At 44.8% G+C, this 230,686-nt stretch carries 209 protein-coding genes, 3 tRNA genes, 1 pseudogene, 1 riboswitch and 1 other annotated feature (2 of these 215 only partly in view); of the genes and pseudogenes, 30 read left to right on the top strand and 183 right to left on the bottom strand.

The window, feature by feature from the left end:
• From G5A70_RS01645 to G5A70_RS01485, 33 genes are all read right to left on the bottom strand, one after another.
• On the bottom strand, positions 1 to 502 hold the 5' portion of the coding sequence (locus tag G5A70_RS01645) for a TlyA family RNA methyltransferase (RefSeq protein ID WP_173747381.1). It extends 305 nt beyond the left edge of the window; only the first 502 of its 807 coding nucleotides appear in the window; its start codon is at positions 500 to 502; the stop codon falls past the left edge of the window.
• Positions 503 to 2,359: a 1-deoxy-D-xylulose-5-phosphate synthase gene (dxs, locus tag G5A70_RS01640; RefSeq protein ID WP_173747380.1), complete on the bottom strand. Its 1,857-nt coding sequence runs from the start codon at positions 2,357 to 2,359 to the stop codon at positions 503 to 505.
• Between the two features lie 13 nt (positions 2,360 to 2,372).
• On the bottom strand, positions 2,373 to 3,263 hold the full coding sequence (locus tag G5A70_RS01635; protein WP_173747379.1) for a polyprenyl synthetase family protein: 891 nt from the start codon (positions 3,261 to 3,263) through the stop codon (positions 2,373 to 2,375).
• Positions 3,253 to 3,477 carry an exodeoxyribonuclease VII small subunit gene (gene xseB, locus G5A70_RS01630; RefSeq protein WP_173747378.1) on the bottom strand — a complete coding sequence of 75 codons (225 nt, stop codon included), beginning with the start codon at positions 3,475 to 3,477 and terminating at the stop codon, positions 3,253 to 3,255. The genes G5A70_RS01635 and xseB overlap by 11 nt, the downstream gene beginning before the upstream one ends.
• 1 nt (position 3,478) lies before the next feature.
• Positions 3,479 to 4,690, bottom strand: coding sequence for an exodeoxyribonuclease VII large subunit (gene xseA, locus G5A70_RS01625; RefSeq protein ID WP_173747377.1), 1,212 nt, complete (start codon positions 4,688 to 4,690; stop codon positions 3,479 to 3,481).
• Positions 4,687 to 5,094, bottom strand: coding sequence for a transcription antitermination factor NusB (gene nusB / locus G5A70_RS01620; RefSeq protein ID WP_173747376.1), 408 nt, complete (start codon positions 5,092 to 5,094; stop codon positions 4,687 to 4,689). The genes xseA and nusB overlap by 4 nt, the downstream gene beginning before the upstream one ends.
• A 100-nt stretch (positions 5,095 to 5,194) precedes the next feature.
• Positions 5,195 to 5,575, bottom strand: a complete 381-nt coding sequence (locus G5A70_RS01615) for an Asp23/Gls24 family envelope stress response protein (RefSeq protein WP_173747375.1) — start codon at positions 5,573 to 5,575, stop codon at positions 5,195 to 5,197.
• A gap of 113 nt (positions 5,576 to 5,688) precedes the next feature.
• Positions 5,689 to 7,281: a peptide chain release factor 3 gene (locus G5A70_RS01610; protein ID WP_173747374.1), complete on the bottom strand. Its 1,593-nt coding sequence runs from the start codon at positions 7,279 to 7,281 to the stop codon at positions 5,689 to 5,691.
• 82 nt (positions 7,282 to 7,363) lie between these two features.
• Positions 7,364 to 8,086 (bottom strand): SpoIIIAH-like family protein, encoded by a 723-nt coding sequence (locus G5A70_RS01605; protein ID WP_173747373.1) that lies wholly within the window; start codon positions 8,084 to 8,086, stop codon positions 7,364 to 7,366.
• A 12-nt stretch (positions 8,087 to 8,098) separates the two neighbouring features.
• Positions 8,099 to 8,572: a stage III sporulation protein AG gene (locus G5A70_RS01600; protein WP_173747372.1), complete on the bottom strand. Its 474-nt coding sequence runs from the start codon at positions 8,570 to 8,572 to the stop codon at positions 8,099 to 8,101.
• Entirely contained in the window at positions 8,569 to 8,868 is a 300-nt protein-coding gene (locus G5A70_RS01595) for a stage III sporulation protein AF (RefSeq protein ID WP_173747371.1), read from the bottom strand. Before G5A70_RS01595 ends, G5A70_RS01600 begins: the two co-directional genes overlap by 4 nt.
• A gap of 30 nt (positions 8,869 to 8,898) precedes the next feature.
• Positions 8,899 to 10,086 (bottom strand): stage III sporulation protein AE, encoded by a 1,188-nt coding sequence (locus G5A70_RS01590; protein ID WP_226853436.1) that lies wholly within the window; start codon positions 10,084 to 10,086, stop codon positions 8,899 to 8,901.
• Positions 10,087 to 10,130: 44 nt separating this feature from the next.
• Entirely contained in the window at positions 10,131 to 10,517 is a 387-nt protein-coding gene (locus G5A70_RS01585; RefSeq protein ID WP_173747369.1) for a SpoIIIAC/SpoIIIAD family protein, read from the bottom strand.
• A 12-nt stretch (positions 10,518 to 10,529) separates the two neighbouring features.
• On the bottom strand, positions 10,530 to 10,724 hold the full coding sequence (spoIIIAC, locus tag G5A70_RS01580) for a stage III sporulation protein AC (protein ID WP_173747368.1): 195 nt from the start codon (positions 10,722 to 10,724) through the stop codon (positions 10,530 to 10,532).
• Positions 10,725 to 10,748: 24 nt separating this feature from the next.
• The gene (locus G5A70_RS01575) at positions 10,749 to 11,267 is read right to left on the bottom strand and encodes a stage III sporulation protein AB (protein WP_173747367.1); all 519 of its coding nucleotides are present in this window, start codon (positions 11,265 to 11,267) and stop codon (positions 10,749 to 10,751) included.
• Positions 11,261 to 12,232: a stage III sporulation protein AA gene (gene spoIIIAA / locus G5A70_RS01570; protein WP_173747366.1), complete on the bottom strand. Its 972-nt coding sequence runs from the start codon at positions 12,230 to 12,232 to the stop codon at positions 11,261 to 11,263. The genes G5A70_RS01575 and spoIIIAA overlap by 7 nt, the downstream gene beginning before the upstream one ends.
• A gap of 63 nt (positions 12,233 to 12,295) precedes the next feature.
• Complete coding sequence (locus G5A70_RS01565) at positions 12,296 to 12,955, bottom strand: hypothetical protein (protein WP_173747365.1); 660 nt, start codon at positions 12,953 to 12,955, stop codon at positions 12,296 to 12,298.
• A gap of 71 nt (positions 12,956 to 13,026) precedes the next feature.
• Positions 13,027 to 13,671 (bottom strand): 4'-phosphopantetheinyl transferase family protein, encoded by a 645-nt coding sequence (locus G5A70_RS01560; RefSeq protein WP_173747364.1) that lies wholly within the window; start codon positions 13,669 to 13,671, stop codon positions 13,027 to 13,029.
• Positions 13,668 to 15,530, bottom strand: a complete 1,863-nt coding sequence (locus G5A70_RS01555; protein WP_173747363.1) for an ATP-dependent helicase — start codon at positions 15,528 to 15,530, stop codon at positions 13,668 to 13,670. The genes G5A70_RS01560 and G5A70_RS01555 overlap by 4 nt, the downstream gene beginning before the upstream one ends.
• A 1-nt stretch (position 15,531) precedes the next feature.
• On the bottom strand, positions 15,532 to 16,980 hold the full coding sequence (gltX, locus tag G5A70_RS01550; RefSeq protein ID WP_173747362.1) for a glutamate--tRNA ligase: 1,449 nt from the start codon (positions 16,978 to 16,980) through the stop codon (positions 15,532 to 15,534).
• Positions 16,981 to 17,123: 143 nt separating this feature from the next.
• Positions 17,124 to 17,480: a VOC family protein gene (locus G5A70_RS01545; RefSeq protein ID WP_226853434.1), complete on the bottom strand. Its 357-nt coding sequence runs from the start codon at positions 17,478 to 17,480 to the stop codon at positions 17,124 to 17,126.
• 74 nt (positions 17,481 to 17,554) lie between these two features.
• Positions 17,555 to 17,890 (bottom strand): helix-turn-helix domain-containing protein, encoded by a 336-nt coding sequence (locus G5A70_RS01540; RefSeq protein WP_173747360.1) that lies wholly within the window; start codon positions 17,888 to 17,890, stop codon positions 17,555 to 17,557.
• Between the two features lie 150 nt (positions 17,891 to 18,040).
• Positions 18,041 to 19,105, bottom strand: coding sequence for an NAD(P)H-dependent flavin oxidoreductase (locus tag G5A70_RS01535; RefSeq protein WP_173747359.1), 1,065 nt, complete (start codon positions 19,103 to 19,105; stop codon positions 18,041 to 18,043).
• Positions 19,106 to 19,115: 10 nt separating this feature from the next.
• Positions 19,116 to 20,855, bottom strand: a complete 1,740-nt coding sequence (locus tag G5A70_RS01530) for an acetyl-CoA carboxylase carboxyltransferase subunit alpha (protein ID WP_173747358.1) — start codon at positions 20,853 to 20,855, stop codon at positions 19,116 to 19,118.
• Positions 20,843 to 22,210, bottom strand: a complete 1,368-nt coding sequence (locus tag G5A70_RS01525; RefSeq protein WP_173747357.1) for an acetyl-CoA carboxylase biotin carboxylase subunit — start codon at positions 22,208 to 22,210, stop codon at positions 20,843 to 20,845. The genes G5A70_RS01530 and G5A70_RS01525 overlap by 13 nt, the downstream gene beginning before the upstream one ends.
• Positions 22,211 to 22,223: 13 nt before the next feature.
• Entirely contained in the window at positions 22,224 to 22,652 is a 429-nt protein-coding gene (gene fabZ, locus G5A70_RS01520; RefSeq protein ID WP_173747356.1) for a 3-hydroxyacyl-ACP dehydratase FabZ, read from the bottom strand.
• A 9-nt stretch (positions 22,653 to 22,661) separates the two neighbouring features.
• Positions 22,662 to 23,078 carry an acetyl-CoA carboxylase biotin carboxyl carrier protein gene (gene accB / locus G5A70_RS01515; RefSeq protein WP_173747355.1) on the bottom strand — a complete coding sequence of 139 codons (417 nt, stop codon included), beginning with the start codon at positions 23,076 to 23,078 and terminating at the stop codon, positions 22,662 to 22,664.
• Positions 23,079 to 23,082: 4 nt separating this feature from the next.
• Positions 23,083 to 24,321: a beta-ketoacyl-ACP synthase II gene (gene fabF, locus G5A70_RS01510; RefSeq protein ID WP_173747354.1), complete on the bottom strand. Its 1,239-nt coding sequence runs from the start codon at positions 24,319 to 24,321 to the stop codon at positions 23,083 to 23,085.
• 9 nt (positions 24,322 to 24,330) lie between these two features.
• A complete protein-coding gene (gene fabG / locus G5A70_RS01505; protein ID WP_173747353.1) occupies positions 24,331 to 25,071 on the bottom strand; it encodes a 3-oxoacyl-[acyl-carrier-protein] reductase in 741 nt (246 codons plus the stop codon).
• A gap of 12 nt (positions 25,072 to 25,083) precedes the next feature.
• On the bottom strand, positions 25,084 to 26,010 hold the full coding sequence (gene fabD, locus G5A70_RS01500) for an ACP S-malonyltransferase (protein ID WP_173747352.1): 927 nt from the start codon (positions 26,008 to 26,010) through the stop codon (positions 25,084 to 25,086).
• Between the two features lie 114 nt (positions 26,011 to 26,124).
• Positions 26,125 to 26,358, bottom strand: a complete 234-nt coding sequence (gene acpP / locus G5A70_RS01495; RefSeq protein WP_173747351.1) for an acyl carrier protein — start codon at positions 26,356 to 26,358, stop codon at positions 26,125 to 26,127.
• A gap of 110 nt (positions 26,359 to 26,468) precedes the next feature.
• Positions 26,469 to 27,650, bottom strand: a complete 1,182-nt coding sequence (locus G5A70_RS01490) for an FtsW/RodA/SpoVE family cell cycle protein (RefSeq protein WP_173747350.1) — start codon at positions 27,648 to 27,650, stop codon at positions 26,469 to 26,471.
• A gap of 13 nt (positions 27,651 to 27,663) precedes the next feature.
• A complete protein-coding gene (locus G5A70_RS01485; RefSeq protein ID WP_173747349.1) occupies positions 27,664 to 29,484 on the bottom strand; it encodes a glycerophosphodiester phosphodiesterase in 1,821 nt (606 codons plus the stop codon).
• 131 nt (positions 29,485 to 29,615) lie between these two features.
• Between G5A70_RS01485 and G5A70_RS01480 the strand changes: the two genes are divergently transcribed.
• Together G5A70_RS01480 and G5A70_RS01475 are read left to right on the top strand one after the other, a co-directional pair.
• Positions 29,616 to 29,978: an ArsR/SmtB family transcription factor gene (locus G5A70_RS01480; RefSeq protein WP_173747348.1), complete on the top strand. Its 363-nt coding sequence runs from the start codon at positions 29,616 to 29,618 to the stop codon at positions 29,976 to 29,978.
• 356 nt (positions 29,979 to 30,334) lie between these two features.
• Positions 30,335 to 30,898, top strand: a complete 564-nt coding sequence (locus tag G5A70_RS01475; protein WP_173747347.1) for a manganese efflux pump MntP family protein — start codon at positions 30,335 to 30,337, stop codon at positions 30,896 to 30,898.
• A gap of 89 nt (positions 30,899 to 30,987) precedes the next feature.
• Here G5A70_RS01475 and feoB read toward each other — a convergent pair whose 3' ends face one another.
• From feoB to G5A70_RS01460, 3 genes are all read right to left on the bottom strand, one after another.
• Positions 30,988 to 33,318 carry a ferrous iron transport protein B gene (feoB, locus tag G5A70_RS01470; RefSeq protein ID WP_173747346.1) on the bottom strand — a complete coding sequence of 777 codons (2,331 nt, stop codon included), beginning with the start codon at positions 33,316 to 33,318 and terminating at the stop codon, positions 30,988 to 30,990.
• Positions 33,319 to 33,338: 20 nt separating this feature from the next.
• Positions 33,339 to 35,225, bottom strand: coding sequence for a heavy metal translocating P-type ATPase (locus tag G5A70_RS01465; protein WP_173747345.1), 1,887 nt, complete (start codon positions 35,223 to 35,225; stop codon positions 33,339 to 33,341).
• A 123-nt stretch (positions 35,226 to 35,348) separates the two neighbouring features.
• Entirely contained in the window at positions 35,349 to 35,567 is a 219-nt protein-coding gene (locus G5A70_RS01460) for a cation transporter (protein ID WP_173747344.1), read from the bottom strand.
• A gap of 190 nt (positions 35,568 to 35,757) precedes the next feature.
• Between G5A70_RS01460 and G5A70_RS01455 the strand changes: the two genes are divergently transcribed.
• From G5A70_RS01455 to G5A70_RS01440, 4 genes are all read left to right on the top strand, one after another.
• Positions 35,758 to 36,039 carry a spore coat associated protein CotJA gene (locus G5A70_RS01455; RefSeq protein WP_226853432.1) on the top strand — a complete coding sequence of 94 codons (282 nt, stop codon included), beginning with the start codon at positions 35,758 to 35,760 and terminating at the stop codon, positions 36,037 to 36,039.
• Positions 36,036 to 36,308: a spore coat protein CotJB gene (locus G5A70_RS01450; protein ID WP_173747343.1), complete on the top strand. Its 273-nt coding sequence runs from the start codon at positions 36,036 to 36,038 to the stop codon at positions 36,306 to 36,308. The genes G5A70_RS01455 and G5A70_RS01450 overlap by 4 nt, the downstream gene beginning before the upstream one ends.
• A 3-nt stretch (positions 36,309 to 36,311) precedes the next feature.
• A complete protein-coding gene (locus G5A70_RS01445; protein ID WP_173747342.1) occupies positions 36,312 to 36,953 on the top strand; it encodes a manganese catalase family protein in 642 nt (213 codons plus the stop codon).
• Between the two features lie 157 nt (positions 36,954 to 37,110).
• Complete coding sequence (locus tag G5A70_RS01440; protein ID WP_173747341.1) at positions 37,111 to 38,241, top strand: aldo/keto reductase; 1,131 nt, start codon at positions 37,111 to 37,113, stop codon at positions 38,239 to 38,241.
• Positions 38,242 to 38,314: 73 nt separating this feature from the next.
• On the opposite strand, the gene uraA is transcribed toward G5A70_RS01440, so the two are convergent.
• The 6 genes from uraA to G5A70_RS01410 form a co-directional block, all read right to left on the bottom strand.
• Complete coding sequence (gene uraA, locus G5A70_RS01435; RefSeq protein WP_173747340.1) at positions 38,315 to 39,577, bottom strand: uracil permease; 1,263 nt, start codon at positions 39,575 to 39,577, stop codon at positions 38,315 to 38,317.
• Positions 39,578 to 39,707: 130 nt separating this feature from the next.
• Complete coding sequence (gene uxaC / locus G5A70_RS01430) at positions 39,708 to 41,123, bottom strand: glucuronate isomerase (protein ID WP_173747339.1); 1,416 nt, start codon at positions 41,121 to 41,123, stop codon at positions 39,708 to 39,710.
• 26 nt (positions 41,124 to 41,149) lie between these two features.
• Positions 41,150 to 42,457, bottom strand: coding sequence for a TRAP transporter large permease (locus tag G5A70_RS01425; RefSeq protein ID WP_173747338.1), 1,308 nt, complete (start codon positions 42,455 to 42,457; stop codon positions 41,150 to 41,152).
• Positions 42,458 to 42,473: 16 nt separating this feature from the next.
• The gene (locus tag G5A70_RS01420; protein WP_173747337.1) at positions 42,474 to 42,977 is read right to left on the bottom strand and encodes a TRAP transporter small permease; all 504 of its coding nucleotides are present in this window, start codon (positions 42,975 to 42,977) and stop codon (positions 42,474 to 42,476) included.
• Positions 42,977 to 44,005, bottom strand: a complete 1,029-nt coding sequence (locus G5A70_RS01415; protein ID WP_173747336.1) for a TRAP transporter substrate-binding protein — start codon at positions 44,003 to 44,005, stop codon at positions 42,977 to 42,979. Before G5A70_RS01415 ends, G5A70_RS01420 begins: the two co-directional genes overlap by 1 nt.
• Before the next feature lie 30 nt (positions 44,006 to 44,035).
• Positions 44,036 to 45,034, bottom strand: coding sequence for a LacI family DNA-binding transcriptional regulator (locus tag G5A70_RS01410; protein ID WP_173747335.1), 999 nt, complete (start codon positions 45,032 to 45,034; stop codon positions 44,036 to 44,038).
• A 261-nt stretch (positions 45,035 to 45,295) separates the two neighbouring features.
• Here G5A70_RS01410 and G5A70_RS01405 point away from each other — a divergent pair, with 261 nt between their 5' ends.
• Both G5A70_RS01405 and G5A70_RS01400 read left to right on the top strand, forming a co-directional pair.
• Positions 45,296 to 46,777, top strand: coding sequence for a UxaA family hydrolase (locus tag G5A70_RS01405; protein WP_173747334.1), 1,482 nt, complete (start codon positions 45,296 to 45,298; stop codon positions 46,775 to 46,777).
• 29 nt (positions 46,778 to 46,806) lie between these two features.
• Positions 46,807 to 48,309 (top strand): tagaturonate reductase, encoded by a 1,503-nt coding sequence (locus G5A70_RS01400; RefSeq protein WP_173747333.1) that lies wholly within the window; start codon positions 46,807 to 46,809, stop codon positions 48,307 to 48,309.
• A 68-nt stretch (positions 48,310 to 48,377) separates the two neighbouring features.
• Here G5A70_RS01400 and G5A70_RS01395 read toward each other — a convergent pair whose 3' ends face one another.
• From G5A70_RS01395 to G5A70_RS01375, 5 genes are all read right to left on the bottom strand, one after another.
• Positions 48,378 to 49,334 carry a beta-ketoacyl-ACP synthase III gene (locus G5A70_RS01395; protein WP_173747332.1) on the bottom strand — a complete coding sequence of 319 codons (957 nt, stop codon included), beginning with the start codon at positions 49,332 to 49,334 and terminating at the stop codon, positions 48,378 to 48,380.
• A 162-nt stretch (positions 49,335 to 49,496) separates the two neighbouring features.
• Positions 49,497 to 50,498, bottom strand: coding sequence for a hypothetical protein (locus G5A70_RS01390; RefSeq protein WP_173747331.1), 1,002 nt, complete (start codon positions 50,496 to 50,498; stop codon positions 49,497 to 49,499).
• A 6-nt stretch (positions 50,499 to 50,504) separates the two neighbouring features.
• Positions 50,505 to 51,041: a DUF5662 family protein gene (locus G5A70_RS01385; protein WP_173747330.1), complete on the bottom strand. Its 537-nt coding sequence runs from the start codon at positions 51,039 to 51,041 to the stop codon at positions 50,505 to 50,507.
• Positions 50,993 to 52,906, bottom strand: a complete 1,914-nt coding sequence (locus G5A70_RS01380) for a glycogen operon protein GlgX (RefSeq protein ID WP_180211070.1) — start codon at positions 52,904 to 52,906, stop codon at positions 50,993 to 50,995. Before G5A70_RS01380 ends, G5A70_RS01385 begins: the two co-directional genes overlap by 49 nt.
• Before the next feature lie 22 nt (positions 52,907 to 52,928).
• Positions 52,929 to 54,503, bottom strand: coding sequence for a ClC family H(+)/Cl(-) exchange transporter (locus G5A70_RS01375; RefSeq protein WP_173747329.1), 1,575 nt, complete (start codon positions 54,501 to 54,503; stop codon positions 52,929 to 52,931).
• Positions 54,504 to 54,642: 139 nt separating this feature from the next.
• Here G5A70_RS01375 and G5A70_RS01370 point away from each other — a divergent pair, with 139 nt between their 5' ends.
• The gene (locus G5A70_RS01370; protein WP_173747328.1) at positions 54,643 to 55,053 is read left to right on the top strand and encodes a DUF1292 domain-containing protein; all 411 of its coding nucleotides are present in this window, start codon (positions 54,643 to 54,645) and stop codon (positions 55,051 to 55,053) included.
• 60 nt (positions 55,054 to 55,113) lie between these two features.
• Here the strand turns inward: G5A70_RS01370 and fabV are convergent, their stop codons facing one another.
• The 21 genes from fabV to G5A70_RS01265 form a co-directional block, all read right to left on the bottom strand.
• Positions 55,114 to 56,313, bottom strand: a complete 1,200-nt coding sequence (gene fabV, locus G5A70_RS01365; protein ID WP_173747327.1) for an enoyl-ACP reductase FabV — start codon at positions 56,311 to 56,313, stop codon at positions 55,114 to 55,116.
• A 135-nt stretch (positions 56,314 to 56,448) separates the two neighbouring features.
• Complete coding sequence (locus G5A70_RS01360; protein WP_173747326.1) at positions 56,449 to 56,967, bottom strand: dUTP diphosphatase; 519 nt, start codon at positions 56,965 to 56,967, stop codon at positions 56,449 to 56,451.
• Between the two features lie 9 nt (positions 56,968 to 56,976).
• A complete protein-coding gene (nrdG, locus tag G5A70_RS01355; RefSeq protein ID WP_173747325.1) occupies positions 56,977 to 57,465 on the bottom strand; it encodes an anaerobic ribonucleoside-triphosphate reductase activating protein in 489 nt (162 codons plus the stop codon).
• Between the two features lie 6 nt (positions 57,466 to 57,471).
• Entirely contained in the window at positions 57,472 to 58,422 is a 951-nt protein-coding gene (locus tag G5A70_RS01350; RefSeq protein ID WP_173747324.1) for a YARHG domain-containing protein, read from the bottom strand.
• 27 nt (positions 58,423 to 58,449) lie between these two features.
• Positions 58,450 to 60,543 carry a polyribonucleotide nucleotidyltransferase gene (locus G5A70_RS01345; RefSeq protein WP_173747323.1) on the bottom strand — a complete coding sequence of 698 codons (2,094 nt, stop codon included), beginning with the start codon at positions 60,541 to 60,543 and terminating at the stop codon, positions 58,450 to 58,452.
• A gap of 179 nt (positions 60,544 to 60,722) precedes the next feature.
• The gene (rpsO, locus tag G5A70_RS01340) at positions 60,723 to 60,989 is read right to left on the bottom strand and encodes a 30S ribosomal protein S15 (RefSeq protein ID WP_111920841.1); all 267 of its coding nucleotides are present in this window, start codon (positions 60,987 to 60,989) and stop codon (positions 60,723 to 60,725) included.
• A 141-nt stretch (positions 60,990 to 61,130) separates the two neighbouring features.
• A complete protein-coding gene (locus G5A70_RS01335; protein WP_173747322.1) occupies positions 61,131 to 61,547 on the bottom strand; it encodes a hypothetical protein in 417 nt (138 codons plus the stop codon).
• A 201-nt stretch (positions 61,548 to 61,748) separates the two neighbouring features.
• Positions 61,749 to 62,588: a C40 family peptidase gene (locus G5A70_RS01330; protein ID WP_173747321.1), complete on the bottom strand. Its 840-nt coding sequence runs from the start codon at positions 62,586 to 62,588 to the stop codon at positions 61,749 to 61,751.
• 200 nt (positions 62,589 to 62,788) lie between these two features.
• On the bottom strand, positions 62,789 to 63,706 hold the full coding sequence (locus G5A70_RS01325; RefSeq protein ID WP_173747320.1) for a bifunctional riboflavin kinase/FAD synthetase: 918 nt from the start codon (positions 63,704 to 63,706) through the stop codon (positions 62,789 to 62,791).
• 10 nt (positions 63,707 to 63,716) lie between these two features.
• Positions 63,717 to 64,640: a tRNA pseudouridine(55) synthase TruB gene (truB, locus tag G5A70_RS01320; RefSeq protein WP_173747319.1), complete on the bottom strand. Its 924-nt coding sequence runs from the start codon at positions 64,638 to 64,640 to the stop codon at positions 63,717 to 63,719.
• Positions 64,637 to 65,605 carry a DHH family phosphoesterase gene (locus tag G5A70_RS01315; protein ID WP_173747318.1) on the bottom strand — a complete coding sequence of 323 codons (969 nt, stop codon included), beginning with the start codon at positions 65,603 to 65,605 and terminating at the stop codon, positions 64,637 to 64,639. The genes truB and G5A70_RS01315 overlap by 4 nt, the downstream gene beginning before the upstream one ends.
• Positions 65,586 to 65,981, bottom strand: a complete 396-nt coding sequence (rbfA, locus tag G5A70_RS01310; RefSeq protein ID WP_173747317.1) for a 30S ribosome-binding factor RbfA — start codon at positions 65,979 to 65,981, stop codon at positions 65,586 to 65,588. The genes G5A70_RS01315 and rbfA overlap by 20 nt, the downstream gene beginning before the upstream one ends.
• A gap of 51 nt (positions 65,982 to 66,032) precedes the next feature.
• Positions 66,033 to 68,831, bottom strand: a complete 2,799-nt coding sequence (gene infB / locus G5A70_RS01305) for a translation initiation factor IF-2 (protein WP_173747316.1) — start codon at positions 68,829 to 68,831, stop codon at positions 66,033 to 66,035.
• A 21-nt stretch (positions 68,832 to 68,852) separates the two neighbouring features.
• Positions 68,853 to 69,167, bottom strand: a complete 315-nt coding sequence (locus G5A70_RS01300; RefSeq protein WP_173747315.1) for a L7Ae/L30e/S12e/Gadd45 family ribosomal protein — start codon at positions 69,165 to 69,167, stop codon at positions 68,853 to 68,855.
• Complete coding sequence (gene rnpM, locus G5A70_RS01295) at positions 69,154 to 69,432, bottom strand: RNase P modulator RnpM (RefSeq protein WP_173747314.1); 279 nt, start codon at positions 69,430 to 69,432, stop codon at positions 69,154 to 69,156. The genes G5A70_RS01300 and rnpM overlap by 14 nt, the downstream gene beginning before the upstream one ends.
• 9 nt (positions 69,433 to 69,441) lie before the next feature.
• Positions 69,442 to 70,629, bottom strand: coding sequence for a transcription termination factor NusA (gene nusA, locus G5A70_RS01290; RefSeq protein WP_173747313.1), 1,188 nt, complete (start codon positions 70,627 to 70,629; stop codon positions 69,442 to 69,444).
• Positions 70,630 to 70,668: 39 nt separating this feature from the next.
• Positions 70,669 to 71,133, bottom strand: coding sequence for a ribosome maturation factor RimP (rimP, locus tag G5A70_RS01285; protein WP_173747312.1), 465 nt, complete (start codon positions 71,131 to 71,133; stop codon positions 70,669 to 70,671).
• A gap of 118 nt (positions 71,134 to 71,251) precedes the next feature.
• Complete coding sequence (locus G5A70_RS01280; RefSeq protein WP_226853430.1) at positions 71,252 to 72,493, bottom strand: transglutaminase domain-containing protein; 1,242 nt, start codon at positions 72,491 to 72,493, stop codon at positions 71,252 to 71,254.
• A gap of 30 nt (positions 72,494 to 72,523) precedes the next feature.
• Entirely contained in the window at positions 72,524 to 74,770 is a 2,247-nt protein-coding gene (locus G5A70_RS01275; protein WP_173747311.1) for a DNA gyrase/topoisomerase IV subunit A, read from the bottom strand.
• A 10-nt stretch (positions 74,771 to 74,780) separates the two neighbouring features.
• Complete coding sequence (locus G5A70_RS01270) at positions 74,781 to 76,703, bottom strand: DNA gyrase/topoisomerase IV subunit B (RefSeq protein ID WP_173747310.1); 1,923 nt, start codon at positions 76,701 to 76,703, stop codon at positions 74,781 to 74,783.
• Positions 76,704 to 76,708: 5 nt separating this feature from the next.
• Positions 76,709 to 77,227, bottom strand: coding sequence for a phosphatase PAP2 family protein (locus G5A70_RS01265; RefSeq protein WP_173747309.1), 519 nt, complete (start codon positions 77,225 to 77,227; stop codon positions 76,709 to 76,711).
• 245 nt (positions 77,228 to 77,472) lie between these two features.
• Here G5A70_RS01265 and G5A70_RS01260 point away from each other — a divergent pair.
• Both G5A70_RS01260 and G5A70_RS01255 read left to right on the top strand, forming a co-directional pair.
• Positions 77,473 to 77,544, top strand: a tRNA-Glu gene (locus G5A70_RS01260).
• A gap of 76 nt (positions 77,545 to 77,620) precedes the next feature.
• Complete coding sequence (locus G5A70_RS01255; protein WP_173747308.1) at positions 77,621 to 78,457, top strand: PHP domain-containing protein; 837 nt, start codon at positions 77,621 to 77,623, stop codon at positions 78,455 to 78,457.
• 84 nt (positions 78,458 to 78,541) lie between these two features.
• On the opposite strand, the gene G5A70_RS01250 is transcribed toward G5A70_RS01255, so the two are convergent.
• The 7 genes from G5A70_RS01250 to G5A70_RS01220 form a co-directional block, all read right to left on the bottom strand.
• The gene (locus G5A70_RS01250) at positions 78,542 to 80,680 is read right to left on the bottom strand and encodes an RNA degradosome polyphosphate kinase (RefSeq protein WP_173747307.1); all 2,139 of its coding nucleotides are present in this window, start codon (positions 80,678 to 80,680) and stop codon (positions 78,542 to 78,544) included.
• A gap of 14 nt (positions 80,681 to 80,694) precedes the next feature.
• Positions 80,695 to 82,239 carry an HD domain-containing protein gene (locus tag G5A70_RS01245; protein WP_173747306.1) on the bottom strand — a complete coding sequence of 515 codons (1,545 nt, stop codon included), beginning with the start codon at positions 82,237 to 82,239 and terminating at the stop codon, positions 80,695 to 80,697.
• 22 nt (positions 82,240 to 82,261) lie between these two features.
• Positions 82,262 to 83,119: a patatin-like phospholipase family protein gene (locus tag G5A70_RS01240; protein ID WP_173747305.1), complete on the bottom strand. Its 858-nt coding sequence runs from the start codon at positions 83,117 to 83,119 to the stop codon at positions 82,262 to 82,264.
• A 121-nt stretch (positions 83,120 to 83,240) separates the two neighbouring features.
• Complete coding sequence (locus tag G5A70_RS01235; RefSeq protein ID WP_173747304.1) at positions 83,241 to 85,328, bottom strand: heavy metal translocating P-type ATPase; 2,088 nt, start codon at positions 85,326 to 85,328, stop codon at positions 83,241 to 83,243.
• On the bottom strand, positions 85,319 to 85,642 hold the full coding sequence (locus G5A70_RS01230) for a DUF6110 family protein (RefSeq protein ID WP_173747303.1): 324 nt from the start codon (positions 85,640 to 85,642) through the stop codon (positions 85,319 to 85,321). The genes G5A70_RS01235 and G5A70_RS01230 overlap by 10 nt, the downstream gene beginning before the upstream one ends.
• Positions 85,643 to 85,945: 303 nt before the next feature.
• A tRNA-Leu gene (locus G5A70_RS01225) sits at positions 85,946 to 86,028 on the bottom strand.
• Between the two features lie 87 nt (positions 86,029 to 86,115).
• Positions 86,116 to 87,393 (bottom strand): diaminopimelate decarboxylase, encoded by a 1,278-nt coding sequence (locus G5A70_RS01220; protein ID WP_173747302.1) that lies wholly within the window; start codon positions 87,391 to 87,393, stop codon positions 86,116 to 86,118.
• 189 nt (positions 87,394 to 87,582) lie between these two features.
• A riboswitch (TPP riboswitch) is annotated at positions 87,583 to 87,687 on the top strand.
• Between the two features lie 110 nt (positions 87,688 to 87,797).
• Here G5A70_RS01220 and thiS point away from each other — a divergent pair.
• The 5 genes from thiS to G5A70_RS01195 are packed head-to-tail and all read left to right on the top strand — an operon-like array spanning position 87,798 to position 91,292.
• Positions 87,798 to 87,992 carry a sulfur carrier protein ThiS gene (thiS, locus tag G5A70_RS01215; RefSeq protein ID WP_173747301.1) on the top strand — a complete coding sequence of 65 codons (195 nt, stop codon included), beginning with the start codon at positions 87,798 to 87,800 and terminating at the stop codon, positions 87,990 to 87,992.
• Positions 87,992 to 88,627 carry a thiamine biosynthesis protein ThiF gene (gene thiF / locus G5A70_RS01210; protein WP_173747300.1) on the top strand — a complete coding sequence of 212 codons (636 nt, stop codon included), beginning with the start codon at positions 87,992 to 87,994 and terminating at the stop codon, positions 88,625 to 88,627. Before thiS ends, thiF begins: the two co-directional genes overlap by 1 nt.
• 36 nt (positions 88,628 to 88,663) lie before the next feature.
• Positions 88,664 to 89,434 (top strand): thiazole synthase, encoded by a 771-nt coding sequence (locus G5A70_RS01205; protein ID WP_173747299.1) that lies wholly within the window; start codon positions 88,664 to 88,666, stop codon positions 89,432 to 89,434.
• A 12-nt stretch (positions 89,435 to 89,446) separates the two neighbouring features.
• A complete protein-coding gene (gene thiH, locus G5A70_RS01200) occupies positions 89,447 to 90,700 on the top strand; it encodes a 2-iminoacetate synthase ThiH (RefSeq protein ID WP_173747298.1) in 1,254 nt (417 codons plus the stop codon).
• Complete coding sequence (locus G5A70_RS01195; RefSeq protein ID WP_173747297.1) at positions 90,693 to 91,292, top strand: thiamine phosphate synthase; 600 nt, start codon at positions 90,693 to 90,695, stop codon at positions 91,290 to 91,292. Before thiH ends, G5A70_RS01195 begins: the two co-directional genes overlap by 8 nt.
• Before the next feature lie 92 nt (positions 91,293 to 91,384).
• Here the strand turns inward: G5A70_RS01195 and pyk are convergent, their stop codons facing one another.
• The 4 genes from pyk to G5A70_RS01175 all read right to left on the bottom strand — a co-directional run bounded on the left by pyk (position 91,385) and on the right by G5A70_RS01175 (position 95,876).
• A complete protein-coding gene (pyk, locus tag G5A70_RS01190; RefSeq protein WP_173747296.1) occupies positions 91,385 to 92,821 on the bottom strand; it encodes a pyruvate kinase in 1,437 nt (478 codons plus the stop codon).
• Positions 92,822 to 92,840: 19 nt separating this feature from the next.
• Positions 92,841 to 93,692: a hypothetical protein gene (locus G5A70_RS01185; protein ID WP_173747295.1), complete on the bottom strand. Its 852-nt coding sequence runs from the start codon at positions 93,690 to 93,692 to the stop codon at positions 92,841 to 92,843.
• 25 nt (positions 93,693 to 93,717) lie between these two features.
• Entirely contained in the window at positions 93,718 to 94,659 is a 942-nt protein-coding gene (locus tag G5A70_RS01180) for a magnesium transporter CorA family protein (protein ID WP_173747294.1), read from the bottom strand.
• 161 nt (positions 94,660 to 94,820) lie between these two features.
• Positions 94,821 to 95,876, bottom strand: a complete 1,056-nt coding sequence (locus G5A70_RS01175) for a lactonase family protein (RefSeq protein ID WP_173747293.1) — start codon at positions 95,874 to 95,876, stop codon at positions 94,821 to 94,823.
• Positions 95,877 to 96,131: 255 nt separating this feature from the next.
• Between G5A70_RS01175 and G5A70_RS01170 the strand changes: the two genes are divergently transcribed.
• From G5A70_RS01170 to G5A70_RS01155, 4 genes are read left to right on the top strand one after another with little or no spacing between them, the layout of a single operon-like run.
• Complete coding sequence (locus tag G5A70_RS01170; RefSeq protein ID WP_173747292.1) at positions 96,132 to 97,205, top strand: ABC transporter ATP-binding protein; 1,074 nt, start codon at positions 96,132 to 96,134, stop codon at positions 97,203 to 97,205.
• A complete protein-coding gene (locus tag G5A70_RS01165) occupies positions 97,198 to 98,013 on the top strand; it encodes an ABC transporter permease (RefSeq protein ID WP_173747291.1) in 816 nt (271 codons plus the stop codon). Before G5A70_RS01170 ends, G5A70_RS01165 begins: the two co-directional genes overlap by 8 nt.
• Positions 98,013 to 99,881 carry an extracellular solute-binding protein gene (locus G5A70_RS01160; RefSeq protein ID WP_173747290.1) on the top strand — a complete coding sequence of 623 codons (1,869 nt, stop codon included), beginning with the start codon at positions 98,013 to 98,015 and terminating at the stop codon, positions 99,879 to 99,881. The genes G5A70_RS01165 and G5A70_RS01160 overlap by 1 nt, the downstream gene beginning before the upstream one ends.
• A 19-nt stretch (positions 99,882 to 99,900) precedes the next feature.
• Positions 99,901 to 100,788, top strand: a complete 888-nt coding sequence (locus G5A70_RS01155; protein ID WP_173747289.1) for an RluA family pseudouridine synthase — start codon at positions 99,901 to 99,903, stop codon at positions 100,786 to 100,788.
• 116 nt (positions 100,789 to 100,904) lie between these two features.
• Here the strand turns inward: G5A70_RS01155 and G5A70_RS01150 are convergent, their stop codons facing one another.
• The 7 genes from G5A70_RS01150 to G5A70_RS01120 all read right to left on the bottom strand — a co-directional run bounded on the left by G5A70_RS01150 (position 100,905) and on the right by G5A70_RS01120 (position 107,575).
• Entirely contained in the window at positions 100,905 to 102,140 is a 1,236-nt protein-coding gene (locus G5A70_RS01150; RefSeq protein WP_173747288.1) for an ABC transporter permease, read from the bottom strand.
• Positions 102,141 to 102,157: 17 nt separating this feature from the next.
• Complete coding sequence (locus G5A70_RS01145; RefSeq protein WP_173747287.1) at positions 102,158 to 103,789, bottom strand: efflux RND transporter periplasmic adaptor subunit; 1,632 nt, start codon at positions 103,787 to 103,789, stop codon at positions 102,158 to 102,160.
• Positions 103,764 to 104,498 (bottom strand): ABC transporter ATP-binding protein, encoded by a 735-nt coding sequence (locus G5A70_RS01140; protein ID WP_173747511.1) that lies wholly within the window; start codon positions 104,496 to 104,498, stop codon positions 103,764 to 103,766. The genes G5A70_RS01145 and G5A70_RS01140 overlap by 26 nt, the downstream gene beginning before the upstream one ends.
• Positions 104,499 to 104,627: 129 nt before the next feature.
• Positions 104,628 to 105,104, bottom strand: a complete 477-nt coding sequence (locus tag G5A70_RS01135) for a hypothetical protein (RefSeq protein WP_173747286.1) — start codon at positions 105,102 to 105,104, stop codon at positions 104,628 to 104,630.
• Positions 105,105 to 105,206: 102 nt separating this feature from the next.
• Positions 105,207 to 105,701, bottom strand: a complete 495-nt coding sequence (locus G5A70_RS01130; RefSeq protein WP_173747285.1) for a heme-degrading domain-containing protein — start codon at positions 105,699 to 105,701, stop codon at positions 105,207 to 105,209.
• A gap of 19 nt (positions 105,702 to 105,720) precedes the next feature.
• Complete coding sequence (trpS, locus tag G5A70_RS01125) at positions 105,721 to 106,725, bottom strand: tryptophan--tRNA ligase (RefSeq protein ID WP_173747284.1); 1,005 nt, start codon at positions 106,723 to 106,725, stop codon at positions 105,721 to 105,723.
• A 94-nt stretch (positions 106,726 to 106,819) separates the two neighbouring features.
• Positions 106,820 to 107,575, bottom strand: coding sequence for a class I SAM-dependent methyltransferase (locus G5A70_RS01120; protein ID WP_173747283.1), 756 nt, complete (start codon positions 107,573 to 107,575; stop codon positions 106,820 to 106,822).
• 154 nt (positions 107,576 to 107,729) lie between these two features.
• Between G5A70_RS01120 and G5A70_RS01115 the strand changes: the two genes are divergently transcribed.
• Positions 107,730 to 108,209 (top strand): S-ribosylhomocysteine lyase, encoded by a 480-nt coding sequence (locus G5A70_RS01115; RefSeq protein WP_173747282.1) that lies wholly within the window; start codon positions 107,730 to 107,732, stop codon positions 108,207 to 108,209.
• Positions 108,210 to 108,271: 62 nt separating this feature from the next.
• Here G5A70_RS01115 and yqeC read toward each other — a convergent pair whose 3' ends face one another.
• The 24 genes from yqeC to G5A70_RS00995 form a co-directional block, all read right to left on the bottom strand.
• On the bottom strand, positions 108,272 to 109,597 hold the full coding sequence (gene yqeC, locus G5A70_RS01110; RefSeq protein WP_173747281.1) for a selenium cofactor biosynthesis protein YqeC: 1,326 nt from the start codon (positions 109,595 to 109,597) through the stop codon (positions 108,272 to 108,274).
• Complete coding sequence (gene yqeB, locus G5A70_RS01105; RefSeq protein ID WP_173747280.1) at positions 109,584 to 110,420, bottom strand: selenium-dependent molybdenum cofactor biosynthesis protein YqeB; 837 nt, start codon at positions 110,418 to 110,420, stop codon at positions 109,584 to 109,586. The genes yqeC and yqeB overlap by 14 nt, the downstream gene beginning before the upstream one ends.
• Positions 110,421 to 110,433: 13 nt before the next feature.
• On the bottom strand, positions 110,434 to 111,054 hold the full coding sequence (gene yedF, locus G5A70_RS01100) for a sulfurtransferase-like selenium metabolism protein YedF (protein ID WP_173747279.1): 621 nt from the start codon (positions 111,052 to 111,054) through the stop codon (positions 110,434 to 110,436).
• A gap of 4 nt (positions 111,055 to 111,058) precedes the next feature.
• Complete coding sequence (locus G5A70_RS01095; protein WP_173747278.1) at positions 111,059 to 111,307, bottom strand: DUF3343 domain-containing protein; 249 nt, start codon at positions 111,305 to 111,307, stop codon at positions 111,059 to 111,061.
• Positions 111,308 to 111,374: 67 nt separating this feature from the next.
• A tRNA-Thr gene (locus G5A70_RS01090) sits at positions 111,375 to 111,447 on the bottom strand.
• Between the two features lie 80 nt (positions 111,448 to 111,527).
• Complete coding sequence (locus tag G5A70_RS01085; RefSeq protein ID WP_173747277.1) at positions 111,528 to 112,472, bottom strand: D-2-hydroxyacid dehydrogenase; 945 nt, start codon at positions 112,470 to 112,472, stop codon at positions 111,528 to 111,530.
• A gap of 4 nt (positions 112,473 to 112,476) precedes the next feature.
• Positions 112,477 to 113,070 carry a sigma-70 family RNA polymerase sigma factor gene (locus tag G5A70_RS01080; RefSeq protein ID WP_173747276.1) on the bottom strand — a complete coding sequence of 198 codons (594 nt, stop codon included), beginning with the start codon at positions 113,068 to 113,070 and terminating at the stop codon, positions 112,477 to 112,479.
• Between the two features lie 24 nt (positions 113,071 to 113,094).
• Positions 113,095 to 113,844, bottom strand: coding sequence for a 23S rRNA (guanosine(2251)-2'-O)-methyltransferase RlmB (gene rlmB, locus G5A70_RS01075; protein ID WP_173747275.1), 750 nt, complete (start codon positions 113,842 to 113,844; stop codon positions 113,095 to 113,097).
• A complete protein-coding gene (locus tag G5A70_RS01070) occupies positions 113,834 to 114,277 on the bottom strand; it encodes a Mini-ribonuclease 3 (protein ID WP_173747274.1) in 444 nt (147 codons plus the stop codon). The genes rlmB and G5A70_RS01070 overlap by 11 nt, the downstream gene beginning before the upstream one ends.
• Positions 114,262 to 115,668 (bottom strand): cysteine--tRNA ligase, encoded by a 1,407-nt coding sequence (gene cysS, locus G5A70_RS01065; protein WP_173747273.1) that lies wholly within the window; start codon positions 115,666 to 115,668, stop codon positions 114,262 to 114,264. Before cysS ends, G5A70_RS01070 begins: the two co-directional genes overlap by 16 nt.
• Before the next feature lie 8 nt (positions 115,669 to 115,676).
• A complete protein-coding gene (gene epsC, locus G5A70_RS01060; protein WP_173747272.1) occupies positions 115,677 to 116,396 on the bottom strand; it encodes a serine O-acetyltransferase EpsC in 720 nt (239 codons plus the stop codon).
• An 84-nt stretch (positions 116,397 to 116,480) separates the two neighbouring features.
• Positions 116,481 to 116,727, bottom strand: a binding site (T-box leader).
• A gap of 99 nt (positions 116,728 to 116,826) precedes the next feature.
• The gene (locus G5A70_RS01055) at positions 116,827 to 117,843 is read right to left on the bottom strand and encodes a S66 family peptidase (protein WP_173747271.1); all 1,017 of its coding nucleotides are present in this window, start codon (positions 117,841 to 117,843) and stop codon (positions 116,827 to 116,829) included.
• A 309-nt stretch (positions 117,844 to 118,152) separates the two neighbouring features.
• Positions 118,153 to 119,487 carry an NADP-specific glutamate dehydrogenase gene (gene gdhA / locus G5A70_RS01050; protein ID WP_173747270.1) on the bottom strand — a complete coding sequence of 445 codons (1,335 nt, stop codon included), beginning with the start codon at positions 119,485 to 119,487 and terminating at the stop codon, positions 118,153 to 118,155.
• Positions 119,488 to 119,657: 170 nt separating this feature from the next.
• On the bottom strand, positions 119,658 to 121,214 hold the full coding sequence (locus G5A70_RS01045) for an ABC-F family ATP-binding cassette domain-containing protein (protein ID WP_173747269.1): 1,557 nt from the start codon (positions 121,212 to 121,214) through the stop codon (positions 119,658 to 119,660).
• A gap of 6 nt (positions 121,215 to 121,220) precedes the next feature.
• Positions 121,221 to 121,754, bottom strand: coding sequence for a 2-C-methyl-D-erythritol 2,4-cyclodiphosphate synthase (gene ispF, locus G5A70_RS01040; RefSeq protein ID WP_294460065.1), 534 nt, complete (start codon positions 121,752 to 121,754; stop codon positions 121,221 to 121,223).
• 30 nt (positions 121,755 to 121,784) lie between these two features.
• Positions 121,785 to 124,328: a heavy metal translocating P-type ATPase gene (locus G5A70_RS01035; protein ID WP_173747267.1), complete on the bottom strand. Its 2,544-nt coding sequence runs from the start codon at positions 124,326 to 124,328 to the stop codon at positions 121,785 to 121,787.
• Between the two features lie 15 nt (positions 124,329 to 124,343).
• A complete protein-coding gene (locus tag G5A70_RS01030; RefSeq protein WP_173747266.1) occupies positions 124,344 to 124,604 on the bottom strand; it encodes a metal-sensing transcriptional repressor in 261 nt (86 codons plus the stop codon).
• Positions 124,605 to 124,716: 112 nt separating this feature from the next.
• Positions 124,717 to 125,496 carry a ZIP family metal transporter gene (locus G5A70_RS01025; protein WP_173747265.1) on the bottom strand — a complete coding sequence of 260 codons (780 nt, stop codon included), beginning with the start codon at positions 125,494 to 125,496 and terminating at the stop codon, positions 124,717 to 124,719.
• Between the two features lie 137 nt (positions 125,497 to 125,633).
• The gene (locus G5A70_RS01020; RefSeq protein WP_173747264.1) at positions 125,634 to 126,323 is read right to left on the bottom strand and encodes an L-ribulose-5-phosphate 4-epimerase; all 690 of its coding nucleotides are present in this window, start codon (positions 126,321 to 126,323) and stop codon (positions 125,634 to 125,636) included.
• Position 126,324: 1 nt separating this feature from the next.
• The gene (locus G5A70_RS01015; protein WP_173747263.1) at positions 126,325 to 127,434 is read right to left on the bottom strand and encodes a GntR family transcriptional regulator; all 1,110 of its coding nucleotides are present in this window, start codon (positions 127,432 to 127,434) and stop codon (positions 126,325 to 126,327) included.
• Between the two features lie 56 nt (positions 127,435 to 127,490).
• Positions 127,491 to 127,745 (bottom strand): YlmC/YmxH family sporulation protein, encoded by a 255-nt coding sequence (locus tag G5A70_RS01010; protein ID WP_173747262.1) that lies wholly within the window; start codon positions 127,743 to 127,745, stop codon positions 127,491 to 127,493.
• Positions 127,746 to 127,819: 74 nt separating this feature from the next.
• Positions 127,820 to 128,842: a sugar kinase gene (locus G5A70_RS01005; protein WP_173747261.1), complete on the bottom strand. Its 1,023-nt coding sequence runs from the start codon at positions 128,840 to 128,842 to the stop codon at positions 127,820 to 127,822.
• Between the two features lie 149 nt (positions 128,843 to 128,991).
• A complete protein-coding gene (locus tag G5A70_RS01000) occupies positions 128,992 to 130,017 on the bottom strand; it encodes a sugar kinase (protein ID WP_173747260.1) in 1,026 nt (341 codons plus the stop codon).
• Positions 130,018 to 130,052: 35 nt separating this feature from the next.
• The gene (locus tag G5A70_RS00995; protein WP_173747259.1) at positions 130,053 to 130,694 is read right to left on the bottom strand and encodes a bifunctional 4-hydroxy-2-oxoglutarate aldolase/2-dehydro-3-deoxy-phosphogluconate aldolase; all 642 of its coding nucleotides are present in this window, start codon (positions 130,692 to 130,694) and stop codon (positions 130,053 to 130,055) included.
• A 198-nt stretch (positions 130,695 to 130,892) separates the two neighbouring features.
• Here G5A70_RS00995 and G5A70_RS00990 point away from each other — a divergent pair, with 198 nt between their 5' ends.
• Positions 130,893 to 131,651 (top strand): IclR family transcriptional regulator, encoded by a 759-nt coding sequence (locus G5A70_RS00990; protein ID WP_173747258.1) that lies wholly within the window; start codon positions 130,893 to 130,895, stop codon positions 131,649 to 131,651.
• Positions 131,652 to 131,740: 89 nt separating this feature from the next.
• On the opposite strand, the gene G5A70_RS00985 is transcribed toward G5A70_RS00990, so the two are convergent.
• The 4 genes from G5A70_RS00985 to G5A70_RS00970 all read right to left on the bottom strand — a co-directional run bounded on the left by G5A70_RS00985 (position 131,741) and on the right by G5A70_RS00970 (position 134,679).
• Complete coding sequence (locus tag G5A70_RS00985) at positions 131,741 to 131,947, bottom strand: hypothetical protein (RefSeq protein ID WP_226853427.1); 207 nt, start codon at positions 131,945 to 131,947, stop codon at positions 131,741 to 131,743.
• A gap of 13 nt (positions 131,948 to 131,960) precedes the next feature.
• Complete coding sequence (locus G5A70_RS00980) at positions 131,961 to 132,929, bottom strand: SPFH domain-containing protein (protein WP_173747257.1); 969 nt, start codon at positions 132,927 to 132,929, stop codon at positions 131,961 to 131,963.
• 143 nt (positions 132,930 to 133,072) lie between these two features.
• Complete coding sequence (sigE, locus tag G5A70_RS00975; RefSeq protein ID WP_173747256.1) at positions 133,073 to 133,798, bottom strand: RNA polymerase sporulation sigma factor SigE; 726 nt, start codon at positions 133,796 to 133,798, stop codon at positions 133,073 to 133,075.
• A gap of 14 nt (positions 133,799 to 133,812) precedes the next feature.
• Positions 133,813 to 134,679: a sigma-E processing peptidase SpoIIGA gene (locus tag G5A70_RS00970; RefSeq protein WP_226853425.1), complete on the bottom strand. Its 867-nt coding sequence runs from the start codon at positions 134,677 to 134,679 to the stop codon at positions 133,813 to 133,815.
• 460 nt (positions 134,680 to 135,139) lie between these two features.
• Here G5A70_RS00970 and G5A70_RS00965 point away from each other — a divergent pair, with 460 nt between their 5' ends.
• Positions 135,140 to 136,012 (top strand): shikimate dehydrogenase, encoded by an 873-nt coding sequence (locus G5A70_RS00965; protein WP_173747255.1) that lies wholly within the window; start codon positions 135,140 to 135,142, stop codon positions 136,010 to 136,012.
• A 99-nt stretch (positions 136,013 to 136,111) separates the two neighbouring features.
• Here the strand turns inward: G5A70_RS00965 and ftsZ are convergent, their stop codons facing one another.
• From ftsZ to aroE (G5A70_RS00790), 35 genes are all read right to left on the bottom strand, one after another.
• On the bottom strand, positions 136,112 to 137,269 hold the full coding sequence (gene ftsZ, locus G5A70_RS00960; protein WP_173747505.1) for a cell division protein FtsZ: 1,158 nt from the start codon (positions 137,267 to 137,269) through the stop codon (positions 136,112 to 136,114).
• Between the two features lie 192 nt (positions 137,270 to 137,461).
• Complete coding sequence (locus G5A70_RS00955) at positions 137,462 to 138,433, bottom strand: cell division protein FtsQ/DivIB (RefSeq protein WP_173747254.1); 972 nt, start codon at positions 138,431 to 138,433, stop codon at positions 137,462 to 137,464.
• An 11-nt stretch (positions 138,434 to 138,444) separates the two neighbouring features.
• Positions 138,445 to 139,698: a UDP-N-acetylglucosamine 1-carboxyvinyltransferase gene (gene murA / locus G5A70_RS00950; RefSeq protein ID WP_308781703.1), complete on the bottom strand. Its 1,254-nt coding sequence runs from the start codon at positions 139,696 to 139,698 to the stop codon at positions 138,445 to 138,447.
• 70 nt (positions 139,699 to 139,768) lie between these two features.
• Positions 139,769 to 140,860 carry an FtsW/RodA/SpoVE family cell cycle protein gene (locus G5A70_RS00945; RefSeq protein WP_173747252.1) on the bottom strand — a complete coding sequence of 364 codons (1,092 nt, stop codon included), beginning with the start codon at positions 140,858 to 140,860 and terminating at the stop codon, positions 139,769 to 139,771.
• A 129-nt stretch (positions 140,861 to 140,989) separates the two neighbouring features.
• Complete coding sequence (gene murD / locus G5A70_RS00940) at positions 140,990 to 142,348, bottom strand: UDP-N-acetylmuramoyl-L-alanine--D-glutamate ligase (RefSeq protein WP_173747503.1); 1,359 nt, start codon at positions 142,346 to 142,348, stop codon at positions 140,990 to 140,992.
• A 25-nt stretch (positions 142,349 to 142,373) separates the two neighbouring features.
• Positions 142,374 to 143,333: a phospho-N-acetylmuramoyl-pentapeptide-transferase gene (gene mraY / locus G5A70_RS00935; protein WP_173747251.1), complete on the bottom strand. Its 960-nt coding sequence runs from the start codon at positions 143,331 to 143,333 to the stop codon at positions 142,374 to 142,376.
• Between the two features lie 60 nt (positions 143,334 to 143,393).
• Positions 143,394 to 145,118: a peptidoglycan D,D-transpeptidase FtsI family protein gene (locus G5A70_RS00930; RefSeq protein WP_173747250.1), complete on the bottom strand. Its 1,725-nt coding sequence runs from the start codon at positions 145,116 to 145,118 to the stop codon at positions 143,394 to 143,396.
• A gap of 107 nt (positions 145,119 to 145,225) precedes the next feature.
• Positions 145,226 to 147,382: a peptidoglycan D,D-transpeptidase FtsI family protein gene (locus G5A70_RS00925; RefSeq protein WP_226853423.1), complete on the bottom strand. Its 2,157-nt coding sequence runs from the start codon at positions 147,380 to 147,382 to the stop codon at positions 145,226 to 145,228.
• A gap of 12 nt (positions 147,383 to 147,394) precedes the next feature.
• On the bottom strand, positions 147,395 to 147,877 hold the full coding sequence (locus tag G5A70_RS00920; RefSeq protein ID WP_173747249.1) for a hypothetical protein: 483 nt from the start codon (positions 147,875 to 147,877) through the stop codon (positions 147,395 to 147,397).
• Positions 147,878 to 147,907: 30 nt separating this feature from the next.
• A complete protein-coding gene (gene rsmH / locus G5A70_RS00915; RefSeq protein ID WP_173747248.1) occupies positions 147,908 to 148,849 on the bottom strand; it encodes a 16S rRNA (cytosine(1402)-N(4))-methyltransferase RsmH in 942 nt (313 codons plus the stop codon).
• Between the two features lie 18 nt (positions 148,850 to 148,867).
• Positions 148,868 to 149,299, bottom strand: coding sequence for a division/cell wall cluster transcriptional repressor MraZ (mraZ, locus tag G5A70_RS00910; RefSeq protein ID WP_173747499.1), 432 nt, complete (start codon positions 149,297 to 149,299; stop codon positions 148,868 to 148,870).
• A 245-nt stretch (positions 149,300 to 149,544) separates the two neighbouring features.
• Complete coding sequence (locus G5A70_RS00905; protein ID WP_173747247.1) at positions 149,545 to 149,715, bottom strand: aspartyl-phosphate phosphatase Spo0E family protein; 171 nt, start codon at positions 149,713 to 149,715, stop codon at positions 149,545 to 149,547.
• Positions 149,716 to 149,726: 11 nt separating this feature from the next.
• Entirely contained in the window at positions 149,727 to 150,824 is a 1,098-nt protein-coding gene (gene ychF / locus G5A70_RS00900) for a redox-regulated ATPase YchF (protein ID WP_173747246.1), read from the bottom strand.
• Positions 150,825 to 150,857: 33 nt separating this feature from the next.
• Positions 150,858 to 151,511 (bottom strand): thiamine diphosphokinase, encoded by a 654-nt coding sequence (locus tag G5A70_RS00895; protein WP_173747245.1) that lies wholly within the window; start codon positions 151,509 to 151,511, stop codon positions 150,858 to 150,860.
• Positions 151,511 to 152,167, bottom strand: coding sequence for a ribulose-phosphate 3-epimerase (rpe, locus tag G5A70_RS00890; RefSeq protein WP_173747244.1), 657 nt, complete (start codon positions 152,165 to 152,167; stop codon positions 151,511 to 151,513). The genes G5A70_RS00895 and rpe overlap by 1 nt, the downstream gene beginning before the upstream one ends.
• Before the next feature lie 5 nt (positions 152,168 to 152,172).
• A complete protein-coding gene (gene rsgA / locus G5A70_RS00885) occupies positions 152,173 to 153,051 on the bottom strand; it encodes a ribosome small subunit-dependent GTPase A (RefSeq protein WP_173747243.1) in 879 nt (292 codons plus the stop codon).
• A 150-nt stretch (positions 153,052 to 153,201) separates the two neighbouring features.
• Positions 153,202 to 155,421 (bottom strand): Stk1 family PASTA domain-containing Ser/Thr kinase, encoded by a 2,220-nt coding sequence (gene pknB / locus G5A70_RS00880; RefSeq protein WP_173747242.1) that lies wholly within the window; start codon positions 155,419 to 155,421, stop codon positions 153,202 to 153,204.
• Positions 155,415 to 156,158 carry a Stp1/IreP family PP2C-type Ser/Thr phosphatase gene (locus tag G5A70_RS00875; protein WP_173747241.1) on the bottom strand — a complete coding sequence of 248 codons (744 nt, stop codon included), beginning with the start codon at positions 156,156 to 156,158 and terminating at the stop codon, positions 155,415 to 155,417. Before G5A70_RS00875 ends, pknB begins: the two co-directional genes overlap by 7 nt.
• 1 nt (position 156,159) lies before the next feature.
• Positions 156,160 to 157,206 (bottom strand): 23S rRNA (adenine(2503)-C(2))-methyltransferase RlmN, encoded by a 1,047-nt coding sequence (rlmN, locus tag G5A70_RS00870; RefSeq protein ID WP_173747240.1) that lies wholly within the window; start codon positions 157,204 to 157,206, stop codon positions 156,160 to 156,162.
• Complete coding sequence (rsmB, locus tag G5A70_RS00865) at positions 157,194 to 158,558, bottom strand: 16S rRNA (cytosine(967)-C(5))-methyltransferase RsmB (RefSeq protein WP_173747239.1); 1,365 nt, start codon at positions 158,556 to 158,558, stop codon at positions 157,194 to 157,196. The genes rlmN and rsmB overlap by 13 nt, the downstream gene beginning before the upstream one ends.
• Before the next feature lie 3 nt (positions 158,559 to 158,561).
• Positions 158,562 to 159,494: a methionyl-tRNA formyltransferase gene (gene fmt, locus G5A70_RS00860; RefSeq protein WP_173747238.1), complete on the bottom strand. Its 933-nt coding sequence runs from the start codon at positions 159,492 to 159,494 to the stop codon at positions 158,562 to 158,564.
• Positions 159,491 to 159,970, bottom strand: a complete 480-nt coding sequence (def, locus tag G5A70_RS00855) for a peptide deformylase (protein ID WP_173747237.1) — start codon at positions 159,968 to 159,970, stop codon at positions 159,491 to 159,493. The genes fmt and def overlap by 4 nt, the downstream gene beginning before the upstream one ends.
• Before the next feature lie 21 nt (positions 159,971 to 159,991).
• Positions 159,992 to 162,223: a replication restart helicase PriA gene (gene priA / locus G5A70_RS00850; protein ID WP_173747236.1), complete on the bottom strand. Its 2,232-nt coding sequence runs from the start codon at positions 162,221 to 162,223 to the stop codon at positions 159,992 to 159,994.
• Positions 162,220 to 163,692 (bottom strand): UDP-N-acetylmuramoyl-L-alanyl-D-glutamate--2,6-diaminopimelate ligase, encoded by a 1,473-nt coding sequence (locus G5A70_RS00845; protein ID WP_173747235.1) that lies wholly within the window; start codon positions 163,690 to 163,692, stop codon positions 162,220 to 162,222. Before G5A70_RS00845 ends, priA begins: the two co-directional genes overlap by 4 nt.
• Positions 163,693 to 163,799: 107 nt before the next feature.
• Positions 163,800 to 164,567, bottom strand: coding sequence for a sugar phosphate isomerase/epimerase family protein (locus G5A70_RS00840; protein ID WP_173747234.1), 768 nt, complete (start codon positions 164,565 to 164,567; stop codon positions 163,800 to 163,802).
• A gap of 37 nt (positions 164,568 to 164,604) precedes the next feature.
• On the bottom strand, positions 164,605 to 165,558 hold the full coding sequence (locus G5A70_RS00835; protein ID WP_173747233.1) for a tRNA dihydrouridine synthase: 954 nt from the start codon (positions 165,556 to 165,558) through the stop codon (positions 164,605 to 164,607).
• Positions 165,555 to 165,893 carry an LPS biosynthesis protein gene (locus G5A70_RS00830; RefSeq protein WP_173747232.1) on the bottom strand — a complete coding sequence of 113 codons (339 nt, stop codon included), beginning with the start codon at positions 165,891 to 165,893 and terminating at the stop codon, positions 165,555 to 165,557. Before G5A70_RS00830 ends, G5A70_RS00835 begins: the two co-directional genes overlap by 4 nt.
• Positions 165,894 to 165,976: 83 nt before the next feature.
• Positions 165,977 to 166,210, bottom strand: a complete 234-nt coding sequence (locus G5A70_RS00825; RefSeq protein ID WP_173747231.1) for a hypothetical protein — start codon at positions 166,208 to 166,210, stop codon at positions 165,977 to 165,979.
• A gap of 100 nt (positions 166,211 to 166,310) precedes the next feature.
• Positions 166,311 to 166,478: a hypothetical protein gene (locus G5A70_RS00820; RefSeq protein WP_173747230.1), complete on the bottom strand. Its 168-nt coding sequence runs from the start codon at positions 166,476 to 166,478 to the stop codon at positions 166,311 to 166,313.
• Positions 166,456 to 167,331, bottom strand: coding sequence for a shikimate dehydrogenase (gene aroE / locus G5A70_RS00815; protein ID WP_334297943.1), 876 nt, complete (start codon positions 167,329 to 167,331; stop codon positions 166,456 to 166,458). The genes G5A70_RS00820 and aroE (G5A70_RS00815) overlap by 23 nt, the downstream gene beginning before the upstream one ends.
• Positions 167,332 to 167,339: 8 nt before the next feature.
• On the bottom strand, positions 167,340 to 169,259 hold the full coding sequence (locus tag G5A70_RS00810) for an FAD-dependent oxidoreductase (protein ID WP_173747228.1): 1,920 nt from the start codon (positions 169,257 to 169,259) through the stop codon (positions 167,340 to 167,342).
• Positions 169,260 to 169,281: 22 nt separating this feature from the next.
• Entirely contained in the window at positions 169,282 to 170,127 is an 846-nt protein-coding gene (locus G5A70_RS00805; protein WP_173747227.1) for a sugar phosphate isomerase/epimerase family protein, read from the bottom strand.
• Position 170,128: 1 nt separating this feature from the next.
• Positions 170,129 to 170,932: a shikimate kinase gene (locus G5A70_RS00800; RefSeq protein WP_173747226.1), complete on the bottom strand. Its 804-nt coding sequence runs from the start codon at positions 170,930 to 170,932 to the stop codon at positions 170,129 to 170,131.
• A 13-nt stretch (positions 170,933 to 170,945) separates the two neighbouring features.
• Positions 170,946 to 172,139, bottom strand: coding sequence for an MFS transporter (locus tag G5A70_RS00795; protein ID WP_173747225.1), 1,194 nt, complete (start codon positions 172,137 to 172,139; stop codon positions 170,946 to 170,948).
• Between the two features lie 13 nt (positions 172,140 to 172,152).
• Entirely contained in the window at positions 172,153 to 173,022 is an 870-nt protein-coding gene (gene aroE / locus G5A70_RS00790; protein WP_173747224.1) for a shikimate dehydrogenase, read from the bottom strand.
• Between the two features lie 173 nt (positions 173,023 to 173,195).
• Between aroE (G5A70_RS00790) and G5A70_RS00785 the strand changes: the two genes are divergently transcribed.
• Complete coding sequence (locus tag G5A70_RS00785; RefSeq protein ID WP_173747223.1) at positions 173,196 to 174,098, top strand: LysR family transcriptional regulator; 903 nt, start codon at positions 173,196 to 173,198, stop codon at positions 174,096 to 174,098.
• A gap of 42 nt (positions 174,099 to 174,140) precedes the next feature.
• Here G5A70_RS00785 and G5A70_RS00780 read toward each other — a convergent pair whose 3' ends face one another.
• Together G5A70_RS00780 and G5A70_RS00775 are read right to left on the bottom strand one after the other, a co-directional pair.
• Entirely contained in the window at positions 174,141 to 176,741 is a 2,601-nt protein-coding gene (locus tag G5A70_RS00780) for a YfhO family protein (RefSeq protein ID WP_173747222.1), read from the bottom strand.
• A gap of 180 nt (positions 176,742 to 176,921) precedes the next feature.
• The gene (locus G5A70_RS00775; protein WP_173747221.1) at positions 176,922 to 178,280 is read right to left on the bottom strand and encodes an MATE family efflux transporter; all 1,359 of its coding nucleotides are present in this window, start codon (positions 178,278 to 178,280) and stop codon (positions 176,922 to 176,924) included.
• Positions 178,281 to 178,410: 130 nt separating this feature from the next.
• Here G5A70_RS00775 and G5A70_RS00770 point away from each other — a divergent pair, with 130 nt between their 5' ends.
• Positions 178,411 to 179,304: a LysR family transcriptional regulator gene (locus G5A70_RS00770; protein WP_173747220.1), complete on the top strand. Its 894-nt coding sequence runs from the start codon at positions 178,411 to 178,413 to the stop codon at positions 179,302 to 179,304.
• A gap of 49 nt (positions 179,305 to 179,353) precedes the next feature.
• Here G5A70_RS00770 and G5A70_RS00765 read toward each other — a convergent pair whose 3' ends face one another.
• A complete protein-coding gene (locus G5A70_RS00765) occupies positions 179,354 to 183,121 on the bottom strand; it encodes a phosphoribosylformylglycinamidine synthase (protein ID WP_173747219.1) in 3,768 nt (1,255 codons plus the stop codon).
• Positions 183,122 to 183,337: 216 nt separating this feature from the next.
• On the opposite strand from G5A70_RS00765, the gene G5A70_RS00760 reads away from it, so the two are divergent.
• Both G5A70_RS00760 and G5A70_RS00755 read left to right on the top strand, forming a co-directional pair.
• Positions 183,338 to 184,225: a LysR family transcriptional regulator gene (locus G5A70_RS00760; RefSeq protein ID WP_173747218.1), complete on the top strand. Its 888-nt coding sequence runs from the start codon at positions 183,338 to 183,340 to the stop codon at positions 184,223 to 184,225.
• 15 nt (positions 184,226 to 184,240) lie between these two features.
• Positions 184,241 to 185,413 (top strand): MFS transporter, encoded by a 1,173-nt coding sequence (locus tag G5A70_RS00755; RefSeq protein ID WP_173747217.1) that lies wholly within the window; start codon positions 184,241 to 184,243, stop codon positions 185,411 to 185,413.
• A gap of 98 nt (positions 185,414 to 185,511) precedes the next feature.
• Here the strand turns inward: G5A70_RS00755 and G5A70_RS00750 are convergent, their stop codons facing one another.
• On the bottom strand, positions 185,512 to 186,339 hold the full coding sequence (locus tag G5A70_RS00750) for a PLAT/LH2 domain-containing protein (RefSeq protein ID WP_173747216.1): 828 nt from the start codon (positions 186,337 to 186,339) through the stop codon (positions 185,512 to 185,514).
• Between the two features lie 42 nt (positions 186,340 to 186,381).
• Entirely contained in the window at positions 186,382 to 187,056 is a 675-nt protein-coding gene (locus G5A70_RS00745) for a hypothetical protein (protein WP_173747215.1), read from the bottom strand.
• A 785-nt stretch (positions 187,057 to 187,841) separates the two neighbouring features.
• On the opposite strand from G5A70_RS00745, the gene G5A70_RS00740 reads away from it, so the two are divergent.
• Complete coding sequence (locus G5A70_RS00740; RefSeq protein WP_173747214.1) at positions 187,842 to 188,999, top strand: hypothetical protein; 1,158 nt, start codon at positions 187,842 to 187,844, stop codon at positions 188,997 to 188,999.
• Between the two features lie 302 nt (positions 189,000 to 189,301).
• On the opposite strand, the gene G5A70_RS00735 is transcribed toward G5A70_RS00740, so the two are convergent.
• From G5A70_RS00735 to G5A70_RS00615, 25 genes and pseudogenes are all read right to left on the bottom strand, one after another.
• Positions 189,302 to 191,095, bottom strand: coding sequence for a DUF6020 family protein (locus tag G5A70_RS00735; protein ID WP_173747213.1), 1,794 nt, complete (start codon positions 191,093 to 191,095; stop codon positions 189,302 to 189,304).
• Positions 191,088 to 193,616, bottom strand: coding sequence for a YfhO family protein (locus G5A70_RS00730; protein WP_173747212.1), 2,529 nt, complete (start codon positions 193,614 to 193,616; stop codon positions 191,088 to 191,090). The genes G5A70_RS00735 and G5A70_RS00730 overlap by 8 nt, the downstream gene beginning before the upstream one ends.
• Positions 193,617 to 193,700: 84 nt before the next feature.
• Complete coding sequence (locus tag G5A70_RS00725; protein ID WP_173747211.1) at positions 193,701 to 194,654, bottom strand: glycosyltransferase family 2 protein; 954 nt, start codon at positions 194,652 to 194,654, stop codon at positions 193,701 to 193,703.
• Between the two features lie 33 nt (positions 194,655 to 194,687).
• Positions 194,688 to 195,119, bottom strand: a complete 432-nt coding sequence (locus G5A70_RS00720) for a GtrA family protein (protein ID WP_173747210.1) — start codon at positions 195,117 to 195,119, stop codon at positions 194,688 to 194,690.
• Positions 195,113 to 196,051 carry a glycosyltransferase family 2 protein gene (locus G5A70_RS00715; protein WP_173747209.1) on the bottom strand — a complete coding sequence of 313 codons (939 nt, stop codon included), beginning with the start codon at positions 196,049 to 196,051 and terminating at the stop codon, positions 195,113 to 195,115. Before G5A70_RS00715 ends, G5A70_RS00720 begins: the two co-directional genes overlap by 7 nt.
• A gap of 128 nt (positions 196,052 to 196,179) precedes the next feature.
• Positions 196,180 to 196,493, bottom strand: a pseudogene (locus tag G5A70_RS16190) (hypothetical protein); the annotation flags it as partial.
• An 83-nt stretch (positions 196,494 to 196,576) separates the two neighbouring features.
• Positions 196,577 to 197,992 carry a lipopolysaccharide biosynthesis protein gene (locus G5A70_RS00705; protein WP_173747208.1) on the bottom strand — a complete coding sequence of 472 codons (1,416 nt, stop codon included), beginning with the start codon at positions 197,990 to 197,992 and terminating at the stop codon, positions 196,577 to 196,579.
• Complete coding sequence (locus G5A70_RS00700; protein ID WP_173747207.1) at positions 197,979 to 199,730, bottom strand: hypothetical protein; 1,752 nt, start codon at positions 199,728 to 199,730, stop codon at positions 197,979 to 197,981. The genes G5A70_RS00705 and G5A70_RS00700 overlap by 14 nt, the downstream gene beginning before the upstream one ends.
• Positions 199,727 to 200,860, bottom strand: coding sequence for a glycoside hydrolase family 99-like domain-containing protein (locus G5A70_RS00695; RefSeq protein ID WP_173747206.1), 1,134 nt, complete (start codon positions 200,858 to 200,860; stop codon positions 199,727 to 199,729). The genes G5A70_RS00700 and G5A70_RS00695 overlap by 4 nt, the downstream gene beginning before the upstream one ends.
• A gap of 42 nt (positions 200,861 to 200,902) precedes the next feature.
• A complete protein-coding gene (locus G5A70_RS00690) occupies positions 200,903 to 201,901 on the bottom strand; it encodes a glycosyltransferase (protein WP_173747205.1) in 999 nt (332 codons plus the stop codon).
• Positions 201,902 to 201,922: 21 nt separating this feature from the next.
• The gene (locus G5A70_RS00685; protein WP_173747204.1) at positions 201,923 to 203,080 is read right to left on the bottom strand and encodes a glycosyltransferase family 4 protein; all 1,158 of its coding nucleotides are present in this window, start codon (positions 203,078 to 203,080) and stop codon (positions 201,923 to 201,925) included.
• Positions 203,077 to 204,057, bottom strand: a complete 981-nt coding sequence (locus G5A70_RS00680) for a glycosyltransferase family 2 protein (protein WP_173747203.1) — start codon at positions 204,055 to 204,057, stop codon at positions 203,077 to 203,079. The genes G5A70_RS00685 and G5A70_RS00680 overlap by 4 nt, the downstream gene beginning before the upstream one ends.
• A 27-nt stretch (positions 204,058 to 204,084) precedes the next feature.
• Complete coding sequence (locus G5A70_RS00675) at positions 204,085 to 205,404, bottom strand: UDP-glucose dehydrogenase family protein (RefSeq protein ID WP_173747202.1); 1,320 nt, start codon at positions 205,402 to 205,404, stop codon at positions 204,085 to 204,087.
• 97 nt (positions 205,405 to 205,501) lie between these two features.
• On the bottom strand, positions 205,502 to 208,366 hold the full coding sequence (locus G5A70_RS00670) for a hypothetical protein (RefSeq protein ID WP_173747201.1): 2,865 nt from the start codon (positions 208,364 to 208,366) through the stop codon (positions 205,502 to 205,504).
• A gap of 13 nt (positions 208,367 to 208,379) precedes the next feature.
• On the bottom strand, positions 208,380 to 209,849 hold the full coding sequence (locus G5A70_RS00665) for a flippase (protein ID WP_173747200.1): 1,470 nt from the start codon (positions 209,847 to 209,849) through the stop codon (positions 208,380 to 208,382).
• Positions 209,850 to 209,851: 2 nt separating this feature from the next.
• Positions 209,852 to 210,859 (bottom strand): glycosyltransferase family 2 protein, encoded by a 1,008-nt coding sequence (locus G5A70_RS00660; RefSeq protein ID WP_173747199.1) that lies wholly within the window; start codon positions 210,857 to 210,859, stop codon positions 209,852 to 209,854.
• A gap of 18 nt (positions 210,860 to 210,877) precedes the next feature.
• Complete coding sequence (locus G5A70_RS00655; RefSeq protein ID WP_173747198.1) at positions 210,878 to 211,879, bottom strand: glycosyltransferase family 2 protein; 1,002 nt, start codon at positions 211,877 to 211,879, stop codon at positions 210,878 to 210,880.
• An 11-nt stretch (positions 211,880 to 211,890) separates the two neighbouring features.
• Positions 211,891 to 212,997 carry a glycosyltransferase gene (locus G5A70_RS00650; protein WP_173747197.1) on the bottom strand — a complete coding sequence of 369 codons (1,107 nt, stop codon included), beginning with the start codon at positions 212,995 to 212,997 and terminating at the stop codon, positions 211,891 to 211,893.
• Between the two features lie 21 nt (positions 212,998 to 213,018).
• Entirely contained in the window at positions 213,019 to 214,437 is a 1,419-nt protein-coding gene (locus G5A70_RS00645; RefSeq protein WP_173747196.1) for an O-antigen ligase family protein, read from the bottom strand.
• A gap of 24 nt (positions 214,438 to 214,461) precedes the next feature.
• A complete protein-coding gene (gene glf, locus G5A70_RS00640) occupies positions 214,462 to 215,559 on the bottom strand; it encodes a UDP-galactopyranose mutase (RefSeq protein WP_173747195.1) in 1,098 nt (365 codons plus the stop codon).
• 49 nt (positions 215,560 to 215,608) lie between these two features.
• On the bottom strand, positions 215,609 to 216,679 hold the full coding sequence (locus tag G5A70_RS00635; RefSeq protein ID WP_173747194.1) for a glycosyltransferase family 2 protein: 1,071 nt from the start codon (positions 216,677 to 216,679) through the stop codon (positions 215,609 to 215,611).
• The gene (locus G5A70_RS00630; protein WP_173747193.1) at positions 216,672 to 217,895 is read right to left on the bottom strand and encodes a glycosyltransferase family 4 protein; all 1,224 of its coding nucleotides are present in this window, start codon (positions 217,893 to 217,895) and stop codon (positions 216,672 to 216,674) included. Before G5A70_RS00630 ends, G5A70_RS00635 begins: the two co-directional genes overlap by 8 nt.
• A gap of 13 nt (positions 217,896 to 217,908) precedes the next feature.
• Positions 217,909 to 218,607, bottom strand: coding sequence for a sugar transferase (locus G5A70_RS00625; protein ID WP_173747192.1), 699 nt, complete (start codon positions 218,605 to 218,607; stop codon positions 217,909 to 217,911).
• Between the two features lie 2 nt (positions 218,608 to 218,609).
• Positions 218,610 to 219,812 carry a DegT/DnrJ/EryC1/StrS family aminotransferase gene (locus G5A70_RS00620; RefSeq protein ID WP_173747191.1) on the bottom strand — a complete coding sequence of 401 codons (1,203 nt, stop codon included), beginning with the start codon at positions 219,810 to 219,812 and terminating at the stop codon, positions 218,610 to 218,612.
• 99 nt (positions 219,813 to 219,911) lie between these two features.
• The gene (locus G5A70_RS00615) at positions 219,912 to 221,795 is read right to left on the bottom strand and encodes a polysaccharide biosynthesis protein (protein ID WP_173747190.1); all 1,884 of its coding nucleotides are present in this window, start codon (positions 221,793 to 221,795) and stop codon (positions 219,912 to 219,914) included.
• A gap of 342 nt (positions 221,796 to 222,137) precedes the next feature.
• On the opposite strand from G5A70_RS00615, the gene G5A70_RS00610 reads away from it, so the two are divergent.
• The gene (locus G5A70_RS00610) at positions 222,138 to 223,991 is read left to right on the top strand and encodes a hypothetical protein (RefSeq protein WP_173747189.1); all 1,854 of its coding nucleotides are present in this window, start codon (positions 222,138 to 222,140) and stop codon (positions 223,989 to 223,991) included.
• A gap of 62 nt (positions 223,992 to 224,053) precedes the next feature.
• Here G5A70_RS00610 and G5A70_RS00605 read toward each other — a convergent pair whose 3' ends face one another.
• From G5A70_RS00605 to G5A70_RS00595, 3 genes are all read right to left on the bottom strand, one after another.
• Positions 224,054 to 225,172, bottom strand: coding sequence for a DUF362 domain-containing protein (locus tag G5A70_RS00605; protein ID WP_173747188.1), 1,119 nt, complete (start codon positions 225,170 to 225,172; stop codon positions 224,054 to 224,056).
• A gap of 18 nt (positions 225,173 to 225,190) precedes the next feature.
• Entirely contained in the window at positions 225,191 to 226,234 is a 1,044-nt protein-coding gene (locus tag G5A70_RS00600) for a ribonucleotide-diphosphate reductase subunit beta (protein WP_173747187.1), read from the bottom strand.
• Between the two features lie 74 nt (positions 226,235 to 226,308).
• A complete protein-coding gene (locus G5A70_RS00595) occupies positions 226,309 to 228,573 on the bottom strand; it encodes a ribonucleoside-diphosphate reductase subunit alpha (protein ID WP_173747186.1) in 2,265 nt (754 codons plus the stop codon).
• A 198-nt stretch (positions 228,574 to 228,771) separates the two neighbouring features.
• Here G5A70_RS00595 and G5A70_RS00590 point away from each other — a divergent pair, with 198 nt between their 5' ends.
• The gene (locus G5A70_RS00590) at positions 228,772 to 230,094 is read left to right on the top strand and encodes a uracil-xanthine permease family protein (RefSeq protein WP_173747185.1); all 1,323 of its coding nucleotides are present in this window, start codon (positions 228,772 to 228,774) and stop codon (positions 230,092 to 230,094) included.
• Positions 230,095 to 230,154: 60 nt separating this feature from the next.
• Here G5A70_RS00590 and G5A70_RS00585 read toward each other — a convergent pair whose 3' ends face one another.
• Positions 230,155 to 230,686, bottom strand: the final stretch of a protein-coding gene (locus tag G5A70_RS00585) for an N-acetylglucosaminidase (RefSeq protein WP_173747184.1). It continues 1,832 nt past the right edge of the window; the window shows 532 of its 2,364 coding nt (coding positions 1,833-2,364); its start codon lies off the right edge, out of view; its stop codon occupies positions 230,155 to 230,157.

The following is a 230,686-nucleotide window of genomic DNA, read 5'->3' as shown; positions in this document are numbered from 1 at the left end:
AAAGATGATATACAGGAAGCAGTACCTTGGTAAGAGAAATAAAAGACACATCAATGGAAGAAAAATCTGCTGGTTCCTGCAAATCCTCCGGTACCACATAACGGATGTTGGTTTTCTCCATGCAGACCACCCGCTCATCGTTTCGCAGTTTCCAGTCCAGCTGTCCATGTCCTACATCAATGGCATAGACTTTCACGGCTCCGTTCTGCAGCATGCAGTCTGTAAATCCTCCCGTGGAAGCACCCACATCCATGCACACCTTTTTATCCAGGCTCACACCGAAATGTGTCATGGCTTTTTCCAGTTTCAATCCGCCGCGGCTTACGTATTTTAAGGTATTTCCCCGGACTTCTATCTTTACAGTATCCGGAAACATGCTTCCGGCTTTATCTTCTTTCTGATTTTCCACATATACAATTCCTGCCATAATGACAGCTTTCGCTTTCTCACGGGAAACGGCCAGTCCCCGTTTCACCAGCAGGACATCCAGACGCTCTTTCATCTATCTGGCCTCCTTTATCCGATTATAAATGGAACCGGCATCGATTCCCGCTTTTTCCTTCAGTTTCTCCGGACTTCCATGCTCCATAAAAACATCCGGAAGTGCTGCAGACAGCACCTGTACTTCCGGGTACGCGGTGTGCAGATATTCCACAACTGCGCTTCCAAAGCCGCCGCTTTTTACATTTTCTTCCATAGTAACGATAACTTCATGGTCTTTTGCCAGGCTGTCCAGCATTTTTTTATCCAGCGGTTTTACAAATCTGGCGTTGACAAGGGTGGGATTATCTCCGTCCTCTAACAGCTTTTTCCTTACCGCCTCCGCTGTTTTTACCATACTGCCCACTGCCAGCAGGGCAATCCCTTTTCCCCGGTAAATCATTTCACTGCGCCCTCTTACAATGGGTTCCCGAAACTCCTCCAGCCCGTCATAGGCCTCTCCTCTGGGATAGCGCACAGCAATAGGGCCGTCATAGCTTACCGCAAATTTCATCATATCGGAAAGCTCCCATTTATTTTTCGGCGCCATAACTGTCATATTGGGAATCATGGACAGATAACTTAAATCAAAACAGCCCTGATGCGTCTCCCCGTCGCTGCCCACAAGTCCGGCCCGGTCCACTGCAAAAATCACATGGAGATTCTGCAGGCATACGTCCTCAATAATCTGGTCTACCGCCCTCTGCAAAAAGGAAGAATACACCGCCACCACAGGAATCATTCCCCCAAGAGCCAGGCCGGCAGCAAAGGTCACGGCGTGCTCCTCTGCAATTCCCACGTCAAAGAATCTATCCGGAAACATATTACGAAACCGTTTCAATCCTGTTCCGTCGGGCATGGCGGCCGTTACGGCTACCACCTTTTCTTCTCTGTCGCCGAATTTCCGCATAACCGTGGAAAAAATATCTGTATAATTGGCTTTCCCATTATTGTTTAAGGGAATTCCATGCTCCAGGTCAAAAGCCGCCGTGCCGTGGAATCTGGCAGGGTGGCGCATAGCAGGCTCATAGCCTCTTCCTTTTTCTGTTTTCACATGTACCAGCACCGGCCCGGAGACTCTTTTTGCCTCCTGGAACACCTGAATCATCCGGTTACAGTCATGACCATTGATGGGACCCAGATAGGTCAGCCCCATGTCTTCGAAAAACATACCCGGAATCATCAGTCTCTTAAGGCTGTCCTTCGTCTTATGAATCTGTTTAATAGCCGCAGGGCCAAGTCCCGGAATTTTATTCAGGCTGTTCTTTACGCCTGCTTTCAATTCAAAATATCCCTCTGTGGTTCTCATATTGCTCAAATAACTGGAAATGCCCCCTACATTTTCGGAAATAGACATTTCGTTGTCATTTAAAACAATAATGAAGTTCTTCTTCAGCGCAGAAGCATTATTGATTGCTTCATAGGCCATACCTCCCGTGAGCGCGCCGTCTCCGATGACGGAAATCACATGGTAGTCCTCTCCCTTTAAATCTCTGGCACAGACATATCCCACGCCTGCAGAAATGGACGTGGAACTATGCCCCGTGTCATAAGCATCACAGGGGCTTTCGCTGCGTTTTGGAAAGCCGCTCATACCGCCCAAAGTCCGAAGACTGTCAAACCCTTCCTGTCTGCCCGTAAGAATTTTATGGGTATAGGACTGGTGTCCCACATCCCATATAATCTTATCCGCCGGCAGACAAAACACATAATGCAGCGCCATGGTAAGCTCCACAGCCCCCAGATTGGAAGCTAAATGTCCCCCTGTACGGCTGACATGATCCAACAGAAAAGCCCGGATTTCCTCCGCTAACTGCGGAAATTTATCCGGCGGTATTTTCTTAATATCATTTGCCTTTTTTATGGTTTCTAATAACATGTATCGTGCACCTCTATTTTCTGCGGGTGCAAAGAGAAAGAAACAGCTCCTTCAAAAATTCCTTTTCTCCCGGAAGGTCATCGAGAAGCTCTATAGCCATTTCTGTCCGACGCTTTACTTCCTCTCCCGCTTTTTCAATTCCTTCTAAGGTCACATATGTGGTCTTGTTGTTTTTGGCGTCACTGCCCACTGGTTTTCCCAGTTCTTCCCGGCTGCTTGTCACATCCAGAATATCGTCCTGAATCTGAAAAGCCAGACCAATGCAGCTGCCGATTTTCTCTATTTTTACCATATCCTCTGTTCCGGCCAGCACCGCTCCAATCATAAGCGAAGCCTCAATCAGCGCAGAAGTCTTATTTTCATAAATAAAATCCAGCATATCCTTTGAGAGCGGCTTACCGTCATTTTCCACGTCTGCTCCCTGTCCTCCCAACATGCCCTTGATTCCCGTTTTTTCTCCCAGAATCTCCAAAGCCCTGGCTGTCCGGCGAAGTTCCTTCTCTCCTTTTGCCAGGTCAAAGGCGCGAAAAGCGGTCTCATAAGCATAGTTTAAAAGAGCGTCTCCTGCCAGAATAGCCGCCGACTCACCGAACACCACATGGGTGGTTTTCTTCCCTCTCCTGTATTCATCATTGTCAAGAGCCGGAAGGTCATCATGAATCAGAGAATGGGTGTGAATCATCTCCATAGCCGCCATAAAGGGACGGATAACTTCTCCCGTTCCCCCCAGAAGCTCATACATTTCTGCCATAAACACAGGCCGCAGCCGCTTTCCGCCTGCCCGCATGCTGTAGTTCATTGCTTCTGCCATATGCTTTGCAAAGCCCTCTTCTTTTGGCAGAAAAGAAGCAATCACCTGTTCTGCCCGGGCTGTTTTCTGTTTCAGTTCTTCTTTAAAATTCACTTAACTCACCATCTTCATTCAGTTTGAGCATTTTTTTCTCAACAGTGTCAATTTTGCTGCCGCACTGCCGCAGCAGTTCCATCCCTTTCTGATATAAAGCAAAGGAGTCCTCCAGGGAAATCTCTCTGCTCTCCAGACGTTCTACAATCCCGTCTAATTCCTTCAGAGCTTCTTCCATGGTCATTTCCTGGTTTCTGTTCTCTGTCTCTGCCATTTCAAACTCCTCTCTCCTCCTGTTTCGTACCAAGCACTTTGGCCTGAATTCTTCCGTCTGTCACCTGAATCTGCAGCACTTCGCCTCCTGTTACCTGTGAAACGTGGGTAACTGCATGACCTTTTCCATTTTCCACATAAGAAAATCCCTGCTTCAGTTTATCCAGGGGCGATAAGCCCTTCATGCGTTCAATATAAATTCCCAGATTCTGACGGGCGCGGAAAATCTGATTTTCCATAGCGCTGTACATCCGGTCTTCTGCCTGCAAAAGCCGGGTGCGTTTTTCCTGTATCTGTCTTGCCGGACTTAAATATTCCAGCTTTGTCCCGTACTTCTCCACTCTCTGGCGCATCCAAAACATCTGGTTGTCCATGGTCTGCATCAGTTTCTGTTTTGCACTTAAAAGCTGGTTGAAAAGCACGCGCACATCTGCCACAGCCAGCTCCGCCGCCGCGGAAGGCGTAGGAGCCCGCAAATCTGCTGCGAAGTCCGCAATGGTGGTATCCGTTTCATGTCCTACCGCAGAGATAATAGGGGTTCGGCAGTTGAAAATGGCCCTTGCCACTTCTTCCTCATTAAAAGCCCACAAATCTTCAATAGAACCGCCGCCTCTTCCCACAATAATCACGTCTACACCGTAATCATCCAGGACTTCGATACCTCTTACAATGCTTTCCTTTGCGCCCTCGCCCTGCACCAGAGCCGGGTAGAGAATCAGCTGCACATAGGGATTTCTCCTGCCTGCCACGGTGCGGATATCCTGCACTGCCGCCCCTGTGGTCGCAGTCACTATGCCTACTTTTTTTGCCCAGACAGGAATGGGCTGTTTGTATTCCGGCGCAAACATTCCCATTTCTTCCAGTTCCTTTTTCATTGCCAGAAACCGCTCGTACAAAAGTCCGGCACCCTCCAGGGTGATTTCTCTGGCATAGAGCTGGTACTTACCGTCTCTTTCGTAAACGCTGACGCTGCCGCCGGCCACCACCTTATCCCCGTTTTTCATGGCAAAGCCCAGACCTTTCCGCTGGCCCGCAAACATGACGCAGGAAATTGTGCCGCTTTCATCTTTCAGGGAAAAATAAATATGTCCGGAGGTATGGTACTTACAGTTGGAAACCTCGCCTTTGATGTAGATTTTATTCAGCATAAAATCCTGGTCAAACATGGTTCTGATATAATTATTTACCTGTCCTACGGAATAAATACTGTTCATAAACTTTCCCTTGCAATTTTTCCTAAAACTCCGTTTACAAAAGAAGCAGAATCCTCCCCGCCGAAGCTTTTGCTGATTTCTATTGCTTCATTAATCGCAACCTTTACAGGAACATCCTCGTCATATTTCATCTCATATACTGCCAGACGCAGAATATTCAAATCCACCTTGCTCATTCGTTTGGTCTTCCAGCCTGCACTCTTTTCATTGAGAATACTGTCCAGTTCTTCCAGGCGCTCTGTAATTTTGGCATACTTATTTTCCATATAAGCCTGCTCTACCGGATTTAAGTCCTCTAAGCCGTCAAAATACAGCTGTATCTGCTGCGGCATTTCCTCTGTTCCGTTAAATTCGTTTAAAAAAAGCAGCTTAAAAATATGCTCCCGCATTTCTCGTCTTCCCATATATTCCTCCGTATTGTCTTTTTCTGCTGTAGTTTAAAATAAGGTGCCTCTGAAAAAGACACCTTATCTCCCGCTTTTTGCTTTTTCACTTGTCAATGAACTATTTAGTCTTGTCAATTTCAACGCTTGCAATCCGCACGTTGACATCGGAAACAGTCAGTCCTGTCATGTTTTCAATGGCAGTTTTTACTCTCTCCTGTACCTTCTTGCTGGTCTCTAAAATATTGTATCCATACTCAATATTCAGGGCCAAATCCACACAGACTACATCTTCCAGAACATCTACCTTCACACCTCTGGAAAGGTTTTTCATACCCAGTTTTCCAACCAGTTCGTTTGTAATATTTCCAGCCATGGAACCGACACCTTCCACTTCTGTCGCTGCCAGTCCTGCAATAATCGCTACTACCTCATCTGCAATCTGTACTTCCCCAAGAGAACCATTGTCATGTATTTTATATCTGTTTCTGTCTTCCGCCATTTTTCAAACCTCCTATAGGAAATATCCTGCTTCTTATTATACCAAATCCCTGCAAAAATGAAAAGCGGTTTTTTACTTTTCCCGTAAAAAACCGCTTTTTCTCACTTCTTTTCTTAATTTCTGGAAAATTCCGCCAGCACAAGGCCTTCGTTTCTGTCCAGGGTCATGCCGATACTCCAGCTGTTGATAAACAGCAGAAGCGGATTTCCCTTCATATCCATCACCTTCTTCATGTCCGAAGTTCCGGTGAGGGCTTTTACGTCCACCTCTTCCTTGTTCTCAATCCAGCGGATATGCTCGTAAGGCAGGTTTTCCAGACGAATGTCTACATTGTACTCGTTTTCCAGACGGTATTTCAAAACGTCAAACTGCAGGACGCCTACTACGCCTACAATGATTTCTTCCATACCGCCCATGATTTCCTGGAAAATCTGAATGGCACCTTCCTGGGCAATCTGGTTGATTCCCTTTACAAACTGCTTTCTCTTCATGCTGTCCAGCAAACGGACTCTGGCAAAATGCTCAGGCGCAAAGGTAGGAATACCCTCGTACTGGAATTTTTTCCCCGGTGAGCATACCGTATCTCCAATAGAGAAAATACCAGGATCAAAGACACCGATAATATCTCCTGCATAAGCCTCTTCCACCACATGACGGTCCTGCGCCATCATCTGCTGCGGCTGGGAAAGGCGCATTTTCTTATTGCCCTGGACATGGAACACTTCTTTGGAAGCCTCAAACTTACCGGAGCAGATGCGCATAAACGCAATTCTGTCCCTGTGGTTTTTATTCATGTTGGCCTGAATTTTAAAGACAAACGCAGAAAAATCCTCCTTCATGGGGTCGATTTCTCCGATGTCTGCTTTTCTCGGCAGGGGACTGGAAGTCATTTTCAGGAAATGCTTCAAAAAGGTTTCCACACCAAAATTGGTAAGCGCAGAACCAAAGCATACCGGAGAAAGTTTTCCTTCATCCACCAGTTTCTGGTCAAACTCCGCACTGGCACCGTCTAAAAGTTCGATTTCCTCTAAAAGCTGCTCTTTCTGCTCCGGGTCTAAGACCTCGTCAAGGCGGGCCTCGTCAATGCCGATTTCCTCCTCAATTCCCTCTTTTGTTCCCTTCATGGTATCGGAAAAAGTAAGGACTTTCCCGGTCTCCCTGTCGTATACGCCGCGGAACTTCTTGCCGGAACCAATAGGCCAGTTCACCGGACAGGTAGGGATTCCAAGTTCCTTCTCAATGTCATCTAAAAGGTCAAAGGTGTCGTTTGCATCTCTGTCCAGTTTGTTGATAAACGTAAAAATAGGAATATGGCGCATTGCGCAGACTTTAAACAGCTTTCTGGTCTGGGCCTCCACACCTTTGGAAGCATCAATTACCATAACCGCTGAATCCGCCGCCATCAGAGTACGATAGGTATCCTCTGAGAAGTCCTGGTGTCCGGGAGTATCCAATATGTTGATGCAATAGCCATCATAATTAAACTGCAATACAGAAGAGGTTACGGAAATACCTCTTTCCTTTTCTATTTCCATCCAGTCAGAAACCGCATGGCGGGCCGTTGCCTTGCCCTTTACACTTCCCGCAAGATTAATAGCCCCTCCGTAAAGAAGAAACTTCTCGGTAAGGGTTGTTTTACCGGCATCCGGATGGGAAATAATTGCAAATGTACGTCTTTTTGTAATTTCTTTGGTATAGTCAGCCACGTTTGGCCCTCCTTCTCTCATATAGCACACTGACGCTATTTTAGTATACGTTGAAATGTGTGTCAAGGGGCTTTATGCACAACTATTCATTTTCCTGTGTTCCCCCATCCAATGGTGTGATAACAATATTTTCTGCCGCCACGCTGGTTTTGCGCTTCACAATATCCTCTATCTGGGCTCTTTTGGCATCCTCCATATATTCCTGAGGCACAATGACATCCGCACTGTCTCCCGTCAGATTTACCACCACATCTGCAAAGCCCTGGGCATCTAAAAGAAGTTCTGCTGCGGATTCCTGCTCTGCCAGATTGGTCATGTTCACCATAGAATTTACAGCCTCCTGCTTCTGTTCTTCTCCCAGGTTCTCATTATTAATGATTTCCAGAAGGGTTTCCTTATTGGCCGAGCGCACCTGCTCTCTGCTGACCTTGGCCTCTGCCACAAAGCCGGAAGCCCCTGTCAGCACAGCTTCTCCCGGAGTTTCTGTCTGCACGTCTGTCTCTCCTTCCGCACTGGCCGTTTCTTTTTCTTCCCCTTCCTTTGGCTGCACCTCTTCCCCTTCTGCTGCTTTGCTGTTTTCCTCTAAAAGGGCGCTCTCGTCTGTGATATCATAATCCAGACTTTCGATTTCCTCTACGATTCCGTCTGTATCCGCAGCGGAGGTCTCGGCAGTGTCTGCGTCACTCTTCTTCAGCGTCTTATCAATACCCAGATGATTATCTGAATAATTGATGTACCCTGCCGCAGCAATCATGATTGCCAGGGCTGTAATGATAACCTGATTTTTCCTGAAGATTTTTTTCATGCACATTCTCCTCTAATTCATTTTCATTACTTTAATTTTATGGGGTTCTACCTGAAATAATGCCTCGACTGCCGCCTGAATATTCCCCACAACCACAGGATTTCCCCCACCCTTTGCCACAATGAGGACACCGGTTACCCGGGGGTATTCCTCAGAAGCCACATAAGGCTGTTGCGTGCCCTTTGCATCCTTTTCATACACCGTTTCCGTTTCGTCCTTTTCTACGATTTTCCTGCTGCTGCTTTGGCAAGTGAGAAAGACCCTGGTTTCTCCCACACCTTCCACTTGTTCCAGTATCTCCTGCAGCTGTCTTTCCATTTCCTGCTGCCAGTTTTCTGCCGTACCTGTCTGTGCGATTTCCACCTCCTTTTTGGCATTTTGCCGGTCTGTCTTTTCCGTGGGAAGGGCCAGTACCAGCAAAAGCAGTCCCAGGATAAGAAGCACCACCAGATTTTCTTTCTTCATCATATCTTTCCATGCTTTCATGGCACTACCTCCTGCCCCTCGATAATCCCTGCCTCCTCCTGCCACTCCCTTTCCCAGGTTTCTGCTTTTTCTTCCCATTCCTGTGCTTCCTCCTGGAATTCTTTTGTATAAGCAGCTATCTGCCCTTCCATACCAGATAAATGCAAAAGGGGCGATAACACCACCAGAATGAGCAGCAGCCCCATGTAGTACTGAATGTATTTTCTATAGCTGTTGTCAGGCAGACAATTCATCACTGCAAAAAGCAGAATAAAATAACAAATCAGACTTTCCAGCCAGGCATACAGCGCTTCCATGTTTCACCCTCTCTCCGGGCTTTTGCCCTGCTAATGATTTGCAAAAGAAACCGTCAAAACAGCTATGGTAATCAACAGCATCAGTTCCGCTGTAAACAGCATCCGCAAAAGCAGTCTGCAGCCATCCCCCATAGCCTGCAGGCAGCCGGTCATCCTCTTATCGGACACCGGCTGCACCAAGGCTGCCAAAAGTTTATATAACAGGGTGGAAATGCCAAGTCTCACCAGAGGAACCAGCCCCAACAGCAGCAGCACGGCCATGCCCAGAACCCCCAGAGAATTTCGGATTAACACGGCTGTGCCAAGGGCCACCTCTGTCACACCATCTATGGCATTTCCCACACCGGGAATAGCTGCTGCCGCTTTCCCCAGCATATCCCTTTTCAGGGAATCCACTGCCGGGCTTATCATATTTTGTATCACCTGCATGCCGATAACAAAAGCCGTACAGCCATTCAGCCCCCATTCCAGCAAAGTTTTGAAGAGTTCTGCCATGCGGGAAAGCAGTTCCTCTTTGTGGATGAAATTAATCATGGATATGAGTACATAGGCATGGATTCCCGGAAGAATCAGCTTCAGCAGCACGGCCTGTACCAGATAAATGACCAGCAGCACGGTTTCGTAAAACACCATGGCGCTGGCAGAACCTGCAGCGGCAGTGACTGCCAGAAAATAGGATGGAATCAGTGCTTTCATAAAAAGGACAAACCCTTGCAGGCTTTTTGAAAGTTCCTCTCCCATACTGCCAAAGGTATGAATAAGAAGCACCAAAAGCAGCAGATACACCACATAAAAGCTGACTTCCCCGGTCTGCCCCTTCCCAAAGGCATTGGCAAAATTAGAAAACAGAGAGGCCGCAAGCACCAGAAGTAAAATCTGCACTACTGTCTGCTTCTGTACAGACAAATGACTTTTCAAAAAAGCTTTCCCGATTTCTTTCACTCCCTCTTTGCTAAACAGCCGCCCTTCTTTCAGAACGGAAGCCAGACTTTCCCTAATGTTGAAGGTTTCCTCTCCCAGAAGTTCATTGACCGCCTCCTGCATTTGTCCCAATTCCAGCCCTTCCAAAAGTTTTTCCTGGGCTTCCTGCTGTTTCTCAGAAAGTTCTTCTTCCCCTTTCTGCTCCTCCTGTTCCGCTGCTGCAAAAACTTCTTTTCCGGAAAGGTTCCAACCTACGCACAGGCAGATTCCCGCCAGAAGCAGTTTTTTTCTCCACACGGAGCATGTCCCTCTCTTTATCCTTGGTTTTTTCCCGGCCCGGTTCATGCCAGAAAGCTGTGAATGGTTTCCATCAGCGCCAGCAGCACCGGCATGGACAATACCATAATATACAGCCTTGCAAAAATATCTATCTGAGAGGCAATGGCTCCATACCCCGCATCTTTGCAGATTCCGGCTGCAAATTCACTGACATAGGTAATTCCTATCATTTTCAGCAGTGTTTCCAGATATTGTGCGTCCACCGGCAGATATTCCTGAATTTTCAGTACAGAAGAAAACAGATAGGACAGCTTCCCTGTCATATAAGAAAAAATGCAGATTCCCGCAGCCAGGCTTAAATACACGGAATACTCCGGTCTTGTGCCTTTTAAAAGAATTCCCAGAAGCATGCCTGTCATCCCCAGCATAACAACCTTCAAAACTTCCATGCATTTCCCTCCCTACAGCGCAAATAAGTCTTCTATGGTGCGAAAAAGGTCATAAATATAGGGCAGCACCCAGAACAACACCAGCAAAAGACCGGTCAGACTGGTGAGAAAGGCCAGCTCCTCCCTCTGGCTGTGCTTCAGTATCTGACACAGGACAGACACCAGAATGCCTACTGCACCGATTTTGAATAATAAACTCACTTCCATGGCATCTCTCCCCCTGCATAATTTTCAAAGCAGCATAATTGCCAGAAAAATTCCTCCCAATGTTCCCATGCTCCGGTACAGCTTCTGCTTTGCAGGCATTTCCCGCTGCAGGTTTTCCATCTCCCTTTTTAACTGTTCCAGGTACAAAGTAATGGTATTTTTCTGCATGGTAATATCCAGATATCCCAGATATGCTCCCAACTGCAAAAATTCTTCCAGGTCCTTTGGACACAGCGCTGTGCCGCTCAGATATGTTTTTGCCTTTTCTCTGAAAATTTCCTGAAAGCACGCCCCCTGATACTGCCCCGCAGCCTCAGACACCTCCTTTAAAAAGCCGGCCAAAGGCTCTGGCAGCCTGTAAGCCACCGTACCTAATGCCTCCGGTAGCGCTTCCCTTCTGTAAGTAATTTCTCCCAGAATCAGAAACACCATCTTTTCGATTTCTCTTAACTGCTGCAGCCTTCTCGTCATGTGGATACTTTTGCTGTACCCCAGAGCCGAACAGGAAAAAATTACCAGAACAGCCCCTGCGATTTTCAGCATAGAATACCCTGCCTTCTCTTGCAGTCGTACAGACTGGTTCCCCTTTCATCAAAAATAGCTTTCACTTCACCTGCCCGTTTCTCATAATGCAGAATAATATAGCGTTCAAAGATTTTCTCCTGCATCAGGCGCTGCAGCAATGGTTTTCTCTTAATGTCTTCAATAGAACTGCCGTGTACTGTGGCAAACAGTCTGCAGCCGCAGTGAATCACGGATTCAATGGCATGAATATCCTCGTAATCTCCCAGCTCGTCTACGGCCACCACCTCCGGCGACATGGAACGTATGAGCATCATCATGCCCTCTGCCTTGGGACAGCAGTCCAGAATATCGGTGCGGATTCCCAGGTCATTCTGTGGAATTCCCTGATAAGAGCCCCCGATTTCCGAGCGTTCGTCCACCACGCCCACACAGACGCCGTCCAGATAGCTGCTGCCATTGCTGACCTGACGGATCAAATCCCGCAAAAGAGTGGTTTTCCCACATCTGGGCGGTGAAATAATCAATGTGTGGCATATTCTTTTGTTTTTTATAACATAGGGAAGTATGGGCGCTGCACACCCCTTTATCTGATGTGATAATCGAAGATTGATATAAGATATGTATTTTACACTTTTGATTTTGTTCCCTTCCAGAATGGTTTTTCCTGCAATTCCCACCCGGTGTCCTCCCTGAATGGTCAGAAAGCCCTGGCGGATTTCTTCTTCAAAGGCATACATGGAATAATTGCTGATATATTCCATGGTCTCCTTTATATCTCCCGGACTGACCATACAAGCCTCTGCCTCCCTGTGGGAAAGCCTGCCGTCCTCTGTCAGAAAAAATTCCTTTCCCTGATAAATCAAAATCAGCGGCCCATGAACACGAAGACGGATTTCATAGACCTGGTGCATATCCGGGCAGGCCTTATGAAGCGCCTGCCGGATACGCAGGGGAAACAGCCGTGTAATCTCTGTCTGATTCATCTTTCCTCACCTCTTTAAGATAATATATGAGGACAATCTTTATTTATGACTGGTTTGAGCGGATTAGATTTTGTATTCCTGCTTTTTGACATTCCTTTCATAAAACTTTTCACAAGTACAGATGAGAAAAGTTTTCTTCCCGGTCTTATAATACCGCACAAAACACAAAGTCAGCAAAATCCCTGCTACCGCAGCGCAGAGCATATCATTCATACTGTCCCGCACTCCCTGGGTATAGTGATTAATACAGTCATTCTGAAAGAACACCAGCATGGCATATTCAAAAAATTCCCACAGTTCTGCTACTGCCATATTTCCCGTATTCAGAAAAATCAGAAAAATCAGGCAGTCTTTCTTATCCGCAAATTCATTGGTCTGCTTTATGGCAAAATAAAGCATAGCCACAGCAGCAGAAAGCAGCCAGCCGCTGGAAAAATGAAGCAGCTTGTCGTATCCCCAAAAGCGGTATGCGTCTAAAGAACCGCCCCAAATGCTGGCAAAGTAGGTAAATGCATTGGAAAGAATATAAATTTCGTACACTGGTTTCCAGCGAAACACCCGAAACACCGCCGGAACAATACAAGGCGTCAACACTGCCACAAAAGCCATGCCCACATGCTCCCAGTCCCCGGCCCGAATATTATGTACAAAACTATAGAATAAGGTAACTGCATACAGCAATATACTGGCATACCAGATATGCTTCCATGTTTTTTCTTTCATTTTTTCTCCTGTTCCTTTCGATATCTTTTTTCATACTTCAAAGAATAAAAGATTTTTCCTAAGAAACAGAATTAAAAAAACGAAATTTTTTCTAAATATTCTTCCACCGTCACTTCCCTGTACATACAGCCGCAAACTTTCTGTGCGCTGATACATCCCTCCACATTTTCATAAGGCGCAAACTGCTCATACCATGCAGGCACAGGAATATGTTTCAAATCCCTGGTAATCCCCTCCCCGCTCAGCTTCAAAAAGCTCTCTTTTTTGGCCCAAAGTCTGCAAAATTCACTATTGCGCTCTCCGGAAGCCTTAACGAGGGCATATTCTTCTTCTGAAAGTGTCCGCTGCAAAAGCCGTTCACTCTTTACTGCCCGAACCTCCTGGATATCCAGTCCGCAGGCCACCTTTGCCACCGCGCAGGCCGCATAAGCTCCGGTATGGCTGATATTAAAAAATACAGAAGGGAAAGCGGGAAAATATGGTTTTCCCTGCTCTCCTCTCTGCATAATACGTTCTAAATATTCAGAAACTTCCTCCCAAGGCGCTCTTTCCCGAAAAATTCCCCTACAGCCTGTATCCAGCAGACCATAGGCCAGAAGGCGCCTGCCGCAGATACTCTGCGCATGCTTCTTATCTGCACAGTCCCCGGTCAGTTTCCGAATATTCCCTATGTAAATGTTTATTCTTTCCCTGGGCGAAGATGTATGTCTGCTCATGCACTCTCCTCCTGCTCTGTAATCCCGCTTTCCGTCAGAAACCGGGAAGGTTCTGTTCTCTTTTCATGACGTTCCTTTGCATAGAGCATGCTCAGTTCTTTTCTGGCCCGTGTCATGCCCACATAAAACAGCCTCCGCTCTTCCTCAATATCATTTTCAGAAACTGCCTTGTGATAAGGTATGATTCCCTCATTCACATCCATGATAAACACACGGTCAAATTCCAGTCCCTTAATGCTGTGAAGCGTGGAAATCACCACACCGCTTTTGCCGGAAATCTGGGTTTTAGCCTGTTCTTTTAATTTTCTGGTGTATTCTGCCATATGCGCAAACCAGTCCTCGTAAGTTTTGTAGCCTCTGGCGCTTTCTGCCAGTTCATCCATCACTTCATACAGGTCTTCCATCTTCAGCTTCCGGTATGCGGCGTAGCCTTTTAAGTATTCCTCATACCCGACACCATGGCGGATATAATTGACAGCTCCGTAAGGGGTCATATTTTTCAGTTTCTTCAAGTCTTCCTCAAACTTGTCGATGCGGTCGCACATCCACTCCTTGTCCTCATAGAACCACCGGAGAGCTTCAAAGGACACCTGAGAATCTTCCAGTGCATTGCGGGAGATATAACGGTTGGGGCGGTTCATTACCTGGAGGAATTCCTGACGGCTCCGCTCTCCCATAGCCAGTCTCATATAAGAGATAAAATTCCCGGAAATCCAGTGTTCATACAGATTCGGCAGTGTATCTCTCATCTGAAAGGGAATCTGGTATTCCATCAGAAGTTCCACCAGGGAGCCGGCGCCGGAATTGGTGCGGTAAAGCACAGCTATCTCTTCCAGAGGGCAGCCCTCCTCTCTGGCTTTTAAAATGCAGTCCTTTACGTACAGCTCCTCTTCTCTTCCCGTGCCGAAGCCTTTGATAAGCGGTTTCCTGCCTTCCTCATTTTCCGTATGGATTTTCTTCTTAAACCGTCTTTTATTGTGTCCGATAACCTTTCCTGCGGCTTCCACAATCCGCTTTGTGGAACGGTAATTACAGGCCAGAAGTTCCGTCTGCACGGTGGGAAAATCCTTTGGAAAATGCATCATAATTTCCGGCTTTGCCCCGCGGAAAGCATAAATAGACTGGTCATCATCCCCTACAATAAACAGATTATTGTCCGGGGCAGCCAGCATTTTCACAATGTCATACTGCAGTTTATTGATATCCTGAAATTCATCCACCAGAATGTAACGAAATTTTTTCTGCCATCCTGCCAAAATGTCCGGTCTCTGGGTCAGCAAATCATAGCAGTACAAAAGCATATCGTCAAAATCCAGAAGTCTTGCCTTTCTGCAGCCGGATACATATTCTGTATAAATCCGGCGGAACACCTCGTCAGGACAGTTTTTAGAATAATAATGTTCCAAAGGAATCCGGCTGTTTTTCACCTCGCTGATTTCCCCTGCCAATCCCTCAAACAGTTCCTTCTCGTCCTCTGTCTCTATCCGCAGAGCATAGACAATCTCTTTGAGCATATCGTACCTGCGCTCTTCACTGATAATATTGTTTCTGGAAAGGCCGTAAGCATGTCTTAAAATCCCGTAGAAAATCCCGTGAAAGGTGCCGAAGGTAACCTGCCTGTAATTCTGCTGCTCTCCTTCTTTTTCACAGAGTTTTTCAAACCGCTCTTTCATTTCTCTGGCAGCCGCCTTGGTAAAGGTGACTACCAGAATGTTTGCAGGATTGATATGCTGTTCACTTAACAGGGCCCGGATTCTCCTTATCATCGTAGTCGTTTTACCGGAACCCGGCCCGGCCAGAAGCATCATAGGGCCGCTGCTGTGGTGAATGGCTTTTTCCTGTGCTGCGTTTCTCTCCATCTCAGCTTAATTTTTCAATGGCTGCCTGAATCCGTTTCAGACTTTCTTCTTTTCCGAGCACTTCCAGGATTTCCGTAGCGCCTGCCGGAGTCATCTGTTTGCCGGAAAGTGCCGTACGGATTGGCCAGAGAATCTGTCCGTTTTTGTATCCGTTTTCCTTTGCAAAACCGCAGAGCAGTTCGTAAAGAGCATCGTTGCTGTAGTCTTCCTGTGCTTCCAGAACCGGAAGAACCTTCGCGAGCACCTCCAGAGAAATTTCCGGATTGGTCTTCATCTTTTTATGGGTGTACATGGCATTATCATACTCCGGTACTGCCTCAAAGAAATCTACTAATTCCGGGATATCCGGGAAAACTTCGATTCTGGTCTTCACCATGGACGCTACCTTTTTCAAATCGATTTCTCTGGTAATGGCCTGTTTCAGATAAGGCAGAGCCATTTCATAGAATTTTTCATCATCCATGGCTTTCATGTACTCGCCGTTCATCCATTTCAGTTTCTGAATGTCAAAAACAGCTGGAGATTTGCTCATGTGATGATAGTCAAAGACTTTCACCAGTTCCTCTAAAGAGAAGATTTCCTGGTTATCTTCCGGACACCAACCCAGAAGCGCTACATAGTTCACAATCGCTTCTGTCAAAAATCCCTGTTCCAGCAAATCTTCGTAAGACGAATGACCGGAACGCTTGCTGAGTTTTTTGTGCTCTTCATTGGTAATCAGAGGGCAGTGCACATAAGTAGGGATTTCCCAGCCAAACGCCTCATAAATACGGTTGTATTTCGGGGAGGAGGACAGGTACTCATTTCCTCTTACCACATGGGTAATGCCCATTAAATGGTCGTCAATCACATTGGCAAAGTTGTAAGTCGGATAACCGTCTGATTTAATAAGAATCAAATCGTCCAGTTCATTATTCGGCACCGTAATATCTCCGTAAATGTCATCACTGAACGTAGTAGTTCCCTCTGTAGGCATGTTGAAGCGGATAACGTAAGGCTCCCCTGCCGCCAGCTTTGCCTCTACCTCCTCTTTGCTCAAATGCAGACAGTGCTTATCATACATGGCGATTTCCTTGTCACCCACCTGAGATTTCAGGGATTCCAGACGCTCCTTTGTACAGAAGCAGTAGTACGCATCTCCCTGCTCAATCAGCTGTTTTGCATATTTTAAATAAATGCCCTGGGCATTTCTCTCACTCTGCACATAAGGACCGTAACCGCCGTCCTTGTCCGGACCTTCGTCATGCACCAGTCCGGTTTTCGCCAGTGTGCGGTAAATAATATCCAGCGCACCCTCTACGAAACGCTCCTGGTCTGTATCCTCAATACGCAGCATAAAACTTCCGCCTTCGTGTTTTGCAATCAGGTAAGCGTAAAGAGCCGTTCTTAAATTTCCCACATGCATTCTTCCTGTAGGACTGGGAGCAAATCTTGTTCTTACTGTACTCATCTTCTATATCTCCTTTACTTTTTTACATGTTCTTTCTCTATAGCAAAAAGCAAGGGGTATGTGGCTTTCACCCTATACCCCGTCACCATGAAAATTATACTCAAACCTCTTTCTATTTTCAAGTAGTAATTCCCGTTTCTTTCCTATTTCTGTACCAGATGTACGGCAAAACCGCCGATTTCCTCTTTCATATAAACGGCAATCATTTTTTCGTTCTTATATTTGGCAGTTTCCATATCAAACTCCACGCCCTGGCTCTCCAGATACTTCACTGCTTCTGCTACGTCTGTAGTGCCGATGGCAATGTGTCCGTTCTTTCCAAGATACGGTGTTTTCATAGCCTCTACCGCGGTTCCTGCGAATACAGAGCTGTTGCCCACTTTCTTTGTAAATCCGAAAATTGTTTCAAAACGCTCTGCTACGCTGCAGGCTTCTCCTTCGTTTTCACAGTTTATGCCTACATGGCGCAGTTCAAATCCCAGTTCTTCCAATTTGCTCATATTCATTTCCTCCTTCATGTCTGTGATATTGCATCTGTACTAAGCATACAAAAAATCGGGAAAAATAGCAAGTTCTAATCTTCCTTATCTGAAAAAGAAATTTCCATGGCCTGAATAATATTTTTTGCCATTTTCAGTTCTGCAGGGGTAAATTTTGAAATGTATTCTATGATTTCTTCTCTGTCACAGGAATGGGGGTTCTCTTTCAATTCATCCTGTAAAAAATATTCCGGTGACATTTCCAGTGCGTTGCAAATGCGGACAAAAACAGGAAGACTGGGTGTCCGGGTACCGCCTTCAATCTGTCGGATGAAAACTGGATTCACGCCGCAGATAACCGCCAGGGCTTCTGAAGTAATCCCCTGTTCCTTTCTGATTTTGTTAATTCTTCTGCCAAAACTCTTTTGCACAGTCATTTCTCCTTTGTAAACTTGCAGTTATTATTTTCTGCTCTTAGTATACGAAATACCAAAATTTTCCAATAGTTTCCAAAAGACTACATTTAGTATCTACCAGTTTGCAAAATCAGATTTTCTATCATTTAAAAAGAGGCGGCACCTTTACATTCGTGCCGCCTCTGCAAATTCCTTCATAATATCCTTCACTTTTTCTATTTTTTCACATTTCCACGCATTCTCCCCACAAAATAAAAGAGCATGCTCGATATCCCCTTCTGCAGCATGTACCAACGCTTCTGTAATACAATAAGGAATTTCTTTCTGCTTACAGGTGGAAATACACTGGTAGCAATGCTGAATTTTCGTGGTATTCTCCCCTACCTGTTCCAAAAACGGATTTCTGATGGCTCTTGCCGGCATTCCCACAGGACTTTTTATGATACTGATATCTTCTTTTTTGGCCTGTATATAGGCCTCTTTATAAGCTTTGGGCGCATCACATTCCTCTGTGGCAACAAAGCGGGTTCCCACCTGCACTCCGTCTGCCCCAAGGGCAAGCGCATGGCACATATCTTCTTTGTCAAAAATCCCTCCGGCTGCAAGAACCGGGATTTTTCTCCCGACTTTTTCTCCATATTCTCTGGCTTTTTCTATAATAGAAAGCAGCACCTCATCATAGGAATCTCTCTGAAATCTTTCCAGTTCTTCCTGGGAAAAACCCAGATGTCCCCCTGCTTTTGGTCCTTCTACCACTACAAAATCCGGGGCTCTTTGATACTTCCTCTCCCACAGCCTGCACAGCACCAAAAAGGATTTCAGGGATGATACCACAGGTGCAATTTTTACCGGACTTCCCTCTGTATAAGCAGGCAAATCCACAGGAAGTCCGGCCCCGGAAACTATCAGGTCAACGCCTGCCTCCACTGCTGTTCTTACATACTGGGCATAGTTTCTGGTAACTGTCATAATGTTGACACCCAGAATCCCGCCGGGGGCTATGGCTCTCGCCTTTTGCACTTCTTTTTTTATGGCCCGGTAGTTTGCAGCAAAGGGATTTTTCTTAAAATCCGGCTCTCTCCAGCCTATCTGAGCCGTGGAAATCATGCCGATACCGCCTTCTTTTGCCACAGTTCCTGCAAGGGTGGAGAGGCTGATTCCCACACCCATCCCCCCCTGTATCACCGGAATTTTTGCTTCCAGCAATCCGATTTTCAGTGTTTTTTCCATAGCCTCTCCTTTACATTCTGCGAAATCTTTCGTATCGCTGCTGCGCCAGTTCCTCTGGTGTCATGGCATTGTATTTTTCCAGAAATTGTTTCATTCTTTTCTTCATTTCTCCTGCTATTTCCCGGAGATTTTCCGGGCAGGCGGGAATTTCTTCGGAAATCACCTGCTCAATTATCCCCAGTTCCTGCAAGTCTTTGGCAGTTACCTTCATGACCTCTGCCGCCTCTTTCGCCCGCTTACTGTCTTTCCAGAGAATAGAGGCGAAGCCTTCCGGCGACAAGATGGAATACGTGGCATTTTCCATCATCCAAACCTCATTTCCTACGCCTAAAGCCAGGGCGCCGCCGCTGCCTCCCTCTCCGGTTACCACAGACAGCACCGGCACCTGCAAATCTGCCATTTCCAGCAGATTTCTGGCAATGGCCTCTCCCTGTCCACGTTCTTCTGCCTCCATACCGCAGAAGGCGCCGGGGGTGTCAATAAAGGTAATCACCGGCCTTTGGAATTTTTCTGCCTGTTTCATAAGGCGCAGAGCTTTGCGGTATCCTTCCGGAGAAGGCATACCGAAATTTCTCGCCAGATTTTCCTTGGTTGTCCGTCCTTTCTGAATCCCGATAACGGTCACCGGCTGCCCGTCTAAAAGAGCCAGCCCGCCCATAATGGCAGGGTCATCTCCGAAAAGACGGTCTCCGTGAAGTTCCCAGAAGCCGTCAAATACGGTTTCCATATAGTCCAAAGCCGTCAGCCGCTTTTTGCTTCTGGCCGTTTCCACTCTGTCCCAGGCTGTTCTCTTTTCATTCTCTGCCTGGGCCTGCTTTCCGGAGTTTTCCTGCTGACTTTTCTCTTCTTTTGGCATAGAAATACCGAAAAACTGACAATATCCCTGTCTGCGCTCATGAATTTTCACCAGAGCAGACAAGGCCTGCCGCAGTTCCTCTCTCTTTACAATCCGGTCAATCATACCATGCTCTAAAAGAAATTCTGCCCTCTGAAAACCTTCCGGCAGCTTCTCTCCAATGGTCTGGGCTATGACTCTGGGGCCTGCAAAACCGATTAAAGCCTGGGGTTCTGCCAGAATCACGTCCCCCAGCATGGCAAAACTGGCGGTCACTCCGCCCATGGTAGGGTCTGTCAGTACAGAAACATACAGAAGTCCCGCCTGGCTGTGCTTTTTGATGGCCGCAGCCGTCTTTGCCATCTGCATCAAAGACACAATGCCTTCCTGCATACGGGCGCCGCCGGAACAGCAGAAAAGAATCACCGGCAGCTTTTCCTGCACAGCCCGCTCAAAGGCCAGGGCGATTTTTTCTCCCACGGCATATCCCATACTCCCCATAAGAAAACGTGTGTCACAGGCACCTAAAACCACTGGACTGCCGTCAATTTTTCCCTTCCCGATATACACAGCTTCATCCAGATTTGTCTTGTTTCTCAATTCCTCCAGTTTCTCCTCATAGCCTGGATAGTCCAATGGATTTTTCCCGTTTATCTCTGTGAACCAGGGCGTAAAACTCCCCTCATCTGCAGCCAGTTTCATCCTGGTTTTAGCTTTCATGCGGAAATATCCACCGCATTTCGGACAGGTATATGCATGCCGTACTACCTCTTCCTTGCATAAGAGTTCCCCGCATTTGGGGCACTTAACCCACAGGCCTTCCGGCACAGAGGGGCTTTCTGTTTCTCTCTTTTCCTGTGCTTTTTCTGCCTGTATTCCGGCTGTTTTCTTAAACAATTCTTTTAGTCGGGACATGTTCTTTCACCCCTCTCTCCGTAATGTTCTTCTATAAAATGGGTTGTCACGTTTCCCTCTTCAAAGTCTCTCTGATTCAGAATATCGTACTGAAAATCCAGATTGGTTTCCACCCCTTCAATAATCACTTCTCCCAGTACACTGCGCATTTTGGCAATGGCAGAAGCCCGGTCTTTATCATGGACAATGACCTTCATAATCATAGAATCATAATTGGGAGGAATCCGGTATCCATAATACACCGCCGTGTCCACCCGCACCCCTTTCCCGCCGGGAATATGAAGATTTTGAATGGTTCCCGGACAGGGCAGAAAGTTATTTTCAGGATTCTCCGCATTGATTCTGCATTCTATGGCATGCCCCTGCAAAAGAACCTCTTCCTGCTTTACAGATAAAGGAAGTCCTGCTGCAATACGAATCTGTTCTTTTATCAAATCCACTCCGGAAACAAACTCTGTAACCGGGTGCTCCACCTGGATTCTGGTATTCATTTCCATGAAGAAAAATTCCCCGGATTTGTCCAGAAGAAACTCGATGGTTCCGGCACTTTCATATCCCACAGCCAGAGCTGCCCGGCAGGCCGTTTCCCCCAACTGTTCTCTGACTTTGGGTGATACAGCGCAGGAAGGAGATTCTTCAATCAGTTTCTGATGCCGCCTCTGAATGGAGCAATCCCTTTCCCCAAGCTGTATGACCTGTCCCTGTTTATCTGCCAGAATCTGTACTTCTATATGTCGGGGCTTTTCAATATAACGCTCCAGATACATGGCATTATCTGCAAAAGCGTGCAGGGTTTCCGTCTGTGCCATGCGGAAATTTTCCAGAAAATCTTCCCGGCAGACAGACACACGCATGCCCTTGCCGCCGCCGCCAAGAGCCGCTTTTATCATAATGGGAAAACCGATTTTTTCTGCCTGCAAAAGAGCCTCTTCAGCTTCATAAACCGGCTCTTTGCTCCCCGGAACCACCGGAACGCCTGCCTGCACCATGGTTTTTCTGGCCTCTGCTTTATTCCCCATTTTTTCTATCACCTGGGCAGAAGGGCCGATAAAAGCAAGGTGACACTCCTCGCACATGGCGGCAAAGCGGCTGTTCTCCGAAAGAAAACCAAAGCCCGGGTGAATAGCTTCCGCCTTTGTGGCGATGGCTGCGCTTAATATCCTTCCCATATTCAGATAACTTTCCATAGGAGATGCCGGACCGATACACACGGCCTCATCTGCCAGCTGGGCATGAAGTGCGTCCCGGTCAGCCTCCGAATAAACAGCCACCGTGCAAATGCCCATTTCTCTGCAGGTGCGGATAATCCGCACTGCAATTTCTCCCCGGTTTGCAATTAAGATTTTCTGAAACATACCTGCCACTCCTCTATCCAATCATAAATGTCAATTCTCCGGCTGCTGTGATTTTGCCCTCCTGGTTTCTGGCTACGGCTTTTCCCACGCCTACCGGGCCTTTTACCTTCACAAGCTCTACCTCTAAAGTCAGCACATCCCCCGGCACTACCTTCTGCCGGAACTTTGCCTGGCGGATACCTCCGAAATAAGCGGTTTTTCCCTTATTTTCCGGCTTGCTTAAAATAGCCGCCGCTCCGGTCTGGGCCAGGGCTTCTATCTGCAGCACCCCCGGCATGACCGGTTCCTGTGGGAAATGTCCGGCAAAAAAGGGTTCGTCATAAGTCACACATTTGCGTCCCACAGCCCGCACACCGGGTTCCAGTTCTTCTATGGTATCCACCAGAAGAAAGGGATGTCTGTGGGGAATCATTTCCATTAATTCCTTTGTTGTCAGCTTCATCACGTCCTCCTATTTCATAACAAATAACGGCTGTCCATACTCCACCATGGACGCATTGGAGACCAGAATTCTCTCAATCACACCGTCTTCTTCTGCCTCAATCTCATTCATCAGCTTCATGGCTTCAATGATTCCCAATACCTGGCCTTTCTTCACGCTGTCCCCCTCCTGTACAAAGACCTTTGCACCGGGAGAAGGGGCATTGTAAAAGGTTCCCACCAGAGGGGCCTTAACGGTTCTCTGTTCCTTAAAAGAGGGAATTTCTTCTGTCTCTTTTTCCTCCTGTATGGGGTCTTTTACCCCTTTTACCACGGTCTTTTTTCCTGCCTTCATGGAAATTTTCAGGTTCCCATCTTCCATGTAAAAGCGGGTTAAATCTGACTGGCTCACCGCCTGAATCAGCTCTTTTATTTTCTCCAATTCCATGTTTTCAGTCCTTTCCATATTCGCCCAGAAGCAGGCTGGCATTGTGTCCGCCAAATCCCAGAGAATTACTCAGTGCATAGTTCACTTCCGTTTCCACGCCCTGTCCGGTTACATAATCCAAATCACAGTCCTCATCCGGCACCTGCCATCCTGCGGTCTCATGTATATAATTTTCCTGTATTTCCTTTACACAGGCAATGGCTTCCACAGCTCCTGCTGCACCCAGAAGATGCCCAATCATGGATTTTGTGGAATTGACTTTCATTTCATAAGCATGCTCACCAAAGAGTTTCTTAATGGCTCTTGTCTCAAACAAATCATTGTGGTGTGTTCCAGTTCCGTGGGCATTGATATAAGAAATCTTTTCCAAAGGAATACCCGCCTCTTTCAAGGCGTATTCCATGCACTTAGCTGCCCCTTCGCCGTCTTCTCTGGGTGAGGTAATGTGATAAGCATCGCTGGTAGCGCCGTACCCCAACACTTCTGCCAGAATCGTTGCCCCTCTCTTTTTGGCATGCTCCAACTCCTCCAGTACCAGAACTCCGGCCCCTTCGCCCATGACAAATCCGTCTCTTTCCCTGTCAAAAGGAATGGAACAGCGTTTGGGGTCTGCAGATACAGACAAGGCGGTCAGGGCGGAAAAACCTGCCACACCCACCGGGGTAATGCAGGATTCTGCGCCGCCTGCTACCATTACTTCCGCGTCTCCGGCCTGTATACTCCGATACGCTTCGCCGATACAGTGGGTGCCGGATGCACAGGCTGTCACCACATTCAGACTTTTGCCTTTCAGTCCGAACTGAATGGACACATTACCTGCCGCCATGTTGGAAATCATCATGGGCACCATAAGGGGATTCACACGATTGGGCCCTTTTTCCAAAAGCTTCTGGTGTTCCCGTTCTACTGTCTGCAGACTTCCAATGCCGGACCCAATGGAACAGCCCACCCGGTAAGCATCTTCCTGTTCCATATCAAGCCCCGATTGTTCCAACGCTTCTTTTGCTGCTGCCACCGCATATTGGCAGAAAAGTTCCATACGCTTTGCCGCCTTAAAATCCATATATTCTTTTCCTTGAAAGCCTTTCACTTCGGCTGCCAAATGTACTTTATATGCACTGCTGTCAAACTTTGTGATTTCACCAAAGGCTGTGTGCCCTTCTTTTAATCCCTGCCAGTATTCCTCCACATTTAACCCAAGAGGTGTAATGGCTCCCATTCCGGTTATGACTACTCTTCTCATTTTTTCCTCCTACATGCTCATGCCGCCGTCTACACAAAATACCTGTCCCGTAATATAAGCTGCCTTATCCGAAGCCAGAAATGCAGCCATTTCCGCCACGTCCTCTGCTTTTCCAAAATGTCCCAGGGGAATCTGGCTGCAGGCTGCCTCCTGAACTTCCTTTTTCAGCACCTTTGTCATGTCGGTTTCCACAAATCCCGGCGCAATGGCATTTACTGTAATACCCCGGGAGGCCAGCTCCCTTGCCGCTGTCTTTGTAAGACCCAGAACCCCGGCTTTGCTGGCTGCATAATTGGCCTGTCCTGCATTTCCCAGAATCCCGGACACAGAAGAAATATTGATAATCTTTCCTTTTCTCTGCTTTAACATATACCGGGACACATGGCGCATGGTGTGAAAGGTTCCCTTTAAATTGGTATTGAGAACCATGTCGAACTCTTCTTCTGACATCTTCATCAGCAGATTATCCCTGGTAATGCCTGCATTGTTGACCAGAATATCCAGCCCCCCAAAATCCTTTATCACCTGCTCTGTCATCTCTTTACTAGCCTGAAAATCTGCTACATTACAGGCATAGACTTTGGCTTTTCCTCCGTTTTTTAAAATCAAGTCTGCCACTTCTTCCGCTTTTTCCTTAGAGCCGCAGTAATTTACCGCCACAGCCGCCCCGTATGCAGCCAGCTTTAGGGCAATGGCGCGTCCAATGCCTCTGCCGCCTCCGGTTACCAATGCCACTTTTCCTTCTAACATCACTCCAATTTCCTACCTTTCTTTCCAGATATTTACCAGATTTTGAAAATCTTCTATGGTCTGCACTTGCAGTACCCTGGCATTTTTGTCTATTTTCCGCACAAATCCGGTGAGGGTTTTTCCCGGTCCTACTTCTACAAAAGTCTCTACACCATCAGACAGAAGGGTGTCCACACACTGCTGCCACCGTACCGGAGCAGAGACCTGACGAGCCAGAAGTTCTTTCACCTCACCGGCCTCTCTTACATACTGCGCCGTCACATTGGCGGTATAAGGAATCCCCGGCTTCTGCACCTTGATTTCCTGCAAAGCGCTTCTTAACTTTTCTTCTGCTTCCGCAAGCATGGGAGAATGAAAAGGCCCGGATACCTGTAGGGGAAGCACTCTTCTGGCTCCTGCTTTTTTCAGCTTTTCGGTAGCTTCTTCCACAGCCTGAGAGGCTCCGGTAATCACCACCTGTCCCGGACAGTTGTAATTGGCTACAGACACCATACCCGGCTCTGCCTCACAGATGTCTTCCACCTGCTTCCCGGAAAGTCCCAGCACCGCTGCCATAGCCCCGCCAAAAGGAACGGCTTCCTGCATATAAATGCCCCGCTTGCGCACCAGAGAAAAAACATCCTCCAGAGACATCACCCCGGCTGCAAGCACAGCTCCATATTCTCCCAGGCTCAATCCTCCGGCTGCCTCCGGAAATATCCCCTCTTCTTCCAAAGCTTTCAAAATGGCTGCCTCTACGGCCACCATAGCAATCTGGGTGTATTCGGTAATATGAATTTTCTCCTTTTCTTCAAAGCAGATTTTCTTCACATCCAGTCCTGCCATTTGTCCGGCCAGGTCCATCACCTGTCTGCATACCGCCATATTTTCATAAAAATCTCTGCCCATGCCTACATACTGGGCGCCTTGTCCCGGAAATAGAAACGCTGTCTTTCCCATTGCACACTCCTTTGTATATAAAATATTTTGTTATTCAAAATATTAACCTAAAAATATGGGCTGTTCCATGAAGTGCCGGATTTTCTTCTGCACTTCATGCAGCAGCCTCTTTTTTTATTCTTCTACACCTTTTGTTTTCAGATATTCGATTACAGAACCTACGGTAGTCAGTTCCTGCAGCTCCTCAGAAGGAATTTCAATGGAATATTCATCTTCCAGCGCCATAACCAGTTCAAATAAATCCAGAGAATCTGCTCCCAAATCTTCTTTAAAGGAAGTTTCCGGGGTAATGCTGTCTCCATCACAATTTAACTGTTCTGCAATAATTTCTCTCATTTTTTCTAACATCGTTTTCTGTCTCCTTTAAATTACTTATTTTTTTCCATTGCCATGGAATTGTTTGCTTTATTATTTTGATGTTCAAAGTATATCCTCTTTGCCCCTGTTTGTCAACCCTTTTATTTTCCAAAATAAATCTGTCTGGAAACGCTGAGGGCAATGCCCATCTCTGCCATCAAAAACACAATGGACGTACCGCCGTAACTGACAAAAGGAAGGGTGATTCCGGTGGTGGGTATCCAGTTTAACACAACGCAGATATTTAAAATAACCTGCAAAGCAATGTGCACCATAATTCCGCTGACCATCAAAGAACCGTAAAAATCCCTGGCATTCTGGGCAATAAAGAACAGGCGGTACAACAGATAGCCAAACAGCACAATAATAACCAGACCGCCGAATACACCCAGTTCCTCGCACACGATGGAGAAAATCATATCATTCTGCGCCTCTGGTACAGGCCCCAGCTTCTGTACACTGTTCCCCAGTCCCTTGCCAAAAAAGCCCCCGCTTCCAATGGCATACAAGGCCTGCATAATCTGATAACCTCCGGCAGAAGAATACTGCTCCGGATTCAGCCATACCAGCACACGCTTCAGACGGAAGCTGTCCACATTGGTCATATCCAGCTGCATATCTCCCAGTGTCATCTGCAGAACAATTCTTCCCACTAGCAGCAGCACTGCCAGAACCAGAATGATACGCAGAAACATTTTCTGATTGGGGTGGGCAATGAAAATCATAAATCCGGTAATAGCGCCGATGATGATGGCGGTACTCAGGTTATCGGTAAAAATCAACGCTGCCGCCGCCAGGCCGCCTCCGTAAGCCATGAGCTTCCAGAAGCCTTTTCTTGTAGCCACCTCTTTTCCCATCTTCATAATCAGACAGGGAATAAACGTAATGGCCGCAATCTTTGCCACCTCTGCAGGCTGAAACTGCAGCGCATCGATACCGAAATTCAGCCATCTTTTGGCGCCGTTTACCTCGACTCCCATAGGGCTGAATTTTACCAAAGCCATCAGTCCCATAGAAACCCAGTAAATCATTCCGCTGACATAGTACAGCAAATGGTAATCCAGCTTTGAGACTGCCAGCGCGCCTACGATACTGCAGGCACTGATAATAGCCTGCTTGGCAAAATACGCCATGTCATTATTATCTTTCACCAACGCCGTATAAGCGCTGGTACTATAAAGCATAACCAGTCCAAAGCAAATCAGCAGAATAACGACTGCCACCAGATTGAAATCATAATACTCTGCCTTGAACACTTTCCCCTTTTTTTCTTTTTTTGGCATTTACTTCCTCCCGCTAAATTCCAAGGGCATAGCCCAGCAGTTCCCGGTACCCGGTCTGACTGCCGCTTTCCCGGCCCTGCACCTTCCGCACCATAACCGGGTCGTCTGTAATGATATTGTCCACTCCCATATCTATCATGCGCCGGACATCTCCCCTGTAATTCACTGTCCACGCATGAATCTCTTTCCCCATTCCATGAGCTTCTTTTACAAACGACTCTGTCACATAAGTGTGCTTCACGCTGAAAAAATCAGCGGCCGTAATGTTGGCTGTGCTGCCGTATGTCATTGTCATAATGTATCCCGTACGGATTTCCGGAGCCGTCTCCTTTATCTGCTCCAGGAATCCATAATTCATAGAAGTCACCACACAATAATCCTCAAAACCATTTTCCCGAATTGCGCGGACAACCTTATGAACAATTCCTCTGTTTTTACCATTATACTTAATCTCTATATTTAAGTCCAGTCTTCCTTTGCAAAATTTTAAGACCTCCTCCAGAGTCGGGATTTTTTCTCCCCGGAATTTCTGGTGAAAACTGGAGCCTGCGTCCAGCTTTTCGATCTGGGCCAGTGTCATCTCCCAGACCTTTTTATTGACCCCTGCCGTCCGTTTCAGGGAATCGTCATGCAGGAGTATCAGCTTTCCGTCTTTTGTCTCCTGCACATCAATTTCCGCCCAGTCTGCGCCTGCATCTATGGCATAAGCCAGGGCGCTTATGGTATTTTCCGGGGCCATTCTGGCCCCGCCTCTGTGAGCCGTAATCCCCATATCCGCAGTGAGCGTATCCAGAGAAACATCATGCCCCGCTGCCAAGAGTCCCAGATATCCTCCCTCACACAGTACAAATACTGCGGTCAGTATGGCCGCCGCCTTTCTCCTTCCCACTTTGGAAAACCAGGCATAGTGCTCCATCAGCCGGTAAAGCGCCACTTCTTCTTTAGACTGCACATGAAACCTGGCGTAAAGCACATACACAAAAGCCAGGCTTACGGTAAGCTGCACAGCCCCTGCAAAGACCCCCAGCGCCATATTCACGTCTCCGCTGTAAATCAGTACCCGGGTCACCTTCTCTCCTCCGGTCACGCCGAGAAACACCCAGACTGTCATAACCGCCATAGCGGCAAGATAGACTGCCGCAATAAAGACTGCCATCAGCACATGGAGTACAAGAAAGCCGGACAGTGTCTTTTTCCACTGTTTTTGCAGCAGTTCCAGGCCTCTTTGCATGGCCCGCCTGTTCTTTTCCTTTTCCAGAACGGCATAGGGCAGAGTGAAAACACAGAGAAAAGAAATCAAAAGCAAAATGCCCACAGCCAGATACAGGAGAAACGAAGGCTTTACCGCCTTGTAAATCTGAATGGCCGTAAATTCCAGCACCCGAATATAAGAAATTTCTCTGGCCACAAAATAAGCAGTGAAAAACGGTGCGCTAAGAGCCGCCCCAAAAATCCAGGATATCCGGCTGTGTCTCAAAAAAGCAAAAGTTCTCTTAATGCCTAAAAGCAGCATATCACTGGCATAAATTTTCTGCTTCTGATAAGAACAGAGGAAACCGGACAACAGACTGGAAACTTCAATCAGAAAAAGCAGAAGAATAAGCAGCAGTAAAAACAGCAAAAGCAGAATCGACAGCGGAGAAGAGAGAAAACGCACAAAATTTTCCGCCGTCAGATAACTGAATTCCTGTTTTTTCAAAGAAAAATTCACTGCTCTGTGGGTCAGCTGCATAACCAGAAAAAAAGAAGCAATTCTGTACCCGGTTTCAAATAAAAGCAGACTTCCTAAATTATATCTGAGTACTGCCCATGTCTTCTTTAAAATGCGTTTCATAAATATCAAATCATCACCTTTTTGTATTGCCTGATTTTATTTTAACAAAAACAGGCTGCTTTATGCAAGGGTGTTTTCCAAACGGGAAATCTATGTTACACTATATAACAGAATGTAAGGAGGATTTTACTATGGAACACACGACACTACCACATCAGCATGGACAATCAAAAGAGCAGCTTTTAAATCACATGCCTGCCACAGAAAATTTTGAACTTGTATCTTCCATTTTCAAACAGTTAAGCGATCCTACGCGTATCCGCATTTTTTGGATTTTATGTCATTGTGAAGAATGTGTAATTAATATTTCTGCCATGATGGAAATGAGCAGTCCTGCTGTAGCTCATCACCTTCGCCTTCTGCGCAGCAGCGGACTGATTGAATCCCGAAGAGACGGCAAGGAAACTTACTATCGCGCCAGTCTTTCCAGAAAGGCACAAACCCTTCATAAAATGATTGAAGAAATGATGGAGATTTCCTGCATACAATTATAAACTTCCTGCTGTTTCTATTGACAATTATGTTTTTATCCGTTATGATACTAAAGTTGTATAAGGGAGTAGTTAGCTTTGTCAGAAGTCACTGTATCAACATATTGATGAACCTTTCATCTGGTGCAGTGTAACCGGCAAAATTTACTGGCTGTGTTTTGTCGGTCTGTATATAAAACCAGAGGATTTATTCCCGGTCTTTTATATGCAGATAGTTGGAAATACATCTCATATTTTCAATTATGGGTAATAACGAGACTTATCCACGCAGATTTTGTGTGGACAAGTCTCTTTTTATTTGCCCGAAGCAGGCGCACTGCCTTATCCATATACCTGAAATGAAAAAAGGAGGAACCATTATGAGTTTAACAGCCGTATTTTTTGTAGGAGTGGGACTTGCCATGGATGCCTGTGCCGTCTCCTTTGCCAAGGGAATCTCCCTGAAAAAAAACGTAAAAAAATATGCCTTTTTACTGGCTCTGGCTTTCGGTCTCTTTCAGGGACTTATGCCCTTATTGGGCTGGTGGGTGGGCACCCATTTTGAGGCCCTGATTACCTCTGTGGATCACTGGATTGCCTTTTTTTTACTGGGATTTATCGGTCTTAACATGATTCGGGAATCCAAAGAAGCCGGGGCCGAATGCGAAGCCTGCGTGGACAGCATTTCCGGAAAAGAGGTGCTGCTCCTTGCCATTGCTACCAGCATTGACGCCCTGGCTGTAGGTATCAGCTTTGCCTTCCTGCAGGTAAGCATTCTGCCTGCCGTCTGTCTTATTGCCGCCACTACCTTTGTCATCAGCTTCGCTGCTGTATTTCTGGGGAACCGGATAGGCGGAAAATTAGGAAAATACGCTGAAATTGCCGGAGGTGTCATTCTGATTCTCATTGGTCTTAAAATTCTGATTGAGCATTTGTTCGGATAAAAGCGAAGAAGCTGTCGCATAGCAGTTCTTGCACGCGGCAGCTTCTCCTGTATTCACTTCTCTATGTAAGTATCTTTTTCTAAAAATCCCTAAAACAACAGCGCAATTTGGTAAATCACAAAGGCTGCTATCCAGGCAATCACACACTGGCCCAGTACCATGGCTGTTGCCCATTTGCCGCCCAGCTCGCGTTTCACCGAAGCAATGGCTGCTACGCAGGGAGTGTACAACAGGCAGAACACCAGAAGGGCTGCCGCTCCGGCAATGCTCAGGCTGCTCTGTAAAACGGCGGTACTTCCGAACAATACAGTAAGCGAGGAAACCACGCTTTCTTTTGCCAGGAAACCGGAAATTAAGGCAGTCACAACTCTCCAGTCTCCAAATCCCACCGGTGCAAACAAAGGCGCCAGCCAGCCGGCTGCCAGTGCCAGAATACTGTCCTGAGAATCTGATACCATATTCAGTCCGGTATCGAAATTCTGCAAAAACCAAATGACAATGGTAGCGACAAAAATAACGGTAAAGGCCCTCTGCAGGAAATCCTTGGCCTTATCCCACAGAAGATGTCCCACATTTTTCGCTCCCGGCATACGGTAATTGGGAAGCTCCATAACAAAGGGCACAGCTTCTCCCTTAAATGCTGTTTTCTTGAATACCAGCGCCATGACAATTCCCATAACAATCCCAAACACATACAGGCAAATCATAACCAGCGCTTCATACTTTGGAAAGAAGGCAGCCGTGAAAAAAGCATAAATGGGAAGTTTTGCCGTACAACTCATAAACGGTGTCAGCAAAATGGTCATCTTTCTGTCCCTCTCGGAAGGAAGAGTCCGGCTGGCCATAACGCCCGGTACAGTACATCCGAATCCAATGAGCATGGGAACAATACTTCTGCCGGAAAGCCCCAGCTTACGCAGCAGTTTATCCATAATAAAGGCCACCCTTGCCATATAACCGCTGTCCTCCAGAATAGACAGAAAGAAAAACAAGGTCACAATAATAGGCAGGAAGCTGAGCACACTGCCCACACCGTTGAAAATACCGTCAATTATAAGGGAATGTATCACACTGTTCACATGAGCTGCTGTCATAGCCTTATCCGCCAGCTCAGTCAGGGCTGTGATTCCATTTTCCAAAAGGCCCTGCAAAAATGCACCAATGACATTAAAAGTAAGCCAGAACACAATTCCCATAATGCCAATAAAAGCAGGGATTCCTGTATATTTTCCGGTGAGGAAATGGTCCATTTTCCGGCTTCGGATACGCTCCTTGCTTTCCTTGGGCTTGATGATGGTTCCGCTGCACACATCCTCAATGTAGCTAAACCGCATTTGCGCCACAGCAGCCGCGCGATCCATACCTGTTTCTACTTCCGTCTGTCTGGCAATATCTTCCAGAAGATTTTTCTCCTGCTCGGTAAGATGCAGCTGTTCCAACAGCTTACCGTCTCCCTCCATTACCTTACTGGCCGCAAACCGGACGGGAATACCTGCCTGTCCGGCATGGTCCTCAATCAGGTGCATGACGGCATGAATTCCCCGGTGAATCCCTTCTTCTTTGCTGCAAAAATCCATCTTCAAAGGCTTTTCCTGGTATTTCGCCACATGAATGGCATGGCGGATTAATTCTTCAATGCCTTCTCCCTTTGCCGCAGAAATGGGAATCACCGGCACGCCAAGGGCTGCCTCCATTTCGTTCACCATGACAGAACCGCCGTTTTCTCTCAGCTCATCCATCATATTCAATGCCACAACCATGGGAAAGCCCAATTCCAAAAGCTGCATGGTCAGATAGAGATTTCGCTCAATATTGGTAGCATCCACAATATTGATAATGCCTTTTGGCTTTTCTCCGATAACAAATTCACGGGTAACTATTTCCTCACTGCTGTAAGGTGACATGGAATAAATTCCCGGCAAATCCGTAATCAGTGTGTTGGCATGCCCCCGGATAATGCCGTCCTTGCGGTCCACAGTCACACCCGGAAAATTTCCCACATGCTGCTTGGCACCAGTCAACTGATTAAACAGCGTAGTTTTTCCGCAGTTCTGGTTTCCCACCAGGGCAAAGGTCAGGGTTTCACTCTCCGGCAAAGGATTTTCCTGCTTTCTGTCGTGATATTTTCCCCCTTCTCCGTATCCGGGATGATGTTTTTCCGGTCCCGGCTTTTTCACCGTTGCCGCTTTGGGCTCATGAGCTTTGCTAATCTCAATATTCCCGGCATCTTCCAGACGTATGGTCAGTTCGTAGCCGTGTATGCGCAGTTCTATGGGGTCTCCCATAGGCGCATACTTTACAACCGTGACCTCGGTTCCCTGTATCAGCCCCATATCGAGGAAGTGCTGGCGCAAAGCCCCGGTTCCTCCTACGGCAAGTATGGTGGCCGTACTTCCGATTTGTAATTCACTTAGTTTCATTTCAATCTCCCTCTTTTGTACTAAAGATTCTGCACGCGCAGAGCCCGGATGGCATTCAGTACCGCAATCACCATAACGCCTACGTCAGCAAATATGGCAAACCACATATTGGCAATTCCCAGGGCCCCCAGTCCCAGACAGGCAAATTTAATCACCAGGGCAAACACAATATTCTGGTATACAATACCCAGACATTTTCTGGAAATCCGGATGGCCTTTGAAATCTTCATCGGGTCATCATCCATCAATACCACGTCTGCAGCTTCAATGGCTGCATCAGAGCCCATGGCGCCCATGGCAATTCCGATATCTGCCCGTGTCAGCACCGGAGCGTCATTGATACCATCTCCCACAAAGGCCAGCTTCGCTTTTGTCCCTTTCTTCGCCAACAGTTCTTCTACCTTTTCCACTTTTCCTGCAGGCAGAAGTTCGCTGTAAACTTCATCAATCCCAAGTGTTTCCGCAACCTGTTCGGCTACTGCTTTCGCATCTCCGGTGAGCATAACGGTTTTTTCCACGCCTGATTTTTTCAGCCTTTTGACTGCTTTTTCCGCATTTGGCTTTATAACATCGGAAATTACAATGTGTCCCGCATAAGCCCCGTCCACAGCCATATGAATAATGGTTCCCACTTTGTGACAGTCACGATATGCAATTCCCAGACGTTTCATTAACTTACTGTTTCCGGCTGCCACTTCTCTTTTGTCTACTTTTGCCAGGATTCCTTCTCCGCTGATTTCCTGAATGTCCTCTACCCGGCTTCTGTCAATTTCTTTTCCATAAGCCTTCTGAAGACTCTTACTGATAGGATGAGAAGACGCACATTCTGCCAAAGCGGCATATTCTAAAAGCTTGGCCTCTTCCATCTTATTGTGATGAATTCCCGTGACCTCAAAGACTCCCTGGGTCAGAGTTCCTGTTTTATCAAAAACCACATATTTCGCCTGAGACAGTGTTTCCATGTAATTCGAACCTTTAATCAGTACACCCGCTTTACTGGCTCCGCCGATACCGGCAAAAAAACTGAGCGGAATACTGATAACCAGTGCACAGGGACAGCTGATAACCAGGAAAGTCAGCGCACGGTAAATCCACATGCTCCAAGCAGCCTCCTGCCCCAGAAACAGCAGCTGAATCAGCGGCGGAAGCACGGCAAGAGCCAGGGCTCCATAGCAGACAGCCGGCGTATAAACTCTGGCAAATTTGGTAATAAAGTTCTCGGATTTGGATTTCCGTGAACTGGAGTTTTCCACCAGTTCCAGAATTTTAGAAACTGTAGATTCCTCAAATTCCTTTGTGGTTCTGATTCGCAGCACGCCCGTCATATTAATGCAGCCGCTGATAATCTCGTCGCCCGCTTTTACATCCCTTGGAAGACTTTCTCCCGTCAGAGCGCTGGTATTTAAGCTGGAAGTTCCCTCTAAAACAATGCCGTCCAGAGGTACTTTTTCTCCCGGCTGCACCACAATAATACTGTCTACAGCCACCTCGTCCGGGTCTGTTTTTTCCCATTTCCCGTCCCGCTCTATGTTGGCATAATCCGGCCGGATATCCATAAGTGCACTGATATTTCTCCGGCTTTTGCCTACTGCATAACTCTGGAACAATTCACCAATCTGGTAAAACAGCATAACCGCAATGGCTTCGTTATAATCTCCGCTTCCGGAATAAATTGCCAGAGCAAAAGCTCCTACTGTGGCAATGGCCATAAGAAAGTTCTCATCAAATACCCGGCGGTTTAAAATTCCCTTCCCCGCTTTTCTTAAAATATCATATCCGATTATCAGGTAAGCAGCCAGATACAAAGCCAGCTGCAGCAGACCCGACACAGATATAAACTGCAGAATAAGAACCATCACAGCCGTAATCACAATTCGTATCAGCATTTTTTTCTGCTTTTTACTCATAATTTTCTCCTTTCGCTTTATTATATCCCATATCTACTTTTTTTGTATAGGAATTTCTTATCTTTTTTAAATTTTGAAGGGGATGCACTTACCGCAGCATCCCCACACCCTTATCATCTTTGTTTAAAACTCAATTTCACAGTCAGGCTCTACTTTTCTACATGCCTTTAAAACTTCTTTCATAACCTTTTTCGGTTCCTGGCCTTCTTCAAACTCCACAATCATTTTCAGTGCCATGAAGTTTACCGTTGCATTTGCAACACCGGCTGTTTTCTTTGCAGCTTCCTCCATCAGATTTGCACAGTTTGCGCAGTCTACTTCGATTTTATAAGTTTTTTTCATGATAAGTACTCCTTTCTCATTCAATATTTCTTTAACAATTAAACATTTGTTTAATCTATATTTGTACTATAATGGATGTTATCCAAAAAGTCAATACTTTTTCTCACTTTTTTACCAGATTGCCATAAAATAAGAATGTAACAGAACTCTCTCTTTGTTCTGTGAAAACATAGACAGAAAGGTTTGAATCATGGATAATTATCGAATGCATTATAATGCCTGCCGTTCCTGCCGGGTTATGCCCCGTGAGGCTGTCCGGAAAAGCGCTCCGGTTTCTTCAGGCTGCGGCTGCTCAGACCGGGTAGACAATACAGGAATTTACACACATGCGGACCATTTGCCTCTTACTATGGCCTATGTTCCCTGCCAGCAGTTCTCTACTGTTTTTGATTTATGCAAAGCATTTCCCATGGGTACTATTTTTCCGGAACTTTGCAAACCATTTTGCGGAAAGCGAGGTGTCAGACGATGAAAAATCCCCGTTCCTGTTCTCAGGCGGAACTTTTCTCTATGATTAACCAGGTCAGTTTCGCAGTGAACGACATGACTCTTTATCTGGATACCCACCCGGACGACGACGATGCTATGGCTTATTTTTGTGAAAATACAGCGCTCCGGAAAGAGCTTCTGAAAGAATATGCAGCCCGCTTCGGTCCTCTCACACTGGACAGCGACAGCGAAAACTGCAGACAGTGCTGGGATTGGGTCATGCAGCCCTGGCCTTGGGAAGGAGTGTGTTAAAAGATGTGGAATTATGAAAAACGACTGCAGTTTCCTATCAATATCAAAAAACCTGATGCCAGAGCAGCGCAGGTGATTATCAGCCAATATGGCGGCCCTGACGGAGAAATGGGCGCCTCCATGCGATATCTGTCCCAGCGATTCGCCATGACCAACCGGATAGCTATGGGAACATTGACGGATATCGGAACCGAAGAATTGGGGCATTTGGAAATGGTAGCCACCATTGTTCACCAGCTTACCCGCAACCTCTCTATGGAAGAAATTGAAAAATCCGGTTTTGCCCCCTATTATGTGGACCATACAGTAGGTATCTGGCCACAGGCGGCAGGGGGAATTCCTTTCAACGCCTGTGAATTTCAGTCCAAGGGCGACCCTATCACGGATTTATTTGAGGATATAGCAGCAGAACAAAAGGCTCGAACCACTTACGACAACATTCTGCGCCTGATTGATGACCCTGATGTCATTGCCCCCATCAAATTCCTCCGCGCCAGAGAAATCGTTCATTTTCAGCGTTTCGGTGAAGTTTTAAGAAGCGTTCAGGAAGACCTGGATTCCAACAACTTCTATGCCTTTAATCCGGCGTTTGATATGCCCTGTAAGGCATCCTGCAAAGACAATACCTGTAACTGCAGCAAATAATTAAAAAATATTTCAAAAACAGGCGGGTATATCCTTTTCCTATATCTGCCTGTTTCTTATTTTTTCCTGTACAATTTTTCTTTTCTATCTGTCCTTTTTTCTCATACAATGATAAAATAAAGAGAACGATAACCTACAACACATGAGGAGGTAACATATGGAATATCGCAAATTTGAAAAACTGGGAGTCTCTCCCTCTCTTCTGGGATTTGGCTGTATGCGCTTTCCCCAGAATACAGATGGCACCATTAACGAAAAAGAAGCCCAAAAACTTCTGGACACCGCTATAAAAGCCGGAGTGAACTACATAGACACAGCCTACCCCTATCACAACGGGGAAAGCGAACCCTTTCTGGGACGTACCTTGAAAAAATACCCCAGGGAATCCTTTTATCTGGCTACCAAACTTCCCATGTGGGATATAAAAACATCGGAAGACGTGAAAAAAATTTTTTACAAACAATTAGAACGTCTCCAGACCGACTATGTGGATTTTTATCTGATTCACTGTCTGGACAAGGAAAAATGGCAGCAGGTGCTGGATTTAGGTGTGATTCCATTTCTGGAGGACATGAAACAGCAGGGGAAAATCCGCTTTCTTGGTTTCTCCTTCCATGACGATTTTGATACCTTTAAAAAGATTCTCACCTACAGAGACTGGGATTTCTGTCAGATTCAGTACAATTACATTGACACAGAAATCCAGGCTGGTGACCGGGGCTATGAACTGACAGAAGAGCTGGGAATTCCTCTGGTCATTATGGAACCGGTAAAAGGCGGCGCTTTAGCTTCTCTTCCACAGGAAATTTCTGTCCGGTTTACAGACTTTGATCCTCTTTGCAGCCTTGCATCCTGGGCTCTTCGCTGGGTGGCCAGCAAACCAAACGTAAAGGTTGTTTTGAGCGGTATGTCCACCATGGAGCAGGTAAAAGACAATCTGGACACCTTTACAGACTTTACACCTCTCTCTCTTCAGGAAAAAGAAGTGGTTGCTGATGTGGCGGCTGCCATCCGCCAGAGAACGAAAAACGGCTGTACCGGCTGTGCCTACTGCATGCCCTGCCCCTTTGGCGTAGATATCCCGGGGAACTTCCGTATCTGGAACGAATGGTCCATGTACGGAAACGATGCCAAAACAAAGCATGCTTATTTTACAGACATGAAAGAATCCGCAAGAGCCGACCAGTGTAAAAAATGCGGCAAATGCGAAACGGTCTGTCCTCAGGCTCTCTCCATTCGCGAGAATCTGGAAACAGCAGCAAAGGAACTGGGTGAATTAGACAAATAGCAAAAAAATCACAGAAAAAAGACACCTCATCGCGAAGTGTCTTTTCTGTTTCTTCCATATAAATAGTAAACCTTTATGCTTCTTCCCTGTCATTGGTCAGCTTCAGCTTATCCAGTACATAGAAGATAAGGCTCAGTGCCATACCCACGATACAGGCCAGTACCATGCCTCTTAATTCGATTTCTCCGATGCTCACCGTAATTCCGGAAAGTCCTGTGACAAAAATTACAGAGGTAAGCGCCAGGTTTCTGGAACGGCCGTAATCCACTCTTCCGTCTACCAGAATACGAATACCGGAAGTACCAATCATACCATACAGAAGGAAGGAAATTCCTCCGATAACCGGACCCGGAATGGTATTGATGAGCGCTGTCAGCTTTCCGATAAAGGAGCAGATAATGGAAAGCACGGCTGCTCCGCCGATAACATACACGCTGTACACACGGGTCATGGCCATAACACCGATATTCTCCCCATAGGTGGTTGTGGGCACAGAGCCGATAAAACCGGATATCATGGTAGAAAAGTTATCTGCAAACAGCGAGCGGTGCAGACCTGGATTTTTCAGCAAATCTCTTCCCACGATTTTTCCTGTTACAATCTGGTGTCCGATATGCTCGGAAGTTACAACCAGAATCACCGGAAGGATAATGACAATGGCCTGCATGTCAAACTTCGGTGTGCTGAAATTCGGCAATGCAAAAAGAGAAGCCTCTGACACTGCAGTAAAGTCTACGATACCGCAGGCAATGGCTGCAACATAACCAGCAATAATAGCAATGAGGATAGGAATAACAGAAAGGAATTTCCGAAATACCACAGAGCCAAACACGGCTACACCCAGCGTTACCAGAAAGACAATGACATTGCCGCTTTTCAGTTTCTCGTCCAACATCCCTGCATTGCTGGCTGCCGTAGAGGACAACTCCAGACCAATCAGGGCAACCACCGGCCCCATAGCCGCAGGAGGCAATACCACATCAATCCAGTCCGAACCGAATTTGTAAATAACCAGTGCCAGGATACAGCCGCAGAATCCCACAGCCACGAAACCGCCCAGGGCATATTCGTAACCAAACTTGCTGATAACAATGCTGGCCGGAGCGATAAAAGCAAAGCTGGAGCCCAGGTAGGCCGGTGCTTTTCCTTTTGTAATCAAAATGAAAAGCAGAGTTCCCACACCATTCATAAACAATACAATGGCTGGGTTAATGCCAAAAATAAACGGAACCAGCACAGACGCACCAAACATGGCAAACATATGCTGAATACTCAATGGAATCAAAAGTTTTGGCGGTACTTTCTCTTCCACTTGGATAATTTTACGATTTTCCACAGTTTTTCTCCCTTACTTTTTAATATTCGTCTTATATTAGCATACATTGTTCCAAAATACCAGAAAAAAATGCTTTCCCTTTCAACAAAAAAGGGAAACTGCCGCAAAACAGGTTCCCTTTTGAGGTCTTTTATTTTGTTTCCAAATCAAATCCGAAGTAACGCACTGCATTATTATAGGAAATTCCTTTGACAATTTTCTCCAGATTCTTCATATCCTTTGGATATTCTCCGTTTTCTACCCAGCCGCCGATAAGCTCGCACATAATTCTTCTGAAGTACTCATGTCTTGGGTAAGACAGGAAACTTCTGGAATCAGTCAGCATACCGATGAAGTTGCCCAGAAGACCCAGATTTGCTAAAGAAGTCATCTGCTTCATCATACCTGTTTTGTTGTCGTTGAACCACCATGCAGAACCCTGCTGAATTTTTCCGATAGCATCGCTGTTCTGGAAGCAGCCCAGAATCGTTCCGATTAATTCGTCATCTCCCGGATTTAAGCTGTATAAAATCGTTTTTGGCAGGTTTTTTGCTTCATTGACTGCGTTTAAGAAGTCTGCAAGCTGTTCGCCCGGTGCAAAGTTGCTGATACAGTCGAATCCCGTATCCGGGCCGAGTTTTGCGTACATAGCTTTGTTGTTATCTCTCTTACAGCCATAGTGTAACTGCATTACCCAGTTCATTTCTTCATATTTTCCTGCCAGGAACAGCATAAATGCAGTTTTGTATTTTGCTGCATCTTCTTTTGTGATTTCTTTTCCTGCCAGACGGTCTGCAAAAATTCTTTCTACTTCTTCGTCACTGGCCGGTGCATACATGACATAGTCCAGACCATGGTCAGAAATAGAACAGCCCATGCTGTCAAAGTATTCCATTCTCTTTGCAATGGCTTCTTTTAAGTCTGCAAACGTTTTGATTTCCACACCGGAAACCTGGGACAGTTTGCCAAGGTATTCTACGAAATCCGGTTTTTCCACATTGGTAGCCTTGTCCGGTCTCCATGCAGGCAGCACCTGTACATCAAAAGTTTCATCTTCTTTGATAACCTTGTGCCATTTCAAATCATCAATGGGGTCATCTGTAGTGCAAAGCAATGTTACATTTGACTGTTTAATCAGGTTTCTTACACTCATGGAATCTTCCTGCAATTTGGCATTGCACAGGTTCCACACTTCTTCTGCGGTTTCTCCGTTTAATACACCGGTGTAGCCAAAGTATCTCTGCAGTTCCAGGTGACTCCAGTGAAACAACGGATTTCCGATAGCTTTTTCCAAAGTTTCCGCCCATTTCTGGAATTTTTCTCTGTCCGGTGCGTCTCCGGTGATATAGTATTCGTCCACACCATTGGAACGCATCTGACGCCATTTGTAATGGTCGCCTCCAAGCCATACCTGTGTAATGTTCTCAAACTTTCTGTCCTCAGCGATTTCCTGAGGATTGATATGGCAGTGATAGTCCAGTACAGGAACCTGCGCTGCGAAATTATGATACAATTCCTGTGCTGTCTCTGTACTGAGTAAAAAATCTTTGTCCATAAATGCTTTCATATGAACAGCCTCCTTATAAATTTATTTTAGACATATCCCATAAGGCCAGGCAGCCACAGACTCAGCTGAGGGATATAAGTTACCAGCATCAGTACCACAAAGATTGCGGCAAAGTATACCAGAAGCTGTTTGAATACGGTTTCAATCTTAACGTTACCTACCTTTACACCTACAAACAAAGTTGTTCCAACCGGAGGTGTAATGGTTCCGATACACAGGTTGAAAATCAGCATAATACCAAAGTGAATGGTATTCATGCCCAGTGCGGTACAAACCGGAAGGAAAATCGGTGTGAAAATCAGACACGCCGGTGTCATATCCATAAAAGTACCTACAATCAGCAGGATAATATTAATCATCAGAAGAATCACAATCTTGCTGTCACTGATAGCTAAAAGTCCGTTGGAAACCAGAGTCGGGATATTGGTAAAGGCCATAACCCAGGACATAATGCTGGACACACCAATCAGGAAAATAATGATACCTGTCATCTCCGCACTGTCTTTTAACAGAGCCGGAATATCTTTTAATTTAATGGATTTGTATCCAAACAAGGATAACAATAAGCTGTATACAACCGCAACCACAGAACCTTCTGTCGCTGTAAATACACCAGCAATAATACCACCGATTACAATAATAATCAACAGCAAACATGGAAGTGCCTGAAAAATAATGTTCATGGCTTCTTTAAATGTAAACTTCTGTTTGCTTCTGTAATTTCTCTTCTTGGCAATAAAATAAATAACAATCATACAAGCCAGACCCCAAAGAATACCGGGAATATAGCCTGCCATGAAAAGGGCTGCCACCGAAGTTCCTCCACTCACCAAAGAAAAGGTAATCATAACGTTACTTGGAGGAATCAGAAGTCCTGTAGGCGCTGTTGCAATGTTGGCTGCTGCGGAAAAGTTCGGGTCATACCCCTCATCTTTTTCAATCGGTCCGATAATAGAACCCATAGCAGAAGCAGCCGCTGTACCGGAACCGGAAATCGCACCGAACAACATGTTAGCCAGAACGTTTGTCTGTGCCAGAGCACCTGGTGTACGTCCTGTCACCAGTTTTGCAAGATTAATCAGACGGACTGCAATACCGCCCTTGTTCATAATGTTTCCGGCCAGAATAAAAAACGGAATGGCCAGCAGACTGAATACGGAGATACCGGAAAAAATTCTCTGGGCTCCTGTTAAAACTGCAACACTGGTATCCATAACCGGAAGAATTGCACACACGGAAGAAATTCCCAACGCAACGGCGATGGGCACACCGGCAACCAGCATGATAACCAGCAAGACCAAAATAATCAGACCTGAAATAATTGCTGTATTCATATACTTCTCCTCCCTCTTATTCCTTTACTTCTCTCTGTTCTCTTTCATATCCTGCAGCCAAATCTACAATATTCAGTATAGAGTAGATGACAATCAGAATACCGGAAAGAGGAACGACCGTATAGATAACACCCATAGGAACCCCTAAAGAAGCAGTCACCTGTGTCATGGTCAGCCCCATAATATTCCAGCCGCCGTACACCATAACACTGCCTGCCAAAAACATAACCAGAATCTCAATTATGATTTCCAGCACTTTTCTCGGTGTTCCTGTTAATTTGTCTGCAATAAATCCCATACGCATATGGTCTCTTTTCCCAAATACGTAAGCGGAAGCCAGAAGCGCCATCCAGGTAAAGCTGTAAGTCAGAAGTTCCTCTGACACGGTACTTGGGCTATTGAAAAAATAACGAACTACAATCTGATACGTTCCCACAATTACCATCAGTGCAAACAGAGCTGCACAGGCCCAGCTTAATACCAGGTCAATTCCTTTACGGATTTTATGCAATACGTTCATTACTCTGCCTCCTTATCTGTGTATTTCGCGTTGATTTCCTGAATGCGGTCATACAAATCCTGAATGTCCGGATTTTCCTTAAGCATCTCGTCCTGCACACCGGCTACTTTGTCTTTAAACTGCTGAATGTCCACATCAATAAATTCCACACCCATGTCGTCCTGGGCAATTTTCTTTGCCTCTTCTACCTGTACATCCCATTCCTCCAGTTCTACTTCTGTAGACAGTCTGGCAGCTTCCTCAAAAACTTCTCTTTCTTCGTCGCTTAAGCTGTTTAAGAATTTCAGGTTTCCGATTAACATATCCGGCACCATCTGATGCTTATTGTAAGAGAAGTATTTGGCAACTTCTCCGTGTTTGTTGTTAGTCAGAGCCAGTTCGTTGTTCTCCGCGCCGTCAATAACACCCTGCTGAATGGCTGTATAAACTTCACCAAAACTCATTGGAGAAGCGGCAGCACCAAAGGCTTTGGCCATATTTACACTGGCTGGTGACTGCTGTACACGGATTTTCAGGCCTTTCAGGTCATCCGGTGTATGGATTGGCTTTGTTGCATAGAAGTTACGGGTTCCTGCATTGTACCAGGTCAGTACGCGGAATCCGGCTTCGTCTGTAGAAGCATACACCTGGTTCATATAATCTGTATCATTCATAACTTCATGATAGGCATCCTCTGAAGTAAACAGATATGGCATACTGAAAACCTCATATACATCTGCAAAGGTTTCCAGGTTTGCAGTACCTGCCACTACGAAGTCAATGGCGCCTGTCTGTGTCAGTTCAATGGCTTTCTGCGCAGAACCCAGAAGTTCATTTGGGAAAATCTGTACTTCATACTTATCACCCAGATTTTCTTCTACATACTCTTTAAATTTCAAAAGACCCAGATGTTCCGGGTGGGTTTCAGACTGTGCATGAGAAATACGGATAATTCTCTTTCCTCCTGTCACGGAAGAAGCACAGCCGGACATGCCCGCAATTACGGTAACACAAAGAGCTGCTGCTAAAATTCTTTTTAAACCTTTCATTCTTCCTTGTCCCTTCCTTTTGTTTCTGTTTTAGAAATTTGTTGTTCCCCGTTTTATCAGATGACATCTGATAGAACGCTTATGCCGTATGGATTTGCCTTCCAGAAGCTGCATGAGCGAATCTGCGGCTGTTTTGCACAGCGCATCGCTGCGGCTGTCTACAGAAGTCAATTCCGGCTCGCAGCACACGGCAAGTTCTGAATTGTTGAACCCAACGATATTCACATCTTCCGGCACCCGAAGCTGCTTTTTGTTTGCATATTTCAATGCACCCACCGCAAGCCCGTCATCCGTAGCTACCACTGCATCAAAAGAAAGTCCCTCTTTTGATAATAAGTTTTCCCTGACCGTGGCTATTTTATTTTCCGTAAAAATTTTCAGTTCCTCCACAACGGGAAGACCATTGTCCCTCAGTGCGTCTTCATATCCTGAAAGTTTCTGTGTAGCACTGTAAGAATGGGAATCATAGAGAAACAATATCCGCTGTCTGCCCGCCTCTGTCAGTGCGCAGACAGTGTCATACATAATCTGATAATTTTCAGACAGTACACAGTACACACCCGGGCAGCGGATATACCCATTAATTAAAAAAACCGGAGCTTTCTCTGCAGCTTCGCTTAAATAACGTATGTCTTCTTCGCCTCCGTCTCCTGCATAGTGGGAGCCCACCAGTACCAGCGCGTCAATTTTTTTCCGGAGTATCATCTGCACAGACTTTACTTTGCTTTCATATTCATAACCGCTGCAATAAAGAATACAGTCATACCCATAGTTTCGGAAGCTTTTCTCCAAGTAAGCCACCGCTTCTGCCATATAGGCATCTGACACATCGGGGCAGACAATGCCCACTGTTTTCATGGAATTCAGTCCAAGTCCCCGGGCAAATACATTAGGTGTGTAATTCTGTTCCTCCATGACTGCCCGCACTTTCTGCTTTGTTTTTTCGCTGACTTTTGGGCTGTCATTGACGACCCTGGAAACCGTTGCGATAGAAACATCTGCAAGCCTGGCAATATCATAGATGTTCATACAATTCCTACTTTCTTTTTCCCGCTTTTTGCGGGATTTTGATGTAAGCCCTTACATCTTGTTTTTTATTATACCGAACCTTTATAGAAAATGCAAAACCTTTATCATTGTAATTTTTTACAATTTTACACGCGTTTTTTTATGCAATTTTAATATTTTTTGTTTTTTTATAAGATTCATATTGACGTTTTCGAGATTCGGCAGTACATTAAATGTAAGCCCTTACATTTCTGGCTTTGTATATTTTTAGGAGGAATATAAATGCAGAAATATATCAAAATTCATCCTGCCGACAAGGTTGCAGTTGCCCTTTGTCCGTTAGCGGCAGGAACAGAAGTTACTATTGAAAATCAGACACTGATTCTCACAGAGGATATTCCTCAGGGACACAAATTTGCTCTGGAAGATTTGTCTGAAAATCAGCCGGTTATCAAATACGGCTATCCTATTGGGATTACCAAAGAGGCGGTAAAAGCCGGCTCCTGGATTCATGTGCACAATATGAAGACGGGACTGGGAGATTTGCTTACTTATAAATATGAGAAACAGGACGCAGTCCTTACTCCTACCGAAGAACGGTTCTTCCAGGGATACCGCCGTGCAGACGGCAAGGCAGGCGTACGCAACGAACTCTGGATTATCCCTACTGTAGGCTGTGTCAACAATGTGGCTACTGCCATTGAAAGAAAAGCCCAGAGCCTTGTGCAGGGAAGCATTGAGGCCATTGCTGCCTTCCCTCATCCTTACGGCTGTTCCCAGATGGGGGATGACCAGGACAACACCCGCCAGATTCTGGCAGACCTTATCAACCACCCCAATGCAGGCGGTGTGCTGGTGCTGGGACTTGGCTGTGAAAACAGCAACATTGATGAACTGAAAAAATTCATCGGTCCTTACGATGAAAACCGGGTAAAATTTCTGGTGGCTCAGGAATGTGAAGACGAAATCGCCGAAGCCTTAAAGTTGATGGAGGAACTGGCTGCCTACGCAGGAAAGGCGCAAAGAGAACCTATTAGCTGCAGCGAACTGATTATCGGCATGAAGTGCGGCGGCTCAGACGGACTGTCCGGTATCACGGCCAACCCGGTCGTGGGCGCTTTCTCCGACTTGCTGATATCCAAAGGAGGCACCACCATTCTCACAGAGGTTCCGGAAATGTTCGGCGCAGAAACGCTTCTCATGAACCGCTGTGAAAACGAAGAACTCTTTGACAAAACCGTACATCTGATTAATGACTTTAAGAACTATTTCACCAGCCACAAGCAGACCATTTACGAAAATCCCTCTCCGGGGAATAAAAAGGGCGGTATCTCTACTTTAGAGGACAAGTCCATGGGCTGTACCCAGAAATCCGGCTCTGCCCCTGTAAGAGGCGTCCTTTCCTACGGGGAGCCGGTAAAAGAAAAAGGCTTGAACCTGTTAAGCGCACCGGGCAATGATTTGGTAGCTTCTACCGCACTGGCTGCTTCCGGCGCACACATTGTCCTCTTTACCACAGGAAGGGGAACCCCTTTTGCATCTCCGGTACCTACTGTAAAAATCTCCAGCAATTCCAACCTCTACGGTCATAAAAATAACTGGATTGATTTCAACTGCGGCACCATGGTAGAAGGAACTTCTCTGGCCGAACTGAGCAATCAGCTTTTCGATTATGTCACAGCCGTTGCTTCCGGAGAAGAAGTAAAATCAGAAAAAGCAGGCTTCCACGATATGGCTATTTTTAAGCAGGGAGTCACTCTTTAATAAAAATTTTAATTCAGGAGGAAAACACCATGAAAAAATTAAACTATCAGACACTGGAAGAACAGGGTTACAACGGATACCTGTTAAAAGACGCACCGGAACGGGTACTGCAGTTCGGAGAAGGCAACTTTCTTCGTGCTTTTGTGGACTACTTTATTGACATGATGAACGAAAAAGCAGGTTTTAACAGCAAGGTCGTTCTGGTACAGCCAATCGCCAACCATGGCGGTTTTAACCTGGCTGATGTCATCAATGAACAGGAAGGTCTGTATACCTTGTATTTAAGAGGTTTTGAAAACGGACAGAAAGTAAATGACAAGCGCGTCATTTCCTGTGTCAGCCGCTGCTTAAATGTTTACAGTGACTACGAAGCAGTTATGGCCTGTGCAGAAAATCCGGAACTGCGCTACATCACCTGCAACACCACAGAAGCAGGTATTTCCTATGACCCCTCCTGCCAGTTTACAGACACACCGCCGGCCAGCTATCCTGCAAAGCTGACTCAGTTCTTATACCACAGATTTGAAAAATTCGGAAAAGAAGCCGGAAAAGGCTTTGTGATTCTGGCCTGCGAACTCATTGACAACAACGGAAAAGAGCTGGAAAAATGTGTGCTCACCTATGCACAGCAGTGGAACCTGGGCGAAGATTTCATTCGCTGGATTAAAACCGAAAACATCTTCTGCTCTACTTTAGTAGACCGTATTGTAACCGGATTCCCAAGAAATGAAGCTGCTGCCATCAACGAAGCAAACGGCTACGAAGACAACATCATCGACACCGGAGAGGTTTTCGGCTTCTGGGTTATCGAAGGGCCGGAATCTCTGAAAAAAGAACTTCCATTTGCCGAAGCAGGACTTCCTGTACTGATTACAGACGACCACAAACCATACAAACAGAGAAAAGTCCGTATCTTAAACGGCGCTCACACTTCCATGGTTTTAGGCGCTTACCTGGCAGGACAGGATATTGTAAGAGACTGTATGCATGATGAAACAATCTTAAACTTCATGAACAAGACCATTTACGATGAAATCATTCCAACCCTGTCTCTTTCTGAGGAAGACTGCAAGGACTTCGCTGCTGCTGTCACAGAGCGTTTCAAAAACCCGTTCATTGACCACGCGCTGATGTCCATTTCCCTGAACTCTACTTCCAAGTGGAGAGCCCGCGTTATGCCGTCCTTAGAAGGTTATGTAAGCAAATTTAACAAGCTGCCGAAATGCATTACAGCTTCCTTTGCATTCTACATCTCCTTCTACCGCGGAACCGAACTGACCGACGCAGGACTTGTAGCAAAGCGTCCAAACGGGGATACTTACACGATTTCCGATGACCGGGCCGTACTGGAATTCTACTACGCACACAAAGAAGACAGCGCAAAAGACCTGGTACATGCAGTCTGCACCAACACAGAATTCTGGGGCAAGGATTTAACCGAAATCCCGGGATTTGAAGCAGAAGTTGCTGCCATTGTAGAAAACATTGAAGCACACGGAACATACGAAGAAATGAAAAACTGCCTGAACTAAACCATATGCAAGCTGCAAAAAGGCTGCCGCACGAAATCCATCCGGTTTTGTGCAGCGGCCTTTTACTATTACCACTCCAGTAACAGGGCTCCCCAGGTAAGCCCTGCTCCAAATCCGGAAAGCACCAGCTTATCCCCTCTCTGCAGTTTTCCCTCCCGGTTCAGTTCATCCAGCAAAAGAGGAATACTGGCCGCAGAGGTATTTCCATACTCCTCCATGTTCATGGGAAACTTTTCCTCCGGCTCCTGCAGCCGCTTTGCCGCACCAGAAAGAATCCGGCTGTTCGCCTGATGGAGAATATAATACCGGATGTCTTCTTTTGCCGTGCCGTTCTGTGCCAATACTTCTTCGATACACTGGGGCACCTTTTTCACGGCAAATTTAAAGACCTCCTGCCCTTCCATTTCCAGACTGCTGCTGTTCTCAGCTGCTTTATGGCCTTCCGGGCAGGTCAGCACTTGTCCTCTGCTGCCGTCTGCATGCTGTACCATTCCCACAATACCTTTCCCGTCTGCTTCCAACACTACAGCCCCTGCCCCATCTCCAAAGAGCACACAGGTGCTGCGGTCCTCCCAGTCCAGCAGCCTGGACAGCTTCTCTGCCCCAATCACAAGAATCTTTTCATAAATCCCGCTTTTTAAATAGGCCCAGGCTGTGCCCAGGGCAAAGAGAAACCCTGAGCATGCCGCATTCATATCAAAGGCTGCCGCACGGACAGCTCCGATACGTGCCTGCACCTGACACGCGGTTCCCGGAAAGAGCATTTCTCCAGAGCAGGTAGCTACCAGCAGAAGGTCAATCTCCTCCGGCAAAATTTTCGCATTTTCCATGGCTTTTTGGGCTGCTTCTGCCGCCAAATCTGCTACGGTTTCATCTACTGCAATCCTGCGCCTGTGTATCCCGGTACGGCTGTAAATCCATGCATCGCTGGTATCCACCAGTTCCGAAAGCCTTTCATTTGTGATACATAAATCCGGAACACAGCTTCCTGTTCCTGTAATTCTTCCTGTTCTCTGTTCTGCCATGTTTTTTCCTTTCTTTCTGTTATTTTATTTCTATTTCAAATATTTTGTATTTCAAACTATTGTATTCAGTATACCTTTCTTTCTGTCTTTTGTCAATTCTTTTCCCCTTCTTACGTTCCTCTCTTATCTTCTCTGAAAAATGTTAAAAAAAGGACGACCCCCTCACTGGCTGTCGTCCTTGTATATCTTTTTAATTTCCTGAGATAACTCCCGGTTCAAATCATCCAAATCAATACCGATTCCGCTTCCCATATAAGGTATCTGCTGCTTTTCCCTTGGCTCGTACTGCCGCTGTCCCACCTGGTACTCCTGAGTTCTGTCAAGGTCTTCCCTGTCACCTCTGTCTGTAGCTTCTTCTTCCGGCGGCTGATAATCGCTGTCATAATCTCCGTCATCATAATCATCATCCGTAAAAATACTTCTCCGTTTTTCAAGCGCCTTGTCCTTTGCCGTTTTCTTTGCGGAACCTTTCTGAACTACTTTCGTTTTCTTTACAACTTTCTTCTTCCTTCCTGTGGGAAGTCCGCCTCTCTTCTTCCTGCTGCCGGAAGGAAGGTGAAATACTTTTGCTTCCCAGTCCTCTCCTTTCATCAGCGGCGCTGCCTGTACTGCAGCTCCGATAACAGCCAGTATGATGCCCAGCACCAACTCCCCGCCTGTATTTTTTGCCATCATGGCAAAGAGCAGATGAATCCCTCCAATACCGCCGCAGACTGCCGTAATTCCGATAACCATCTGCTTTTCATATCCCAGAGCCAGCGTTCCTGCAAAAACGCCTGCCACCAGTGCAATGATATGCTGGGTCAGAGATGCATCCTCAAAGAAGGTGAGTATCAGAGCGTAAACCAGCCCGGTACACATGAAAAAAACGCCGAACTTATAAAGCAGCCAGGCCAGAAGCCCAAAAATCAAAGCTCCTGCCGCACCGCAGACCAGAGCCATCACTTTGTCCTGCAGGAAATAGTATCCTGCAGCTCCGCCGCCTCCGGCTCCTGCCAGAATTCCCAGGATACAGCCCCAGACTTTGCGAAGCCGATAGCCCATGAAACAGTTCAAAAGTGCAAAAACTGCCCCCGCAAGATAAATCACCACCATATACTGCTGTGGAATTGTATCCCAATACTCCTTCATACGTTCCAGTACCTGTGATATCTGTATATTCATAAATCCTTACATTCCTTTCAGATATACATGCTTAATATATTTCAGTGTTTCCTTTTCGCCTTTTTCCGCCAGCATGCGAAGCAGCTGTTCCAAATCCCGGTTGGTGTCCTCATGGACAAACCACAGTTTTTCCTTGCTGGCCAGAAAATACTGCAAAGGCGCCTCGTCTGTATACGTATCCGGATGATAATTCCGGGAGGCGCTAATGCGGTCCATAACCATTTCTGCAATGTATTTCCGCGGCATGGGCACGCCCCGGATAACGGTATTGCAGTCAATACCATAATCTACCCAGTGTTCAAAATGATGCTTGTTCCTCCCATAATGGTGTATCCAGGAGGTGGAGAGCCCGGTTGCTTCCCGCTCTGCATTGTTGGGACTCCGATTACCCTGATAATATTTACAACCCACGGAAAACTCTGTCCAGGAATACTTGGACAAATCGTGAAGAAGCCCCTGTTTGTAAAGTCCTATTTTAAAGCAATATTTCATCACTAAAAGCTTGTGCCTTGTAATCGTCTTAAAATGTTCCCAGCTCCGCATGTCTTTTCGTCCTGCTTTCCTTTTAAAATCATAATTGTCCTGGGAGGAACCAGCAGGGTCTTATCCTCTGCTTTATGGACCCCTCCGTTCTCTTCCTGGTCTGTCCGCATAACCATGTTCCAGATAATTTCTCCCGGTATGCCCGGAAGTGCAATTTCATGAGCCACCCAGTGGAAATTTACCGCCAAAAACAAAAACTCCCGTTCCTGCCCGCAGTAATCTCCGCAGTACATCACACCCAGACAGCGAAGGCTTTTTTCCTTAGGAACATACCAGGCCTGATTGCCGTGATAAGAAATATCAGGATACCCAAGCGCCTGGTAATCTATACCTCTTGGCTCTTCGTCCATATGAAAAACGCTGTTTTCTTTCCTAATGGCAATGGCTTTCTTCACAAAGGTAAAAATCGGCTCGCTGCGCTGTATGCCGCTCCAGTCTATCCAGCCCAATTCATTGTCCTGACACCAGACATTGTTGTTTCCCTTCTGGGTATTGCCCCATTCATCTCCCTGATAAATCAGCGGCGTCCCCTGGGCAGACAAAAGAAGTGCAAAGGCATTTTTCAGCTGCTGCAGCCGCAGCTTCCGAATACTTTGTTTCCTGGTAGGGCCTTCCGCTCCGCAGTTCCAGGTACAGTTGTATTCGATACCGTCCTGATTGTTTTCTTTGTTTGCCTCATTGTGCCGCTCCTCATAAGATACCATATCCATCATGGTGAACCCGTCCTGGTCTGCCACATAATTAATGACGCCGCTGCAAAGGGGATTTCTTTTGCTGCGGAACATGAACTCCTCCATCATGCCCTCTTCTCCCTTCAGAAGACGGCGCATACAGTAGAGAAATCCTTCATTGTATTCTGCCGCCCCTTTATAAAAAGGCTTTTCCCGGTTCAGAATGGTCTCTCCATCCACATCGTGAAAAAACAGTTTGCTTCCCGCCAGAAGCGCGTCTTTCATAAACAAGGCCTGGGGAATGTCTTCTCCCATAAGGTGAAATCCATCCACATGGTACTCGGTTTTCCAGTAGCGCAGAATATCCAGTATCGTGGAGGGCGCTGTCTCCTTTTCAAAATAAAATTCCATGAGGCATTCCAGATTGGCGCTGTGAAGGGCATTTACCAGATGTTTAAATTCTTTCACCGGGCTGGCCGTGGCGGAAAATGCCGCCTTTGGAGCAAAGTAACAGGCCTCCCCCGTATAGCCCCAACAGTTTACCCGCCAGACATCCTCCTTCTCCTGCTTCGGCGCGCAGGAATATTTTTTGCTTCTGGTCTGTAATCCCATACGCTCCCGATACTCATAAGCAGGCATTAAAAGCACACTGGTAACTCCCAGTTCCTGCAGATAGGGAATCTTTTCCTCCAGACCTGCGAATGTGCCTTTTTTCTTCACTTTGGAACTTCTGTGCATGGTAAAACTGCGCACCTGTACCTTATATAAAATAGTATCTGACAGAGTTTTTGGCCGAAATTCCCTGTCTGTCCATACAAATTTATCTTCTTTATATCTGCAGCAAGGTTCTTCTTCTCCCGCTTTTCCAAAGTCCGGCATATGACAGAGGCTCTGTGCGTAAGGGTCTTGCCGCACAACTCCGTCTATACGGAAATTATACCAGACTTCTGTGCCCGTCAGTCCTGTAACTTGAAGTGAAAGCAGATTACCCTGTCTGCTTTCCTCCGGAAAAGGAAATACAGTAAGGATTTTTTCTCCGTCTTTTCGCTCATACAGCAACAGTTCTGCCTTGCTTTCCGGGAATACCTCTGCCGTAAATACGTAAGTTCTCCCTTTTCTTTCTATACCCGGGCGGCATGGGATTCCCGGTACTGCCTGTATTTTTTCTTCTGTCTCTATCCTTTTGCTGTTCATGCCGTCACCTCATTTCTCTGCCTCATGAATGCAAAGATTCCTTTTCTGCACACATTTTTTTCATATAATCATAAACTGGCGCTGCATGGGCTTCATCTGTCAACGTCACCAAAACATCGCCGGCCTGCAGCATGGTTTTTCCTTTGGGAATCAATTCTGTACCGTTTCGCTTTACGGCCACAAGCAGGCAGTCGCCCGCCCAGTTAATCTGCTGTATCTGCTGCTTATGCAGCGGACTTCCATGGCAGATAATAAATTCCTGGAGAATTTTGCCTCCTGTCTTTTCCGGCACCTGCTGGCCTCTTCTTCTTAAAAGAGAATCCAGAAGGCTTTCGTAAATAGGTTCCGATTTCAGTCCGGAAGCTACCAGATAAGCTACAATAGATACCAGTGACATGGATAACATTTGGCTAACCTGCCCCGTCATCTCAAAAATCAGGATAATTCCTGTAATCGGCGCTCTTACAATGGCTGTAAAATACCCGGCCATAGCCAAAAGCACAAAATTGCTGATATAAGAAGCCTCCAGTCCCATATATTTCACGGCAAAGGTGCTGTACATGCCTCCGAGCAAAGCCCCCAGTACCAGAAGCGGAAAGAAAATACCGCCCGGCGCCCCGGAACCAAAGCAGATAAGGGAAAACAAAAATTTTACTGCAAACAGCACTGCAAGGGATTGCAATACCATATTCCCCCGTGCCGCCATATCAATAAGTCCATGACCGCTGCCCAATACCTCCGGCAGCAAAAGCCCCAGAACGCCTGCCAGCAAAAAAGGAATCAGAAGTCTTGTGGTTTCATTCAGCCCTTTTGCCTTAAAATACAGCCCCTGCACCCATATGGTCATCTTATTATAAAAAGCCCCCATAACGCCCAGCAAGACTCCCAGAATCACAATATGCCAGTAATACCGGGGTGCCACTTCCTGTCCGATATCAAACTGAAACACAGAAGTAAATCCCAGAAATTCGCCGGATATGTAGTCTGCAGTAATGGAAGCTGTCATAACAGATACCAGTACAGATACAGAAAAATTTTTATGTATTTCTTCCAGAGAAAACAGAACCCCTGCAAGCGGAGCGTGAAAGGCTGCCGCAAGTCCGGCGCTGGCGCCGCAGGTCAGCAGGTACCGCTCCTCCGTCTTTTCTCTTTTTAACGCTTTGGAAACTGCCTTTCCCGCCATGGCTCCAATCTGAATAGACGGACCTTCTCTTCCCAGAGAAAGACCGGAAAACAGGGACAGAAAACCGCCCAGAAACTTGGCCGGAAGTACCTTCCACCATACCTGGTCCAGTTTTCCCATCATTTCTCCCTCTACCTGAGGAATACCGCTGCCGGAAATCATGGGTTCAAACTTCACCAGTTTGCCTACAATACAGGCCAGAACAAACAGTGCCAGAAACCAGCCTCCTAAAAGAGCGGGATATTTCCGGGCATATTCCAGAACAAGATTCATTCCCCTGCCCGCGTACTCCAGAAGCACCCGGTACAAAAGCACAACCAGTCCGGCAACGATACCCACCAGAAATCCTTCTGCCGTGAGAATAGTTTTAAAATGTTCCGCCCGTTTCAGCAGATGTGATGTACCTTTTTTCAACGTTCTTTCCCCTCTTTTCTTAACATAGACATTTTCATTATACTTGTCCTATGGCAAAATTGCAAATCCTTTCTGTGGTTGCATTCCCTCGGTCCATCTGTTAAAATATGAGCAGATATCACATACGAGGAGGCTAATTATGAGCGAAGAAACTTATACAACCAATCTGGATTCCTGCAATCCCAGCGACTGTGCATCCTGTACCGCCAACTGCTCCAGCGCAGGCGGCAGCAGCCAGGGCAGCATTCCGAAGGTTCCGAATCCTACTATCAAACTGACCCTGGATGACGATTCTGTCCTGGAATGTGCCGTGCTGACAACCTTTCCGGTAGAAGGCTTTGGCGAATACATTGCCCTTGTTCCTCTGAACAAAGACGGCAAAAATACAGACGGAGAAACTTACCTCTTCCGTTATGCAGAAGAAGGCAATACTCCTGTTGTAAGCAATATTGAAAGAGAAGATGAATATATGGCTGCAGCAGAAGCCTTCCATGACTTCATTGCAAACCTGAAAAGTGAAGAAGAGTTGGCCGCAGAAACAGAAGAATAATCTTTTTCATACAAAACCGAGGCTGTCGCACTTCGTGCATATTGACAGCCTCTTCTCTCTTTATTCAGCAAAATTTATGCTGGGAATGCCAATCTCGATTTCCACATCTTTTTCATAGTCCACATTCTCAAATCCAAACCCAAACATATGATAAAAATCCTCCCAGTATCCTTGAATATCGGCAAGGTTTTCTACATTTTCCGTGGTAACCTGTTCCCATATTTCCCACACCCGGCTCTGGATATGTTCTTCCAGTTCCCAGTCATCCATACGAATTCTGCCCGCCTCATCTGTGGGCGGATTTTCCTCCAGTAACTTTTCCCTAAACAGCCTCACCATCTGTTCGATACATCCCTCATGGGTATGTGCTTCCTTCATCACACCATAAAGAACAGCAAAATACAGCGGTACAATGGGAATCGCTGCGCTTGCCTGAGTCACCAAGGCTTTGTTTACGGAAATAAGCGCCCTTACGTCCGGAAATTCCTCCCGAATCACACGGGCCGTTTTTTCCAGATGACGCTTGGCCTGTCCAATGGTTCCGTCATAATAAATGGGATATGTGAGCCTTGGTCCAATGTAGGAATAAGCTACAGTCAGGGCATTGTCTTCCAATACATCTGCTACTTTTAAAGCCTTTATCCAATCCAGCCAGTCCTCTCCCCCCATAACCTTTTTCGTGCCTTCCACTTCTTCCTCTGCAGCAGGTTCTACCGTTTTTGTGACAATGGTATGATTCCGCAAATCCATACTTTTTTCTGTAAAAGGCTTCCCTGTTGTCTTTAGAGCCGATACCCAAGTCTTCCCCTGTGTATCGGTTCTTCTGGGCGCCGCCAGACTGTAAATCACCATATCTGCTTTTCCCCAGTCTCTTTTAATCAGGGCAATCGTCTCCTCCTTTACAGCTTTTGAAAAAGCATCGCCATTAATGGATTTCGCATAAAGTCCCGCTTTTTGCGCTTCCTCTTCATAAGCAGCCGTATTGTACCAGCCCGGTGTAGCTGTTCTTTTGCCGTTTGACGGCTTTTCAAACATAATACCTATGGTTGCCGCCCCACAGCCAAACCCGGCTGTAATCCGGCTGGCCAGACCGTATCCTGTGGAAGCGCCTATTACCAGCACCTTTTTTGGCTCCTGTTTTCTGCCTTTCTTTCTTTCCTGGCTTCTTACATAAGCAATCTGTCTTCTCACATACTCCCTGCAGCCCTCTGGGTGAGCTGTGGTACAGATAAATTCTCGAATTTTCGGTTCAACCTTCATCTTATCCTCCTGCAAGCAGCGTATTGTTTCTTTAAAACTGCTATGATTTTCAATTATTTTGTATTTCAAAGTATTTTAGCACAAAAAAAAATAATATGCAAGAGTTTTCCTCTCCTGCATATTATCTCTGCTTTCTCAGTGTTTCCCTGTAGTGCTGCCAAAGCCGCCGTTTCGCACTGCTTCTGTGTCATCGTCCTCCGTAATGCCGTACTCCAGAAAAATCCCCTGTGCAAATCCCGTTCCTGCCGCTACCTGCACCGTTTTTTCTTCATTGGAATCATTGGTAATTTTAATAAAAATATGGCCTTCATTATCCGAATAGAAATAATCGCTGTCAATAATTCCCACAGTGTTGTTTAACTGCAGGCGGTACTTAAAGCCCAGACCGCTTCTGGGATAAATCTTCAGCACCCAGCCGCACTCCATTTCAGCCCGGATTCCAGTAGGAATTTTTATAGTTTCTCCTGGCTTCAGTTCAAAGTCCAGGGGACTGAAAAAGTCATAGCCAGCGCTTCCCGCTGTAGCTCTTTTGGGCAGCCGGATGTTCTCATAAATCTTCTGAATCTCTTCTTCGCTCGCCGCGCCAAAAGAATCTCTCCATCCTTCTGCAAACTGTTTTTCGCTTACTTTATGAAATTTTGCAATTCTCTTCATGTTGTCCTCCTATGCATGCAATACAATCTTACCCGCCTCTAAGGTCCGGGGCACATCAATCACTCTCTGATTTGCACTGCCCTTCCATTTCAGGGAAATATCTTTCTGAGCCTCAATAAACTCTCCGTCTACCAAAACATCCAGATTGTTCAGAACTTCTAAATCCTGTATTTCTTCCCACAAAAATCCGGTATACAGCCATATGGTCTTTTGGGGATATTTTTCTTTCAATTCCTTTGCAAAAGCCGTAACTTCTTCCACATTTCTCCAATGCAGAGGGTCTCCGCCGGAAAAAGTAATCCCCGCAATGTAGCTCTTCTCCATTTGCTCAAAAATTTCCTGCTTTGCAGCCTCATCAAAAACCAGGCCGCCGTTGGGATCCCAGGTCACCGGGTTCTGGCAGCCTTTACAGCCGTGGTCGCAGCCTGCCACCCACAGTACCACCCGAAGGCCGTCCCCGTTTAACATATCATCTTTTGTAATATTGTGATAACGCATGAATCTTCACCTCTGTACTCTGTTGATGGTTTCTTTTATTTTCTCAATCCCGGCTGTCAATTTCTCATCTGCACTATCTGCATCTACAGATAGCATGCAGACATGGTCTTTCCACAGAATTTCCTGTCCCGAAAGATTCCCCTCGAAATGCTCCATGGGTATGATGTTAAGGATTGCAGCTTCTTTTTTCCAATCCTTTGCAATCACCCAATAAGTGGAATCACTGGAAGTATCACAGGCTGTAATGCTGTATCCCTCTGCCAGCCATTCCTGGGGCACCTGGAAAGTAAAAGTATAATCTCGGAAAACAGGCTCGTAGGTTGTGTTACTGGTAATCGTATAAGTATTCCCTTCCGCTGAAATCTCATCTCTTTTGTGCGTTTCTTTCCCTTTTAAAAGCTTTTGTATATTTTCCTTCTCAAAGTCATTGAGATTACTTTCCTGAAAATCCTCCGGCTCTGTGCTCGCCTCGTACCAGGGCTGCGCTTCAAAATACTGTCGGATACTTTCCGTCTGAAAAGCATATCCATGGCGGGCATATATTTCATTGACAGCAAGATTATACCAGTTGGGATTATATCCGTCTACCTTGTCCTCCAGGAAGTCCTTCCTATAGACAGAAGGAGAGGTGAGTTCTGTGTCTTCTAACATTTGTTTATCAGAGTCTTTGCACAGATAAACCCCTTTATCCTCTGCTTTTACTCCGCTTTCTGTCCCCTCTCTGTCAATACGTTTTTTCCATCCCGCCGGATGTTCCTGAGCCGTTTTCTCTTCTTCCGCTTCCGAAAGATGTGCCTCTTCCTTCTGGCCGCAGCCTGACGCTCCCAATAACAGAAGCAGCATAAAAATCCCCATTCGTTTTCTGCCCATATTTTCACCTCCCATACAGAATGCCGCAATACTTCCCGTGAAGTCCAAAAAGGGGCGCACTCTCTTCGTGCCGCCCCTTCTGTTCATTTCTGTATCCACCTGTTTTCACAGTTTTTATGCCTCTTCCGGAACATCTTTCATGCTGAAGCTGATACGTCCCATTTTATCTTTTCCAAGGCATACTACTTTCACAACATCACCCAGAGAAAGCACATCTTCTACCTTGTTGATTCTTTCTTTTGCAATTTTGGAAATGTGAACCATACCCTCTTTGCCTGGTGCAAATTCCAGGAACGCACCGAATTCTTTAATGCTGATAACCTTTCCTGTGAAAATCTGACCTTCTTCAAAATCTGTGGTAATGGTCTGGATATATTTTACAGCTTTATCCATCATAGCCTGGTCCGTACCACATACAGATACTGCACCGCTGTCATCAATGTCAATTTTCACACCTGTCTCGTCGATAATCGCATTGATAGTCTTGCCTCTCTGACCTACCACATCACCGATTTTTTCCGGGTCAATCTGAATCTGCACAATCTTAGGTGCATATTTGCTTACGGCGTTTCTCGGCTCTGCAATACATTTTTCCATAACTTCTGTCAGAATGTATTCTCTGGCCTCTTTTGTTCTGGCAATGGCTTCTTCAATAATCTGCCTTGTCAGACCATGAATCTTAATATCCATCTGAATGGCTGTGATACCGTCATGCGTACCGGCTACCTTAAAGTCCATATCTCCGAAAAAGTCTTCCAGTCCCTGAATATCTGTCAGTACCAGATAGTCGTCATCGGTTTCCCCTGTTACCAGACCACAGGAAATACCTGCCACCGGTTTCTTAATCGGCACACCTGCTGCCATTAAGGACATGGTAGATGCACAGATACTTGCCTGAGAAGTAGAACCGTTGGATTCAAAAGTTTCAGATACTGTACGGATTGCATACGGGAATTCTTCTACGCTTGGAATCACCGGCACCAATGCTCTTTCTGCCAAAGCTCCGTGTCCGATTTCACGGCGTCCCGGTCCTCTGGACGGCTTTGTCTCACCTACAGAGTAGGACGGGAAATTATAGTGGTGCATATAGCGTTTGCTTACTTCAAATTCATCTAAGCCATCCAGTCTCTGTGCTTCTGACAATGGAGCCAGCGTGGTAACGGTACAAATCTGAGTCTGGCCTCTGGTAAACATCGCGGAGCCATGTACTCTCGGAATCAAATCCACTTCTGCTGCCAAAGGACGAATCTGTGTAATAGCTCTTCCATCCGGACGTTTGTGGTCTTTTAAAATCATTTTGCGGACGGTTTTCTTCTGGTACTGGTAAACAGCTTCGCTCAGTACAGCCAGCCATTCTTCGTTGTCTGCAAAAGCCTCTTCCAGTTTTTCTGTAATCGCGCGGATGTTTTCTTCTCTCACCTGCTTTTCATCTGTAAAGACTGCTTTTTCCATTTCTTCCGGAGTTACAATCTCTTTTATAGCTGCAAACAGTTCTTCCGGAACTGCACAGCTTTCATAAGTGTGTTTTTCTTTTCCGCATTCTGCAACAATTTTATCAATAAATGCAATGATTTCCTGATTTACTTCGTGGGCTTTGAAAATTGCCTCAATCATTTTTGCTTCCGGAATTTCATTTGCACCGGCTTCTATCATGATAACTTTTTCTCTGGTAGACGCAACCGTAAGCTGTAAATCAGAGATTTCTTTCTGAGCCAGAGACGGATTTACCACCAGTTCCCCGTTTACCATACCCATCTGTGTAGCCGCACATGGTCCGTCAAAAGGAATGTCCGAAATACAGGTCGCAATAGAAGACCCCAGCATAGCTACGACTTCCGGATTGCATTCTGTGTCCACAGCCATAACCATGTTATTTAAGGTTACGTCATTTCTGTAATCCTTTGGAAACAGAGGACGCATAGGACGGTCAATAACACGGGAAGTCAGAATCGCATGTTCACTTGCTTTTCCCTCTCTTTTGTTAAATCCTCCCGGAATTTTGCCTACCGCGTACATTTTTTCTTCATACTCTACACTTAATGGGAAGAAGTCAATTCCTTCTCTTGGTTTGTCAGACGCGGTTGCAGTAGATAATACCGTGGTATCCCCATAACGCATAAATGCTGCGCCATTGGCCTGTTTTGCAACACGTCCGATGTCTACGGTCAGGGTTCTTCCTGCCAGTTCCATTGAAAAACTCTTATACATATTTTTTCTCCTTTTCATTTCTCACAGCAATTTCTGTCCGAAACAACTAAAAAACACATTTCCCGGTCTGTAAATGCACTTTTCAGTGGTCTCGGCATCAAAATTTCTTGTGCTGTTTCATTTCGCTTCTTACGGTAAAAACAGGGCGGGAATCCTCCCGCCCCGTCTTCTGGTTCTGATTATTTTCTAAGACCCAAACGCTCGATTAAAGCACGGTATCTTTCAATATCAGTTTTCTTCAGATATGCAAGTAATCCACGTCTCTGACCTACCATTTTCAGAAGACCTCTTCTGGAATGATGGTCTTTATGGTTCACTTTCAGGTGCTCTGTAAGTTCCTGAATTCTTGCTGTCAGTACAGCTACCTGTACTTCCGGTGAACCTGTATCGCCTGGTGTTCTTGCGTATTCTGCCATAATAGCCTGTTTCTTTTCTTTAGAAATCATGTTTGTTGTCCTCCATATTTTTCATTTATCGCCTGTGATTAAGGAGCGGTTGGAGATTCCTGCTTCTGAACCACGGCTGTCTTCAACGTTTTGAGTATAGCATATACCCAGAGGAATGTAAAGACAAAACTTTCGCTTTTTCTATGCAATCTTATAGCCGGCCTGCACAAAAGCCCGTTCCAGTTTATTCACCCTCTCGGTAAGATATTCCACCTTTACTTCGTAAACGCTGTTCGTATCTGCCGCTTTTATAGAATGATTCAGTTTTTCCATTAAAGACAGGTGATTTTCTGCCAGAATGGAAATGGCTCTGTTCGTAAAATTTTCCAGTTCTACTCTCGTTTCCTTCAAAGTTGCTTCTACGACGCTCATTCTGCCTTCCAGAGAGGATACCCTCTCTTTCAATTCGCTGACATCCTCCTTCAACTGCGCCACGTCTGTTTTAAGCTGTGCCACATCTGTCTTCAATTCGCTGACGTCTTCCCTCAGTCCCCCCATTTCTTTTCTGAATTCACTCATCTGCTCTAAGAGCAAATCCAATTTCTGACTATCTGTCATAATAAGAGCCTCCTTGTATTTTTTCTTGTCGTCCTATGCAAGGATTTCTCTTTTGTAAAATATTTCTGTATATCATACTACCATGGAGTTCTGAAAAAATCCATCCGCAAGCATTCACAATTCGACAAAAAATATATCTGTATTTTACGTTTGCAAAAAGTGATATTGCACAAACTCATTTTTATATTTCCTTCTGCTTTTTCAGGAACCGGAAAGTACCCTTACCGCCCATACCGCATTTTCCCAATATACATTTGACACCTTAATTCCCGTAGCCGCGCTGCTGGCATGCACCACCTGGCCGTTTCCAATGTACAAAACCACATGATAAATACTGCCTCCATCTGCATAAAAAATCAAATCTCCCGGCTGGGCCTCCTCTACCGCAATCTTTGTCCCTGCCTGCGCCTGATCCGCCGCCACTCGGGGAAGAGAAACCCCAAAATTCTGATATACGCTCTGGACAAACCCGGAACAGTCCGCTCCGTTTGTAAGACTTGTCCCTCCCCATACATAGGGATTTCCCACAAACTGCAGGGCATATGCAGCAACCATTTCACCTTTTCCGCTGATTTCTGCGGAAGTTTTTGCTGCCTGAGCCTCTGCCTGCTGACCGTCTGTAGCTTGACGTGAAATCCTATATGCATACACAGGCTCCTTCTTCTGAGTCAGCGCCAGATATTCTTTCTGTGTAACTCCCGTAATCAGATAGTCTTTAAACACATATCCTTCAATTCCGTCTGATATAATACGGCACCAATCTCCCGCATCTTCCAGTACCTTGCAGCAACCTTCCTTGGGAAGCTGTGCAGACACTCCATACTCTGTTCCCGCTCCGGTACGGATATTCAGACAGGTATTGACCTTTGCATATGCCACCCGTTCTTCTCCCTCCTGGGGCATTGCCAAAACCTCTGTACTTCCCATAAACATTCCTACAGCCAGGAAACCTGCTGCCAGCATACTTTTTTTATATGTTTTTCTGCTTTCTTTACCGTCTTTCCCTTTTTGAATACTTTCCCTATTTTCCTTTTTCCGCATAACATACTCCTTTTTTATTTTTATGAAATGAAAAAAGCCCAAGGTTTGCGTTCCTCAGGCTTATCTTTTGTATATTATACGCTTTTTATGATTTTGGTTTGTACTCTGTACTACATTCTGCACTCGTTTAGGACTGTTATGTAAAAAATTTCTTAAAAATCCTTCTTCTATCATAAGCGAAATTTCCATACTTGTCCATATCATTTTTGAAAAAACGCTCGACCTGTTTCTACATCCTGGTTGAGCTGCTTTTTCAAATCTTCCAGAGAATCAAATTTCTTTTCCGGGCGCAGATACTGATAAAAGCGAACTTCCGCTTCCTGCCCGTACAAATTTTCATTGCAGCAGAAAAGATAGGTTTCCACTCCCAGGAAATTTTCCCGCACCGTAGGTTTATACCCTACGTTGGTGATACCCTCATAAATTTTCCCGTTTATCAGAGATTTGGTAATATAGACCCCATTGGGTGGAAGCTTCTTGATTTCCGGCGGAATCAGATTGGCGGTAGGAACACCGATAGTTCTTCCAAGCTGTCTTCCATGGACAATCTCGCCTCTGGTAAAATAGGTATATCCCAAAAGCCCATTGACTTTTTCCATATTTCCCTTTTCCAGTTCTTCCCGGATATACGTACTGCTGATATCTCTGGAACCATCTTTTTCCTTTTCCACAATTTCCACAGTAAATCCGTACTCTTTTCCAAGCTTCTGCAGCATTTGAGGATTTCCCTCCCGCTTGTGTCCAAAACGAAAATCCGGACCTACAGCCAGATATTCTGCATGCAGCCGCTCTACCAGATATTCTTTTACAAACTGTTCCGGCTCCATGTGCATCAGTTCCTCTGTGAAGGGACACTCCGCCAGAATATCTACCCCTCTTTCTTCGGCAAGCTCCCGCCTCTCTTCATAGGTAAGCAGAAATTTAGGAGGAACTTTCAATATATAAGAGCGGGGAGAAACATCAAAAGTAAAGACCACAGCCCGGCAGTCTTCTCTGCGTTTTTCACTAATGCAGTGAATCAGCTTCTGGTGCCCTCTGTGCAGTCCATCAAATTTTCCCAGCGTCACGGCGCTTCGTACTCCCTGTTCCAAATGAGGAATTTCTGTTGTATAAATCATAACTGCTCCTTCACGTCGTTTTCTGTAAAGCCCCGGCAGAATGAAAGTCTTCAGGGGAAGAAAAAATCGTCACCGGCTTATACTGTCCTTTTACTTCCTGCCACTCATAAAGTCCCACAAAGATTCCTGTTTCTGTATACATACGCACCCTGCCTGTATGTTCCGGCTTTTCTGCCGGAATGGCATTGCCGTTTTTCAGCATTTTTGTAAAAGTTTCTGCCGCATAAAAAGCAGGATAGTCTGCAAACATTTCTTCCACTGAAACAATTGCTTCCTCCAGCTTTCCCTGGATTTTTTTTTCTTCAATCGCAGACAGTTTCAGACTGTCCTGAATGTCAAACCGGTCTACTCTGGTACGCAGCAGACTTTCCATACAGCCCATGCAGCCCAGTTTTTCCCCTATATCATGACATAATGTCCGTATGTAAGTTCCTTTGGAGCAGGTAACAGAGAATCGGACAAAAGGCAGTTCCATAGACAGAATACGAATTTCATAAAAAGTGACGGGTCGTGGCTGCCGTTCCACTTCAATGCCTTCTCTTGCCAGTTCATACAGCTTCTTTCCCTTGACCTTCAGCGCGGAATACATGGGAGGAATCTGCATCTGTTCTCCCACAAAGCTTTCCATGCAAGCCCGTACTTCCTCCTGCGAAACACGCACCTCGCACTCCCGCTTTACAACGCCCGAAATATCCTGTGTATCGGTATCCAGACCCAAATGCAGAACCGCTTCATATGTTTTACGCTTATCCGTCAGCAGCCCGCACAGCTTAGTTCCTTTTCCCAGACAAACGGGAAGCACTCCCTCTGCGTCTGGGTCCAGTGTTCCTGTATGTCCGATTTTTTTCTGGTGCAGAATTCCACGAAGTCTGGCAACCACATCATGGGAAGTATATCCCTTTTCCTTATACACGTTGATAATTCCGTTTATCATTTGCTCTCACATCTTTCCGGCAGCCGCTTTTCTATGCAGCGCAGCAGATTATTGATAACATCATAAGCAGACCCCTGAAGCGTACAGCCTGCTGCCATAACATGACCGCCTCCGCCAAAATAAGAAGCCACTTCATTGACGTCCACCTTTCCGTTTGAACGAAGGCTGACTTTAAATTCCTGTACCTTCTGTTCATACAGGAACACGGCCACTTCAACACCTGCGGTTACACGAAGCTGCTGTACAATGCCGTCCAAATCCTTTGGCTCTACATGATAAAAATCCATATCCTTTCTGCGAACAACGCCAATGATACACTGTCCATCTAAAACCAGAAGGCTTTCCATCAGGCATCTTCCCAGAATCTGATTCTGTATATAAGTTTTTTCATAAAAAGATTTATCTACGATTTTAGAAAAATCAATTCCCTTTTCCATTAATTCCGCGGCAATCCGCATCGTTTGAGGCGAAGTACAGGAATACTGAAAAACCCCTGTGTCATTGGCAATGCCTGTATACAGGGCTTCTGCCACTGGCTTTGTCACTTTTTCCTTTTCCAGAAGTGTATACAAAACCTCAGAAGCAGAACTGGCCTCCGGCTGAATCACATTGATTTCTGCAAACCCTTTATTACTGATATGATGGTCAATGCAAATGGTTTTTTTGGCTGCCTCAAATGCCTCCAGAGCCACGCCCATACGATTTTTCACACTGGTATCCAGCACGAAAAACACATCATAGATTTTTTCTTCTGTATAAGCAGTCTTGATCTCCTCTGTTCCCTGCAGAAACAGCAGACTTTCCTTTGGGGACTCCAGATAAATATCGGTTTCGATTTCCGGGTAATTCTCTTTCAGATATAAATACAATCCCATGCAGGCCCCCACGCAGTCACCATCCGGACGTACATGTCCGGCAATGGCTGCTGTGCGGATTCCCGTTAATTCACTGGTTATCTTCTCCATCTTCCAAAACCTCCTGTTCACCCGCATGTCCGGTCACCTCATCAATGAGTTTCGACATGGTAACTCCATATTCAATGGATTCGTCCAGAATAAAACGGATTTCCGGAGTATTTCTAAGATTAATACGTTTTGCAAGCTGTCTGCGGATATAACCTTCTGCGCTCTTTAAGCCTGCAATGGTATTTTTCTTCGCTTCTCCGTCTCCCAGAACACTGATATAGGCTCTGCAGGTTTTTAAATCCGGCGCCACCTCTACCGCTGTCACAGAGGTCATGGGGTGGATGCGCGGGTCTTTGATTCCTTCCCGGATTAAATTCGCCAGCTCATGCTGTACTTCTGCATTTACCCGGGTATTTTTAATACTGTTTTTTCTCATATTCTACTTCCTGTTCCGGCGAAAGTTTCCAGCCCTTTGCTGTCTGGCAGCCTATCTCGGAACTTCCACCATAATATATGCTTCTACTTTGTCTTCTTCTTTAATATCGTTGAAATCTTCAAATACCAGACCACATTCATAGCCTGCTTTGACTTCCTTCACATCATCTTTAAAACGCTTCAGAGACGCCAGCGCACCTTCAAAAATCTGCTCGCCCTCTCTGGTGATACGAACCTTGCAGTTTCTCTGGAAAATACCGTCCAGCACATAAGAACCTGCGATGTTGCCCACACCGGAAGCCTTGAATATCTGACGCACTTCTGCGTGTCCGATGACTTTTTCTTCAAATACAGGGTCTAACATACCCTTCATAGCTGCCTCTACATCCTCAATAGCCTGGTAGATAACGCGGTACAGACGCAAATCCACACCTTCCTGCTCTGCCACAGATTTGGCCGTAGCGTCCGGACGCACGTTAAAACCAATGATAATGGCATTGGATGCGCTGGCCAGGGTTACGTCGGATTCGGTAATGGAACCAACACCGCCGTGGATAACTTTTACCACAACCTCTTCGTTGGAAAGTTTTACCAGACTCTGTTTTACGGCTTCTACAGAACCCTGTACGTCTGCTTTTACAATAATCGGCAGTTCTTTTAAATTGCCTGCCTGAATCTGGCTGAACAGATCGTCCAGAGACATTTTTGCCTTGGTTTCTTCCAGCAGACGGTTTTTATTTTCAGAAACAAAGGTTGCCGCAAAGTTTTTGGCTTCCTTGTCGTTTTCTGTCACCACCAGGATTTCTCCTGCATTTGGCACATCGCTGAGTCCCAGAATTTCCACTGGAGTGGAAGGACCTGCTTCTTTTACCTTTCTTCCCTTATCGTCAATCATGGCACGGACTTTACCTGAACTTGCGCCTGCTGCAATAAAGTCTCCCACACGAAGGGTACCTTTCTGTACCAGAATGGTTGCCACAGGGCCTTTTCCTTTATCCAGCTCTGCTTCAATAACCAGACCTCTGGCTCTTCTGTTTGGATTTGCCTTTAATTCCCCAACCTCTGCAGTCAGAAGAATCATTTCCAGAAGATTGTCAATGCCTTCTCCTGTGTGTGCGGATACCGGTGCAAAAATGGTGCTTCCGCCCCAATCCTCCGGAATCAGTTCGTATTCGGATAATTCCTGTTTTACTCTTTCAATATTTGCGCTTGGTTTATCAATCTTGTTGATGGCAACAATGATTTCTACTCCTGCTGCTTTTGCATGGTTGATAGCTTCTACCGTCTGCGGCATAACACCGTCGTCTGCAGCAACTACTAAAATGGCAATGTCTGTGGCATTGGCGCCGCGCATACGCATCGCTGTAAACGCCTCATGTCCCGGTGTATCCAGGAAGGTAATCTTCTGCCCATCTACATTTACCATGTACGCGCCAATGTGCTGGGTAATACCTCCGGCTTCCCGGTCTGTCACATGTGTCTTTCGGATACAGTCAAGAAGAGAAGTTTTCCCGTGGTCAACGTGACCCATAACACAGACAACAGGCGGTCTGGAAACCAGTGTGCTTTCGTCTTCTTCGTCTTCTTTCAGAAGTTCTTCGATAACGTCCACCTTTTCTTCCTGCTCTGCAATAATGTCATAATCCAGTGCAATTTCCTGTGCTTTTTCAAAGTCGATTTCATGGTTTACGGTAACCATAACGCCTTCCAGGAACAGTTTTTTCACAATGACAGACGGCTGCATTTTCATCTTTTCAGCCAGTTCACGAATGGTCATTTTTTCTGGAAGTGTGATTTCCTTTACTTCCTCTCTCTTTTCTTCCTTCGGATGGGTTACCGGTTTCTGCAGCTGCATAGCCTTTGGAATTCTCTGGGTCTGACGGCGGCCTCCCTGATTCGGGCGCTTGCTCTGATTCTGGTAATCATCCCTCTTATTGTCTTTTTTCTTATTTTCTCTGTTGGCCTTGCGGCTGTCTTTTTCTACAAACTCCAGCTTCGGTGCATCAAACTTGCTGCCCTGCTCTCTTCTGCCTTCGTTTCTTCCTCCGAAACGATTGTTGGAACGCTCTCCATTGTTATTTCCGCCAAAACGGCCATTGGAACGCTCTCCATTGTTGTTTCCGTTATAACGGCCATTGGAACGTTCTCCGTTGTTGTTTCCGTTATAGCGGCCATTGGAGCGCTCTCCGTTGTTATTTCCGTTATAACGGCCATTGGAACGCTCTCCGTTGTTGTTTCCGTTATAGCGGCCATTAGAACGCTCTCCATTGTTATTTCCATTGTAACGGTTGTTGGAACGTTCTCCGTTGTTGTTTCCATTGTAGCGGTTGTTGGAGCGGTTATCCCCGTTATTCCGGTTGTTGGAACGATTCTCTCCATTATTATTGCTGTTATAACGGTTATTATTCGGACGGCCTTCTCCGTTTCCGTTGTTATTATTATAGCGATTATTATTTGGACGGTTGTTTCTGTTCTCCTGTCTCATGGATTCCTGTGTACCTCTGTTTTCTCCCTGCCGGTTATTCTGACGTTTTTCATTGTTTTTCTGTTCCTGACTGTCATTTGCCTGACGCTGGGGTTTCTGTCTGTGCTCTGGCATATGACTGGCATTCTGAGGGCGGAACACCTGAATGATTTTTTTCTTTGGTTTTTCACCGTCTTCCTGCTTAGCAGCATTTCCACCTGCAGAAGAGACATTTCCCTTTCTGTAATTTGCTCTTACCATATCGGCCTGTGATTCATCCACATTGCTCATATGGCTTTTTAACTCTATATTTTTGGATTTCAGAAAATCTAAAATCTCCTTATTGCTTTTGTTTAACTCTTTTGCGAGTTCGTAAACCCTTGACATATATTGCCCTCCTTCTACGTGTTAATGTCCTGTTTTTTCCAGCTTTTTCACCATTGCCACAGCAAAATTTTCATCTGTCAGCGCTAATGACGCCCGATATTCTTTTCCTATGGCGCTTCCCAACTCCTCCTTTGTTCCAATCCTATAAAAAGGTACTTCGTAATACGTACACATATCTTTGAATTTTTTTCTTGTGTTGTCCGATGCGTCCTCTGCCACAAGCACCAGAAAAGCCTTTCCTGACTTTACTGCATTTTCTGTGGCAAACTCTCCGCTGACAATCTTTCCGGCCTTTGCCGCAAGTCCCAGAAGGGACAGCTCTCTATAACTGTTCAAGCTTTTCAAACTCCTTTGTCAGGCTTTCATACACTTCTTTTGGTATGGCTGTTTTTAAAGACCGCTCCAGCCCTTTATTTTTTATGGCTTTCTCCAGACATCCTTTGTCAAAACACAAATACGCTCCTCTTCCGTTTTTACGTCCTGTAGCGTCCAGAATAATTTCATCCTCCGTTGTCTTTAAAACACGGAGCATTTCTTTTTTACTCTTCATTTCCCCACAGCCCACGCATTTGCGCATAGGAATTTTCCGTACTGTACTCATAGCGCCACCTTACTCTTCCATTTCTTCTTCCAGATCTGCGTATGCTTCTGCAGCGTCCTCTGACTCCTCTGCATAGTCCTCTTCTGTATAATTCTGTGCCGGTTCTTCCTCTGCATACTCCTGAGATTCTTCCCCGTTTTCGTAATACTGGAAGTCGCCGGCTTCTCTGGCCTGTGTTTCACTCTTAATATCAATCTTGAAGCCTGTCAGTCTGGCTGCCAGTCTGGCATTCTGTCCTTCTTTGCCAATAGCCAGGGATAGCTGAAAATCCGGTACGATAACCATAGCTGTTTTCTCTTCCGGGTCTGCCATAACAGAGATAACCTTTGCCGGGCTCAACGCATTTTCAATCAACAGAGCGGGGTTGTCACTCCAGTTGATAATATCAATTTTTTCGCCTCTTAATTCCTCTACAATAGAATTGACTCTGGCGCCGTTCATACCAACGCATGCACCAACCGGGTCTACATCCGGGTCATTGCTCCATACGGCGATTTTGGTACGGGAACCGGCTTCTCTGGCAATGCTCTTAATTTCAACCGTTCCGTCCTTCACTTCCGTAACCTCTGCTTCAAAGAGACGTTTTACCAGTTCCGGATGGGTTCTGGAAACCAGAATCTTCGGTCCCTTTGGTGTGTCCTTGACTTCCAGAATATACAGTTTGATTCTCTCTGTAGGCTGGAATACTTCTGTCTTCACCTGCTCGTTTTCTGTCAGAACCGCATCGGCCTTGCCAAGATTAATGCTGTAGTTTCTTCCCATGCTTCTCTGTACAATACCAGTGACAATATCACGTTCTTTTCCGTAATACTGGTTAAAGATTACTTTTCTTTCTTCTTCGCGGATTTTCTGCAGAATCACGTTCTTGGCATTCTGTGTGGCAATACGTCCGAATTCCTTTGATTTTACTTCCACATTCACCACATCTCCCAGAGCATACTGGGAATTCATCATCTTTGCATCTGCCAGACTGATTTCTGTCACAGGGTCCATAACTTCTTCTACTACGGTTTTTTCAGCAAACACACTGAAATCACAGGTCTCATGGTTAATATTGACCTTGATGTTGTCTGCCTTTCCAAAATGATTTTTGCACGCCTGAAGCAAAGACTGCTCAATCGCCTCCAATAATGTGTCTTTGCTGATGGATTTTTCTTTTTCCAGAATATTCAGCGCTTCTAATAACTCTGTGTTCATTTTTTTATTTCCTCCTAAACTCTCTATGGTTCTATGGTTTTAAAAATCAAAAGCAAGACGTATCAGTGCAATGTCTGATTTCTGGAAGGTTTTTTCTTCTCCCTCACAATCAATGGTTACACTGTTTTCATCATATGCCGTCAAGATTCCATAAAATTCCTTTTCCCTGTTCACTGCGCGGTAGGTTCTGATTTCCAGTTCCTTTCCCATGCTTCGTTTGTAATCCTTCTCTTTTTTCAAAGGTCTTCCAAGCCCCGGAGAACTGACTTCCATAATATAAGTATCCTCAATAAAGTCTTCTTCATCCAGTTTCTCGGAAAAGGCCCGGCTGACCACCTCACAGTCTTCCACTGTAATTCCCTGGGGTTTATCAATGTATGCCCGCAGATAAAAGCTGCTGCCTTCCTTTACATATTCCACGTCTACCAGTTCAAAACCATGAGCAGCCACAATGGGCTCAATGAGCGCTTCTGCTTTCTGTTCATATATTTCTTTCTTACTCACGTTTTCACCTTCCTTCGGCTTGTCATTCACACTTACATCCTTTGCACAAATGATAAGAGTGGACCCTTTGGCCCACTCTTATGCTATCGTTATTATCTAGTTCTCTAATAGGATAACACTATTTACCGGAACTTGCAAGTTCTTTTTTGGCAGGCATACTCCAGACCAGTACCAACAGCCTGTCCGAGCCCCCGGAATAGATGTCCCAGGAAATTCCCTCTCCCGGCCGGAGTACAGAGGCATTCTGTGCCGCATCCTGAACCAGACTTCCATTTACCAGAGCTTCCGCTGCCTGGTCATAGGCTTCCTGACTGCCGAAATACAGCTCCGTCTTCCGGGCTCCTGCATTCATATCCCTTAACAGGACATTATAAATCTGGTTGTAATCATAGCTGTCATACCAGCAGCCCGCATTTTTGTAATAATTATAGCTGTCATCCTCGCATACAGGAAGCGGAATATCATCGTTAGGAATATGAGTTTCTCCCAGAAATTCCCCTGTGCAGCACAGATAGCTGTAATAAATCTCCACTTCTGCCTGGCTTTCATCCTCATAGTTAGGATTTCCCCAGGTCGTATCCACATAGTAATACTTTTCTCCTATTTTCACCAGATTCCATGCATGACTGGAATTTTCTTCATCGGCTATCTCTCCCACAACCAGCGTGCAGAAAATGCCCATTTTATTCAGGAGATACTGCGTCGCTTTGGAATAACCCATACAGACTGTTTTTCCGCCCAGAAACACACTGCGGATATTCTGATTGTCCGGACTGTTTTCATCATAACTGACATTTCGAATCAAAAGCTCATAGACCGCCTTGATTTTCCCGTAAGTATCTGTTTCCCGGGGAATGGTTTCCAGCCATTCTTCCGCCTTTTCCTCTATCTGCCGCTTCAAATCCTGGGCTTCTTTTTTACTTACCAGATAAGTGGGCGCAATTTTCATGCCCGCGGAAGAACCGTCGCTCCATTCTTCTTCCCAGTACTGAAAAGCTCCGTCTGTCCAGAAATATTCCGGGTGGTCAATCATCGCCATATTAACAATCACAGACAGCCGTTCCTCAGAAACCGGCGACAGGGAAATTTCCTCCTGAAATTCCTCCAGCCCTTTGATAAACTGACGGTAAATCTTCTGCTCTTCCTCCAGCAGCGACTGATATCCATAGTATAAGGCAGTCTGGGACTCCTCCAGTTCCTTTTCCGGAAGGTCTTCATTCAAAAGCTGTCCTATGGTAATCTCTGTTTCCTTTTCCTTTGAAAAAGCTTCCTTCCACGCTCCGGCACTGCAGCCTGCCATGCTTTGTGCCAGCAGAACCGCCGCAAACAGTATTCCCCATCTGTTCCCTTTTCTTTTCAAATCGCACCTCTTCTTTTCCCGGATGCAGAATCAGACACGCACCTTGGTTCCCTTTGTGTCTCTTTTTGCCAGCTTCAATTTGTTCAGTACCATGGTTTTTTCTTTGTACACAACCTCATAGTCTGTTCTGCTTTCCAGCATATAGGCATGTTCCACTTCATCTTTCTCATCCATACGGATGGCTCTGACCCCCAGAGCATTTCTCTTTTTCTCCGGAATTTCCTCTTTTAAAAATTTCAGGAAATATCCATTCTTTGTCTGCAGTACCACATACTCCATAGGTCCGGCATTCTGCACCAGAATTACTTTATCCCCTTCCCCCAGCTTCGTAGCGGCAATGGTTCTCTTGGTTACATCAAACTCAGTTCCGTCTACCAGTTTTATCATCCCCTGCGCTGTCATAAAACAAATCTTTGCCTCTTTTAGCGCTGACTGGGCTCCTACAAATACAATCTGCTCCGTACTGCTGTCATAATTGCTCACATTATCTACCGGAGTCCCCTTATCCCGCAGCTTTCCATAGGGCAAATCCAGCACCTTTACCAAATGCATACGCCCGGAGTCCGTAAAGAGACAAATCTTGTCTGTATTCATACAGGAAAATACATATTTATGCTCACTGTCTGCTGTTTCCTTATTGCGCTCATAAATCCCCTTGTCCATAGTACGCACATAACCAAAACGGTCCATAAGGAACACAACTTCCATCTCTTCGATTTTCTTCTCTTCATAAACAGCTTCTGCTGCATTTTCCACAGATGTTCTTCTGGGCCTGCCGTATTCCTTTTTTATCTGCTGCAGTTCTTTTATAATCACTTCTGCCATGGAATCATAGTGGTTTAAAATATCTTCGTACCGGGCAATTTTTTTCAGGGTTTCTGCATGTTCTGCCACCAGAGTCTCCATTTCCAGTCCAATGAGTTTATAAAGGCGCATATCCAGAATCGCCCCTGCCTGGCGTTCCGTAAAGCGCAGTTTTTTCGCCTGGCGCTCACTGGTCTTTGTCTTAAAGCGAATACCTTCCGTAATGCCGCTGATAAGGCAGTTTTTTACCTGCTCTCTGCTCTTGCTGCCTCTTAAAATTTCAATAATCAAATCAATGACATCGCAGGCCTGTATGAGTCCTTCCTGAATCTCCTGGTTTTCCCTTTCTTTTTTCAGAAGATTGTTATATTTTCTGGTCGTCACCTCAAACTGGAAATCCACATGATGCTCAATAATCTGCTTTAATCCCAGTGTTTCCGGTCTTCCCTGCGCCACGGCCAGCATATTTACCCCAAAGGTATCTTCCAGCCTGGTCTTTTTATAAAGCATATTGGTGAGATTTTCAATATCCGCGCCCTTTTTCAATTCCAGCACAATACGGATTCCCTCTTTGGAGGACTGATTGGAAATATCGGCAATATCCGTGGTCTTCTTTGTCTCACTGAGCGCTGCCACATCATTTAAAAATTTACCAATGTTGGCGCCTATCATAGGATAGGGAATTTCCGTAATCACCAACAGGTTTTTCCCATTCTTTCCCTTTTCGATTTCCACCTTTCCTCTGACTTTTATCTTTCCGGTTCCGCTCTCATAAATAGAAAGCAATTCATCCTTATTGACCACAATGCCGCCGGTGGGAAAATCCGGTCCCTTTACATAATTCATCAGTTCCCGGGTCGTAATCTCATTGTTCTTCATATAGGCAATAACGCCGTCCAGTACCTCTCCCAGATTGTGAGGCGGAATACTGGTTGCCATACCTACCGCAATGCCGTCCGCACCGTTTACCAGAAGGTTTGGCACACGCACCGGAAGTACCTCCGGCTCTTTCTCTGTCTCGTCAAAGTTAGACACAAAATCTACTACATTTTTATCCAAATCCCCCAGATAGACTTCCTGGGTAATTTTCTGCAGCCTTGCTTCCGTATATCGCATGGCCGCCGCACCATCCCCTTCAATAGACCCAAAATTTCCATGTCCATCCACCAGAGGCTGTCCTTTTTTAAAATCCTGAGCCATAACCACCAGGGCTTCATAAATAGAACTGTCCCCATGGGGGTGATATTTACCCATAGTGTCTCCTACAATACGGGCACACTTCCGGTAAGGCCGGTCATAACGGATTCCCAGTTCATACATATCGTACAGAGTCCTTCTCTGTACCGGTTTTAACCCGTCCCGTACATCCGGCAGGGCACGGGCGATGATAACACTCATAGCATAGTCAATATACGACTTCTGCATGATTTCCGAATACTCGGTTCTGATAATATTATCCTGATTTTCAGCCATACTGCTTCTCCTATATATCTAATTCCGCGTCACGGGCATGTTCATAAATAAACGCCTTTCTGGGAGGCACTTCGGTTCCCATCAGCACTTCCGTCACCTCAGAGGCCATTCTCGCGTCTTCGATTTCCACCAGACGCAGCATACGGGTCTCCGGGTTTAACGTAGTTTCCCAGAGCTGCTGGGCGTCCATTTCTCCCAGACCTTTGTATCTCTGGAGAGTAAACGGCCCTTTATGCCTCTTTCTGTAATGTTCCAGCGCTTTGTCGTCATAGAGGTATTCTTCTTTTCCCTTAGACGGCATGGCTTTATACAGAGGCGGCATAGCAATATATACATGTCCCTCGTAAATTAGTTCCGGCATAAAGCGGTAAAACAGCGTAAGCAGCAAGGTGGAAATATGGGCTCCGTCCACATCGGCATCGGCCATAATAATAATCTTATTGTAACGCAGCTTCGTAATATCGAAATCATTTCCGTATCCTTCCGAAAAACCGCAGCCAAAGGCATTTATCATAGTCTTAATTTCCGCGTTGGCAAGCACTTTATCAATAGTTGCCTTTTCTACATTCAAAATCTTTCCCCTGATAGGCAGAATCGCCTGAAAGCTTCTGTCTCTTGCCGTCTTAGCGCTGCCCCCAGCAGAATCTCCCTCCACAATAAAGATTTCGCAAAGCGAAGGGTCTCTCTTTTCACAGTTAGACAGTTTTCCATTGGAATCAAAGGAATATTTCTGCTTTGTCAGAAGATTCGTCTTTGCTTTTTCTTCTGTTTTTCTGATTTTTGCAGATTTTTCCGCACAGGCCAGCACGCTTTTCAGCACATCCAGATTCCGGTCAAAATACAGGACAATCTCTTCCCCCGTTACCTTGCCCGCAGCCTTAGATGCATCCTGGTTGTCCAGCTTTGTCTTGGTCTGTCCTTCAAAACGAGGCGCCGGATGTTTAATAGAAACCACAGCTGTCATCCCGTTTCGCACATCTGCCCCGGTAAAATTGGCATCCTTTTCCTTCAAAATCCCCAGTTCTCTGGCATATGTGTTCATCACAGAAGTAAACGTAGTCTTAAATCCGGTCAGATGCGTGCCGCCCTCTGAGTTATAAATATTATTGCAAAATCCCAGGACATTTTCCCGAAACTCGTTGACATACTGAAAAGCCGCTTCCACGGTGATTCCGTCACATTCCCCTTTAAAATAAACAGGTTCGTGCACCACTTCGCTCTTCTTATTCATATCTTTGATAAAGCCTACAATGCCGTCCGGCTCATGATACACAATCCTTTCCGGATTTTCTGCCCTTTTATCCTCAAATACAATTGTCAGCTCCGGATTCAAATATGCGGTCTCATGTAACCTGCTTTTCACTTCCGTAGAAGAAAATCTGGTTTTCTCAAAAATCTCTGCGTCCGGCAGAAAATTCACCAGAGTTCCTGTGGCTTTTGTCCGCCCCAGCTTAGGAAGCAGCCCGTCCTCCAGCTCTATGGTAGGCACACCTCTCTCATAGTGGTCGTGGTGCACATACCCTCCTGTACTGATTTTAATATCCAGATAAGCAGACAGGGCATTGACAACAGACGAACCCACACCATGCAGTCCGCCGCTTGTCTTGTATACAGAATCATCGAACTTTCCTCCTGCATGCAGGGTAGTGAAAACCAGACGCTCCGCAGACATTCCCTTTTCGTGCATCCCCACGGGAATTCCCCTTCCGTCATCCTCTACGGTAGCAGAGCCGTCTGCCTCCAAAGTCACCCGGATATTCTTACAAAAACCTGCCAGGTGTTCGTCCACTGCATTATCTACAATTTCATAAATCAAATGATTCAGACCTTTGCGGGAAACGCTTCCGATATACATTCCCGGACGCTTCCGCACTGCTTCCAGTCCTTCCAGCACCGTAATACTGCTGGCATCATAAGTATTCTTTTTTGCCATTTTCATTAACCTTTCTTCATCAGCTTTTTCATCAAAAATACCCCTGCAAATCCGCAGAGCAGGCCAAGTACCATACCGGCCAAAACATCTGTGGGAAAATGTACGTAAAAATACAATCTGGAAATTCCCATAAGGAAAGCCAGTACCAGACTACAAATTCCCAATTTTTTCTCTGTGAGAAGCAAAGCCCCTGCCGCCGCAAAAGAAGCCATGGTATGTCCGGAGGGGAAGGAATAATCCTTCGGAACCCGCACCAGAAGTTCTACTGTATCATTTATCCAGCAGGGACGGGGACGGGCCACCAGTGGTTTTAAAATTACATTTGCCAGAAGAAAATCCAGCACCAGGGCCAGAAGAACCGCCACCCCGCACTTGCGGAATCTTTTGGTGCACAGCAGTATCACCCCCAGCAATATCCAGAACCATCCTGCCTCTCCCAGCATGGTAACAAATGCCATAATTTTCGTAAGTACCGGATGATGCATCTCTTGCAGCATATCCAGAATCGCAAACTCCCATTCCATATTGTTGTCACCTTTCCTTGATTTTCAGACAAAGAACCCCTGCCTGAAATCTGTAAATATCTGTAAAGACTTCTGTATCATATCTCATTTCACCCATATTTTCAAATCTTTTTTCTTTGTTCTCTCATTATAGCGAACATTTGTTCTGTCTGTCAAGATGCTTTTTTACTCATTTTTACATTTTTCTATTTTTTTCAAAAAACCCCTTGACATTCTTCTTATTATCCTGTATTATGTGCAAGTACGGTTCGTTGGTCAAGCGGTTAAGACGCCGCCCTCTCACGGCGGAAACACGGGTTCGATTCCCGTACGAACTGCTTTTGGGAAATACTCAGCTGAGTATTTCCCATTTTTGTTATTATCAAAAATATTCCCGGTACACAGGAGGTTCTTATGGAAAAATTCGTTGATTTGCATGTACATTCCACAATTTCTGACGGCACCTTTACCCCCGAAGAACTGGTTTCTTATGCTCTGCAAAAAGGACTGTCAGCTTTTGCGCTTACGGACCACGACACCACAGACGGTATTTCGGCAGCACAAAAGGCAGCCCAAAACACCGGACTTGAAGTAGTGCCGGGCATTGAACTGTCTACCACCTGGCAAAACCGGGACGTACACATTGTAGGACTGGACATTGACTGGAGCAAGGAGGCGTTCCAGAAAACCCTCCGGGAATTCAAAGCTTCCAGAGAACTGCGAAACGACAAAGTCCTGGCCCTTCTGCAAAAAGAAAACATAGACATTACCCGAAAGGAAATGGAAAAAAGTTTTCCGGACAGCGTCTGGACAAGAGCCCATTTTGCCAGATTTCTGCTGGAACATCACTATGTGGGCTCCATAAAAGAAGCCTTTGACCGTTATCTGGGCGACCATGCCAGATGCTACGTTCCCAGAGAGAAAGTCACTCCCGCTCAGGCCATTGAACTGATTCACCAGGGCGGAGGAAAAGCTATTTTCGCCCATCCGCTTTTGTGCCGCCTTTCCAAAGAACGTCTGGAAAGCTTTCTGGACATACTGAAAAAAGCAGGACTGGACGGCATGGAAACCGTATATTCCACCTACACCCCCGCTGACCAGATACGTATGACAAAACTTGCCAAACGCTATGGACTCAAATGTTCCGGGGGCAGTGATTTTCACGGTGCCAACAAACCTCACATTGACCTAGGCTGCGGACAGGGAAATCTGCAAATCCCCTACTCTGTACTGGAGGAACTGCGTTCTTAAAGACCAAAACGTTCTTCCTGATTTTCACCAAAAGGTATGGGCATGAAAAAACTCCAGAAAGTTTTCATGCCCATACCTTTTCTCTTACTCCTCTTCCGGAGCCTCTGCCGGTATAAATACCCGCTCATCTCCTGCCTGCCTCGGAATTCTGGCCCTCTCGTCCGCCTCCTGGCAGAAATATTCCTGAGAATTCACCAGTTGTTTTCCTCTTTTGTCAATCTTTTCATAACTTCCGTCCGGCTGCAGTACATGAGCCTTTACGTTATCCGTCAGCTGCATATGGAGGATGTGCTTAACCTCTTCTTTAATATCCTTATCTTCCACCGGGAACACAATTTCCACTCTCTTATCCAGATTTCTTGGCATCCAGTCCGCACTTCCCATAAAAATTTGTTCCTTGCCTCCACTGCAGAAATAGAAAATCCGGCTGTGCTCCAGATAATTTCCCACAATGGAGCGCACAGTAATGTTTTCACTGATACCCGGAATTCCGGTCTTCAAACAGCAGATTCCACGGACAATCAAGTCAATCTTCACACCTGCCGCGCTGGCAGCATACAGAGCTGCAATAATATCTCTGTCGCAAAGAGAATTCATCTTAGCCACAATCCTGGCTTCCCGTCCTTTCAGCGCTTCTTTTTGTTCCATCTCAATGAGATGCAGGAAACGGTCCCGCATCCAGATAGGTGCTACTACCAGTTTATTCCAGCTTTTCGGCTCTGAATAACCGGAAAGCATATTAAAGACAGCCGTAGCGTCTTCACCGATTTTTTCTGAGCAGGTAAGAAGACCGCAGTCTGTATACAGCTTTGCCGTGGAATCGTTGTAATTTCCCGTACCCAGATGAACGTATCTGCGGATTCCCTCTTCTTCCTTTCGCACCACCAGGGTAATTTTACTGTGGGTTTTCAACCCCAGAAGCCCATAGATAACATGGCATCCCGCCTTTTCCAGTTTCTTTGCCCACACAATGTTGTTTTCCTCATCAAACCGGGCTTTTAATTCTACCAATACAGTCACCTGTTTGCCGTTTTCCGCCGCCTGGGCCAGGGCTGCAATAATCGGTGAATTGCCGCTGACACGATACAGCGTCTGCTTAATGGCAAGCACCTGAGGGTCTTTAGAAGCCTGACGCACAAAATCCACTACAGGGGCAAAGGTCATAAACGGATGATGCAAAAGAATATCCTGTCTCCTTATCTGCGTAAAAATATCCTCCTCTGTCATCATCTGAGGAACCGGAGCCGGTACATGCTGGGTGATTTTCAAATCCTCAAACCCCTCCAGACCATACATTTTCATAAGAAAAGTCAAATCCAGAGGCCCATTGACTGCAAATACATCTTCCTCTTTCATCTTAAATTCCGTTTTCAGGATGTTGAGCAGACGGGCATCCATTTTTTCATTGACATCAAGACGGATAACCTCGCCCCACTGTCTCTTTTTCAGCTGTTTCTGAATTTCATTCAAAAGGTCTGCCGCCTCATCTTCATCTATGGTCAAATCTGCATTCCGGATAATCCGGTACGGGCAGGCACATACCACCTGATTGCTTAAAAACAACTTGCCGATGTTCCTCTCAATGACCTCCTCCAGAAGGACCACCGCTTTTTTTCCTTCTTTCTCACAGGGAATTTCCACAATTCTCGGCAGCACAGAGGGAACCTGCACCGTGGCAAATTCCAACTCTTCTTTGTTCTTTTTATTTTTCTTTGCAATCAAAGCGCCGATATTTAAGGTTTTATTGCGGATAAGAGGGAAGGGTCTGGCGCTGTCCATAGCCATAGGCGTAAGCACCGGATAAATGGTTTCGTCAAAATATCTATCCACAAATTCCTTCTGCTCTTTATTTAAACTTTCGTGTTTTTCCACCACTACAAGCCCTGCTTTTTTCAGTCCCGGCAACAGAGAGCGGTTGTAGGTGCTGTACTGCATTTGGATAAACTCCCGAAGCACAGGCGCCAGCTCTGCCAACTGCTCCTTTGGAGACAGCCCTGCAATATCCGGCTTTGTATATTTTGCATGAACCATGTCTTTTAAGGAAGCCACGCGAATCATAAAAAATTCATCCAGATTAGAAGCTGTAATGCTCAAAAATTTCAGGCGCTCAAATAAAGGCAGGCTCTTATCTCTTGCTTCTGAAAGTACTCTCTCATTAAAGCCCAGCCAACTCAGTTCTCTGTTGCGGTAATATTCCGGTTTTGTATATGCCTTAAAATCCATACTCTTACTCCTCCTTATTTCCGTTTTCTGACTTTCAGCACAGGACGGATACTGAAAATCTCTTCAAAAAAGTCCGCCTGTTCCGGCAAAAGCCCTTTCTCCAGAGCAAGGTCTTCTCTGGCCGTCACCGTAAGCAGCAGCTCCTGGTCTTTTACCGCTGCCTTAATTTCCTCAATTTTCTGCCTGTGACTTCTGTCCAGCACATTAGCCACCCGGATAATCGCGGTCAGTTTTGCGGCTGTCATATAGCTCCTCCGGTCAATTTCCGACTTAGAATCTGCGCTTCCATAATACTGAAACGGCTTTTTAATAAATTTCACCACATTGGCAATCATTTCCCGTTCCCTGTGGGACAATCCGATAATTTCCGTGGACATGATGATTTCATAGGCACATTCCGACGCATTGCTCAGACTGATATAATTGCCGCAGTCATGAAGTAAAATGGCTATCTGCAGCAAAAGCCGCTCTCTGGCTCCCATACCGTGCACTTTTTTCATACTGTCGAAAATCGCCAGGGCATTCTTGGCTACCGCCTGCGTGTGGTTCTTTCCGCTCATATACCGCTTCGCAATGTTTTTGGCAGACACCAGAATATCATTTTCAAAATTGTGCTTACTCTTAATCAGCTTATGCCGCTCTGCGTAATCATAAGCCACACCGTCATTCAAATGTGTTCCCGGCAGCCACATGGTCTGTCCACCCAGTTCTTCGATAAATACGCGGTAAATAATCATGGCCGGCACCATAATCTCTGCATATTCCAGAGAAACCCCCAGCTTCACGGAAACCTCTTCTGCGGAATGTGCCATAACCCATGCATATTCCTCCATAAAAGTTTCATAACTGATGGTTCTGCTTTCTGTCATGGTGGTCTTTCTTTCAAAAAGACGTTCCATAAACGTATTGCCCATAAGAATAATATGGTCTGCCCTGCGGTCCTTTAAATGCAGTTTTTTAAACCCCAGAATCTGGTTATGTACCAGTTCTTCCACCAAACGTTCATAATGAGCAGCTTCTTTTTCCAACGGCAGCAAAAGTTCTTTAATTCTTAAACTTCCCATCTTAAAATTCTGGGTGGTGACCAGCATATCTTTGTCAAAAAGAGAAATCTGTACATTTCCTCCGCCCACTTCCATGACAGCGGTTCCTTTCTGAATCATCTTCGCAAAAGACGCCTCTTTGGCTGCCACAGACTTGTAGCCGTAAAAGCGCTGCTCTGAATTACTGAGTATTTCCACCCGTATACCCGTTTTCTGATATACCTGCTCCATCACAATCCAGACATTTTTCGCTTCCTGGAGCGTGCTGGTAGCACAGGCCCGGTACGCCTCTGCCTGATATTCCTTCATAATTTCTGTAAAATCTTTCAGAATGCGGCACAGTTCTTTCGCTGTTGCAAAGGTGATTTTTCCTTCCCCATAAGTTTCCCGGCCGATTTCCAGGCGGCTTCTCACTTCATTAATACACCGTATTCCGTTTCTTGGGGATATTTCGTAAATATCCATACAGACATTGTAGGAACCTACATCTATTGCTGCAAATGTTGTCACTCCCATAAATTTCTCCTTTCCTCTGCCGTTATTTCATAAAGTCAAGCAATGCGCTGCCCATTTTTTCTGCTGCAATGTAGCCTTCTTCGTACAGACGCTCCAATTTTTCCCGATTTTTTTCAATTCTGCCGATTTCCACAGGTTTTTCCGGACAAATAAGGAAAACATTTCCCTTCTTTTCTTCCTCATACAGATAATCAAGGGCTGCATTGTAGTCCAGATGCCTGTTTTTCATACGCGCCACCAGCTTGGGAAACTCTCTTTGATACCGCAGATAGGCTGCGGGCATGGCTTTATTGGGTTCTTTACGGTATCCTCTCTGTCGGGTCAGCACCACTACCTGCTTATGGTTTCCCAGCTTCTCTGATTGTTTTACAGGAATAGAATCTGCAATTCCCCCGTCCAGATACGGCGTATTTTTAATCCAGACCGTCCGTGAAAGCAGGGGCAGGGAGCTGGAAGCCCGCACATAATGAATTCCTCTGTGCATATCCGTAATTTTCTTATACTCTGCTTCTCCTGTTTTGCAGTTGGTTACTACGACGTAAAATTCTGTAGGATTTTCGGAAAATGCCTGATAATCATAGGGATTCAATTCTTCCGGAATTTTCCGGTAACACATATCCACACCAAACAAATCTCCTGTTTTCATAAGATTTTTGAAACTGCAGTAAGTCTCATCCTCCAAATAATCCGTATTGGTTTCAAATCCCCGCCGCCTCTGCTTTGACAGGAAGCTGCAGGCGTGGCAGGCTCCTGCAGACACCCCGATACAAGTATGAAAAGACAGGTTTTTATCCAGAAAATAATCCAAAACTCCAGCTGTAAATGCGCCTCGCATACCGCCGCCTTCTAAAACCAGTCCAACCTTACACTTTGCTGTCATATTTTCCCTTCTTTCTGTTCACATATTTCTATTTTATCACGAATCCGGGCATTACAAAAGTTAAATAAATTTAACAAAACGACACCAGACCTCATATCTGGCGCCGCTTTGTCTATAAAAACTATTCTCTTTTCTTATCTAACGTATTTGTCATACTTTCCAGAGAAATCCCCAAGGTAGAAAGATTGTGCAAAAGCGCAGAAGTCCCTGGTGCAAGAACTCCGCCAAGTCCCAGGGCAATCAGCCCCATATTAAATCCGATAACAAAACGGTAATTTCTATGAATCCGTTTCATCAGACCGTTGCTGATTCTTTTCAGCGTTACCAGCTGGTACAAATCTTCTCCTGAAATTGTAATATCTGCAATTTCTCTGGCAAGCTGTGCGCCTCCGCTGACGGCAATCCCTGCGTTGGCTGCCGACAGGGCCGGAGAATCGTTGATACCGTCTCCTACCATAATCACCTTGCGTCCCTCTGCTTTTTCCTGCTCTACAAAAGAAGCCTTATCTTCCGGCAGAACCTCTGCATAGAAGGCATCCACACCTGTCTTTTTGGCAATGGCCGCAGCCGTGCCCGCGCTGTCTCCGGTCATCATTACGACTTTTCGGATTCCCGTTTCCTTTAAAGCTGCTACAATCTCTCTGGCCTCTTCCCTTAACGGATCTTCAATGCACAGCACTGCCGCCAGTTCACCGGAAATTGCCAGATACAAAAGAGAATATCCTATAGGAAGGTTCCGGAAATTTTCCTCTTCCCCTTCGGGGATTCTGCATTTTTCATCTTCAAAGATAAAATGATGGCTTCCGATTAAAACCTGCTGCTCGTTCACCTTCGAGGAAATGCCGTGGGCCACTACATAGTCCACCTTTGTGTGCATTTCTTCATGAGCAAGGCCCTCCTTCTGGGCCTGAGCTACTACTGCATTGGCAATGGAATGAGGGAAATGTTCTTCCAGGCAGGCTGCCAGACGAAGCATTTCATCCCGGCTTCTTCCTCCGAAAGGAATCACCTCTGCAACCGTAGGTTCTGCCTTGGTAAAAGTTCCTGTTTTATCGAAAACTACTGTTTCCGCTTCCGCTACCGCCTCCAGGAATTTTCCTCCCTTCACAGTAATCTGGTAATCCTGACATTCTCTCATGGCAGACAGAACTGCAATAGGCATAGAGAGCTTTAATGCACAGGAAAAATCCACCATCAGAATAGACAGAGCCTTGGTTACATTCCGGGTAAGGGCATAAGTTGCCATCGTTCCCAGAAAACTCAGCGGCACCAGTCTGTCTGCCACATGAGCTGCTTTTCCCTCCAAGGAAGATTTCAGTTTTTCTGATTCTTCAATCATGGAAACAATCTTTTCATACCGGGTACTGCCGGCAGACGCTTTCACCTGAATCAGCAGTTCACCTTCTTCCACTGCGGTTCCGGCATAAACATAAGCGCCTTCTTCCTTTTTCACTGGAATACCTTCTCCTGTAAGGGACGCCTGATTCACCATAGCCTCTCCGCCTACTACAATTCCGTCCAGCGGAATCATATTCCCCATATGCACACAGATAACGTCATGCTCTTTTACCTCACCTGCGTCCATAAGGATTTCTGCCTCTCCCTGTTTTACCCATACTTTTTCAACCTGCAGAGACATACTTCTGGCAAGGTCTGCCACAGATTTTTTATGCGTCCACTCTTCCAGAATTTCTCCTACACTCAAAAGCAGCATAACAGAACCTGCTGTACTGATATCTCCTCTGAGCAGAGAAACTCCGATGGCTGCGGCATCCAGTACCGGCACTTCCAGCTTTCTCCGTTTCAGACATTGAAGGCCTTCTTTCATAAAATGCAGAGACTGCACCGCTGCCTTTGCAGCAGCCAGCGGTGCCGGAAGAAACAGCTTGCAGAGATAGTGCACGGCAAGCTTTGCAATAAGCTTTTCCTTATAAACATTCATCAATTCCCGTCCCGTGTTCTCCGGAACCAGTTCCTGAAGCTCCCGGTTCTCAAAAGAAAACGCTGTCAGACCTTTGATAACTTCCTTCCTGCTGCCGCTGTAGCAAACCACTGCATGGCCGGTTCTTTCATACACCTTTGCAGAAACCACATTTTCAAGTGTGCCCAAATAGTACTGCAGCATATCCGCTTCTTCCACGGTCAGACTCTTCTTCGGCGTGGCAAAACGAATACGACCTCTGATTTCATGCTGAATCTTTATTCGCATTTGGCATCTTCCTGTTCTTTTTCAGCCTCTTCTTTTACTTCTTCAGCTTCTTCCGCACCGTCTTCCTGGGCGCATGCTTCTTCTGCATAGCGCTGTGCATTGATTTCATTTGCTTCCGCCAGAACATCTTCTGCGTTTTCCTGTACCGTTGTCACCGCATCCATAACACAGTCTTTTGCTCTTAATACGGCTGCAGTAGCCTGCACATAAGCTTTTTTCGCGTCCTTACTTCCCAGAATCTTAACTCCTGCTGTTCCAAATAAAACTCCGCCTGCAAAAAGTGCCGCTTTCTTCATTAATTCTGTACTTATCATCTTCAAATCCTCCTGTATTTATTTGTGCTTGTAACCTGTGTAAAATGTCATTCCAAGGCAGAAAAGCATCGCCCATGCCCAAAACCTGTGCTTCTTCATTTTTTCCACTCCTTTTCCATTTTACATATTTTCTAATCAAGGGTCTTTGATAGTTGCATAAGCCAACCTTTGATTTCAAAATACTACCACCCACTGTTTTTTTTGTCAATATCTGTCAGAAAAAATAGCAGAAAACAGAAAGAGACTGAACCCCTTGATTTTAGCGGATTTCAGCCTCTTTCTATTTTCCTTCATTCATAAAACTGCCGGCAATGGGACTTGAACCCATACGTGGTTGCCCACAACAGATTTTGAGTCTGCCTCGTCTGCCATTCCGACACGCCGGCATTTCCTAACGGAACAATAGATATCTTAGCATAACTCTTTCCAAATTGCAAGCATTTTTTTGAATTTTAAATTCATTTAATCCAATTCTACTGATTGCAGTCCAGCTTCTTATAAAAATCAAAGCAGTCAAAGGTTGCAAAATAATCCTTCGGTGTCTCTGCCCTGCGGATTAACTGGGTGCTTCCGTCCGTTTTCAGCAGAATTTCCGCAGATTTCAGCTTTCCATTGTAATTATATCCCATGGCAAAGCCGTGGGCACCAGTGTCGTGAATCACCAGCAAATCTCCTTTGTCAATTTTCGGAAGCATTCTGTCCACTGCAAACTTATCATTGTTTTCACACAGGGAACCTGTCACATCGTATTTGTAATTACACGGCTCATGCTCTTTCCCCATAACGGTAATATGGTGATAAGCCCCATACATAGCCGGGCGCATAAGGTTTACCGCACAGGCGTCCACTCCAATATACTCCTTGTGGGTATGTTTCTCGTGAATGGCCTTTGTCACCAGACAGCCGTAAGGCCCCATCATAAAGCGCCCCAGCTCGGTGTAGATAGCCACATCTCCCATGCCTGCCGGAGTGAGCACTTCTTCATAAACTCTGCGCACCCCTTCTCCAATCACACGGATATCGTTAGGTGTTTCTTCCGGTCTGTAGGGAATGCCCACACCGCCGGACAGATTAATGAAGCAGATCTTTGCCCCGGTTTCTTTTTCCAGACGCACCGCCAGTTCAAAGAGGCGCTTTGCCAACATCGGATAGTATTCATTTGTCACTGTGTTGCTGGCCAGGAAAGCATGAATACCAAATTCTTCCACTCCCTTGCTTTTCAGAATCCGGAAAGCCTCAAAAATCTGCGCTTCCGTCATGCCGTACTTGGCCTCTCCCGGATTGTCCATGATTCCGTTGCAAACCTCAAAAACTCCGCCCGGATTATAGCGGCAGCTCATACGCTTCGGCAGTGTACCAATGGCTTCTTCCAGGTACGCAATGTGGGTAATGTCATCTAAATTAATGGTAGCGCCCAGTTCGTTGGCATACTGAAATTCCTCCGCCGGAGTGTCATTAGAGGAAAACATAATGTCCTCTCCCACACAACCCATGGCTTTGGAGAGCATCAGCTCTGTATAAGAAGAACAGTCACAGCCAAAGCCGTACTCTCTTAAAATCTCAATCAGGAAGGGATTTGGTGTTGCCTTTACCGCAAAATATTCTTTAAACCCTTTGTTCCATGCAAAAGCCTCCTTCATGGCCTGCGCATTTTCCCGGATACCTCTTTCATCATATAAATGAAAAGGGGTCGGGTATTCCTTTACAATTTCTTCCAGCTTTTCCTTTGTCACAAATGTCTTTTTTTCCATATATATTCTCCCTTAATGGATTTCTGCTTTTCTGTTTTTATCTGACGAACCTCATTATACGAAAATGTGTCTTGCTTTTCAAGTCATTCCCCTGTCTTTTTTTATTTTTTAACGTATTGACGTATTCCAGTCAAAAATCCACAGAAAACCTTTGCAATTTTACCAGTCCTGTTGTATAATGAACGAAATAAAAACAGACGGGAGCTTGTATGACAGGCTGAGAGGAAGGTATGACCTTCGACCGATAACCTGATTTGGATAATGCCAACGTAGGGACGCCTGAGAACCACATATGTGAAAATATGCAGCGGGAAGTTACCGAACTTGGTAGCTTTCCGCTTTTTGTTTTCCTAAAAACGGATATACAATTCTCCACAAGCCAGGCTCCCAGATGGAGGTGAAAAATGGTAATAATCAACGGAACTTCCCTGCCTATGGACGGCAAAACGCTGTCCGAATATCTGGAAATGTCCAATTACAATCCCCTGCGCATTGCAGTGGAACGCAATGGCCACATTGTTCCCAAAGCAAAATACAATGAAATCACGCTGACAGACGGCGATGTGCTGGAAATTGTCAGCTTTGTAGGAGGCGGCTGATGATACCCACAAAAGAAGAATGGATAAAGGCCCTGGAAGAACGCCACGGCCAAACCTTGCAGCAAAAATTTGCTTCTGCTTCTGTGGCCGTATGCGGACTGGGGGGACTGGGCTCTAACATTTCCCTCTGTCTTGCAAGAGCCGGAATCGGCAGACTGATTCTCATCGATTTTGACCGGGTGGATATCACCAATCTCCACCGCCAGCAGTACAAGGCCCATCAGATAGGCATGTACAAAACAGAAGCCCTTGCGGAAAATCTCCGGGAAATTGCGCCTTATCTTTCTTTAGAACTGCATACAGAGACCATGACCGAAGAAAATACCCCACAATTGCTGCAAAACGCCCAGATAATCTGTGAAGCCTTTGACCGGGCGGAAAATAAGGCCATGCTGGTCAACCGCGTACTGGAAACCATGCCGGAAAAATTTCTGGTGGCAGCTTCCGGAATGGCCGGAATTTCCAGCGCCAACTCCGTCCGGACCCGCCGGATTACTTCCCGTTTCTATCTCTGCGGAGACGAAAGCAGCGACACAGGCAGCGGGCTGGGGCTTGTCTCCTCCCGGGTCATGTGCTGCGCCGCCCATGAGGCGCACATGGTACTGCGGATTCTGGCAGAACAGACCGAACCCTAAGGTACAACACCAAACATACAGAAAGAAGGTACATTTATGAACAACGATACGCTTATCCTCGGAGGACGCGAATTTCATTCCCGTTTTATTCTCGGCTCCGGGAAATACTCCCTCAAGCTCATTGAAGCAGCCGTAAAGGATGCGGGTGCAGAACTGATCACTCTGGCTGTCCGCCGGGCCAATACCAAAGAAGAAGAAAACATTCTGGATTATATTCCTGAAAACGTTACCCTGCTTCCCAATACCAGCGGCGCCAGAAATGCCGAAGAAGCAGTGCGCATTGCCCGTCTGGCAAGAGAACTGGGCTGCGGAGACTTTGTAAAAATCGAAATTATGCGGGATTCCAAATATCTGCTGCCGGATAACCAGGAAACCATAAAAGCCACGGAAATTCTGGCAAAAGAAGGCTTTCTTGTCATGCCTTACATGTACCCGGACTTGAATACCGCCAGGGACCTGGCTAATGCCGGCGCTGTCTCCATTATGCCTCTGGCTTCTCCCATTGGTTCCAACAAAGGACTGGCCACCAGGGATTTTATCGAAATTCTCATTCAGGAAATAGATTTGCCTGTCATCGTAGACGCCGGTATCGGACGGCCTTCCCAGGCCTGTGAAGCCATGGAAATGGGCGCTGCCGCCATTATGGCAAACACGGCTCTCGCCACAGCCGGAGACCTTCCTCTCATGGCTTCTGCTTTCCGCCAGGCCATTGAAGCCGGACGAAAAGCCTACCTTTCAGGACTTGGCAGAGTTCTTACAAGAGGCGCTTCTGCATCTGACCCGCTCACCGGTTTTCTTCACGATTAGGAGGCGGCAGTCATGGAAAACGAATTTTTAGTGGACTCTCAGTATCTCTCTGAACAGGCGCTGGCAAAGAAACACCGTCTGGAAACAGACCCTTCTTTTCGGAAAAGCCACATGGAATATCTCCCCGGCATGGAGCAAATCCAGTCTGATGTATGCGAAAAAGTCATGAGCCAGGTGGCTTCCTATGATTACACCCACTACACAGCCAAGGATGTCCGGGCAGCCCTGTCCCATCCGGTCTGTTCCCTGGAAGATTTCAAGGCTCTGCTCTCTCCCGCCGCCGAGCCTTTCCTGGAAGAAATGGCCCAGAGAGCGAGACAGGAAACCAGCCGCCATTTCGGCAATACCGTGTATCTGTTTACCCCTCTTTACATTGCCAATTACTGCGAGAATTACTGCGTATACTGTGGTTTTAACTGCTATAACCATATCCACCGCATGAAGCTGACTATGGAGCAGATTGAAAAAGAAATGAAAATCATCGCAGACAGCGGCATGGAGGAAATCCTCATTCTCACAGGTGAAAGCCGCTCCAAAAGCGATATTTCTTATATCGGGGAAGCCTGTAAACTGGCGCGAAAGTATTTCCGCATGGTTGGGCTGGAAATTTATCCGGTAAACACCGACGAATACCGCTATCTTCACCAATGCGGCGCGGACTATGTCACAGTGTTCCAGGAAACCTATGACAGCGACAAATACGAAACCCTGCATCTCATGGGGCATAAACGCGTGTGGCCTTACCGCTTCGATGCACAGGAACGGGCCTTAAAAGGTGGTATGCGGGGCGTTGCTTTTTCCGCACTTTTAGGACTTTCTGACTTTCGGAAAGACGCCCTGGCCAGCGCCCTGCATGTTTACTATCTGCAGCGGAAATATCCCCATGCGGAAATGTCCCTCTCCTGCCCCAGACTGCGGCCCATTATCAACAACGACAAAATCAACCCTCTGGACGTGCATGAAACCCAGCTTTGCCAGATTCTCTGTGCTTACCGGATTTTTCTTCCTTTTGTGGGCATTACAGTATCTTCCAGAGAAAGTGCCCAGTTTCGGGACGGCATTGTAAAAATCGCAGCAACCAAGGTATCCGCAGGGGTTTCTACAGGAATCGGCGACCACGAAAGTAAATACAGCGGAAAGGAAACGGACGGGGAACAGGGAGACGAACAGTTTGAAATCAACGATGGCCGCAGTCTGGACCGGGTTTATGCAGACATTGCGGCTGAAGGTCTCCAGCCTGTCTTAAACGATTACCTCTATGTCTGATATTTTATGTATCACCAACCGGAAGCTATGTGGGGAAGACTTTCTTTCCCGCATAGAAAAACTGGCAAAGGCCAAACCCCAGGGCATTATCCTTCGGGAAAAAGATTTATCAAAGTCACAGTATGAAATTCTTGCCCGGCAGGCAATAGATATCTGTGCTGCTTATGACACTTCCTGTATTTTACATACCTTTACAGACGCGGCCCTTTCTTTGAAAGCAAAATCCCTGCACCTTCCTCTGTCCCTTCTAAAACAGATGACAGAAAAAGAGCGGAAAGCCTTTTCAATTCTGGGAGCCTCCTGCCATTCTGTAACGGACGCTCTGTTAGCAGAACGTCTGGGATGTACCTATATTACTGCAGGACATATTTTTGCCACTGAATGCAAAAAGGGACTTCCCGGAAGAGGAGTTGCTTTTCTGGAAGAAGTCTGCAAAAGTGTGTCCATTCCCGTCTATGCCCTTGGAGGTATCACTCCCGAAAACAAAAAAGAAGTGATGAAAACCGGGGCTAAAGGGGTTTGCATTATGAGCAGCGCCATGACCTGCGCTGAACCGGACAGTTATCTGGCAAAACTGGATTCCCCTAAGTGAACGGCTACGACTATAGCAAATATCTGCAAAAAATGCCCGAACAGCCTGTCCTCTCAGGCCATTCGGGCATTTTAAATTTTTCTTTTACAACATTATTTTACTTCCATTACATGCAGCATATTGGTTACATTGGATTCTGCCTTGCTGCTGTTGGTCGCCGGGTCTCCGGCTGTAACTACCACAAGCTGGCCTTTTGCCACCAGTTTGTTCTCTTTCAATGTTTCCATGGCATTGATAATAATATTTTCCGTTGTATCTCTTCTGTAGCCTTTCAGCGGTCTTACGCCCCAGTACAGACGCATTTTACGCTCTACTCTCTCATTTGGAGTAATGGCATAAATCGGCATAGTAGGACGGAAGCTGGAAACCATGCGGGCAGTTTTTCCGGACATGGTTGGGGTCACAATGCAGTCTGCCTCAATGTTTCTGGCAGTACGTACGGACGCAATACCAATAGCACAGGAAACCTTTGTTTTCTGGTACATTGTTCTGTGCTTAATATATTTTTCGTACTTCACATAATTTTCTGTGTTCTCTGCGATTTCGTTCATCATCTTCAGCGCTTCCACCGGATATTTTCCCGCTGCTGTCTCACCGGAAAGCATAATAGCATCTGTTCCGTCATAGATGGCATTAGCCACGTCTGTTACCTCTGCTCTGGTTGGACGCGGATTGCGAATCATGGAATCCAACATCTGTGTGGCTGTAATAACCGGAATATAATTCGCATTACATTTACGAATAATCATTTTCTGAATATGAGGAACCTCCTGTGCCGGAATCTCCACGCCCAAGTCACCGCGGGCTACCATAATTCCGTCAGACACTTCAATGATGGCATCCAGGTTTTCCAGACCTTCCGCATTTTCAATTTTTGCAATAATCGCAATGTCTTCTGCGTTGTTTTCTTCCAGAATCTTACGAATTTCCAGCACACCCTCTGCATTTCGAATAAAGGACGCTGCAATAAAATCAATCCCCTGTTCAATACCGAAAAGAATGTCTGCTTTGTCTTTTTCTGTAATAGCCGGAAGCTTTACGTTGACATTGGGCACATTCACGCCCTTTTTCTCGCCCAGTTCACCGCCGTTTACCACGCGGCAGACAATGCGTCCCTCTGCCACTTCTTTTACTTCCAGTTCAATCAGACCATCATCAATAAGAATTCTGTTGCCTGGCACTACATCCTCAGCCAGACCTGCGTAAGTAATAAAGCAGCCCTTTTCATTCCCGGTCATTTCCTCTGTGTAAAGAACAAACTCCTCATTTTCTTTCAGGGTCACTTTCTTTCCGCCTTCCAGTACGCCTGTACGGATTTCCGGGCCTTTGGTATCCAGAAGGATAGCCACTGGCTTCTCCAGCTCTTCTCTCACCTTTTTCAGCAGATTCATACGGCTTTTCTGTTCTTCATAATCTCCGTGTGAAAAATTAAAACGAGCCACATCCATTCCATTGGCTACTAAAGCTCTCATGTTGCTCTCAATATCTGTGTTCGGTCCCATAGTACAGACGATTTTGGTTTTACGCATATAATTATTTTCCTCCTGATTATTGTATATGTTTGTGAGTAAACAGGTGGTCCTGACAATACTCATAGTTGCCGTTGCATTTGGAACAGAAACGAAATTCCAAATCGTCTCCGTCCTTTTCTGTTCTTCCGCAGACTGCACATTTGTGTTTTGTCACACCCGGCGCCATTTTCGGATGAACAGCTCTTTGAAACTGTTGTTTTCTGTGGATTTCTTTTGGTGAAATCCTCTGATAATTTCTGGTTGACAGAAAATAAATAATAAAATTCAAAAGGGATGCAAGAATTACCGTCCGGATTCCCCAGCCGCCTTTTACCATATCATACAGCAGATACGCAATATCCAGCACAGCCAGCCATTTCATCTTCATGGGAATAATCATCATAAACAGTACCTGCATGTCCGGGTAATTGGCCGCAAAAGCCAGGAAAATGGACAAGTTGATGTAATACGTGGAAAACGCCATACTGTACGCCATAGACAAAAACGGATTTGCTCCCATCATAAAATACAGCAGAAACGCACCGATAACCGTAAAGAGCACACCGCCCAGAATATAAACATTGTAGCGGAAAGCGCCCCATGTTCTCTCCAGCGTTTCCCCCAGAGAATAATAAAACAGCAGCATAATCAGCACAAAAACAAGGTTGCTGGTTGGGGGCGGAATCAACAGCCAGGATACAATTCTCCATATCTGCCCGTGCAGGATATGATAAGGGCTTAAAGTCAGATATCCGGTAATGGAAAACCCAAAAAGGTTTCCCGCATACAGCAAAATATATCCAATGGCATAACAGCCTATCATATATTTCGTCAGATTGTGAATGGCATAGCGTCCAAATTTACGCTCCATTTTGTTCAAAAAATTCATACGATTTCCTCAATTCTTTCATGACTTAAAATAAGTTCTTCTTGGAGAAGATAAACGCCACTACCAGACTCAAAAGAAGAGAAAGGACAATGACAATGGCAAAGCCCTCCGGGTGGGAGGCAAAAGGCATTCCCTTCAGATTTACATTCATACCGTAAGCACTGAATATCATGGTAGGAATGGACATGACAATGGTCACAGTTGCCAGAAATTTCATAACAATATTCAGATTGTTTGATACAATAGAAGCAAAAGCCTCGGTCATACCGCTCAAAATTCCACTGTACACGTTTGCCATCTCGATGGCCTGTTTGTTCTCGATAATGACATCTTCCAGCAAATCCGTATCATCGGGATACTGCTTGATACGCTCTACTTTTAAAAGCTTTTCCAATACCATTTCATTGGAACGAAGAGACGTGGTAAAGTATACCAGGGATTTTTCCAGTTCCAGAAGTTCTATCAGCTCTTTGTTCTTGGTAGACTCCTGCAGCTTTTCCTCTACTTCCTCACTCTTTTTGTCTATGATACGCAGGTAATGCAGAAACATACTGGCATTTTTGTACAGAATCTGAAGAATAAAGCGAGTCTTCATATAAGTATAGAAGTTCCGCACACGACCGTCCATAAACCGGCCCAGCACCGAAGTATCTTCCAGGCAGACGGTAATGATAATCTCATCTGTCACAATAATAGACAGGGGAATGGTTCCATACCAGTCCTTTTCTCCCCTTTCCTCCAGAATCGGAGTGTCCACAATAATCAGGGTGTACTCGTCTTCCACCTCGATACGGGAACGTTCCTCTTCATCCAGAGGTGCTCTCAAATCATCCACCTCAATGTGATACCTTTTGGCAACCTCGAAAATTTCCGTTGCCGTGGGATCCGTCAGCGCAAGCCAGCAGCCTTCGCTGGCTTCGTCCATCTGATGAATTTTTCCATCCACTGTTTTGAATATTCTAATCATGGTTTCTCCCTTCACCCTCCTGCACTGGCAGGAAGCCGGGACGGCGCCTGTCAGCAGGATTTCTCTTTTTTTATTTTTTCATTTTTCTTTCTCCCAGGACAAGGCCCGCTTTCCATAATTTTGCACTTCCTTTTTTCAAAAAATACTCAATTTCCCCGTTCTTATGCTTCGCACTTGGAAAAGATAATGCTGTTAGGGGTTTCCACCTTCATAGGTTTCCCTTTCATAATCAGCAGTTTCTTTTCATAATCAATGGCAAAGGTTGTAATGGAATTGGATTCATGGTTTACCACTGCCAGATGTTTTCCATCCGGGAACACATCCAAATCCTTCGGATAATTGCCGCTGATTGGCAGAATACACTGCTTTTCCAGAAGACCGGTTTCTTCCTCTCTCTTAAACATAGCCACGGTATCCTCTCCCGCATTGGAACAGAAAATATATTTTCCGTCTGCGGACAGACACATACCGGAAGTAGCGTCATGGGCTTCATCATCGTGGGAAGCCAGAGTGCTCTCCGTCTGCAGCAGTTCAAAGACAGGATTTTTGCCGCTTCCATCGTAGCGGTATACCTGAATGGTATTGTTCAATTCATAGTTCAGATAAGCAAATCTTCCATCCGGGCTGAACTTAATCAGCTTAGGACCGGATTCTCTCTGGCATCTTAAAATGTCCACCAGCTCTAAACGACCGGTACGTCTGTTGACTCTGTAAATTTTCATCTGATCAATGCCGTTGTCCACTGCACAGAGATATTTATTATCCGGTGTCGGGCGCACACAGCTTACATGGGGACGGAAATTTCTCTCTCCCACGCTGCCCAGACCTTTGTGAAACACACCGTCCAGCACACTGCCCAGACGTCCGTCTCTGTGCGTATGCACTACAGTCACTTTTCCGTCATGGTAACCGGCCACAAAAAGGTACTTGCCTTCTTCATCCGTGGACAGATGACAGCCTCTCATACCGTCAATATCTACTTTATTAATAAAGGTAAGGTCTCCGTCCGGTTCAATGGCAAAAACCGCCACGCCTTCATCTGCAATGGAGTACAGATACTTTCCGTTAAGAGACTTTGCCAGATGGGAAGAATTGTTGACGGGAATCACTTTTCTCTCGCAAAGAGTTCCCTCTTCCACATTGACATCATACAAATGGATTCCGATACTGCTTCCGTGGGTATAGGTTCCCACATAGGCTACATATTTTTCCTTCATTTATGCAATATCCTCCTGTTTTCTATTGTTTCACCACACGACAAATTCGCGGTCTTTGCACAAAAAGACCGCCAGTGTACAATACACTACGGACATTCTACCACAAAGTTTTTTCTAATACAATGCATATTGATGGCTTTTCCTGCAATTCATTTCTATTTCATCTGTATTTTACAGGGATTGGGTCATTCTAATATTGACATGATTTTTTCCTTTAGTATAATGGATAAAGAATATCTACAAAGGAGAACTGGGATGAACCATACTTTAGTAAATTTAATTGACATCTCCAAAAGCTTTGGAGACCAGGTAATCCTGGACGAACTGAATCTTTCTATACGGGAAAATGAATTTCTCACCCTTCTTGGCCCCAGCGGCTGCGGAAAAACTACAACGCTCCGTATTCTGGGCGGATTTGAGTCCCCTGACAGCGGGAAAGTCATTTTTGATGGAAAGGATATTACAAATCTTCCGCCCAACAAGCGGAATCTGAACACCGTATTTCAGAAATACGCGCTTTTCTCTCATATGAGCATTGAAGAAAATATTGCTTTCGGTCTGAAAATTTCAGGAAAAAGCAAAGCCTATATTCATGACAAGGTAAAATATGCTTTAAAGCTGGTCAATCTGGACGGCTATGAAAACCGGCTCCCGGATTCTTTAAGCGGCGGACAGCAGCAGCGTGTGGCCATTGCCAGAGCCATTGTAAACGAACCTCGGCTGCTTCTTCTGGACGAACCTTTAGGCGCTTTGGACTTAAAACTGCGCCAGGACATGCAGTATGAACTTATCCGTCTGAAAAACGAACTGGGCATTACCTTTATCTATGTCACTCACGACCAGGAGGAAGCCCTTACCATGTCAGATACCATTGTGGTTATGAACCAGGGATATATACAGCAGATGGGAAGCCCGGAGGACATCTATAACGAACCTCAGAACGCCTTTGTGGCAGACTTTATCGGCGAAAGCAATATCCTTCCCGGTATGATGCTGGAAGATAAACTGGTGGAAATCCTGGGTGCCAAATTCCCCTGTGTGGACGTGGGATTCGGTAAGAACAAACCAGTAGACGTGGTTATCCGCCCGGAGGATGTGGACTTGCTGGCTCCGGAAGAAGGCACAATCCAGGGGGTTGTGTCCCACCTGATTTTCAAAGGCGTCCACTACGAAATGGAAGTACAGGCAAACGGTTTTGAATGGCTGGTGCACAGCACGGATATGTTCCCTGTAGGGCAGCAGGTAGGCATTCACGTGAATCCTTTTGACATACAGATTATGCACAAGCCTGAATCCGAAGATGAGGAGGCTATTGGAATCAATGAATAAACGAAAACTGCTTTCCGGCCCGTATCTGATCTGGTCCGTGGCCTTTATCCTGATTCCTCTTGCCATGATTTTTTACTATGGCTTCACCAACAGCGAAGGGCATTTTACCTTTGAAAATGTGCTGGCTATCGGCACTGTGGAGAATTTCAAAGCACTCTGCCTTTCTCTTTTGCTGTCCCTTATCAGCACCCTTATCTGTCTGATTCTGGCATATCCGCTGGCTATGATGCTGTCGAATATGAAAGTCAACCGGACAGGCTTTATTGTGCTCCTTTTTATTCTTCCTATGTGGATGAATTTTCTTCTGCGGACTCTTGCATGGCAGACTCTTTTGGAAAAAAACGGCGTTATCAACCAGGCGTTGGGCTTTTTTCATCTTCCTTCCCAGCAGCTGATTAACACACCGGGGGCTATTGTACTGGGCATGGTCTACAACTTCCTGCCCTTTATGGTACTGCCCCTCTATAACGTGCTTTCCAAGATAGACAAAGACGTTATTTTTGCAGCCAGAGATTTGGGCGCCACTGCGGCCTATACCTTTCGGAAAATCATTTTTCCTTTAAGCATGCCGGGTATTATCAGCGGCATTACCATGGTTTTTGTACCGTCTCTGACGACCTTTGTTATCTCTGACCTCTTAGGCGGAAGCAAAATTCTCCTCATCGGAAATGTCATTGACCGCCAGTTTCAGCAGGGAAGCAACTGGAACGTGGGAAGCGGACTTTCGCTGGTACTGATGGTATTTATTTTCATCAGTATGCTTCTCACCGGAAAATACGATAAAAACGGGGAAGGAGGTATGTTCTGATGAAAAAAACAGTACGAAATATATATCTTGGGCTGATTCTTTTTCTCATGTACGCCCCCATTGTCACCCTCATTGTCCTGTCTTTTAACGCTTCAAAATCCAGGGCAAAATGGGGCGGTTTTACCTTAAAGTGGTACGCTTCTCTTTTTCAGGATAAAGCCATTATGACAGCCCTTTACAATACGTTAATCATTGCCCTGCTCTCTGCTGTTCTTGCCACGGTTGTAGGTACGGCAGCCTCCATCGGTATCAATGCCATGAAGGGCAGAAGCAAAACCATCATGATGGGAATTACCAACATTCCCATTCTGAACTCAGAAATCGTAACCGGAATTTCCCTGATGCTTCTGTTTATTGCCTTCAGAGTCACCCTGGGATTTTCCACTATTTTGCTGGCCCACATTACTTTTTGCATTCCTTATGTGATTCTCAGTGTCATGCCAAAATTGAAACAGACCAGCAAAAGTACTTATGAGGCAGCCCAGGATTTAGGTGCAGGTCCGGTATCCGCCTTCTTTAAGGTGGTGTTTCCCGATATTCTGCCCGGTATTGTCTCCGGATTTTTAATGGCCTTCACCATGTCTCTGGATGATTTCATTATCACCCACTTTACCAAAGGCCCCGGTGTGGACACCCTCTCCACCAAAATTTACGCAGAAGTACGAAAGGGAATCCGTCCGGAAATGTATGCCTTGTCCACGCTGCTTTTTGTCAGTGTACTGGTGCTGATGATACTGGTCAATACAAGTCCGAAAGAACCAAAAGACAGAAAAACGGTTTCCAAAAGAAAGTCCCTGCAGCGCGGACTGCGTCTGGCGATTCCCCTGCTGCTTGTGGCTGTGCTGGCAGGCGGCGGCGCCTTTTATTACTTCGCAGGCGCCAAAGATGCCGGCAGCGAAAAGCTGATTGTGTACAACTGGGGGGATTATGTCGACCCCAAAACCATTGAACTGTTCGAGGAGGAAACTGGCATTTCCGTCACTTACGAGGAATACGAAACCAATGAAATCATGTATCCGAAAATTCTTTCCGGGGCTATTGCCTATGATGTGGTATGCCCTTCCGATTATATGATTCAGCGTATGATAGAAAACGATTTGCTGGCCAAACTGAACCTGGACAACATTCCCAATATAAAAAATATGGATTCTATCTACATGGAACAGTCCAGAAGTTTCGACCCGGACAATGCTTACTCGGTTCCCTACTGTGTGGGTACGGTGGGAATCCTGTACAACAAAACCATGGTGCACGAACCTGTGGACAGTTGGGATATTCTCTGGGATTCTAAATATGCGGACAGTATTCTCATGCAGGATTCTGTCCGGGATGCCTTTGCTGTAGCTTTAAAACGCCGTGGGTATTCCTTAAATTCCAGTAAGGTAGACCAGCTGATACAGGCTAAGGATGACCTGATTGCCCAGAAACCCCTGGTACAGGCCTATGTTGTAGACCAGGTACGCGATAAAATGATTGGAAACGAGGCTGCTTTAGGCGTTATCTATTCTGGAGAAGCCGGATACACCAAAAGGGAAAATCCCAATCTGGAATATGTCATCCCAAAGGAAGGCTCTAATGTCTGGATTGACTCCTGGGTCATTCCAAAAAATGCCAAAAACAAGGAAAACGCAGAAAAATTCATCAACTTTATGTGCCGTCCGGACATTGCCCTGATGAACTTTGAATATCTGACCTACGCAACACCCAACAAAGCCGCCAGAGCGCTGATTAAAGATGAGGAAACGCGAAACAGCAAAATTCTCTTTCCCAACGCGGAAGATTTGACAAACTGTGAAACCTTCCAATTCCTGGGAGATGATGTGGACAGCTATTACAACGAACTCTGGAATAAAGTAAAATCAAACTAAGCTACAAAAGGAAATTTTTATGAACCGTATTTTTGAATATTGTGTGGCTGATTCTGACCTCCCCTGCACCGCAGGGGAGTATTTAAAAAGAAAAGGCTGCTCTCACCAGATTCTGGTACACTTGAAAAAAACAGAAAAGGGGATTCTGGTAAACAATGAATGGGCTTATGTGCGAACCCCCTTACAGGCGGGAGACCTTCTGAAAATCACCTTAACGGAAGACACCCCTTCTCAGAACATTGTTCCGGTTGCCATGCCTCTGTCTATTGTTTATGAGGATGAAGATATTCTGCTTCTGAACAAGCCCGCAGACATGCCGGTACACCCTTCTGTCAATAACTATGACAACACCCTGGCAAACGGCGCGGCCTGGTATTACGCACAGCAGGGAAAACCTTTTGTCTTCCGCTGCATCAACCGCCTGGACCGGGATACCACGGGACTGCTGATTCTGGCAAAAAACGCCCTCAGCGCTTCTATTCTCTCTGCTCAAATGAAAAAAAGAGAGATTCACAGAACCTATCAAGCCATTGTAAAAGGAGTCCCCATTCCCGAAAGCGGTACTATAGACGCCCCTATTGCCAGAAAAGAAGGCTCTGCCATAGAGCGGTGCGTGGATTTTGAAAAAGGCGAACGGGCTGTCACCCATTACCGTGTCCTGGATTCCCGAAACGACTATTCTCTTGTGCAGCTTTCCCTGGAAACCGGCAGAACACACCAGATACGGGTGCATATGGGCTATCTGGGACATCCCCTGTTAGGCGATTACCTCTATTATCCTGATTTTTCACGGATAAAACGGGTCTCCCTCCATTCTTATGCGCTTTCTTTCACACATCCCATGACTGGCAGTCCCCTCACCTTTCGGGCTCCTCTGCCGGAAGATATGGCTGATTTGTTTGCCTGATGTATGCAAAAGACACCGGAATTTACATTTGAAAAGCCCGGTCAGAACTTCAGCTGCCAAATGCAGCGGTCTGTCCTGAACCGGGCTTTTTTTGTTTCTCAATTTTCTGTTTTCTTTTAATTTCTTCTAAGTGCCTCAATAGGACTTAAAGAAGCTGCTTTCTTTGCCGGATAAATTCCGAAGAAAATTCCCACTGCACAGGAAAAGGCCGTTGCAATCAAAATTGTGCTGACACTGATTCCCGGCGTCAAAGTCATTCCCTGGCTGGAACTGATAACCGAACAGATTCCAAATCCTCCTGCAATTCCCAGAATAATACCAATAATTCCTCCAATAACAGTCAGAATGGCGGATTCTGCCAGAAACTGCATCATAATGGAAGAGGTCTTCGCCCCCAGAGATTTTCGGATACCGATTTCTCTGGTTCGCTCTGTTACAGATACCAACATAATGTTCATAACACCAATACCGCCTACCAGCAGAGAAATTCCTGCCACAAAGGAAATAAATGCCGTTACCATGCCCAACATCTGGTTCATGACCTTCATCACATCCTGGAAACTCTGTACCTGGAAGTAATCCTCCCCTGCAGACTGGTGTTTCTGTTCCAGAACCTTGATGATTTTATCGGAAATGACTTTTGAGTCCATTTTTTTATCGGCCTGTACCATAATGTAATAAAAATCATCCGTGGAATCTCCCAGAAAATCTCTGGCTGCTGTATACGGAATGGAGATGGAAACCGGCATGCCTTCATAAGTATAGCTGACAAAGGTTCCATTTTCTTTGTGGGTGGTAACGCCCACAATCCGGAAGGATTTTGTCAGATTCAGACACTGTACATCAATATCCATGCCCACTACATCATCCGAACCAAAGAGTCTTTTGGCATCGCTGTCGGAAATGACACATACATTTCTGCCCTCTGTCACATCTGCCTCCGTGAAGTAGGAACCTCTCTTCATGGAATAGTTATTCAAAAGCTGTCCATCCTGTGTCTCCATAGAAAGGTTTATCTGAAATTCCCCTTTCCCGGTTACTGTATCTCCGGTAACACTGTCGGTTCCTGTAACACCTTCCACACCTTTGATTTCCCGGATAGCATCCAAGTCCTCCGGTGTCATATAAACATCCTGATTCATGGCATCGGTACTGCAGTTAATGGCAATCTGACCGCCGCCCGCATCGTTAATCTCACTGTTCATCTGATTCTTGGTACCCTCACCGATGGATACGATAGCGATGACCGACGCAATTCCGATAATAATACCAAGCATGGTAAGAAAGGAACGTCCCTTATTGGCAAGAATATTCTGAATCGCCATTTTGACATATTCTACTATATTTCCCATATTCTCTTCCTTTCCTGCTACTTAGAGGCTTTGTTGTCCTCTGTCTTGGCTTCCTTTGCGGTCACACTGTCGCCTTCGCTGTAATTGCCCATATCCTTAATAACCTGGTCTCCTTTTTTCAGTCCGCTTTTTACTTCTACCATGGAGTCTGAAGTTACCCCTGTCTCGATGTCTTTTTTCTCAATTTTTCCCTTGTTCACTACATAGCAGAAAGAGCCTTCTTTTCCGATGTTTACCACCTCTACAGGAAGTACCGGCACATTTTTAGCCTCGGATGCCTGAATGGTAACCTTGGCTTCCACACCAATAAAAATATCATCGTCCGGATTGTCAATATGTACACTGACCCCAATCAGAGGTGTTCCCTTTTCATTTGGAATGGCAATCTTGCTGACTTTGTCTACTGTACCTTTATACTTTTTATCACCAAGAGTGATTTCTGCCTTCTGACCTTCTTTTACCTTGTCAAAATCGTATTTGGATACGTTGGCTTCCACGCATACATCCTGTGTGCTCTGCAGGGTGAAAAGTTCCATTCCCTGGGTAACGGTTGCGCCCTGTGTTACTTTTGCGTCAGAAATAACCCCTTTAAACTCTGCCTGAATACCTTTTCTGCCTTCTTCTAAGAGTTCCTGAAGATTCTTTGATTTCAATTCTGACAGGTTGCTGGTAATAGTCATTTTTTCTCTTGCTGCATCTGTCAGACCTGCTGTGTCATTTTCTGCAATGGCTTTTTTAGAAGCCAAATCAGACTGAAGCTGTGCTAAATCAGAGGAAGCTGTTTCCATCTGTGCCTGCAAATCAGAGGTATCCGCTGTAACTGTGCCGGAAAGTCCATCCGTGGAAACGCTGTAATCTGCCTGATTTACCTCTTTTTTCACCGGTTCTGCCGGAGGATTATTCAGAAGGTATCTGTAATCTTCCAGTTCGGATTCTGCTGCTGTACCAGAGTCAATTTTTGTTTTCAAATCGCTGAGCTTCTGGTCATAATCTTTTTTTGTAACGTTGTTGTACTCATCCAAAGCTTTCTGATATTCCTGGTCTGCTGCTGCAACCGCTGCATCATAAGCTGCGTCGGCCTCTGCTTTGGCCTCTGCCTGAGCCTGTTCTATCTGTGCCTGGGCATCATTCTGTGCGTTGGTCTGTGCGTCTGCAATCTGCTGGCGCAGGCTGTTGATTTGATTTTGCTTCTCTTCAATCTGGCTTTCCAGTCCCGGAATGGCCGCCTGGGCTTCTGCCACTTTATTTGCAGCAGTGCTTGCCTGTTCCTGCGCATCCTTTATATCCAGTTCGCCGGATTTTGCTGTCAGCTGTGCCTCCTGGTTTTCTGCTTCCAGGTCTTCCAGATTAAAACCAATGATGCTTTTTCCAGCGTCTACACTGTCTCCTGCTTCTGCGGTCATGGTCTGAATGGTTCCGTTGACCGGAGAGTAGAAAGTTTTCTTCTGTTCGCTTTCCACATTTCCTGTAGCATCCACTTCCTGTGTGACGTTTCCCGTCCCCACGGATACGACCTCTACAGACGGTGCGGCATCCTTCCCTTTACTGTTCATACTGCCGACAAGTGCAATCAAGCCGATAGCCAGTACAATTACCCCTATGGTAATCAGCATAATCATGTTTTTACTCTTCGTTATTCCCTTTTTCATGTTCTTCCTCCATACTGTCAAATGCAGGGTTTATAATATCGGATTCTATCTTCCCATCCATAATACGCACCACACGCTTTGCCCTGGCGGCAATGCCATCATCATGGGTAATGAGAATCACCGTTCTTCCCCCTTTGTGCAAGTCTTTTAAAATTCCCAGAATTTCCTTGCTGGAAGCCGAATCCAGATTTCCGGTAGGCTCATCGGCCAGAATCACCGGAGGCTTGGCCGCAATGGCTCTGGCAATAGCCACACGCTGCTGCTGTCCGCCTGACATCTCTGACGGCTTGTGGTTCATACGATGGGCAAGTCCTACCATTTCCAGAGCCTCCCTGGAAAGCTGCCTTCTGGTCTTCTTATCAATTCCCCTGTAAATCAGCGGCAGTTCCACATTTTCCTCTGCGGTCAGATTTGAAATCAGATTAAACCCCTGGAAAATGAAGCCGATTTCCTTATTTCTGACTGCAGAAAGCTGATTGTCCGTCATGGTGGACACATCTGTACCATTCAGAAAATAAGTACCCGAAGTAGGCGTATCCAGACAGCCCAGCATATTCATGAATGTAGACTTTCCGGAACCCGACTGGCCGATAATGGCTACAAACTCGCCTGTATCAACCTCCAGATTAATATGGTCTAATGCTCTTACTTCATTCTCACCCGGATTGTAAACCTTGCACAAATCCGTTACTTTAATAAGATGTTCCATAAGTTCTTCCTTTCTCTCATAATATATAATCAAAAACTGCAGAGCAGTTTCCAATCGCGTTTTTGTATACAAAAGCAGGGCAAAACAGGAAATTTCCCCGTTTTGTCCTGCCCTCACTACATCTTTTCCTTATAAACTTGTTCCGTTCTGCGCGTCCTGCATAGCCTGACGGTTTTTTAATGCTCCCCAGAAGTATAACAAGGGAAGAATCAAAGAAGCCAGAATAGAAACTATCGATAATGCAGTAAATCCTGTTGTAGCAGCGGAAATTCCTGCATTGACTAACACAAATGCAATCAAGACAATTCCGCAGATAAAGCAGATATTTGCTTTTTCAATCTTGTTGCAGTTTGCCACACCTAAAATTCCTGCTACCAGGTAGATAACGCCCTGAATGACAGATGTGATAATTCCTGCCTGAAAAGTTTCTGCTGTAAGTCCCGCCTGTTCATAAATGGCAGTTGTGGCAGAATCCAGTGAGCCGCTTGATAATGCACTTGCTACAAACGCATTAGACGCTGCGCCGATAAATCCAAACACCCCACCGATAATCAGTAAAATCCCTACACCCTTTAAAAAACCTTTTCCCGGTGCCTTTTTTTCCATAACCAAAGCCCTCCTCCGTAAATTTGTAATCATTTTATAATTCCTTCCTAAAAATGTCAATTTCATTTTAGGATATTTTCTAAATTTTTTCTAAAATCTTTTCTATAAAGCCCGAATTCTGGGAACTTCATCGATATGAAGGTATCTGCTCAATGCCTTTACAATAATGTCATGATTGACAAAATGGCTCTGGTTGGTCACCATAATGGCTCCGATAACGCCCACTTCTTCCACACGCACCGGAAATCCCCCGCCCAGGCAGGAATATTCTTCTTTTCCCAGTCCGATGTCTTCCATGGTTTCTTCGCTCCTTTTCAGTTCGCTGTACAGAAGCATGGTGCTTTTTTCCATACGGGAAACCGACGCAAACATCTTGTCCGCCCAGATTTCATTGTTTGGTGTTGTGCCGTTGCCTGCGTACTTAAACACTGTGTATCCATTGTTCAGACGAATTTCCACCGTGGTATCCAGTTCCCGCTTCTTTGCCTCCGCAACCAGCAGATTGCCAAGTTCCCATGCATCCTCATTGGTAAAATGATTGAACTGCAAAATTTCCTCCTGCATAGCCAGAACCGTAATTACTTCTTCAACTGTCATAACAGACACCTCCTGTCTCTTACCGGATTCTGTCCGGAAAACCAACCTTACGCTGTACCTTTCTCAGCGTTTTATTTGCAAAATACTGGGCTTTTTCTGCATTTTCCTTAATAATGGAATCCAGATATCCCTTATCTTTTTCCAGTCTTGCCACTTCATCCTGCAAAGGCTTTAACACACTGACAACCGCTTCTCCCACAGCCATCTTCAAATCTCCATAGCCTTTTCCTTCAAATTCTCTGATTGCTTCCTCGGAAGTTTTGCCCAGACATGCACAGTAAATATCAATGAGGTTTTTCAATCCCGGCTGTTCGTCTCTATAGGCAATGCAGGCTTCTGAATCTGTCACCGCCCGTTTACACTTTCTCATAATAGTATCCGGGTCATCCATAAGATAGATACTGCCGTTTGGATTTTCGTCAGATTTGGACATTTTCTTCGCAGGGTCCTGCAGACTCATAATCTTAGCGCCTACCTTGCCGATATAGGCTTCCGGAATGGTAAACACATCACCATAAATGTTATTGAAGCGGATGGCAATATCACGAGTCAGTTCCAGGTGCTGCATCTGGTCAATGCCTACCGGCACCACATCTGCCTGATATAGAAGAATATCGGCTGCCATCAGCACCGGATACGTAAAGAGTCCCGCATTGATGTTATCCGCATGCTTTGCAGATTTGTCTTTAAACTGGGTCATGCGGTTTAATTCCCCCATATAGGTAAAGCAGTTTAAAATCCATGCCAGCTCTGCATGTCCTGACACATGAGACTGGTAATAAATACAGTTCTTCTTAGGGTCCAGACCTGCCGCAAGATATAAAGTCAGCAGCGCTCTCGCTCTCTTTCTGAGGGTTGCCGGGTCCTGGCGCACCGTAATGGAATGCATATCCACCACACTGTAAAAGCACTCATATTCATCGCTTAAAGTCACCCAGTTTTTCAGCGCTCCCAGATAATTTCCCAGTGTCAGGTTTCCGGTGGCCTGCATACCGCTGAATAAAACTTTTTTATCATTGATCATCTCTTCTGTCCTCCAACTACTACAATTTCCCTTTATTTGTCTATTTTAGCACGTTTCTTTTCTGTCAGCAACCTTGTTCTGTCTCTGTTTTCTATTATTTTTCCACAATTATCAGAAACATCGGAGTTGACTGATAATTTGCTTTTTCTTCTTCACTCCAGACTTCCTTCCAGACCTCCTCTTCCACAAGCACCTGGTTCGGAGAAAATTGTCCGAGCACCTGCTTATCCCATGTGGGCCTTGCAATCCGGCTTAACGGCACCTCTCTTGCAATCTCCTCCATGGCGTCAATATCCGTACAGGTGTAGTGGTCACTCAGCTGCAGTTCCTCCACTCTGGCTCTGTCTTCTTCATAGGCTCTGCGCTTCTCCTGGTCGAAAAGATGATGGTACCAGTTGGCGTCATAATTTAAAAGGATGCCGCCTTTTTTCAGAACTCTGATCCACTCTCCATAGGCTTTTTCCGGCTTCTCCAGATTCCAGGTCAGATTTCTGGAAACCACCACATCAAAAGTCTCTGATGCAAATGCAAGATTTTGGGCATCCATTTGCTGCCAGTGGATTTTTCCTGCAAGTTTCCCTGCATTTTGTTTCGCTTCTTTTAACATTTCTTCTGTATAATCCACTGCTGTCACCTGATATCCCGCTTCTGCCAGAATAATCGCGAAAAATCCCGGACCTGTACCAATATCCAGTACCTTTGTCTCTTCCGGTTTTTTCCCTTTCAGATGGCTCATCAGATTTTTCTTCCATTTTTCCCGCTGTTCTGTAGCCAGCTCGCCCTGATTCACCTGAGAATAGCCCTCTGCTCTTCCCGTCCAGTATTCTTCGATTTTATCTAATAATTCCATGTTGATTTCTCCGTTTCCGCAAAATTCTCTACCTGAAAAAGTATACCACGTCTTCCCCCGGTTTCACAACCCTGCCCTCCGGTTATTTCCCTTGCGTCCCTGGAGAAAAACCAGTATAATAAAGCTACAATACCAAAAGAAAAGAGGACACAGCATGGAAAAAATTGCAAGCTTTACCATTGACCATATAAAATTAAAACCCGGTGTCTATGTATCCCGGAAAGACCATGTAGGCGCGGAAGTTATCACCACCTTTGATTTGCGCATGACTTCTCCCAACGACGAACCGGTTATGAACACCGCAGAAGTCCACACCATCGAACATCTGGGTGCCACCTTCCTGCGCAATCACCCGGATTTCGGCACAAAAACCGTATACTTTGGGCCAATGGGCTGCCGCACCGGATTTTACCTGCTTCTTGCCGGAGATGACTCCTCCAGAGATATTCTTCCTCTGGTTACGGAGATGTTCACCTTTATCCGTGATTTTCGCGGCGAAGTACCAGGGTCCTCTGCAAAGGACTGCGGCAATTATCTGGATATGAATCTGCCTATGGCCAACTGGCTGGCAAAAAAATACTTAGAGGAAGTTTTAACCAATATCACCGAAGAGCGCCTGGTTTATCCGCAGTAATACTCTTGACAAAACAAGGCTGCCGCCTTTAAGCAGCAATCCAGAATTTTCTCGATATGCGCTTAAAGCGGCAGCCCTGTTTCTACAGCTTCTTTTCTGTCTAAATCTCTCAATTCCCCTTCATTGGAAACCTCGTAATAAAACACATCTTCCAAATGGTGTTTCAGCACGCGCTTTCCCCCTATATCTCCTGTGAGTTCCAGCAGTTCTTCCACATATTTCTGATGAAAAATCACCGGATTTCCGGCAATCCCCTCCTTACACACACAGCCAATGCCTTTCCCGGTTTTTAAAAATGCGGACACAAATTCTTCTACGGTTCTTTCTGTTAAAAAAGGCTGGTCTGCCACAAAAAACAGATAATAATTCTCCTTTTCCTCCCGGCTCTTTTCCATAGCGGCTGCAAGTCCCAGCTGCAAAGAGGAGGAAATGCCCCTGCTGCTGTCCCGGTTTTCCACTGCTGTCATGCCCTGTTTTTCTGCATACTGCCGAATTTCTTCATACTGCGTTACAACGGTCAGCGTCTGCAGTTTCTTCTTTTTCTGCAAATGGAGCAGCCGTTCCGTCAAAAACCGATACATAGGCTTTCCCTCTATCTCATACAGCAGCTTGTTTTCTCCGAATCTCCTGGAAAATCCCGCGGCCAGAACAATCCCGTGTACAGCTTTCGTCCAGTCATGAAGAAATACCGGCACAGAAAGCTGTTCCTGTAGTTTTTTTCTGCTTTCTTCGGAATTTTGCAGCACATCTGCCTGATTCAGAATAACTGCCAGCTTTCCCTGAGAAAAGTCTCGTTTCAGACGGCGGACATATCCCTGTTCCAACAGAATCCCCAGCAGCTCTTCTGTCACTATCCGTTCTCCGCTTTCCTGTCCCGCCTCTGTTTCCAGAATTTTTTCTGCTTCTTCTATACGATGGCACACTTCTTTCAAAGGTTTTCCCAGCGCCGAAGCTCCTGTTAGAATGAAAATATGCGTTGTATCCTCATAAAGGATCGGTTCTTGTTTTCCCGGCACTTTCATGGGAAATCTTCTGGAGCCGTCTGCCTCTAAAAGCACACAGTCCGCCTCTGCTGCGGTTTGTTCATAGACTGTGCGGGAAAGCGGGCCAATTTTTCCTCCTTCTTTCACCGGCAGACCCGCCGCTGCTGCACCTTCCCGTTTCAGCAGCGCACAAATTGCTTCTCCGTCATCCTCTGTTATGTCTTTCAGCGGGAAATTTTTCGGATTCTCCATATGAGCAGAAGTCGTAACCAGCACTTTTTTTCCCTGTTTCTTCCACTGTTGTGCCAGCTCCAGCATGCAGCTGGTTTTTCCCCCGGCGCCCACAAAGGCCACGCGCATATGAGACCTTTCTCCCATTTCTTCTATCATTTCACAAAGTTTCATGAAGCTGCTTCTTTCCCAATATTCCTTTTTCCCAGGCACAGACCAGTTCCAGCACACCTCCGGCAATACACCTGGCTTTGTCCGAAATCAGGGCGCAGTGCGCCTGGGATTCCTTCCTGGGGTCTACATCTGCCAGCTTAAAATGTTCTGTCACCTCAAATCCATCCTGTAAAATTCCCCGTACCACGCCGGAAATCTGTGTGTACACTCCAATATTTTCCTTTTCCCGCTGAATATATCCGATACGCTGTCCTGCTTCCACCCAGTCTCCGATTTCTTTCTCCCTTCGGAAAACACCCGCACAGGGCGCATGCATCACCCGTTCCTTTCCATATCCGCCTATAAGGCCCGGCACTCCGGTATTTGGTATGGCACTGCCTTTTTCGATTTTTCTTCCCAGATAGTGTCCCCGCTTGGTTTCAATCACATAGTCCACATCTTCTCCTGCCGTAAAGCCCGGTCCAAGTCCTATAGTCAGGTCCGCCATATCCCTTCTGGTTCCCAGGTTTTTCTTTGCCAGAATCCCGTCTATTAAAATATCCGGGTGATACTGTTTCAGGCACTCCCCACTGGGGTCTGTCAACAGCATGGGACGGTTCCACCTTACTGTTTCCATGGCTTCCTGAAAACTGTCCACCTTTGTGCACACAATGCCCTCCACTTCCATGGTTCCCTCATATACAGCCTGACAAAAAGACACCTTCTGCCGGATAGCGGAAGGCTTCGTGTCCTCTAAAATAATCACCGGATACCCGCTCTGGCACAGACGGTGTATGGTTCCGGTTGCCAAATCTCCGCCGCCTCTTACAATAATAGGTTTCATATTCTGTCCTTTCTTATGGTTTGAGAATCAAATCTGCCTGGACCTGGGTCTGCACAATCTGATACATATTGACTACATTTCCCACTGCCAGTTTTTCTTTCAGCCCATAGAAATCAAGACAGGTACCGCAGGTGCAGATTTCCACGCCTTCTTCCTCCAAAAGCTTCAAGTCCTCCAGAACCGGAGAATCCTCACATGATAAAAAGGCGCCGCTGTTATAAAACAGTACAGCCGAGGGTAGTTGTTCCAACTGGGTCAGGGCATAAACAAAACCTTTGATAAGAATTTTCCCCAGTTTTTCCTCTCCTTCTCCCATTTTGTCAGAGGACAGCACCACAACGGTTTTCTTTCCTGTTTTTATACTGCAGTTTTCCAGTTCCACGGTTTCCTGTACCTTGGCTTCATCCGTTTCCTGCTGTACGGTAAGGATAACTTCATATTCCTTTTCTCCCTTTTTTCGGAATTTATAATCTGCTTTCTGGGACGCTGCCAGCTTGCGAAGATTTTCCACAGCAATGGTATTATCCACAAGCACGCAGATTTCCTCTCCTTTTCTGCCGTTATCCATAGCCTTTTTTGTCAGGATGACCGGTTTCGGGCAGGCCATGCCCCTTGCGTCAATTTTTGTTTCCATAGTTCTATTTCCTTTCATATAACATAACTTCATGTATTCCCTGTATCTGAATCGCGCCTTCTTTTGCCGCCTGTTCTACAGTTCTTTTCTGTTCTATCTCCGTGCACCAGGCCAGACCGCACTCTGCGGAAATACTGCCCGGCAGGGGAATCAGCCTTCCCGGCAGGTTTTTCCGCTGAAACCATTGCTCTGCCGCCATGGCCTGTGTGGTAGTGGAAAACGACAGAACCAGCCGCTTTACTCTTTCTCTCATATAGGTTCTCCTGTTTCTCTTGCAATCAGTATAACAAAAAAACTCTTGATTTCTCAAGAGTTTTCAGAGCTGCCTAGCGGACTTGAACCGCCGACCTCCGCCTTACCAAGGCGACGCTCTACCGACTGAGCCAAGGCAGCATAACTTTTATTTTTCTGCTGTGTGCTTACCACAGTTATAGACTATACCAAAAAGTTATGCGCCTGTCAACCTTTTTCTTCTATTTTTTCACTAAATTTTTCAACTCTTCCCCTGCCATATACCGTCTTACATTTTCTACAGCAATAGATACCACATTTCTCAGGGTTTCCGGCAAATGATAAGAGCCGGAAATATGAGGTGTTATAAACGCAGTTGGAATATCCCATATCCTGTGTTCTTTCGGAAGGGGCTCCGGACTTGTGACATCAAGAGCTGCGCCCGCCAGGTGACCAGATTCCAGTACATCACACAAATCCTCTGTACAGATCAGATCTCCTCTTCCGCCGTTTAAGAAAAAGCTTCCCTCTTTCATAAGCGCAAACCGCTTTTTGCCAAACAAGCCTCTTGTCTCCTGTGTACTGGGCAGGAAAGAAACTACCGAATCAGCCCTCTGCAGCAGTTCGTCCAGCTCGCTCATAACATGCAGTTCGTCCATACAATCCGGACAGGGGGCCAAAGTTCGTTTCACACCTATCACATAAGCCCCCAGGGCATGGGCAAGCTCTGCGAAATGCAGACCAATATCTCCGGTTTCCAACACCAGAATCACAGAATCCGCAATGGAGGTCACTTCTCCCTCATCTCCCCACATATGCTGTCTTTGCAGGTCACGATATAAATGCAGTTTTTTCTGCATAGCCAGAAGCATTGCAAACATATGCTCAGAAACCGCTTTTCCATAAGCACCGCTGCTGTTGGTCAAAAGAGTTTTCTCTCTTAATATCCCCTCTTTTACATAATCGTCAAAGCCTGCCGAATTCAAATGCAGCCACTCCAGACGCTCTGCCTCTTTTACCATCTCTGCCGGCACATTGCCCAGTATAATTTCTGCTCTCTTTACCTCTTCTGCAGTTATGGACTGCAAATCCCGAAAGCAAAGTTCTGCCCCGGCTGCTGCCTCTTCCAGGCGTTTCTTTTGATTCTCTGTAAATGGAATCACCGTTAAGATTCTTTTTTTCTCCATTTTTTCACCTCTGATGCTCTTTCATCCCATGGATTTTACTGCGAATTCTCTGCAGGGCATTGTCCACAGATTTTGCCGGTTTCCCTATTCTTTCTGCAATTTTCCGATAGTCCATCCCCTGCAGATACAAATCCAGCACCTGGTTTTCAAAAGGACTTAATACCTTCTGAATCCTCTTTGACAGATTATCTGCATTTTCCCTGCCGATGACAATCTCCTCCGGGTTCAGCTGTATGGTATCCTCTGTATTCATCAGAGGTCCGTCCTCCTGACTCAAGGAAATATAGGTATTTAAAGGCCTGTGCTTCTGTCTTCCGGAAATCTCAATGGCCTTGCCCATCTGACGCTCCACGCACAGATTGGCAAACGTAGAGAAAGACGCATTCTTTCCGGGCTGATACCCCTGCACCGCTTTAAAAAGCCCCAACATGCCCTCCTGAATCAAATCCTCCTGCTCTCCGCCGATAAGGAACATGGCATGGGCCTTTTTCAGCACCATGCCTTTATATTTTTTCACCAGATACTCTTCCGGTCCGCTTTCCCCTTTTCGCAAAAGCTCAATCAACTGTTCATCTGATAATGCTTCATAATTTTTCATGTTCAGAACCTGTATCTTCTATCCTTACCGCCCCATTCTCTGGCGCACAATTTCAAAGGCCAGCACTCCGGCTGCCACAGACGCATTCAGGGAATCAATATCTCCCTTCATGGGAATGGATGCAATAAAATCACATTTTTCCCTTACCAGTTTGGAAACTCCGTCTCCCTCATTGCCGATAACCAATCCCATAGGACCTTTCAAATCCAGATCATACATGGTGGTGCCGCCCATATCCGCGCATACAAACCACATGCCTTCTTTTTTCAGCTGTTCAATGGTTCTTGCCATATTCGTCACCTTTGCCACGGGTGTATAATTCAGCGCTCCTGCAGAGGTTCTGGCTACCGTAGCAGTCAGTCCCACCGCTCTGTTTTTCGGGATAATCACCCCATGTGCCCCGGCCAGATTGGCGGTACGGATAATGGCGCCCAGATTGTGGGGATCTTCGATATTATCCAGCAGAATCAAAAAAGGCGGTTCTCCTTTTTCTCTTGCCACTTCCAGTATATCCTCCACTTCCGCGTAGTTATAAGCAGCCGTCATGGCAATCACGCCCTGGTGCATGCCGGTTTCCGACATCTGCTCCAGACGTTCCTTCTTCACAAATTTCACCATGGTGTCATGCTTTTTGGCTTCTCTTAAAATGGTACGGACAGGACCGTCCTCACATTTTTCCAGCACAAAAAGTTTGTCCACGGATTTTCCCGAACGAAAAGCTTCCAGCACTGCATTCCGTCCCTCTATTTTAGTTTCCTGGAATTTATTCTCCATCTGTCTCTCCTTTTGTTTCTTCTGTCATTCCCAGCTTTATCAGTTCCAACATCCGCTCCCACTGTTCCGTCAGATACAGATATCCCATAAGGGCTTCAAATCCTGTGGCACGACGATAATCCGACATGGTGGCATTCTTTGCCATGGTATAGGATTTGGCATTGCGTCCCCGTTTAAAGACTGCCATCTCCTCTTCTGTAAGATGTGGCTTCAGCTTTTCAATCATTTCTGACTGGGCCGAAGCTTTCACCAGGCGATTGGCTCGCTGATTCAGCTTGTTCACCTGTGTATTCCCTTTTTCCACTAAAATGGTGCGGATAACCAGTTCGTAAATGGCGTCTCCGATATACGCCAGGGTCAGGGGAGAATACGTCCGGATGTCCGTATCCTCCAGCTGAAACAGTTCCTTTATATAACTTAAGCCCGCTTCCATTGTACGCCCTCTCTTGTATCCTTTAAAATAATGCCCATATCTGCCAACTGATCGCGGATTTCATCTGCACGCTTGAAGTTCTTCTCTTTTCTGGCTGTCTGGCGTTCTTCGATTAATCTCTCAATATCTTCGTCTAATACTTCCGCCTCTTTGTTTACCAGAAGCCCCAGCACATCGCTTAAATGCACGATAGTATCCAACAGTTCCTTTACAAATTCCCCGGTGCTTTCCCCACTTGTCTGGGTATTGGAAAATTTTACCAATTCAAAGATGGCTGCAATGGCATCCGCCGTATTGAAATCATCTTCCATGGACTCTTCGTATTTTTTCACATAGCCCTGAATTTCTGCTTCCAGTTCTTTTTCTTTCTCAGTTTTTTCTCCCTGAGGCGCTGTTTCCAGAAGATGTTTCAGCTGCTCTACACAGGTAATAATTCTGTCCAGAGCATTTTTAGAGGATTCCATAAGCTCTGCACTGAAATTCAGCGGGCTTCTGTAATGCGCGTTCAGCATGAAGAAACGCAGTACCTGCAAATCATATTTTTCCCCGATTTCCCTTACGGTAAAGAAGTTGCCCAGAGATTTGGACATTTTCTTATTGTCAATGTTCAGGAATGCATTGTGCATCCAGTATCTTGCAAACTGTTTTCCATTGCAGCATTCGGACTGTGCAATTTCATTTTCGTGGTGAGGGAATACCAAATCTTCTCCCCCTGCATGGATATCAATTTCCTCGCCCAGATATTTCTTGGACATGACGGAGCACTCAATATGCCATCCCGGACGTCCCTCACTCCATGGAGATACCCAGAAAGGTTCTCCCTCTTTTTTCGGTTTCCAGAGTACGAAATCCAGCGGGTCTTCCTTCTGGTCTTCTCCGGACACCTGCAGAGAACGGAAGCCGGACTGCAAATCTTCCAGATTCTTGTGAGACAGCTTGCCGTATTCCTCAAAGTTTTTCACCCGGAAATAAACGGTTCCGTTGACTTCATAGGCAAAGCCCTTGTCTATGAGTGTCTGAATCATTTCAATCATACCCTGGATTTCCTGGGTAGCCAGGGGATGTGTCGTGGCTGGTTTGACATTCATATCCGCCATATCTTTTTTGCACTCTTTAATATAACGGGTGGAAATCTCCTCCGCACTTACGCCTTCTTCGACAGCTTTTGCAATGATTTTATCATCCACGTCTGTAAAATTGGAAACGTAGTTCACATCATAGCCCTTGTATTCCATATAACGGCGCACCGTGTCAAATACAATCATAGGTCTTGCATTTCCAATGTGGATAAAGTTGTAAACCGTAGGTCCGCAGACATACATGCTTACTTTTCCCTCCTGTAAGGGAACAAATTCTTCTTTTCTCTTTGTCAGTGTGTTGTAAATCTTCATAATTTTTGTTACTCCTTTTCTCTTTTTTGCTCTGCCAGTTCTCTTGCCCTGCGGCATTTTGCTTCTCTTTCCTGCATATCTTTCATCTCATAGCTCATTTTCTGAAGTTCTGAACGGAGGCGTTCGTTTTCACGCTGGAGATAATGAATATCCTCCAGGGTTGGGTCAGGCAAATGTACCTGATCCATATCCACTCTTGGCACCTTCTGATTTTCTTTTCGCACCACGCGTCCCGGCACTCCTACTACCGTGCAGTTGGGAGGCACTTCCTCCAGTACCACACTTCCTGCCCCTATTTTGGAGTTTTCTCCAATGGTAAACGAACCCAGAATCTTGGCGCCTGCGCTGACCATTACATTGTCCCGCAGAGTCGGATGACGTTTTCCGGTTTCTTTCCCGGTACCTCCTAAGGTCACACCCTGATACAGGGTCACATTATCGCCAATTACTGTAGTCTCGCCGATAATCACCCCTGCACCGTGGTCAATAAACAGTCCTTTTCCTATTTTAGCCCCCGGATGAATTTCAATACCTGTTTTTCTGGCCGCTCTCTGGGAAATCCATCTGGCCAGAAAATAATGTCCCTTCTCATACAGTCTGTGTGCCTTTCTGTATTGTATCATAACACGAAAACTGGGATACAGTAAAACTTCCAGCGGCGTCTTAATGGCAGGGTCTCTTTCCTGAATTACCTGAAATTCCTCCTTGATACGTCCAATAAATCCCATGTTGCACTTCCTTTCCATGATTCACCGCAAAGCCGTTTTCTTCCTGCTGCCAAAAAGAAAAGCCCCCATACCGTATTGTTACGGTATAGAGGCGAAATACTCCGCGGTTCCACTCTATTTGAAGACAAAATTTCTGTCTGCCACTCCTTTGTCCATAACGCAGACCTGCGTACCCGGCTGTGCCTGTCTCCCCTTTAGAAGAGTCTGCAGACATTCACCGAATCAGCTCCCGAATGCACTTTCCGAAAATTCTTTTAAGGCAGCTTACAGCCGATGACCGCCTCTCTCTGAAAAAGAAGAGTTCCGTACTCTTTTCGTTCCAAGCCTTTTTCTGTCTTTCTTTAGTTTATTCATAAATGAGTGATTTGTCAATGTTTCTTTTCTGATTTTCAACATTCTTTGTTTCCTCTTGTCTTTCCAAATATCCTTTTTACCTGCTGCACTCTATTTTCTCCAATGGATTTTCCAGAAGAACCACAGTCTTTTCTTCTGCATCCAGGGAGACCTCGCATCCAATAGGCAGGGTAAGCATGGGATGTGTATGACAGCAGTCAATCTCTGCCAGTATAGGAATTTCACTTTCTCCCATGACTTCCAATAGAATTTCATAAGGTTTTCTGCCCGTCCCGTTATCATCAAACTTTTCATGTTTTCCCAAAATGACGCCGCTGACTCGGTCAAATACACCTGCCAGTTTTAAAAGGGAAAACGTGCGTTCTATGGTGCAGGCATCTTTTAAGGAATCCTCCATAAACAGAATATCCCCTTTTCGGATTTCCGGCATATAGTCTGTTCCGAAAAAGCCCTCCATGGTATTCAGATTACCACCTATCAGTCTGCCCTTTGCCCTGCCGGGTCTCACGCAAATCCACTGGTTTTTTCTCGGTTCCTTTCCCCTGTCCTGACTGCTCCAGTCTATAAATTCGTCTGTCCAGTATTGGGGAACAGGAAAGGTATACGGCAGATTTCCGTATCCCTGGAGCATCGTTTCAAATTGCTCATATGTCCAGTCCACAAAGGGCGGAAATTCACCGAAAGAAGAGGCCAACGCGGGACCATAGAATACCGGCAGACCTGTCTTTTCATAAATAGCCAGAAGAAGTGCTGTTGTATCTGAATACCCGATGATAATCTTCGGGTGTTTCTTTAAGTATGCATAATCTATATAAGGCAAAATGGAGTTCGTGTTATTTCCTCCGATAGACGCCATTACTATCTCCACTTCTTCCCGATACAAAAGCTGATTAAACTCCTCTGCCCTCTCCCGGATTGTCCCGGAACGGTAGAAATCACTTTTTCCGTATAAACTTCCGTCTAAAACCCGAAATCCTTTCTTCTGTAAATAAGCCTTTCCTCTTTCGTATCGAACCGGTGTGGTAGCCGATATGGGAGAAGAGGAAGAGAATACGCCTATGGTAAGCGGAGTCATGTTTTCTGTTGGTTTCATATACTCACTCCTTGTAAATCATTTTTCCCATTTTAACATACAGAAAATGAAATTTCTATAAGTTTCCTCCGAAAAAACTATTCACAAAAAAGCGTCATCGGTTCTGGTGGTTATATGCCAGAAGATGTGTTTGATGTTCTGAATATCATGAAAAGTGGCAAGTGGGATATAGAAAAACTGATTACACATGAATTTCCCTCTGTTTTTGTTTTGCAATCCCTTCCCAAAAACATAGAAACACCCCGGCCAGGAGGTGTTTCTCCCAACCGGGGTGTTTCTATGCGGAGTTATGTTCTATCAATCTATGGATTAGCAAACGCCCTGTGCAATCATAGCTTCTGCAACTTTTTCAAAGCCTGCTGCATTTGCGCCTACTACGTAATTGCCTTCAAAACCATATTTCTTGGCAGCGTCTGCCATGTTATGGCAGATATTTACCATAATGCCCTGCAATTTGGCATCTACTTCTTCAAAGCTCCAGCTCAAACGCTCGCTGTTCTGAGACATTTCCAGTGCGGAGGTTGCCACACCGCCTGCGTTTGCAGCCTTACCTGGTGCAAAGATAATGCCGTTTTCCTGAAGATATTTTGTCGCTTCCAGAGTAGTTGGCATATTAGCGCCTTCTGCAACTGCGAAACAGCCATTTGCTACCAGTGTCTTCGCATCTTCCAAATCCAGTTCATTCTGTGTTGCACATGGAAGAGCCACATCACATTTTACGCTCCATACGCCTTTGCCTTCGTGGTATTCTGCATTCGGTCTGTATTTTGTATATTCTGTCAGACGTGCGCGTTTCACTTCTTTGATATCTTTTAATGCTGCCACGTCAATGCCGTCCGGATCGTATACCCAGCCTGTGGAATCAGAGCAGGTTACTGGCTTTGCACCTAACTGGTATGCTTTTTCGATAGCATAAGTAGCTACGTTTCCGGCACCGGAGACAACAACGGTCTTTCCTGCCAGTTCTTTTCCGTTGATTTTTAACAATTCCTCTGTCAGATACAGAAGTCCGTAGCCTGTAGCCTGTGTTCTTACTAAAGAACCGCCGTAAGTCAGACCTTTTCCTGTCAGCACGCCTTCATAGGAATCGCGGATTCTCTTGTACTGACCAAACAGATAGCCGATTTCTCTTCCGCCTACACCAATATCTCCTGCAGGTACGTCTGTGTCAGCGCCAATGTGACGATACAGTTCTGTCATAAAGCTCTGGCAGAAAGCCATCACTTCTCTGTCCGATTTGCCTTTCGGGTCAAAATCACAACCGCCTTTGCCGCCGCCGATAGGAAGACCTGTCAAAGAGTTTTTGAAAATCTGTTCAAAGCCAAGGAATTTAATAATTCCAAGGTATACAGACGGATGGAATCTCAAACCGCCCTTGTAAGGTCCGATAGCGCTGTTGAACTGTACACGGTATCCTTTGTTTACCTGTACATTTCCCTTGTCATCTACCCACGGAACGCGGAACATAATAACTCTTTCCGGTTCTACCAGACGCTCTAAAAGAGCCTCTTTACGGTATTTTTCTTCATTGGCTTCTACAACCGGTCTTAAAGAATCCAGAACCTCTTTCACCGCCTGATGAAATTCCGGTTCTCCTGGATTTTTCTTTACTACTAATTCAATAACCTCATCTACATATGACATGACCGTTCCTCCTGTTAAAAGATATTGTATTTATTATGGTTTGTATTATAAATCCATATTCTTAATTTTGCAAGTTTATTTTTCATTTCCTGCATATTTTTTAATTATATCTTATATTCCACAATTTTATAAAATGTAATTGAAACTTTTCTCTATATGTGTTTCATTTATTACTGTATCCTGGTGGTCCAGGAAGAACAGTCCCACACGTCTGTGGCAAGCCCTTCGTAGAATTCCGGTTCATGGCACACCATAAGAATGGTCCCCTTGTACTCTTTCAACGCCCTCTTTAATTCGTCCTTGGCCTCCACATCCAAATGATTCGTAGGCTCGTCCAAAATCAGCACATTGCTCTCTCGGTTCATAATTTTACAAAGCCGTACCTTTGCCTGCTCTCCACCGCTTAACACCCTCACCAGGCTTTCGATGTGTTTTGTGGTAAGTCCGCACTTTGCCAAGGCCGCCCGCACTTCGTACTGGGTATAGGAAGGGAACACATCCCATATTTCCTGAATACAGGTGTTTTTATTTCCTTTTGGCATTTCCTGTTCGAAGTATCCGATTTCCAGGTAATCACCCAACTGTACCTTCCCGGAAAGCGCCGGAATCAAGCCCAGAATACTTTTCAAAAGAGTGGTTTTTCCGATACCATTGGATCCGGTAAGTACGATTTTATCCCCTCTTTCTACCCGTAGATTCAAAGGTTTGGAAAGAGGCTCATCATATCCAATCACCAAATCCTCTGTTTCCACCACAAAACGGCTGGGTGTTCTGGCTGTCTTAAAATGAAATTCCGGCTTTGGTTTTTCCTTTGCCAGTTCAATAACATCCATTTTATCCAGCTTTTTCTGTCTGGACATAGCCATATTCCTGGTTGCCACCCGGGCTTTATTTCTTGCCACAAAGTCCTTGAGTTCACTGATTTCCTGCTGCTGGCGGTTGTAGGCAGCTTCAAGCTGTGCCTTTTTCACTGCATAAACCTCCTGGAAGTGGTCATAGTCTCCCACATACCGGTTTAATTCCTGATTATCCATATGGTAAATCAGGTTTACCACACTGTTTAAAAACGGAATATCATGAGAAATAAGAACAAACGCATTCTCATATTCCTGCAGATAGCGTTTCAGCCATTCAATGTGCTCTACATCCAAATAGTTGGTGGGCTCGTCCAAAAGCAGAATATCCGGTTTTTCCAAAAGCAGTTTTCCCAGAAGAATCTTTGTTCTCTGACCTCCGCTTAAATCCGTCACATCTTTATCCAGACCAATGGCTGTTAAACCAAGTGCCCGTCCCACTTCTTCCACTTTACTGTCAATAATATAGAAATCATGCATGGTGAGCAGGTCCTGTATGGTTCCCAGTTCTTCCATCATTTTCGTCAGTTCCTCTTCGGAAGCCTCTCCCATCTTATCGCAAATTCCATTCATCTGCTCTTCCAGTTCAAAGAGCCAGGCAAAAGCGGATTTCAATACGTCGCGGATTGTCATCCCTTTTTCCAGTACGGTATGCTGGTCCAGATAACCCACCCGCACATTTTTCGCCCACTGGATTTTGCCTTCATCAGGCATGAGTTTTCCTGTAATAATATTCATAAAGGTAGATTTCCCCTCGCCATTGGCCCCTACCAGTCCAATGTGCTCTCCTTTTAATAAGCGGAAAGAAACATCCTGGAAAATAGCACGGTCACCAAAGCCGTGGGATAAATTCTGCACGTTTAAAATACTCATTTTCTTTTACTCCCTGCCGCAGCATCTGCCGCAGCCTCCTTGTATTCTGTCATCTCCCATCAAATCCTGCACATGAGTCAGAGCGCAGACAGCCTGGGCGGATATCCCTTCCTGGCTTCCCGTAAAGCCCAGCCCCTCCTCCGTAGTTGCTTTGATATTCACCTGATTTTCGCTGATATGCAGCGCCTGAGCCACATTGGCAATCATAGTGTCTATATAGGGCAGAAGCTTGGGTTTCTGCGCTATAATTGTGGCGTCAATATTATTAATCACATACATATTTTCTTCCAGCAGTTTGCCTACATACTGTAAAAGTTTGATGCTGGAAATCCCTTTATACTGAGGGTCTGTATCCGGAAAATGCCTTCCGATATCACGAAGGGCCGCAGCTCCCAACAGGGCGTCCATAATGGCATGTACCACCACATCTGCGTCAGAGTGTCCCAGAAGTCCCTTTTCCCATGGAATGTTCACTCCGCCCAGAATCAGGTCTCTGCCCTCAGTAAGTTTATGAACATCATATCCCATTCCTACTCGAATCATAATTTTCCCTTTCCCAAATCCTTTCTCTTATTCCACAGAAATTACTTCGTAACCTGCCTCTTCCACTGCTTTTGTCAATTCTTCTTTTGTTACATGAGCTTCTGCTTCCACATAAGCCTCTTTTTTCTCCAGATTCACCTCTGCCTTTACGCCTTCCAGTGCATTTAAAGCCTTGGTCACTGCTGCCTGGCAGTGCTGACACATCATTCCTTCAATTTTCATCTTATACATCATTTTTTCCTCCTTATCTTCAACCGCCTGTGCGGCATTTTCTTCTATTCTCTGCGGCGCTTTCAAAGCCTGGAAATACCGCAGCCTCAGGGCATTGGATACAACAAACAGACTGCTGAGACTCATGGCTGCCGCTCCAAACATGGGGCTTAATTTTAATCCAAACATGGGATAGAGCAGACCTGCCGCCAGGGGAATTCCGCAGGTATTATAGAAAAAGGCCCAAAACAGATTCTGCTTAATATTGCGGATAACGGCCTTACTCAGACGGATGGCCGTCACCACATCCAGCAAATCATTTTTCATCAGCACAATATCTGCACTCTCAATGGCTACGTCTGTTCCTGCGCCAATGGCAATGCCCACATCTGCTCTGGCAAGGGCAGGCGCATCGTTGATGCCGTCTCCTACCATTGCCACCACCTGTCCGGATTTCTGGATATTTGCCACTTCTCTTTCTTTATCCTGGGGCAGTACCTCTGCAATAACGTTATCAATCTCCAGCTGTTTCTGAATGGCCTTTGCCGTTCTGGCATTATCCCCTGTAAGCATAATAACCCGAATCCCCAGTTTTTTCAACTCTTTTACAGCCTGTGCACTGGTTGGTTTTACCACATCTGCGGCTCCGATAATGCCCAGCACCTGCTTTTCATCAGCAAAAATCAGCGGTGTTTTGCCATCTTCTGCCAGTTTTTCCATGAGCGGCTGTATTTCCCTGCAGTCGACATGATGCTCTTCCATCAGCTTGCTATTCCCTGCATAGTAGGTTTGTCCTTCTATAACGGCCTGCACGCCTTTTCCCGTTACTGCCAGAAAATTTTCTGTCTCCGGCAAAGCTGTATTTTCTTCTTTTACCTTTGCCAGAATGGCTTCTGCCAAAGGGTGCTCGCTTTTCATTTCCAAAGCCCCCGCAATTTCCAACAGCTTTTGCGGGCTTGTATGCACCGGATAGATATCCGTAACCACAGGTTTTCCCTGGGTAATGGTTCCCGTCTTGTCCAGTACCACGCTCTGAATGTTGTGCGCCACTTCCAGGGCTTCTCCGGACTTAATCAATATGCCGTTTTCTGCCCCCTTTCCGGTGCCTACCATAATGGCAACCGGTGTAGCCAGTCCCAAAGCGCAGGGGCAGGAAATCACCAGCACTGCAATGCCGCAGGAAAGCGCAAATTCAAAACCTGCACCAAGAAGCAGCCACACTGCAACGGTAACCAGTGCAATTCCCATAACCACCGGAACAAAAATGCCTGCAATCTTATCTGCCATTCTGGCAATAGGAGCCTTGCTGGCGCTGGCCTCCTCCACCAGCCGGATAATCCGGGAAAATACCGTATCGTCCCCTGTTTTGTCTGCCTTCATTTTGAAAAATCCGGTTTTATTCATGGTAGCTGCAATGACCCGGTCGCCTGCTGCTTTAAATACAGGAATGCTCTCTCCCGTAATCGCGGCCTCGTCTACACTGGTGCTTCCTTCCAGAATCACCCCATCCGCCGGCACACTTTTTCCCGGTTTTACATGCAGAATATCCCCCGGCAGTATCTCCTGTGCCGGAATCTCTGTGACCACACCGTTGCGCTCTGCAAGCGCTGTCTTTGGTGCCAAATCCAGCAGTTTTTTTAAGGCGTCTCCCGTCTTCCCCTTAGAACGTGCTTCCAGATACTTCCCTATATTAATCAATGCCAGAATCATCACCGAAGATTCAAAATACAAATCATGACGATATTGATTCACCAGTTCAAAATTCTGTACTCCCAATCCATAGCCCATGCGGTAAATGGCAAAAATTCCATAAATCAGCGATGCACCGGAGCCCACTGCAATCAGAGTATCCATGTTGGGCGCACCGTGAAGCAGTGTACTGAAGCCCTTGCTGAAATAGGCCCGGTTCATGTACAATACAGGCAGACACAGCAGAAACTGCGTAAACGCAAAGGCTACCGCATTTTCCGTTCCCGAAAGAACGACTGGCAAAGGCAGACCTGCCATATGTCCCATAGACACATACATCAGGGGAATCAGAAATACAAATGACCAGATTGTTCTCTTCTTCATCTCCATCAAATGTTCCTGGACGGGATTGGCTCTTTTCACTTCTGCGTTTTGTGCCTTTCCTCTTGTTTCCGACGAGCCTGCTGCCGGAGACGCACCGTATCCGGCATGTACAACTGCCTCTATAATTCCCTGTTCCTTCAGAATTTCATCGTCATATTCCACCTGCATACTGTTAGTCAGAAGATTGACACTGACCTCTTTCACCCCTTCCAGCTTGCGGACGCACTTTTCCACCCTGGAAGAGCAGGCCGAGCAGGTCATGCCTGTCACATCAAATTTTCCCTTCATCTTCACACTTCCTCTCTACATGATTTTCCCCAACATCGTCACCAGTTCGTCTACCTTTTCCTCCCTCTCCTCGTCTGTCTTGGCATTGGTAACACAGCTCTTTAAATGGGCTGTGAGAATCTCCTTGTTTGCCTTATTTAAAATGGCTTCTGTAGCCATAAGCTGATGTGAAATGTCCATACAGTAACGATCTTCCTCCACCATCTTGAGTATACCGTCTATTTGTCCTCTGGCTGTTTTTAAAAGTCTGTTTATCTTCGCTTTATCTGCCTGCATCTCTTTTCCTCCCTACACCCCCGTGGGGTATTAATCTTGACGAAAACAGTGTAGCATAAAAACGGGAGAAAAGCAACCCCTTTTCTCCCGTTTCCGAATTCTCAAAAATATTTTATCCCAATGCCACATCCAATATCATCATCAATACAAAGCCTGCCGCAAACCCAATGGTTCCGATATTGCTGTGTTCGCCCTGGCTGGCTTCCGGTATCAGTTCTTCCACCACCACATAAATCATGGCGCCTGCGGCAAAAGCCAGCAGATACGGCAGCACCGGCTGCACAAAACGAAACAGAAGCACGGTGAGAAAAGCCCCTAAAGGCTCCACCGCACCGGAAAGCGCCCCGTAGAGAAATGCTTTCCCCTTGCCCATACCTTTTTCACTCCGAAGCGGCAAGGATATAATGGCCCCCTCCGGAAAGTTTTGGATAGCGATTCCCACGGACAGAGCCATGGCTCCCGCCAGGGTAATTTCTGTATTTTCTGCCAGCATACCGGCAAAAACCACACCTACAGCCATCCCTTCGGGGATATTGTGCAGAGTCACCGCCAATACCAGCATGGTGGTTTTCTTCAGGCTGCTCTTCTTTCCCTCCGGCTGACTGGCTCCTATGTGTAAGTGAGGAATCAGTTTGTCCATCCCCAAGAGAAACAAAATTCCCAGCAAAAATCCCACAGCCCCGGGGATAAAGGCAAATTTCCCCATAGCTTCGGACATATCCATAGCCGGAATCAAGAGGGACCACACAGCCGCTGCCACCATAACCCCGGACGCAAAGCCCAGAAGACTTCTCTGCACCAGAGGTTTCATTTCATGCTTTAAAAAGAACACACAGGCGGCTCCCAAAGCCGTACCTGCAAAAGGAATCATAATACCTGCAAAAAGTTCCATAGATACCTCCTTTGATTGTTTCTATCTTATCATAGTTTTTTAGAATTTGCACTGTTTTTATCCATTTTCTTCTTATGCAAAAAGAAAACACCCAAGTCGCCTTAAGTGCTTTCTTTCAAAAAATGGATATACCTTTTTTATTTCTGCCCATAATAAGCATTTTCCCCATGTTTCCTATAATAATGCTTATCCTGTAATTCCTGGGGCGCTGGCTGCACCCGTGGGTTTATCTGCTCACATCTGGCAGCCATCTTCGCCACCTCTTCCAGTACCACTGCATTGTGCACGGCTTCGTGTCCGTCTTTTCCCCAGGTAAAGGGACCGTGGTTTTTGCACAATACGGCCGGAACTGCCTCATAATCCTTATTTTTAAAATACTCTGCAATGAGCAGTCCTGTATTTTTCTCATAAGCCCCTTCGATTTCTTCCTTCGTCAAGCAGCGCACACAGGGAATCTCTCCGTACATATAGTCTGCATGGGTAGTTCCGTAGCAGGGAATTCCTCTTCCGGCCTGAGCCCAGCTGGTTGCCCAGGAAGAATGGGTATGTACAATGCCGCCAATCTTTGGAAAGGCCTTGTAAAGTTCCAGGTGTGTGGGCGTATCTGAGGAAGGATTGTATCTTCCTTCAATCTTATTTCCCTCCAAATCCATAATCACCATATCCTCCGGTGTCAGCTTGTCATAGTCCACACCGCTTGGCTTAATAGCAAAGTATCCTGTCTCCCGGTCAATCTGGCTGACATTCCCCCAGGTAAACGTTACCAGACCATATTTCGGCAACAGCATATTGGCTTCGTAAACCGCTTTTTTCAATTCTTCTAACATCTTATTTTTCCTCCTGTTTTCTCCTGTCTTTTACGGAATTTCCCGGTATCAGTTCCGGCTGAATCAGCCTGGGAATCTGGCTTTTCTCCTCCGGCACTTCCCGAATTTTCTCCAGAAGCAGCTCTGCCGCCATTTCTCCCAGCTTTTCCTGTGGATGGGCAATGGTGGTAAGGCAAAGGCTGCCTGCTGACATCAGGGAATTATCGTACCCCGTGACAGAAATATCCTCCGGCACCTTTTTCCCCATTTCTTCCAGCCCGCCAATCACATCTGTGGCAATCTGGTCATTGTAGCACACAATTCCGTCAATATACATCCCCTGTTCCAAAAGCTGTCCGGCCATCAGAGCCGGTTTGCTCTTCCGGTCTTCCGTGTGAAACCATACCACCCGGTCCGGGTCATAGACAAATCCTGCTTCCTGCAAAGCTTTGACATACCCTTTGTGCCGCTCTTTCCCCTGGAAATCATCGGCCTTAAAAATCCCTATCAGATTCTCATGCCCCATGTCCAGCAGATATTTTGTCACCAGATATCCGCCCTGGCAGTCATCCATGAGAATATGAGGCTTCTCCTGCATCTGGGGATATACGCCCTGAATAAACACATAGGGAATATGATACTCTTCCAAAAGCCCGTACAGATTCATATGTCGGCACAATATCTGGCTTTTGCTGGGTTCAATAATCAGTCCGTCAATGTCCTTAGAGAGAATTTCTTCCAGCACTCTGGCTTCCCTTGTCCTGCTGTTGGCCGTATTTTTCAGAATAATGCTGTACCCATTTTCCGTCATGACCTTATCCATACCCTGAATCAGTCTGGGAAAAATGTAATCTGAAATATAGGTGGTAATCACCGCAATATTGCCGGATTTCCGCAGATGACACATACGTTCCGAACAAAAAGTTCCTCTGCCGTGTTCCGCCACAATATACCCTTCCTGTATGAGAATGGACAAAGCCTTACGCACCGTATGTCTGCTGATATGATACTTTTGGGACAGTTCATTTTCCGAAGGCAGCTTCTCTCCCGCTTTGACCTTTCCGCTTAAAATGGAGGACTTCAATTCTTCCATAAGGACATAGTATTTTGTCTTGCCGTTTTCCTGTGTCATAGTTTCCTCCTTTTTTCCTATTGTACAACTTGTACGCACGTATTCACAAGTTGTTCTTACTCTTTTCTCAAAAACTTTTCCTCCTGTATTTCCACCAGAATAATGTCCTCCCCTATCTGGCGGATACAGGAAAAGGGAATCACATATTCACTGACGGAGCCAAAGAGGCCGCACATCTTCCCCTGCACCGGCACAATAAGCATTTGTATCTGTCCCGTGCGGCAGTCAAATTCCACATCCAGCGGACATCCCAGACTCTTGCAGGTACAGATGTTAATCACTTCTTTTTGCTTTAATTCACAGACACGCATAAAAAATCCCCCTGTATTCACGGTCTTAATGTATCCTATGAATACAGAGGGCTTTCCAACACACAAAAAAGAAATCAGCGGTCCATTTCCGACTGAATCCCTGTATTTTTGTGATTCTTAATAATACGGTCAATTTCATTTAATCCACAGGAAGGCAAATCTCCCGGAATGGTATTTTTCACTGCACTGGTAGCATTTCCGTATTCCAGCGCTCTCTGGCAGTCAAAATCATGAGCCAGAAGTCCGTACAGCGCGCCGGAAATATAAGCGTCTCCGCTGCCGATACGGTCTACCACTTCAATATTGTGGTACGGTTCCTCTTCGTAAAACTTGTCCTCTTTTGCATTATAAATCACAGAGCCAAAGGTATGTACCTTAGGGCTGTGCACCACTCTCTGGGTAGAAGCTACAATGGAAATGGGGTATTCCTGGGTAAAACTCTTCATAACAGAATGCAAATCACCTTCCTTTAAAAAGGTCAGCTTTGCTGTCTCCTCTGAGCAGAAGAAAATATCCACATAAGGCAGAATCTTCTCAATGCACTCCTTGGCTTCTTCTCCTGTCCATAGATTGCCTCTGAAGTTGACGTCAAAAGAAATGATTGCGCCGTTTTCTTTAAACTTTTTAATCATCTCCACTGCATTTTCCCTGGTATTTTCGGAAAGAGCCAGCGTAATGCCGCTGGTGTGGAAACAGCGGGTGGAAGCAAACATATCCTCCGGCAAATCTTCCACTGTAATTTTGCAGAATGAAGCATGACGCCTGTCATATACGACACTGGGTTTTCTGGGATACGCCCCGTTTTCATAATAATAAATCCCAAGTCTTGCGTCCGGGTCTTCGTCATAAACCAGATAATCATCACTGACACCACAGAAACGCACACGGTTTTTGGCATATGTGCCCAGCGCATTGTCCGGCAGCTTGGAAATAATGCCGGTGCGCAGTCCCAGAAGAGAGACACCGGAAACCACGTTTAATTCCGCTCCTCCCACCTGTTTCTGAAAAGTTTCTCCTCTTACAATTCTCTCATTGTTCGGCGGAGAAAGACGCAGCAAAATTTCCCCCAGTGACAACAAGTCAAAATCCTTTTTCATGTTCTGCTTACCTCCTGAACTAACTTTTTTACAGACGAAGAGCGCCGCTTTAAGCCAGATATTTTATGAACTTAATGCGGCGCCCCTCATTTCTATGAAATATGTTCCCTAATGGCAATAAGGGTTTTTCATTTTAAATATGCAGTTAATTATCTCTGAACACGTCCGGAACCGTCTCCGCCTGCCAGTTTTGCAACTTCGTCCATGGAAACCATGTTGAAGTCACCTTCAATAGAATGTTTCAGACAAGATGCTGCTACTGCAAATTCGATTGTAGCCTGTGCATCGTATCCGTTTAAGCATGCACAGATAAGTCCGCCGCCGAAAGAATCTCCGCCGCCTACACGGTCAACAATGTGCATTTTGTATTTTTTGCTGAAGTAGTAGTCATTTCCATCGTATAACATTGCAGACCAGTTGTTGTCATTTGCAGATAAAGATTCGCGCAGTGTAATAGCCACTTTCTGGAATCCGAAACGGTCTGCTAACTGTTTTGCAACATCTTTGTAACCTTCGTGGTTTACAGTACCTGTTGTAACGTCTGTATTTGCTGCTTTGATACCGAATACGTCAGCTGCGTCTTCTTCGTTTGCGATACATACGTCTACATATTTACAGATTTCACCCATAACCTGTCCTGCTTTTTCTTTGGACCACAGTTTGTTTCTGTAGTTTAAGTCACAGGAAATAGTAAGTCCTGCTTCTTTTGCAGCTTTACAAGCTTCCAGACAGATGTTGGCTACTTCGTCATTTAAGGCCGGTGTAATTCCTGTAAAGTGGAACCAGTCAGCACCATCGAAGATTTTCTTCCAGTCAAAGTCAGCTGTTGTAGCTGTTGCAATAGAAGAACCTGCTCTGTCGTAGATAACTTTGGAAGGTCTCTGGGAAGCGCCCTTTTCCAGGAAGTAGATACCTACTCTGTCGCCGCCGCGCACGATATCTGTTGTGTCAACGCCGTATTTTCTTAAAGAATTTACAGCAGCCTGTCCGATTTCGTGTTTTGGAAGTTTTGTAACGAATTTTGCGTCAAATCCGTAGTTTGCTAAAGAAACAGCAACGTTTGCTTCTCCTCCGCCGTATGTTGCGCCGAAGTTTTCTGCCTGTACGAAACGGTAGTATCCTTCCGGAGCCAGTCTCAACATAATTTCACCAAAAGTAATTACTTTCTTTGCCATTTGTATTAATCTCCTTTAATCTTTTTCCCTTGTTCTTATTTATTTCTGATTTCAGCAACTAATTTTACTGCTTCTGCTGTCAGGTCTTTAATTTCATCAAATTTTCCTGCTTTTACTAAATCGCCTTTTACCATCCAGCTTCCGCCGCAGGCAATGATTTTGTCACAGCCTAAGTAGCTTTCCAGGTTCTTTGCGTTTACACCGCCTGTAGGCATGAATTTCAGACCTACATAAGGAGCTGCCATCGCTTTGATGGTAGCAACGCCGCCGAACTGTTCTGCCGGGAAGAATTTTACGACTTTTAAGCCTCTCTTAACCGCCTGTGCTACTTCGGATGGAGTAATGCAGCCCGGGAATACCGGAATTTCTTTCTCCAGACAGTAGTCTACGATTTCAGGGTCAAATCCAGGGCTTACAATAAATTTTGCGCCTGCTGCCACTGCACGGTCTACCTGGTCAATAGTCAGAACTGTACCTGCTCCTACAAACATGTCCGGGTATTCTGCTGTCATAAGTTTAATGGATTCTTCTGCTGCTGCAGTACGGAATGTAACCTCAGCACATGGAAGTCCGCCCTCTACTAATGCTTTTGCCAGAGGTGCTGCATCTTTTGCATCTTCCAATACAACTACCGGTACTACACCTAATTCTGCGATTTTTTCTGCAACTGTGCTCATTGCTTGTTCCTCCTTCATAATTGCTCAGTGTTTCATATTGTGAAATGTCGTTTCGTCATGTGGTATTTCTTTAATTTGCATTATACTACGGTGTAAAAAAATGTCAAGCAGAAAATCGAAAAAAATCTCCTGTTGCCACAATCTTTTGAAAGTGTTACAATAGCGTCAATGTCAATATAGAAAACCGGGAGAATTATCATGGAAAATAAAAACCCTATTCAGGTGGCTGACCGTCTGTTTCTGGTGCTGGAAACCCTGGCTGAAACCGGGCCTGCAGCTCTGGCAGATTTGTGCCGCCATCTTGAGTTAAATAAAAGCACGGTACACCGTCTGCTCAGTTCCCTGATTTACATGGGCTATGTAAAACAAGACGCAGAAACCGGAAAATATTCCCTGTCCTTTAAGCTTCTGACTCTGTCTAACAAGCTGATGAGCCATATGGACATTCTGGAGACCGTACGCCCCTTCTTAAAGAAGCTGTCTGAGGAAACCGGAGAGACGGTTCACTTCGTACAACTGGACGGTCTGGATGCCGTGTATATTTACAAAGAGGAATCCTACCAGAATTCCATCCGCATGGTTTCCAAGGTGGGCAGCCGGATTCCCCTTTACTGTTCCGGTGTGGGAAAAGCCATGGCCGCGGACATGCCGGAAACCCAAATCAAAGAAATCTGGGACAACAGCCAAATCCAGAAACTGACACCTCATACTATGATTCATTATACCCAATTTTTCGAGAAAATAAAAGAGGTTCAGCAAAAAGGATATGCCTTAGATGACGAAGAAAATGAACTTGGTGTGCGCTGCATCGCAGTCAGCATTCCTGACTTTAAGGGAAGGCCCAAATATGCCTTTTCCATTTCCGCCCCGGTGGCGCGAATGTCTGACCGGCGTATTGAAGAACTGTCCCAGATTGTGCTGCATATCAAAAAAGAAATTGTTGCAGCCATGCGCTAAGGATCAGCCGTCTGTACGCAGTGCATAAAAAGAGCCATATGGAAAACACTTGCTGATTTCTCTGCATACGTTTCCCATATGGCTCTTTTTTATTCGTCCTCTTTTCTCTGGTGTTTTTTTCTATATTTCACACATTCTGTCAGCAGATATTCTATCTGGCCGTTCATAGAACGAAAATCGTCCTCCGCCCACTGGGCAATTTCATTCCACAGGGTCGCTGACAGTCTTAAAGGTACCTGTTTCTTTGCTTTTTCTTTTCCCTTTGGTTTCTTTTCGTTTTCCAGAATGTGTCTCACCGCCTTTTATTTTTTAATAGATACTGCCGCTGTTGACAATGGGCTGTGCATCTTTATTGCCGCACAGTACCACCAGCAAATTGCTGACCATAGCCGCTTTTCTCTCCTCATCCAGTTCTACAATCTCATTTTCACTTAATTTTTCCAAAGCCATTTCTACCATTCCCACAGCGCCTTCTACAATCTTCTGACGGGCGTCAATAATGGCTGCCGCCTGCTGTCTCTGGAGCATGGCAGAGGCAATCTCCGGCGCATACGCCAAATGGGTAATTCTGACTTCCAGAATCTTAATGCCTGCATTTTCCACTTTCTCCTGCAGTTCTCTGCACATGATATCCGCAATTTCCTGGCTGCTTCCTCTTAAAGATTTTTCATCCTTTCCCTCTGCGGCATCATATGGATATTTTCTGGCTGTGTTTCGGATGATGGAATCGCACTGAATGGAAAGATAGCTTTTATAATTTTCTACGTTTATCACTGCTTTTGTGGGATTCACCACTTTCCAGATAGCCACAGCCCCGATTTCCACCGGATTTCCGGTCTCATCATTTACTTTCTGCTTTTCATTGTTCAGTGTCATGGTTTTTAATGATACCTTACGGTTGACGCTTTTGCCATTGGCTGCTGCCTTTACCGTGGGATTAATCGCTGTAACAAAAGGATTCACCCAGAAAAAGCCCTCTTTCATCAAGGTTCCGTAATAATTACCAAACAAAGCCAGCACCAGGGCCTCTTTGGGATTGATAACCTTCAGTCCGCACAGGATTAGGATACCTGCCAAAAATGCCAAAGTTCCTGCTATTATAGCAGCAATTCCCAGTACCTCTGCCCCATTTCTGTCACAGAGCAGCGCTCCCCAGACAAACCCTCCTATTCCGGCTGCCGCCAGTATGCATCCAAGTATCAGCATACCAAAACCTGATTTCGCCTGCAACACCTTTTCTTTCTGAATCTCGTTTTTCCCTTTGTTTTCTTCACTCATAGGTCATCCTCCTCGCTTCGTCAGCTCGATTTAATTTGATATCATTTTGATATCATCAATATATCACCAAATTTTTTCTCTGTCAATATCGTTTCACGAAAAAAAGGCCGTCTCACAGAAACAGCCTTTTCCCTTTATCTTCTCTATTCGTACCGCACAATTTCCTTTTTCAGTCTTTTCATAATCCGCTTTTCCAGTCTGGATATGTAAGACTGGGAGATACCCAGCAGGTCTGCTACCTCTTTCTGGGTCTTCTCTCTTCCCTCCGGCATATTAATGCCAAAGCGCAGCCGCACAATGGTCTGCTCTCGCTTCGTCAGCTTTCCAATGGCTTTTCCCAGCAGTTTCCTCTCCACTTCGCTTTCAATATCCCGGTAAATCACATCCTCATCGGTTCCCAAAATGTCCGACAGCAGCAGTTCGTTGCCGTCCCAGTCCACATTTAAAGGTTCATCAATGGAAACTTCCAGCTTCGTTTTGCTGTTTCGCCGCAAGTACATGAGAATTTCGTTCTCAATGCACCGGGAAGCGTAAGTGGCCAGCTTGATTTTTTTCACAGGATTAAAGGTATTAATAGCTTTAATAAGTCCAATGGTACCTATGGAAATCAAATCCTCTACCCCCACCCCGGTGTTGTCAAATTTCTTGGCAATATAGACCACCAGTCTTAAATTATGTTCAATAAGACAGGCTTTGGCAGCCTCGCTTTTCTCCCCTTGCAATTTTTCAAGCTGCACGGCCTCCTCTTCTGCAGGCAAGGGAGCAGGAAGCACTTCTGCACCGCCAATATAGTGAATCTCATTCCCCCTGGGCAGTAAGATTCCGGTAAAACCAGTAAACGAAAACCCTCTTTTTGCACAAACATCCATTTTTCATACTCCTCTCAACTCTTTAAAATACCGGGATTTATAATCATTTGAAAACGCCTGTCTAAGGACAGGGACGTCCGAGAAAGCCCTATGGGCGCTCCCCTTATCTCTTTTTCCCCGTCCTCTGTATATACGGTCATGCTTTCTGCCGTCACAACAGGAAGCAGCCCTCTTTGGCAGCCCACGCTGGTATAAAGCACAAACCTGGGCTGTAGTTCTTCCAGCCCTTTGCCCATCTGTTCTTTTCCTTCTTCCAGGTTCATGGCACAAAAGTGTTCCAGTGCTTCTCTCTGTTCTCTGTCCAGCAGTCCCTCAAAACTGCTGTATTCCATCACGCACACTGGTTTTCCTGTCTGCGTATCCAGCAGACAGTTTCCCGTATCATACAGTCCTTTTACTTTTCTTTCCCTGTCTTTCAGCACAAGTTTCACGTCGCACGAAAGACTGCTTTTTCCTTTTAAGTATTTACAGAGTCTTATGCCTGTGTATAAAATCAGGTAAGCGGCAGTTGTGATAAACAAAAACGGAAGTTCTTTCTCTTTCAAAAAAGGCTCTGCAAACAGCAGGATTCCGCCCAGAAGAAAGGAGGCTCCAAAAAAAGCGGCACTTGCGGCCAGCAGCTTCTTCAGGGTTTTGAAACCGCAGCCTGTACGCACCATAACCAATACGCTGATACTGTAAAAAATCACAAGTCCTGCTGTGTGGATTTCTCTTGAGAATACCAGAAAGCCGCACATTCCAAGTGCCCCAAAAACAGCGCCCCAAAAAGCACGCAAAGGGCTGGCAGTGCCCTTTAGCAGCACATTGGTCAGACACAGCACCCAGAAATCCATCAGCAGATTCACCGCGAAAAACACATCTATGTAAAATTCGCAGTACACAAAACACCCCCTAGCCTCTGCAGGGACTCTTCTACTTATCTGGAATAAGTACTGTCCATTATAGAGGTTTGGGGGTGCTGATTTTGTCAAAACGGCTTGCCTGGCTGTAAAATCTTTTCGACAGTGCAATGCCGCTTTTTTTACCTTATGTTACCTGTTTTATGTCAATTTTTCCCGGAAAGTGACTGGTCATACCCACTTCTCCCATGGACATGGTTACCACCGTCTTTTCTGTTTTGAGGAATTACAGCCAGCTTTACATAATCTTCCTACATAATTCCCGGCAGCCGCCCTCCCCTGGGATGGGGAAGGTAAACAGCAGCGGAATTTCTCCTAAATTGTCGCTTATTGTCTCCAACATTGCCCACACTGTTTCCTGCTCTTTTCCACTTGACAGCGACGCAGTTTCACTTTAAACTTTTCATAAAGCAATGGAAGATACAGGAGGAGGAATATTCTTATGATACACATTACCGGAGAAACCGGACTTACCGGACTTCTGGGCAGCCCGGTTGCCCACAGCATTTCCCCGCTTATGCACAATTACAGCTTTCAGTCTCTTGGCCTGGACTATGTATACCTGTGCTTTGACGTGAAAGAGCAGGGATTAAAGGATGCCGTACAGGGGCTTCGCGCATTGAATGTGAAAGGTTTTAACTTAACCATGCCCGATAAAAATAAAGTTCTGGAACATCTGGATGAGCTGTCCTGCGCAGCCCGGCTCATCGGGGCGGTAAACACCGTAGAAAACAGAGACGGGCGGCTTATCGGACACAACACAGACGGCATTGGATTTATGCGCTCTGTGGCAGAACAGGGTCTTGAGATGAAAGGGAAAACCATGACTCTTCTGGGAGCCGGAGGCGCTGCCACGGCAATCTGTGCCCAGGCGGCCCTGGACGGCGTGGCACACATGCATATTTTTCTCAGAAGCACCAGCTCCCACCTGTCCAGAATGGAAGCCCTTGCAGAAAACCTTTCTGTGGAAACAGGCTGTAAGTTCCAGATTCACGATATCCGAGATTTGCAGACACTGGAACATGCAGTCCGGGAAAGCACACTTCTGGTAAACGCTACTTCTGTGGGTATGGCTCCCCGCCCGGATACCTGTATTCTGCCTGAAGATTTTGCCTTTCCTGCCGCCCTGTCCGTAGCAGATATCATTTACAATCCCTGGGAAACCCGCCTGTTATCCCTGGCAAAAAAGGCCGGCTGCAAAACCTTTAACGGATACGGTATGCTCCTGTATCAGGGGGCCGAAGCTTTCCGTATCTGGACAGGACGGGAAATGCCTATGAAGCAGGTGAGGGAATACCTGCAGACCGATTTTTAACCCCTTCTGTATCTGTCCTTTTATCATTTGCCACAACACAAAAGACCGCAGATTTCAAGGAATCTTTCCTAAAAATCTGCGGTCTTCTTTTATTCTCTCTTATCTTCTGTTTTTCAAAAAGTCAGGAATCTGAATATCTTTTTTCGGCACACTGCTGGTAAAAGTAGTTGGCGCCTGCTGGAAGGTTGGCATCTGGTAGCCTGTTGTCTGCTGCTGTACCGACTCCTGCTGCTGCGGTGCAGCCTGCTGTCTTACTGGTCTTGCTGTTGTTGTCTTCGCTGCTTTCTTATTTCTTTCCACACTTGCTTTTCTGGCTGTCTCATCATCCAGGCCTGTTGCAATAACCGTAATTCTTACATAATCTGCTTCTTTATCATCGTACAGGGCACCGAAAATAATGTTGGTATCTTCGCCTGTCAAATCCTGTACATAAGTTGCTGCATCGTTGGCATCCATAAGAGAAATATCTCCGGATACGTTAATGATAACGTGTGATGCGCCCTGGATGGTTGTCTCCAGAAGAGGACTGGATACCGCCTGCTGAACAGCTTCCATGGCTTTGTCATCGCCCTTGCCTTCACCGATACCAATATGAGCCACACCTTTGTCAATCATAACAGTCTGTACGTCTGCAAAGTCCAGATTAATCAGTGCAGGCAGGTTAATCAGGTCTGTAATACCCTGTACAGCCTGCTGCAGGACTTCGTCTGCTTTCTTCAGAGCTTCCGGCATGGTAGTACGGCGGTCAACGATTTCCAAAAGTTTATCGTTTGGAATAATAATGAGTGTATCTACATTTTCTTTTAATTTTTCAATTCCGGAAAGAGCATTGCTCATACGGGTTTTTGCTTCAAAACGGAAAGGTTTTGTCACAACACCAACGGTCAGAATTCCCATTTCCTTAGCCACTCCGGCAACTACCGGTGCAGCGCCGGTTCCTGTTCCGCCGCCCATACCGCAGGTAACAAACACCATATCCGCTCCCTGGATGGCCTGTCTGATTTCTTCGATGCTTTCTTCCGCAGCTTTTTCACCGATTTCCGGTTTTGCGCCTGCACCCAGACCTTTTGTCAGCTTTTCACCAATCTGAATCACTGTGGGTGCTTTGCATAATGTAAGCGCCTGTTTATCTGTATTGACTCCAATAAATTCCACTCCGCCGATGGCTTCTTCCACCATTCTGTTTACTGCGTTATTTCCAGCTCCACCTACACCTACAACGATAATCTTTGCAGATGATTCAGCCTCGTTTGTCATAATTTCTAACACGGTATTTCCTCCTTTAGCTCCCTTGTATGGCTTGAAATGTGTATCACATTCATTTTCTTTCATAATATACATATAGATATATAATAAATGCTTTTTTTAAATTAATCAACTGGTAAATTCACTTTTTAAAAATTTTTTAGACCTTTTTTAGAATTATCCCCCTTTTTTATCAAACTTTCGTCAGCCTGCTGAATCAGAACCGTCGCTGTATTCCACATCCGTTCCGGTGTCGGAATCACCTTCTGAAAAAGTGCCCTTGTCTTCTGGGTCTTTGTCCTGACTGTCAGAATTCTGGGAATCCTCCCCCTGGTCTGTGCTGTCTGTTCCCTCTCCGCTGCCCGCATCGGAAATATCCTGACCGTCTTCCTCTTCGGAAGTGTTTGTGTCCGTATTTTCCTCCTCTGCACTCTGTCCTGTTTCGCTGTTCTCTTCTGCCGCATTGTCAAATACAACACTGGCTGTGTCTTCTGTTACATTTTCCAGATGAAGGACACCTTCCATACCTTCCAGCTGCGGAAGGATTCCAATCAGGCGGTTCATCTTTTCATCCATATTTTCATCGGTTCCCATATTGACTTCAATAGAACCGTAATACAGTACCAGCTGCTTCAGATCATTAAACACCAGACGGTCCGGCTTCTGCTCGGTCTTTTCCAGCATTTTCCCTACACTTAAAATGGTGTTCAGTCTCTTTTTGTTGATTCCTTTTATCTTCTCCCCCTGCTTGGCCTCTTTTACATTCAGCCCGTCTATCAGAGGTACATTTTCAATGGATTCCTCTGTAATAATCTGAATTACGCCCTGGCGGTCAAAATTCAGGCATTGACCGTTGAGACTGAAATAGCCAATCATCTGTTTTTCCCTGACCTGCAGCACCAGCGTATTCCATTTCTTCCTCTTAATGGTTATTCGTTCAATGAGCGCCTCCTCTTTTGTCTTTTCCTCTGTGTTGATAAACCGTTCTGCCAGCAGCGTGTTTTTGGCCGCCGGCACATCCAGCACCATCTTCTTGATTTCCTCATCCGAATAAAACTGATTACCCTTTACTTCTACTTTTGTAACGCGGAATCCCACACAAAACACAATCAGAAAAATCAGGATTCCTATGACAATGATTTCTGTCACAATTCTGCGTATGCTTCTTTTACTCATAAACTTCCCCTTTAGTCTTTGAAAATCTGCGCTCCCAATAACGCCAAATCTCTGCAGATATCTTCATAGCCCCGCTCAATGTAATGGCGGTTCTCCACATAAGTCTCTCCCCTGGCGGCCAAGCCCGCCAGCACCAGCGCCGCGCCTCCCCGCAGTTCCTCAGCCCAAACCTTATTTCCCAGAAGAACGCCTCCCCGAATCCGGGCGCAGTTTTGGCATACAGAAATATCTGCTCCCATTCTCTGCAGCTGGTACACCGGTTTAAAGCGGTCTTCAAACACGGTCTCCACAAGACAGCTTTCTCCTCTGGCGGCTGCAAGCACTGCCAGAAACACAGACTGCAAATCCGTGGGAAACCCCGGATACACGGCGGTCTGCAGATAAGGGATAAAGCCATCCGCCTTCTGACCTGACAGAATCAGTTTACCACTGTTGCAGGTATATTGTCCACCAATTTTCTCATAGGCAGCTAAAAGCGCCCCCATTTCCTCCACCGGCGCCTGGTCCAATATGCAGTTTCCACGGGTAATGGCGGCGGCACACACATAAGTTCCTGCTGCTATCCGGTCTGCAGGCACCTGAAATTCCGTATCATGAAGGTTCCGTACCCCGGTAATTTTAAGCTGCTGGCTTCCCACACCTTCTATCCTCGCCCCGGCCTGGTTCAAAAAACGGCACAGCCAGCTGACCTCCGGCTCTTTTGAACAACCGGAAAGCCAAGTGATTCCCGGGGCGCATACCGCGGCCAGAATGGCATTTTGCGCAGCCCCCACACTGCTTTTCGGAAAATGATATCTGCTTTCCTGCCTTTTCCCTGCTCTGGCGCACAGCATTTCTCCTTCCTGAAATTCTGCCCCCATAGCCTCTAAAGCCGCCAAATGCAAATCCACAGGTCTTTTCCCAATGACGCAGCCGCCGGGATAGGGCACGCAGGCCTGGCCGCACCGGCCCAGCAGACTTCCCAGCAGGACAATGGAGGAACGCATCTGACATCCCAGCTTCCGGTCCACCTCATATCCTGTTACCTGTTCTGCATCCAGCAAAAGGGTATGCCCCTCCCAGATGACTTTTACCCCCAGTTTCTTTAAAATTTCTTCCATAACAAAAACATCTGCAATTTTCGGACAGCCATGGAGCACGGTAACTCCTTTATTTAAAAGAGCGGCAGCCATCATTGGCAGTGCCGCGTTTTTAGAACCCTGTATTTTCACTTCACCACTTAAAGGAATTCCGCCTGTAATTTTAATTCCAGCCAAGCCATACACTCCTCTTATATTCAGATTCAAAGACTTTCATACTGTATTCTATGCGGCCTGACGAACAATGTGCATAAAGTCATGGTTCTTCGTATCGACTCACAGACAGCGCAATCCCCATCTCCCCCAGAAGAAACAGCACAGACGTCCCTCCATAGCTGACAAAGGGCAGCGTAATTCCCGTGTTGGGAATGGTATTGGTCACTACTGCGATATTTAAAATCACCTGGATGGCCATATGCCCCATAATCCCTGCTGCAATCAAAGCGCCGCTCAAATCTCTTGCATGGGTGGCTATAACCATGAGACGCCAGATAAGCAGCCCAAACAGCAGAATCAGGAGGCAGGCTCCTACAAGCCCCGTTTCCTCACAGATAATGGAAAAAATCATATCATTCTGGGCCTCGGGCACAAATCCCAGCTTTTGCAGACTGCTGCCAAGCCCTCTGCCGAAAATCCCGCCGCTGCCTATGGCATACAGCCCCTGTATAGTCTGAAATCCTTTTTCGTAAGCCTCCGGATTCCGCCAGATAGCCAGCCGCTCCAGACGGTAGCTTGCCATGCCCAGAAAGATTCCGATAAACACCACACCCACAGCTCCGATACCAAGAAAAGGCAGGTAGCGGGGATTGGATACAAAAATTAAAATAACTCCGATTCCCAGAATAATAATAGCAGTACTTAAATTGTTCGTTCCCACAAGCCCCACAATGGGCAGCAAAAGCATCATTGTGCCTGCCATATGAAGAATTCCCTGCTTTTGTTCCGCACTGCGGATAATCACATGGGTCAGAAGCAGTATGACCGCCACCTTGGCAAATTCGGAAGGTTGAAAAGACAGCGGACCTATAGAAAGCCACCGTTTTGAGCCATTATATTCATCTCCGAACAAGAGAACAGCCAGGGACAAAACCAGCGATACCAGATAAAAAAAGGGGGCAAACCGCACCAGGATGTGATAATCCATACAGGAAACCAGATACATTCCCATAAGCCCCAGGGAAGTGGCAAATAACTGTTTCTTAAAATAATAGGCAGAATCATGAAATTTGACTCTGCCGTTATACGCACTGGTACTATAGAGAAACACCAGACCGCAAATCAGAAGAAACAGAACCAGAAACAAAAGCCCTGTATCCTGGTGTCCCGCATTTTTTCTTTCTTTCTCCACTTTTCATGCTTCCTTTCGTGACGGTGCTTCTTTTCAATATATGAAATACAGGAAACAGATAGACGTATTCCAAAGAAGTTTCCCCCACGACAAAGGGGACAGCCCTTTTTGACTGTCCCCTCTTCTTTCTTACAGCATGCTGCGTACATATTCCTTAAACTTGTCTCCCCGCTGCTCATAGTTGTCAAACTGCCCCCAACTTGCGCAAGCAGGAGAAAGCAGAACGGCATCTCCTTTTTGGGCTTTTTCGGCACAGATTTTCACCGCTTCTTCCAGGCTGTCTGCCAGAATGGTATGGTAAAAGCCGCATGCGTGAGCTGCTTTTTCTATTTTCTCTCTGGTCTGTCCGATAAGCACCAATTCCTTTACCTTGCCCTCAAAGGCCTGAATCCACTCTTCATAAGAAGATTCTTTATCGTATCCTCCGCCAATGAGGAACGTCGGGCGGTTCATCGCCTGTATGCCCTTAATGGCTGCGTCGGGATTGGTTCCCTTGGAATCGTTGTAATAAGCCACGCCATGAATCTCTTCCACAAACTCAATACGGTGTGCAACGGCACGAAATGCAGACGCTGCCTTTCGGATAACTTCCTTGGGCACCCCGGCGCAGTAAGCCATAGCCGCTGCTGCCATAACGTTTTCGTAATTATGCTGTCCCAGAAGCTTTAGTTCTTCAGTGCGTACCAGTTCCACCTCTTCTGCGTCCGTTTTCAGCACAATCCTCGTACCATCTAAGTACACGCCCTTTTCCAGCTTTCGCTCACTGGAGAAAAAAACAACCGTTGCCGGACAGTGTTCTGCAAACCTGCGCAGTTCTTCGTCTTCATAATTCAGAATACAGAAATCGTCCTTTGTCTGATTGGCTGCAATCAGTTCTTTCACACGAATATATTCTTTCATAGTATGATGACGGTTTAAATGGTCTTCTGTAATATTTAGAATAGCAGAAACTTTTGGCGCAAAGGTGTGGGTGGTTTCCAGCTGAAAACTGCTGATTTCCGCCACTGTATAGCTGTCTTCATTCATGGACAAAGCCGCCTCTGTATAGGGATTTCCGATATTTCCTACTACAAACACCGAATTCGCGTAAGCCTTCATGATTTCTCCAAGGAGCGCTGTGGTGGTAGTCTTTCCGTTTGTCCCTGTAATGGCCAGCACCGTTCCCTCGCCCATGCGGTAAGCCAGTTCTACTTCGCCCCACACCGGCACGCCTGCAGCCTGCATACGCTCCACAGGCGCAATGTCCAGAGGTACTCCCGGACTCATCACTGCCAAATCCAGAGTGGAAATCACTTCGCCACTCAGTTCGCCCAGTACAATTTCACAGGCGGAGCCTTTGGGCAGCTTCTTCTGAAGCTCTTCCTTTTTCAGTTTCTCATTGCCGTCATACAGGACAACCCGGGCGCCTACGGCTTCCAGAAGCTTTGCCGCACCGATTCCGCTGATACCGGAACCAAACACCAGCACCTTTTTCCCCTGTAATTCCATTTTGTGTAAACTCATAATTTTTCTCCTATACACCCATTAACGCAATCAGACATAAAACAGCCGTGATAATGGAAAATACTGCTACGACTCTGGTTTCAGACCAGCCGCACAACTCAAAGTGATGGTGAATGGGCGCCATTTTAAAGAATCTCTTCCCGTGGGTTGCCTTAAAGTAAGTCACCTGAATCATAACAGACAACACCTCCACCACATATATCAGACCTACAATCAAAAGAAACAGTGGCATCTGCAGCATATACGCCGTACCTGCCACAAAACCGCCCAGAGCCAGCGAGCCCGTGTCTCCCATAAAAATCTTGGCCGGATACACATTGAACAGCAAAAAGCCCATCAAAGCCCCCACCACCGCGCAGGTAATGGGTTCAATCCCGCTCTTTGTCCCAATGGCAATAACGGAAAAGAAGGTAGCCACCATAATGGTTACGGAAGAAGCCAGCCCGTCCAGTCCGTCGGTAAAATTTACACCGTTTACCGTACCGATGACTACAATAAAGATAAGCGGAATGGTGAGAATACCGAAGTCCAGTTCATGTCCCGGAATAAAAGGAATTTTCATGGTCAGAGGCACATCGGTAAATTTCACCAGATAAAAGGCAAACACAGCCGTTACCACAATCTGGCATGCCATTTTCTGCATGGGCATTAAGCCGTCCGAACGCTTCAGCACAACCTTCAGGTAGTCATCCAGAAAACCAATGATTCCAAATCCCAGTGTGAGAAACAAAACAGGAATGATCTTCGGATAATCTTTTACATAGAGCAGGGAAGTCACCACTGTGGAAAGAAGGAAAATAATACCGCCCATGGTGGGGGTTCCGGCTTTCTTTAGGTGGGACTGTACTCCCTCTTTACGCTCTGTCTGTCCCATTTTCAGTTTCCGCAGATAGGGAATGATAATGGGACCTAATATGACACTGATGGCAAACGCCACAAGTACCGGTACAACCATTTTAAAATCTGTCATAGTACACCTCTTTTTTATGTATTTTTGCTCTTCCTAGTATAATGCTTTTTCCTTCATTTATCAACCTTCAATCCCCATGTAGGGCAGAATATTCTCAAAGATGTCTTTTATCACAGGCGCGGCAATGGTTCCGCCGTAATAAATGCCCTGAGGGTCGTGGATGACGCAGATACCCAGAACCTGGGGATTATCTGCCGGAGTAAAGCCCAGAAAAGACGAGATATAGCGGTTAGCGCTTCTTGGCAAAGTCTGGGAAGTGGCGGTCTTTCCCCCAATGGTTCTGCCCTCTATGGCTGCGTTCTTTCCTGAACCCTCAGATACTACTTTTTCCAGAATGTAGCGGACTTCTTCTGACACCTCGGGCGTGACAATTCCGGTCTGTTCCTTATAGTCCAGCGTTTTTACCAGATTGCCTTCCCGGTCTGTCACCCTTACTCCAAAGTGGGGTGTTATCCGTTTTCCTCCGTTAATCAGGGAACTGACTGTGGTAGCCAGCTGTATAGGCGTAATCTGAAAGGACTGGCCAAAAGAAATGGTAGCCAGTTCCACTTCCCCGATATTTTCTTTTTTGTGCATAATGGTGCCCGCCTCTCCCGGCAAATCAATGCCGGTCTTCTCCAGAAGGCCAAACTTTTGAAAATATCGGTAATAATTGTCCACGCCCAGCCGCAGCCCTACCTCAATAAACACCGGATTGCAGGAATTCATGGCCCCTTCCACAAAGCTTTCTGCCCCGTGTCCTGTTCTTTTATGGCAGTGAATTCTTCTGTCCTCCACCACCCGAAAACCGGGACAGGAAAAGCGGTCATCCCGGTGTACCACCCCCTGGGAAAGTCCGGCTGCCATGGTAATAATTTTGAAAGTAGACCCCGGCTCATAGGTATCATTGATTGTGAGATTTCTCCACATCTGGTTGCAGGCATCCTGCAGTTCCTTGTCTGTCATACCGGAAGTGTCTATATCCGTATTCAGAGTAAACGGCTCATTCAAATTAAATTCCGGCACATTGGCATTGGCATAAATCTCTCCGTTCTGGGGATTCAGCAGCAGAATGGACACAGCGTCCGCCTCTTTTTCCTCCATGACTTTCTCTGCGGCCTGCTGGGCGTACATCTGAATATTTTTGTCCAGACTCAGGTGCAAATCATACCCCGGCACCGGCTCTGCCCGATACTCTCCCAATTCGGACAACTCTACCCCTCTGGCATCTGTGGTGGTGAGTATCTTGCCATTAATGCCCTGCAGCACATCTTCATACTTTACTTCCAGTCCGATAATCCCCTGATTATCCCCTCCGGTAAACCCCAGCACCTTGGAGGCCAGTTCTTCATAAGGATAATCCCGCTTGAAATCTTCGTCTACTTTGACGCCCTCCAGCCCATAGCTTCGGATTTTGTCCCCCACACTTTTCTCCACATTGGTCTTGACCCGTTCAATGGCAGACACGGTTTCTACTCTCTTTTTGGCAGTTTCGTAAGACAGCCCCAGCTCTTTTTCCAACATACGGATAACCTTTTCCGGCTCTTTTATCTGGCTGTGAATCACAGAAATCGTACACACCGCTTTATTATCCGCCAGCACCTCCCCTTTACAATCCAGAATTCTGCCTCTGGCCGCCTTAATGTCCCGCTCCCTTTCATGAAGCTGCTCTGCCTTCTTCGCATAATAATCTGAACGGATGACCATAAGATAGACCATACGTCCCATAAGTCCCATAAGCATCAGCACACAGGCAGCAAAGACTACCACGGTTTTCTTTTTATGATAGGTTCTGTTTTTCCTCAACTTTCAGCCCCGACAAACAGCTTATCCCTATACTATATGATTTCCTGCCTCTTCTTTAGAACGAAAAACAGTGTTGCCGCACGAAGGAATTGCAGCAACACTGTTTTTTATCTTCTTATTTGGTCTTCCAAGTCTTCCATACCATAGGCATCTTCTTCGTAGGTGGCGTCATCTTCGTCAATGCCTGCGTCTTCGTTGGTAATGCCATCTGTTTCCTCGTTGTTGGCCTCTTCTTCCTGTGGGTCTCCGTCACCGAAGCCCTGGTCCAGTATGGTGCCATATGGATTGGACACACCGTCTTTGATGATATCTGTCATCTTGGGCACTCCGTAGAAACCTTCCCAGAGTACGGTTTCTTCGTCTGTCGGCTCGTCCTGATAGATGTTCATGTACGGCAGTACCTCAGACAGAATCGCCTGGGACAGATACTGAGGATACGTACTGGAAGCCTGTTCCTCCACGTTTGGTGTATCTACAACCGTATAGATAATGACTTCTGGCTTATCCAGAGGGGCAAAACCGATAAAGGATACCAGATAGTTTCCCTTTTCCTTTTCATTCAGCTTTTCCGCTGTACCAGTCTTACCGCCCATGGAATATCCCTTGACTTTAGCTGACTTACTGGTACCGCTCTCCACACTCATACCCATGTATTCCCGCACATCTGCAGAAACCTCTTCTGATATGGGCTGTTTTAAAATGGTAGGAGTGATATTTTTCACAACTTTTCCATCTTCATCGGTAATTTCTTTTACCAGATGGGGCTGGTAATAAACACCGCCGTTAATTGCCGCAGACATGGCTGCAATTTCCTGAATCATAGTACAGTTAAATCCCTGGCCGAAAGCTGAGGTAGCCAATTCCATCTCATACATATTATCTTCTGAAAACAGAAGTCCCGTTTCCTCACTTGGCAGGTCAATACCGGTTCTGGTACCAAAATTAAACTTGCTCTGATATTCCAGAAACAGACTGGCCCCCATTTTCCGTCCGATGGCCATCATACCGTCATTGCAGGAGTTCTGAATAACCTCTCCCACACTTTCCGCCCCATGGCTGTCGGGATAAACAGCGCAACGCACATAGTCCTCTCCGATTTCCTCTCCGCCGTCGCAGACAAAACGGCTGTCTTCCGTAATGGCGCCGGATTCCAGGGCGCTGGCCACTACAATAGGTTTAATAACGGAACCCGGTTCATAGTTCTGGCTGACACAATAGTTTTTCCACATGGCAAACAGAGCTTCTTTTGTCTCTTCATCGTCCATATTTGCGATTTCCAAATCTGTATAACTTCCCGTTAAATCCCTGGGATTGTTTAAATCATACGTTCCCGAACTGGCCATAGCCAGAATCTCCCCGGTATTGGGGTCTTCCACAATGACGGCTATATTTTCCGCGCCCTTTTTCTTAGCATTCTTTTTGTTATTAGGACCGGCAGACAGCGCCCGGTCAAAAGCGGAAATATACTTTTCCACAATCTCCTGAATCGTAGCATCTATGGTAGTGGTCAGATTCTTTCCATTCTCCGCCTCAATAATGGTCTGCTCCAGTGTCTCATTTTCACCCATATACCCAAATTTACGCCCGTTGCTGCCATTTAGCGTACTGTTGTAATACCCTTCCAGCCCCCAGGTTGCCGTATCATCTGAGTCGGTAAATCCAATGACATCACAAGCCAGACTCTCCAAAGGATAAATCCGCTTATAGTTTTCTTCAAAGTAAATTCCACGGACGCTCTGGCGACGGGTCACTTCCTCCTCGCCCAGAGCCTTCTTCTCTTCCTCATCCTCCGGAATTTCCAAAGAGGCTTCAAATGCCTTCTTCTCTTCCATGGTAACTTCCTTTTGCAGAATCTGATACTGGCTCGCCTTGGTGTCATCCCCGGTTAAAAGGTCTTCGACTGTATCCTGGTCAATGCCAAAATACTCCTCCAGCGCTGCCTTCGTAGGTTCTTTATACTTTTCCGGGTTCTTGTTAATTTCCACACAGTCCAAAACCAGGTTGTACACCTTCACACTGTTGGCTAAAATAGTACCGTTGCGGTCCGTAATACTGCCCCGCTTAAAAGGAATCGTTGTATTTGTATACTGCTGCTGGGACTGGGACAACACCTGCTGGGTATAACGGTTTCCCGACTTGGCATTGATAATGGTAATTCCTCCCAATAAACTGACTAAAGCCAGCAGAGAACAGCCAAATACCCCCGCCAGCTTTAGTTTCATCTTTTTTGTAAGTTTTCTTTGTCTTGACTCGTCTTTTCTCAATCTTTCACCTGCTTATTCTTCCGGAATATCCTGATACTGTCTTACATAACTGTTGTTTCCCGGAACATAGTATTTAATCTGGTCTTCTGTTGCATACTCCATCCCCAGCTCATTGATGGCACGGTCTCTGATATCATCCAAATCCACACTGCTCATCACATCGCTGTAGTAGGCGTCATTATCTGCTTTCAGTTCATTGAGTTCTAATTCTAATTGCGCCTGTGCACTTTTCTGTGCCGTCAGCTCCGCAGTCAATTTGATATAATGCACGCAGGCACCTGTAGCCAAGGCACACACAAAGGTAAGAAAGGCAATATAACCCTTTCCCATATTTGTACTCTTTGCCCGGTTCTTCTGTACCGTCCTGCTCAGTTTCTTCTTTGGCCGACCAGGTACCTCTTCCAAACGGCGCGCAGCGTTTCCATCTTCAAAGTACGCCCCGCGCTTCTGCACTCTTCTGTTGTCATATTTGTTTCGGTTCCTTGTACTTGCCATGAAACTCTCCCCTTGTCAGGTTATTTCCTGTTACTGTTTCACCCTCTCGAAAACCCGCAGTTTGGCGCTTTTAGAACGTTTGTTATACTCCAGTTCTTCTGCACTTGGCAGAATGGGCTTTCTGGTAATCACTCTCCCTTTTGATTCGTTTCCGCATACGCACACCGGAAATCCCGGGGGACAGGTACACGGATTCTCATTTTTCTTAAAAATAGTCTTTACAATCCGGTCTTCCAGGGAATGAAATGTAATAATACAAATCCTTCCTTCCTCATTCAAAAGGTCAATCATATCATCCAGTGTATTCTTCAGCACATCCAATTCCTGATTCAACTCAATTCGGATAGCCTGGAAAGTCTTTTTCGCCGGATGCCCTCCAACTGCTCGCATTTTCATGGGAATCGCCCGTTTGATAATCTCCGTGAGCTCTCCCGTGGTTTCTATGTTCTTTTCCTGTCTTGCAAGACAGATATGCTTTGCAATGTTTTTCGCAAATTTATCTTCCCCGTAATCCCGGATAATGCGGTACAGTTCACTTTCACTGTAAGTGTTCACAATATCCTTTGCGGTCCGGGGATTCCTCTGGTCCATACGCATGTCAAGAGGAACATCTTCTCTGTAGGTAAATCCCCGCTCGCTGTTATCCAGCTGGTAAGAAGATACTCCCAAATCTAAAACAATCCCATCAACTGATGTGATTCCTATCTTTTGTAATTCTTTTTTCATGTTGCAATAATTGCTGCGGATGATGGTTACATTCTCCCTGAATTCCTGTAACCGCTCTCCCGCAGCTCTTATTGCAGCTTCATCTTGATCTATACCTATCAAGCTCCCCTTGGCAGATAACTGCTGACATATCGCATAGGAATGTCCGCCGCCTCCCAGTGTTCCATCAACGTAAGTTCCGTCGGGCTTTACCCTTAAGTTCCCGACTGTTTCTTCCAGTAATACGGATTGGTGTTTAAATTCCATTTTTCTCTCCTAGCATACTCAGATAATAATGCCCATACTCTGCATACCCTCTGCAATGGCATCCATGTCCTCGTAATTGCTGTTTTCCAACCATTTTTCCTTACTCCAGACTTCAATCCTTGTAAGATTTCCAGTTAATACCACATCTTTGTTCAAACCGGCAAATTCCCGCAGCGTTGCCGGCACGAGAATTCTCCCCTGCTTGTCCAGTTCACATGCAGTTGCGCTGGCTACAAAGAAACGTAAGAAGGCTCTTGCATTTTTATCATTAAGCGGTAAAGCTTTCAGCTTTTCTTCAAAGGCTTTCCATTCATCATTGGGATAGATTGACAAACAGCCATCCAGACCCTTGGTCAGTACAAATTCTTCTCCCAGCTCTTCCCGGAACTTGGAGGGAATAATCATCCTTCCCTTTGCATCAATTGTATGACTGTACTCTCCCATGAACATATGAACGACACCTTCTTTCGTGAAGAAACGAATCTCCCCTTCGTCTCCTCCATGGTCCATACGGGGTACTTCTGCCACAAGCCACCCATTTACTACCACTTTTCACCACTTTCTACCACTTATGTGTTCATTCTATACCAAGAATGGGAAATGCGCAAGGGAGAACATATGTTTTTGTGCAAAAAAAGAAGAGAAAAAAGCCCGGAAAATCAAGGTTTTCCAGAAACTTCCATCTCTTCTTTCCCCTACTGCTTTACCATGCAACTCTGGGTATTCATTTGCATGTATTCTTCAATCAATCTGTCCAAAGACTGACTGATATCCAATATTTTTCCGAAACCGGCTTTGGTTTCAATGGCCGTATCAAGAGTTTTTCTTACTTCTTCAATTTTCTCTTTCAGTTCACTCTGGGTCATAGGCACCCTCCTTATACGTTGAAGCGGAATAAAATCACATCTCCGTCCTGCACCACGTACTCTTTTCCTTCCATGCGCACAAGACCTTTTTCTCTGGCTCCTGCATAAGAACCGCAGTCCAGAAGGTCCTGATAATTCACAACCTCCGCTTTGATAAATCCACGTTCAAAGTCTGTGTGTATTTTTCCTGCAGCCTGAGGCGCTTTGGTACCCACTTTAATGGTCCAGGCTCTTGTTTCATCCTCTCCTGCAGTCAGGAAACTTAAAAGTCCCAGCAGACGGTAGCTTGCTACTATCAGTTTCTCCAGACCGGACTGTTTAATTCCCAAATCTTCCAGAAATTCTTTCTTTTCGTCTTCTTCCAGTTCAGAGATTTCCTGTTCGATTTCTGCACACAGGGCAAAAACTTCGCTGCCTGTCTGAGAAGCATATTCTCTTACCTTCTGTACATGAGGATTGGAAGCCCCGTCGTCTGCCAGGTCATCCTCGGAAACATTGGCAGCATAGATAACCGGTTTCCAGGTAAGCAGGTTGTATTCCTTCATGTATAATTCCTGGTCTTCATCTTCCAGTTCCAGAGTTGCCGCAGGCTTTCCGTCTTCTAAATGGGCTTTTACTCCTTTCAGAAATTCCAGTTCTTTTGCCGCGTCTTTATCCATTCTGGCGGACTTGGTGGTCTTTGCAATTCTTCTCTCCAAAATTTCCAAATCAGAGAAAACCAGTTCCAGATTAATGGTTTCAATATCTCTTAACGGGTCGATAGAACCGTCTACATGTACCACGTTTTCATCTTCAAAGCAACGTACTACATGGACAATGGCGTCTACCTCACGAATATTGGCCAGAAACTGGTTTCCCAGACCTTCGCCTTTGGACGCTCCTTTTACCAGACCTGCAATATCTACAAACTCAATGACAGCCGGAGTTACTTTTTTAGACTGGTAAAAATCGCCCAAAAGCTTCAGTCTCTCGTCCGGAACTGCTACGATTCCCACGTTTGGGTCAATGGTACAGAAAGGGTAGTTTGCTGATTCTGCTCCTGCCTTTGTCAGAGAGTTAAACAATGTACTCTTTCCTACGTTGGGAAGTCCCACGATACCTAATTTCATAATAAAATCCTCACTTTACTTTTTGCTTTATCTTCAAATTTTGTCTTTTGACATAATCATTAAGACCTGTCCTTCTGAAAAGGTGACAGACGCTGTTTCTGCCTCTATTTCATTACTGATACCAATGCCGTCTGCATTATCCATGGTATAATCCGTCAGCGGATACTTAAATCCCCGCAAAGTCAGCCCCTTTACACAGTCTCCCATGGAAAAAAAGGAAATATACGTTCCGAACTGCTCCGCTTTTTTCAATTCTGCGGATCGGGAAAGCAGAGTAATTGCATTCTGTTCATCCAGAATCCATGCCTGACAGTTCCGCCTGGAAGCCGTAATCAAAGTTTTCAGGTTTCCCATATAGTGGTCTAACCTTCCTCCCGTAGCGCCCAGAAGAAAAATCCGGTCACTGCCTGCCTTGAAAGCCAGTTCCATGCCGATAGCCGTGTCTGTGGCATCCTTTTCCGGCTGATACCGTTTCACGGAAACATCCGGCTGACTTTCATAATAAGCCAGCACTTCTTTGTCAATGCTGTCGAAGTCTCCCAGAATATAGTCGGGCCGGATATGATTTCTATAGCAGAAATTCAGTCCCCGGTCAATTCCGATAACGCAGTCGGGATGCATGTGTTCTATAACGTTTCGTGCAAACTCCTCCTGCAAACAGCCGCCGCACACTAAAACCGTATCCATTACCCGTTCATCATTCCTTTCAGTTCTTTTACATTGGCTGCAATGTCTCCCTTAAAGACGGCAGAACCTGCCACAATTACATTGGCCCCTGCCTCCAGAACTTCTGAAATAGTGTCTCTGTTTATACCTCCGTCTACCTGAATGTCCAGTTCCAGACCTCTCTTTTCAGCCTCCTGCCGTACCTGACGCACCTTTTCGCTGCAGTAGGGAAGATAAGACTGTCCCCCAAAGCCGGGATTTACCGTCATAATCAGTACCATGTCTGCCAGCTCTATAGCATGCTCCAGCACATTTACAGGCGTTGCCGGATTAATGGCTACTCCTGCCCGACAGCCTTTCTCCTGAATCAGCCGTAAAGTTCTGTCCAGATGGGGGCAGGTCTCTGCGTGTACAGTAATCATATCTGCACCTGCTTTTATAAAGTCATCCACGAGGTGGGTGGGGTCCAAAGCCATGATATGCACATCAAAAAACATATCTACAGCCTTTCTAAGAGATTCTATAACCGGAATCCCCATGGAAATAGACGGTACAAACTGCCCGTCCATGACATCAATGTGAAGCCAGTCTGCGCCTGCTTCCTGTGCCTTTTTTATATCTGCGCCCAGATTGACAAAATCTGCCGCCAGAATGGATGGTGATAATTTATATTCCACGCCTCCTAATACCTCCTTTTTTCTTCCAGTTCTCTATACATTTCCAGGTAGTTCCCATATCGCTGCTTTCCTATTTTCTCCTGCTCCAATGCTTCCTTCACCGCACAGCCCGGCTCATGGGTGTGGGTACAGCCTTGAAAACGGCACTGTCCTTCATAGGGCTGAAATTCCGGGAAATAATACCGCAGTTCTTCCTTTTCCATATCTTCCACATAGAAAGAGGTAAAACCCGGTGTATCCATGAGATACGTATGTTCTCCCAACGCAATCAACTGAGAGTGTCTGGTGGTATGTCGTCCCCGCCCCAGTTTTTTGCTGATTTCCCCCGTTTCCATCTCAATCCCCGGCGCCAGCAGATTCGTCAGCGAAGACTTGCCCACACCGGAGGGACCCGCCACAGCCGTGGTCTTTCCTTTCAGACGTTCTTTTAAGGTTTCAATGCCTTCTTTTTGGCTGGCGCTGGTAAAGAGCACCTCATAACCACAGGCTTCATAACATTCCCGGATTTGCTGTGTTTCTGCTTCTTCTGCCAAATCCTGCTTGTTTATGCAAATCATCACCGGAATATCCTGCCGCTCCATCGTCACCAGAAAGCGGTCCAACAGTGAGAAATTCGGCCCCGGCTCCTTTGCCGCAAAAATCACCAGCGCCTGGTCAATATTTGCCACAGCCGGACGAATCAGTGTATTTTTCCTTGGCAGCACAGCCGTAATACTGCCAGTCCTGTGTTCCCGGTCCAGCACCTCGATTTCCACATAATCTCCTACTAAGGGCTTTAGTTTTTCCTTGCGGAAAATCCCTTTTGCTTTACATTCATACGTTTCTGTATCTTCTGCCGCAATATAATAAAATCCGGCAATTCCTTTTACGATTCTTCCCTGCATGTAACCTACCTTATATTTTTACAACTTTTTATTTATATCACATAATCTGCATACTGTAAATATTATATACTCTTTGAAATTCAAAGGCAAGAAAAAAGAATACCCCTTTTGACGGTCTTCCTGTCAAAAGGAGTATTCTCTGTATTTTCTTTATTCTACTTCTGAAAACTTCAGTTCATAAGACCACAAAGTCTGGTAACTTCCGTCTTCCTGTTGCTCCGCCAGATACAGCGTTCCGCTTTCCACCCCGTCTTTTCCTACAATGCTTCCCACGGAATAATAGCCGCCATTGGAATCAAAATCTATAGGGGATCCTTCCATAATAACGGTACCGCCTTCCTCCTGGTCACCGTCACCATCCTGTACCAAACGAAGCTGTACATTGCCTCCCTGGTAGTTGTCCGGCTTTTTCAGTTTCGGCTCAATAGCTGCCCACTGTCCTGCCTCTACTTTGGTTCCGTCTGTGGTTGTTCCAGTGGAAGAAGAAGCTCCTTCTGTACGAACTTTAATGGTAATGGTAGTTCCCTCTTCTACGCGGTTTCCTGCCTTCGGTGTCTGTGCATACACTTCGCCATAAGCCACATTGGCATCTTCACTGTCGCTTTTTTCCACTTCTACAATCAAGCCCTGGGCTATCAGAGTTGCTTCTGCCTCTGACGCCTCAATTCCCCGTACATTCGGTACTGCTACCATCTTGTCACCTTCACCGGTGCTGACGGTAATTACAACTTCTGTGTCCTTTGCCACAGAAGTTCCTTCTCCCGGATTCAGAGAAATAACTTTTCCCACTTCCACACTGGAACTCTGCTGCTTCTCTACATTGATTTTCAACCCTAAATCCTGCAAAGTAGACTGTACAGAACTCAAAGATTCTCCAACCAGTCCGGATGGAATGGTCACATTAGTGTCTTCTTCCGCCTTTCCGGTGCTGACATAGTAAACCACCTGTGTGTTTTTGTCCACCTGGGTTCCGGCTGCGGGCTCTGTTCTGGTAATCAGCCCTTCTGCTACAGTATCAGAAGCTTCTTCTCCGCCTTTTTTCTTGCCGAGATTCTGGGCATTTAATTCTGTTCCAGCCTCTTCCTCTGTCTTACCTGTCAAATCCGGAACCGTCACTTTGTTTACCGTTTCGTCTGTGGCATCCTGTGCCTGTTCCTTCTGTGTATCTGCGTCATTGTCCTTCTTACTGCCCAGACTTACCAGTCCTGCTGCAGAAGCTACCATGTAAATCAGAATACAGATGATAATACCGCCGATAATCAGTCCACCGATGGTCATGGCTTTTTCCAGCTTGGTATTCACACCGCCGCGTTCGTCATCATCCTCTTCATCTTCTTCGTCATCCTCGTCTTCTTCATCTCTGCGGCGACGCTTCTTCTTTGAGGGCTTTTCGTAGATTTCCTCATCGTCATCATCCTCATCATCGTCGTCTTCTTCATAGAAAGAAGAGGTGTTATATCCGCCGTTTTGAATCTGCTTCATTTCCTCCGGTGTAATCATAATGGTCTGTGCATGATTGCTCAGAGGCGACAGATTGACAAAGCTTCCGTTGGGGTCAATGAGAGAATGTTTCAAATCATTAATCAGTTCAGCCAGGGTGCTGTATCGCCTGTCCGGACTCTTCTGGGTACATTTCAGGATAATCTCTTCCAGACTGTGGGGAAGTTCCGGCACATACTGGGAAGGAGGTACCATTTCGTCCTGCAGATGCTTAATGGCAATGGCCACTGTGGTATCCCCGTCAAAGGGCACTCTTCCGGTTACCATTTCATACATGGTAATACCCAGAGAATAAATATCACTCTTAAAGTCGCTGTATCCGCCCCGTACCTGCTCCGGTGAACTGTAGTGTACAGAACCCATGGCATTGGTGCTGATTGTATTGGAAGAAGCAACTCTGGCAATACCGAAATCCGTTACCTTTACTTTTCCGTCTGTTGAAATAATAATGTTCTGAGGCTTAATGTCCCGGTGTACGATGTTCCGGTTGTGCGCAGCCTCCAGACCCATGGATACCTGAATGGCAATACTGGTCGCTTCTTTAACCGTCAGTCTTCCCTTTTTGGAAATATACTCTTTTAAGGTAATTCCCTCAATCAGTTCCATTACAATGTAATTAATGCCCTGGTCCTCCCCTACATCAAACACATTCACTACATTGGGGTGTGCCAAACCTGCTGCTGCCTGGGCCTCTCTTTGAAATTTCCGGATAAAATTCGTATCTGCGCTGAACTCCGGTTTCAGCACCTTCATAGCGACAAAGCGGTTGAGCTTATGGTCTTTTGCCTTATATACATCGGCCATACCGCCGGAGCCTACACAGCCGACAATCTCATACCGCTCGCCTACAATTACTCCCATATTTAACATACTTCCACCTCTTTTGTGTCTGGCTGTACCAGTACCACTGCTATATTATCTTTACCGCCGTTTTCATTTGCAAGGGAAACCAGGCGCATGCCCGTCTCTCTCAAATCCCTGCTTGTATTTGCAATTCTCCAGATATCATCATCGGAAACCATATTGGACAATCCATCCGAGCAAAGCAGCAAAGTGCTGTTTTCCTTTAAGTGAATATCAAAGAAATCCACTTCCACTTCCGGACCGATTCCCAGCACACGGGTAATAATGTTCTTATCCGGGTGCGTCTTGGCCTCCTCCTTTGTAATTAATCCCCTTCTCACCATCTCCTCTACCAGAGAATGGTCTTTTGTAATCTGAAGAATCTTGTCTTCGATTAAATATAGTCTGCTGTCTCCCACATTTGCTACATACGCATAATCGTCAACGATAGTTACAAGAACCATGGTGGTTCCCATGCCCTCCATCTCCGCATGCTGTTTCGCCTCTTCGAGAACTTTTCGATTTGCTTCTTCCACGGCATTGCGGATAATTTTAATCGGATTTTGATTTTCGTCCTCCAAAATGGTATGCAGTAAAATCTGCACCGCAAAGCTGGAAGCAAAATCTCCCGCCTTATGGCCTCCCATACCATCTGCAACCACGAAGAGATTCGGCAGATTTCCAACCGGTTCCTCAGAAGCAAAAACATAGTCCTGATTCACCTGACGTTTCTGTCCCACATCCGTTACAGAATATGATTTCATCCTACGAGTCCTCTTTCTTATCGATATAACTTTTCCTTAGTTGTCCACAGGCACCATCAATATCTCTGCCCATTTCCCTTCTAATAGTAACATTTATTTGGTATTTTTCAAGTTTATTTTGAAAATTCTCTATAACTTTTTTCTCTGACTGCACGAAATCCCGCTCTTTAATGGGGTTTACGGGAATGAGATTCACATGGCAGTTCAGCCCCCGAATCAGCTCTGCCAGCTCCCTTGCATCCTCCTGGGAATCATTCTTTCCGCCTACCAGACTGTACTCAAAAGTCAGTCTTCTGCCTGTTTTCTCAAAATAATTCCGACAGGCCTCCAGCACTTCTCCAATAGAATACCGATTGGCAATGGGCATCAGTTCCGCCCTTTTCTCCTGATTGGACGCATGAAGAGAAATGGCCAGGGTAATCTGCAGATTTTCCTCTGCCAGATCATACATCCGGGGCACAATGCCGCAGGTGGACACCGTGATATTTCTCTGGCTGATATGCAGCCCGTTTTCGTCCGAAAGCATACGGATAAATCTCAAAAGATTCTCGTAATTATCCAAAGGCTCTCCGGTTCCCATGACCACTACGTTTGACACCCGTTCCCCGGAAATCTGCTGTATCCGGTAAATCTGGTCCAACATTTCCGAAGGCAGCAGATTTCTGGTCCAGCCTCCAATGGCAGAAGCGCAGAACCGGCAGCCCATTTTACAGCCTACCTGAGAGGAAATGCACACGCTGTTGCCGTGCTTGTATTTCATCAGCACACTTTCCACAACATTCCCGTCAGAGAGGGCAAAAAGATATTTCTGGGTACCGTCCATTTTGGATGTCTGCACCTCCAAAGGCTCCAGCGCAGTCAGTACGCACTGCTGTTTCAGCTTTTCCCGAAAGGCCTTGGACAGATTGGTCATCTCCTCAAAATCCACGGCCAGTTTCTGGTGTATCCACTCATAGAGTTGTTTCGCCCTGAAAGGCTTTTCTCCCAGTGCTGCCACGGTTTCCTTTAATTCCTTCAGACTTTGTGATTTAATTTCTATCTGTTCCATTCTGTTTTCCTCTTCAATCTGGCTATAAAGAACCCGTCGCAGTGATGAATCCCCGGAAGCAGCTGCAGATAGCCTTCTTTTGTAGTTTCTCCCCTAAGCTCCTCACACAGATACGGGTCCAGACTTTCCAGTTCATAGGGATAATGCTCTGTAAACCACCGCACGTTTTCTATATTTTCTTCTGGGGTAACGGTACAGGTACTGTAAATCAGGGTACCACCCGGCTTCACATAAGTAGAGGCCTGTTCCAGAATTTTCCGCTGCAGGGCAGCCAGTTCCTGAATACCTGCCTGGCTGATGTTGTATTTAATGTCCGTCTTTCTTCCGATAACCCCAAGACCGGAGCATGGAACGTCTGCAAGAAGAATGTCCGCCTTTTCCAGAGCTTCCGAATCCAGTTCTGTGGCGTCTTTTTCAGTCACCACCACATTGAGGAAATTCTGACGGATAGCGTTTTCCCGAATCAAGTCCGTCTTGGTTCTGCTGATATCCCTGGCGTCCACCCTCCCGGTGCCTTTTAACTTATCCGCGATGCACAGACTCTTTCCTCCCGGCGCCGCGCACAAATCTATCACATAATCCCCCTCCCTGGGGTCTGCAATCTCTGCAACCAGCATGGAACTGACATCCTGTACCTGGATATTTCCCATACGGAACGCCTCTAAGGCAGGAAGATAATCATAATTTTTCAGATAATAGGCATTTTCTACATAAGGCGCCTTTTCTACAAGAACTTTCTGTTTTTCCAGGCTCTCCAGCACCGCCTGCTTATCCACCAGATGTTCTCTTATACGGATAGTGGTAGGACTCTCCTCTAAAAAAGCCTCAAAAATTTTTTCAGACTTTTCAAATCCGTAGTCCTTCAGAAAGCGTTCTACCAGCCATATCGGCATAGAATACATCACAGAGAGGTATTCCACGGGCTGACTCTTCTGCGGGAACCGAATACTGCCGTATTCTCTGGCTACCTTTCTTAACACACCGTTTACAAAACCGGTAAGGTTGTAAAAACCTTTTTTTCTGGCCAGCTTCACAGCTTCATTGCACACTGCGCTGTCCGGTACACTGTCCATATACAGCATCTGATACACACCGCTTCGCAAAAGTTCCCGGATAACCGGCTTCATCTTCTCTGTGGGAACAGTAGAATACCGGTTCAGAATATAGTCCAGACGCAGACGGTATTCCAGAGTGCCTTCACAGACTCTGGTAATGAAAGCCCTCTCCTGCTTTTCCAGATACTGATATTTTTCCAGCGTTCCCCGTATTATCAGATGACTGTGCCGTTCCCCTTTGCTGATTTCCAGAAGAATTTCCAGAATCAATTCTCTTAAGTTTACTTTGTTCATCATAATTTATCCTAAAACCTCATGTTCCGAAACCGAAAAGCCCCGCAGGAAAGAAGAAGTGTCCATGCGCTTCCTGCCCTCCAGCTGCAGCTCCTTTACTGCCAGGCTGCCTTTGCCGGTCTGAATAAGCAGGGCGTCTTCTTCGATTCCCACAACCTGTCCCGGCTGAGTTCCAAAGCTTTCCTCTCTGACCTCTGACTTCCAGATTTTCAGTGTTTTTCCCTGCAGCTTTGTATATGCGCTGGGCCAGGGATTCAATCCCCGGATAAGCTGCTCAATTTCCTTTGCAGGCTTTCTCCAGTCAATGTTTCCCATTTTCTTGTCAATCATGGCAGCATATGGCGTAGTGCTCTCTTTCGGCTGCTTTTCTCTTACGGCGGTGCCGTTTTCTAACTGTTCCAATACTTCTGTACAGAGTTTGGCTCCTGCCTGGCTTAATTTATCAAACAGGCTGCCTCCGGTTTCATCCGCTGCAATGGGAACTACAACTTTGTCTATCATGTCTCCCGTATCCAGCCCCTCGTCCATCTGCATAATGGTAACGCCGGATTCTTTATCTCCGTTAATCACGGACCACTGAATGGGCGCTGCCCCTCGGTAGGCAGGAAGAAGAGAAGCGTGTACATTGATACAGCCGTATTTTGGCATTTCCAGGATTTCCTTTGTAATAATCTGTCCAAAGGCCGCCACTACAATTACATCCGGAGCGATTTTCCTTAACGTTTCCACAAATTCCGCTTCCCGCACTTTTTTCGGCTGGTAAACAGGAATTTCGTGTTTTAACGCCACTTCCTTCACCGGTGTGGGCATCAGGGTTTTCCCTCTGCCCTTTGGCTTATCCGGCTGTGTCACTACCCCGGCTACTTCGTGTCCGGCTTTGATGATTTCCTCCAGAGTTCCCACTGCGAAATCCGGAGTTCCCATAAAAACTACTCTCATTCGTCGTCCTCCTCATAACTCGTGCGGTGAAGTTCACCCTCTACCAGTTCTGTATACAGTCTGCCATGGAGATGGTCTGTCTCATGACAGATAGCTCTGGCCAGCAGTTCCTCTCCCTCTAAGATATATTCCTCCATGTTTTCGTCCAAGGCTCTTACTTTTACATGGTTTGGACGTGTGACCGTTCCGGACATACCCGGAACGCTTAAGCAGCCCTCATCTCCTGTCTGGGAACCGGAAGTCTCTATAATTTCCGGGTTAATCAGCACCAATGGGTCTTCCCCTGTGGTGTCAATGACTACAATCTGCTTTAAAACTCCTACCTGAGGGGCTGCCAGTCCTACGCCGTAAGCCTCGTACATAGTGTCAAACATATCATCAATGAGTTCCTGGATTTTCGGTGTCATTTTCTCTACTTTTCTACATTCCTTTGTTAAAATGCTGTCGCCTTCTGTTCTGATTTTTCTGATTGCCATTTCTATTCTCCTTTGGATTTTCTAAACGTTAAAATCAAATTGTATATAAATATTCTGAAAGCCTTTATTGACCGCAATATATTTTTCCAGAGCGTCTTTTAGTTTTACCAGAATTTCCCGGTCCTTGTGGCGCATATAAAGCACCATTTTGTAATAATCCTGCACCTTCGATACCGTTTCCGGCGCCGGTCCGATGAGAACCAAATCTTCTTTTGGATAGATACGCTTTACGTATTTCCGGCAGTAAGACATGGCCTCTTTTAAAAGGGCTTCGTCTGTACAGGCTCCTCTGACGGCCGCCATAGCCGCTGCAGGCGGATAATCCATAAGCATCCGGTAACGGATTTCCTGCTGGTAAAAGTCCTCATAATTCTGAGTCTGTGCTGCCAGAATACTGTAGTGTTCCGGATGGTACGTCTGAATCACCGCTTCTCCGGCCCGCTGTCCTCTGCCAGCCCTTCCCACAGCCTGCAAAAGCAGCTGGAATGTCTTTTCTGCTGCCCGGTAGTCCTCGCTGCACAGGGATAAATCTGCTGCAAGAGCCCCCACCAGAGTCACATTGGGGAAATCATGACCTTTTACAATCATCTGCGTGCCAATTAAGATATCCGCTTCCCCTCTGGCAAACGCAGCCAGAATCTTTTCATGGTCATCTTTCTTCTTTGTGGTGTCCGCATCCATGCGCAGCACCCCGGCTCCCGGAAAACTTTTCTGCAAAAGAACTTCTATCTGCTGGGTTCCTGCCTTAAAGCCGCCGATATAGGGCGAACCGCACACCGGACACTTGCTCACATCCCAGGTTTCGTAACCGCAGTAATGGCAGATAAGCCTTCCATTTCTGTGGGAGGTCAAAGAGACATCACAGTGAGGACATTTCATCACATGTCCGCAAGAACGGCAGCTGACAAATCCCGTATATCCTCTCCGGTTGAGAAACAGCATGACCTGTTCCTTCCTCTGCAGTCTGTCCCGGATTTTTTCTGTCAGAACACTGCTGAACATGGAACGGTTTCCCGTCTTTAATTCTTCCTTTAAATCCACCACAAAAACCTGGGGAAGCCGGCTGCCGCCGTAACGCTCTTCCAGATACAAGAGTTTATATTCTCCTGTCTTTCCCTTATAATAGCTTTCCACACTGGGAGAAGCCGACCCCAGCACCACATGGGCGCCTTCCATTTCCCCCCGGCGGATTGCCGTTTCCCTGGCATGGTAACAAGGTGTCTTCTCACTTTTATAGGAATCTTCGTGTTCTTCATCGATAAGAATCAGGCCCAGATTGGGAAAGGGCGTAAACAGGGCGGAACGGGGACCGATGACAATGGAAACCTCCCCTTTTTTCGCCCTTTCAAACTGGTCAAAACGCTCCCCTTTGGAAAGCCGGGAATTTATCAGAGACACACAGTCGCCAAAGCGCCGATAAAACCGGGACACATTCTGATAGGTCAGGGCAATTTCCGGAATCAGCACAATGACCTGCTGTCCTTGTTCCAACACATGGGTAATGAGTTCCATGTAAACTTCCGTTTTTCCGCTTCCCGTCACCCCTTTTATGAGACAGGGACGGGGATGTTCCGTTTCCCATTCTGCAAAAATTTCCCTGCACACCTCTTTCTGCGCCGGGCTCAGAGGAGAGATTTCCAGATTTTTTCTGTCTTCCCCTTTGAAAACCGGATTTCTATAATCCCGCTCCCGCTCTATCTTAAGAAGGCCTTTTTCCTCCAGTCCCCGTATAACTGAAGCCGTAATTTTCAATTCTGCCGCAGCATAGGTGTATTCCAGTGTTTTCTTTTCCATTAATGCCTGCAAAAGCCGTTCTTTTGCTTTGTAATGTTTTCTCCTGTACTCTTCCAGAAAAGGTATACAAGCCTCTTCCGGCGCTGCCAGACAAAGGTATCTCTTCTCCTTTGCCGTTTCTTTTTCCTTGACGGGAAGAACGGTTTTTAATGCCTGATTCATGGTAGAGCCGTACTGCCGGGCAATCCATCCTGCCAGGGAAATGAGGCGGGATTCAATTTCCATGCCCCGGTCTTCCACAGCCAGAATTGCTTTGATTCTGTCCGGCTCGATTTTGGGTTCTTCGGAAAGTCCGATGACATAACCTGTCAGCTCTCTTCCCCCGTTTCCAAAGGGAATCCGCACCCGCTTTCCGATTTCCACCTGTCCCTGCAGTTCTTCCGGTATTTCATACTGGAAACTTTTGTCCAGCTTCTCCTGGGAAATGTCTACGATAATATCTGCATAAATCCTGCTCATTTATTTTTTCTGTCTTCTTCCAGAATTTCCTGTATCAGCACACGCTCATCCATAGGATATTTCTTGCCTTTTATTTCCTGGTAATCCTCATGGCCTTTTCCGGCCAGCACCACAATATCCCCCGGCTGTCCGTGGTGAATGGCATAGGCAATGGCTTCCTTCCGGTCAATGATTTCCACATACTCTCCTGTGGTTTTGCCAATGCCCACCTTAATATCGTTGATGATTTCCTGAGGGTCTTCGTCTCTTGGATTGTCAGAGGTAATAATGGTAAGGTCTGCCAGTTTCCCGGACACCTCTCCCATTTCATATCTGCGCAGCTTCGAACGGTTGCCTCCGCAGCCAAAAAGACATACCAGACGGTTTGGCCGGTATTCTTTCAGTGTCACCAGAAGACTTTCCAGACTCATGGCATTGTGTGCATAATCAATCATCAGAGTAAACGCATCGGAAACCTTCACCATTTCAATTCTGCCTTTTACCTTTGCGTTTTTCAGGGCTTTCTGAATGTTTTCTTTGGAAACACCGAAATGACGGCAGACAGCAATGGCAGTCAGCGAATTGTACACACTGAATTTACCCGGCAGGTCGATTTCCACCGGAAAATCCAGAAGTCCCTTTAAGTCATAAGCAATGCCAAGAGTTCCCTTGCCCGTTACCAGTCTGGTGTTCTCCGCTCTCAAATCCGCCTTTTCGGAAAAACCAAAGGTTTCCACCTGACAGGTATGACCTTCTAAAATCTGGGCTAAATGCGGGTCATCTCCATTAAAAATGCCTACCTTGCACTGTTGGAACAAAAGAGATTTGCAGTGCATATAATCTTCAAAATCCTTGTGCTCATTGGGCCCGATATGGTCTGGCTCAATGTTCGTGAAAATACCGATATCAAAGGTAAATCCTGCGGTGCGGTGCAGCATCAGTCCCTGGGAGGAAACCTCCATGACCACACTGTCACAGCCCGCCTCTGCCATTTTTGCAAAGTATTCCTGCACCAGATAGGATTCGGGTGTAGTATTGGCAGAAGGAATGCGGGTGTCTCCAATAACGGTTTCTATGGTTCCGATAAGCCCGGTCTTATGTCCCGCATTTTCCAGAATGGATTTTACGAGATATGTTGTGGTGGTCTTTCCCTTCGTACCTGTAATTCCTATGGTTTTCAGCTTTGCGGCCGGGTAATCAAACCAGGCTGCCGCAATACAGGCCATGGCATAACGGCTGTCTTTTACCCGGATAACCGTCACATCCTTTGGCACATCTACTTCGTCCTGCACCACCAGTACCGCAGCGCCTTTTTCCGCAACGGAAGCTGCATAGCTGTGTCCGTCTGACACTGCCCCCTTAATACAGAGAAACAGCGACCCCGGCTCTGCCTTTCTGGAATCATATACCACGCTGGTGATTTCTTTATCTGTTGTACCCTGGAGACATTGGTACTCCACATGTTCCAGTAAGTCTGTTAATTTCTTCATGTTTACATTCCCCTTTCGATTCTGTCGGGTAATTTTTTGTCTTACTATTTAGGATAACATAAAAACAGGCAAAGGGGCAAGCCCTTCGCCTGTTTCTAACTGCATATTTATAGATTTTTCAGATTTTGGAAAATGCCTTTTTTAATCCGTGCATAGGACTTTAAAACAGCCTCCTTTGTACTGCACTCAATGGTGTAGGTCATCTCTTTTCTTTCCCTAAGAGCGTCCCAAATACTGTCCCAGGGAATCTTGCCTTCTCCCACAGCCAGATGAGCATCCCTGTCTCCGCAATTATCATGCACGTGCACATGTGTCATGTTCTCTTTTAGATTGTGGCACCACTCCCGTACCGAAATTTCGGAATAGCGGTTGGCATGTCCCACATCCAGACATAAGTGAAAGTTCTCCTTTCCCACCCTCTGCACCATATCCTTTAAAGGTTTCCAGGTTCTGTCAAAGACATTTTCCACAACCACGTCTATGTCTCTTCTGTCTTCCAGAAACTCCCCGAAAAAATCTGCCATTCGCTCTGCCCAGCCAATGAGCAAGTAAGCGTCCGGATACAGACCGGAATGGTACACGATTTTCTCTGCTCCCAGTTCTCTTGCTGCCTCATACGCCTGGGCAAAACGCAGTTTCGTGACTCTGGCAATCCCACTGTCATAAGTCATGGGGTTTAAGTCCAGAAAAGGACCGTGCAAGGTCAGCCTGTCTGCACCCATAAAAGCCAGCCGCTTTTTATAGGAAGCAATGTGTGCGGATAAGGAATCCAGATTTTCGGAAATGGAAAATTCAATGCTTTCCACTCCTGCCCCGGTTTGAGCGATTACTTCCTGCATTTCTTCATCTGGTAAAAGATGGCTGATATAAATCATGGCTCTGCCTCCTGTCTTCTCCTGTCACTCTCCGGTTTTACTCAAATGTTCCCCAAGCGTGAAATTCGCCCTCTTCAAAAAGGCTGTCCACGGCCTCCATATAATCAGAAAGCTTCTGTGATTTCTTGATTTTCTTCATCTGCTTCTTATTCTCTTCAAAAAGATGTCCCATATAAAACCACAGTTCCTTCATTTTAAACAGGACATTTCTGTCCCCGCTCATTACCGTTTCATATTCCCGGCACAATGCGTCGTGAAACTCCCGCAATTCCTGTTTTTCCAGCATTTTTCCACCCTGCAGTTCCCGCACCAATGCCGGATTCACCAGAAGGCCTCTGCCCAGCATACAGATATCCGCCTGGGGAAACTCGGTTTCAAACGCCTGACATTTTTCCAAATCAAACAAATCTCCGTTATAACAAACAGGATTTGCGCTGTTTTTTATCGCTTCTGCGAAAACTTCCCGATTGGGCATATTCCGGTAATAATCCGTCTGTACCCTTGGATGGATAATCAGTTCCTTCAAAGGGTACTGGTTATAAATACGCAGAAGCCGGACAAACTCTTCCGGGTCCTCTTTTCCGATTCTGGTTTTTATGGAAATTTCCAGACAGGGCTTCTGAAAAACCTCGTCCAGAAACCGTTTTAAATCTTCCGTATATTCCAGAAAACCTGCTCCTTTTTTCTTCGCTGTCACCGTGCCGGAGGGGCAGCCGAGATTGAAATTGACTTCCCGGTATCCATAGCTTTCCAGCTCTTTTTCCACACGAATAAAATCCTCCGCCCGGTTGGTGAGAATCTGCGGTACCACATACATCTGAGGATTGTTTTGGGGCAGAATATCCCGGATTTCCCGGTCTGTCAGTACTTTTTTCGGGCCTGGGGAGAGAAACGGGGTAAAGTATTTATCGATTCCCGAAAAAAATTTGTGGTGCACGCTTCGGTACACGTATCCTGTAATTCCCTCCATAGGGGCAAAATAATACTTCATGTACTGCTCTCCTGTTTTCTTAAAATCTCTTTGGGCGCTTCAATTTCCGCTGCCAGTGTATGTTCTGTTAATTCAGATAAAAGTTTCAGCTTCCGGTTCAGCATGGGACGCATACAATTCGGCACATGCTCCTGATGAGCCCGGTGTATGGTTACACATTCCCTGCAGTTTCCATGATAGCCACAGGCCTTCTGGCAGGGACAGTGGTCTTTATCTTTGTAAGCTTCCCGGAATTCTGCGACAAATTCTTCCTGTAATTTCAGCCCCTCCCTGCGGTTTCCTTTGTGAAATTCTTCCATGGCCGCAAGTTCTTTGGGGTGATTCTCTATCTGCATGATATCCCTCCAACTCTTTCTTACTTTTTACGTCAAAAGTATAGCACAGTTTCTTCACTTTTAAAACTTCTCTCATCGTCTTTTTACACCTCCAGTTTCCTGTACAAATTTTCTAAGATTGTTCTCACATGGTAAATCCCATCTTCTATCTCTTCTCTGGCATCTGAAATTTTATTCTGCACCAGATAATCCGCCACAAAACCGTCGAAAACGAAATCCGCAAAAGTAAGAAAGCAAGTACCTGTGAAAGAGGTATCAGAAAAAAGAAAAAGACTCTTATCATGACCTCTGCCACAATAAAAGTCTTGCTTTCTCATTTACTACGGGTATCTTTCGATACCGGATGACGGTTACAAAACCATCTTTTACTTTTGCTAAAAAAATCACAGAAGGAACGGAAAGTCAAATCCGTTTTTCTCATACAATTCCAAACCAGAACAGAAACCAGGCGTACTCCCTGTCCAAGTGCAATTTATCTGCAATTTCCCCGATTTCCATTCCTTTTCCCAACTGTTTTCGGATTCGCTCTATGTCCTGTTCCATAGGATTTAAAAAATTCGTTTCATTCGCGAAAGAATTTTTCATAAACTTCCTCCGTGGGCATATTCTCTCCGGTAAAAATCCGGAAAGCTGCTTCCCCCTGACGAAGAAGCATACCGATACCGCCCAGTGCGATTTTGCACCCTGCTGCCTGCGCTTCCTGCAGCATTTTTGTCTCTCTTGGGTTATAAACAGCGTCTGCAACCACAAGATTTTCTCTGAATACCCTGGTATCTTTAATCAGAGATTCCTCTTCCATCGGTTTCATACCCACCTTGGTTGCGTTCACAAGAATATGGCTTTCCCCAATTTTTTCATATAATTTCTGTTCATCCTCCAAAGGATATACGTTTACTTTTACACCGGGAACGCGCTCTTCAATTTTCTTTGCTGTATTTTCTGCATTTGCATAAAATTCGTCCCTGCGGTTAAAAATGTGAATTTCTCTGGCACCTTCCAAAGCAGACTGCACCTGAATAGCTGTAGCGGCGCCGCCTGCTCCCATCACCGTCATCACCTTATCTTTTACATCCACACCATGTTCTTTCAGATTTTTCACAAATCCTATGCCATCTGTGTTATGTCCGTAAAGCTTTCCGTCCTTTATCACCATGGTGTTGCAGGCGCCGATAAGCGCCGCCGCATCAGAAAGTTCATCTGCAAGTTCCGCTGCTCTGGTCTTGCAGGGCATAGTCACATTGAAGCCGCTGCAGCCAAGGGTTTTCAAACCATTGACAGCAGCCTCGGTTTCTTCCAGCTTTACATCAAAAGCCAGATACGCACAGTTCAGATTTGTCTTCTGAAAGCTGTAATTGTACATAGCCGGAGAACCGGAGTGTCCTACCGGAGAGCCGATAAGACAAAAAAGTTCTGTTTTTCCATTGATTTCCATATGTATGCTCCTTTCTAAATTGACATCGCCGCTTTGAGGGCTTCATCGGTGGCATCCAGAGCCCTGCGCGCACGGACTGCGTCGCCTATCACAACGACTTCTTTGACAATATCTTTTATCGCTTCACTCAGTACTTCATGATTGCGGTATCCCATGGCAAGCACCACACTATCCATGTTCTCGACACGGCCTTCCGTTCCGTCTTCCAGAACATAGGAAACACCGTCTTCATAAAAGCCTGTCACTTTTGCCCCTGTAATTCCCTCTACCTGGTATTCTTTCAGTTCTTTCATAAGGAATTTTTTATGCTCAGGAATCACATCTGCTCCCAGTTCACTCCGCAGCTCGATAATGGATACCTGATGTCCCAGTTCCCCGAGAAAATCTGCCACTTCGCAGCCGACCATGCCGCCGCCGACTACCAGCACACGTTTTCCAGGTTTTACTTTCCCTTCCAGCACATCCGCTGCATGGACTGCCTTTTCGATTCCCGGAATCGGAAGCACCAGAGGATTGGAGCCGGTTGCCACAATCACTGCATCCGGATTTTTCTCGCGAATCAGTTCCGGTGTTGCCGGTGTATTGGTTTCGATTTTTACACCCTGGGCTTTACAGTTATTGATGTACCCGCAAATCATGCCATTGATACATCCTTTTCCCGGAGGATAAGCCGCCAGACGCATATTTCCGCCCAGCTTCTCTTTTTCTTCGTATAAGGTAACATTATGTCCCCGAAGTGCACAGATATAGGCAGCATACAGTCCTCCCGGACCTCCGCCGATAACCGCCACGTCTTTTTTCTGCTCTGCGGGAAACAGTTCCATTTCTCTTCCCACAAGAGGGTTCACCAGACAGGTAATAGCCTCTCCTTTAAACATATGAGGCACACAGCCCTGCAGGCATCCGATACAAGGCAGAAGCAAATCCAGTTTTCCGTCTTTTGCCTTTTGGGGAAGATTAGGGTCTGCAATGCTCTGGCGTCCAAAAGCAACCAAATCCGCTCTTCCTTCCTCCACCATCAGTTCTGCATACTGAGGCTCTGTATAACGTCCTACCGTAATCACCGGAATATGGACTGCCTGTTTGATTTCCGTCACGCAGTTTGCGCTGAAGCCTTCGTGAAGAGCGCTTGGCGCCCACATATATTCATCGTGAAGATGTACGGCTCTGGATACATGCAGGGCGTCCACACCACATTCTTTCTCCAGATAAGAAGCCACGGCTGCCGCGTCCTGAGGAGTCTGTCCTCCCAAAACATCATCAGAGGCATTGATTCTGCAGATAACTGCCAGCGTTTTTCCCGCTTTTTTTCGGATATTTTCAATAATTAACCTGGCCAGACGCATACGGTTTTCAAAACATCCGCCAAATTCATCCTGCCGTTTATTCGTTCTTTCGGAAATAAAAGAACTTACAAGATACCCATGGGCGCAATGCACTTCCACGGCATCTGCTCCTGCTTTCTTTGCTCTCAGGGCCGCGTCGCCGTAAGCCTCAATCAACCGGTAAAGCTCTTCTGTGGAAATCTCTTCCGGTATCTCTGTCTTTACGGAAGCCGGAATCGCACTTGCTGATTTCAACGGATATCCGGTTACTTTTGAATTTCCCTCCGGTCCTGCGTGCTGCAGCTGAATGGATACCTTTGCTCCTGCCTGATGACAGGCGGCAATGGCCGCCTTAAAGCTGCCCACCGTATCGTCTGAGAACAGACAAGGCTTTCTGGGGCCGCCTTTTGCCTGTTCGTAAACCACCGTAGCTTCAAAGGTAATCAGTCCGAAGCCGCCTTTCGCTCTTGCTTCATAATATGCGATGGAACGTTCGCTCATTTTTCCATCTGTATTTGCAAAGTTATTTCCCATGGGACACATAACAAAACGGTTGGGAATTGTTACGTTTCCGATTTTGATTGGCTGAAACATTGCTTCAAATTTCATCTCTTATTCTCCTCCAGTCTTCTTATTTTTCCAGAATTTCCGGCCAAGAATTTTCCAGTACTTTTTTCGTATTGTCAAAATTAAATTTCGCTGCCTCAGCCACACCTGCCGCAAGGATTCTGTCGCTGATAACCTCTACACCGAAAGCCAGAGGCTCCACCCCTTTTTCTTTCAGCATTTTACAAAAAGCGGCTGTATTTCCATGTCCGGTTCCGGGAGCCAGTCTGTCGTGCATGGATTCATCTCTTAAAACAACTTCTGCATATGCTCTTTCATACACATCGTTAATCTGGACAGAGACAATCTTGTCTGCCGGAATCCCTTCCAGAACAGCCATATCCACCGGCTGATTTGCCCGAATCCAGTGCCAGGAGTCCAGAATGATTTTTGCATTTTCACATCCGCTGGCCTTTACAATTTCCCAGGCTCTTTTCACATCCGGAATTCCGCTGTATGGCATTGGTTCTACTCCGATTATGATGTTTCCGGCTCTGCCGCACAGTTCTTTCAGCTTTTGTGCTGTGTGTTCCACAGAATATCTTTCCATCAGACCGCAGTTAATATGGGCAACACCAAAGAGTTGGCACATATGAAAGCACATCTGCTCTTTGTATTTCTGTTCATAACTTCTGTTGTCCTCTGCCCACTGCACGATGTACTCTACTTCGGTCACCTGCATATCATACTTGTTCAGAATGTCTAAAATATCCTGGTCAAACAGACCTTCATTTAAAGCGTCCACATAGGTTTCCGCACGCAGCCCGATTCCTTCGAATCCTGCTTCTTTCGCTGCTTTTACCCTTTCTTCAAATGTACATTTGTCTCCCAGCGTCCATGAACTTACCGTAATTGGATGTTTTGCTGACATATTATTCGTCCTCCTTTTTATTTTTCTGCATTGCAGAGAGTTTCTGCAGCAGTTCTTCACAGATTTCAACAATTTCTTTTCCAGTGGTATCAATAATCAAATCAGCCGCCGCGCTGTATTTTTCTCTTCTGCTTTCCATCAGACTGCTGATATACGAAACATTCATATGCCCATTTAAAAGCGGTCGTTCCGTACTGTCCTTCACCCTTTCTAAAATAGCCTCCGGCTTTGCAGTCAGCCAGATAACATAGCCGTTCTTTTTCATCAGTTCCACATTATGAGGGCGAAGAGGAACCCCTCCCCCACAGGAAATCACGGCATGATTCTTGCTTCGCAGCTCAATCAGGGTATTGCTTTCACAGTTTCTGAAATATTCTTCCCCATGAACGTCAAAAATCTGACTGATTTTCATGCCTTCTTTCTCTTCAATAAAGCGGTCCATCTCTATGGTTTCCATAGCCAGCATTTTGCCCAGACAGGCGGATACGGTAGATTTTCCTGCTCCCATAAATCCTATCAGCAGGATATTTCTGTCAAACAGCGCCTTGGCCTGTATCTTCCGGCTGTTTTCCATAATTCTTTCAAAAATATGGATGATTTCTTCGCCAAAAGGTGTGCCTTCCACCTCTTTGCAAATCCGATCCAGCTGCTTTTTCTCCTGTTCCGGCTGCAGTACCGGAAGTCCATGGTTTCTTTTGTATTGAATAATTCCCTCAATGCACTCCATTCGGGTTTTCAGAGCCTGTACAATTTCTTTGTCACAGTCACCAATGATTTCTCTCAATCCCGTTAATTCTCTTTCCATCTGCTCTCTCCTGTTACTTTTCTATTTCATTTCCGTATTTTACATTCAAGATAACCGCCAGCAGGATTCCCAGGAAGGTCACTGCCATATTAAACAGCAGAATATATCTTGGTCCCTCTGCGCCTCCTGTTTTTGTCAGAAAGCCTGCCACATTGATCACCACATAATTGGACACGGAAGACGCAAACATCACCATGGCCGTAATGGTTCCCTTGTGTTCAGGATACAGCTCGTTTGCCGTGGAGGTTGTAAGCTGAAGCACACCGCCCGCAGCGAAAAATCCCATGAGAAAACCTCCAACCAGACAAATCTGTGGAATTCTGATAAAGTACATCATACACAAAACCAGAAATGCGGTGGTCGGATAAGCCACCAGGATTCGGATAGGCTTTATGCCTTTCTTTACCAGTACCGAAGTCGTAAGGATAGCGGTTATAATTCCTATTGAGTAAAAAGATTGTATCATCTGAGGCTTGGCCAGGCCATATAGTTTCCCCAGCTCCTGGTTGCAATTCATGAAAATCATAAAGGTTGCAGAGGAAGTAAAACCAATGCCAATGAGCAGAAGCAGCGCCGGAGAAATTTTAATTTTCTTTTTGGCAGCTTTGGCCGCTTTTCCCTTGGTGTCGGGAAGGGGCAAAAGCAAAATGGCAATGGTATCTGCGATTACTAAAACAGCTACTGTAAAAAATAAGGTATGGTATGTAATGCCTGCGTTGCTGAAGAAAATAATGACAATCGGAAGCACAAACTGACCAACGGATGTGGAAAACTTTGTGAAAAGATTGGCGACTGCACCGTTTTCACTGAAAATTTCCATGCAGGACGGCGTAACGCTGGTATCCAGAAAAGAATTTCCGATTCCGCTGCACATAAGCAGAATATATGCGGCTGCCGTGTTCGTTGTAAAAGGAAGTCCTACAAAAAACATAATGAAAAACGCCATTCCCACCAGTGCGCTTTTCTTTCTTCCAAAGCTGTCAGAAAAAGGCCCTGCAACTGGAAAAGCTACCAGCCTTCCCAAGCCGATTGCCGCAATCACCGCCATGACGCGGCTGATTTCAAAGGTGCCGTCCACCAGTCTTTCTGCGCCCCACGCAGCGGCAAATTCCTGTTTATATTGCCCTACAATGGTTGCGGAAATTCCCAGTATAAAATAAGTGATGTAAAGCGCAACTGCTGCGGGGTAGTATTTTCTTTTGTTCATATCGTCCTCCTCATTATCTGGATTTAAAAAATTCTTCTCTTATTTCATCAACCGGCATATCCTGCCCGGTGTATAGTTTCACTGCTGCCGCTCCCTGGTAGAGCAGCATGCCCAGTCCATCTGCCGTCCGGCTGCCGTTTTTCTCTGCATCTTTCAGCAGTCTGGTCTTTCTCGGATTATATACGCAGTCTGTCACCAGAAGGCTTTCCCGAAACAGGGACATATCCTGTATGAGACTGCTGTTTTCCAATGGCGCCATTCCTACTCTTGTGGCATTTGTCAGCACGTCGCTATCCTGTATTTTGGCTTTCAGAAGCCGGGAATCCTCCAGGTCATAAAGCCGGATTTCCTGATTGGGAAAGGCCTCCTGCAGTTCCCGGATTTTCTTCTGGGCAAAGTCCCAGAACGCATCCTTTTTATTAAACACCCAGATAGCTGACGCGCCATCTAACAAGGCCTGAACCTGTATGGCCGTTGCTGCGCCGCCCGCCCCAAGAAGTGTAATCTTTTTTCCCTGTATGTCCATGCCATGGGTCTGCAGATTCATCACATAGCCCTCTCCATCTGTGATATAGCCTTTCAGGGTTCCATTGTCATTTACAATGGTATTGCAGGCGCCGGACAGCGTCACTGCCGGAGAAACCCAGTCCAGATAAGGAATCACAGCCTGCTTGCATGGCATGGTGACATTCGCTCCCTTCATTCCAAGGGTACGAAAAGCCTTTACTGCATCCTCTGTTCTCTCCCTTGGCACATCAAATGCCAGATATCGGCAGTCAAGATTCCATTTTTCAAAACAGTAATTATACATAGCCGGGGACATGGAATGTTCCACAGGCGTTCCGAATAAACCATATAATTTTGTTGTACCTGTAATCTTCATTTCTTTTCCTCGTGTTTTTTATATTTTGTATGCTGTTATTCTACAGGAATGTGAAAAAATTATCAAATGCATTATTTTAATCAAATCAATAGTCTTTTTCTATCAATTGTGATATACTCTGAGCCAGAGAAAGCCACTGGTCTTATTTATACGTCTTATGGAGGAATACATCTATGAATTTATATCAGCTTCGCTATTTTGCGCTCTTGGCTCAGACCGGACATTTCCGGAAAACCGCAGAACAGCTTTGTATTGCCCAGCCAAGCCTCAGTCACGCCATTTCCCTTCTGGAAAAGGAACTGGGCGTCACTTTATTTGAAAAGCAGGGACGCCGCTCCGTTCTTACTCCCGAAGGAACTGAGTTTTTAAAATATGTGGAAAAATCGCTGTTGGCTCTGGATGAAGGTATTCTGAACATGCATCATCTCGCAATGGGGGAAGGAAAAATCGAATTGGGCTTTCTAAGAACCCTGGGTGTGGAATTTGTGCCTGAAATAACCAGGAAATTTTTAGAACACCAGCAGGGAAAGAATGTTTGTTTCAAATTTAACACAGGGGTTACGCCTTCTCTTATAGAAGGTCTGAAAGATGAAACCTATGATATTGTATTTTGTACCAAATGTGAAAATGCTTCTGACATTGAATTTATTCCGGTTGCCCGTCAGGACCTTGTCGTGATTGTGCCAAGGAACCACCCTCTTTCCAAGCGCTGTGCCATAAGCCTGGAAGAACTGGCGCCTTATTCCCAGGTTTATTTTTCCCGCGCCTCCGGTCTGCGAAGCATTGTGGATGATTTGTTTCAAAAAGTGCAGGTAAAGCCGCAGATTGCCTATGAAATCGAAGAAGACATTGTCATTGCCGGGCTTGTATCAAAAGGTTTTGGGGTTGCCATTGTTCCCTACATGACAGAACTGCTCCGTATGGAAGTGAAAATCCTGCAGATTTCCCATCCATACTGGGAACGCAATTTCTACATGGCCACCTTAAAAAGCCATCATTTAACCCCTGCCGTAAAAAACTTTCATGACTATGTGGCAGAACATTATACGGATAACTCAGATAAACAACACGCTTAAAAAGCAGCTATCTCCGCTTTGGAGACGACTGCTTTTTCCTTTTTATGCTGCTTTTTGTACATTTCTTCTCATACCGTTTTTCTTCTTCCTGCTTCTTCTCTTGATTTTTACTTTATCCAGAAACAGCAGAAAACCTCCTCCGCCGGTGAGAAGCAGTCCTGCGGTTTTTCCCGGCGCTCTGTATGCAATGGTAATGGTATGGTTTCCCTTGGGAACCTGGGCACCCAGAAAAGCAGTATTTACCTTTTCGGTCTGTACTTCTTTCCCGTCCACATATACCCGGAAATGTTTGTCAAAGGGAAGGCTGGTAATCAGATATCCTGCCCTGGATGTCTCCACTTTCCCAGTCAGTTGGTTATCTTCTATGGAAACCTGTTCCAGCGGATTTTGATACAGCTTTTTGGAATTTGCCTGCAGGCTTTCCAAATTGCCCCCATAGGCCTTCAGATTGCTGATTTCATAATGTCCTTTTCCCAGAATCAGCGTAACCTGCCGCTTCTCCATATCCGGCTGCACCGTAAAGGAAAAATCTCTGTTATGATTTGCATATTCATGATTTTCTGCGGTCAGACGGTTTGTCTGTCCCTGGAGACGTATGTATACATCCTGGTTGGGCTTTTTGTTTGTAAGCCTGAAAGAAAGAGCCAGCAAATCCTGGTTTTCTCCCAGGCTGTCGAGGGGTATCGTCAGCTGCAGTTCTTCCTTTGCCTCCACTTCCCAGCCATAGTCTGTTTTCTCAATCTTTCCTTTCTTTGTGTTTTGTTCCGGTATGGAAAACCCACAGGCTGACATGGACTCTAAGGTTTCCCCCTGTTTAGCCGTACTGTCTGCGTTCTTCACCACGGCTTTCTGCAGAAGCGCTGTCTGATTTTCCGGAAAATGCAAAGTACGGTACGCTTCTTCTCCCATGGTGTCCGAAGTCACATAGGCCAGAGGAGATACCGATTCATTCACATACAGATTGCCGTCTTTTCCCTCTTTGAGAAGCTGATAGCCGGCCGGCGCTTTTTGACCGGTGACATATTTTACTCCCATAAGCTGCAAAAACAGAGGATTGTCGGAGACCGCCTGCATCATAGAGTTTCGGAAATGCTGATTGAGCCCAAAGGTTTTGTTTCTAAATTCCATATAATCCTCATTGTAAGCGGAAGAATACATGGAGGTTACATTCTGCCGGATATCCCGGATACGGTCAATATCCGCCAGTTCCTCTGCCCCTCCTGCCTGTTCTTCCATGCGGTACCAGCCCGTGTCTTCCTCCAAAATTTCCTTCATAGCTTTGGTGACATCTGTTTGCACCGTCTTTTCGTAAGTTTCTGCCGGAATCATATTGGCGCTGTTTTTGTTCACCATCCATCCGGAAAAAAACAGAATCAGGCAGGCTCCAAACACAGGAAGCGGATAGCGGTTAAATTTCAGATACACCAGATACAAGAGCAGCATAAGCGCACAGTCTGCCAGAGCCGGCAGCCAGTATTGCCGGAATCCCGCAGTATCACGCTGTATGCAGATAAAGGCTGCGGCGGCCAGATAAGGCAGAATATGGAACGCCATGCGCCGCTTATTCTTTATCCATGCGGTACGTTTCAATTCCTGTATATACCTGGCAATTTCCAGAACCACCAGGGGCAGAAAAGGAATAAAGACCTTGTCTTTTACATACAGCCCGCCATTTAAAATCCAGCCAAAGACCGGCACTGTGAACAGGATCACCAGGCCCAGAGAAAGCAGGCGGTCCTGTCTCCTGCTTCCCGGAAAAATATTCCCCAAAAGCGCTACAATGCCAAGAGCAGACATCCCCACTCCATAAGGGCTGTAAAGCAGCCGCAGAGGAGACATAAGCGTCCAGGATAAACTCGAAATCCCGCCTCCTCCTGACTGCCCTCTGGAGGACAGCACCAAAGCGGTAGGAACCAGCAGGATTCCGCAGATACAGACGCAGAGAAACAAAACACCAGCCGTCCTCGTTCCTCTTTGGAACATTTTCACTCCCGTTTTCTTCCAGTTCTCCCTGCGCTCAAATTTTGTCAGTACATAGAGCATAATGGCAGCCATGCCTCCGATACTGAAGTAAAAACTCGTCAGAATCATGCCGCACACCCCTGCAATCAACAATCCTTTTTTCCGCTTTTGGCAATAGGCGTCCACCCCCAGCAGCGCCAGACATAAAAAAGGCATATAATTCACAAACATCAGCTGATTATAAGAGTGATACAAAAGTGGTGTCGCCAGGGTAAATAAAACGGCTGCTGCCCTTGACAGAACCCGGTCGGAAAGATTTCTTTTCAGCCATTGGTAGAAAAGAAAGGAGGAGGCTGAAAAAGAAAGTATGCTGGTGAACATAATATAATGGTCCATTTCCACAAAAGGCAGAAGATAGGAAAGCAGAATCACCGGGCTGAACAGTCCGTAATAGGAAAAATTGTAAATATTCTGCCCGCCTCCCAGGTTCCACGCAATATCCGGAAACAAATCTCCGGTTGCGTAAAACCTCTGCCGGAAGTAATCAGGAATGACGCTGTGCTGGCTAATCCAGTCTACCTTTGAGCCGAAAACGCCATACTGCATAACAAACAGCCAGCACAATACCCAGGTTCCCAGTATCAGTACAATTCCCGTAAGGTCAAATATTCTTTTTTTCATGATGTTTTCCTTTCTGTCTCTTTTACGACCCCCATTATAACAGCAAAAAGCGACTTTTTTTCTATAAAAATTCTGATATTTTTCTTAAGTTTTTTTTAATTTCCTGTTTTTCATACCTTATCAAACCATAAAAATGCGTCCAAAAACAGCAACACCTGCTTTCAGACGCAAATCAAACTCTTATTTTCTTTTTAAAAACCACAGTACCATGACCGCGCAGTAACACAACGCAAATCCCCATGCCATGGGATTTGCAAAACAGACGGCAGTAAATCCAGCTCCGCTTACCGCTATCCAGCCTCCCAGGCCTCTTCCTGCCAGTTCCCAGATACCGGATAAGACGGCATGTCCTGCATATCCCATACCCTGCAGCACGTTCCTGAATATCATCAAAAGCCCGTGAAGAAGAAACAGGCAGCTGCAAATCATCAGATATTTTTCTGCATTCCGGGCAACCTGTATACTGCCGCTGCCCAGCACAAGCTGTACCAGAATCCCTTTCATCAGAAGTAAAATCACCCAGACTACCGCGCAGTAGAGCGCCTGTATGACTATACCGTCCCGAATTCCTCTTTTAATTCTGTCCATACGGCCGGCGCCGAAGTTCTGCCCTGCATAAGTTGCCATGGCCATTCCTATGCTTTCCATAGGCAGCGTAAACATCTGGCGGATTTTTTCTCCTGCCGTCTGCGCTGCCACAGCTCCACTGCCCAGGATGTTAATGGCGTCCTGCAAAAGAATGGCCCCTACTGCTGATACGGAATACTCCACCCCCATAGGCAGTCCGATTATGCAAAGCTTTCTTATATGCCGAAAGGAAAGACTCATATCTTCTCTTCGGATTTCTATCAATTCCATGCGCCGAAACATCCACCAGGTATTCAAAAGCCCGCTGACAAGCTGGCTGATAACGGTAGCCGCTGCTGCTCCCTCCACACCTGTATGAAAATCTGTAATAAATACATAATCCAGTACAACATTTAAGATACTGGAAAACAGCAGGAAATAAAAGGGATGTCTGGAATCCCCCAGCGCCCGCAGCACACTGGCAGAATAGTTATACAGAATACTGGCCGGAATCCCCAAAAATAGAATACGAATATAGGATACTCCCATAGAAAAAATATTTTCCGGCGTATTCATAGCAGCCATAAGAGGCGCTGCCAGTATCACGGTTCCCACAGTCAACAGAACGCTGAAAAAACTTCCCACCCAGAATCCATTCCACAAGAAACGGTGCAGTTCCCTCTTCTCTCCTGCTCCAAAACTCTGGGCCAGAGGAATGCCAAATCCCACACAAGCCCCCTGTACAAACCCCAGAATGAGAAAATGCAGGGAATAGGTAGCCCCCACTGCTGCCAGAGCGTCAATACCCAGACACCGTCCTACAATCACGGTATCTGCAAAACTGTAAAGCTGTTGGAACATGGTTCCGAATACCAGGGGCAGGGCAAAGAGAAGAATCTGCTTTAACGGATGTCCCACCGTCAAATCCATACTTTTCTGTTTTTTGTTTTCGCTTGTTTTGATATCTTCCATTTTCATATTCTCCCAAATTTCTTTAAATTTTTCCCAACTGGTATTGTATCATTGACTTTTCTAAAGATAAAATATATGATTTCTATAGATTCATTTATTTTTACTATGAATTTTAGGAGGAACGCTCTTTATGACCTTGGAACAATTACGCTATTTTCAGGCAGCAGCCCGGCTGCAGCACATGGGAAAGGCCGCCCTGCAGGAAAACATTTCCCAACCCAGCCTCAGCATTGCCATAAAAAAACTGGAAACGGAATTTGGCGTCCCCCTTTTCAAACCAAACGGACGAGGCGTTGAGCTGACCTCACAGGGAAAAGCATTTCTTCCTTATGCGGACAGTATTCTTTTACAGGCCCAACAGGCCAAAAAACAGATGAACGCCTGTGCAGACAGCTTTAACGGCGAAATCCGGGTAGCTTATACTGCGTCCATGGCCTACGGCTACATTCCCCGGCTGTTTAAAAACTTTCTCTCCCAAGCCGGAAAAGCATATGTGATTTATTCAGATGAAATGCCCAGTGATGATATTGCCGCGGGACTAAAAAGCGGCCGGTTTGACTTAGGTATCTGTTCCAAAATAAAACCGGAGCCGGAGTTAGTACAGATTCCTCTTCTGTATCAGCCTCTGGTGGTGCTTTTGCCGGATACCAAAGCCTTTGCCCAGTGTTCTTTGGACCGCTTAGAAGACCTGTGTGCCTATCCCTTCGTATCCTACCGGAAGGATTATCCCATGTACCGCCAGATTTCCGCTCTCTTTCAGAGAGAAGGGCTGACACCTGCCATTACCCACTTCGCCTACAGTGAGGATGCCATTGCCCGCCTGGTGGAACAAGAACTGGGAATCTCCATTGTGGCTCAGACAGAATCTCTGTCTCAATACCGTGTCCGCACCATCCGTCCAAACTGGCTGAAAGAAGGCCGCCATATCTATCTCACCTTCCACCGCCTGCGGGTTCAGGGAGAAGGCGTGAAGAAAATGAAAGATTTTCTGAAAATTTTCACAGAACAATTCCCAACCCCATAAAAAAACTGCTGTGTCAGACACAGCAGTTTTTTTGATAACATTTTGAATTTTATTTAAAGTATTCCACACCGGACTCAAAGATCTTGATATCCTGTTCTCCGTAGATGTTCATGGCAACGCCGTCACCACGTCTTTCGGAATGTGCCATCTTACCAAGTACACGGCCGTCCGGGCTTGTGATACCTTCGATTGCACAGTAGGAACCGTTTACATTCCACTCTTCGTCCATAGTAATATTGCCGTTTACATCACAGTACTGTGTGGCAACCTGACCGTTTTCAAAGAGTTTTTTCAGCCACTCGTCATTGGCAACGAAGCGCCCCTCTCCGTGAGAAGCCGGGTTGGTGTAAACCTTTCCAAGCTCTGCTTTCTGCAGCCATGGGGATTTGTTTGTCACTACCTTTGTGTAAACCATCTTGGAAATATGACGTCCAATGGTATTAAAGGTCAGGGTTGGTGACTGTTCTGTCTGTCCCACGATTTCCCCGTACGGTACCAGTCCCAGCTTAATCAGCGCCTGGAAACCATTACAGATACCAAGGGCCAGACCGTCTCTCTCATTTAACAGCCGCATAACCGCTTCTTTGATTTTTGCATTCTGGAATGCGGTTGCAAAGAATTTAGCAGAACCGTCCGGTTCGTCACCTGCGGAAAATCCGCCTGGGAACATAATCATCTGGGCCTGGTCAATGGCTTTTTCAAAGGTCTCCACAGAATCGCGGATATCTGCTGCGTCCAGATTCTTAAATACTTTGGTAATGACTTTTGCACCTGCACGTTCAAAGGCTTTTGTACTGTCATATTCGCAGTTTGTACCCGGGAATACCGGAATAAATACCGTAGGCTGCGCAATCTTATGGGCACAGATGTGGATATCCTTTGTGTCGTAAACACCCTTGTCCATGCTTACCGTTGCATCGTCGGTCTCTGAACCGGAGCGTGTCTTAAACACTTTTTCCAGCGGCGCCTTCCAGGTTTCCAGAGCCTCTGCCATGGAAATGCTCATATCCTTGTACTCCATGGATGCGCGGTCTGTCACTTCACCAATCAGCGTATAGGTCATAGCCAGCTCGCCCACTTTGCCTTCTGCCACTTCACAGATAATATCGCCAAAGCCTGCGCCGAACAAGTCTCTTTCGTCCACATTCTGTTCTATTTTTACACCCATCTGATTACCAAATGCCATTTTGGAAACAGCCGCTGCAATACCCTGACGGTCTAAGGCATAAGCAGAAAGCACGCGGCCTGCCTGGATGTCCTCGTGAAGTTTTGCATACTGCTCTTTTAAGGCTTCAAAATCCGGCAAATCGTATTCTGCTTTCGGCATACGCAGCCATACCAGCTTGCTGCCTGCTTTTTTCAGTTCCGGTGTAATCACATCTTTCTGTTTTGCCACATCCACAGCAAAGGAAACCAGTGTAGGCGGTACATCAATTTCATTGAAGGTACCGGACATAGAGTCCTTGCCGCCGATAGACGGAAGTCCAAAGCCAAGCTGCGCTGCATAAGCACCCAGAAGCGCTGCGAACGGCTGGCTCCAGCGGTGTGCGTCTTCTGTCATTCTGCGGAAGTATTCCTGGAAGGTGAAACGGATTTTGCTGTAGTCTCCGCCTGCTGCCACGATTCTTGCCACAGATTCTGTCACTGCATAAACAGCGCCGTGGTATGGACTCCAGCTGGACAGGTATGGGTCAAAGCCGTAGCTCATCATAGTAACCGTTTCTGTCTTTCCGTTTAATACCGGCACTTTGGCTACCATAGCCTGTGTCTCCGTCAGCTGATATTTCCCGCCGTAAGGCATAAACACACTGCCTGCGCCGATGGAACCGTCAAACATTTCCACTAAGCCCTTCTGGGAACACTCGTTTAAGTCAGCAAGGGTATTCAGCCATTTTGTCTTCACATCTGAGACTTCTTCTGTATGCGCGAACAGATTTCCTTCTTTTCCCGGAATTTCCACATAGACATCGGTTTCCTGATGTGCGCCGTTGGTATCCAGGAATGCTCTGGACAAGTCAACAATGGTTTTTCCTCTCCAGTTCATCACCAGCCTTGGGCTTTCGGTAACTTCTGCCACCGGAATGGCTTCCAGGTTTTCTTCTTTTGCATAACCTAAGAAAGTTTCCACATCTTTCGGGTCAATGACAACGGCCATACGTTCCTGTGATTCGGAAATGGCAATTTCTGTTCCGTCCAGACCTGCGTATTTCTTCGGCACTTTATCCAAATCAATTTTCAGTCCTGCTGCCAGTTCGCCGATAGCAACAGACACACCGCCGGCACCGAAATCGTTACATTTTTTAATCAGATAGCTGACTTCTTCTCTTCTGAACAGTCTCTGAATTTTTCTCTCTGTGGGAGCATTTCCCTTCTGTACTTCTGCACCGCAGGTTTCGATGGATTCCTCTGTGTGTACCTTGGAAGAACCGGTTGCACCGCCGCAGCCGTCACGTCCGGTACGTCCGCCCAGTAAGATAATGATATCGCCCGGGTCAGAATTTTCACGGATAACAGCTCTTCTTGGGGCTGCACCTAAAACTGCGCCGATTTCCATACGTTTTGCCACATAATCCGGATGGTAAATTTCTTTTACATAACCGGTAGCCAGACCAATCTGGTTTCCGTAGGAAGAATAGCCGTGAGCAGCGCCGCGCACCAGCTTCTTCTGAGGAAGTTTGCCCTTCATGGTTTCTTTGACGGAAACCGTAGGGTCCGCCGCACCGGTTACACGCATGGCCTGATATACATAAGTACGTCCGGAAAGCGGGTCACGGATAGCGCCGCCAAGGCAGGTAGCTGCACCGCCGAATGGTTCGATTTCTGTAGGATGATTGTGTGTTTCATTCTTGAAGTTAATGAGCCACTCTTCTTCTTTTCCGTCTACATCTACCGGTACCACGATAGAGCAGGCGTTGATTTCATCGGATTCCTCCTGGTCCTGCAGCTTGCCTTCGGCTTTTAATTTCTTCATAGCCATAAGAGCCAGGTCCATGAGGCAGACAAACTTGTCGTCTCTGTCCTTGTAAATCACCTGACGGTCTGCCAGATATTTTTTGTAAGTTTCTTCGATGGGGGCTTTATAGTCTCCTTCGCCAAAGGTCACATGCTTCAATTCCGTAGAAAATGTGGTGTGACGGCAATGGTCAGACCAGTAAGTATCCAGTACGCGGATTTCCGTCATGGACGGGTCGCGTTTTTCTTCGTTTTTATAATAATTCTGAATATGCAGGAAATCTTTAAACGTCATAGCCAGATTCAGGGAATCGTATAATTCCTTTAAATCCGCCTCGGCCATGTCTGCAAATCCTTCGAAAATTTTCACATCTGCAGGTTCGTCAAAGTTTGTCACCAGAGTTTCCGGTTTTTCAGCCTCTGCTTCTCTGGAATCCACCGGGTTAATGCAGTGGTTTTTAATCGCTTCCAGTTCTCCGTCAGAAATGTTTCCTTCGATAACATAAGTGGTGGCGGAGCGGATAATCGGCTGCTCGTCCTCTTTTAAGAACTGTACGCACTGTACGGCTGAATCTGCTCTCTGGTCAAACTGTCCCGGCAGATATTCCACAGAAAATACCCGGTCTCCCTCTTTGCATTCAAAAGTTTCTTTAAATAAATCATCCACCGGAGGTTCGGAAAAGACACAGGTACATGCTTTTTCAAACACCTCTTCGGAAATATTCTCCACATCATAACGAATCAGCACACGGACGCCTGTAACGTCTTTAATTCCCAGGTAGCTCTCAATTTCGTGCTGTAATTCCTTTGCCTGCACGGCAAAATCTGCTTTTTTCTCAACATAGACACGCTTTACGCTGCTCATATTGACTCCTTTCTGCCCGATGGGGACAAATGGTATTTTTGCATTTCTTTTGCATTTCTATGGATAGTGTAGCATAGGAAACTTTATAAGTAAAATTAATATGACTAATATTTTTTATAAGTAAAACTTATGCATTGACATCTTCCTTTCCTCTTTATATAGTATACTTTGAAGTTTCTGTTTCCCATTCATTTTCAGGAAAGGATTTTACTCTATATGGATATCAGTTTTGAACTTTATAAAGTTTTTTACTACGTTGCCACCACCCTGAGTTTCTCTGAGGCTTCCCGGCAGCTCTACATTTCCCAGTCGGCAGTCAGCCAGTCCATAAAGGCACTGGAGCAGAAGCTGGGGCATGCGCTTTTTCTCAGAAATACAAAAAAAGTCACTCTGACACCGGAAGGAGAAGCACTCCTGCGCCATGTCGAGCCGGCGGTGAATCTTCTGTACGAAGGAGAAAACCAGATTTTAAATTCTCCTTCCCAGGAAACGCCCCTGCGCATCGGGGCCAGCGACACCATATGCCGCTATTTTCTGATTCCGTATTTTAAGCGGTTTCATAAAGAATTTCCCAATGTGCACATTAAGGTAACCAACTCCACTTCCGGGGGATGTGTTTCCCTGCTGCACAACAACCGGGTGGACTTCATTGTAGCCAATGCGCCCAATCCCTATCTGACTTCCAAAGATACCTGCTGTGTCATTCGGGAATTTCAGGATATTTTCGTTGCGGGAAAACGCTTTTTCAACCTGGAGGGACAGACTTTATCCCTGGCCCAGCTTACCCGGTATCCCATTCTGATGCTGGACAAAACCAGCACCACCAGCGGATTTCTGCAGCAGACTTTCAGCAAACACGGACTTTCCCTTACACCGGAGGCCGAACTTTCCAGCAATGATTTACTGCTGGATTTGGCCCGCATTGGTCTGGGCATCACCACAGTTCCGGATTATGTGCTGGAACACCGCAAAAAAGAATTTTACCAGCTACAGCTAAAAGAAACCATTCCCAAACGGAAGTTGATTTTGGCTTATAATCCACAGCTTCTGACTTCTCCGGCTGCTCAGAAGTTTCTTCAGTATCTGGTGCCGGAAACAACCTAAAGGAGATTTACTAACATGAAACTATCTGCAAAAGCCACCATTTACGGCTGTTATCTGGGCTATATTACCCAGGCCATTGTAAACAATCTGCCGCCTCTGCTTTTCCTCACTTTCCGCAGGGAATTCGGCGTTACCCTGGATCAAATCAGTCTTCTCATCACCATGAATTTCTGTGTGCAGATTCTGGTGGATTTGATTTCGCCCAAAATTATTGAAAAAACAGGCTATCGGAAAGCCGCTCTGTGCGCCTTTCTCACGGTCATGCTGGGACTTACGGGATTTTACTGGATTCCCTTTGTCCTGCCTCCCTACGCCGGAATTCTCCTCTGCATGGTCTGCAATGCCATTGGCGGCGGTATTTTAGAAGTGATTGTCAGCCCCATGGTAGAGGCCTGCCCCGGAGAGAACAAAGAGGCCCGCATGAGTTTTCTTCATTCCTTTTACTGCTGGGGCCACATGGGCGTGGTACTGCTCTCCACCCTGTATTTTGCCCTGGCGGGCATTGAAAACTGGCGGTTTCTGCCGCCTCTTTGGGCTCTGGTGCCTCTGGGAACTTTCCTGCTTTTTACCAGAGTCCCCATTTATGCCGTACACGGCGATGACGAAGAAACAAAACTGCCTAAAAGCATTTTCCGCTATAAAGTTTTCTGGGTGCTGTTTCTCCTCATGGTGTGCGCCGGTGCCTCCGAGCAGGCAGTCAGCCAGTGGTCCTCCCTCTTTGCTGAAGAAGGATTAAAAGTTTCCAAAACCATGGGGGACTTGCTTGGCCCCTGTGCCTTTGCATTCTGTATGGGACTGAGCCGCCTGTTCTATGGACGAAAGGGAGAAAAGCTGAATATTTTGCTGTCCCTGAAAGCCACCTCCGTGCTCTGTGTGGCCGGATATCTGATTACCGCCCTCTCGCCTCTGCCCCTGCTTTCTCTGGCAGGATGCGCCCTCTGCGGATTTTCTGTGGGACTGATGTGGCCGGGAGTCTTTTCCCTTGGGGCCTCCTATCTGAAGGGCGGCGGTACTTTCATGTTCGCCATGTTTGCCCTGGCCGGAGACGTGGGCTGCTCCGCCGGCCCTGCGGTGGTAGGAATCCTGTCTGATATGACAGGGAAATTAAATCTGGGTATCCTGGCTGCCGTGGTCTTTCCCATAGGGCTTTGGGGGCTTAGCTGGGGACTGGGAAAACGGAGAGGATAAGTTTTCTGTCTGCATATACTGCAGGCCCCGGATTCTTCGGGGCCTGCAAGACTTTTGGGTATATCAATAAAAAGGGGATTGCATGATTACTTAATTTCCTAAATTCCACCAAATTCATTGCTAATGTATTCAGGAATTTCAAACTGTGTCTGTCCCAGGGTAATTTTATGCACATCTTTTGCAATATTCATCATAACCTGGTATATTTTTTCTTCATCTGTATCGTTTGCGATGGTTGTCTGAATATCTGTTTTTTTAGAAGCATTGAACTGAATGCTCTCTTCCTTGGTATTCGAATTTAAACTTGTAAGCGCAAATCCAATGGCTCCCTTTACAGAGGCCGTCAGGTCAGAAGTACATCCCTGTCCCGGACCAGCTCCTCCCTCCAACGAAATAGAAGTATTCGTACCTATCTGCGAAACCACCGTTTCGCTCAGAGAATATCCTACCGCTACTTCTAATTGCTCCTTATATTCCACTTTTCCATGTGGCTGAACATAAATTTTTTTACCGCTGGGTACACATACCACTTCTGCCCTTTTATGGTCTTCATACTTCAAGCCTGAAGTCACCCTGTATTTTCTCACTTTACGGTCTTCAATCCACTCTCTGCAGGAAAAATGTGCTGTCGGCGCATTATTTTCCTGGCGCCGCACTTCAAAATAATCCAGATACCAGCCGGCACCGCCCCATCTGCAGTCACTCCGCAGTTCCGCTTTATACACGTCGCCAATAGACTGCGGCAACTCTAATGTCAACTTATCCGTCTGATTTCTCTCAAACGCATTTCCGCGGATACGTTCGCTGACCTCATACTCATCTGACTGCCCCAGTGTGCCGAAAAGTGTCACAAAAATACAGGAATCTGTTCCCGCATAGCATTCATCTCCTGTGTGAAATTTCAGTTCATATTTTGTTTTTCCCATCCTCATTCTCCTCATATTTTGTATACATTTTGAAAGAAACAGCTACGTAAAATTTCCGTACAGTATGGTTCCCAGTAATGGAAGTTCCAGTTCGTCCAGAACCTCATTAATCTGCCAGACCAGCGAAATATTTTTGTTCCATTCTGACTGATGTTCCAGAAAATACAAAACAATCATATCTGTCGGCAGGGATTTGGATAACACATACCCCGCTGTCCTCAATACCTGCTGAATTTCCTCTGTTTCCATTCCCATGGATATGACAAGGGCAAGCAGACTTTCCTTGGACGGCTTTCTGTCCGCCTTTATGTAATAAAGCATACGTTCCGTCACATTGGCCTCTGTAAACAGTTTTTTCTGCTTGTCTGTGTATTGCTTAAAAAGTTTCTGAACACCTGTATTTTCTTCCTGTTCCCCCTGTAAAGACAAACCTGCCTTATTAGCCAGAAGTTCTGCTGCTTCGTCAGACAAACAAAACAGTTCCGCTGCCTCTAACACGGTAAAATACCTTTTTTTTGTTTGTGTACTGCATGGATTAGCCTTCCAGTAAGTCACCTGCTGTCTGCTGATTCCCAGAAGCCTATATACTTCGTTCAACGTTCCATAGCCATACCGGGTCTTATACTCTTCCGCAATGCTTCTCAAACTGTCGCAAAACCCTTCCTCCAAAACCAGCGCATGCTGTTTCAGCCAATCTCTTATTTTTCCATTGTTCATTTACTATTCCTTTCTTTTATCCTTTGCGTTTGCTTTTATCTTTCACAGTTCTTTCTTCTGTTCGCTTTTTCTTCATCACCTTCTCTGTTCCAAGCATTCCCGGGAGGTTTGCATCAACCTTTGTTTTGCAACAATTTTGTTACTGTCTGAAATATAACACAGACAACATGGAAAACTATGAACTTAATTTTGCTCTCAAAAAAACTGTTTATCTATTATCCGTATTTCCCATTAAAAAAATTGTCGGATAAAGAAATTATGCAGATGACTGAATACTTTTTTATTCATTCGGTCATCTGATATTCCCCTTTACCCAAACATAAACTCATCCAGGTCTATCAGTACTTTTTTCAGTTCCTCATTTGTCTCTTGTTCTATCGCTTTTTCGATAAAAATCCCGTCTTAATCTGTGTACTGCATTTTGCGGCTACTAACACCCTGCGTATGAAGCACATCGTTGAATTTAATATTTTGTACACATTGGCTGGAGACATCTTCCGTTTATCTGCAAGGCTATATATAATGAATATCGGAAAACTCAATTTTTCTTTCTTCTTGTATCCCCATGTCTCTTCCCTTATAATAAAGCTATCAACAAAAACGAAAGGATTACCATTATGACACCATTTTTTCATGAGGCCTTCTATATGTGCCTGTTCCCCATATTGATTCTAATTATCCAAAGCCTGTGTTTCCCTGTTTCACAAGCGCATTCTAAAACCATTTCTCTCCCTTGGAAAATGACTGCCTTATTTCTTTCCCTGCTTTATCTATGCATGTCTTCTATGACAGAAGTCCTAAAAGAAAAACTGCCGCTTACCATAAAACTGTTTCTACTTCTTTGCAGCTTTATGGCCTGTTACCTGTTACTTTTACGCATAGGAAACTTTTCTCCAAAGAAAACTGTTCTTCCCGTTACCTTTAGAAAAATTTGGAAAACACCGGTTTATCTGGTCATGATTCCCATTACACTACTGAGCATTTTCATCATTGCAGGCTGCTATCCCGGCGTTTTCTCCACTGACTCCGCCAGCAACTGGAATGACGTTGCTACCAATACCTTCAGCAACTGGCATCCTGTTACCTATTTGTATATTTTAAAGATTATCCAGCGAATTTTCGGAAATCCCTTTCCCCTGGTTATCCTGCAAACACTCCTCTGGCTCTTTGCCAGTCAATATGCGGTGTATCTTTTGGAAAAATACACTTCCATCCGGTACGGCGATATTCTGTATACGCTATTCAGTGTGATTTTTATTTACAGCTACCGCGCACTTGGAAATATCGAAAAAGACACTCTGTGGAACATTGCTCTGTTTTTATTCTGCCTGTTCCTCTTTGATTTTATCAAATCCAAGCAGCTGTTTGCATGGTATAAAATAATGGGATTTACTTTGATTGCCTGTATGGTCTGCACCATACGGCATATGGGAAACGTAATTGTTCTGATAACCCTGCTGGCGCTCCTGCTCTATGAATGGAAGTCGAAATACACTGACACAAAAAAACGAAAAAAACAGCTGCTCTTTCTTCTGGGTGTGTCCATTCTGATACCTGTATTTCTAATCAACATACTGGGCAGCCATGTTCTTCACATGGTACCCAATGAAGAATATGTAAAATACAGTGTCCCAGTATCCATGGCTGGTGCTGTGGCCTCCAAAGAAACTTTAGACGCAGAAGATATTGCTGTTTTGGAAGAAATCATGCCTTTAGAAAAATGGCAGTCCTGCTATGACAAATATTATGCTGACTCCTTGTCCCGGACTTGGGGTGCCATAGGAGACGATGCTTTAAAACTAAGAGATAAAGATTTTCAGAAGAAAATTCTTCTGCTCAATGCAAAATTTTTATTCAAATATCCTGTGACTTATCTTACTGCATACTTTGATATGACCAGTATTATCTGGGAAATGGGAACGCCGGCTGACGGATATGAATAGATTCCTGTCACAATTTACAGTTCTGCCTTGGATAATTATCCAGGACTTGCAGAGCTACAGATTCAATCAAACCTGTCCACCAGAATTCAACAGAACTTTTTTGGTCACTCTGACCAGATTCCTGTATGGTCCTCTATCTGCTGGCGTGGCGGTTTTTCCATTTTTGTCCTGCTTGTATGCAGTTGTCTTCTCATAAAGAAAAAAAGGTCTCGGGAATTGCTGGCGCTTCTGCCTGCCTTGCTTTTAACAGGCATACTCTTTCTTGCCAATCCTTCCCAGGACCCTAGATATATTGACAGCTATCACATGCTGATGTGCTTTTTTCTGCTTGTTGCCTCCTCCTCAGAAGGAGGCAGCAACAGAGGATAAAATACCAACAAAGGGACTCCCAGCATCATAATAAAAATATACCGCAATCCAAATGCTGTAGGCGTAGCAATCATTAATGTAAGCCAATTCCCCACCATAATCAACAACGGCAGAATGTATCTGGACTTTCTCTTTACCCAGCATAGCAGTACGTCATAAAGAGCAATCCAAACCAACAGCCCTGAGGCCATAAAATCATACTTTCCACTCATTTTTTCCTGCATGGCATAATTAAAATAGCTTTCAAATGGCGCTATCTGGTAAAGCCACCAGTCGTTTGCAGCAATTTGCGTTTTTACGAATTCATATGGCGTATCTCCGCCAATATGCCAAAATCCATATGTTCCCATAAGATATTGTTCCACATAAATTCCAAAATTAGATTTTAAAAGCGAAAACCATGTTTGAAAAAATGCTGCTTTGTGTGCATTCAGATAGTCTGTATGGAATTCCGGTGCCCACTTCACGGGGTCTACCAAAAAGGGATTATAATACTCCTGATACTTTTCCATAGGCATAAGATGATTCAGAAATTCTTTATCTTCCTTTGTCATATTTCCATCTTTTATCACTACTCGTACCATTTGCTGCAGAGGGATTCCTATAGACTCCACAAACTCATTCTCAGCCGAAAATACGCCCTTGTAAACCGGACCTGTTATAGTACAAATACAAAGAATCGTCACAGCACAAGTAAGAGCCACTCTCTTTACCCTCTTTCGGTACATATAAACTAGAACCACACTGATAAGAATCATGATGTATATCCCATTATTGCGCATAAGAGAAATTAGGACTCCCAACACACCATACAATACTAGATTTTTTCTTTTCAAAAAGGCTTCTCTATCGAGAACTGCTTTATCATATAAAAACATACCAAGAAGAAGCAAAAGCCCACTATACCATGGATCCTTCCACATAACAATGGCATAATTTCCGAATACCGGAATAGTACAGAAAAAGGCCAGCGCAAAATATGTACAAAACCGATGAATTCGCCTCTGCATCCACTCTAAAAAATATCCCAACAAAAATGCCATAGAAACCAACTGCAACAGAGAATACAACAACACTCCCAGATTAGGATTTCCTAAAGCCCTGCCCAGCCAGACACTGCCTCCTGCAAGCAATGAATAAAAGACCGGAAAATGGTTATCCCAAGGCAAATCTCCCAATACCATAGCTATAGAAACTGTGGCGTCTTCCGGCACAATCCCCGGATAGTAAATAAACAGTACCGGAGTCCAGAAAAGCATGAAAACAATGCTGTACAACAACCAATTTCCTTTCCTACACGTTCCCCCTTTCTCATCTTTTCCAGTCCTCTCCATCAAATTTCGCATCCTCCCGTCAAAGAAAAACGTTGACAGTGTGAGAAAAAGCAGCATTCCTGTCCCAAAATATACTATCAACCAGACAATATCTCCCGCAGAAAACATCTGGAATTCCCAATCCCCTGCATGAATTTTTTCCCCGACAACTACCATAGCCGCAAATAACAGACCAAAAAAAATACTTCCAGCTCTCATCCGGCTATCTTTTAAGACTTCTCTCCTTGCCCCAAGCCATTTGATACAAAAATAAATGCCCAGGCCTATAATTCCCACTTTCCATGGGTCCATTTTCCAGTTTTCCTGGTGAAAAAAAATAAGATTTGCCCATGCGATTCCCAAAATCAACAGAAAAATATCCTGGTTTGCATTTAACCGTTTCCTGTTACCCATTCTTTCTCCTTCCTGGTCTGCAAAAATACTTTTCTGTCTGACACATTCCCACAAACAACAAAACTCCTATTACAGAAAGAACGATTCCCATTTTGATTCCCGGTACATGATAGTGCAGTTCAATTTCATTGATTCCTGCTGATACTGGAATCAATGAAAGTGCGTTGGCACCTCTCTGTATTTCTACTTTCTCTCCATTGACACTGGCACTCCACCCCTCATCATACGGCACTGATAGCAACAGATATCCTTCGCTGCCGGACTCATAGGTACCTTTTACATACCCATCCTCAAAAATTTCTGTGTGCATCTCCTTATTTTTCAGTTCTTCTATTACCTCCTGAAATACATCCATATCCAGAAAATAGAAATGTGGAAAAATTTCCTGCTCTGTCCCCGTATAATTTGTCAATGTTACCGTATGGTCCTGACTTCCATATCCTGCAGAAAATACCTTTTCACTTAACCAGGTAGCATAATTACATCGGTAAGTTCCATCAATAAAAAGCTGTAGTTCCGTAATCCAGGAATCCACATAACCATAAAGAATATCTTCCGGATTTCCCTGTGAAAGTAGAAATTCCGCCTGTCCATTCTCTATTTTCATCACAGGTTCTGTCTTCTTGAAAATTTCAACTTCCCGGCCCAGTAAATTAGAAAATAACTCATTCTGAAAGGCAAACGGGTCTGCATTTTCTATATTTTCCAAAATTTCTTTTCCTGTTCCAATTCCTACGTCCAACGCATAAGGGTTCAAGTATACCGATTTCCCATTATATTCCGGTATTTCATCCACTTTCTCATAACCCGCTACCTCTTTTTGGGAAAGCAGATATTTCACCCCGAAAAGCGCATCAGATGGTATAATAGATTCCTGGATTACGCTTAAATCCAAGAGTGTAGAATATCCCACATCGAAAATCATTTTGGAAATATCCGTATCATAAGTAGACGAATAATGGGCTAATCCATGGTAACCATAAACCATAGCTTCATTTAGAAAAGCAGAACAGCCATCCCCTGCATCATTCCTCTTCTCCAGTGTATCCATTCGATAGAATACGGATTCTTCTCTTTCCTGAATCTGCTCTATCTGCTGCTGGGACTGAGATACATAGTCCGTATAAACACGAATATCCGGATTTGCGCCATAATTAATCACAAAAGTAAATACGCCATTAAGGACTAATTCTGCTGCCAGCACCCCCGGCAGGACTCTTTCCAGAATTTTTTTCTTTCCAAGCACACAAAACAAAATCCCATATACCACAAGAAAAATTATCGTAGCATACAAATTTTGCTTTTCATAATATCCGTTCTTCTTCTGAAAAAACAGAATCATTAAAATGCCCACTGCAAATATCAGCCCCATAGCCCTTCCATTTTTCTTCTGCTGGTAAATCTGTACACCTCTGCATCCCAGATAGAGCACCAGAAAAGTCACAATGAAGCTATATCGAAAACGGTAAGTACCAGCATAGCGCATACCGCTCCAAATACAATCCAGCGGAATCAGCCAGCAGCTTGTAAACATAAAGCCTACAGCCAAAAGCGCCAACACTTTTTCCTTTATTTTTATCTCTTTCGTAATAAAAAAATAAATAAAAAAGCCAAAAAAGAGAAGACCACAATACAAGGAGACCGTAGGAACGATACTCCCCAATGCAAATCCCTGAAAGACATCTATAAAAGAATCATACGTCCCAAACTGAAAAATTTCCGGGTTAAAGGCCTGTTTTCCCTTTTTCAGCCCTACAAAAATCGGATAAAACAGAAAGCAGCTTGCCAAAAGTCCTGAAAGCATAGTCACTCCGCACTTTACTGTATCCAGAATAAAACGTCCCCATTCCTTTTTTGTAATCTGATGAAATGCAAGAATTCTCTCATAAAAATAATAGCATACCGAAAAAAGTCCTATCATATATCCCGTATACCAATTGATCGCGATACTAAAAAATACAGCCAGAAAAAGCCCTAGTTTTCTGTCTCTCTGCACAAATTCATAGACAGCCAATAATAGCAGCGGGAGTAAAATCACCCCATCCAACCACATAATATTGGATAGCTGTAGAATATTATACTGCATCAAACCATAGGCAACGGAAAGCATGCACACCATTTCTTTGGAAATACCAGAGAATCGCTTTTTGATAAAAACAGAACATGTAATTCCTGCCAATCCCAGTTTTCCTGCCGTCAGCCAAAACAAAAACAAAGGAATCTGTTCCTTTTCAAAAAAGACAACCAGCAAATTTAAGGGGCTGCCCAGATAATATCCAAACAATGCCACTAATGAACCACCAGCCGACTTAGAAAAAGAATAGCCAAGTTTCGCCTTCCCCAGCAACACATCACGATAATAGGCAAAAAAATCCACATACTGAATCTCCTCATCCCAGAGCAAATTCGTTTTACTTCCAAACGGATAAAGGCCACTGGCTGCCTGTATGAGTACAAACAACCCAACAATTATGAAAAAAATAATTCCTGCCCATATCCAGCTTTCATATCGTTTCCTCATATTTGCTTCTCCATTTTTCTTCATATTTTAAACATTCAAAAGAAGCTGTCCTCTCTTTATCATCGGAAAGAACAACCTCTCTCATTATTCTTGTATACTTTTATCTTTTATATTTGTTTCCCCACAGATGTAAATGGGTCTTTTCTTTGTTTCCAAATAGGTTTTTGAAAGATACATACCTAAAATTCCTATACACAAAAGCTGGATTCCCCCCAGCATGAGGATAATGCAGGTCATAGAGGGCCAGCCTGCCACTGGGTCACCGAAGCAAAGGGTTCTGATAAGGATGAAGATTAAAAATAGAAAAGCAATACAGCATACACCGACTCCCAACATAGAAACCATAGCCAGGGGCGCCGTAGAAAATCCAATAATCCCTTCCAGGCTGTATTTAAAGAGCTTCCAAAAAGACCACTTGGTTTCTCCCGCCTTTCTCTCCACGTTTTCAAACTCTATCCATTTTGTCTTAAAACCGACCCAGCCGAAAATCCCCTTAGAAAAGCGATTGTATTCTGAAATTTCCAGAATTGCCTCTTTAAATTGTCTGGTCATCAAACGATAATCTCTGGCACCGTCCATAATTTCCGCAGTGGAAATCCGATTCATAAGCCTGTAAAAGCGTCTTGCAAAAAAAGAACGGATAGGCGGTTCCCCCTTCCGGCTGACTCTTCGGGTAGCTACCGAATCATAGCCTTCTTCCCGGATACCGCGAAGCATTTCCGGCAGCATCGAGGGCGGGTCCTGCAAATCCGCATCCAGCATTGCCACATAATCTCCGTCTGCATGCTGAAATCCGGCATAGATAGCAGCTTCCTTTCCAAAATTTCTGGAAAAAGACAGGTACTTTACTCTGGTATCTTTCTCTGCCAGCTCTTTTACAATAGCCAGCGTCCTGTCTTTGGAACCATCGTCTACAAAAATCACTTCTAACTGAAATTCCGAAAGTTTTTCCGCAACTTTACAAAATTCTTCGTAAAAGTAGGGCAGAACCTCTTCTTCGTTATAACACGGAACTACCAGTGATATCTTTTCTGACATATTTCTTCTTCCTCCTTTGTACAGTGCCATACTTTATTCAGCTTGTCCTCTGTGCTGCTTCTCCTTTCGGAAAACCCAGAATTTGCTGAAAATATAATTCAACACAGTTACCAACACCTGGTTCATCAGTTTCACAATATTATCATCTATCTGACAGACCTGAACAAAGAAAAACATACTCAGAATTTCCACAAGAAGAGAGGCCACCCTGCTGGATACAAAACTGACCAATTCCTTTGTTGTCGCCTGAACACTGGTATAAGGAGATTTAAACACATACTTTTTGTTGGTCACATAAGCAAATGCCACAGCCAGCACCCAACTGATAATATTGGCTGCCTGATAATACATCTGCAAAGTATTTGCCATAATAAAATACGATACAAGAGAAACTATCATAGTACATACCCCTACTATGATGTACATAATAAGCTCCTCATATTTTTTCATCAGTTTTTTTAACATAATTCATCCTTTTTCATTCTTCTAACCAGCTGTAGTCTGAATTCAAATTCCTGTCTTTCCCGTTCCGCAATGGTAGATAATATCATGCCGGAAAACAGTGATTGCAGAGCAGCCAATGCCATAAATCCACTGACAATCAAGGTAGGGAAATTCGGTACCAGCCCAATCTCAAAATAGGTAATCAATACCGGTACAAACATACAGGCTGCTATAATAAACAACAGTAAAGATACCATACCAAAAAATTGCATGGGCTTATAATTTTTGTATAACCTTCCAATGGTTTTCAATACTTTAAAGCCATCTGAATACGTATTCAGCTTTGATTCGCTTCCCTGCGGCCTATCTCTGTATTCAATGATTATATTCTCCACGGCCATATTTTTGTCTACCGCATGAATACTCATCTCGGTTTCAATTTCAAATCCTTTAGACAATACCGGAAAACTCTTTACAAACTCATAGCTGAACGCTCTGTACCCTGTCATAATATCCCGGATATTGCTTCTGAACAGTCGGTTAATACTTCCTCTTACCAAACTATTGCCAAAATTGTGGAAAGGCCGCTTATTTTCCTCAAAATAAGTAGAAGACAGACGGTCACCAACCACCATATCCACATTTCGCTCCAACACTTTATTTACCATTTCTCTGCCCATCTCTGCCGGATACGTATCGTCTCCGTCTATCATAATATAACACTGGGCATCAATTTCCCGGAACATACGGCGAATGACATTTCCCTTTCCCTGCTGGTATTCGTAACGAACCACCGCTCCGGCTTCTCTGGCAATTTCATCCGTTCCGTCCTTTGAATTGTTATCATACACATAAATGACAGCCTCTGGAAGCTCTCGTTTCCAGTCCTTTACTACCTTTTCGATAGTCTGGCTTTCATTATAGCATGGAATTAAAACTGCTATTTTATCCACTTTTGTACTCCTTCTAAATTTCTATTATAAACTTTCATTTTCCTTTGTAATCTTACTACAGATTGTGAGAAAAGGGAAGTGTAAGTTTATTTGTAAGTAAACGCCAAATAGCGAGTACCTTGATGTTTTTCCTGGTTCAGAGCATAACCGACTGCATTCACATACTTTCCATTGATGATTGCAGCTACCAGAGATAGTGATACCAGGCTTCCATGTAACAAGGTCTTTGGATAGTCTGCTTTGACCATATGTTCATCCGTTTTGCTGGCATATACCTGGAAATTGCATCCGGTAACTGTTTCCATCAGAAGCTGCATTTTTCATTTGATGCACAAAGTTCCTTTGTTAAGGCTTCCAACTGTTCCTGCTGTTGCAAACGCAGATGGATAAGAAGCGACTTATCAACTGTATTTAATTGTTCTTCCGTATACTCAACTGCCATAACCGAACCTCGCCTTTCTTTGACCAGACTGCAGTCCATTTAGAGCCGGAATATTCACAAAAAGCAAAATTCCTTCAATCGTATTACTTCATTATAGTATTTACTAAACTGTTGTATGCTTTTATTAGCTCTTTTCTATTTTTCACAAAATATACTATATACAAAATCATATATAGGATACAACTTTGTCCAATACTTAAACACCAACTCAATATTGAGAAAAGTATACATAAAAATAATATTTGACCATTATTACTTTTTATATGCATATTTTGAGTCAAATATTTATCCGCAATGATAAATCTTAGCATATACACAATATGAATAGCAATAAATGCTAATAATAAATTCTTTAACATTACTGTTGATATTATCGTTAAAGCAATACTTATTACCAAAGAAATAATATTTATTATTGCCAACGCATTCTCTTTTCTTAATGACTTCATATATGTATTAATTAATAAGGAAATAAAACTTTCATAAACACACATTGGGAATATCAAAACCATATATTTTAAGCTTATACTATACTGCGGAATCCAAAGTTTTATAATAAACTGCATAGGATAGTATAATATTAAAAAGCCTAAAAACAGAACTGACAACACCATTTTTAATTTTTGATACAAATCTGGTAAAATAGATGAGGGCATTTTTTTTAGCATAGGAAATATAACAATTCCAATAGCATTAATAAAGACTAAAATAAAATTTGAAATATTTATTGCCAACGACACTTTACCATATGTTTCAATATTCCACTGGTACTCTATACCTATTCTAATTATTCCTATCAAAAGCAATGATGCTATATTAGCCAACATTAATTTTGATCCTGCTTGTATATTCAATTTCAACTCTTGTAAACAGCTTTTAATATTGATTATGTTGCCCCAAATTATATCCCTACATATAAAACATACATAAATAAAGGATAGCATCTTTCCTATTATATCCGATAGAATAATTGTTTTAAAACTGAGATTTCTGACAAAAATCCAACACAAAATAAGTCCTGCAAAAACAGTCTTTTCAATTATAAGCATAATTCCATAATTATTAATTCTATCTGTTGTTTGTAATACCATTTGACAAAAAGTTCTTGGTAAGACAACTAATGCGGCACATAGCAGCATAAAGAATACATATTGTTTTTCTATCGTAGATGCACCTAATCTAAATATATTCCAACTTATTAATACAACTACAGATTCCATTACCCACGAAATCCAAAATTGACTTCTAAACAACGGTTTGTCTAATTTTTGATAAGAATATCCGCCATATCTTAAATATATTCCATCTGGTATACCAAAGTGTAAAAATCCTATATAGTTTGTATAAAAAATATACAGCTGACTATAGCCATATTCTTCTATACTAACAAAACGAGGTAGTACCAACGTAGTTAATAATGAAACAAGCATAGTTATTCCATTCGCACCGAAGGCATACAATAAATTTAAAATTAATTTTTTACTTCTACCATTCACCATTATCCTTCTCACCTTTGTATTCATACAAACTTAATCTTTCATTCGTATATATTTTTTTACAATTGAGAACACTTTCATTTAAATGACAGCTATTATCAGCTACTATTAATTTATTTTCCCCCTTAATATCCCTTTCTATAGAGTCTATAGTCACATACTTCATTTCCTGTTTTGGCAAATATTGTTGAATGAACCCACCATAATAATGCATTGTATAATACTCTTCATTCTCCCTCATAAGTAAAACCTCATAATTTTTATTGTCTTTTTCTATTTTTTTTTGTATCTCAATACCAATATCATATGTTTCAGCTTTTATGTTATTAAAATCTGTCCATTGCTCTTTTATATTATACCCTATAAAAATTTGTGCACTAACAAATATATAAATAAATATCTTTTTATAAAATATCTTTTTATTATATAAAATGTAGGAACACAGTAGAAAAAGGAGTATACTAATCATTACCATACTATATAAATACAGTTCATTTTCTGAATAAAAAGCGCCTAACACAGGTGTGGATATTTTTATAAACTGTTGATTAGATACCCAACTAAGTGCTTTTTTTACAAATGGACAACATAATAGTAGCATTATTCCATATACTGAAATTCTGATTTTTTTCACTCTCAACTTTGTCATCTCAGCTAAAGCAATAGCTATAACTGGTCCAATCATATATTCAATATATCTTGTATAGATAACGCTATCCTTACGAATGGGATACAATGCAAATAGTGCAGAAATACCAGCCGCGCAAATCAATATTAGTAAAAGAAATATATATGTGATTTCTTTATTTCCTAAATTACATACTCTTTTTATAAAAATCATATAAATTTTCTTTAAACAAATTTCCATAAAGAGCAACGGTACAAAGAAATATGAAACAATAATTGCAAATAATTTACTAATAAAGCTAAAAATAAAATTCAAAATCCCATCAATGCTAGTTAATTCAAATATTACCCCTACTACCCCTGTATAATCATTTCCATTGGTGGTTACTGTATTCCCGCTCCATATGGCCTCTTTCACAAGTTCTTTTATTTCTGTTTGTAATATCAACCCTAAAACAATGGTTATTACTACTATGAACGCAGATTTCTTAGATATTTTTTTTACAAATGTCATAAACATAATTAGCATAATAGATGCTACTACTACTGCCAACGCTCTCTGATGTAACAAGTGAATAAAAGAAATTAACCCGCCCAATATTACACTGTTTAAAAGGCTTGGGTTTTTTAAAAAAACTAGAAAACTAGCAATTATCAAACACATACTAAAGAATAAAAAACATTCTGCCAGTGCATATCCGACCATAATAAAAGTGTACATATTAACTGTTGCCATAAAACATATACTGCTTCTTAATACTACCTCTATGTCTGGAAAAAGTTCCTTAAGAATATAATTTAATGACAAAAAAGCTCCTACTAAACTGAAACTATTAATTATACTTGCCCCGTAGTACACTGTAATCCCACTATCAAATAACCAATATAGCGGTGTCAAAAAAATACTATATCCATAAGAATAGTAGGGAACATCCGACAATACAGATTCCCAACCATACCCAGCAAAATATGCTGCATTTCCTAAATAGCCAAATTCATCGTTTATAACGGAAGGAAAACCAATTTTATCAAAGCTAACCAAAGACAAACATACTATTATTATACATTCTATAACTATTACTATTTTTTCTCTACTAATATTTCTTACTTTCATCCTAATTCTCTACTCTCATTACACGGATATGTTGGAAATTCATTATTTTCATTTAAGGCTTCTTGTATAGCTTCCAACATTTGGAAACCATACTTTTCATCTGGTTCCAAATATCCTCCTTCACCCCATTCGTTCCATGCAAACATAAATATCATATCTTTTTTATATTTAGTTCTAGCATTTTTAATTTGTAATGACAAATAGTTCTTAAACTTTTCTGGGCTAACCCCAGTAAAAACAGATGCCTGCTTTTTATATCTTGGTGTATTATCCCAATCCACAAAAGCACCTGGTATCATTTTTTCATCTCTTGGCTGCATTTTTAAAATATATTTCCATGCCTTATCATAATCAAAAATTATAGTTGAAAATCTTGTAGAAGGAAAATTTATTTTGTTAGTCATTACATTTAACATTTTACGTAAAACCAATGGAATTGATTTTTTCTGGTTTTGCATAGCATAATTAGGCTGGTATTCAATTCCATAATCAAATAAGTCCCCTCCCAAATCCGTTTGATGATTATAATATCGATGTTGATAAGCATACGATATTCCACCAATTCCTTTATTTTCTGCTAAATCATTCCAATACTCTAAAAGTTCCTTTAAGCAAGGTATCAACTCTGGTCTGTATATTACCAAAAGCGGCTTGCCATTACATTTTATATAACGCTTATCTTTAAAAAACTTCTCTAAATATTCAAAGTGCTTTTTCCAATCTTCTTTATTTTCATAATTTTGAGCTATAAGAACTTCTTTGCTACGTTTTGCCCATGCCTTTGTCCAATTCTCATTTGCCCAGCAAATACAAAATGGCAATTGTATTTCTTTGTCTGATAACATTTGTTCCATAGGTTTTTCCATTAGTAACTTTCCATTAAACCAATAGTGATAATAGCAAAAACCATAAACACCATACTTCTGTGCTAAATGGGCTTGCCATCTCAAATTTTCTGTTTCCGTTAAATCATAATAATTATTATCTAATGGAACTCTTGGTTGATTATGATTTTTAAATAAGGGTTGCGCACTTCTCACATTGTTCCACTCAGTAAATCCCGTTCCCCACCATGCATCATTTTCAGGAAAACAATGAAACTGCGGTAAATAAAAAGCAATAATTTTCATAAATTAAAATCCTTCCCTTTCTTAAATCCTCTCACATATCAATCAATATTTCATTTTGATTTTATATCGATAAATTATTTTATCATACATCTGTCCTAATTTTCTTAAAATTTCTAATGGAATATATGTTCCCATTGCCAATACTCTAGAAGTTTTTTTTGCGTTTCTATCTGTCAATACCACTTTTCTATATTTTTTAATTATTTTTTTTAATTCAATATTTTGCTTCTCATAACCACTTGCTGGAATTGCTCTTAGCAATTGAATCGCACTTATTAGCATCCTATTAACGCCTGCCTGCTTTAATTGTGGAAAATTTATTTCCAAATATTCTAAAATTTCTTCTGATATTTTGATTAAATCCCACTTTTCTATAACAAAAACTGAATGTTGTGTGCTATTCTCTCTCATAAGATAAAAATATTTTTTTTGAGAAGTATATACTACCCTCTTTGAAGCACCAAACCACTTATATACGGTTCCTAAGTCTTCATATTTTCTTCCTGCTGGAAATTCATATTTCAAAAAAAGTTCTTTCTTTATTAGCTTTCCCCAAGGAGCTGTAGTAAACGTTTTTCTATACAATAACTTTTCTAGAGCGTCTTCTCCCGAATAAACAACATATTCTTCTTTGTTATTATTTTTACAAACAAATTCTCTTGATTCTCCTTCAAAAATTTTTTGATAACCGCACACTGCAATATCCGCATCTGCATATTTTAACAAAGTGTATAAACACTCTATATAGTCTAAAGCAATAGTATCATCTACATCTAAAAACGCAATGTATTCTCCTTCGATTAATTCTCTACTACTATTTCTAGCGACTGCCGGTCCTTGATTTTTTTGATACTTTGCCTTAATAAAATCATATTTTTCTACATATCTTTCAATAATTCTTCTACTTTCATCAGTTGAGCCATCATCAACTAATATAAGTTCTATTTTTTTATATGTCTGTTTGATAATACTCTCAATAATACCTTCTAAATATTGCTCAGCATTAAATATCGGTATTACAATGCTAATTAATTCTGTCATTCTAAATACTTCCCTTAATTTTTACATAGAATCTAAAATTTCATGAAATTGTATTGCTATATTTTCATATCCATATTTTTTTGATGATTCTAATGCATTATTCGACATTTTTTGTCTAACTTCATCATCCGATAATAAAATTTTTATTTTTTCTTCTATAGCAACTGAATCTTTATCGGGAATAATAAAACCATTTTTCTTATTCTCTATCGCCTGTGGTATTCCCCCCGTATTTGTTCCTATTATCGGTAACCCTGAAGCTAGAGCCTCTGCGATTACTGTAGGAGTTCCTTCTGTAATCCCTCCCTCAAGGGTAATAGATGGGATTACAAATATATCACTAGATGCATATATCGTAGGCAATTCATTGTGATTCTTTCCTCCTAAAAATAAAACTTTTTCTTGTATTTCCTTTGCTCGCTCTTTTAACTCTCTTTCTAATGGTCCTTCCCCTACAATTATTAATTGAGCATCTATATTCTTCATAGCATCAATTAAATATTCTATGCCTTTAATTTTTACAAGCCTTCCTACAAACAAAATTATCTTTTTTTCCTCTTGTCCAAAATATCCCTCTACTCTTTTTTCTCTACCAAATTTTTTCAAATCACATCCCATAGACTGAATCCGTATATTCTGTGTCTCATATTTTTCTTCAAGTTTTTGTTTTAATTTTTTAGATACAACTGATACTGCTCCCGCTTTATCTAATGCTCTTTTTTTTAAAAAAGAAAAAGGGAATTTATTTAGTTCTAAAACATCGCCACCATGACCTGTCAGTAAATATGGTTTATGAAAAAAAGATTGGACAATACCTTGCGGAATAATCCAATGTGCATGGACAAGATCATAATTTTTAAGAATTTTTAGTTGTTTATACCATAACCCTATAAATAAAAACGGAACTAACAAAACACGTATTTTTTTTTCTTTTATTCTGGGCACGATAGCCCCTGGATAGCATAGAGTTTCCCATCTTCTTACAGGAAAATAATGGTATCGCGATACCTTAATTCCTTCCATTATTTCATTATCTTTAGTTTCTGGACAAGCCGGTACTAAAACTGTCACATCAAAATACTTATTTAATTCTTTAGATAAATCCAAAACAAATCTAGGCTCTGTATCGCCTTCCCACCTCGGGAACGTCGATGCCGTTACTAACAATTTTTTCTTCATCTTTCTGTATCTTCTCCATTTTTCTGCTCTTCATGACCTTTTCCATAATCCATTTTTCTCAGTTCAAACTGAATATCCTCTAACAATTTCCTATTCGCTGAAATTACATCTCCTAACAAACCTATAGATTCTGTCACTACAGCAATAATAATCAACAGTGTGCATAATAAAAGAGACTGCACATGCCCTGCTCCATTGCCATTGAAATAATATACAAGAAAGCGAATCCCCAGTGCTATACCCGCCATACCAAAAATTCCAGCAATCCACGTAAAACAATACAACGGCTTATACATCATCAAGGCTCGACCAATGGTCAACATGGATTTCTTCACATATCCAAACATACTGCTGAACAATCTGGAAGGTCTCAACTCTGCATTTGTCCGAATAGGTACAGATGTAACTGCCATTTTCTGTCTGCCAGCCTGTACAATTGTTTCCAAGGTATATGTATATTCATTAATAACATTCAAACGCATAGCCGTATGTCTGCTATAGGCTCTGAATCCACTTGGAGCATCCGGAATATCTGTCTTCGATGCTTTTCGTACTACCCAGCTTCCCAAATGCTGCAATTTTTTCTTCAGAGGCGAAAAATGTTCTGTCTGATCGATCGGTCTTTCGCCTACCACCATACCAGCTTCTCCTCTGAGAATCGGCTGTATTAATTTCTCAATATCAGCTCCACAATACTGGTTATCTGCATCTGTATTAACAATAATATCTGCACCATTTCTCAGACAAGCATCAAGTCCTGCCATAAATCCTCTGGCAAGCCCTTTATTATTACGGAAGCTTACAATATAATTTACACCCCATTTTCTGGCCACCTCTACTGTGTTATCTTTGCTTCCATCATTAATAATCAGATATTCAATCACATCAATACCTTCAATATGTTTTGGTAAATCATTCAATGCTACTTCCAAGGTTTCTGCTTCATTATAGCAGGGGATTTGGATAATCAGTTTCATAACTCTTTCCTCTCTTGTTTCTTTTTCTTACTTTTCAATATATAAATCTGGATTAACCGTTCTCCTTCCTATAGAATCATAGGTAATCCTGGTATTTGCAAAATCACTCAGATTATAGCAGTTTCTGCCATCCAGAACAATCGGATGCTTCATAAGTTCTTCATACTTTTTAATATCAAATTCTTTCACTTCTCCCCACTCTGTAAGGATTAAACATAAATCTGCACCTGCAATGGCATCCTCTATGCAGGAACAATACTGAATCTTTTCTGGGAAGCATTTTTTGAAATTTTCCTGGCCCACTGGATCCCATACCCTAATATAAGCACCATCTTCCATAAGAATCGGAATGTTCACTAGTGATGGTGCTTCTCTTAAATCATCTGTTCCTGGTTTAAAAGTACATCCCAGAATAGCTACATTTAGGAATAGAAAATCATTGTAATATTTTTTTGCTTTTTTCACCAATTTGAATTTCTGATTTTCATTCACCTCAATAGCTGCCTTAATCGTACGAAGCTCATTATCATTAAAATTAGCAAACCAGTTCAATGCCTTGGTATCTTTTGGGAAACAGGAACCGCCGTAACCAATACCTGATTTCAGAAAACGGTGTCCGATTCGCTCGTCAAATCCCATACCGGCTGTGACTTCTTCAATATCTGCCCCTACTGTTTCGCACAGATTTGCGATTTCATTAATATAGGAAATTTTAAGCGCAAGGAAATCGTTTGACGCATATTTAATCATCTCTGCACTTCTTCGTTCCACTACCAGCTTTGGTGCATCAAAATTTTCATATACTTGTTTCAACACATCTGCTGGATATTCTTCTGTAACTCCAATTACAATTCTGGAAGCATGAAGCGTATCATGGACAGCCGTTCCCTGAGATAAAAACTCTGGATTGGATGCCACATAAATTTTCACATCATTTACTTGTTTATTATGGATATAAGATTCAATCTTATCGTTGGTTCCAATAGGAACTGTTGATTTCAAGACTACTACACAATGTTTCTCTGCTGTCTGGGCAATCTGCTTCGCCACTTGGAATACATAGGTCAAATTCGCTGAACCGTCGTATTTCTCCGGTGTTCCTACTCCAATAAAAATCACATCAGCATCTTGATACGCACTTTTATAATCCGTAGTAAAAATAAGATTCTCCATGCTTTCTTTCATTAACTCAGGAAGTCCCGGCTCATAAATTGGAGACTCTCCTCTCTGCATTTTCTTCACCTTATTTTCGTCTACATCTACACATGTAACCTTATGTCCCTTACTGGCCAGACAAACACCTGTAACCAGCCCCACATAACCAGTTCCTGCCACTGCAATTTTCATTTTTTTACCATCCTTCGTATATATTAATAATTTATTAACTTTGTAAACATACTGTTTTTATCTTACCATAGCTTCATAGGAAAATCTACATGTTCTTCTATTTTACTACTTTTTGTATAAAAATCTTTTCTGTGTACGGACATGTTTCCTGTAATTGCAAAACAAATTCCCATTCACTGTCTTCCGGTACTTTTATCTGATATTGCATTACTGTAGCTTCTTCGCTTTTGCGCATAAGTAACTGTTTTTCTTCCTTCACCTCACCATAGCAATATATTTGTACTTTTGCTTCTGTCTGTTCTAAATTTTCTGAAAGTATATGGGTAATCTTATAATCTCCAGCCGGAAGCTGTATACCTGACTTTAATTGAAAGAAATCGCCTTTTTCGTCCCTGAGTAAATCTGCCAGTATTCCATACTGATTAGAATAGCCGCTCTTTTCCTGTATACTCTTCTTTACCCATATATCGTAATACGCAATTCTCTCTTGCAGAGTGTAGTCCCCAGATAAGTCCAGCAAATTTTCTCTTGTCTCTGCCGCTAATAGAGCATCTACATCTGCTGATTGTGTTTTCAAAACAGGTCTTCCTATTTTTTCTTCCAGTTTGGTGAGTTTTCCTCCATCTGCAAAGGACTTCACATAGTATCCTAAATCACTTCCTTCTTGTATCTGTTCTTTCAATACCTTAGAAATAGTTTCTAACGCCTCCTGACCAATGGCATATTTGTCAGACTTTCTCTCAAAAGAAAGCTCATTCAGTCTGATATAACTTCCATAATTTAGATAAATTCTTGGCTCTATGCTTTCCGCTTCACCTGTTTCAATCTCCATCTGAAGTTTAAGATGACCATCTTCATCTATTTCTTCTGACCTAATGACCTCTTCTTGAAACAAGGAACCATTTTTCCATATCTGGAGACTCCCAAGAACATCATTCTCCCAGGAAAAAGCCTCCATATCTATTTCAAAATCTAATACTCCTCCAGAAAACGGTATAGAATATCCGTATAAAAAGTTTCCTTCTTCTCCGTTAGAATCCATATAAGCAAATCCGTTTCCGGTAATTTTCACATCACTCGACACCATGGTGAGTGGAATTTTTGCAGTATTTTTCAAATAAGTATTTAACTCTATCCCCATACCTTCCAGGGCATTTTGAAGTTTTTCTCCCTTTACATACCAATACTCATTTTCATCTAATTGTACACAGAGAAAATCATTTCTCAAAAGGGCTGTTTTCTCTCTTGGGTCACAGGTGATAAAAATAGCCGTTTTCTCTGTATTCCTCGGGATTCCTACTACAATTTTTTCCTCTTTCAGCATAAATTGGCATTGACTTACTAGTGATTGTCCTGTTTCTGGAAAAAATGTATTGTCCACATATAGCTCTTCTGGACGCACTTCCGTCTTCAGATTCTGAAACACTTCATAAGACTTATTTGCATATGTGTAATTAATCTGGCCTCTTTCCCCTTCATGATAGATACAGTTAAATCCATAAGAATATATAAGCAGAGCACATAATAGAACAATACTCCCCATTTGTTTCTCCCATATAAATAGCATACAAAACACTGCAAGAAACACAATTGCAATCAATACTGCAGGTAAATAAGTACGAATGCGAATAGTGTCTTCCCATCCATTCGTAAGAGAAAATACATTAGAATCCCAACTAGTTCCGTTAAAATCTGAAATATAAGGAAGTATGAATACGGTCCAGAACCCTTCCAGAATCAACGTAATCAGCCCTGCCGGAAACAGATATGATTTTACTTTATTTTTATTCTGTACAGACCAGACAATGCCAAGCATAAGCACAGGTACAAAATAAATACCATAATACCGCAGATAGGTAACTGCCCGCATACCATCTGTCGCTTGGCCTGTCTCTATTGTCTGAATAACACCCGGAAGCCAAGAAAATGCCTGTCCCAGAATTGTAATGGCTGTAGCTGCCAGACCAAAAGAAAACACCAAAAAATAGTTTTTTTGAATTTCTAAACCCTCTACGATTTCTTTTTTTCTCAACAGACTTTTCCAAAGCATATGACAACTAACTATTGCCCCCAGAATAGCCACACCTCCTGTTACTAAAAGCATGGAATTTACCTGTCCTAATACAATATAAAGCCATCCGATTCCTGCTTTTGCAGAAGAAAAAATAGAGGAAATAGAGAAAGATACACTGGTATTGCCTATCTCGCTGTTGGAAGCAGCATTTGTAAACATATTTACAATGTAATCAATTCCTTTTTGACTAAAAAAATATCCAATACTTCCCAAAATAAGTGTAACTGGAATAGAAAGGATACATTTTCTGTAAACCCACAGATAAAAAATAACTGTTACGGCTAAAGCAATCCACAGGGCTACAGCCCTGGAATGAATAGTCATCTCATAGACTAAAAGTAACATCAAAACCCCTGTAAATACTGCCTTCTTTCCTTTATGATTCTGATTCCGTAGCAATTCCAGTAAACACCAAACAATCAACCATACAAATAAATCGTAAATAAACTCATTATATGCATAAACAGCTCTTAAGAAAACCAGATAAGAACAGGCCACAGAAACAGCCGTGGTAGGCAGACTATTCTTCATGGCAAAATATCTTTTCATAATGTAATAACTGACAGGACCTACCAAAGCCTGAAATAGAATCATACATCCGACAATGATTCTATATAAAATAATCGGATTTTCAATACCTTTAAAAAGAGGAGTTAATAATGCCACAAATCCATATCCATAATATCGGTAAGACTCTGCGTTGCCTGACCAATCCAAGCCTGCCCATGTTGCTGCCGGCATAAACATAAACGTTTCATCCCCGGTGACACTAAGTGGATACACATCTTTTAAGAAAAAAAGTCTTGGAAGAAGACAAATCAAAAAAGATATCATTAAATATTCTGCTGTATGTAATTTTTTATTTTCAATACTTTTCAGTTTTACCACGCTCTTTATCTCCTTACTCTTTTCTTCGCAACAATCTTAATCCCATCTCAACCATTTCCATTGCAAACTTTTCTTTCTGCACCAGCAGCATCATTCCATACACACCAAAGAATACTACTGCTGTAATCACTAGATTCACAAACACCCACACTGTGGACGTTCCATTTGTCAATACCTGTCTCACCAAAAAAAGCCCCCCACTGGCCATCACTGCTGCCAGAACATTCTCACGGATACTGATTTTCTTCACCAGATTCCCCAGCATTTTCCGCAAATACACGCACTGCACTACCAGCACTACCAATTCTGCCATCAAAGTAGCAAAGGCTGCTCCCGATGCTCCATGTTTTCCAATCAGTACGAGATTCAGAATAAAATCCAGTACTGCTCCAAAAACAATGGAATACACTACTTTCTTCTCTTCTCCCTGAGGTGTCAAAATCTGAATTCCTGTTATATTAGATAACCCAATAAATAATACTGCCGGCATGAGAATCTGCATAGGCAGAATAGATGCTGCAAATTGTTCTCCAGCTAAGAGAAGAATTGACTCCTTTGCCATAAAGATAAAATACATGGTCACAGAAAGCCCAACCAATAATACAAAATTAAAGGCTTTCACTACCATTCTGTGAAATGCTTCTTGTTCTCCCTTTTCAATATAGTAAGACAATCTTGGAAGAAGTACAGTTCCCAGGGATGTAATCAGACTTACTAACAACGTTTTCACCTTAATAGCTGCTGTATAATACCCTACTTCAGCATTTCCTTTCATAAACCGTATCATAACAATATCCAGGTTTGTATACACACTGATTGCTGCTGTGGTGGCAAAAAACACCATAATAGGTTTCATGTGCTGTTTAAAATTATACCGTCCTATTTTCCGAAAACTGACATATTTCCTCAGATTCCAGAAATTCAACAAATAGGAAGCACTTCCTGCAAATACTGTAATTGCCCCATATTTAATATAGTCCTCAGGATTTTTTACCCAGAGAAACATCATAAGAATCGATATGATTTTAAACACAATAGAGCAGGTTGTAATATAAGCATACTGCTCTATTGCATTATAAAACCAGGTAACCCCCACAACATTCAACACCATACTAATACTGTTAATCAACAGCAAGGTACGTTCCTGTGTAAATTCCGGCACCACGGCCAACATAATCAGAAATACCGTAAAGGATAAGAGCATACTCACTCCATTAATAATCATCAATTCCTGCACAGTTTGGGACAATTTCTCTTTATCATCCCGAACTTTCGCACAGGTACGAATCCCGTAGGTAGGAATACCAAGAGAAGCAAACATCATAAAATAAGTAATAATTGCTGCTGCCGAGTCCACCCTTCCACTGCCTACAGGACCCAGCGTACGGAAGATGTAAGGTGCCGTAATCAACGGAAAAATAATAGAAGAAACCGTCAAAATTGCATTCATGATAAAATTAAATTTAATGGAATGTGTCTTCATACCTAATCTTCTCCTATATGATTTCGTTTCTTGCACATTCTGGCAATCCACGCATAGCATTTAAAGTTCATCTTCCGAAATAACCGAAGTGTCCCGCTCTCTTCCCCTGAACGGCGGTAAATCTCCGGACTTTTTTCTTTCAGTTCTCTGTCAAATGCACGGAACTTCTGTCGTATCTCTCTGTCCTTTTCCGGAAAACTCATGAAAACAGTGATTTGGTCTCCCACCATCTGGGCAATCCGCTTTCCAATATAATCAATTTTACCTTCTGTTCCGGTCTTTGCATATTCCTGGAAAAAATTTGTCAGATGCAAGATAACATCAATATGATTCTGCATATGTTTCTGATATCCCTGAAGACTGACACTCTGGGTCATCACGGCCAGCCTGTACATGTAAACAAACAAGTCCAGAAACTGTACGGTTTCTACATAAGGAATGGGATACAACACATATTCCACGTCCACATAAAAGCAGTGCTCATCCAGACGAATCTGATTTTCTTTTAAAATACTGGTCTGTATCACAAGGGCATGCATGGCAATCTGCTTTCTTTTTCCGGCCTCTTCAAAAGACCAGATTTCTTTTTCTTTCAGAACTTTATAATCTACCGGTGTTTTCTCCCCGGTCACATCATTGACTTCATAATAATTTGTAACCACATACTGAGCCGTGCAATTTTTTAAAACTTTTACCAGTTTGACGAAATCTTCTGTGTCAACCCAGTCATCTCCATCTACCACTTTAAAATAAGTCCCTTTGGCCTCCTGAATTCCACGGTTTATAGTAGAACCATGCCCTCCGTTTTCCTTTGAAATCACCCGGAACGTCTGGGGATATTGCCTTTCATACACCTTTCCAATCTCTGCCGTCCTGTCTTTGGAACCATCATCTACAATTAAAACTTCGACTTCCTCCAGGATTTCCGGGCTTAGAAAGGAATCCAATGTCTGTTTCAAATATTTTTCCACATTATACGAGGGAATGGTAATTGTCAGCACCTTCTGCATACTTCTTCTCCTTATTCTCTACTGCCTCAAACTATCGCTTTTTTTTCGCAGACCGGACAGTATATTCATTATGCCATACAAATGCCGTTTCATCAGAAACAACAAAATCTTATCTTTTTTTGACAATGTTTTTATATAGGGATTCTGCAAAAATCCTGGATATTTCTCTTCCACATAAATCCGAAACTTTTTCAGCCATATACTCTTACTGTTTTCCAGAATAATCTCTTTAGACGGAACAAAATATCCATGTTCAAAAAACATGTATTCCAGCTCCTTTTGAAATTCTCCCGCCCTTTCCTTCTGACTGAAATAATCACGCAGAAACTCCAGCACCCATGTCCGGTCTTCGTAACTGCGTTCAAAATTGCTGCTGTGCATAATAGAACCTTTTCTCAACATATAATAGTAAAAAGGTTCATCACCCACATATCCTATTCTCTCTGCCTGCAGTAAAAATCTCGGTGTGGTTGCCAGGTCTTCATAATGCCGTCCTTTCGGATAGCGAATACCAGATTTGTCCCAAAATTTTTTACGGTACAGGCAACAGCATGCAGAAGGAGATTTCAGCAAAACCTCAGGATTTGTCCTGGCAGAAAAAACCTTATTTTCCGGCATTCCGTAGTGATACAAATCTCTTCTCCCGGTTTCCTCTTCAATGGATTCAAAGTCAAAAAATACCATATCGGCCTGAAGCTTGTCTGCACAGGCAACTGTCTTTTCCACCAGATGCGGTGCTACACTGTCATCTCCGTCTATAAAAAACAAATATTCTCCTTTTGCCTGCCTGGCTCCATAATTTCTGGCATCACTGAGCCCGCCATTTTCTTTATGGAACACCTGGATTCTCTTATCGGCACAGGCATATTCCTCGCAGATTTCTCCGCTTTTATCCGTTCCTCCGTCATCTACCAGAAGAATTTCTATGTTTTTTTCGGTCTGTGCCTGAAGACTTTCAACACACCCCCGAATATACCTTTCAATATTATACACCGGTACAATAATACTGGCTTTTTTCATGCTCTGACTCCTTATTTTTCCAGCAGTCTTTGCTGCTGTTTTTTCAATGTTTCCAGACTATAGGCTTCCTTTTTTCCAATCCAGGAAATATGTTCCCTGTCTGTTTCTCTATGTTTTAAAATAAAATCTGCCCAGACCTCCGGCTTCTCTTTCAGTGGTAAAAACCAGCAGTTCTCCGTAATCTTCACTTCCGTTGTAATAGTATCACTCATCAGGCTGGGAAGTCCCGTACACTGGGCCTCTACTCCCACAGTAGGAAGTCCTTCAAAATATGACGGAAGCAGAAAAAAATCCATGGCCTGGAAGAGTCTGTCCGGGTCTTTTCGAAAGCCGAGAAGCCGAACACTGTCTTCCAGTCCTTTTTCTTTTATCCTCTTTTCTACGGTCTCAAACCGCTCTCCTCTTCCCAATAAAAGCAGCACTGCTTCCGGACATTTCCTTTTCAGTTCTTCAAAAATATCTATTAAAAAGTAATGGTTTTTCTGGTAAACGAAGTTTCCCACATGTCCCACCACAAACTTGTTTTCTAAATTCAGTTCTTTTCTTACATCGTCTCTAACCGCAGACGAATATGTAAATTTCTTTAAATCTACGGCATTAAATATCATCTGAAATCTGTCTGATTTTACTATCTTTTCAGGAAACATCCACAGTCCCGCTTTTTCAGAACAGCCGTAATACTCTGTAGCTGCCCTGTACAAAGACAATCTGCAGAACTTATGGATGCTGTCAAAAATCATCCTTTTCACAGGATTCTCACAATCATTTCCACTGGTATGACTGTGAATGAAAATCCTGGGAACCTTTTTTTTCTTTGCTGCCCAGGCAGCAATGCAGTCAATGGCCGTGGAAATATTGAGATACACAATATCGTAGGATTCTGCTTCCAATATTCTGCATACTTCCCGGTATTGTCCTACCGGGTGTTTTAAATTGGGAATTGCAAAAATGCGGGAATGATACTTTTGCAGGAAGGTTTCCAATTCCGGAGAAACCTCATTCGTCAGAAAATCAATTCTGATGTTCTCTGTATGAACATTCTCTAAAAAATTCAGGAGATATTTGTCAATGCCTCCTCCGTATCCGTCCATGATAAATCCTGCCAGTATCTTTTTCATCTTTTGTTTCCGCCTTTTCTTTTATTTTGTACTCTGCATGTACTGCATCAGATATCCCAAGAATGTCCACAGCACAAATGCTGCCGGGGAGTTTGTATAGAGCCCTTCCATTAGAAATCCCATAGCCACAGCCACTACCAGAATGCAGGCAGAAAGTATTCCTATGTAATTCCGATCCGAATCTTCTGTTTTAAGAATATTTTTTCCCCACCGGCAAAATACCAGAATGCCAAATGCCAGAAAAATTCCAATCCCCAACAGGCCTTGATAAACCATAATATTTAAGTATTCATTATGCAGGCTCACATACTCCCCCTGGGAATTATGTACCGCATAAGTATCCGGAAGCTTCTCCCTCACATATGGAAGAAAGGAATTATACCCGGTTCCCACCACTGGGCTGGTCTGCCAGATTTCCAGTCCGCTTTTCCAAAGAGCAATCCTGCCGTTTGTCACGTCCTTTTCCAAATCAGCAGCCCGCTCCGTCTGTTGTGTCTGTTGTGTCTGTTGTGTCTTTTGCGTATTCTGTGCCTGTGTGTTCTGTTTTTGTGTATTCTGCTGTTTTTGCGCATCCATAATTTTTATCTCAGCTTCTATTTTTTCACTATATCCTGTTTTCACATGGGAACCGCCTCCTATAAAAACAACGGCAGCAAAAACAACCATCAAAACACGAAGGGCAAATGTTTTCTTCGCCCACTTGCCTGTAACACCTGCAAAAATCAGCCAGAAAACACTTGCCAGGGCAAGAGCCAATTCTGCAGTCCGGGAATCTGCAAAAAGAATATATCCATAATTCACTGCAAGAATAAGTACATAGGGTATCTTTTTCCAGCTTTTTTTCGTCATGCAATGATACAGACACAGCAAAACCGCAAGGGTACTGAGCACACCGCCATAATTGGGGTCTGTATAGACTCCCCAGAGCCTTCCCCAATAAAATCCCGCTAACATCAGTTCATTCCCTGAAGTAAACCACTTTGCGTGGTACAATGTCTGCATCAAATACAGACTTACAGCCGCGGCTCCCCCACTGTAAAGCAGAAGTACATGGGAGAAGAAATGAAATTCTTTTTTATAGGAAGACTTCTCTCGCTTTGTATCACACATATAGAGCAGAAAGAATAAAAATCCTGTCCATATCATCCACTTCATGTCCGCTATTCCTGCACCATACTTCCAATTCACCAAAATACTAATGCCAAAGCTGGCACAAAACAACACCAATACTACCAAATAGGGTGTCTTCACATAATCTTTCCAGTAAATCATTCTCCCTAAAAGCGCCAACGCTCCCAATATCAGACATCCCTTCACCAACAGGGGCTGCACCGGCGAATCATACAGAAAGGCATTAAAAGTCACAAGTCCCAGCAGCAGATACGCCAGCTTAAATGCCCATTCCAGATACTTTACATACTCCTTTTTCACTAACTTCATCAACAATCCCCTTATTTCTCTGCTTTACAGTTCTTTTTCCACTAACTGAAATGCGGACTCAATGACCTTGTCCATATCGTAATACTTATACTCTGCCAGTCTGCCGCCAAACAGAACCTTATCTTCTTTATCTGCCAGTTTTTTATATTTCTGGTACAGACTCTGATTTCTCTCATCATTAATGGGATAGTAAGGTTCCATGCCTTCCTGCCAGTCCGACGGATATTCTCTGGTAATGACAGTCTTTGGCTGTGTGCCGAATTCAAAGTGCTTATGCTCAATGATTCTGGTATAGGGAGTTTCGCGGTCTGTATAGTTTACCACAGCCACACCCTGATAATTTTCTTTATCCAAAGTTTCTGTTTCAAACTTCAGACTTCTGTATTCCAGCTTTCCGAAGCAATAATCATAGTAAGAATCAATGGTTCCTGTATACAGAAGCTTTTCGCCCAGAGCATTGTATTTTTCCCGATTTTCATTGTAATCCACACCGGTTTCCATATCACAGCCTTCAAACAGCTTGTCTATCAGCACATTGTAGCCGCCGATAGGAATTCCCTGATACAGATCATTAAAATAATTATTATCATAGGTATATCTTACAGGAAGTCTCTTAATAATGAAAGACGGTAAATCTTTACAATCGCGGCCCCATTGTTTTTCGGTATAGCCCTTGATGAGTTTTTTGTAAATATCCTCTCCAACTAAACTGATGGCCTGCTCTTCCAGATTCTTAGGTTCTCCCTTTACGCTGGCTTTCTGTTTTTCAATAATCGCTTTTGCCTCTTCCGGGGTGCTGATATTCCACATTTTACTGAAGGTGTTCATATTAAAGGGCATATTATACATCTCGCCGTGGAAATTAGCCACCGGAGAATTGGTATAGCGGTTAAACTCCACCAGAGAATTCACAAACTGCCATACTTTTTTATTGCTGGTATGGAAAATGTGGGCGCCGTATTTGTGGACATGAATGTCTTCTACATCTTCACAGTAAAGATTTCCTCCTATGGTATCACGCTTTTCCACTACCAGGCATTTCTTGCCTGCCTTTGTGGCATGATAAGCAAAAACTCCGGAAAACAATCCGCTTCCTACTAAGACATAATCATATTTTTTCATATTCTTTTTCCTCGCTTTGTAAAATTTTCACTTTGCTTTTCCTTATCTGTTACCGGTTGGATTTCACCTTGGAATACACCGTGGGAAGTCCGCTCCGCACTATATGTACAATTCTTGCCAGAGCTGTACACAAAAACACGGATTTCTGTTTCATACAGACAAGGGCTATTTTTAATGCCTTACTGTCTCTGGCTTTTGCCCTGAGCACCAGGCTTTCAAAAAGGGAATCCGAAAAAACTTCCCGGCAGAACTGCGCCCTGTCTTTGTGTTTCATTCCGGCTCTCCTGTCGCAGTTTCGCTCTAAGGCGGAGAGTATATATCTTCCGTACAGGCTGCCCAGAATGGCACAGGTTTCCTCTGTATCGGTTTGCCAGAAACGCTGCTGGTCATACAGCATGGCTATTCGCCTTCTATGGAGAGGGTAATAGTCCGGTACAAATTTCGTCGTCAAACTTCCTTCCATGCGCTTTGCATAATGATACGGCGCAATATCCAGGATATTCATGGCCTGGATATGCATACAAAACTGAATATTAAAAACAATATCTTCGATAAGCCGTACCGTTTCATACTGCAGCCTTTCTTTTTGTATGTGCTCCAGGCTGTAAAACTTGTTCCAGGCATATCCGTATATAGTTTCCTGTTCCAGATAGATAATGTGTTCTCTCATCTTCTGCTGACTGGAAAAAAACTGCCTTCTCGGCCGAATCTCATGGGTATAATTCAGCTTTCCATCCCGGTCATAATATTCTTCTTTATGCCCGATAATGGTCAGCTCGGCCGGATTTTCCTGCAGTGCTTTGTACACTTCTTCCAGCACAGTCGCTTCTACATAATCATCCGGATCCATAAACCAGATATACTGCCCTTTCGCATGGCTCATTCCTGTATTTCTGGCAGGGCTTAAACCACGGTTTTTCTCATGATGAAACACCTGGAGCCTCTCGTCGTTTTTTGCCAGTTTCTCTGCAATTTCTCCTGTTTTATCCGGAGATCCGTCCTCCACAATCAACAGTTCCCAGTCCGAAAATGTCTGTGCAACAATACTTTTCACTGCTTTTTCCAGATATTTTTCTACTCCGTAAGCAGGCATCACCACAGTAAAAAATGGTCTATTCATTTTCTGTCAGCTCCTCAATCAATTCAATAATCTTCTTATAAGACTGGGGTCTGTCAAACTGTTCCTCTGCAATTGTCCTCGCCTTTTTCCCCATTTCTGTTCTTCCTGCCTCGTCTTCATACAGCTTTTCAATGGCATCTGCCAAAACGTTGACATCCTCCGGCATAATATTGATACCAAATCCGTCATGCTCGACCTTGTTTCTGAATTCCGGACTCATACAGGTATTAATCATTGGTTTTCCCGCTGCCAGATAATCCCCGATTTTCGTCACAATACTCTGGGGCGCTTTCTTCACGAACGAATTCACCAGAATATCGGATTTTGCCAGATAGGCCGTCATTTTCGGGTAAGGTGCGTAACCTACAAATTCTACGTTACTGCAATTCTGCTCTTTTGCCAGGGTTTCTAGTTCTTCTTTTAAAGGTCCTCCTCCCAAAATTTTAATCTTTATCTGGCTTCTGCCACGATTTAAGAGTGCTTTCCCAGCCAGCACCATGGTGCGGATATCATAACTCGTTCCGATTGTTCCCGCATAGGAAACCCAGAATTCGTCCCCACCTTTGGATATCTGTGGACTATATTCTTCCACTCCTGCATCAAATTCTGCGATTTCATTCCCCACATACACAGTCTTTTTCGGTACATTCAGCTTTTGTTTCTTCAATGGTCTGTCCCGGTATTCGTCTGAAGTCCCAATAATTCCTGATACCAGAGAATACACTTTCTCTGCATCTCTCAAAAGAGGATAAAAAAGAATGTCACTGATAACCGGTATGTCCAATACCATACGCATAGCTTCCGGCCACAAATCGTTGACATCCGGCACAAAAGGAATTCCTTTTGATTTGGCATATTCTGCCGCTGCAAGAGCTACATCATTTGGAGGGATTTCGCAATAAATCAAATCATAATCCCCTTCTTTTTCCAGAAGCTGCCGTAGATTTTTTGCAGCGATACGATGGCTTCTGATTCTACGCAGATCAATATTCTTCTTATATCCCGGCTCATAAATAAATTTTAAATTAAATTTATAGTTTTCTTTTTTAATCTCATCAAGATTCCTCTGGGCTTTCTCCCAATGTTGAAAGGTTGTAGTGATTAAATCCACCTGATATCCCGCATCAGACAGAAATTCTCCAATATACCGAAAACGGCTGTATCCTTTTTCGTTGTCAAGTTTCACACCCATGGAAATTACTGCTATCTTTTTCATATTCATCTCCTGTCTATCTCAGCACCGCAAGGGCCGTGTCTATCATAACCTTAAAATCGCCCCATATGCTAAATTCTATCAAATACTGCAAGTTATATTTCATTTTCTCTGGTAAAACATATTCCACATAGATTTCATCTGTACTTTTGTCTGTTGTCTGGCTATATTTGTCTAAGATTTCATCTTCATCTTTATAGGCAATACTGGTTCTGGATGTAATTCCGGCCGGAAGTAAAAGCGTTGCCATCATCTCCGGCGAATAGCTGTCTACATATTTCTGTACTTCCGGTCTTGTCCCTACAAAGCTCATATCTCCCGTGAGTACATTAAATAACTGCGGAAGTTCATCCAGACGACATTTGCGAAGTTTATTCCCCATTCTGGTAATTCTGGAATCCTGTCCGGTAGTCACCAGCGGCCCCTTCTTGTCCGCATCTGCCACCATGGTCCGAAATTTAAAAATACGGTACTTTTTTCCATACTGAGTCACTCTTTCCTGACGATAAAAAACCGGTCCTTTGCTGTCCAGTTTAATGCATACTGCCAGTATGAGCATTACCGGTAACAAAAGAACGGTCAAAATAAATGACAGAACCACGTCCAAAAAACGTTTGGCCACAAGTGCCCCACGCTTTTTGGAAAGGTACCTATAATATTTTTTTACTTCTTCCTGTTTCATTTTCTGCGGAAGTGCATCCCAACTTTTTAACATGCTTACAGTTCCTTTACTATTTTTCTGTAGGTTTCAATGATAAAATCTACCTGCTCATCTGTCAGACAAGTATGAAGCGGCAGCGTAATTTCATTTTCAAACATATGATACGCATTAGGGAAATCCTGAATGTCAAATCCCAGGTTTTTATATGCCGTCATCATAGGAAGTGGTTTATAATGCACATTTGTAGCAATCTCCGCCTCTGCCATTTTCACAATGACATCATTGCACACTTCTCTGCTTTTTCCAACTAGACGTGTGAGATACAAATGCCCACTGGAAGTATGCTTATCACTATAATGTTTCAAAACTTCAATATTCAAGTCTTGAAATGCATAATCATATCTTCTGATAATCTCCCGTCTTCTCTTTAAAATATCAGGATATCTTTTTAATTGTATCAGGCCAATAGATGCCATAATATCTGTCATGTTACATTTATAATACGGACCGGCAATGTCATATTCCCAATTTCCTAATTGTGTTTTAGCCAAGGCGTCTTTATTCTGTCCATGAAGTGAATAGAGCATATATTGATTATAAATATCTTCATTATCGATACCTGGAATGGTACGCCATACAGCTGCTCCGCCTTCTGCTGTTGTAAGATTTTTAACTGCATGGAAAGAAAAACTGGTAAAGTCTGCAATTTCTCCTGCCATTTTTCCCTCTCTGGAAGCACCAAAGGCATGTGCGCCATCAGCAAGAATGGCAATCCTTCCCATCGCTTCCTGTATCTCATTGTTCGCATGAAAAAGAGATTTCTTTTCCTCTGCAATCTGAAATAATTCCCGGTAGTGCGGATAAATAATACCAGCCAAATCTACTGCTATTACTGCCTTTGTTTTTTCTGATACTGCTTCTCTTACTTTTTCCGGATTCATATCAAAAGTGCCCGGAACTGTATCTACCAGAACAGGTATTGCCCCTACATGGCAGATAACACTGCAGGATGCTGTATAGGTATATGCACTGGTGATAACCTCATCTCCCGGTCCAACTCCTAGAATACGAAGGCTCAATTCCAGACTTGCTGTAGCAGAGTTAAGGCATGCTGCTTTTGCAGTATGACAATATGCTGCAATTTCATTTTCAAATCTTTTTGTTTTCGGTCCTGTAGTAATCCAACCGCTTCGCAAAGTATCTGCAACTTCAGCAATCTCTTCTTCTGTGATGTCTGGTGGTGAAAATGGTACTTTCATAATTGTATATTCTCCAAATCTTCTTAGTTCTATTTCTTATTATATCTGTTTTTCTTATAAAAGCAAGTTATTGAACTATTACGTTTATAATTTATCTACTTACGCTTTCATATGATAAGTCGGAACCATCTCCGCCACTTTCTCTTTAATCTGTACATCGTCCTGATAGCACGCTTCTTTTAAATCTGCCAGCTGCTGGAAAAATTCATCCTCGTTCATTTCAATGGGTTTCCCAATATGAATCAGTTTGTTGGCAGTTTCTTTCATGCCTTCCTCTGCCATCAAAAGTTCTTCATACAATTTTTCTCCCGGACGAAGTCCCGTATATTCAATCTTAATGTCTATATCCGGAGTGTAGCCGGACAGACGGATCAGATTTCTGGCCATATCATCAATTTTCACCGGTTTTCCCATTTCCAGGACAAAAATTTCTCCTCCTCTGGCATAGGCTCCTGCCTGAAGCACCAAAGATACAGCCTCCGGAATCGTCATAAAATATCGAATAATATTTTTGTCTGTAACCGTTACAGGGCCGCCCTCTGCAATCTGCTTTTTAAACAAAGGAATCACACTTCCATTACTTCCCAGTACATTTCCAAAGCGCACCGCAACAAACTCTGTATCCGATATTTTATTAAAGCTCTGAACAATCATTTCACATAGTCGTTTAGATGCCCCCATAATATTCGTGGGATTTACTGCCTTATCTGTAGAAATCAGCACAAAACGTTTGACTCCGTTGTCACTGGCTGCTTTGGCGGTTTTATATGTCCCAAACACATTGTTCTTAATTGCCTCATTCGGACTGTCTTCCATCAGTGGGACATGCTTATGAGCTGCCGCATGGTACACAATATCCGGATGATATGTCTCAAAAATACTGTTTATCCGATGGGTATTCCGCACAGAACCAATCAACGTTTCCAGATTCAATTCTGGATAATGGCGCTGCAATTCCTGCTGGATTTCATAAGCATTATTCTCATAAATATCAAAGACAATCAACTGCTTTGGCTGATATGCCGCAATCTGACGGCACAATTCACTTCCGATAGAACCTCCGCCGCCGGTTACCATGACTACCTTATCTTTCACATATCCCATGATTTCATCCAGATTGACCTGTATGGGCTCTCTCCCAAGTAAATCTGTGATTTCTACATCTCTTAATTTACTGACATTTACCTCACCATCAATCAGCTGATACATTCCCGGCAAAGTTTTCAATTCACAGCCAGACATTTGACAGATTTCCAGGATTTCTTTTTTCTCTTCTAATGGGGCAGAAGGAATGGCCAGAATAATACTTTTAATTTTGTATTCTTCTACATTTTTCAAGATGGTAGAGCGGTCTCCCACAATAGGAATACCATTTATATAACGCCCTGCTTTGTTGCGGTCATCATCAATCACACAACATATTTTCATTGACAAAAACTTACTGTCCATAATTTCTTTTATAATAGCTCTACCTGCTTCTCCGGCTCCAACCACCATAACCCGCTTCCATTTATTCCATCCACTGAACTTCTGCTCTTTAACCTCTTTTAAATGGCGCAAAAAGCGATAAGAAAACCGCAAGGCAGATACCATAGCCGTCTGCAATAAAATCTGAAAAAAGAAATAGCTTCTCGGCATAGAATACTGCAGCATATACATGCTTGCAATCTGCACTAAAAAGGCAATTCCATTTGCAATCAAAATATATCCTACTTCATGAACACCTACAAATTTCCAAAGACTGTGATACATACGACAAAAATAAAAAATAATCAAATTCAATGCAATACCTATTGGCAAATAATGATACAAATTTGACAGATACGGTACTTCAATTCCTGCATAAGAAAAATCAAATCGTGCCATGAGAGCAAGCAGTGATGATGCAATTATAATTCCAATATCAAATAATGCCAACAGCAAGGCTCTTCTTACCCATTGTAAATCCAGTAAATGCTCTTGCTTTTTATCCTGTCTTTCCATTTTTTTGTCCTTCTTCCATACTTATACTCAAATCTTCCATTATACAAAGATACCCTCTGCTGAATGAAGAGGCAACAAAATGCGGACAGCAGTCTACTCATTCCAACAAGAAGGTTCTAACGTAGACAGTATACATCATTCTAAGGGTATTTACAATTATTATAAGTCACAAAATCCTGAATAAACTTTTAATTTTCCTTTAAAGTCCTTTTAATTTTCTAACATTTTTCTTTTTTATCTATTATTTACAGCCAATATCTGTTATAATAAAAATACCTATAAACAACTATTTTCCGCCGCTCCTCCCTATAACAGCGGCATCACGGAAAGAGGTGAATCTATATGATGAAAAAACTGAGCAAACTGTTGGTTTTCCTGTTGACTCTGGTCTTAATCGGAAGTTCCCCCGGTATTTCTCCCATACAGGCAGCCGCAGAAAATGCAGCCAACGAAACCCAAAAAGAAAAGGAACTGGAAACCGTATCCAAAACTGCAGATACGATTGTTCTGAAAGCAGGGAAAAACTACGAATACGCAAGAAAAGTCACCGATGACAAGCAAAACGCCTCCTGGAAATGGGCTGAGAAGAAACAATATGACGCACAAAAAGAAACCGTTTCTTTTACCGGATTGAAGGCAGATACAGAGTATACGTTTACCCGCCGCACAGTCGGCGATACAGACGAAAAGTATCTGAAATCCACCATTATCCGAACAGAAAAGGTTCCTGACAACAAAAATGACACCAACACGGACACTTCCACCGACACTTCAAACATCGGTACTGACACACTGCCTCCGGGCGACGCCAAGGACAACGACTCCAACATAACACCTACATTCGACACACAGAACAACGACTCCCAGACAACTCCTACAGACGACTCGTCAAACAAAGACTCATACGATACCCCCTCCGATAACGCACAGAACAACAGCACGCAAACCACAGACTCCATAACTACACCTCCGAAGGAAGCACCGCCATCTACGGATGAGCCGGACCCGGAAACACCTCCCGAAAGCCCAAGAGAAGCCCCGGCCATACCGGCTCTCCAATCCTGTACCGACACCACTGTACTTCTAACCACACAGCCCAATCAGGAGTACGCGCTGGTACAGCAGGAAGATTCCGCAAACTGGAAATGGCAGTCCTCCGGTTCTTTTGAAAACCTGACTCCCGGAACTTCTTACGAATTTGTAACGCGCTTCTGTAAATCCGAAACGCAGGAGGCCAGCCCGGCCAGCGAAAAGCTGAAAGTCACCACAAAGTTTTCCGCAGCCAAAGCTCCGCAAAGTCCCCAGGCTGCAGAAAAAGGAGAAACATTCCTGGTTCTGCAAAAGCAGGAAAACGTTCTGTATGGTATTTCCGAAGACGGCAAAAACTGGACCTGGACAGAAAACCCGCGGTTTGGAAACTTAAAATCCGGAACCGCCTACCAATTTGCAGCCAGACAGAAGTTCAATGCCGATACGGATATGGAAAGCGAAATCAGCGGCAGTTCTGTTTTAAAAACTTACGTTGCTTTCAACGGATACATAGATGGAATTACAGCCGGAGCGACTTACGACAGAGGCACGAACCTGACCGCCACAGCTGTGGGCACCGGTATGGACAATCCCAATCCTTCCGCCGGCGATTCCCGCTGGATTCCCCGGAACTGGAACTGGGACGGAAAGACCAACCGCACCTGGTCCGACGCCCCTTATTCGGTAACCTTCGTTCTGAACAAAGCAGGCAATTACGAACTTACCGTTGGCTTTGACCTGGAAGAGTATACGGAAAATGGCTGGAAAGCAGTGGGACAGTCCAAATCTTCTGCAATAGAATTTAAAGCTGTAGTTCCGGTTTATACCATTACTTCCTCTGCGGATAAGAACGGACGCATTTCACCGGAAGGCAGCATTGAAATTCAGGAGGGAGAAAACGCAGAATTTACGTTTCTCCCCAACAAAAACTACCGTGTGGCAAAGGTTCTGGTAGATGGAAAATCCGTTTCTGTGAAAAACAACAAATATACCATGAAAAACGTGAAAGCAGACCATACCATTACCGTTTCCTTTGAGCGGACAGACAAAGCAGCCGCACCCAAAACAGCAGATAATACCCACGCAGGACTTTACATGGCGCTCTTTGCAGCTTCCTGTGGTATTCTTCTCCTTCTGGCCGTTATCTACACCAAACGGCAAAAGTAGCAAAATAACAGATAAGGCTGCCCTATGAAAGATTCATGCCTTTCATGGGACAGCCCTGTTCTCTATTTCTCTGGTTTCTCTTCTTCTAAAGCCGTGATATACGATTTTAAAAATTCATAAATCTCCCCTTCCGTAGGCGGACACCCTTTCAGGGAATGTTGAAAATCCTTTGTGCAAAGTCCGATTCCCAGTTCTCCTGTCTGTCCCCGGTACCCCTGTCCAATGCAGATTTTTTCTTTTAACTGCCCCAGAATCCCCTCTTCTTTCAGCTTTTGCAGGGCCGGCAGCAGATAGCCGTAGCAGGCACTGCAGGATTCCACTTCTTCCACAGCATCGGCCAGTTCCACGACTTTTCGCTCTTTGGGATAATACGCTCCCCGCAAAGGCCGGTTTAACTCCCGAAATTCTGCCAGCCGCCAGTCGGAAAGCCCTACTCCCAGTTCTTCTGCCATGGTGATATAGGGAACTTCTTCCACCTCATATCCCATAAGATGACAGACATAGGCATCGCACAAAACCGGGTCGGCCGCCGCCATAATCCGGTTCAGCACCACCGGATTGCCGCCGTCTTCAAAATCCCAGTCCCCACAGATGTTGTCCACCACCACAAAATCCTGACGGATTCCCGCATTCAGATGGGCAATGGGCTTGTGCAGACCCAGAGCATGAAAGCGGCGTTTTTCTGCGTTGGGAAGCAGGCCCTTCATATTTTTCAGAGCACAGGTGATTTTCGTCTGGCAATGGCCTTTCATCACCGGTACGTTGATGAGAAAATCCAGTTTCAGCGCTTCTTCACAGATTTTTAACTCCATTCCCTGGCAATCGCAAGTCTGCCAGTTATCTTTCTGCAAATCCAGAAATTCCACCCGGTACTTTTCCACTAAATCATCATAACCGCAAAGCGCGGCAGCCTCCGGGGTCTTATCTCCCACCCAGGAGCCCTCTAGCATCACCAGATTCTGAAATCCCCTTTCCTGCAGGTATTCTATTATTCCCGCCACAATTTCCGGGTGTGTCGTAGCCCCCCAGGAGGGCTCCGATGGAGACACCAGATTGGGTTTGATGCCAATGCGGCATTCTTTGTCGGGAATCTGTTCCTGCAAATTTGCTTCCTGTAAAAGCTGTTTTGTCATTTCTTTATATTCGGTTCCGTAAATCGCCAGAATTTCCTGTTCTCTCATAATTCTCCTTACTCTCCTTTATAAATCATCAAGCAGCGCCGTGCTCTTGGCATAAGCCGTGCTTTTTGCCTCGAAGAAATCGGTTTTCACCATATTGGCATTGGAATAGCGGCTGACCCACTTCATGCTCTCCGGCTCTTCTTCATATCCGGGGTACAAAATTTCCAGACCGATTCCGGTCATACGCAGATTTCCCAGATATTTTATATAGGAAGTAAGCATTTCCTCAGACAGACCGGGAATGTCCTCGCCAATGACGTAACGCCCCCACTGCATTTCCTGCCGGACGCCTTCTTTCATCATTTCTCTCAGCATCTGTACGTTTTCCTCTGTAAAAAGCTGCGGCTCTTCTTTCTTTAATTCCAAAATCATATTCCGAAACAGCCATAAATGGGTATTCTCGTCCCGGTTGATGTAACGGATTTCCTGGGCGCAGCCAGGCATTTTTCCATTGCGGCTGAGATTGTAAAAAAACAGAAAACCACTGTAAAAATAAACCCCCTCCAGAATATAATTGGCCATCATCACCTTTAAAAGTGTCTGGGCATCCTGCTTTTCCTGAAATTCATTATACAAGTTTCCGATAAAGGTATTTCTCTCTAAAAGATGGGCATCGGATTTCCACTGATACAGAATTTCATTTCGCTTTTCCGGGCTGCAAATAGTGTCCAGCATATAACTGTAGCTCTGGCTGTGGACACATTCCTGAAAAGCCTGTATGGACAGGCATAAATTGATTTCATTAGCTGTCACATATTCACTGATACAGGGCAGGTTGGCGGACTGTATGGAATCCAGAAACACCAGGAAACTGAGAATCTTGTCATAAGCCTGCCGCTCTTTTTTGGAAAGTCCCGGATAATCTTTTTTGTCCTGGGAAAGGTTGATTTCCTCCGGTATCCAGAAATTGTTCATAGCCTGCCGGTACCAGTCGCTGACCCAGGTATAACGCATTTGCGTAAAATCATTGAGGTTGGTAGTATTTCCCCCAATCATACGTCTGAGACGCACTTCGGTATCCCCCTGGGGATTAAACAATGGTTTTTTCGTTAATTTTATCATATTTTTCTCCGCTTATTTCATTATAGTATAAACATTCTTTTCTCTCAATGCTTTTTCTGCTTTAAGACGCAGCCCTAAGAAGCGCAGCTTTCGCACTCCTCCACTTCCAGCGATTTACTCCTTACATAGTAAATGGTTTTCACGCCCAGTTCCCATGCGCTCAGATACAGGTCAAACAACTGCCGCAGGGTATACTGGTTGGTGATATAGAGATTCATACTCTGAGCCTGGTCTATATGCCTTTGGCGCACTGCACAGGCCCGGACACTGAAACGCTGGTCCGTCTGATGGGCGCTCTGATAGTAATAATAAGTGTCTACGGACAATTCCGGCGCCACTCTTGGCAGCATACTTCCCTTTTTTTCTTCCATAAAAAATTTCTTCATCACCGGGTCTACGCCTGCTGTGGTGCCAGCCAGAATACTGGTGCTGCTGGTAGGCGCCGCTGCCAGCAGATACCCATTCCGAATCCCGCAAAAGGCAACTTTTTCCGCCAGTTGTTTCCAGAATCGGGACGAGTACCCTCTTTTTGCAAAATAGGCCCCGGTTTGCCAGTCACTGCCGGAAAAATATGGGTATGCCCCTTTCTCTTCTGCCAGACGGGCACTGGCCTTTATGGCAAAATAATTGATTCTTTCAAAAATTTCATCTGCAAAGTGCAGATGCTCTTCACTTTCCCAGAGAATTCTCCGCTTTGCCAGCATGTGATGATAACCGCTGACGCCCAGCCCGATTCCCCGGTAATTCTGATTGGTAATCTGTGCATAGGGCAGAGGATAAAAATTCAAATCAATGACGTTGTCCAAGGCCCGCACCGCTGTTTCCACCAGGTCCTCCATATACGCATCATCTTCCACCGGAATCTTACCAAGGGAGAGGCTGGCCAGATTGCACACCACAAAATCCCCCGGCTTTGCAGTTGTCACCACCACAGTTTCTCCTTCCTTCGTCTGAATTTCTCTGGAAACAGAAGAAACAGGAGACAGATTCTGAGCAATTTCCGTGCACAGGTTGGAACAGTAGATTACCCCTTTATGACTGTTAGGATTGGCCCGATTTACGGTATCTCTGTTAAACGCAAAAGGAGTTCCCGTCTCTGCCGCAGATTTTAATATCAAACGGATAATGTCTTTCAGTACCACAGTTCTTTTACAAATCCGCTCATCCTGCACACATTCTTCATACCTCTGTTCCCACTCTTCCCCGTAAAAATCCTCCAGATGCCAGCCTTTGGCCTGAAAAATTTCGTGCGGACACATCAGACACCAGTCCTGGCTCATGTCTTCTTTTGCCTTTTTCCAGAATAAATCCGGATAGCAGACCGCCGGAAAAATATCGTGGGCTTTCATTCTCTCGTCTCCGTTGTTGGTTCGTATCTGAAGAAATTCCGGCAAATCCCGGTGCCAGGCGTCCAGATACACAGCCGCAGCTCCCTGGCGCATGCCAAGCTGGTCCACGGCTACAGCAGTGTCATTAACCAGACGCAGCCAGCGAATCACGCCACCTGCCGCCCCCTGAAAGCCCCGGATACTGCTGCCGCTGGCTCTCACTTTCCCGAAATACAGCCCCATGCCTCCGCCAAACTTGCTGACCTGGGCAAAATTGTCCAGGCTTCTGTAAATGCCTTCCAGACTGTCGGGAACGGTATCGATAAAGCAGCTGGAAAGCTGGTGATAAGGCTTTCTGGCATTGGACAGAGTCGGAGTTGCCATAGTAACTTCCTGCAAACTCAGCATATCGTAAAATTTCCGCACCCATTCCATGCGCCCCGGCCCTTTTTCGGTTTCCCTCTTTTCCTTCATGGCCAGGTGAAGGGCAATGCCCAGATACATTTCCTGGGGCGTTTCCAGAGCAATATGTTCCCCGGTACGAATCACATAGCGTTTCAGCAGAAGTTCCAGACCGGAGAAATTGAAAATCTTGTCCCGTTCCGGCCGCAGCATGGATTCTGCCTGTCTGAGTTCCTCTTTGGAATAATGTTCCAGAATATAAGCGCCATACAGCCCTTGTTTGGTGAGATATTGTATCTTTTCGTAAAAGTTGTGAATCTTTCTGCTTTTCATTTCTATTTTCAGTTCTTCCTGAAACTGGAAATTCAAAAGTCTTGCCCCTATAAATTCCCACTTCGGCGCAATCTCCTCCGTCAGCTCCACAGCGCTTCGGATAAGAAGCTCCAGTTTTTCTTTCTCACTCTTATGTTCTCTGCCAAGATGCTCAAAACGCTCTGTCAGTTTTTCTAATGCGTATTCTTTTTGAGGAAATTCCCGCTCTATCTCCCGCAGTATGCGCTGAAAATTTTCCCCATAGGGAAGTACTGCTTTTTTATTTTTATTATTCATGTTTTCATTCTCCCTTATATACTACATATAGTATTTTCCCCATCATATCATACTTTATATATTAATACTAGAGTTTTTTAGTTAAGTATTTTCACAAAAAAAGAAGCCTTGCGTCCGCATTTTTTTCTTTACGATGGGATAAAAATTGTGTAAAGTAAAGGGGAAAAACAATGTTTTATACCATCAGGAGGATTTTTCATGTCACAGACAAGAGCATCTATTTTTGAATCTGACGGCATCCCCGCATTTTCCAAAGCCCTGCCGCTGGCCTTACAGCATGTGGTGGCAATGATTGTGGGCTGTGTCACTCCGGCTATTCTGATTTCTGACGTTGCCGGATTAAATGAACGGGACAGAGTCATTCTCGTACAGGCAGCTTTATTTGTATCTGCTATCAGTACCCTGCTGCAGCTTTTTCCTGTTTTTAATGGAAAGAAGTTTCAGCTGGGTTCCAGACTTCCCGTTATTATGGGGATTAGCTTTGCCTATGTGCCCAGTATGCAGGCGATCGCCGAATCTTATGATGTGGGAACGATTTTGGGCGCTCAGGTTATCGGCGGTATTGTTGCCATTCTTGTAGGCTTTACTATCCGCAAAATCCGTGTGCTGTTTCCGCCTATTGTTACAGGAACCGTAGTTTTTACGATTGGCCTGTCCCTGTATCCTACCGCTGTAAAATACATGGCCGGCGGCGCCTCCAGTCCGGAATACGGTTCCTGGAAAAACTGGCTGGTGGCTTTCTTTACTCTGGCTGTTGTGGTAGGATTGAACCATTTTGCAAAAGGCACTCTGAAACTGGCTTCCATTCTCATCGGTATCATCGCCGGTTATGCGGCGACTGCCTGTTTCGGACTGGTGGATTTTTCCGATGTTTCTTCCGCTGGTTTTTTCCAGCTTCCGAAGCCTCTGCACTTTGGTCTTCACTTTGAGCCTTCTGCCTGCGTGGCTATCGGCATTCTGTTTGGTATTAATTCCATACAGGCCATCGGTGATTTTTCTGCCACCACGGTAGGCAGTATGAACCGGGAACCAAAGACAAAGGAACTCCAGGGCGGTATTTTAATGTACGGTATCAGCAACATTGCCGGCGCGCTCTTTGGCGGACTTCCAACAGCCACCTTCAGTCAGAATGTGGGCATTGTCACAACGACAAAGGTCATCAACCGCTGTGTGCTTGGTCTGGCCGCTGTTATCCTTATGGTTGCAGGATTTGTGCCCAAGTTTTCAGCCCTTCTGACTACCATTCCCCAGTGTGTTCTGGGCGGTGCAACGATTTCTGTCTTTGCTTCCATTGCCATGACCGGAATCAAGCTGATTATGCGTCAGGAAATGAATTTCCGAAATTCTTCTATTGTAGGTCTTTCCGTAGCTCTGGGTATGGGTATCACACAGGTATCGGATTCTCTGGCTTCCTTTCCTGCATGGGTAACCACTATTTTCGGAAAATCTCCGGTAGTTGTAGCCACTCTGGCAGCCATACTTTTAAACATCATTCTTCCCAAAGAAGAACCTGCATCTTAAAAACTTTTCTGAAAAGGGGCACCGCAATTTCTGCGCATGCCCCTTTTGTATATCTGTATCCTATTTTCTGTCTTTTATGTGTCCTTTTCTATAGCCCATACCTGCGGCCAGGAATCCCGATATGCTAAGAATCGTTATCCAAAGCGGTCCCTTAGAAGCATCTCCGGTCTTAACACTGGTATTTTTTTGCTTATCCGAAGTCTCCCCGGATTTTGTGCCTGCCGCTTTCTGTCCGTTTACCTGCTGACCTGCAATATACTCTTCTTCTTTGGTATCTGTTTCTGCAGCCTCTGGGGTCTGGTCTGTGGCAGAGGGATTGCTCTCACTCTGACTCGTTGTTTCCTGACCTGTGCTCTCCTGCTGTTGATTCTCCTGTTCCGGCTCTTTTACAAGAGTAACCATGGCATCCGACACTTTGTCGCTGCCTTCTCCCCAGGAAAGTCTCACAATCATTTTCTCGGCAGTTTCATCCTGTCCTAAGGTCAGCAGACCGCTGCTGTCAATCACCGTCTGCTGGCTTTTACTGCCCAGCACTTCCCATTTCAGTTCCGGCACGGTATCCGCCGTTTTTTTCATTTCCACGCCAAACTGC

The organism is Blautia hansenii (genome assembly GCF_013304445.1).
Lineage (GTDB): Bacteria > Bacillota > Clostridia > Lachnospirales > Lachnospiraceae > Blautia.
The sequence above is the reverse complement of the archived record's forward strand: the minus strand, read 5'-3'. Positions and strand labels throughout refer to the sequence as shown.

Coding starts and splice junctions, on each gene's coding strand:
- fmt (WP_173747238.1), bottom strand. CDS start 159,494: ATGAGAGTAGTTTTTATGGGAACTCCGGATTTCGCAGTGGGAACTCTG.
- def (WP_173747237.1), bottom strand. CDS start 159,970: ATGGCAATCAGAAAAATCAGAACAGAAGGCGACAGCATTTTAACAAAG.
- thiF (WP_173747300.1), top strand. CDS start 87,992: ATGATACCCACAAAAGAAGAATGGATAAAGGCCCTGGAAGAACGCCAC.
- G5A70_RS01245 (WP_173747306.1), bottom strand. CDS start 82,239: ATGGGAGTGACAACATTTGCAGCAATAGATGTAGGTTCCTACAATGTC.
- G5A70_RS01555 (WP_173747363.1), bottom strand. CDS start 15,530: ATGGAGAGAAACGCAGCACAGGAAAAAGCCATTCACCACAGCAGCGGC.
- G5A70_RS00895 (WP_173747245.1), bottom strand. CDS start 151,511: ATGGATACGGTTTTAGTGTGCGGCGGCTGTTTGCAGGAGGAGTTTGCA.
- G5A70_RS01325 (WP_173747320.1), bottom strand. CDS start 63,706: ATGATTTATACAACAGAAATTCCTCATTTGGAACAGGGAGTACGAAGC.
- G5A70_RS00680 (WP_173747203.1), bottom strand. CDS start 204,057: ATGAAACTGATTATCCAAATCCCCTGCTATAATGAAGCAGAAACCTTG.
- G5A70_RS01005 (WP_173747261.1), bottom strand. CDS start 128,842: ATGAAAAAGGATTTTGACTTGTTGTCACTGGGGGAAATTTTGCTGCGT.
- thiS (WP_173747301.1), top strand. CDS start 87,798: ATGGTAATAATCAACGGAACTTCCCTGCCTATGGACGGCAAAACGCTG.
- G5A70_RS00690 (WP_173747205.1), bottom strand. CDS start 201,901: ATGACAGAATTAATTAGCATTGTAATACCGATATTTAATGCTGAGCAA.
- G5A70_RS01175 (WP_173747293.1), bottom strand. CDS start 95,876: ATGAAGGAAAAATATGTAGCCTATGTGGGAACCTATACCCACGGAAGC.
- G5A70_RS00600 (WP_173747187.1), bottom strand. CDS start 226,234: ATGATAAAATTAACGAAAAAACCATTGTTTAATCCCCAGGGGGATACC.
- fabG (WP_173747353.1), bottom strand. CDS start 25,071: ATGTTAGAAGGAAAAGTGGCATTGGTAACCGGAGGCGGCAGAGGCATT.
- G5A70_RS01010 (WP_173747262.1), bottom strand. CDS start 127,745: ATGCGTGTCTGTGAATTAAAGCAAAAAGAAGTGATTAACATCTGTACC.
- G5A70_RS01440 (WP_173747341.1), top strand. CDS start 37,111: ATGGAATATCGCAAATTTGAAAAACTGGGAGTCTCTCCCTCTCTTCTG.
- G5A70_RS01180 (WP_173747294.1), bottom strand. CDS start 94,659: ATGATTAGAATATTCAAAACAGTGGATGGAAAAATTCATCAGATGGAC.
- G5A70_RS00620 (WP_173747191.1), bottom strand. CDS start 219,812: ATGAAAGTACCATTTTCACCACCAGACATCACAGAAGAAGAGATTGCT.
- G5A70_RS01265 (WP_173747309.1), bottom strand. CDS start 77,227: ATGGAATGGGAGTTTGCGATTCTGGATATGCTGCAAGAGATGCATCAT.
- G5A70_RS00615 (WP_173747190.1), bottom strand. CDS start 221,795: ATGGAAAGACAGGATAAAAAGCAAGAGCATTTACTGGATTTACAATGG.
- G5A70_RS01480 (WP_173747348.1), top strand. CDS start 29,616: ATGGAACACACGACACTACCACATCAGCATGGACAATCAAAAGAGCAG.
- fabD (WP_173747352.1), bottom strand. CDS start 26,010: ATGGGAAAGACAGCGTTTCTATTTCCGGGACAAGGCGCCCAGTATGTA.
- G5A70_RS01465 (WP_173747345.1), bottom strand. CDS start 35,225: ATGAGTAAAAAGCAGAAAAAAATGCTGATACGAATTGTGATTACGGCT.
- epsC (WP_173747272.1), bottom strand. CDS start 116,396: ATGGGATTTATTGGACGTATCAAGGAGGAATTTCAGGTAATTCAGGAA.
- G5A70_RS01595 (WP_173747371.1), bottom strand. CDS start 8,868: ATGGAAGCGCTGTATGCCTGGCTGGAAAGTCTGATTTGTTATTTTATT.
- G5A70_RS00590 (WP_173747185.1), top strand. CDS start 228,772: ATGTCACAGACAAGAGCATCTATTTTTGAATCTGACGGCATCCCCGCA.
- G5A70_RS01475 (WP_173747347.1), top strand. CDS start 30,335: ATGAGTTTAACAGCCGTATTTTTTGTAGGAGTGGGACTTGCCATGGAT.
- spoIIIAC (WP_173747368.1), bottom strand. CDS start 10,724: ATGGAAGTGAGTTTATTATTCAAAATCGGTGCAGTAGGCATTCTGGTG.
- spoIIIAA (WP_173747366.1), bottom strand. CDS start 12,232: ATGAATCAGACAGAGATTACACGGCTGTTTCCCCTGCGTATCCGGCAG.
- G5A70_RS00920 (WP_173747249.1), bottom strand. CDS start 147,877: ATGGCAAGTACAAGGAACCGAAACAAATATGACAACAGAAGAGTGCAG.
- rlmB (WP_173747275.1), bottom strand. CDS start 113,844: ATGGAGAATAAATTCCAGGAAACTAAAATAGAGGGACGGAATGCAGTG.
- rnpM (WP_173747314.1), bottom strand. CDS start 69,432: ATGAGTACAGTACGGAAAATTCCTATGCGCAAATGCGTGGGCTGTGGG.
- rbfA (WP_173747317.1), bottom strand. CDS start 65,981: ATGAGAAAAAACAGTATTAAAAATACCCGGGTAAATGCAGAAGTACAG.
- priA (WP_173747236.1), bottom strand. CDS start 162,223: ATGAGCAGGATTTATGCAGATATTATCGTAGACATTTCCCAGGAGAAG.
- G5A70_RS01220 (WP_173747302.1), bottom strand. CDS start 87,393: ATGGAAAAAAAGACATTTGTGACAAAGGAAAAGCTGGAAGAAATTGTA.
- G5A70_RS01425 (WP_173747338.1), bottom strand. CDS start 42,457: ATGAATACAGCAATTATTTCAGGTCTGATTATTTTGGTCTTGCTGGTT.
- yqeB (WP_173747280.1), bottom strand. CDS start 110,420: ATGAAACCTATTATTGTAAGAGGCGGCGGAGATTTGGCAACCGGAACC.
- G5A70_RS01255 (WP_173747308.1), top strand. CDS start 77,621: ATGGAAAAATTCGTTGATTTGCATGTACATTCCACAATTTCTGACGGC.
- ychF (WP_173747246.1), bottom strand. CDS start 150,824: ATGAAATTAGGTATCGTGGGACTTCCCAACGTAGGAAAGAGTACATTG.
- G5A70_RS01235 (WP_173747304.1), bottom strand. CDS start 85,328: ATGCGAATAAAGATTCAGCATGAAATCAGAGGTCGTATTCGTTTTGCC.
- G5A70_RS01230 (WP_173747303.1), bottom strand. CDS start 85,642: ATGATAAGTACAGAATTAATGAAGAAAGCGGCACTTTTTGCAGGCGGA.
- nusB (WP_173747376.1), bottom strand. CDS start 5,094: ATGGGAAGACGAGAAATGCGGGAGCATATTTTTAAGCTGCTTTTTTTA.
- G5A70_RS01445 (WP_173747342.1), top strand. CDS start 36,312: ATGTGGAATTATGAAAAACGACTGCAGTTTCCTATCAATATCAAAAAA.
- G5A70_RS00845 (WP_173747235.1), bottom strand. CDS start 163,692: ATGAAGAAATTAACAGACTTACTGGAACATGTGGAGTACCAATGTCTC.
- murD (WP_173747503.1), bottom strand. CDS start 142,348: ATGGAATTACAGGGGAAAAAGGTGCTGGTGTTTGGTTCCGGTATCAGC.
- G5A70_RS00650 (WP_173747197.1), bottom strand. CDS start 212,997: ATGAAAAAGATACTGGCAGGATTTATCATGGACGGATACGGAGGAGGC.
- dxs (WP_173747380.1), bottom strand. CDS start 2,359: ATGTTATTAGAAACCATAAAAAAGGCAAATGATATTAAGAAAATACCG.
- G5A70_RS00700 (WP_173747207.1), bottom strand. CDS start 199,730: ATGAAAGTAAGAAATATTAGTAGAGAAAAAATAGTAATAGTTATAGAA.
- G5A70_RS00725 (WP_173747211.1), bottom strand. CDS start 194,654: ATGTCAGAAAAGATATCACTGGTAGTTCCGTGTTATAACGAAGAAGAG.
- G5A70_RS00810 (WP_173747228.1), bottom strand. CDS start 169,259: ATGAAATTTGAAGCAATGTTTCAGCCAATCAAAATCGGAAACGTAACA.
- G5A70_RS01315 (WP_173747318.1), bottom strand. CDS start 65,605: ATGGAGAAGATAACCAGTGAATTAACGGGAATCCGCACAGCAGCCATT.
- G5A70_RS00770 (WP_173747220.1), top strand. CDS start 178,411: ATGACCTTGGAACAATTACGCTATTTTCAGGCAGCAGCCCGGCTGCAG.
- G5A70_RS00660 (WP_173747199.1), bottom strand. CDS start 210,859: ATGCAGAAGGTGCTGACAATTACCATTCCCTCGTATAATGTGGAAAAA.
- G5A70_RS00830 (WP_173747232.1), bottom strand. CDS start 165,893: ATGCAGATAGAGAATCACCCCAAAGAACTTGCGGCCATGGAAGAATTT.
- infB (WP_173747316.1), bottom strand. CDS start 68,831: ATGTCAAGGGTTTACGAACTCGCAAAAGAGTTAAACAAAAGCAATAAG.
- G5A70_RS01020 (WP_173747264.1), bottom strand. CDS start 126,323: ATGTTAGAAGAATTGAAAAAAGCGGTTTACGAAGCCAATATGCTGTTG.
- mraY (WP_173747251.1), bottom strand. CDS start 143,333: ATGACAGATTTTAAAATGGTTGTACCGGTACTTGTGGCGTTTGCCATC.
- pknB (WP_173747242.1), bottom strand. CDS start 155,421: ATGTTAAATATGGGAGTAATTGTAGGCGAGCGGTATGAGATTGTCGGC.
- truB (WP_173747319.1), bottom strand. CDS start 64,640: ATGATAAACGGAATTATCAACGTGTATAAGGAAAAGGGATATACTTCC.
- G5A70_RS00595 (WP_173747186.1), bottom strand. CDS start 228,573: ATGAATAATAAAAATAAAAAAGCAGTACTTCCCTATGGGGAAAATTTT.
- G5A70_RS01205 (WP_173747299.1), top strand. CDS start 88,664: ATGAACAACGATACGCTTATCCTCGGAGGACGCGAATTTCATTCCCGT.
- G5A70_RS00785 (WP_173747223.1), top strand. CDS start 173,196: ATGAATTTATATCAGCTTCGCTATTTTGCGCTCTTGGCTCAGACCGGA.
- G5A70_RS01420 (WP_173747337.1), bottom strand. CDS start 42,977: ATGAACGTATTGCATAAAATCCGTAAAGGAATTGACCTGGTATTAAGC.
- G5A70_RS00745 (WP_173747215.1), bottom strand. CDS start 187,056: ATGAACAATGGAAAAATAAGAGATTGGCTGAAACAGCATGCGCTGGTT.
- rsmH (WP_173747248.1), bottom strand. CDS start 148,849: ATGGAATTTAAACACCAATCCGTATTACTGGAAGAAACAGTCGGGAAC.
- G5A70_RS01460 (WP_173747344.1), bottom strand. CDS start 35,567: ATGAAAAAAACTTATAAAATCGAAGTAGACTGCGCAAACTGTGCAAAT.
- G5A70_RS01405 (WP_173747334.1), top strand. CDS start 45,296: ATGCAGAAATATATCAAAATTCATCCTGCCGACAAGGTTGCAGTTGCC.
- G5A70_RS01030 (WP_173747266.1), bottom strand. CDS start 124,604: ATGCAGGCAGATAAAGCGAAGATAAACAGACTTTTAAAAACAGCCAGA.
- G5A70_RS00765 (WP_173747219.1), bottom strand. CDS start 183,121: ATGAGCAGCGTAAAGCGTGTCTATGTTGAGAAAAAAGCAGATTTTGCC.
- G5A70_RS01395 (WP_173747332.1), bottom strand. CDS start 49,334: ATGGCAGAACAGAGAACAGGAAGAATTACAGGAACAGGAAGCTGTGTT.
- rsmB (WP_173747239.1), bottom strand. CDS start 158,558: ATGATGAACAAAGTAAACTTAAGAGAATTGATTCTGGAAATTCTTCTG.
- G5A70_RS01330 (WP_173747321.1), bottom strand. CDS start 62,588: ATGCGGAAAAAGGAAAATAGGGAAAGTATTCAAAAAGGGAAAGACGGT.
- aroE (WP_173747224.1), bottom strand. CDS start 173,022: ATGAAGATTACAGGTACAACAAAATTATATGGTTTATTCGGAACGCCT.
- pyk (WP_173747296.1), bottom strand. CDS start 92,821: ATGCGTAAAACCAAAATCGTCTGTACTATGGGACCGAACACAGATATT.
- G5A70_RS01390 (WP_173747331.1), bottom strand. CDS start 50,498: ATGAATATACAGATATCACAGGTACTGGAACGTATGAAGGAGTATTGG.
- G5A70_RS01155 (WP_173747289.1), top strand. CDS start 99,901: ATGAACCGTATTTTTGAATATTGTGTGGCTGATTCTGACCTCCCCTGC.
- ftsZ (WP_173747505.1), bottom strand. CDS start 137,269: ATGACAAACGAGGCTGAATCATCTGCAAAGATTATCGTTGTAGGTGTA.
- G5A70_RS01335 (WP_173747322.1), bottom strand. CDS start 61,547: ATGACAGATAGTCAGAAATTGGATTTGCTCTTAGAGCAGATGAGTGAA.
- G5A70_RS01605 (WP_173747373.1), bottom strand. CDS start 8,086: ATGAAAAAAATCTTCAGGAAAAATCAGGTTATCATTACAGCCCTGGCA.
- G5A70_RS01525 (WP_173747357.1), bottom strand. CDS start 22,210: ATGTTTCAGAAAATCTTAATTGCAAACCGGGGAGAAATTGCAGTGCGG.
- G5A70_RS01410 (WP_173747335.1), bottom strand. CDS start 45,034: ATGAACATCTATGATATTGCCAGGCTTGCAGATGTTTCTATCGCAACG.
- G5A70_RS01035 (WP_173747267.1), bottom strand. CDS start 124,328: ATGAAGGGAAAATTTGATGTGACAGGCATGACCTGCTCGGCCTGCTCT.
- G5A70_RS01360 (WP_173747326.1), bottom strand. CDS start 56,967: ATGAAGAGAATTGCAAAATTTCATAAAGTAAGCGAAAAACAGTTTGCA.
- G5A70_RS01380 (WP_180211070.1), bottom strand. CDS start 52,906: ATGAACAGCAAAAGGATAGAGACAGAAGAAAAAATACAGGCAGTACCG.
- G5A70_RS00685 (WP_173747204.1), bottom strand. CDS start 203,080: ATGAAGAAAAAATTGTTAGTAACGGCATCGACGTTCCCGAGGTGGGAA.
- G5A70_RS01345 (WP_173747323.1), bottom strand. CDS start 60,543: ATGTATAAGAGTTTTTCAATGGAACTGGCAGGAAGAACCCTGACCGTA.
- G5A70_RS01070 (WP_173747274.1), bottom strand. CDS start 114,277: ATGGAAGCGGGCTTAAGTTATATAAAGGAACTGTTTCAGCTGGAGGAT.
- feoB (WP_173747346.1), bottom strand. CDS start 33,318: ATGAAACTAAGTGAATTACAAATCGGAAGTACGGCCACCATACTTGCC.
- G5A70_RS00775 (WP_173747221.1), bottom strand. CDS start 178,280: ATGGAAGATATCAAAACAAGCGAAAACAAAAAACAGAAAAGTATGGAT.
- G5A70_RS01115 (WP_173747282.1), top strand. CDS start 107,730: ATGGAAAAAATTGCAAGCTTTACCATTGACCATATAAAATTAAAACCC.
- G5A70_RS01350 (WP_173747324.1), bottom strand. CDS start 58,422: ATGAACAGAAGGGGCGGCACGAAGAGAGTGCGCCCCTTTTTGGACTTC.
- mraZ (WP_173747499.1), bottom strand. CDS start 149,299: ATGTTCATGGGAGAGTACAGTCATACAATTGATGCAAAGGGAAGGATG.
- G5A70_RS01130 (WP_173747285.1), bottom strand. CDS start 105,701: ATGACAGTTGAAGAAGTAATTACGGTTCTGGCTATGCAGGAGGAAATT.
- G5A70_RS01575 (WP_173747367.1), bottom strand. CDS start 11,267: ATGCTGAAAATCGCAGGGGCTGTTCTGGTAATTTTTTCCTGTTCGGCT.
- G5A70_RS00780 (WP_173747222.1), bottom strand. CDS start 176,741: ATGAAAAAAAGAATATTTGACCTTACGGGAATTGTACTGATACTGGGA.
- thiH (WP_173747298.1), top strand. CDS start 89,447: ATGGAAAACGAATTTTTAGTGGACTCTCAGTATCTCTCTGAACAGGCG.
- yedF (WP_173747279.1), bottom strand. CDS start 111,054: ATGGAAACAAAAATTGACGCAAGGGGCATGGCCTGCCCGAAACCGGTC.
- G5A70_RS00610 (WP_173747189.1), top strand. CDS start 222,138: ATGATGAAAAAACTGAGCAAACTGTTGGTTTTCCTGTTGACTCTGGTC.
- G5A70_RS01585 (WP_173747369.1), bottom strand. CDS start 10,517: ATGGAAGTTTTGAAGGTTGTTATGCTGGGGATGACAGGCATGCTTCTG.
- G5A70_RS01270 (WP_173747310.1), bottom strand. CDS start 76,703: ATGGCAAAAAAGAATACTTATGATGCCAGCAGTATTACGGTGCTGGAA.
- G5A70_RS00750 (WP_173747216.1), bottom strand. CDS start 186,339: ATGGGAAAAACAAAATATGAACTGAAATTTCACACAGGAGATGAATGC.
- accB (WP_173747355.1), bottom strand. CDS start 23,078: ATGGAATTGGAGAAAATAAAAGAGCTGATTCAGGCGGTGAGCCAGTCA.
- G5A70_RS00905 (WP_173747247.1), bottom strand. CDS start 149,715: ATGACCCAGAGTGAACTGAAAGAGAAAATTGAAGAAGTAAGAAAAACT.
- fabV (WP_173747327.1), bottom strand. CDS start 56,313: ATGAAGGTTGAACCGAAAATTCGAGAATTTATCTGTACCACAGCTCAC.
- G5A70_RS00625 (WP_173747192.1), bottom strand. CDS start 218,607: ATGTTAAAAAGTTGGGATGCACTTCCGCAGAAAATGAAACAGGAAGAA.
- nusA (WP_173747313.1), bottom strand. CDS start 70,629: ATGAACACAGAGTTATTAGAAGCGCTGAATATTCTGGAAAAAGAAAAA.
- G5A70_RS01545 (WP_226853434.1), bottom strand. CDS start 17,480: ATGAGCAAATTGGAAGAACTGGGATTTGAACTGCGCCATGTAGGCATA.
- G5A70_RS00755 (WP_173747217.1), top strand. CDS start 184,241: ATGAAACTATCTGCAAAAGCCACCATTTACGGCTGTTATCTGGGCTAT.
- acpP (WP_173747351.1), bottom strand. CDS start 26,358: ATGTTAGAAAAAATGAGAGAAATTATTGCAGAACAGTTAAATTGTGAT.
- G5A70_RS01000 (WP_173747260.1), bottom strand. CDS start 130,017: ATGGCAAAGAAAGTAATTACTTTTGGTGAAATTATGTTGAGACTGGCT.
- G5A70_RS01095 (WP_173747278.1), bottom strand. CDS start 111,307: ATGAGAGAAAGAGTAAAGCGGCTGGTTCTGTCGTTTTCCACTACCACA.
- G5A70_RS01080 (WP_173747276.1), bottom strand. CDS start 113,070: ATGAAAAATTATGAAGCATTATCAGATGAACAGTTGATTGAGCTTTTG.
- rpsO (WP_111920841.1), bottom strand. CDS start 60,989: ATGATTTCTAAAGAAAAGAAACAGGCTATTATGGCAGAATACGCAAGA.
- cysS (WP_173747273.1), bottom strand. CDS start 115,668: ATGAAGATTTACAACACACTGACAAAGAGAAAAGAAGAATTTGTTCCC.
- G5A70_RS01085 (WP_173747277.1), bottom strand. CDS start 112,472: ATGGAGAAAAAAAGAATCTTAACGGTGATTCCATTTACAGAGAATCAA.
- G5A70_RS01560 (WP_173747364.1), bottom strand. CDS start 13,671: ATGAGCAGACATACATCTTCGCCCAGGGAAAGAATAAACATTTACATA.
- xseA (WP_173747377.1), bottom strand. CDS start 4,690: ATGAACAGTATTTATTCCGTAGGACAGGTAAATAATTATATCAGAACC.
- G5A70_RS01275 (WP_173747311.1), bottom strand. CDS start 74,770: ATGGCTGAAAATCAGGATAATATTATCAGAACCGAGTATTCGGAAATC.
- G5A70_RS01565 (WP_173747365.1), bottom strand. CDS start 12,955: ATGAAAGAAAAAACATGGAAGCATATCTGGTATGCCAGTATATTGCTG.
- G5A70_RS01370 (WP_173747328.1), top strand. CDS start 54,643: ATGAGCGAAGAAACTTATACAACCAATCTGGATTCCTGCAATCCCAGC.
- G5A70_RS00720 (WP_173747210.1), bottom strand. CDS start 195,119: ATGTTAAAAAAACTGATGAAAAAATATGAGGAGCTTATTATGTACATC.
- G5A70_RS01600 (WP_173747372.1), bottom strand. CDS start 8,572: ATGAAAGCATGGAAAGATATGATGAAGAAAGAAAATCTGGTGGTGCTT.
- G5A70_RS00605 (WP_173747188.1), bottom strand. CDS start 225,172: ATGAGAGAACAGGAAATTCTGGCGATTTACGGAACCGAATATAAAGAA.
- uxaC (WP_173747339.1), bottom strand. CDS start 41,123: ATGAAAGCATTTATGGACAAAGATTTTTTACTCAGTACAGAGACAGCA.
- G5A70_RS00840 (WP_173747234.1), bottom strand. CDS start 164,567: ATGATTTATATCAGCCATCTTTTACCAGATGAAGAAATGCAGGAAGTA.
- fabZ (WP_173747356.1), bottom strand. CDS start 22,652: ATGAAGCTGACAACAAAGGAATTAATGGAAATGATTCCCCACAGACAT.
- G5A70_RS01455 (WP_226853432.1), top strand. CDS start 35,758: ATGGATAATTATCGAATGCATTATAATGCCTGCCGTTCCTGCCGGGTT.
- G5A70_RS01135 (WP_173747286.1), bottom strand. CDS start 105,104: ATGGAAAAAAAGGCACCGGGAAAAGGTTTTTTAAAGGGTGTAGGGATT.
- G5A70_RS00675 (WP_173747202.1), bottom strand. CDS start 205,404: ATGAAAATTGCAGTGGCAGGAACTGGTTATGTGGGGCTGGTTACAGGT.
- G5A70_RS00820 (WP_173747230.1), bottom strand. CDS start 166,478: ATGAAAAATTCTTTCGCGAATGAAACGAATTTTTTAAATCCTATGGAA.
- G5A70_RS01485 (WP_173747349.1), bottom strand. CDS start 29,484: ATGAAACGCATTTTAAAGAAGACATGGGCAGTACTCAGATATAATTTA.
- nrdG (WP_173747325.1), bottom strand. CDS start 57,465: ATGCGTTATCACAATATTACAAAAGATGATATGTTAAACGGGGACGGC.
- G5A70_RS01450 (WP_173747343.1), top strand. CDS start 36,036: ATGAAAAATCCCCGTTCCTGTTCTCAGGCGGAACTTTTCTCTATGATT.
- G5A70_RS00965 (WP_173747255.1), top strand. CDS start 135,140: ATGATACACATTACCGGAGAAACCGGACTTACCGGACTTCTGGGCAGC.
- G5A70_RS00735 (WP_173747213.1), bottom strand. CDS start 191,095: ATGGGTAACAGGAAACGGTTAAATGCAAACCAGGATATTTTTCTGTTG.
- G5A70_RS00990 (WP_173747258.1), top strand. CDS start 130,893: ATGGAAAATAAAAACCCTATTCAGGTGGCTGACCGTCTGTTTCTGGTG.
- G5A70_RS00630 (WP_173747193.1), bottom strand. CDS start 217,895: ATGAAAAAGATAGCAGTAATTTCCATGGGTGTGAAACTTGACAACGAA.
- G5A70_RS01045 (WP_173747269.1), bottom strand. CDS start 121,214: ATGAGTATTTTAAACGTGCAGAATTTATCCCACGGCTTTGGTGACCGT.
- gdhA (WP_173747270.1), bottom strand. CDS start 119,487: ATGTCATATGTAGATGAGGTTATTGAATTAGTAGTAAAGAAAAATCCA.
- G5A70_RS01385 (WP_173747330.1), bottom strand. CDS start 51,041: ATGCGGAGCTGGGAACATTTTAAGACGATTACAAGGCACAAGCTTTTA.
- G5A70_RS01150 (WP_173747288.1), bottom strand. CDS start 102,140: ATGGGAAATATAGTAGAATATGTCAAAATGGCGATTCAGAATATTCTT.
- G5A70_RS00705 (WP_173747208.1), bottom strand. CDS start 197,992: ATGGTGAATGGTAGAAGTAAAAAATTAATTTTAAATTTATTGTATGCC.
- G5A70_RS00695 (WP_173747206.1), bottom strand. CDS start 200,860: ATGAAAATTATTGCTTTTTATTTACCGCAGTTTCATTGTTTTCCTGAA.
- G5A70_RS01140 (WP_173747511.1), bottom strand. CDS start 104,498: ATGGAACATCTTATTAAAGTAACGGATTTGTGCAAGGTTTACAATCCG.
- G5A70_RS00795 (WP_173747225.1), bottom strand. CDS start 172,139: ATGAACAAAAGAAAATACTACCCCGCAGCAGTTGCGCTTTACATCACT.
- G5A70_RS00835 (WP_173747233.1), bottom strand. CDS start 165,558: ATGAAGTATTATTTTGCCCCTATGGAGGGAATTACAGGATACGTGTAC.
- G5A70_RS00635 (WP_173747194.1), bottom strand. CDS start 216,679: ATGAATAGACCATTTTTTACTGTGGTGATGCCTGCTTACGGAGTAGAA.
- G5A70_RS01615 (WP_173747375.1), bottom strand. CDS start 5,575: ATGGCGGAAGACAGAAACAGATATAAAATACATGACAATGGTTCTCTT.
- G5A70_RS01165 (WP_173747291.1), top strand. CDS start 97,198: ATGAATAAACGAAAACTGCTTTCCGGCCCGTATCTGATCTGGTCCGTG.
- G5A70_RS00805 (WP_173747227.1), bottom strand. CDS start 170,127: ATGTCAGCAAAACATCCAATTACGGTAAGTTCATGGACGCTGGGAGAC.
- G5A70_RS01400 (WP_173747333.1), top strand. CDS start 46,807: ATGAAAAAATTAAACTATCAGACACTGGAAGAACAGGGTTACAACGGA.
- G5A70_RS01250 (WP_173747307.1), bottom strand. CDS start 80,680: ATGGATTTTAAGGCATATACAAAACCGGAATATTACCGCAACAGAGAA.
- sigE (WP_173747256.1), bottom strand. CDS start 133,798: ATGGATGTTTGTGCAAAAAGAGGGTTTTCGTTTACTGGTTTTACCGGA.
- G5A70_RS00955 (WP_173747254.1), bottom strand. CDS start 138,433: ATGAGTAAAAGAAGCATACGCAGAATTGTGACAGAAATCATTGTCATA.
- G5A70_RS00655 (WP_173747198.1), bottom strand. CDS start 211,879: ATGAAAAAAGCCAGTATTATTGTACCGGTGTATAATATTGAAAGGTAT.
- xseB (WP_173747378.1), bottom strand. CDS start 3,477: ATGGCAGAGACAGAGAACAGAAACCAGGAAATGACCATGGAAGAAGCT.
- trpS (WP_173747284.1), bottom strand. CDS start 106,725: ATGATCAATGATAAAAAAGTTTTATTCAGCGGTATGCAGGCCACCGGA.
- G5A70_RS01240 (WP_173747305.1), bottom strand. CDS start 83,119: ATGACAGCAAAGTGTAAGGTTGGACTGGTTTTAGAAGGCGGCGGTATG.
- G5A70_RS01145 (WP_173747287.1), bottom strand. CDS start 103,789: ATGAAAAAGGGAATAACGAAGAGTAAAAACATGATTATGCTGATTACC.
- G5A70_RS00645 (WP_173747196.1), bottom strand. CDS start 214,437: ATGAAGTTAGTGAAAAAGGAGTATGTAAAGTATCTGGAATGGGCATTT.
- G5A70_RS00730 (WP_173747212.1), bottom strand. CDS start 193,616: ATGAGGAAACGATATGAAAGCTGGATATGGGCAGGAATTATTTTTTTC.
- fabF (WP_173747354.1), bottom strand. CDS start 24,321: ATGAGAAGAGTAGTCATAACCGGAATGGGAGCCATTACACCTCTTGGG.
- rsgA (WP_173747243.1), bottom strand. CDS start 153,051: ATGCAGGGAAGAATCGTAAAAGGAATTGCCGGATTTTATTATATTGCG.
- G5A70_RS00995 (WP_173747259.1), bottom strand. CDS start 130,694: ATGAGCACAGTTGCAGAAAAAATCGCAGAATTAGGTGTAGTACCGGTA.
- G5A70_RS01195 (WP_173747297.1), top strand. CDS start 90,693: ATGTCTGATATTTTATGTATCACCAACCGGAAGCTATGTGGGGAAGAC.
- G5A70_RS01120 (WP_173747283.1), bottom strand. CDS start 107,575: ATGGAATTATTAGATAAAATCGAAGAATACTGGACGGGAAGAGCAGAG.
- G5A70_RS01160 (WP_173747290.1), top strand. CDS start 98,013: ATGAAAAAAACAGTACGAAATATATATCTTGGGCTGATTCTTTTTCTC.
- G5A70_RS01415 (WP_173747336.1), bottom strand. CDS start 44,005: ATGAAAGGTTTAAAAAGAATTTTAGCAGCAGCTCTTTGTGTTACCGTA.
- G5A70_RS01015 (WP_173747263.1), bottom strand. CDS start 127,434: ATGACACAGGAAAACGGCAAGACAAAATACTATGTCCTTATGGAAGAA.
- yqeC (WP_173747281.1), bottom strand. CDS start 109,597: ATGAAACTTTGTGAAATGATAGAAGAAATGGGAGAAAGGTCTCATATG.
- G5A70_RS01530 (WP_173747358.1), bottom strand. CDS start 20,855: ATGTCCCGACTAAAAGAATTGTTTAAGAAAACAGCCGGAATACAGGCA.
- G5A70_RS01055 (WP_173747271.1), bottom strand. CDS start 117,843: ATGAAACCAACAGAAAACATGACTCCGCTTACCATAGGCGTATTCTCT.
- G5A70_RS01490 (WP_173747350.1), bottom strand. CDS start 27,650: ATGCCAAAAAAAGAAAAAAAGGGGAAAGTGTTCAAGGCAGAGTATTAT.
- G5A70_RS01185 (WP_173747295.1), bottom strand. CDS start 93,692: ATGAATTTTTTGAACAAAATGGAGCGTAAATTTGGACGCTATGCCATT.
- G5A70_RS00760 (WP_173747218.1), top strand. CDS start 183,338: ATGGATATCAGTTTTGAACTTTATAAAGTTTTTTACTACGTTGCCACC.
- G5A70_RS00740 (WP_173747214.1), top strand. CDS start 187,842: ATGACAGAAGTCCTAAAAGAAAAACTGCCGCTTACCATAAAACTGTTT.
- gltX (WP_173747362.1), bottom strand. CDS start 16,980: ATGAGTACAGTAAGAACAAGATTTGCTCCCAGTCCTACAGGAAGAATG.
- G5A70_RS00800 (WP_173747226.1), bottom strand. CDS start 170,932: ATGGAAAGAGAATTAACGGGATTGAGAGAAATCATTGGTGACTGTGAC.
- G5A70_RS01025 (WP_173747265.1), bottom strand. CDS start 125,496: ATGGAACTTTTTGCAGGTATTATGATTCCTTTTGCAGGTACGGCTTTG.
- G5A70_RS00875 (WP_173747241.1), bottom strand. CDS start 156,158: ATGAAATCATATTCTGTAACGGATGTGGGACAGAAACGTCAGGTGAAT.
- glf (WP_173747195.1), bottom strand. CDS start 215,559: ATGAAAAAATATGATTATGTCTTAGTAGGAAGCGGATTGTTTTCCGGA.
- G5A70_RS00825 (WP_173747231.1), bottom strand. CDS start 166,210: ATGAGAAAGCAAGACTTTTATTGTGGCAGAGGTCATGATAAGAGTCTT.
- G5A70_RS00665 (WP_173747200.1), bottom strand. CDS start 209,849: ATGAAGACACATTCCATTAAATTTAATTTTATCATGAATGCAATTTTG.
- G5A70_RS00980 (WP_173747257.1), bottom strand. CDS start 132,929: ATGAGTGAAGAAAACAAAGGGAAAAACGAGATTCAGAAAGAAAAGGTG.
- rlmN (WP_173747240.1), bottom strand. CDS start 157,206: ATGGAACAGATAGAAATTAAATCACAAAGTCTGAAGGAATTAAAGGAA.
- G5A70_RS01170 (WP_173747292.1), top strand. CDS start 96,132: ATGAACCATACTTTAGTAAATTTAATTGACATCTCCAAAAGCTTTGGA.
- G5A70_RS01535 (WP_173747359.1), bottom strand. CDS start 19,105: ATGGAAAAAACACTGAAAATCGGATTGCTGGAAGCAAAAATTCCGGTG.